Here is a 202,007-nt window from a genome sequence, read left to right on the forward strand (position 1 = left end):
GTATTGAGCTGCATCTCACCGCGTCGTGCTTCATCCAGCAGGTTTTCCATTAAATGGGTGGTTTCCTGCAAAATGGTAAATCCAAACGTTCCGGCTCCGCCTTTAATGGAATGCGCCGCACGGAAGATGGCATTGAGCTGTTCTGAGTCCGGTGCCTCGGGCACCAGATCCAGCAAATGTTGCTCCATATCGGCCAACAATTCGTCGGCTTCATCAAAAAATGTCTGGTAAAAATCGGTAATATCCATGCTCACGCTATCACCTCGGATTGGCTGGTGGCGATGTTGGAACGGCAGCCGAAGGGACGGCCCCAGGCTGTTTTAAATCGTCCAGTGACTCATTCTGACTTTCGGCGTTTTCATGCAGGATGGCCTGCTCCGCCTGCTGGTTCAGCACTAAAAGACTGATACGACGGTTGATGGCGTCATCCGGTCCGCGGTCGGTAAGGCGCATGGTTGCAGCCATGCCGACCACGCGCAGGACCTTGCCATCATCAAGCCCACCCGCCACCAGCTCGCGACGCGAGGCGTTGGCGCGATCGGCAGAAAGCTCCCAGTTGCTGTATCCCTTCTCTCCCGTGGCGTACGGGAAATCATCCGTGTGTCCGGACAGGCTAATGCGGTTAGGAATACCGTTCAGCACCGGTGCAATCGCACGCAGAATATCGCGCATGTAAGGCTCCACGTCGGCGCTGCCGGTTTTGAACATCGGCCGGTTCTGGCTGTCGATGATCTGAATACGCAGCCCTTCCTGTACCAGGTCAATTTTCAGGTGCGGACGCAGCGCGCGCAGCTTAGGGTCCGCTTCAATCAGCTGATCCAGGTCACCGCGCAGTTTTTTCAGGCGCGCCTGCTCCATCCTTTTTTTCAGCTCGTCGATGTTAGGCTGTTTTTTCACTTCGCCCTGCTGCTGGGTATAATCGTCACCGCCGCCGGGGATCGGGCTGTCGCTGTTAGAAATGCGCGGCCCGCCGGTAACCGCCGTCGCCAGCGGCGTTCTGAAATATTCCGCAATCTGAATAAGCTCCTTCGGGCTGGAGATGGAGATTAGCCACATCACCAGAAAGAAGGCCATCATGGCGGTCATAAAGTCGGCGTACGCGATCTTCCAGGAGCCGTGAGAACCGTGCCCGTGCCCCTTATGCTTGCGCTTTTTTACGATGACGATCGGATGGGACTGGTTTTTCATGCGTCCTCAGTTGTCGTCTGTTGGTTAGGGTTTTTCACCGCGCGCACGTGCTCTTCCAGTTCGATAAACGACGGACGTTCGCTGGAGTAAAGCGTCTTACGACCAAATTCGACGGCAATCGGTGGGGCATAACCGTTGAGGTTAGAGAGCAGCGTAATTTTCACGCACTGCATCATTTTGGTTGTTTCGGCGCTCTTCTGGCGCAGCACGCTCGCCAGCGGGGAGATAAAGCCGTAGGCCAGTAAAATACCGAGGAACGTCCCCACCATCGCGTGGGCAATCAGCGCCCCCAGTTCAGCCGCCGGGCGATCCGCCGAGGCCAGGGCATGAACAACGCCCATGACCGCCGCCACGATGCCGAACGCCGGAAGCGAGTCGCCCACCAGCGCCAGGCTGTTGGCCGGTACTTCGGACTCGCTCTCGTGGGTTTCGATCTCTTCGTCCATCAGGGCTTCAATTTCGAAGGTGTTCATGTTGCCGCTGATGATCAGTCGCAGGTAATCGACGATAAAATCGAGCATCATCGCGTCGGCCAGAATACGCGGGTAGCTGGCGAAAATTTCGCTCTCTTTCGGGTTTTCGATGTCCCGCTCCAGCGAGAACATCCCCTGCTGACGTGACTTCGCCATCAGGCGATAGAGCAGCGCCAGCAGATCCATATACATGCTTTTGGTGTATTTCGAGCGACGAAACAGCAGCGGAATCGCCTTCAGCGTGCCCTTGATCGATTTGCCGTTGTTACCAACGATAAAAGCCCCTACCCCTGCACCGCCGATGATGACAAGTTCAGCCGGTTGATAGAGTGCTCCAAGGTGCCCGCCGGTCATCATGTAACCGCCGAAAACTGTACCGAGAACTACCAGGTAACCTAATAAGATAAGCACGACATCATCCTTCCGCTAGTGACTATGGCAGGACGTTCATTTCGAGCGCATGACCTGAACGCAGGGTAAAAAAAAGCAGCGGTAATCGCTTACCGCTGCTGGAATCTTGCCCACAGGTTCGGGTTAAACAGCGTGTTCGATCTGTTCATCCAGCAGTTGTGGAATAATATCGGCAGCATCCCGGGAAAGTTTACGTCTTTTTACGGCTCGGGATGGAGGCTGGCACAAACTACAGGCGAAGCTGCCCGCAGGCTGGTGCGCGTGGGTAATGAAATTGCCGTCACAGCAGTTGCAGCGGGACAATTCAAGCATTCCGCTTTCAACAAAACGCACCAGCGTCCAGGCGCGGGTCAGCGCCAGCAGGGGTCCCTCTTCCTGCTGCGGGCATTGCTCAAGGTAAAGTTTGTAGGCTTTGATCACGGCATCAACGCCGCTGCATAAGCCCGTTTTAAGCAGGTACTGCCAGGCGTTACAGAACATGGAAGCATGAATGTTCTGCTCCCAGGTCATGAACCAGTCAGTCGAAAACGGCAGCATGCCTTTTGGCGGCGGGCTACCACGCAATTCTTTGTACAGCTTGATCAGACGACCACGGCTCAGCTGCGTCTCGCTTTCCAGCATTTGTAAACGCGCACCGAGCGTGATGAGTTCCATCGCCAGCTGGATATCACGGGCTTCCTGAACAATGCTTTTTTCGCTCATTGTTAAGCCCTTTTCTTCCGGGCTACGTCATCAGGCTGGCTGATTTCGTTGAGCAGGCGGGTGGAGAGAAGAATACCAGTGTGGATCTGTTGCAGATCGTCCACGCGGGATTCCTGAGTCAGACGCGTAATGGTCTGCGGGTTATCAAAACGGAACTGGCAGACAAGTTGATTGGTTTCAGCCAGCTTGACCATTTGCGGGAGGGTTAATCCACCCAGCATGGTTGCCATCTCTTCGTTAACACCCAGACGAAACATCGCTGACGGTTTGTCCTGACTAATCAAACGCTGCGCGAGCAATAAATACGACAAATTGATGTCATAAATATGTTTTAGCAACTCGGATGTATGCATTTTTCCCATCCCGAATAACCAACTATTATTTTTATGCGGAAAGACCGCACCCCGTGATGTCGCCGGGAAATCACCCGGTATAAAAAGAAAAGGCCAAATGCATAGTTGAATTTAGGTTTGTACGTCGTAAAGCGCGTGACCGGTTAACATGGCCAAAATGTCGGTTACACATTTTATCTTTTCTTACAAATAACTAAGATTTTTCCTAATTCGACGCAAACTCTACTCGTCAGTTTTGACACATACAATGCAGCCCCCCCTGGAATTTAAAAAAAATGTGATCTACGTCACATAATTTACGCGAATGTAACCCATAAATCCATCAGCGCGACTTGTAATTTGACTATTTATTGAGCAAGTGAAGCTTGTTTATATTCTTATGGAACGAATACTCATGCAGAGGGATGAGGGGATCGGGTATGAAAATTGCTACGTCGAAGAAGCACTGCCCTTTCGCGTCACAACGGGCGCGAACGCCAGAGAAGAGGCGGAGTTAATTAAGTAAAAACAGCAGCTTAAGTTTTCTTTTCGAGAAACAAGTTTCCATGGGTAACCATCACGCTTGCGTTGACGATCGGTTAACGCGATTTAACAGCACGGAAGGCTAAATGTGTGATTTACGTTAAGTTGTTAATTACTTTCATTTAGCGTCCCCATTTCGTTATTCTTCTTATAAGAATAATTAATGAATAATTATGATAAGCTTCACACTATTGTCGCATGTGCCTCTTGCAGAAGCGGCAGATTCGAGGTAAAGCTTGAGAAACGTGTCATTCTGACATAAAAGGAGTGTGTGATGAGTTACTCCCATCTTCTTGTTTCTGTTGCGGTTTCCCCCGAAAGTCATCAACTCGTCGCCCGTGCCGTTTCCATTGCCCGCCCGAATAATGCCCGCATAAGTCTGATTACCCTGGCTGCTGAACCCGAAATGTATAATCAACTGGCAGCGCCAATGCTGGAAGATATTCGTGAGGTTCTTCAGGAGGAAACGCAGCAATTTCTGCGCGAGCTGGTTGAGCGGGCAAAATATCCTGTCCACCAGACGGTGATTGCCACCGGCGAGTTAAGTGGACATATTCTCGACATTTGTCAGAAACAGAATGTTGACCTGGTCATTTGCGGAAATCATAACCAGAGCTTTTTTTCCCGGGCGGCATGCTCGGCAAAATCCATCGTTTCGTCAAGCCAGGTGGATGTCCTGCTGGTGCCTCTCGGGGGCAATTAATGCCCCCGGAGAAAATCAGGCGAGTTTAGGGAAGGTCGCGATCTTTTTTTGCAGATCACCTTCCTGAGTTTGCGGCTGGATCGCGCGCAAATCGTCAATAAAACGCGCCTGCCAGCGGTTGATATCATTCTTAACGATGGTCTCCATCATTTCTGAATGACGTGAAATACGTTCCGCAAGCGGCATGGTTAACGCGCGGTTCAGGGCATTTGCCACATCATCGCGATCGTAAGGGTTCACAATCAGCGCCGAGGTTAACTCGTTTGCCGCACCGGCAAATTGGGACAGCACCAGCACGCCCGGGTCAGCAGGATCTTGTGCTGCTACATACTCTTTTGCCACCAGATTCATCCCGTCGCGCAGCGGGGTGACCAGCCCGACGTCCGCATAGCGGAACACTTTCATCAGGATTTTGCGCTCAAAGTGCTGATTCAGATAGAAAAGTGGAGTCCAGCCAAGCTGACCATAGCGCCCGTTGATGCGCCCTGCTTCGGTCTCCAGCTGGTGACGAATATCCTGGTAAGCCTGAACCTCACCGCGCGAGGTCGGCGCTATCTGGGTATAGCGGATCTTGCCGTGATGCTGCGGGAATTTATCCAGCAGGGTTTCATAAGCGAGGAATCGCTCCGGCAACCCTTTGGAATAATCCAGTCGTTCAACCGAAAAGATATTCTTAACGTGCTTGAGTTCGTCCTTGAGCTGGGCAAGCTTCGGCGGCAGCGGACCAGAGGCCTGCTCGGCGATTTCGTCTGGCTCAATACCAATCGGGTAGACTTCGGTATGGAAATTTCGTCCCCACGCGGTGTGAGATTTGCCGCCGTGAGTGACCAGCCGGGTTTTACCCGACACGCTGTCGAGGAACGCCAGCCTGTCATTTTCCGTCTGGAAACCGAGCAGGTCGTAATCAGACAATGCTTCAAGAATTTCATCATGCTGCGGCAGCGCCGTAAAGATCTCTGGGGTCGGGAACGGAATATGCAGGAAGAAGCCGATCCGGTTCTTCACACCCCGTTTACGCAGCTCCCTGGCGAAGGGCAGCAGATGGTAATCGTGGATCCATAAAATATCGTCATCTTCGATCAGCGGCAGCAGTTTATCTGCCAGCAGCGCGTTTACGCGCATGTAGCCTTCATAGGATTCACGCTGGAATTTCACCAGATCCAGACGATAGTGAAACGCTGGCCACAGCACGGCGTTTGAGAACTCGGAATAATATTCATCGTAGTCCTTCTCACTAAGGGCGAAGGAGGCCCACGTGATATTGCCCCGTGACACCTTTTTTAGCGGTTTCTCTTCATTACTGATTTCCCCGCTCCAGCCAAACCAGAGACCACCCGCGGCTTTGAGGGCACCTAATACCCCGACCGCCAGGCCACCGGCACTGGCTTTTTTATCATCCGGCGGTGCGATGCGATTAGAGACGACGACTAAGCGACCCATAATGATTTCTCCCGTTGTTTTGCGCTATTTGTTGTTGTTGCTGGTTAGCGACGTCAGATATCCACTGCCAGACGCTGGCGACATTTTCCAGCCGCCATCCGGCAATGGTTTCACCAGATCCAACCTTGATAGACATGCCCTGGGCCTGGTTTACCACCCTGAACCCGGCCTCGTCGGTCAGGTCATCCCCAAAAAAGACTGGCGTACGCCCTTTGAACGGCGCTTCCGCCATAAACGCTGCAATGGCAGCGCCTTTGTTAATTCCAGCCGGTTTAATCTCGACCACACATTTACCCGGCTGTAACGCCAGCTCCGGATGGGCTTCCGCCACGCTTCTTGCCACCGCAAAGATCGCCGCCTCATGATGGGGCGCCTGACGGTAGTGCAGCGCAAAGGCCATGCCTTTGGCTTCCAGTTCCGTACCGGGAAGCATTTCCAGAGCCGAAGAGAGTTGCGCATGTAGCGCCTGAATCAGCGTGTCGGGGAGTGAAACTATATGCAGTTGATCATGGATATCGCGGCGCTCCGCTCCGTGCACACCGGCCAGCGGAAAGTGATAAGGACTGGCGAGCACGTCCAGCTCGGCCATTGAGCGCCCTGAAATCAATGCCAGTGCCCCCTCGTTCTGTCGGGAGAGCTGCTGCAAATTCTCTAACACCGTGTCCGGTACAACGACGTCATCCGGATGCGGTTCAATCCCGGCGAGCGTCCCGTCGAGGTCAAAAAAGAAAGCAAATTTTCCGGGCAGTACAGGCGGTGCGGTTAACAAGTCAGCCACCCTAATCCTCCTTACAGTGAACAAAACAGCCATGTAAGTATAGACAGTGTGACGGTGCTCGCCATTTGGCAACCGGCCCGTCAGCAAAACTGGCGGGCCGGTCAGGGGGTCAACTATGGTTAATAGTTGAGCATATTGATGGCTAAAAATAAATCAGACGGTACGCTTCGCTTTTTGCTTGTAACGGTCGAAGATCACCGCCGCCAGCAGGATCAGGCCGCGTACGACGTACTGAGAGAACGGAGAAATATTAAGCAGGTTCATGGCGTTCTCCACGGTCCCCAGAATCAGGATCCCCGCCACCACATATGAGATTTTTCCGATGCCGCCCTTGAGGGAAACGCCCCCTAAAACGCAGGCTGAGATGACGATTAGCTCATAACCAATGGAGGTCATTGGCTGGCCGCTGGTCATACGCGACGCCAGAATAATCCCCGCCGCCGCCGATACCAGCCCGGAAAGCACGAAGATAATGATCTTGGTCCGTACGACCGGGACACCCGCCAGACGCGCCGCCTCTTCATTGCCGCCAATCGCCAGCGTGTTACGGCCAAACGTGGTGCGGTTAAGCAGGAAACCGAACAGGATCAAACAGCCTACCGTCAGCCAGATTGGCGCAGGCAGACCCAGCCAGTTGGCATAGCCCAGCGTGAAGAAACGCTCGTCTTCAATCCCCACGGCTTTCCCGTCGGAGATGATATAGGCCAGACCGCGCACGATTTGCATGGTCGCCAGCGTCGTGATCAGGGCGTTAATCTTCAGGCGCGCAATGACAAACCCGTTCACCAGGCCGCTCAGCACGCCGAGCAGCAGCCCGGCCAGCACGCCGATCCACAGGCTTTCGGTCATGTTGATCACCACGGCAGTGGTGACGCCTGCACAGGCAATCACCGAGGCAACCGACAGGTCAAAATCACCGGAGGCCAGGCAGAACAGCATTCCGCAGGCCACCATGCCGGACATGGAGATAGCCAGCCCCAGCCCCTTCATATTGATGAACGTGGCGAAATTCGGCACAAAAATCGCGCAGGCGACGAACAGGGCAGCAAAGACCACCAGCATGCCGTACTGGTCCCAGATGCGGCCAAAACTGAAAGCCGACTTCGGCGCTCCGGATGTAGTAACAGAGGACATCATTGACTCCTTACTCAGGCGACAGCCTGGCTAACTTTAGGCATGGCGAGACTCAACGCCTGTTGTTCATTCGCCTGTTCATGCAGCAATTCACCGGCAATTTCACCTTCACGCATCACAACAATGCGGTCGGCGACGCCCAGCACCTCAGGCAGATCGCTGGAGGCGAACAGGACCGCCACACCGCGTTTTGCCAGTTCATAGATGACGTTATAGATTTCGTGTTTCGCCCCCACGTCGATACCGCGCGTTGGCTCATCCAGCAAAATGACCTTCATATCTTCCGACAGCCAGCGCCCCAGAATGGCTTTTTGCTGATTGCCGCCGGACAGGTTCATGATCAGCTGTTCAGCGCCGGGGGTTTTGATGTTCAGCGAACGGATATGGTGATCCGCGTTGCTCGCCTCCCAGCCGTCGTTAATCAGACATCCCGCGCGGATGAACTTGCGCCGGGCAGAGATGTTGATGTTGTCGCGCACCGAGTGCACCGGAATGATGCCCTCGGCCTTTCGATCCTCCGGGCAGAGCATAATCCCCGCGTTAATCGCCTGCGCAGGCTTCTGAATATCGACCTTTTTCCCGTCGACGAAAACCTGGCCCTGGGTTATTCGGGTGCCGCCAAACAGCCCTTTCATCAGCTCGCTGCGCCCTGCCCCCACAAGGCCAAACAGCCCGACGATTTCGCCGCTGCGCACCGAGAGTGAAATGGGCGTGCGCACGCCCGGGGCTTTGACGTTATCCAGACGCAGACGCTCAAGGCCATACTCGCGCGGTTTCCAGTGGTAAATATCCCCCAGATCGCGTCCGACCATCGCCTGCACCAGTTGGTCATGGTTGACCTGCTGCATATCGGTGAAGGTGCGCACGTAGCGGCCATCTTTAAACACGGTGATGGCATCGCTTAAGGCAAAAATCTCTTCCATTCGGTGAGAAACGTACAGAATGATGCGGCCCTCTTTGCGCAGCTCGCGGATCACGCGAAAGAGATTTTCTATTTCACGCGCCGAGAGCGAGCTGGTTGGCTCGTCAAAAGCGATAATTTTGGCGTTACGTGCCAGCGCTTTGGCAATTTCCACCATCTGCCACTGGCCGATGGAGAGATACTTAAGGGGCGTTTGCGGATCGACATCCAGCCCAAGGTGCTTGAGCTGCAAGCCCGCTTCGTAGTTGAGCAGCGAGCGGTTGACCACGCCGCTTTTATGCGGAAGCTGGCCCAGATAGATGTTCTCCGCCACGGTCATTTCAGGAATGAGATGCAGCTCCTGATAGATGATAGCGACGCCCGCATTTAACGCTGCCGTGGTGTCGGCAAAGGCCACCTCTTCGCCGCGAATAGCCAGCGTGCCGGTGGTGGGCGTGTAGTTGCCGCTGAGAATTTTTAGCAGCGTGGATTTTCCCGCGCCATTCTCCCCCATCAGGGCGTGAACCTGGCCGGCATAGCAGTCGAAGCTGATATCGGTCAGCGCGTTTACACCGGGGAACGTTTTACCGATGCCGCGGAAAGAGAGATACGGATCAGACTGTTGCATAACGACTCCGTGATTCCTGTAGTGTGTACGTCTGGCCCCTCACGGTGAGTGAGGGGCGCAATCACAGCGTATTACTTACCGCCCAGTCCTTTTTTCGCCAGCTCCTCTTTGAAGTTATCGCGGGTGATCAGCACCACATCGGTCACTTCGGTGAATTTCGGCGGCTCAACCCCTTTGGTCACCCAGTTGTAGAGCATTTCGCTGGATTTATAGCCGTGGACATCCGGACTTGGCAGCAGAGAGCCGTAGAAACCGGTCGCCTGCGCTTTAGACAGTTCGCTCACGGCGTCAACGCCGTTGATGCCGATCCCGATCACGTCCGGTGCTTTAAAGCCCTGGCCTTCCGTTGCACGCACGCCGCCCAGCACGGTGTTGTCGTTCATCCCCACCACCAGCCAGTGCTTCACTTCCGGATGCTGGACGAGCATGGAGTTCGCCGCATCAAAGGCACCCGGAATATCGTTGGATTTGGTCGGAACTTTGTAGATCTGTTTTTCCGGGAAGCCAGCCGCTTTCAGGGCGTCCATGGACCCGGTGGTACGACGACGGGCGGTGTCCAGCTCGTCAGCGGTAATGGCCATCACGGCGGTCTCTTTGACATCCCAGCCGCGTTTTTGCATCTCTTTGTAGAGCTCCTGGCCCTGACGCTCACCGATTTTAGTGGCCGCCATCATTACCAGCGGAACGGTATCCATCGGTTTACCTTTGGCGTTCACGAACTGATCGTCCACCGCAATCACTTTCATGTCGTAACCGCGCGCTTTCGCGGCAATCGCTGACCCCAGTTTTGGATCCGGCGTACAGATAACGAAACCTTTCGCGCCGCTGGCCGCCAGGCTATCAATGGCGTTCAGCGTTTTCTCACCGTCAGGTACAGCGATTTTAATTACCTCAAATCCCAAATCTTTTCCGGCTTTATCAGCAAATTTCCATTCGGTCTGGAACCACGGCTCTTCCGGCTGTTTAACCAGAAAACCGAGCTTTAAATTTTCAGCGATAGCGGATTGTGACATAACGGCAGCCAGGCCGATGGCCGCCAGCGCTTTAGTAAATTTGTGCATGGTAAACTCCAGCTTTAGCATTCTTATCTGTAGGAAATAATGGCGAACAACTTATTTAATCGGACTTAAAACAAGGCATTAGCGCTTACCTCGTCATAAGCGTTATTGCTGGAGATAGTTTTAGCGGGAAATTAATCATCCATAAGAGAGCGACATCACACCGCAGAATTACAGTAATTGCGTACATAAATTCAGCGAAAAATGACATAAAAAAGGACGTAATTGTCCTACAAATGGAAAGGAGTTAAGCAGGATTATCCATAAGGTCAGCTAAGAAATCCCTGTAACCCGGACGCCTTAGCGCCCGGCAGAAAAATTACCAGCGGTAATAGATGTGTTCAGCATGATCGCGCACGGGGGCGTCGTCACCCAACAGACGAGCAGAGAGCGTCAGCGCAAAGTCAAAAGCGTGCCCCAGCCCCTTGCCGCTGATGAGGTTATTATCCACCACGACCGGCGCATCTACATATACTCCATCATCAACGCTCTGCCAGAGATCGCCGGAACAGACGTAGCGACGCCCCTTCAGTAGCCCGTTACCGCCCAGCACCCGCGCGGCCGCAGAGCAGATCGGGCAGATGAGTTTGCCCTGCTCGTCATGCGCGGAAACAAAGCGGAGCACCTGCTTGCTAGCCGCAAGATTGACGCTCCCCTGCGGCCCACCGGGCAACACGACTGCGTCATACAGCGTATTAATGCGCCCCGTTAACGTACTGTCAGCCACCATGGGGATATTGTGGTAACTCACTACCGCACGGGACTCCGCACAGGCCAGCGTCTCCACCTCAATCTGTAAACGCCGCAGAATATCAATCGTGATAATCGCTTCTGCTTCTTCAAAACCGGGTGCCAGCAGCACCGCAACGTTAGCCATCATAAACCTCAACGAATGAAACGATGTAAAACAGTGTTTCATTTTCACTCTTTATCAGATCACAATCTTGCGACGCGATCACAGAACCGTATATTGAGTGAAAATTGATTTAGCTCAAATTTGATACGACAGGATATATTTGCAGATATTATTTCTGATTTAACACTTTTACAGAATTTCCCGCCAAAGAACGTTTCCTGAAACGATAAAAATGAGCAATATTAATTTCACACCCATTAAAATCAACAAGTTATATTAAATCCAATCTCTTACCCCTCTTTCTGTTCTGGGCTATATTTAAATTTGTAATGTATGGTAAACACAGCCCAATTAAGAGTTTTCTTAAGTCAAAGAGAAGCGTATGCTTATTTTAATCGAACACAGGAAGTGAATTTTCGAGTTTTTTACCTTGCAGAAATCTATTTCTGCCATTCAATCGTCAATACCTGCCGGGTCAGGTTAAGTAGCGGACATCGAGTCCCACAGTCAATAAGGATATGAGAATGACTACCCAAACGATGATGCAAAAACTGAATGCCCAGATGAACCTGGAGTTTTATGCTTCAAATCTGCATCTGCATTTGAGCGCGTGGTGTTCCAGAAAAAGCCTCAACGGCACTGCCACCTTCTTTCGTACTCAGGCGCAAAGTAACGTCACGCACATGATGCGCGTCTTTAACTTTTTGAAAGCTGTCGGGGCAAACCCTACCGTCAAAGAGCTTGAAACGATTGAAGATAATTACACTTCTCTGGAAGATCTGTTCCAGAAAACTCTCGAAGAGTATGAGCAACGCTGTGCGAAGCTGAGCAAACTGGCTGATGAAGCCAAGGCGCAACGGGACATCATTACCCTCAAGTTTTTACGTGATATGGACAGAGAGCAGCAGCAGGATGGCATGCTGCTGAAGACGCTCGCAGATGAAATCCGCAACGCGAAACGCGCGGGGATTTGTCTGGAGCAGACGGACCGCCATCTTCTCGACATTGCTACCGTGCAACACCACTAAGTCCTTCACCCGCTCCCGTCAGGGCTGAGAGTTCCCCACAAAATAATGCCTGCACAGACGGCCCCCTCTCCCTTGAGGGAGAGGGCTGGGGTGAGGGGGAACATACGGCTCTGGTGGTCATTCCGTTCACTTTATGTTCCTTGCTACTCTGTCACGGCATAACCGGTGAACGTGCCAGGGTGGCTCAGTCGCCACCACCCTGGCGACCCGGGCTTCCGGCGGAAAATCGCCGCTTCGCGGTACCTTCGGCTTATTCCTTCCGGCTTATCGGGGACGGGCGGAGGTAACATCCCTGTAAAGCCCGCCCTCTCGGCGCATCCCTGCGCCTCGCCCCGGCCTACAGGAAACGCCTCAGCGATTTACAGCCGGACCGAGGCATCGCTGAAAGCCCTCAGTTATTCTGAAGGCAACGTTATCGCTTTTGCTTTCAAATTACTGGGGATCCCTCAGCCCGTCAGGGAGTGGGTACCAACTCCCTGCTTTTGCTGACATTTAACAAATCAGATCTTGCTCCCAATGAATAACCATACATCGTGTAATGATTTGTTTAATTACATTCATTAACGAGGGAGCATCATGATCACCATTGAGTTTATTGTCATTATCCTCTGCCTGCTGATAGGCACCCGCTTCGGCGGGATGGGCCTGGGGCTGATAAGCGGCATCGGCCTGTTTGTTTTGAGTTTTGTCTTTGGTCTGCAACCCGGTAAACCGCCGGTTGACGTGATGCTCACGATCCTCGCCGTCATCGGCTGTGCGGCCACGCTACAGACCGCCGGTGGCCTGAATGTAATGATGCAGTTTGCAGAGCGCCTGCTGCGTAAACATCCCCAGCACATCACCCTTCTCGCACCGTTTACCACCTGGATGTTGACCTTCCTGTGCGGGACCGGGCACGTCGTCTACACCATGTTTCCCATTATCGCGGATATCGCCCTGAAAAAAGGCATACGCCCGGAACGGCCGATGGCGGTGGCCTCGGTGGCATCTCAGATGGCGATCACCGCCTCCCCCGTTTCCGTGGCCGTCGTTTCGCTGGTCTCGATTCTGGGTGCGCAGCACGGTATCGGCCACGCGTGGGGGATCCTTGAAATTCTTGCGGTCTCCGTACCGGCCTCACTGTCTGGCGTCGCCATTGCGGCACTGTGGAGCTTGCGTCGCGGGAAAAACCTCGCAGACGATCCTGAATTTCAGGAAAAGCTGAAAGATCCGAAACAGCGGGAGTTTATCTATGGAGGAACGGAGACGTTGATGGATCAACGTTTCCCGAAACAGGCCTACTGGTCCACGTGGATCTTCTTCGCCGGGATTGCCGTAGTGGTCCTGCTGGGTGCGCTGCCCGAGCTGCGTCCGGCGTTTGAGATCAAAGGCAAAATGACGGCCCTGTCGATGAACCTTGTCATTCAAATGATGATGCTGATCGCCGGGGCCATCATGCTGATGACCTGCAAGGTGAATGCGTCGGCCATTTCAAACGGGGCGGTATTTAAGGCGGGGATGGTCGCGATTTTCTCGGTGTTTGGCGTGGCGTGGATGAGCGATACCTTTTTTCAGGCGCATCTCGACGAGCTGAAAATGGCGCTGGAGGGGGTGGTGAAAAGTCATCCCTGGACGTTTGCCATCGTGCTGTTCCTGGTATCAAAACTGGTCAACAGCCAGGCTGCGGCCTTGACCGCGGTCGCCCCGATGGGGTTGATGCTGGGCATCGATCCGAAAATGCTGGTGGCCTTCTTCCCGGCATCCTACGGCTACTTTGTGCTGCCCACCTATCCGAGCGATCTGGCCTGTATCGGGTTCGATCGCTCCGGCACCACCCGCATCGGTAAATTCATCATCAACCACAGCTTTATTCTGCCGGGGCTGATTGGCGTCAGCTGTGCCTGCGTGGTGAGCTATCTGCTGGTGCAGACGTTCTTCTGATCCTTCTGCGGGCGACAGGCTCTGTCGCCCTTCGACGTAAAAGCAGAAAAGAGTTTCTAATTTTAAAACATCGGTTTATTTTAGTGTGACTCACCCTGCGGTGTGAAGCGGAGTTCAATCAGCGCAATCGCTTTCTGGATCGCGCGGAGCGTAACCGGGTCCGCCGCAGCAGGATGGTTGGTGAAATCGATGTTTTTCAGTTGGGTCGACATCTTTTCGCGTACCTCAACCGGCGCGATAACGTCAATCACATCAAGGATTTGTTTGATAACCAGCTGGCAGGCGACGACGTCAGATACCAGTTCCTGATCGGCGCTCAGGTTTTGTGACATGGGGTTCTCCTTATTCAAAGGCCGCCATAGTAGCAAAACAGACGCCCTTCCATCTCCCTCTCGTCGTCCGCAGACATAAAAAAACCTGCCGAAGCAGGTTTTTTTATCAGAACATCGCACCCGGTGGGACGTCTTTAAACGTTGTGCAGTAGTTTGCCCACATGCTTTTCAGGATTTTGCGCAGTTTCATTATGTTGCTCCAGTAACGTGTTATGCAGGTGTTATTGTCAATACGCTTATAATATGACCACCATCACAAAAATCAACCATTTTGTGACCTGCATCACGGTTATTAAACCCTCAGTGCTGCTGGTTTGTTAAAAAAAGCCATGATAAATCCGCACGTTACAGGCTTATAAATTCCAGTAAATGTTTATAAAATTTTTTGAGCGGGCAGGAAGAGAATGAGTGAAAACGTATCCGGCAAAGAGAGCCGTGGATTATCGCCTGCGGCGCTGCTGGTGGCCGGTGCTTTCTTTATGGAGTTTCTGGACGGGACGGTGATCGCCACCGCGTTGCCGGATATGGCAAAAAGCTTCGGCGACCAGGCGGTGGATCTGAATATCGGCATCAGCGCCTATCTGATCACCCTGGCCGTGCTGATCCCCGCCAGCGGCTGGATCGCCGACCGCTTCGGCGCGCGAAAAGTGTTTGCCCTCGCGCTGGCGATCTTCACGCTGGCCTCGGTATTTTGCGGCCTGTCCACCACGCTCGATCAGTTCGTTGCAATGCGCGTCCTCCAGGGCATGGGTGGCGCGCTGATGGTGCCCGTAGGTCGCCTGGCCGTGCTACGCACCACGCCAAAACATCAGCTCATCACGGCAATCGCCACCCTGACGTGGCCTGCGCTGGTCGCGCCGATCATCGGCCCGCCGCTGGGTGGGTTCATTACCAGCTATGCCGACTGGCGCTGGATCTTCTTTATTAACGTGCCGCTGGGGATAATCGCCATTTTGCTGGCACTGCGCATCATTCCAGACCTGCATGAAGATACGCGCCGACCGTTTGATTTACCGGGTTTTGTTGTCACCACCCTTGCCATGGTGAGCCTGGTTTATGCGATGGAGTTGATGGGCGCAGAGCCTCTGCGAACAGGATTAACCGCCACGCTGTTTATCGTCGGTGTCGTCGCCTTAAGCCTGGCGCTGCGTCACTTTAAGCGGGCAACCTGGCCGATGATCAGGCTCGATGCGATGCAGGTGTCGACGTTTCGCGTCACCCTGTACGGCGGATCGCTGTTTCGCGCCTCCATCAGCGCGGTTCCGTTCCTGTTACCGCTGATGTTCCAGGTCGGCTTTGGCATGGACGCGTTCCATTCTGGCCTGCTGGTGCTGGCGGTTTTCGTTGGCAATCTCACCATTAAGCCGGCGACGACGCCGCTTATCCGCAGCCTGGGGTTTAAGCGGCTGTTGCTGATTAACGGTGCGTTGAATGTCCTGGCGTTGCTGGCCTGCGCGTTTCTTACGCCGCAGACGCCCGCGTGGCTCATCATGCTGATCCTTTATCTGGGCGGCGTTTTCCGTTCGATTCAGTTTACAGCCATCAGTACGCTGGCTTTTGCGGATGTGCCATCGGCGCAGATGAGCTATGCCAATACTCTGTTTTCAACCGCAACGCAGCTTGCCGTGGGGCTTGGGATCACGCTCGGGGCGATTGGTATTCGTATCGGGGAAAAAGTCAGTGAGGCGATGGGGATTGCCGGTATGCCGGGAATGAGCTTCCGGCTGGCATTTGTGGCAATCGCGCTGATCTGCCTGGTGGGAATGGTTGACACGCTGCGGCTGACTAAAGATGCGGGCAGCGCGGTCTCATCGAAAAAGTAACGCTATCTGCCGGGCAGGCAACGCACCGCCCGGCAAAGTAAATCAGCCAACAATACCGCGCACGAAGGCTTCAATCTCTTTGTCCTGGCAGTTCTCGAAGAAGCACTGCTGGAAGCGCTGGCCTGATACGGCGGTTTTAACCAGCTCAGGATCGATTGCTCGCAGGGTATCCAGATAGTTTTCTTTCACCACCGCCGCTTTCACCTGGTTCAGGATCCCGGCGTTACGCACCTGCGGCTCTTTACGCTCTGGTGGATAGCCTTCGCCATTGCGTCCGGTAAACGCTTTCTCAAAGATAAAGCGTACGTTCAGTTCTGCCCCCCAGCCGAAGCCCTTCGCAAACGGCAGAGAAAGCGCGTTACCGTTGTTGATTTGCGCAAACAGGAAAGCATCCGCAGGATCGATGCAGTAACCGCAAATCACACCCGGATGGATGTTCAGGGACATCAGCGCGCCCTGCCCGGTACCGCAGCCGGTAACAACAAAATCAACGGCTTTAGCGTTAAGCAGAATGCTCGCCATGATGCCCAGGTGAATATAGGTGAGATGATGATCGTTCTCATCACTCATACCGACGTTATAGACCGGAAAACCTTTCTCATCAGCAACGGCTTTCAGCTCATTAAGGATGATGGGATTTTTAGCGGCCTGGCTGTTTTCCATCATCAGTGCAATTTTCATCTTGTCTCTCCTGAATGCATGGCGGGCGATCCCGCTGTGGATACCTTTTCAACTTAACCTTACTATCAAACAAACGCACTTTCAAATTAAGTGAAAACTTGTTTTAAAAAATAAAGATGCGCTCACAATTTCGCGCGCTGGCCCGGCTCGTTGCACAGTGAGAGGGCAGATCCTCCGGCTATTCCAGCCATTGCGTACCATCGCGTTGGTTACAATGGCGTATTTCCCGTCACGCAGAGTGAACCATGAAACGTGTAATCATAGCCGGAACGATCCTGTTGCTCGCCGGGTGCAGTATCAACCGTCAGGCAGAAGTCAGCAGTACGGATGCCCCAAACGGAATTGTGCGCCTCGACTATGGCCAGGCCATGCTGCAAAACGCCTGGTCTGATGAGTATGTTAATAACGGTACGGCAACCAAAGCCTGTCAACATATGGGCTACGCCACTGCGTCAGCCTACGGGCAGCCAATTAAAACCTGCACCCTGATCAGCGGTTCACTCTGTCTGAACGAAAGTGTGACCATTCAGTATAAATGTCAGGGATATGCTGTTACCTCTTCCAGCCAGAATCCGTGGTATTAACCGCTACTGCCAGTCACGCTGGCAGTTTATTTAATAAGAACTAAAACAATTCTCATTAATAAATATAAATGGCGGCAATGCGTTTTATTCCCATTCGTATTTTTAATAAAGAAATATTTATTTTACTTTTTGCAAATAATTAAATAACAAATTATAGTGTCGCTCATCGTGAACCAGAATTAATAAACCGGAGCTGCACCATGTTAAAAACTGAAATGATCGACAAGCTCAATGCGCAAATGAATCTTGAGCTTTTTTCTTCCCTGCTTTATCAGCAGATGAGCGCCTGGTGCAGCTATCACAGCTTTGAAGGGGCGGCCGCCTTCCTGCGTCGTCATGCCCAGGAAGAGATGACGCACATGCAGCGTCTGTTTGATTACCTGACGGACACCGGCAGCCTGCCGCGCATTGATAACGTGGCATCACCTTTTGCCGAATACGGCTCTCTTGATGAACTGTTCCGCGCCACCTATGAGCATGAACAGCTGATCACCCAGAAAATTAATGAACTGGCTCATGCCGCCATGACCAGCCAGGATTATCCAACCTTTAATTTCCTTCAGTGGTATGTGGCTGAACAGCACGAAGAAGAGAAGCTGTTTAAATCCGTGCTGGATAAATTATCTCTGGCAGGTAAATCCGGGGAAGGTCTGTACTTCATTGATAAAGAGCTGTCGACGCTCGATACCCAGAATTAACAGAAAAGCGGTGCTGAGTTTTCAGCACCGCATTATTTAATGGCGGCAAATTTTACTTTCGTGAGTGGAAAATCCGTCTGCTGCCGGAATGAATTTTCCGCGCGCCGCCAGAAACGCCACCAGCTCCGCGGCCGTCATCTCCGAAGCTGAACAGGTATGGAAACGCGCCGCTTCGCCAAAGCGGGCATGTATCGCCTCAACCAGACTCTCCTCCGTATAGCGCTCACCTGACTCAATCATCATATTCAGCACGTCGTGTCCGTGAATTGACATGGTTACCTCTCGCAAATAAAAAGCAGACTAAACGTTCCCTCCACGGCACGCTTTGCGCTGGCTCAGGTTACCCTTTTCTTTTTGTAAATTAATTATTACACCCTATGTAACGGTGATTTGACGAGATGGTGCTTTTCCCTTACTCTGCGCCGCAGAATGAGTCGCGGTATGGAAGCGTTGTAGAGGAAAGCGTGAAGAACAGAACTCTGGGAAGTATTTTTATCGTCGCCGGAACGACAATTGGCGCAGGAATGTTGGCCATGCCGTTGGCTGCCGCCGGCGTCGGGTTTGGGGTTACCGTAGTGCTGCTGGGCGGTCTGTGGGCCCTGATGTGTTACACCGCGCTATTATTGCTGGAGGTTTATCAGCATGTCCCTGCCGATACTGGCTTAGGCTCCCTGGCTGCACGCTATCTTGGACGCTACGGGCAGTGGATCACCGGTTTCAGCATGATGTTCCTGATGTACGCCCTGACTGCCGCTTACATCAGCGGCGCCGGGGAGCTGATTGCGTCAAGTATCAATGACGGCTTCGGTGCGTCACTTTCACCGGAAACAGGCGCCATTGTCTTTACGCTGATCGGTGGCGGCGTGGTTTGTGCGGGCACATCGCTGGTCGATCTGTTTAACCGTTTTTTGTTCAGCGCCAAAATTCTCTTCCTGATTGTGATGCTGGTGCTGCTGGCACCGCATGTTCACAAGATTAACCTGCTCTCCCTCCCGCTGGAGAAAAGTCTGGCGCTTTCGGCCATCCCGGTTATTTTCACCTCCTTCGGTTTTCACGGCAGCGTGCCGAGCATCGTGAGCTATATGAACGGTGATATTCGCAAGCTGCGCCGCGTCTTTGTTATCGGCAGCGCCATTCCGTTGATTGCTTACCTGTTCTGGCAGCTGGTGACGCTGGGCAGTATTGATTCCAATACCTTTATCGGCCTGATGGCAGAGCATTCTGGTCTGAATGGATTCCTGGTTGCCCTGCGTAACGTGGTGGCCTCTTCACACGTGGAGCTGGCGGTACATCTGTTTGCAGACCTGGCGCTGGCAACCTCCTTCCTCGGCGTGGCGCTTGGCCTGTTTGACTATATGGCGGATCTGTTCCAGCGTCGCAATACCGTTGCCGGACGCTTACAGACGGGGGCGATGACCTTCCTGCCGCCGCTGGCCTTCGCGCTCTTTTACCCGCGCGGGTTTGTGATGGCGCTGGGGTATGCTGGCGTGGCGTTATCGGTACTGGCCCTGCTGCTGCCTTCCCTGCTGGCGTGGAAGAGCCGCCAGCAACATCCGCAGCAGGGGTATCACGTAGCGGGCGGTACGCCAATGCTGTGCATGGTGTTTGGTTGTGGGGTGGTGATTATTCTGGTGCAGGTGCTGATTGCAGCGGGAATGCTGCCGGAAGTGGGATAACTTATTTATACAGGTCCTGAGGTACTGTTCCGTTCACCTTAAGATCAACAGAATATAATTTTTTCACAGCATGTGAACGGGATAAGGGGGCCGCCGCGGCCCCCTTATCAATCCCCGCGGCCCCGCGGAAAATCGGTGCTTCGCACTGCGCTCACCTCCCGACCATCTGCCTGCGGTCGGCTCAACTCGACATCCTGTCTCGATTCGCCTCTGGCCGCCATCCATGGCGTCCAGCCCTTGTCATCTGGTCTCCGGTTCGCCGATTTTAGCGGGGACTCAACACCCGTGCCCCATTCAGGCCACAGTAATTAATGATTTAATGCAGGCAGCAGCTTTTAAACTTCTTCCCACTCCCGCACGGGCACGGATCGTTACGCCCCACCTTCGACCCGTTCACGATCGGCTTTTTCGCTTCCGGCTGCTGCGGGTTAGCCACCCAGTAGTTATACAAACGCAGCGCCGCAGGCTGAATGCTTTCGATGCTGGCCATGTACTCCTCTTCGGTCAGCGCATCCAGCTTCTCGCTGTTCTCTTCCGTCCCGTGCAGGGCAATCACCGCCAGGTCCGCTTCCAGCGCTTCCGGCAGGGATGACCAGTCCGTCAGCGCCACGCCGCGCATGTAGCCATAGCACCACTCTTCCACCACGGTATAGCTCTGACCGTCAACGTCGTTATAGCCAAACAGCGGTTCAAACTGATCCGGGTATTCGCTCAAACGCTCGGCAATATCGTTCATGTGCTTAAAGCAGAGATCGATAAAACGGTTCATCTCACGATCGTTTTTCCAGCGCGGAATATATTTCTCACCACCCCAGACCGCCACCAGCCAGGTGTCGGGCTCCACCACAACGGGACCGGAAAGTACTGCGGTAAGCATGCCGTCCAGTTCGGACACGTCAATCACGGATGCATCGTCGTGACCGTAAGAGATTAATGTCTCTTCCAGCCACGCCATCTCGCTTTCATTTAATGGGCCTTCAGCCATTGCTGATACTCCTGATAAAAAAAACGATCCTGACATATATCGCCGCGCGTGCCTATCTGAAGTTTAGGTCTTTATTGCTGCAAAAACGTGCAAATCGTGACCGTTGCACAACTTATGGGCTTTGTTGTTAAGGAGATGTGATCTCCGCTGTAAATTCATCTCATCCCGCAAAGGCGCATAAAACGGCGCTCTATACTCAACGTGTTGTGACCCGGTCAAGGGATTAACCATTCTGGCAACCTTTTTGCTTAATGTTCTGCGCGCTTCGCGGTGCGTGGGATCCTCGCCGTATTAAGCATGAGATTGCTTCTAAAGTGCATTTTGTTCTCGCTCTTGTTTTTGGATTTACGATGCCATCAGGCGTTCGGGTTTATACCTGGTGCAAAAACCTCTTTGCTAAGGAACATAATAATGTCGCTGAAATTTACCAAAACTCCCCTCTCCCTGGTGCTGGCCGGTTGTCTGGTGACGGCCTTTTCCGCGCAGGCCGATATCGTCATCGGCGTGGCCGGGCCGTTCACAGGCCCGAACGCAACCTACGGCGATCAATACTGGCATGGCGCTACGCAGGCGGCGGAAGACATTAACGCCGCCGGCGGGATCAACGGTGAGAAAATCAAACTGGTTCAGGGCGACGACGCCTGCGAGCCCAAACAGGCCGTCGCCGTTGCCAACCGCTTAGTTGATCAGGATAAGGTGAAAGCGGTCGTCGGCCACTTCTGCTCCTCGTCGACCATGCCCGCCTCCGAGGTCTACAGCGATGCCGGGATCCTCTCCATCACCCCCGGCTCAACGAACCCGCTTATTACCGAACGTGGCATGAGCGATATATTTCGCATGTGCGGACGTGACGACCAGCAGGGCCAGGTCGCCAGCGATTTCATTCTTGATAAGCTGAAAGCCAAACGGGTGGTCATCATCCACGATAAAGACACCTACGGCCAGGGGCTGGCGGACGCCACTAAGGCGGCGCTGGCGAAACGCGGCGTGAAGGAGGTGATGTACGAAGGGTTATCCCGCGGGGAGAAAGACTTTAACGCGCTGGTGACCAAAATTGGCGCACAAAAACCGGACGTGGTGTTCTTCGGAGGCTGTCACCCGGAAGCGGGCCCGCTGGTTCGCCAGATGCGTGAACAGGGCGTGCAGGCGAAGTTCTTCTCGGGAGACTGTATCGTCAATGAAGAGATGGTCACCGCCGCCGGTGGGGCGCAATACACCAACGGTATTTACATGACCTTCGGTAAAGATCCGCGCCTGATCCCGGACGGAAAAGCCGTCATCGAGAAATTCCGCACCGGTAAATTTGAACCTGAAGGATACACCCTCTACGCCTACGCGTCTGTGCAGGCTATCGCGGCGGCATTCAAGGCCACGAAAGGGACGGATTCCGCAAAAGCCAGCGAGTGGCTGAAGGCCAACCCTGTCGACACGGTGATGGGTAAAAAAGCCTGGGACAGCAAAGGTGACCTCAAAGTCTCTGACTACGTGGTCTATAAGTGGGATGACAAAGGCAAATATAAAGAAGTGCCATAACGGGACGGAATCTGCTCAGCGCCGGCAGGTCTGACTGTCGGCGTAACCCTTTATTCAGGTGCGCGACCATGAGTACATTCTTCCTGCAACAATTAATTAATGGCTTAACGCTGGGTTCGGTCTACGGTCTTATCGCCATCGGCTACACCATGGTGTACGGCATCATCGGTATGATCAATTTCGCCCACGGCGAAGTGTATATGATCTCCGCCTATCTCTCGGCCATTGGCCTGGCCCTGCTGGCGTTTTTTGGACTCCACTCCTTTCCGCTGCTGATCCTGGGGACGCTGGTTTTCACCATCGTGGTCACCGGCGTTTATGGCTGGACGATTGAGCGCATCGCCTATAAGCCGCTACGCAACTCGACGCGTCTGGCACCGCTGATTTCGGCCATCGGGATGTCGTTGATACTGCAAAACTACGTCCAGCTCAGCCAGGGCCCGCGCCAGCAGGGCGTGCCGACCATGCTGGATGGCGTGCTGCGTTTTCACCTCGGCGAAGGGTTTGTCCAGATAACCTATACCAAAGTCTTTATTCTCATCGCCTCGTTCGCGGGCATGCTGGTGCTGACCTGGATTATCAACCGTACCCGCTTAGGACGCATGTGCCGTGCGGTACAGCAGGATCGTAAGATGGCCTCCATCCTGGGTATCAACACCGACAGAATTATTTCGCTGGTGTTTGTTATCGGCGCAGCGATGGCCGGGCTGGCGGGCGTGCTGATCACCATGAATTACGGCACCTTTGATTTTTACGTCGGGTTCGTTATCGGCATTAAGGCCTTTACGGCGGCGGTGCTGGGCGGCATCGGCTCCCTGCCCGGTGCGATGCTTGGCGGGCTGATTCTGGGCGTCGCAGAAGCGCAATTCTCCGGGATGGTGAACTCGGATTATAAAGACGTGTTCTCGTTTGGATTGCTGGTCTTAATTCTGATCTTCCGTCCTCAGGGGCTGCTGGGCCGCCCTGTCGTGGCTAAAGTGTAAGGAACAACGCGATGACCTCTGACGGTTTTTCCCTGAAGCGCTGCATTCTGGACTCGATTTTTTCCGGAATGATCGCCCTGATCATTTTCGGCCCGATTGCGGGCGTGATACTGGATGGTTACAGCTTTACCTTTGACGGCCAGCGGTTGGCGTGGATTGTAGGCACGGTGATGGTGGGACGTTTTTTGCTGAGCGCCTTTTCAGCTACGGCGGCCGGAAGACGTTTACAGGCGCGGTTTGAATCCGACAATGCGGGGGTGTATGTCCGGCCGCCGGCGTATAAAAGCCGCATGCGCTGGATCATTCCGCTGATTGTCACGCTGGCGATCTGCTTCCCGTTTGTGGCCACTAAATACGTTCTGACGGTTGCCATTCTCGGACTGATCTACGTCCTGCTCGGTCTTGGGCTGAACATTGTTGTTGGCCTGGCAGGGCTGCTGGATCTGGGTTATGTCGCCTTCTATGCCATCGGCGCTTACGGGCTGGCGCTCGGGTATCAGTATCTGGGGCTTGGGTTCTGGAGCATGCTGCCGCTGGCGGCGCTAATGGCCGCGGGCGCGGGCGCCCTGCTCGGCTTTCCGGTGCTGCGCATGCACGGGGATTATCTCGCCATCGTCACGCTCGGGTTTGGCGAGATCATCCGCCTGGTGCTGAACAACTGGCTCACCTTCACCGGCGGGCCTAACGGCGTTTCAGCCCCTGCCCCGACCTTTTTTGGCCTGGAGTTTGGCCGACGCGCCAAAGAAGGCGGCGTCCCCTTCCACGAGTTCTTCGGCCTGACCTATAACCCCAACTTGAAGTTTATCTTCATCTATGCGGTGCTGTTCCTGGTAGTCATGCTGGTGCTGTACATTAAACACCGGCTGACCCGAATGCCCATTGGACGGGCGTGGGAAGCGCTCCGTGAGGATGAGATTGCCTGCCGTTCCATGGGGCTGAATCACGTTCTGGTCAAACTCTCGGCCTTCACCCTGGGCGCATCGACGGCAGGTATCGCCGGGGTGTTTTTTGCCACCTACCAGGGGTTTGTTAACCCGACCTCTTTCACCTTTTTTGAATCGGCCCTGATCCTCGCCATTGTGGTCCTGGGCGGGATGGGCTCCACCGTCGGCGTCGTACTGGCCGCCTTTGTGCTGACCGTCACGCCGGAACTGCTGCGCAGCTTTGCGGAATATCGCGTGCTGCTGTTTGGCATGCTGATGGTGGTGATGATGATCTGGCGTCCTCGCGGTCTGATCCGCATCAACCGCAGCGGATTTGCCGTGCGTAAAGGAGTGGCGCCATGAACGCAACGATTTTACGTGTAGAACATCTGATGATGCACTTCGGCGGGATCAAGGCCTTAAACGACGTCAATCTTGAGGTGCAGCGCGGCTCCATTACCGCACTCATTGGGCCTAACGGCGCGGGAAAAACGACCGTCTTTAACTGCCTGACCGGTTTCTACCGGGCCTCCGGCGGCAACATTCTGTTCAATGCACGAAATAAAACCACCAATGTCATTCAGGTGCTCGGCCAGAAATTCCAGCCGGGCGACTGGCTCAACCCGGCGCAACTTGGTCAACGCCTGTTCTATAAGATGTTTGGCGGCACGCATCTGGTGAACCGCGCGGGTCTTGCGCGCACTTTTCAGAACATCCGCCTGTTCCGCGAGATGTCCGTTGTGGAAAACCTGCTGGTGGCACAGCACATGCGCGTCAACCGCAATCTGCTGGCGGGGGTGCTGAACACCCCTGCGTATCGTCGCTCAGAGAACGATGCGCTGGACCGGGCGTTTTACTGGCTGGAGGTGGTGGATCTGGTGGATTGCGCGAACCGTCTGGCCGGGGAAATGTCCTATGGCCAGCAACGACGCCTCGAAATCGCCCGCGCCATGTGTACCGGCCCGGAGATGATTTGTCTCGATGAACCTGCTGCCGGCCTGAACCCGGTGGAAACGCACAAGCTGAGTGAGATCATCCGGTTCCTGCGCGACCACCATGACATTACGGTTTTGCTGATCGAGCATGATATGGGGATGGTGATGGGCATTTCGGATGACATCATTGTGCTCGATCATGGCGATGTGATTGCCAGAGGTAAACCGGCTGAAATCCAGCACAATGAAAAAGTGATTGCCGCGTATCTGGGCACCGACGAAAGCGAGGTAAATCTGTGAGCGAACCGATGCTTCAGTTTCAGGATGTGGATGTTTTCTACGGGGTGATCCAGGCGTTGAAGCAGGTTTCGCTTGAGGTTAACAAAGGGGAAACCGTGGCCCTGATTGGCGCTAACGGCGCGGGGAAGTCAACATTACTGATGTCTGTCTTTGGTCAGCCCCGGATCCGCAACGGGCAGATCCTCTTCTGCGGCGAGGATATCAGCCACAAATCCACCTACTATGTTGCCACCGGTGGCATCGCGCAGGCACCTGAGGGACGACGCATTTTCCCGGATATGTCTGTAGAAGAGAACCTGCTGATGGGGACAATCCCCGTCGGCAATCAGCATGCAGCGGAAGATATGCAAAGCATGTTCGACCTCTTCCCCCGCCTCAAGGAGCGACGTAACCAGCGGGCGATGACGCTCTCCGGCGGTGAACAGCAGATGCTGGCTATCGCCCGCGCGCTGATGAGCCGTCCTAAACTTCTGCTGCTGGATGAACCCAGCCTCGGCCTCGCGCCAATCGTGGTTAAACAGATTTTCCAGACGCTGCGCGAACTGGCCCGTAACGGAATGACGATTTTTCTGGTCGAGCAGAATGCGCACCACGCGCTGAAGTTGTCCGACCGCGGCTATGTGATGGTTAACGGGCAGATTCGGTTAAGCGGCAGCGGCGAGGCGTTGCTGAAGGATCCGGAGGTGAGGAAGGCGTATCTGGGTGGAGTGTGAAATGAAAAGGCTATAGTGAGAAAAACTCACAGTGATTGCCATTATTAATCGTTTTTCAAAAACGCACGCCTTCCAATATTATCCTCTCGACCTACCCTGACGGTGGGCCAATTAAAACATTCAGGCGCAAACTGAATAGTCATAATGAGAGGAACCGGGGCAAACATGACACTTGATGCTTTATTTCAGTTAATGAAAATTATATCGCCATCTGAAACTCCATCAGATGGCGATTTAGCGAATTTTATGACCATGCTTATCTCCACCAAAAATCATTCCGACGCCCTGTTACCGTTTTCGCAGCGCGCGTATATGCTTTCAGTTGCCTATCGCGATCCCCAAAAAGCAGCTGCGTTGCTTTCATCCTGCCAGCCCGAAGCAGGCAACCCTCTCCCGCTGCTCAACTTCTCTGGCTGGCCGGACGTGCGTTACGCCACCTCTGGTGAATTACAGACGCCGGAGTCTGAGGACTATTTTCACAAGATTTCGTCTGCCGCCACGCTATTACGTGCGGCAATCATTGACGCTGAACAGCAGAAAAACACGCCAGCATTTTATATTCTGGATAAGGTGCTCAACCTGAACAGCGCTTTGCCAGAACGTTATAAAAAGATGGCAAACATATCTTATTCATAACGGTATTAATAAACCCGACTGTCATCGTATGCCAGATAATCGATATCCAGCGCCGGAACGACCGGGGTATGGTTTTGCAGCCAGGCCAGAAGATGCTGAATGCTCTCTCTTTTGAGTGAATTTTTTGGCCAGACGAGGTAGTAGCCATCCCCCGTCGCGATAGCTTCCCTGAAAGGCAGGCCCAGCAGGCCACTTTTCAGGGCATCAAGCGTGAGATGCAGGTCGGCGATTGCGATGCCGTGCCCGTTCATCGCGGCAATACTTCCCTGTTCAAGGGTATCGAACACCATACCGCTGCTCATATCGAGCCCCGGGAACAATCCTGTTCTTCGCAGCCAGCGCCGCCAGTCACGTCTGTCCGGTGAAGGATGGATCAGATCGCATTGCGGAAGCCGCTGCCGGGCCGGTTCGATAAGCGATGGAGTACAAACCGGGATAAGCCATTCATGAAATAGCAGTTGGCTTTCCGTTGTGTCACCAAAACGCCCATTGCCGAGAAGAATGGCGCAATCGTAGGGCTCAAGATTGAAATCAACGGTGTCAATGTCCATCCAGACACTGGCAATCTCAACCTGTGGTTTTGCATGGTTGTTGCGAAAAGATCGCAGCACGTCGAGAAGCCATCTCATGGTCAGGGTGCTGGGCGCTTTTAACCGCAGCAGGTGGTTTTCACTGCGAAATACCCGGCAGGCCCATTCAATGCTCGTGAAGCTTTCGTTCAGCTGCCCGGCAAGCACTCGCCCGGCTTCAGTGACCTCCACGCGAGGACCTTGCCTTTTGAAAAGCTCGCAGTCGAACCACAGTTCAAGGGTACGAACATGTCTGCTGACCGCGCCCGGCGTAATATTGAGCGTTTCAGCGGCTTTACTGAAGGAGTTCAACCGCGCAGCAACTTCAAACGCACGCAGTGCATACAATGGCGGTAAAGACATAGCGTCCCTTAAATGAAAATTTCATTATGCTAAAACTTGTTCCGGGGCAACGCCAGCAAGTAAATTATGGAGAAACACAATGATCCCCAATATACCGAGTCATATCGATAGGGGTCAAAATCGATATGCAAAAAGCTGCGGACAAACTCGTAGCCATTAGCAAAGATGTTTATCTGAACGGCTGCAACAGCGATTACAAACACCATATATGCGATAAATAGCGGGTATTTACGCAGCCTGTTAACTTTTAGTTTACCGAGATAAAGCAGGAAAAAAATTGCCACAGATACAACAAAATACACGATAGCAGGCCAAACAGGTGGATGAAGCGAAAATTCTAATTCTTGTGACATAATCAATTCTCTTTAGCTATCTGGTACATCTGCCAACCCGTAATACTTCCACTGGTCAAATCCAGCGCCATTGCGGTTTTAGACGCTTCTTGCCAACCTCTGATATAATCGGATTGGATATTGTGGAATAAACTCCAGGACTTTTCTCTGGGGCCCAAAACTTTTCTGCCCGCACCATATGCTGATAAAGAGAGATCAACGACGCCATAGACTAAGTCTGCCTGGTTATTACCATAACCTAACTTCGTAGCAGCAAATCTATATGCATCTCTCAGGGTTCCTGATTGTTCTTCACGGAAAAGGAGATAATAGCCATTTTCGTACATATTATTTAAACCATGAGCGATCATAGGGGCGCCGTACGCAGCACATGCCAGACCCAGCGAACCAACACATAAACTAGCGCCCCCATAAACTTGTGCGCCACCGGCGACGAAGCCAATCTGTTTGAGCGCGATGGTTGTCGTTGTCGTCCGATTTTTTTCGACAACTATGTATATCTTCGCTCGGTTAAAAGTAAGCAGCTCATCCTGTTCATGGAGGTGCCGTATCTGTTCATCAAGGATATGTGTCCCCCCAGAATAGGTAAGACAATGGGATTCAATCTCTCTTTTCAAATTCCCCACAAGCTGTTGGATTTCAAAAAACAGATTTGAAGTGCCATAAAGTATATGCTTTGCGGCGATTTGCTCTGTGAGCAGCTCAATTTCACGGATTTTATGCTCAAAATGACTTTTATCACGATTATGATTATACATTCCACCTCCATGTTACAAATGATGATCATCAATACTACATGCGTTTAGACGACATTCAATAGTCGTTTACATATATGCGTTTGCAGCAGCTAAGAGGTGAAATTTCTTATACAAAGTGCACACGGCCACATAGTGCATTATCGCCACATGCTTTTATACCCGGCGCTTACAGTCAGATGATTGGGCAGTAAGTGACAATGCTGTACGGCGGCACTGCCTCAGTTCGTCCACCTGTTGTACCAGTTTCCGTTCGCTTTGCCCGAGGCATTCCCGTTTTCATACCCTCTGCGTACCTCCCTACACAGCTTTCTGAGAAGCTTTTATGCGCTGGTCGGTTCACTACCGTTCCGCTTATTTTTCACTTAAAAACCAGTTCACATCCTGGACGTTTGAGAGCTTGTCGCCGGAGAGCCATGTTAAAGTTGTCCCTGTGCCGGGCTGGAAAATAAGATTTGTTGTCAGGAAGGGGGGATTGCAGGCACAAAAAAACCACCTTTCGGTGGTTTCACGACACTGCTTATTGCTTTGATTATTCTGCTTTTTCCCATGGTAGCCGGAGTGGGACTTGAACCCACACAGCGCGAACGCCGAGGGATTTTAAATCCCTTGTGTCTACCGATTCCACCATCCGGCCAGGGAAGAAAGTGGAGGCGCGTTCCGGAGTCGAACCGGACTAGACGGATTTGCAATCCGCTACATAACCGCTTTGCTAACGCGCCTTAAATCTGTTGTCTTTCGACCTGCACCCGCAAGCTGCCGATGCATTAATCTGGAGCGGGAAACGAGACTCGAACTCGCGACCCCGACCTTGGCAAGGTCGTGCTCTACCAACTGAGCTATTCCCGCATGTCATCAAGTAACTATTTAACTACTTCCTAACCACTTGATTTCATTGTCGTCCGGCTAACTGTGCCGCCGTTCGATGCGTTGCATTCTACTGATATGACGTTTTGAGTCAACGTTATTTTTTGCATCTCAGGATCGTTTGCTGAAAATTAAGCCGAAACGATCACTGTTCAAGCAAATCACCGCGCGCAGCGTTCAAATATTGCAGCATTGACCACAGCGTCAGCACCGCCGCAACCCACAGCAGACCAATGCCGGCCCACTCTACCCAGGCATTCGGACGCCACAGCATCCATACCAGCGCCGCCATCTGTGCGGTGGTTTTAACTTTACCGATCCAGGACACCGCCACGCTGCTGCGTTTACCCAGCTCCGCCATCCACTCGCGCAGGGCAGAGATAATAATCTCACGGCCAATCATGGTCGCGGCAGGCAGCGTCACCCACCAGGTATGATAATGTTCCGCCACCAGCACCATCGCGATTGCTACCATCACCTTATCCGCAACCGGATCGAGGAACGCGCCAAAGCGGGTGCTCTGGTTCCAGCGACGCGCCAGATAACCGTCAAACCAGTCCGTCACGGCAGCAATCAGGAAAATAAGCGCACAGGCAAAAGGCGCCCAGACGACCGGCAGGTAAAATGCCAGGACGAAGAACGGAATGAGCACAACGCGAAAAAGAGTGAGCAACGTAGGGATATTAAATCGCATGATGACGGTAACTGTCTGTTGTCAGTAAAATTTAGCTCTATGTTGCTACAGAGCCCTCAATGTTTCAACGAGTAGTAGATCTTTTCTGCCAGCCCTTGCGAAATACCCGGCACTTTTGCAATTTCTTCCATACTGGCGTTGAGTAATCCTTGCAATCCGCCCATATACTTCAACAGCATCTGGCGACGTTTTGGCCCGACGCCTTCAATCGTCTCAAGGGTACTGGTATTTTTCACTTTCGCCCGTTTTTTACGGTGCCCACTGATGGCGTGATCGTGCGACTCATCGCGGATATGCTGGATCACGTGCAGCGCAGGGGAATCCGGCGGCAGGCTAAAGCCCTCGCCTTCCGGCTCAAAGAACAGCGTTTCCAGGCCAGCCTTACGATCTGCCCCTTTCGCTACCCCTAGCAGCAGCGGATGGTTCTTATCCCACTCCACGTCGAGCGATTCAAATACCGCCTTCGCCTGCCCCAACTGCCCTTTCCCGCCGTCGATAAGGATAACGTCCGGGATTTTGCTCTCTTCAATCGCTTTACCATAGCGACGGCGCAGCACCTGGTTCATGGCGGCATAATCGTCACCGGGCGTAATGCCAGTGATGTTATAGCGACGATACTCTGCCCGCAGCGGACCGTTGGCATCAAAGACCACACACGACGCCACGGTCTGCTCACCCATCGTATGGCTGATGTCGAAGCATTCCATGCGTTTCACTTCCGGCAGCTTAAGTAGCGTAGCAAGCGCGGTTAAACGCTGGCTGACGGTCGACTGCTGGGACAGTTTGGTGGTCAGCGCCGTGGCGGCATTGGTTCGCGCCAGCTTCAGATAACGCGCGCGATCGCCGCGCGGTTTCGTCTGAACATTCACCCGGCGGCCTGCCAGCTCTGAAAGCGACTCCGCCAGCAGGGTTTTATCATCGAGCGTGAAGTCGAGCAGGATCTCCGAGGGCAGCGTACGCATCTGGCTGCCCTGCAAATAAAACTGGCCGACGAAGGTCTCCACCACTTCACCCAGCTCAGTGCCGCCCGGCACTTTCGGGAAGTAGCTGCGGCTGCCGAGCACTTTGCCCTGACGAATAAAAAGCACATGAACGCAGGCCAGACCGGCGTCAAAGGCTACGCCGATAACATCGAGGTCGTCGCCCGTATTGGAAACAAACTGCTTCTCGGTCACCCTGCGCACCGCCTGAATCTGGTCGCGGATGCGTGCGGCCTCCTCAAATTCCAGCGCCGCGCTGGCTTTTTCCATACGGGCAATCAGTTGCGTCAGCACCTGATCGTCTTTCCCGGCTAAAAACAGGCGGACATATTCCACCTGCTGCGCGTACTCTTCTTCGCTCACCAGCCCTTCAACGCACGGCCCCAGGCAGCGGCCAATCTGATATTGCAGGCATGGCCGGGAGCGGTTGCGATAAACGCTATTTTCGCACTGGCGAACAGGAAAGATTTTTTGCAAAAGCGCCAGCGTTTCCCGCACGGCATAACCGTTCGGGAATGGGCCGAAATATTCACCTTTCGCATGCTTAGCGCCACGATGCATCGCCAGCCGCGGGTGCGTGTCGCCGCTCAGGAAGATAAACGGATAGGATTTGTCATCGCGCAGCAGAACGTTGTAGCGCGGCTGATACAACTTAATGTAGTTGTGCTCAAGGAGCAGTGCTTCCGTTTCCGTATGCGTTACGGTGACATCAATGTTGTGTATAAGTGCGACCAGCGCTTCGGTTTTACGGGAGGCAAGGTTGCTGCGGAAATAGCTGGAAAGGCGTTTCTTCAGATCTTTCGCCTTACCGACATAGATAACCGTACCGCCAGCATCGTACATACGGTAGACGCCTGGCTGGCTGGTGACGGTTTTCAGAAATGCTTTTGAATCGAACGCTTCACTCACTGACTTATTAACGACTCCGCATTGCACAAACCATGGCGAATGGCCAGGTGAGTCAGTTCGACATCACCGTGAATGTTCAGTTTACTGAACATTCGATAGCGATAGCTGTTGACCGTTTTCGGGCTGAGATTCAGCTGCTCTGAGATCTCATTCACCTTCTGACCTTTAGTGATCATCAGCATAATCTGCAATTCGCGCTCAGACAAACTGGCAAACGGAGATTCCGTTTTTTCCGGTTCAATCTGACTCAGAGCCATCTGTTGAGCAATATCAGAAGCGATGTAGCGCTGCCCGGCGTGTACGGTGCGGATCGCATTGACGACTTCCTGCGGCGCGGCGCCTTTACTGAGATACCCGGCAGCACCCGCCTGCATAACCCTGGCGGGCAGCGGATTTTCGGTATGGACGGTCAGCATGATAACTTTGGTATCAACGAACATGCGCGCGATTTTGCGCGTGGCTTCAAGCCCGCCAATACCGGGCATGTTCATATCCATCAGCACCACGTCTGCGGAGTTAGCGCGACACCATTTGACGGCATCTTCGCCACAACACGCCTCGCCGGCAACTTTAATACCCTTTATATCTTCAAGAATGCGTCGTATCCCTGCGCGCACCAGTTCGTGGTCATCAACAAGAAGGACGTTGATCAAAGGAAATGTCTCCAGAATAGGGATAACGCTACTGACTGCTAATTGGGTTTATATTAACGGTTTTCCATGCAAGATTAAAACGCTAAAAAATCGGCTATTCGATTCTGGTCTCGTTTTTGGAAATTAAGCTGTACAGTAAGTGGAAAGAAAACCCTTGCCCGCCGGGCTTTTACCGCTATTTTTTAGCATCGACATTCGAAAAGTTACTAAAACAGTTGTTAACTCAAACGAAAAAGAGCGCGCGATTTTTTGTAACAACAATTAACGAATGGCGAACCGGGGATAAACATTTAATTGTCGCTAACATATTGGACAGAGTACCTTCATAATCCGCGCCGCCCAATAATCACTGCGCGATAAGTATAAAAAACAACCACTGCATTTTTTGCCGTAGCTTGTGGTATACTCCGCCGCCTTAACTTTCATCGTCGCGCTCATGCGCTGTTTTATAATGAGGAAAATAAATGAGCACACCTGAATTTGCCACTGCCGAGAATAACCAGGAACTGGCACAGGAAGTAAACTGCCTGAAGTCGCTGCTGACGCTTATGCTACAAGCGATGGGCCAGGCTGATGCTGGTCGTGTGATCATTAAAATGGAAAAACAGATCGCGCAGATGGAAGACCAGGCGGAATCCGCTGTTTTTGCCAATACGGTTAAGCAAATTAAACAAGCCTACCGCCAGTAACAAAAACGGCTGGATGCAAAGCATTCAGCCGTTTTCTCGTCTGACACGCAGAACGTGATATCAGTCAGATAAGCCCCGTCGCCGCGGCATAACACGCTATCTGGATCTTATTCGGTGCGTTGAATTTCTTCTGCATATTCTTTTGATGGAAATTGACGGTATTTTCCGAGATGGAGAGAATGATGGCGATTTCTGCCGACGTCTTCCCTTCTGCGGTCCACTTCAGAATTTCCCGCTCACGCTTGCTGAATTTCATTTCAGGCGGCATCACCGTCTCATGTTCAAAGCGTAACAGTGTGGTGAGCGCCATCTGGACGAGCATTTGTAAACGCAGCTCAACTTCTTCACTGGATATCGAGTGTGCCTGTAAGCTGGTACATGACACGGAGAGGAAACCGAGCGCATGATTTGGCATCATCAGACACTGCGTTATTCCCTTGCGTAATCCGTGGTCCCGCGCGCCGTCCCATAATTGCTGGGCATCCGTGAATAATTCATCCGTCCAGGGCAAATGTCCCTGAATGAAATTCTCCGGCTTCAGCACCGGGTCAATGGCGAAATAATTCTCGGACTGATATTGCGCCATCCATTGTTGCGGATAACTGGAATGGACGGAGGTTCGCGGGCGGGTAAATGGCACAGGGTGTCGAACACAAAGCGCATAATAATCGAATTCAAGCGCCTGCGTTTGTCGCTGAAGTTCCTGATATACCTCTTCGGCACAGGTCATTTCCTGAAACCGGAGGAAGCATTCCCGTCGCCAGGTGAAAAAGTCTATATCCCTCATACTTACTGAATGAAGCCTCTGATAAAGATAATCATTATTATGGTGAATATAACCTAACACATAAAGCATGATTATTTATATAAAATATCGGCCACAGGCAGATTATCTTTAATTTGGCGATGGCTTATCCACATCAGTCGGAATAAAAAAGCAACAGAACGGAGTTTAAGGGAGGATAATTTGCTCCAGAAGCGGCATCTGGAGCAAATTGAACGCTAAAATGCTACTGCATTAAGAATTTTTCAAGGAACTGACGGGTTCGGGGCTGCTGCGGATTGGCAAACAGCGCTTTAGCCGGCCCCTGCTCAACTATTCTCCCCTGATCCATGAAAATAGCCCGATCGGCAACGTCGCGAGCGAAGCTCATTTCATGCGTCACAATCACCATCGTGCGTTTCTCCTGCGCCAGCTGTCGGATCGTGTTCAGTACTTCCCCGACCAGCTCAGGATCGAGCGCGGACGTGGGTTCGTCAAACAGGATCACATCCGGGCGCATCGCCAGCGCGCGCGCAATGGCGACACGCTGCTGCTGCCCGCCAGATAAGCGACGCGGATAGCTCGTCTCCTTCCCTGCCAGCCCAACCTTCGCCAGCAGCTCGCGGGCGCGGACCGTCGCGTCTTCCTTAGGTTCCCCCTTGACGATGACCGGCCCTTCAATAATGTTTTCCAGCACCGTGCGGTGCGGAAAGAGATTAAAGCTCTGGAACACGAAGCCGACATGCTGGCGCAGGCGGCGAATCAGCCCTTTTTGCTGGCTGATGGGTTTCCCGGTATCAATGGTGATATCACCCACGCGGATCGTCCCGCCTTCGGGCTGCTCCAGTAAATTGATGCTGCGCAGCAGCGTGGTTTTGCCTGACCCGCTCGGGCCGATAATTGCTACCACTTCGCCCTGCTCAACCTCAAGATCAATGCCATGCAGCACCGTTTGTCCATGGAATTTTTTCACCAGGTTTTTGACGTCAATTGCACTCATTTTGGATCACGCTCCTGGCGGTTAAGCTGGTTTTCAAAATAGTTTTGCAGAGCGGACAGTACCGTCGCCATCACCCAGTAAATCAGCGAGGCCGCCAGATACATGGTAAACACTTCCAGCGTGCGCGAGGTGATCAGCTGCGCCTGACGGAACAGCTCCGGCACCTGAATGGTCGCCGCAAGCGAGGTGTCTTTCACCAGGCTGATAAAGCTGTTGCTCAGCGGCGGCAGCGCCACGCGCGCCGCCTGGGGCAGGATCGCCCGGCGCAGCGTCTGCCACGGGGTCATCCCGATACTGGCCGCCGCTTCCCACTGTCCTTTATCGATGGAGGAGATCGCCGCACGCAGCGTTTCAGAGGTGTACGCCGCCGTATTCAGCGACAGGCCAATCATCGCCGCCGGGATCGGATCCAGCTCAATACCAAACTGTGGCAGCCCGTAGTAAATCATAAACAGCTGGGCGATAAGCGGCGTTCCGCGGAACACGGAGATGTAAAACCGCGCCAGCCACCGCACCGGCCAGATGTTCGACATGCGCATCAGTGCCAGCACAAACCCGAGCACCAGCCCGAAGAACATCCCGCCGATACTGAGCTGTAAAGTAAACACCGCGCCCTTAAGCAAGAACGGCAGCGAATCAATAACCAGTTGAATACTTTCTTGCATTATTATTTTTCTACCTGATTTTTAGACATGAGGATGATAGGCAAACAGCGCAGGCGCCCCGCCAGTATGAACAAACAAAATGGGTCCTTCATCCTTAAAGCGCTTGCGGGCGATGCCGTCGATCAGGCCCGCCATTGCCTTGCCGGTATAGACCGGGTCAAGCAGAATACCTTCGAGACGGGCCAGCAGCTTAACCGCCTCCATCCCTTCATCATTGGGGGTGCCATAGCCCGGCGCGAAATAGTCATCCCACAGCAGTATTTCCGCCTTCGCCTGAAGCGCAAGCTGTTCAGCCACCGCCTGTTGCAGGGTGACGACTTTCGGCTTCTGTTCCGCAACGCTTCTGGAAACCGTCACGCCAATCAGCTCGACCTCCGGCATCAGTTGCTCAAGCCCGACCGCTAAACCAGCATGGGTCCCCGCACTGCCGGACGCCACCACCACCGAGGATAAACTCACCGCGCCTTCGCACTGCTGAGCGATTTCCAGCGCGCTCTCAACATAGCCGAGGGCACCCAGCGCATTCGAGCCGCCAACCGGGATCACGTACGGACGAAAACCCTGCGCTTCCAGACGCGTCGCCAGCTCGTCGAGCTGTGCAGCCGGGTCGGTCAACGCGTCGACCATTTCAACCTGCACGTTGAACAGATCCAGCAGCAAACGGTTACCGTTAGTCAGGTAATTCTCTGCCTGCGTCCCGATCGGGTTCTCCAGCAGGGCTACGCAGTGGAGTCCCAGCTTCGCCGCCACTGCCGCCGTCTGGCGAACGTGGTTAGACTGAATTGCCCCGGCGGTGATCAGCGTGTCCGCCCCCTCACGCAGAGCATCGGCGGCGAGAAACTCCAGCTTGCGCAGCTTATTTCCGCCCATCGCCATGGGCGTCACATCGTCACGCTTAATGAATATATCGCGCCCCAGGTAGTCAGAAAATCGCGGCAGATACTCCAGCGGCGTGGGTGCGCCGATAAATTCCAGACGGGGAAAGCGCGTTAAATTCTGTAGTGACATGGTTCCTCCGGTCACGCAAACAATTGTTATTTCATTATGCACGCAGACGCGCGAGAAATAAAAAAGGCGCTTTTAAAAGCGCCTTTTTTTGTCAGTCAGAGACTTATTTCGTCACGTCTGCGCCGAACCACTTCTCAGAAAGCGCCTTCAGGCTGCCGTCTTTCTGCATCTCAGCAATGGCGCCGTCGATGGCTTTCAGCAGATCCTCGTTACCTTTACGCACCGCCACGCCGGACTCCTGACGGGAGAACGCATCACCCGCGACAGCCAGGGTATTGTTGGTTTTCTTCACCAGATCCAGCGCTGCCAGGCGGTCAACCAGAATGGCGTCAATACGGCCTACGCGTAGATCCTGGTATTTCGTCGGGTCATCATCGTAGGTACGGATGTCCACGCCCTGCACGTTCTGGCGCAGCCACTCTTCGTAGTTGGTGCCCAGACCGACGCCGACTTTCTTACCTTTCAGGTCCGCTGCGGACTTGATGCTGCCTTCGTTACCTTTCTTCACCAGCGCCTGAATACCGGACACGGTGTACGGCGTGGAGAAGTCATACTTCTTCTTACGCTCGTCAGAAATGGTTACCTGGTTAATCACCACGTCAATACGTTTGGAATCCAGTGACGCCAGCATCCCGTCCCATTTGGTGGGTTTCAGGGAGGCTTTAACGCCGAGGTGTTTCGCCAGCTCCTGCGCAAACTCCACTTCAAAACCGGTCAGTTTACCGTCGTCGCCCTGGAAGCTGAACGGAGGATAGGTTCCTTCCAGCCCAACCAGCAGCGTGCCGCGCTCTTTAACTTTGTTGAGCAGATTCTCTGCCGCGAACGTTTTCACGCTCATCCCCGCGACCAGCGCAACGGCCATCATCCCCATCAGCGCCTGACGACCCAGAAGTGCTAATTTCATAAGTACCCCGATACAGTGGAATTTTTGAGTAGTGTAGAGAAATCGCCTGCAACGTCAAAGGCGGCTGCGCTACATCTTATTCTTTTTTAATATATATCAGAAGTTGTTCCGGCGCGGACTTTCTGCTTTATGACGCCCGGCATCTGGACTTTATATTGCGCGTACTTTCGCAGCGCGATGCGGTAATTATTGGTACTGGTGGCGGGCAACCAGGGTTCCAGATTTTCATCCAGGTATCCGGTCGTCAGCAGATCGCGGGAGATATTTTGCATGGTCAAATGCTGACCCAGGCGGCGCAGGCGAACCACGTATTCACGCACGGTGCCGTGACTCATCTCCGTTTGTTCAAACAGAAATTGCTTGAAGCCGATAATATCGAAGAAGTCGCTTTGCTCTTTGCAATGGAGATCGCCACAGAAACGGCAAAGCGCTACCCACTCTTTTTGCTCTTCAAGCCAGGCGGCTTCATCCATCAGCGTGTCGAGGCGGGAAATCGCAATCTTATTCACGATTTCACCGCGACGAACCAGCGTGATGCGGTCGAGTAATTTTTTACAGTGGGCGCAATGCGTCTGGCTGTGTTTAAAGTCTTTCAGGTAGCGGCTTAAAGGCCGTCTTTTAGATTGCTGCACCGTCATGATAACTCCTGGTTGTCAATACGTTGTGCGGCATTTCCAAGGCGAATAACTCACCTATAACTTACCCAGTTTTGTGCGCAGGCGTTTAATGGCCTGGCTGTGCAGCTGGCTCACCCGTGACTCGCCCACCTCCAGCACGGCGCCAATCTCTTTGAGATTGAGCTCTTCCTGGTAATAGAGGGTTAACACCAGTTGCTCACGTTCCGGTAAAGCTTCAATCGCTTCCATCACGCGCTGGCGTAAATTCCCTTCCAGTAAATGGTGTAACGGGTTTTCTTGCTGGTGTTCATCGGTCACCAGCTCGATGCTATCGCCATGCTCTTCGCGCCACTCATCATAAGAGAAGAGTTGGCTGTTATTGGTATCGAGCAACATCTGGCGATACTCTTCAACAGGAATGCCCAGACGCTCCGCTACTTCGGTTTCCGTCGCGTTGCGCCCCAGCTCCTGTTCCAGCTGCCCCATCGCATGCGCCACTTCGCGCGCGTTGCGGCGAACGCTGCGCGGCACCCAGTCGCGGCTGCGCAGCTCGTCCAGCATCGCACCACGAATACGCTGCACTGCGTAAGTCGTAAATGCCGTTCCTTGCAGAGCGTCGTACCGGTCAACTGCATTCAATAACCCGATACCGCCCGCCTGTAGCAGATCGTCCAGTTCCACGCTCGCCGGCAAACGCACCTGGAGGCGCAATGCTTCGTGACGCACCAGCGGAACATAACGCTGCCACAGCGAGTGTTTATCCATTACACCTTCAGCGGTATAGAGTGAATTCACGATAAACAGCCCTGCGTTAGTTGAGTTATCGGCATGATTATCCGATTCTGGAGGGGTTTTAATCGGGTGAATAGTGGGTGAAATGAGGGGTTATTTGGGGGGTTACGCGTAAATGCGGACAGAAAAAACCCCGCCGAAGCGGGGTTTAAGCGTAATCAGGCGATTAGCCTTGCAGCAGAGACAGAACCTGCTGAGGAACCTGGTTAGCTTTGGCCAACACGGAGTTACCGGCCTGCTGAACGATTTGCGCTTTAGACATGTTGGACACTTCGGTCGCATAGTCGGCGTCCTGAATACGGGACTGCGCTTCAGACAGGTTGGTGGTGGTGTTGTTCAGGTTGGTTACAGCAGAATCCAGACGGTTCTGGATAGCACCCAGTGAAGAACGGAATTTGTCTACGCTTGAAATCGCATCATCAAGCGCTGCCAGAGGATTGCTGGTAGACGTTTTGATTGCAGACAGAGTTTGAGTCTGGAGATTAGCACCGCCAAGGTCAGAGGATTTGTAAGTTTTGGCATTTTCGCCTGAACCTACGGTTACCACTTCGGTCAGGCCGTTAGTCCCGCCCAATGTTACATTAGCGCCTGTTACAGCGGCACCGTCTGCATCGGTATAGTTGATAGTTTTTGCTGTTACAACGCCGTTGGTGACATCAGCTGCATAGAGTTTGTTGTCAGTGCCTTTTAATGCATAAGCTTTATCGCCCGCAGCATTGGTCACTTGATACAGTTTTGCACCTGGGATGGCAGCGACAGAGGCATCGGTCATGTCGATAGCTTTGTCTACAGTAACTTTGGTCAGCGCAACATCATCTGATTTAACAGAAGTTTGGTCTGCGACTTTGGAACCCAGAGTCACTGCACCAGAGGCGTTGTCGATGCTAACTGAGTAATAACCATTTTTGGTTGCATCAGTAGTTGCACCTGTTACTTTTGCAAAATAACTACCGTCTTCACCTTTTACGATAGTAGCAGTAGTGTTACCCGTTTCTAAACCATCGACAGCAGTATTAAACGCAGTGGTGTTTAATGTCACATCGGTAGGAACGGTAGTCAGCTCTTTACCAGTTGAAACATTTGCAGTCTGAATGTTAAGACCCTTAAGACCCAGGGTAGAAGAGTCGATTTTTTTCAGGTCGATTTCGATAGTTTGGCCATCGTTAGCGCCAACCTGAATTTTCATTGAACCGTCTTTAGCCAGCACGTTCACGCCGTTGAACTGAGTCTGTTCAGATACACGGTCAATTTCATCCAGACGAGATGTAATTTCGTCCTGAATAGATGCCAGGTCAGAATCGGAGTTGGTGCCTGTGGAAGCCTGCACAGACAGCTCACGGATACGCTGCAAGTTATTGTTGATTTCAGACAGAGCACCTTCAGTGGTCTGCGCAACAGAGATACCATCATTAGCGTTACGTGCAGCCTGAGTCAGGCCTTTGATGTTAGAGGTGAAGCGGTTAGCAATCGCCTGGCCCGCAGCGTCATCTTTTGCGCTGTTGATACGCAGACCGGATGACAGACGCTCAATGGCGGTAGACATTGAAGACTGGTTCTTGTTGATGTTGTTCTGAGTGATCAGCGAGAGGCTGTTGGTATTAATGACTTGTGCCATGATTACGTTTCCTGTTGTTCATCAAATCTGTGGGTTAGATTTGGGTTTCCACCCTTCGGCTTCATCGCCGTCAATGGTGTTATTGTCTGGTCCAAAACAACCTTTAGATTTTTTTTCAGGATCGCGTCATTTTTTTTAGCCACAGAAATACTCTTCTCTATTAGCGTTATTCTCGCCATTAAAAAAAAGAACATAACCGTAAACTTTCTTGAGTTGAGGCCGATAACCCCACTATTCGTTCTACGTGTCGTTACATTAAGGAATAAATATGGCAAGTATTTCTACGTTGGGAGTCGGTTCAGGTTTGCAGTTAGGTGACATTCTGGACAGTCTGACCGCTGCACAAAAAGCACAGCTGACGCCGATCTCTAAGCAGCAAACTTCCTATACAGCAAAACTTAGTGCCTACGGCACGCTGAAAAGTGCACTGGAATCCTTCCAGACGGCAAATACTGCACTTAGCAAAGCCGATCTGTTTACAGCGACTACCACCGCCAGCAGCAGCACAGCCTTCAGTGCCACAACCACCGGCAGCGCGATTGCGGGTAAATACACCATTAACGTATCGCAGCTGGCGCAGGCGCAAACCCTGACAACAGCAAAAACGCAAAGCGATAATAAAACGGCGATTGCGGCAGCAGACAGCACCATCACCATTCAGCAAGGTGGTGACAAGAAACCTGTCACCATTAATATCAGTGCAGAAAACAGTTCTCTAACGGGTATCCGAGATGCAATCAACAAAGCGGATGCCGGCGTAAGTGCCAGCATTATTAACGTCGGAAATGGTGAGTATCGTCTGTCCATTACGTCGAAAGATACCGGTAAAGACAATGCCATGACCATTAGTGTCAGCGGTGATACGGCACTTGAGTCCTTCATGGGCTACAACGGTAATAGCGCAGACACCGCTAACGGTATGCTGGAAAGCGTTACGGCTCAAAATGCGCTGTTGAAAGTTAATAACGTTGATATTGAAAACAGCAGCAATACCATTAGTGATGCGCTGGAAGATATCACCCTCAACCTGAACGACGTGACTACCGGTAATCAGACCTTAACGATCACTACCGATAACACTAAAGCGACCAAAGCGATAAACGATTGGGTTACGGCGTATAACTCCCTGCAAGATACTTTCAGCAGCCTCACAAAATATACTGCTGTGGATGCGGGTTCAGACGCACAGAATACCAGCAACGGCGCGTTGTTAGGCGACAGTACACTACGCACTATTCAGACTCAGTTGAAAAGCGTGCTGAATAACCCTCACACCAGTTCCAATATTAAGACCCTGGCACAAGCTGGCATTACGACAGACCCAAGCACCGGCAAACTAAAAGTGGATGATGACAAACTTAGCGCAGCAATGAAGACAAATTCCGCTGGTATGAAGGATCTGCTGGTAGGCGACGGTAAGACATCGGGGATCACTACCACTGTTGGGACGAATCTGACTGGTTGGCTCTCCAGCACCGGCATCATTCAGGCTGCAAAAGATGGCGTCAGTAAAACCCTGAACAATTTAACTAAGCAATACAACGCGGCCAGCGAGCGTATCGACACCATGGTAGCGCGTTATAAAGAACAGTTTACGCAATTGGACGTCATGATGAACTCGCTGAACTCTACGAGCAGCTACCTTACACAGCAGTTCGAAAATACGTCTTCCAACAAGTAGTAACAGATAATCAGACCCGAGGGGGATAACATGTACGGCGCAAAAGGCACGCAAGCCTACGCAAAGATAGAAGTTGAAAGCGCGGTGATGAGCGCCAGCCAGCAGCAACTGGTTATCATGCTATTTGATGGTGCCCTCAGCGCGCTGGTACGCGCGCGTCTGTTCCTAGCAGACGGTAATATCCCGGCAAAAGGGTTGGCACTCTCCAAAGCGATTAATATCATCGAAAATGGCCTGAAGGTCGGATTGGATGAAGAGAGTAAAGACGAGTTAACACAAAACCTGATCGCTCTCTATGCCTATATGGTTCGTCGCCTGCTTCAGGCCAACCTTCGCAATGATGCCAGTGCCATCGAAGAGGTGGAAAATTTACTGCGCAATATTGCGGATGGCTGGAAGGAGGCAGCAGGTATACCAACTCTTGTCCAGGACGCCGTCTAATGAGTAACGCACCGCAACTTTATGCCCTTTATCAGCAACTCCTTGAGCAGAGCCAGTTGATGTTGCGACTGGCCCGGCAGGGACTATGGGATGATCTGATCATCTGTGAAACCGACTATGTTAATGCGGTGCACTCACTGGCTCGTCTCACTCAGGAAAGTGAACCTTCGATGCAGATTCAGGAGCAGCTTCGCCCGACGCTGCGGGTGATCCTGGACAACGAAGGCCAGGTAAAAACGTTGCTGCAAGCCAGAATGGATGAACTGGCGAAGCTGGTTGGGCAATCCTCCATCCAGAAAACCGTTCTCTCCACCTACGGTAACCAGGGCGGTCATGTCCTGGTTCCGCAAAGTAATAGCGATATTAATTAGCCATTTAACTGGCGGGCAAACGTTAACCGTTTCGTTCGCCAGGCATTTCTGCCAAACCTGCTCCATACTTGAGTTTCGCGACCTCATGGAGATGGTGCATGCGCAACCCAACACTTTTACAATGTTTTCACTGGTACTACCCCACCGGCGGTGAACTGTGGCGAGAAGTCACGGCATTAGCCCCCAACCTGAACGAAATCGGCATCAATATGGTCTGGTTACCGCCGGCATACAAAGGGGCATCCGGCGGCTATTCCGTCGGGTATGACTCTTATGACCTTTTCGACCTCGGTGAGTTTGACCAGAAAGGCAGCGTCGCCACCAAATACGGCGATAAAGCCCAGCTGCTGGAGGCCATCAACGCCTTAAAAAGCAACCAGATTGCGGTGCTTCTGGACGTGGTGGTCAACCATAAAATGGGGGCCGATGAAAAGGAACCCGTCCGCGTGCAGCGCGTGGATGCTCAGGATCGCACCCAAATCAGCGATGAGATCATCGAATGCGAAGCCTGGACGCGTTACACCTTCCCCGTTCGGGCCGGGCAATATTCGCAATTCATCTGGGATTACAAATGCTTCAGCGGTATCGACCACATTGAAAACCCCAATGAGGACGGTATCTTCAAAATCGTGAACGACTACACCGGCGGAGGCTGGAACGATCAGGTCGACGACGAGATGGGCAATTTCGATTACCTGATGGGTGAAAATATTGATTTTCGCAACCATGCGGTGACGGAGGAGATCAAATACTGGGCGCGCTGGGTGATGGAGCAAACCCACTGCGACGGCTTCCGCCTGGACGCGGTAAAACACATCCCGGCCTGGTTCTATAAAGAGTGGATTGAGCACGTCCAGGAGGTGGCCCCGCAGCCGCTGTTTATCGTGGCGGAATACTGGTCTCACGAAGTGGATAAATTGCAGCACTACATCAATCAGGTGGACGGTAAAACCATGCTGTTTGATGCGCCACTGCAAATGAAATTTCACGAAGCCTCACGCCAGGGACGCGACTACGATATGAGCCAGATTTTCACCGGTACGCTGGTGGAAGCCGATCCGTTCCATGCCGTGACCCTGGTAGCCAACCACGATACCCAACCCTTGCAGGCGCTGGAAGCCCCGGTTGAAGCCTGGTTCAAACCGCTGGCCTACGCGCTCATCCTGCTGCGTGAAAACGGCGTGCCGAGCGTATTCTACCCGGATCTTTTTGGCGCCAGCTATGACGACACCGGCGGGGATGGCGAGACGTATCACATCGATATGCCGGTGATTGAACAGCTCCACGAGCTGATCCTCGCCCGGCAGCGTTTTGCCCACGGCGTGCAGACGCTGTTTTTCGATCATCCAAACTGCATTGCGTTCAGCCGCAGCGGGACTGAGGAACACCCGGGCTGTGTTGTGGTGCTGTCGAATGGCGATGACGGCGAGAAGACCATCTGCCTCGGGGAGAATTACGGCAATAAGACCTGGCGTGATTTTTTAGGCAACCGCGAGGAAACCGTGACCACGGCGGCAGATGGCGAAGGGACGTTCTTCTGTAACGGGGGAAGCGTCAGCGTCTGGGTGATTGAGGACGCGCTGTAGTGCTGGGAAAGTGCGGCCTGATGCCCTCACCCCGACCCTCTCCCACCGGGAGAGGGAGCAAACCCTAAAAACGGCAATATGATTGCCGTTTTGCTTTTACCGCTACGGAAGCTTACTCTCCAGCGGATTCTTGCTCAGGTAATCTGCGCATTCCACCGTTGGACGGTCAACCTTGTACAGTTCCATACCGTCATACTCCAGCGCCGCCCCATCACGCTCCAGCGGATAGACATCCAGCTTACGGGTCACGTTGTAATAATCATCTGAACGCAGCATGATCTTACCCGGCACCGCGATAACGCGCTGCCACTGACGGCAATCCAGCGTATCCCCCTCTGGCGTCACCACCAGCGTGGCGATCGCTTCCGGGCTCACCATCGCGCTCTGCGGCCCTTTCGACTGCCAGTAACCTGCCAGTTGCGAAGGTACCGGGTGCTTAATCACTTCCTGATAGTTATCTACCTGAACACATCCCGCTAACGTCAGCATCGCAGCCACAATTGCTACTTTTTTCATCATCTTTCCTGCATGCGAAGAAAAAAATATTGTGGCATTAAAGCCATCAGGCTGCCAGCGTAAGATAGGTATTGATTAAACCTGCATCCCCATCACTTCCTGGTATGCCGACACCAGCTTGTTACGCACCTGCAACCCCATCTGCAATGACACCGACGCTTTTTGCAGATCGGCCATCACATCGTTGAGCGCCACGCCGGGTTCGCCAAGGGTAAATCTCTCAGCCTGGGTACGGGCCGCGTTTTGCTTGTCGCTGATCCGGTCCAGCGCCGCATGCAGTTGACCGGCGAAGCTAACGCCCGGCGGCTGGTCAGCCACGCTCTGATTACGGGCGGTCATCGCCGTTGCCTGTAACTGACTGAGTACCCCTTCAATGCCCTGTATAGCCATGACTCTCCCCTGGATGGTTTTTTACGAGGTCAAGACTAACAGCTTGTCAATAAGATAATGGCGGTAAATAGCGTTAAAAAACCAGGTTATTTGACGCATAGAAAATCCCGAATCATCAAATAATGGCAGGGCCATCAGTATGGAACTTTTGTCGTGTTTGCCGACCCGGGAGTCAGTTTTGTTTCTCTACACGAATAACGTAAACCACCAGGATTTAAGAGGTGCGCAATGAGTGCGACAGCAGCATCGACAGCGCCACAGAATAAATCACTCGAGTGGATGAACCGCCTTCGCGCCAACCCTAAGATCCCGTTGATTGTGGCAGGCGCTGCCGCCATTGCGATCGTTGTCGCGATGGTCTTATGGGCAAAAAGCCCGGATTACCGCACGCTCTACAGCAACCTTTCCGACCAGGATGGCGGTGCCATCGTCACCCAGTTAACCCAGATGAACATCCCGTATCGCTTTGCCGATAACGGTGGTGCGCTTGAAGTACCGGCAGATAAAGTGCACGAGCTTCGCCTGCGTCTCGCCCAGCAGGGGCTGCCAAAAGGCGGCGCGGTTGGGTTTGAACTGCTGGATCAGGAAAAATTCGGCATCAGTCAGTTCAGCGAGCAGGTTAACTATCAGCGCGCACTGGAAGGTGAGCTGGCCCGTACGATTGAAACCTTAGGCCCGGTGAAAAGTGCCCGCGTGCACCTGGCGATGCCTAAGCCGTCCCTGTTTGTCCGTGAACAAAAGTCCCCTTCGGCCTCTGTGACCGTTAACCTCGAACCTGGCCGTGCGCTGGATGAAGGGCAGATCAGCGCCGTCACGCACCTGGTCTCCAGTGCGGTGGCCGGCCTGCCGCCGGGTAACGTTACGCTGGTGGATCAGAGTGGTCATCTGCTGACGCAGTCCAACACCGCAGGGCGCGATCTCAACGACGCTCAGCTGAAATACGCCGCGGATGTGGAAGGCCGTCTCCAGCGTCGCATCGAAGCGATTCTGGGCCCGGTGGTCGGCAGCAGCAACGTACACGCGCAGGTCACAGCGCAGATTGATTTCTCGAATAAAGAACAGACCGAAGAGCAGTACGCCCCGAACGGGGATGCCTCCCGCGCCGTGTTACGCTCGCGTCAGATCAATGAGACGGAACAGGTCGGCGGACAGTATCCTGGCGGTGTGCCGGGCGCGCTCTCTAACCAGCCTGCGCCTGCCAACGCCGCGCCAATCTCCACCCCGCCGGCAAACCCGCAGAACGGTCAGCAAACGAATCAGCAGACGACCTCGACCGCGAACAGTACCGGCCCGCGTAACAGCAGCCGTAACGAAACGACCAACTACGAAGTCGACCGGACTATCCGCCATACCAAACTGAACACGGGCGATATTCAGCGTCTCTCTGTTGCCGTGGTGGTGAACTACAAAACGCTGCCCGACGGTAAACCGCTGCCGCTCACAGCGGAGCAGATGAAGCAGATCGAAGATTTAACCCGCGAAGCGATGGGCTTCTCTGAAAACCGTGGCGATACCCTCAACGTTGTGAACTCACCGTTTAACCCGGTGGATGAGACCGGTGGCGAACTGCCGTTCTGGCAACAGCAGGCGTTCTTCGATCAGCTGATGTCCGCAGGCCGCTGGCTGCTGGTGCTGATTGTCGCGTGGCTGCTGTGGCGTAAGGGCGTTCGTCCTCAGCTACAGCGCCGTGCTGAAGCCGAGAAAGCCGCGCTGGAACAGAAGAACGCGCGTCCGGACGAGGAAGAAGCGGTTGAAGTTCGTCTCAGCAAAGATGAACAGATGCAGCAGCGCCGTGCTAACCAGCGTATGGGCGCAGAGGTGATGAGCCAGCGCATTCGCGAAATGTCAGATAACGATCCGCGCGTCGTCGCGCTGGTCATCCGCGGTTGGATGGGTAACGAACATGAGTAATACGCTTACAGGCACCGATAAGAGCGTCATCCTGCTGATGACCATTGGCGAAGATCGCGCGGCGGAAGTGTTTAAACACCTCTCCCAGCGAGAAGTGCAGATCCTCAGCGCGGCGATGGCCAACGTGCGCCAGATCTCCAACAAGCAGCTTACAGAAGTGCTGGCGGAGTTTGAGCAGGAAGCAGAGCAGTTTGCCGCGCTCAACGTCAACGCCAACGAATACCTGCGCTCCGTGCTGGTTAAGGCGCTGGGCGAAGAGCGCGCCGCCAGCCTGCTGGAAGATATTCTCGAAACGCGCGACACCGCCAGCGGGATCGAAACGCTCAACTTTATGGAGCCGCAAAGCGCCGCCGATCTTATTCGCGACGAGCACCCGCAGATTATCGCCACCATTCTGGTCCACCTCAAACGGGGTCAGGCAGCCGATATTCTGGCGCTGTTCGACGAGCGCCTGCGCCACGACGTGATGCTGCGTATCGCCACCTTCGGCGGCGTCCAGCCAGCCGCGCTGGCGGAGCTGACCGAAGTGCTGAACAACCTGCTCGACGGCCAGAACCTCAAGCGCAGCAAAATGGGCGGCGTGAGAACGGCAGCGGAAATCATCAACCTGATGAAAACGCAGCAGGAAGAGGCGGTTATTACGGCGGTACGCGAGTTCGACGGCGAGCTGGCGCAGAAAATTATCGACGAGATGTTCCTGTTCGAAAACCTGGTCGAAGTGGACGACCGCAGTATCCAGCGCCTGCTTCAGGAGGTGGACTCCGAATCGCTGCTTATCGCCCTCAAAGGCGCCGAGCAGCCGCTGCGCGAGAAATTCCTGCGCAACATGTCCCAGCGTGCGGCCGATATCCTGCGCGACGACCTGGCCAACCGTGGCCCGGTGCGTTTGTCTCAGGTGGAAAACGAACAGAAAGCGATCCTGCTTATTGTTCGTCGTCTGGCAGAAACCGGCGAGATGGTGATTGGCAGCGGAGACGACACCTATGTCTGATGAACTGTCGTGGAAGCGCTGGACGCCTGACGACCTCTCCCCTCCCACCGCAGAGTTCACCCCTGCCGTTGTGTCGTCCGACGAGGGCGACGCCGGGGCGGGCATCCCCGAGCTGAGTGAAGAGGAACAGCGCGCCCAGATGCTGGCCCAGATGCAAATGCAGGCGCACGAGCAGGGCTTCAACGCCGGGATGAACGAAGGCCGTCAGACCGGGCACGCACAGGGTTATCAGGAAGGGCTGGCGAAAGGTTTAGAGCAGGGCATCGAGCAGGCGCGCCAGCAGCAGGCGCCGCTGCATGCCCGCATGCAGCAGCTGGTGAGCGAGTTTCAGCACACGCTGGATGCGCTCGACAGCGTGATTGCCTCGCGCCTGATGCAGATGGCGCTGGAGGCGGCCCGTCAGGTAATCGGCCAGACGCCGGTAGTGGATAACGCCGCGCTGATTAAGCAGATCCAGGCCCTGCTCCAGCAGGAGCCGCTGTTCAGCGGCAAACCGCAGCTGCGCGTTCATCCTGATGATTTGCAGCGCGTGGAAGAGAGCCTCGGCGCGACGCTGAGCCTGCACGGCTGGCGGCTGCGCGGCGATCCGTCGCTCCATCACGGAGGCTGTAAGGTCTCGGCGGATGAGGGCGATCTGGATGCCAGCGTCGCGACCCGCTGGCAGGAACTGTGCCGCCTGGCGGCACCGGGAGTCATCTGATGACCGCTCGCCTTACGCGCTGGCTTAACACGCTCGATAATTTTGAAACGAAGATGGCGCAGCTGCCATCCGTTCGTCGTTATGGACGCCTGACGCGCGCCACCGGTCTGGTCCTGGAAGCCACTGGGCTGCAACTTCCGCTCGGCGCCACCTGCGTGATTGAGCGTCAGGACGGGGGGGAGACGCGTGAAGTGGAAAGCGAAGTGGTCGGGTTCAACGGTCAGCGCCTGTTTCTGATGCCCCTTGAAGAAGTGGAAGGGATTTTGCCCGGCGCCCGCGTCTACGCGAAAAACATCAGCGGTGACGGCCTGCAAAGCGGCAAACAGCTCCCGCTCGGTCCGGCGCTGCTGGGCCGCGTGCTGGACGGAAGCGGCAAACCGCTCGATGGCCTGCCCTCCCCTGATACCACCGAAACCGGCGCGCTGATCACCCAACCCTTCAACCCGCTGCAACGCACGCCAATCGAGCACGTACTGGATACCGGCGTGCGGCCGATTAACGCCCTGCTCACCGTGGGACGCGGCCAGCGTATGGGGCTGTTTGCCGGCTCCGGCGTGGGTAAATCGGTCCTGCTCGGCATGATGGCGCGTTATACCCAGGCGGACGTTATCGTGGTTGGCCTGATTGGTGAGCGTGGTCGCGAAGTCAAAGATTTCATCGAAAACATTCTGGGTGCGGAGGGCCGCGCCCGCTCGGTGGTGATCGCCGCGCCTGCGGACGTGTCGCCGCTGCTGCGTATGCAGGGTGCCGCCTACGCCACGCGTATTGCGGAAGATTTCCGCGACCGGGGCCAGCACGTGCTGCTGATTATGGACTCCCTGACCCGCTACGCGATGGCGCAGCGTGAGATTGCGCTGGCCATCGGCGAGCCGCCCGCGACCAAAGGCTACCCGCCGTCGGTCTTCGCCAAGCTCCCGGCGTTGGTTGAGCGCGCGGGGAACGGCATCAGCGGCGGCGGCTCCATCACCGCGTTCTATACGGTACTGACCGAAGGCGATGACCAGCAGGACCCGATTGCCGACTCCGCGCGAGCGATCCTCGACGGCCATATCGTGCTGTCGCGCCGTCTGGCCGAAGCCGGGCACTATCCGGCAATTGATATTGAAGCCTCGATCAGCCGTGCGATGACGGCCTTGATCACCGAGCAACACTACGCCCGCGTGCGTAACTTCAAACAACTGCTCTCCAGCTTCCAGCGCAACCGCGATCTGGTAAGCGTCGGGGCGTACGCCAAAGGCAGCGACCCGATGCTCGATAAAGCGATTGCCCTGTGGCCGCAGCTGGAGGCATTTCTGCAACAGGGTATTTTTGAACGCGCCGACTGGGAAGATTCCCTCCAGGCACTGGAGCTGATTTTCCCGCAGGTGTAACACAGGTGGAGGGCGAAGGTCATGGCGCAGAACAGCGCGTTATCAACGCTGAAAGATCTGGCTGAAAAAGAAGTTGATGATGCCGCATTGCAGCTTGGCGCAATGCGACGCGGGTGCCAGCAGGCTGAAGAACAGTTGAAGATGTTAATCGACTATCAGCATGAATATCGCACCAACCTTAACACCGACATGACGCAGGGCATTGGTAGCCAGCGCTGGATTAACTATCAGCAGTTTATCCAGACGCTGGAAAAGGCGATTGAGCAGCATCGCCAGCAGCTTAACCAGTGGACGCAAAAAGTCGATACCGCGCTGAATTTCTGGCGCGAGAAAAAACAGCGGTTGCAGGCCTGGCAAACCTTACAGGACCGGCAGATTGCAGCCTCGACCCTGGCGGAAAACCGTCTGGATCAGAAAAAAATGGATGAGTTTGCCCAGCGCGCATCAATGAGGAAACCAGAATGATCACACTGCAACAACTGCTGATGACCGACAGCGACCCGTCCGGCGGCACGCTGACCGGAAAAGGCGCTGAGGGCGCGCAAGATTTTCTCTCTCTGCTGGCGGGCGCGCTGACCGAGACCACCGGCAAAGGCAAAGATGCCCCGCTGACGCTGGCGGACCTGAAAGCGGCGGGCAGCAAGCTGTCGACAGCGGTAAAGGAAAAAAACGGTGATACCACGCTCCAGGCCAAAATTGCCGAGCTGCTCTCCCGTCAGGAGACCCTGACTGGTGAAGATACCGCCGTCTCCCTGCAAAGCCTCGTCTCCGGCCTGAAACCCGCCGCGAATACGGATGCGCTGAAGGCGCTGACCCAGCCGGAGGCGAAAACAAACAGCGAGACCACGACTGAGGAAGAGGAGCTGGCCGGGTTAAGCGCGCTGATGGCGATGTTACCGCACCAGCAGACCACCATCCCGGTAGCGACGCAGCCTGCGAGCACCGGGGAGATCGCCCCCCGTGCCGCCCTCCCCTCTGCGCTAGCCCAGACGGACAACGGCCAGCATCAGCCGCTTAGCCATGCGTTAACGGGTCAGGAAAAAATGCCGGTTCAGGACAGCGACACATCGTTGCCCGCCACGGCAGCCGTTACGCCAGCCGTCGCCGCCGTCGCAGAGAAGCAGGACGTAGCGAGCGCGGCGTCGTCTGCCGCCAGCCCAACCGCGACGCTGGCGCCGATCGTCAGTCACCTGGCGCCTTCACAGCCTGCCGCTACCGTTGCGACAGCGCCGGTGTTAAGCCAGCCGCTGGGCACGCACGAATGGCAGCAGAATCTGAGCCAGCACATCACCCTGTTCACAAAGCAGGGACAGCAGACCGCAGAGCTGCGTCTGCACCCGGAGGATCTGGGTCAGGTGCAAATTTCGCTTAAGCTGGATGACAACCAGGCGCAGTTGCAGATGGTTTCGCCCCACAGCCACGTCCGCGCGGCGCTGGAAGCGGCCCTGCCGATCCTGCGCACGCAGCTTGCGGAAAACGGCATTCAGCTTTCCCAAAGCAGCGTCAGCAGCGAGGGCTTTGCCGGGCAACAGCAGTCCTCATCCGGGCAGCAACAGCACGCTTCGCGTTCCGGCCAGCATGGCGGGTTTAACGATGAGAGTGAAGAGTTATTGCCTGCCCCTGCCGCCCTGCAATCCGCCGCGCGCGGCAGCCGTGCCGTAGACATCTTTGCCTAAACGCCAGAGGTAACGTGATTATCCCCGTCTTTTCCACGCTTTGACCTAAGCCGGACACGGGATAATCACCGTATTAAGCTGTACCGAAACAGGAAGCTCGTATCAGATGACAGACTCCGCTATCACCAAAAAAAGCAAGCGTTCCATCTGGATCCCGCTGCTGGTGTTGATTACCCTCGCGGCCTGCGCCACCGCAGGCTACAGTTACTGGCGTATGCAGCAGGAACCCTCCAGCGCGGCCGCCAAAGCTGAAGCGCCGCCTCCACCGGCGCCGGTCTTCTACCCGCTGGATACGTTCACCGTGAACCTGGGCGATGCGGATCGCGTGCTTTACGTGGGTATTACGCTGCGTCTGAAAGATGAAGCGACCCGTGCACGCCTGAACGACTACCTGCCAGAAGTGCGTAGCCGTTTGCTGCTGCTGTTTTCTCGTCAGGATGCCTCCGCGCTCGCCACCGATGTGGGCAAGCAAAAGCTGGTCGATGCCATAAAACAGACGCTGGCGACCCCACTGGTAAACGGCCAACCTAAGCAGGAAGTCACTGACGTTCTGTATACAGCCTTCATTCTGCGGTAACGACATGGGCGACAGTATTCTTTCTCAGGCAGAAATCGATGCGCTGCTCAACGGCGACAGCGATAAAAGTGACGAACCGAAACCGGGTCTGACCGGCGACGATAATATTCGTCCCTACGATCCCAATACCCAGCGTCGCGTGGTGCGCGAGCGTTTACAGGCGCTGGAGATCATCAACGAACGTTTCGCACGTCAATTCCGTATGGGGTTGTTTAACCTGCTGCGTCGTAGCCCGGATATCACCGTCGGTGCGATCCGCATTCAGCCGTATCATGAGTTTGCCCGCAACCTGCCGGTGCCAACCAACCTTAACCTGATCCATCTGAAACCGCTGCGCGGTACCGGCCTGGTTGTGTTCTCGCCAAGCCTGGTGTTCATCGCGGTGGATAACCTGTTCGGTGGCGATGGCCGTTTCCCGACCAAAGTGGAAGGCCGCGAGTTTACCCATACCGAACAGCGTGTGATTAACCGCATGCTGAAGCTGGCGCTGGAATCCTACAGCGACGCGTGGAAAGCGATTAACCCGCTGGAAGTCGAGTACGTGCGTTCCGAGATGCAGGTGAAGTTTACCAACATCACCACCTCCCCGAATGACATCGTCGTGAACACCCCGTTCCACGTCGAGATCGGCAACCTGACGGGCGAGTTCAACATCTGCCTGCCGTTCAGCATGATTGAACCGCTGCGCGAACTGCTGGTGAACCCGCCGCTGGAGAACTCACGTCACGAAGATCAGAACTGGCGTGAAAACCTGGTGCGTCAGGTGCAGCATTCGCAGCTGGAGCTGGTGGCCAACTTCGCCGACATCTCCATGCGGTTATCGCAGATCCTTAAATTACAACCCGGCGACGTTTTGCCGATAGATAAACCTGACCGCATTATTGCCCATGTGGATGGCGTACCCGTGCTGACAAGCCAGTACGGCACGATTAACGGCCAGTATGCGTTACGCGTTGAGCACTTGATCAACCCGATTTTGAATTCGCTGAATGAGGAACAGCCCAAATGAGTGACATGAACAATCCGTCCGATGAAAACAGCGGAGCACTGGACGATCTGTGGGCTGACGCGTTAAACGAGCAGAAAACGACGCCGACGAAAAGCGCGGCAGACGCGGTCTTTCAGCAGTTAGGCGGCGGCGACGTCAGCGGCACGTTGCAGGACATCGACCTGATTATGGACATTCCGGTCAAGCTGACCGTTGAGCTAGGTCGCACCCGCATGACCATTAAAGAGCTGCTGCGCCTGACGCAGGGTTCCGTGGTGGCGCTTGACGGTTTAGCGGGTGAGCCGCTGGATATTCTGATCAACGGCTACCTGATTGCACAGGGCGAAGTAGTGGTGGTGGCCGATAAATACGGCGTACGTATCACCGACATCATTACCCCTTCCGAACGCATGCGTCGTCTGAGTCGTTAAGTATGAAAACCCAGGCAACACTGTCCGCGCCCTCCGCCGTACCCGGCTCACCGCTGCTCCAGGTGAGCGGCGCGCTGTTCGGTATTATTGCCTTTATCCTTATCGCCGCCTGGCTGGCAAAGCGTTTCGGTTTGGCGGGGAAAACGGCCGGTACCCGCGGGTTGAAGGTCAGCGCCAGCACCCCGCTAGGACCGCGCGAGCGCGTGGTCATTGTGGAGGTGGAAGATGCACGACTGGTGCTGGGCGTGACCGCCTACAGCATTAACGTCCTTCACACGCTCCCCCCTGCACCTGTCACGGTGGAGGCTAACGCCCAGGCCACTGCGGATTTCCAGTCCGTAATGAAGAGTTTGCTCAAGCGTCCCGGGAGATCCTGATGCGCCGTTTGTTATTCCTTACGCTGACAGGCCTGGGCCTGTTCGCGCCCTCTGTGTATGCGCAACTGCCGGGGCTGGTTTCCACGCCGCTGGCGAACGGGGGACAAAGCTGGTCCCTGTCCGTGCAGACGCTGGTGTTCATTACCTCGCTGACCTTTATCCCGGCGATCCTGCTGATGATGACCAGCTTCACCCGCATCATCATTGTGTTTGGCCTGCTGCGCAACGCGCTCGGCACGCCGTCCGCGCCGCCTAATCAGGTGCTGCTGGGTTTAGCGCTGTTCCTGACCTTTTTCATTATGTCGCCGGTTATCGACAAGATTTACACCGAGGCCTACCAGCCGTTCAGCGAAGATAAAATTTCCATGCAGGTTGCCCTGGAAAAGGGGGCACAGCCATTACGTGAATTTATGCTTCGCCAGACGCGCGAAGCGGATCTGGCCCTGTTTGCCCGTCTCGCTAACACCGGTGAGTTACAGGGGCCGGAAGCGGTGCCGATGCGCATTCTGCTCCCGGCGTATGTGACCAGTGAGCTGAAAACGGCGTTCCAGATTGGCTTCACCATTTTCATTCCGTTCCTGATTATTGACCTGGTGATCGCCAGCGTCCTGATGGCGCTCGGGATGATGATGGTCCCGCCCGCAACCATTGCCCTGCCCTTTAAGATCATGCTGTTCGTGCTGGTTGACGGCTGGCAGCTGCTGGTCAGCTCGCTGGCGCAGAGTTTCTACAGTTGAGGAGCGCGCAATGACGCCTGAGTCGGTCATGATGATGGGCACGGAGGCGATGAAAGTCGCGATTGCCGTCGCCGCGCCCCTGCTGCTGGTTGCGCTGGTCACCGGTCTGATTATCAGTATTCTCCAGGCCGCCACGCAGATTAACGAAATGACCCTGTCGTTCATCCCGAAGATCATTGCCGTCTTCGTGGCGATTATCGTTGCCGGGCCATGGATGCTCAATTTGCTGCTGGACTATATGCGCAACCTGTTCACCAATCTGCCTTACATCATCGGCTGACGGACGATGCTGCATTTCACCAGCGATCAGTTTGTTCAGTGGCTCGGGATCTATTTCTGGCCGATGCTGCGCATCATGGCGCTGATCTCCACCGCCCCCATACTCAGTGAAAAGTCGGTGCCTAAACGCGTCAAAATTGGGCTGGGCATCGTTATCACGATTATCGTTGCCCCTACCCTGCCGACGGTGGATATCCCGATCTTTTCCCCGAATGCGATCTGGATTGCCCTGCAACAGGTGATGATTGGCGTGGCGGTCGGGTTTACGATGCAGCTCGCCTTCGCCGCGGTACGAACGGCGGGTGAACTTATCGGTTTGCAGATGGGCCTGTCTTTCGCGACGTTCGTTGACCCGGGCAGCCACCTGAATATGCCCGTGCTGGCGCGTATTATCGACCTGCTGGCGATGCTGTTGTTTCTCTCGTTCAACGGCCACCTGTGGCTCATCTCGATGCTGGTGGACACCTTCCACACGCTGCCGATTGGCGACAACCCGGTAAACAGCAACGCGTTTCTGGCGCTGGTGCGGGCTGCCGGGCTGATCTTCCTCAACGGGCTGATGCTGGCGCTGCCGATCATTACCCTGCTGCTCACCGTTAACCTCGCATTAGGTTTACTCAACCGAATGGCTCCGCAGCTGTCGGTATTCGTCATCGGCTTTCCGGTGACTTTGACGGTTGGCCTTTTATTAATGTCATTATTGATGCCACTTATCGCCCCCTTCTGCGAGCATTTATTCAGCGAGATATTCAATCTGTTAGCGGATATTGTCAGCGAACTTCCACGCAAATAATAACCCGCAGTGTTTGCAATGTCTTTCTGAGGATATTCCTAAAAATAATCTCGAAAAACATCTACCAGGATATATCTGACGCGGTTTAAATGTTTCTAACCAACTCACAATACTTAATATTTACTTTACTTTAAGATGATTCCTGGCAAATTATACGTAACTTTACGGGATAGTGAGTTCGCCTGAAAGTCTTTGTCATGCTCACAGGTTTTATTAGATTTTTTCCATCCCGTATGGCTGTTTATGAGCTCTCAGGCAGGTGGTGAATTATCGTTACGCATTGAGTGAGGGTATGCCATGTCAACGATCATTATGGATTTATGCAGCTACACCCGGCTAGGGTTAACCGGGTACTTAGCAAGCAGAGGGGTAAGAAAGAGAGACATCAACGATGCACACACCGTTGAAGAACTCGCAGCCGCTTGTGACGCCCACAAGCCCGGCGTGGTGTTTATTAATGAGGACTGTTTCATTCACGACCCCGCTAACAGTCAGCACATTAAGCAGATCATTAATCAGCATCCTAAGACCCTGTTTATTGTTTTTATGGCGATCGCCAATATTCATTTCGATGAGTATTTGTTGGTGCGTAAAAACTTATTAATCAGTTCGAAATCGATTAAACCAGAGTCGCTTGATGATATCCTGGGCGATTATTTGAATAAAGAAGTTAAGAATGTAGGGGCGGTTAACTTACCCACCCTATCATTAAGCAGAACTGAATCAAGTATGCTAAGAATGTGGATGGCTGGACAAGGGACAATTCAGATCTCAGACCAGATGAATATCAAGGCAAAAACAGTATCGTCACACAAAGGAAATATTAAAAGGAAAATTAAAACGCATAATAAGCAAGTCATATACCATGTCGTACGCCTGACAGATAATGTGACGAATGGGATTTTCGTTAATATGCGCTAATTTGCACGGCCATGTTGTACCCTACCTTGATCTCTGGCCTGGCCAGAGATTTTGCTTTTCAGTAGCCGGAGCCGGGGAGAAGACGCCCCCGACGCCGCCCTATTCCGCCGTTTCCACAAAGATCCCATCCGGGTGCCCCAGTTCGTTGAAGAACCAGATGCCGAGCGGGTAATCTTCCAGCGACACCAGATACATTGTGCCTTCATTAAACTCTTCTATAGCCAGCACCACGCCCGGGCGGCGCGGCCCACCGTCCGTTTTGACGGTTACCCGATCGTTGACCTTCATACATTCCTCCTGTGGTTTTGAGCCAGTGTAGAACAAATTGCATTGCCTGGCATCGCCACCTGGCGCGAATGGCGTTTTTGTGTGCGGTCTATACTTAACTGTTGAGACGATTAAATGAGGAACCCGCCATGAAGACCGACAAAGAGTACAGCGACACCATTAAGCGTGAGGTTGAAGTGGATGTCGATGCCCTGCTTGCCGCCATCAATGAAATCAGTGAGTCCGAAGTTCATCGCGCGGAGGATAATTCCGACCGTGTCGTGGTCAATGGTAGGGATTACCATACCTACCGTGAACTGGCTGAAGCATTCGAGCTGGATATCCATGACTTTAGCGTCTCGGAGACGAACCGCTAAGGCGAAAAAAATCCCGGTCATGGGGATGACCGGGATCAAACTTGCTTATGCAAGAAGCACTTGTAAATTCGTTACACCAGGAAATCTGATGCAGGTAAGACATTATCCCCAACGGAATAGTCTTACAAGCATATATTCTCTTAGCGAATATTATATTTTATACATGTGAATTTTGGTTATGAGTATAAACATGCGCCGCGTGTGGGTTTGTCGGGATCGTTTCCACTTCAACGGCGCGTCAATGCCTGTTTTTTTAAGATTTATCTTAGGTGAAATCATCACCCGGGAGACGTTATGCCTTCGTTTGAGGAGACTCTGCTTGTTTTTACCGACCTCGACGGTACGCTGTTGGATTTTCACACACTCGACTGGCAGCCTGCGTCCCCCTGGCTGGAAAAGTTAATGGATGAACAGGTACCGGTCATTCTGTGCAGCAGCAAAACCGCGTCCGAGATGGATGACATCCAGCAGGAGCTGGGGCTTGGCGGGTTGCCCTATATTGCGGAAAACGGCGCGGTGATCCAGCCTGACGTACGGTGGGAAAACGCCGCACGGTTCATCTCAGAAAAGAAGCATGACGATATCCGGCAGTGTATTGCCCGGGTACGCCAGGAGATGCATCTTAAATTCACCACCTTCGATGACGTGGACGAGCGCGTGGTCGCCGAATGGACTGGGCTGAGTCGTCCCCGCTCAGTGCTTGCGCGTAAACACGAGGCTTCCGTGACGCTGATCTGGCGTGACAGTGATGAACAAATGGAACGCTTTGCCGCCGAACTCGCCCGGCAGGGGCTGAAGATTGTCCAGGGAGCACGCTTCTGGCATATCCTGGACACCTGCTGCGGCAAAGACGCGGCGGTTCACTGGCTTGTGGACCAGTATCGCCTGCACGAGGGTTCCGAACCGACGACGCTGGGCCTGGGCGACGGCCCGAATGATGCCCCGCTGCTGGACAGCGTAGGCTTTGCCGTCGTGGTGAAAGGCTTCAACCGGGAGGGCGTCAGCCTTAAGAACAACGATCCCGCCCGGGTTTATCACACTCAGCACACCGGGCCGACCGGCTGGTGCGAGGGGCTTGATTACTTTTTGACGTGATCCTGCCAGATGACCCGGTTACGCCCGCGCTGTTTCGCCTCATACAGACGCGCATCGGCGGTGGATTGCAGATTTTCGAAGTGATAATTGCTCTTCTCCTGCGCGCCAGAGACGCCAAACGACGCACTTACGCGCAGGGTGGTACTTTTCTTAATCAGGATCTCTTTGCTGTCGATACGCTCGCGGATCTGCTCTGCGACTTCCGCCGCCTCTTCAAGCGTCATGCCCGGCAGCACCACACAGAACTCTTCGCCCCCGACGCGTCCGGCAATATCTTTAGTCCGGAGGGTGCTGGCAATCAGACCCGCGGCATGGGACAACACCTTATCACCCGCCTGATGCCCGAACCGATCATTGATGCTCTTGAAGCAATCAAGATCGATCTGAATGACCGAGAAAGGCAGCGACTGCTGTTCACACTGCTTCGCCAGCATTTTCGCCTGCTCGAACAGCGACCCACGATTATTCAGCCGGGTCAGAGGGTCGTGCCAGGCCTGCCATTGCAGCGAGTTCTGCATCGAATACATATTACTGACCATGCGCCGGATCACCAGCCATGAGATGAGCAGCATCGCGGTGAACAGCGCCCAAAGCAATGCCAGCACAATGCTGATGCTGCCGAAATCACCGCGCACCCCTTCATCCAGGGTGTGCACGCGCAGGACGATGCCATCAAAATGGTCGAGACGCTCCCAGCTGACAAAACGACTCCCCAGGCGAATGCCGCCTTCGGAATCCGATTCTATCGCGTGCGCTATCTGCGCTAATTCGCGCGCGTCAAAATGATTAACGTCCGCAGCCGGTGATTCAGACGTTGCAAGCTGAGTAAGCCGACTGTCATACAGTTGGTATTCCCCTTCCGGGTTATCGCCCACGGCTTCCACCAGCAGGCGACGCAGGGTGGCAAAGGTGAAATCCATCGCCACCACGCCATACCAGACGTGATTGTAATAAACCGGCACGCTGGCGGTGATCAGCGGCTTTTTGCCGACAAAGGTGGAAGGCGGCGAGATAAACCAGCGCACGGCACGCGCACGGTTTTCACGCTCGGACTGTTGGGTAAACCAGGGCTGAGTGACCAGATGGTAATAGCGCTGCACGATATCGCTGGAATTTCCCGGCGTATCCGTTTCCAGAAAGAATCCGGCGCGAGAGACATAAATCACGCGCTCTTCGTTGCGGGAAGGGCTGGATGCCAGACGCAGCAAATACCCCACTTCAAGCGCGGCGGACAGTTCATTATTAAGGTACTCATCATCACGGTTCAGAAGGGTCGTCTTTTCAACGAAGGCATCCGAAACACCGTTGATCGGTAACGTGCGCTGTTTATCAACCGCAATTTGCCAGCTGGGGGACGTGCGCAAATGCGCAAAACGCTTTACCGCATCATGCAGCACGCCAAACGCCAGCGGCGTTTCCAGCGCATCACGCATGCTGTGGCGAAAAAACAATATCTTATCGACGCTGAACTGAAGCTGTCTGTCCAGCGCACTGGCAACCGTTTCCAGATGGTTACGCTGGCTGGAGATATAAGCATCTTCCAGTACCACAACTTCGCGCCAGGTCAGGAGGGTGGAAAAGATCAGGACAACGATAAAACAGAAGTTAACAATCAAACGGGGATTGCTACGCTTATGCAGCCACTGCAAAAAAGATTGTTTTACAACAAAGGTATCGTGCTGCACACACACTCCCTGATTGTCGCTCACCATCCGATATGATAAGTCTTCTGCCAGTAAAAACGCCCGGCAAGGCCGGGCGTTGTGTGATTAAGCCTTGTCGCGTTTTTGCCTTTTATTAGCAGGCTGAAGCTCGTCTTCGCGAAAAGCCTCCCGCTTAATGCCGTATCCATCATGCCACCGACACTCCACCATTCCGCTGGAATACCCGGTGACGATCATGCCTGGACCACCATTTTTAGGCTTAACTTCATCACTGATCAAAAAGACCATACCTGCCTCCTGTATCAGGGTGAAACGTTTTCAATTTAGACGAGGAATAGTCTTTTTGCATCCGGGGTCAGCAATAATTAATGCGATTTCCCGCGTACTTTTTCAACCAGCTTAACAACGGCTACCACAATCAGACCGACGATAAAGCCCAGTACGAGGTTAAGCAGTGTGGGCAGAATTGCAGCAACTACCGCTCCCTGGCCTGACGCAAAATGTTCAATCATGTGATGCAGCGAAGCAACACCGTGCACGATAATTCCGCCGCCGACCAGGAACATCGCCAGGGTTCCCACCACCGACAAGGTTTTCATCAGCCACGGCGCCAGCACCAGCAGGCTTTTCCCAATGCCGCGCGCAATTGCGCTGGATTTTTTTTCCAGCCAGAAGCCGATATCGTCCAGCTTGACGATCAGCCCGACCAGGCCATAAACCCCTATCGTCACGAGGATCGCAATGCCGGACAGGATCAGCACCTGGTTCATCAGAGGGGCATCTGAGACGATCCCCAGCGTAATCGCCACAATCTCGGCTGAGAGGATGAAGTCCGTGCGGATCGCGCCTTTGACCTTATCGCGTTCAAACGTTTTTGGATCCTGCGCGGCCAGCGCTTCCAGACGCTGCTGGCGCATTTCCGGGGTGTCTTTCTCTTTGCGTGCAGCGAACATATGCAACACTTTTTCGGCACCCTCGAAGCACAGGAACGCCCCGCCAATCATCAGCAGGGGCGTAATGGCCCAGGGTATAAAGGCGCTAATCAGCAGCGCCAGCGGAACGAGGATCACCTTGTTAATAAAGGACCCTTTCGCAACGCCCCACACCACCGGCAACTCACGGTTCGCCCGCACGCCGCTGACCTGCTGCGCGTTAAGCGACAAATCATCTCCCAGTACCCCGGCGGTCTTTTTCGCCGCCAGTTTTCCCATAACCGAAATGTCATCCAGCAAGGTGGCGATGTCGTCCAGTAATGTTAATAAGCTACTTCCTGCCAAAATCTCTTTCCTTCTTTTTTTGCTAATTAAGTGAATAGTATGGAACAAAACTCACCGCCCGGAAACTGGCACCTCGCGTCAACAAAAATTTCACATCAACAACACAATTAAAGCACTCGCCAGGCTGATAGTTTTGGCGTTAACTATGAGCGAACTTTTTATTTCGTCGTGAGGGACTATGCGTTTCCGGCATTTATTACCGCTCATTGGAGCACTCTTTTCCCTGTATATCATCTGGGGGTCCACCTATTTTGTCATTCGTGTAGGCGTGGAAAGCTGGCCCCCGCTGATGATGGCCGGTATTCGTTTCCTTACGGCCGGCGTGCTGCTGATGGCGTTTTTATTGCTGCGCGGCCACAGACTACCGCCGCGGCGTCCCCTGCTTAACGCCGCCCTGATTGGCCTGCTGCTGCTGGCGGTGGGCAATGGCGCGGTAACCGTCGCCGAACACCAGAACGTGCCGTCGGGCATCGCCGCAGTGGTCGTCGCAACCGTGCCGCTGTTTACGCTCTGCTTTAGTCGCCTCTTCGGGATCCGCACCCGTAAGCTCGAATGGCTGGGCATCGCGATTGGGCTTGTGGGTATCATCCTGCTGAACAGCGGCGGTAACCTGAGCGGGAACCCCTGGGCTGCCGTTCTGATCATGATCGGCTCCATGAGCTGGGCCTTCGGCTCGGTCTACGGTTCACGCATCGAGCTGCCCTCCGGGATGATGGCAGGTGCGATTGAGATGCTCGCGGCAGGCATTGTGCTGCTGATTGCCTCCGCGTTGACGGGTGAAAAACTGACGGCGATGCCAGACCTTTCAGGTTTCCTGGCCGTCGGGTATCTGGCGCTGTTTGGCTCCATTATCGCCATCAACGCCTATATGTACCTGATTCGCAACGTCTCACCGGCGGTTGCCACCAGCTACGCCTACGTTAACCCGGTGGTTGCCGTGCTGCTGGGTACCGGTTTTGCGGGCGAAGTGCTGTCGACGATTGAATGGCTGGCGCTGGGTGTGATTGTCTTTGCCGTGGTACTGGTCACGCTGGGTAAATATTTGCTGCCCGCGAAACCGATTGTCACGAGGTGTGAGGTGGAGAAACCGTGATCGGGTGAATGCCCTGGGTATCGATCTGCGCGGCCTGACCGCCGCCGCAGATCCACTCTTCCAGCCGCTCCGTCAGTTCCACGTCATTCAGCTTCATTCTTCCACGCAGCGCGCACTCCCAGACAATCAGCACCCGCCAGCCCTGAGCGTAAAGCTGCGAAACATCGCGTTTATCACGCTCGACGTTCCTGCCAATCTTCTCCAGCCAGAAGTCGGTGCGTGTCGCCGGGACTTTAAACAGATAGCAGTCGTGATGATGCCAGAAACAGCCGTGGGTAAAGATGATGCACTGGTACGCGTCGATGACGAAATCAGGACGCCCGGCAAGCGTGGCATCCTGAACCCTGAATTCAAACCCGGCGGCGGTCAGAAGACCCGCGATCCGTTTTTCAATCGCGGTATCACGCGTGCCGATGGCACGCATGTTTTTACTGCGCGTGGCCTTATTGTGAACGTCCGCCATCGACGGCCTCGCTCTGACGAAGCTGAACGGCCTTGCTGATGCGTGAGGCCAGCAGTTTAGCTACCGCGGCAAAGGCTGGCACCACCACCGAGTTGCCAAACTGACGATAGGCCTGGGTATCTGATACCGGGATGCGAAAACTGTAGCCCTGCGGCGTCTCAAAGCCCATTAAACGGGCGCACTCGCGCGGCGTTAAGCGCCGCGGTCGGTGCTGTTGGTTCTGGGGATCGTCAAAATCTTTTTCGCCCAGCGCCTTATCCCAGCCGCGATCGATAAGAATTTCCGCGCCATCTTTGTAATAGCGCGCCGACAGCGTACGCGTCACGCTGTCAGGATTAAGCGGATTGACCATGCCAAACCCAAAGCCATTGCCTTTGGCCTGATGCTTTTTGGCATAGCGATAGAGGTATTTCCACAGCACCGGGGTCAGAATGAATTTCGCATCGACGGCGGGCTCCAGCAGATCGGCCACCGTCGGGCGGCGCGCCGGATACAGCGAGGGCAAATCACGCAGCGTAAAATCGCCTTTCAGATTGAGATCGCGGCGGAAGCCCACCAGCACGATGCGTTCTCGGTGCTGCGGCAGAAAGTGTTTGCCGTCGATAATTTTCGGATCGTCCGGCCCCATGTCCTCTGCATCCGCCACGTCATAACCCAGTTCATCCAGCGTTTGCATGATAATGCGGAAGGTTTTGCCGCCGTCATGACTCTTTAAATTCTTGACGTTCTCCAGCACAAAAATTGCCGGGCGGCGGGCATCAATGATCCGGGCAACATCAAAGAACAGTGTGCCCTGCGTATCGCAGGCAAAGCCGTGTGCGCGTCCCAGCGCGTTCTTCTTCGACACGCCAGCCAGCGAGAACGGCTGACACGGAAAGCCCGCCAGCAGCACATCGTGCGCCGGAATGGTATTGCGAATGTGTTCGGCGGCCTCTTCATCGCTGACGCCGGTTTTGTGGCTCAGCGTGACATCCCGAATATCCGCGTTGAACTGGTGCGCGTCGGGATCGCAATACCAGTTGGCTTTATAGGTACGGACGGCATGTTTGTTCCATTCACTGGTGAATACACACTGCCCGCCAATAGCTTCAAAGCCATGGCGAATGCCGCCGATACCGGCAAAGAGATCGATAAAGCGAAAGGCATAATTTGGATGCGCAGCAGGAGGACGCGGCAGCAAATTTTGCAGATAGCGGAACTCACCGTCGCTCAGGCGGTGCCCTGCCCTGTCGCTTATCAGCAGCCGCTTGAGTATCGCCGGGCTCCAGTGGCTCTCGCCATGGGCCACCAGCTGGTTTGCCAGCGTTTTAGCATCATACATTTCCAGCAGCTGACGCAGGAGTGCCTGCACGGCTGCCGTTGATTTCTCAACCCGCTCAGGCGCGGGCACAGTCACTGATCGATTTTCCTGCATTCTCTTAACCGGACAATAAAGACAGAAAACAGAGTACCACAGTTCAGGATCGCACACTGCGACGGAAATGGGTCAATATCTGGCTGTCGGTTCCGAGGTAATCGCCCTGTAATTCGGCACTCAGCTTCGCCATAAACTGGATCAGAAAATCGGCATTGTGACGCGCAAGTTCGCGCCCCCGCGCGGTTTGCATGGTGTCAGGCAGGCGCAGGAGTTTGGTCTGAAAGTGGTCGAGCGCGAAGGCTTTATCATCCAGCGCTCGTGTTCCGGCGAACGGGTCGTCGGCATCAAACAGCGCGGCGCCCAGCGCACCGGAGACGGCAAAGACGCGCGCCAGGCCGATAGCGCCTAACGCCTCCAGCCGGTCGGCATCCTGCACAATTTTGGCCTCCAGGCTTTGCGGCGCGATACCGGCACTGAAGCTGTGCGCTTCAATAGCATGCTCAACGGCTGCATAACGATCCGGCGGAAAATCAGGAAAATCGCGACTCAGGATCTCGCGCGTTTTTCCCGCTGCCAGCCGCGAGGAGTGGCTACGTTCCGGGTGATTTTTCGGCAGGCTGACAATGTCATGGAAGTAGCATGCGGTCAGCACAACCAGCGGATCGCTATCCTCGTCAGCCATAATACCCTGCGCCGTCATCCAGACGCGGCGAAAATGGGCGATATCGTGCGCCGTATCATCAGTAAAATGATTTTCGTCGAGCCAGCGCTCAAAACGGTGTTGCCACTGCGCAAGTTCCATCATCCTGTCCTGTTGCTCAAAAGTAAGTGAATTATAATACACCCGAATTAAAACCCTTTATAAATAGAATTACGAAATACTTAATAATAATTACCCGCTATATTTTCAATGAATTAATTCACGTGAAAAATAAAGAGATAAAAAGAAATATTTTGTAATATTTTTACCACTTTAATTACATTTATTTTTGAACCTAAATAATAATCCATAGAATAGTATCAGCCATGTAGTTACGGAGGGTAATTACATATATTCAGACAATTTATATTTAAAGGGAATATATAATGAAAAGAAAAGTTCTGGCAATTCTCGTACCCGCCTTATTAATGGCTGGCGCAGTAAATGCGGCGGAAATGTATAACAAGAATGGCAACAAAGTTGACCTGTACGGTAAGGTTGATGCGCGTCATACCTTCTCCGACAACCCAGGCGACGACGGCGATGAAACCTATGTACAGGTGGGTTTCAAAGGCGAAACGCAGATCACGAACGACCTGACAGGCTATGGCCAGTGGGAATATAAAACCTACGCTAACGACACCGAAGGCGCAGGGGATAAATCTTTCAACCGTCTGGCATTCGCTGGCCTGAAATATGGCGACTACGGATCATTTGATTACGGCCGTAATTACGGCGTCGTGTATGACGTTGAAGCCTGGACCGATATGCTGCCGGTATTTGGTGGAGATTCTTACACCTGGACCGATAACTTCATGAACGGTCGTGCTAACGGTCTGGCGACCTATCGTAATAACGATTTCTTCGGTCTGGTCGACGGCCTGAACTTTGCGCTGCAATACCAGGGTAATAATGAAGGTGGCAACGCAAACGAAAATCAGGAAGGCACCAAAAACGGCCATGATGATGTTCGTTTCCAGAACGGCGACGGCTTCGGTATGTCTACCACCTATGACTTCGATTTCGGCCTAACGCTGGGTGCGGCTTATTCTTCCTCTGACCGTACTAACGACCAGGTCGCTTACGGCGCTGGCACCTATAACCGCTTCAGCAAATATGCTGGCGGTGAACGTGCGGAAGCGTGGACAATCGGTGCTAAATACGATGCTAATGATGTCTACCTGGCCATGATGTATGCGGAAACCCGTAACATGACTCCGTACGGCAACGATGGCATCGCCAACAAAACACAGAACTTTGAAGCCGTAGCGCAGTACCAGTTTGACTTCGGTCTGCGTCCATCCCTGGCGTGGGTCTATTCTAAAGGCATCGATTTGGGCGGTAACGATTATCACCCAGGCAATGGCTATGACTATGTAGACCAGGATCTGGTTAACTACATCGACGTGGGCATGACCTACAGCTTCAACAAAAACTTCTCCACCTACGTTGATTATAAAATCAACCTGCTGGACGAAGATGATGCCTTCTACAATGACAACGGTATTTCTACCGATGACATCGTTGGCGTAGGCATGACCTACCAGTTCTAATTCCCATCAATATTAAAGCCCGCGATGCGGGCTTTTTTTATTTGACGCTGAAATGTTATGGCGCTTCCTGCAAGGCCAGGCGAACAAACCCGTTATTCTGCGCCAGCAATTCGTGCGCTTTCCAGGCATCCAGCCCTGTCAGCACCATCAGTACCGCCGTTTTGCACTGGTGGTTACAGCTTTCCAGCGCGGCCTTCGCCTGCGCCCGGCTACATCCCCCCGCTTCCATCACAATGGCAATTTGTCGTTCGGCCCATCTGGTGTTGCTTGCCTCCAGATCAACGCGCAGGTTGCTGTACACCCGTCCGGAACGTACCGCCAGACCGGTGGTGATCATATGCAGGATCATGCTTTGCGCAATGCCTGCTTTAGCGTTGGTATACCCGGCCACCACATCCGCGCCCAGTTCGGGGGCAATGACCATGCTCGCCAGCTGCGCCGCTTCACTTTGCGCATCCTCCGTAATGATCGCAACCGTTGAGCCCAGAGACCACGCATGACGCATCGCGCCCCATACCCATGGGGTTTTGCCGCTGACGGACAGCGCCAGCATCATGTCATGCTCGCCAAATTCTATCGTCTGAAGGTCGGCAACGCCGCGCGCGTAGCTGCCGGCGTGATCGCCTGCTGTCATCGCAATGACGGGATGTTTTCCCGGCGCAAACGCTTCTGCCGCCTGTTCAGCCACGCGTCCGGACGCGCCCGCGCCGGTCAGTACCAGACGTCCGCCGTGGCTAAGCGTCGCCGCCGCGTTATCCACCACGCGGGCCAGCATACTTAAGTGAGGGGTAAGTGCAGAAGAGATTTGCGCGTCATCCTGATGTATGACGTTAAGCATATCCAGCGTCGATAATCTGTCGATGTTCGTGGTGCTGGCGTGCCGTCTTTCCCTGGCCGTACCGGTAAGCATAATGCTCATAAACTGCCTCCTTATTATGAGTACCCTCACACTATAAAGTGTTTTATATAGGTCACCTGAGAGGAGGCTCACGAAACGCCTCTCTTTACATGGCTTTATGAAACGCCCGTCATCAGCGATAATTAGCCCTTTCTTATTCATCGCGGAGTGTTAATGAGCGATTTGCAGCCCTTCCCCCCGACGCGCAAGCGCCCTATGAAGCTGAATACGCTGGTTACGCTGATGGTGTGCGCGATTATCGGCTCGGTGCTGCTGGTGGTCTTCGCGCTGTACTCTGTGCAGATCACCCGCGCCACGCGCGATGACGTGAAAGATACCGCGCTGGGTATCGCCCGGACGCTGGCCGACAGCCCGGAGATCAAGCGTGGCCTGATGGAATCGCCGCAGGCTGGCATCATCCAGCCGATTGCCGAGGCGGTGACGAAGCGCAACGACCTGCTGTTTACCGTGGTCACCGACCTGCGTGGGATCCGCTATTCCCATCCAAACGAAGCGCTGTTAGGTTTGCATTTTATTGGCGACGATCTGACGCCCGCCCTGGAAGGGAAAGAGAATGTCTCCGTTAACCGCGGCGCGCTCGCGGAAGCGCTGCGCGTCTTTACGCCCGTGTATGACGACCAGCACGACCAGATCGGCGTGGTGGTGGTGGGTATTTCGCTGAATAAAGTTGAAGATCAGATTGCCCGCGGGCGGCTCAACGCCGTGTGGACCATCTTATTCAGCGTTCTGATGAGCTCAGTGGCGATATGGGGTCTGGTCCGGGTTCTGAAACGTATCCTCTTTGGGCTGGAGCCTTACGAAATCTCAGCCCTCTTTGAGCAGCGCCAGGCCATGTTGCAGTCCCTGCGCGAAGGCGTGATGGCCGTGGATATGCACGGGCGCGTGACGATGATTAACCACACCGCCAGAGAAATATTACTCCTGACCTCGGGCCAGCACTCCGAAAGCAGCAGTGAACCGCTGCTGGCCAGCCTGCGCGAAGTATCCAGGACCGGCATTGCCCGCCAGGATCAGGAGATCGGCTGTAACGGGCGGCTGCTGCTGTGCAACATGGTCCCCGTGAAAAGCCAGAATCAGGTGATCGGGGCGATCAGCACGTTCCGCGATAAGACCGAAATCAGCCAGTTAATGCAGCGTATTGATGGCATGGTCAGCTACGTTGATGCCCTGCGCTCCCATACGCATGAGTTTATGAACAAGCTGCACGTGATCCTCGGCCTGCTGCACATGAAGCGCTACGATAAGCTGGAGGAGTACATCATCCAGACCGCGCAGAATTATCAGACGGATATCGGCGCAATACAGCGCAAAGTTAAATCGCCGGTCATTGCGGGCTTCCTGCTGGGTAAAATTAACCGCGCTAAAGAGGCCGGAGTGACCCTGACGCTGGCGGAGGAGAGTCAGCTTCCTGACACCGCCAATGAAGAGCAGGTTGCGGTGCTGATCACCGTGCTGGGCAATTTAATCGAAAATGCCCTGGATGCGATGGAAGGCCAGCCGGAAGGCGAGATCGGCCTGCTGCTGCACTATCAGAACGGCTGGCTGAGCGGTGAGGTCAGCGATGACGGTCCCGGCATTGATCCCGAGCGGCTGGAGGCTATTTTTACAAAGGGCTACTCAACAAAAGGTGAAAACCGCGGCGTTGGGCTGTTCCTTGCGCGTCAGCAGATCCAGAATCTGGGCGGAGATATTACCGTCGAGTCGGAGCCTGGCGTATTTACCCAATTTTTTGTTCAGATCCCCTGGGATAGCGAGAGGAATATCGCGTGATAAATGTGTTAATTGTCGATGATGACGCCATGGTAGCCGACCTCAACCGTCTGTATGTTAACCGCGTTGAGGGTTTTAGCTGCTGCGGCGTCGCTTCCACGCTCAACCAGGCCGAGGCGTTGATCGCCAACCCAGGCCAGCCGATCGATCTGGTGCTGCTGGATGTCTATATGCAGCAGGATAACGGGCTGGATCTGCTGCCCATCATCCGCGCGTCGGGCCGCCCGATTGACGTCATCATGATCTCGTCGGCCTCCGACGCCGCAACGATCCAGACCTCAATGCACTATGGCGTGGTGGATTACCTGATTAAACCGTTCCAGTTCCCGCGTTTTGAAGAGGCGCTGAACGGCTGGAAGGCAAAGCGCAGCCTGATGGGATCGCATCAGTATTATGAACAGGCCGACGTCGACAGGCTGATCCACGGCGGCGCGCCGGAGCTGGCCGACAGCAAAAAATTACCGAAAGGCCTGACGCCGCAGACGCTGCGCACCATTTGCCAGTGGATCGACAGCCATCCGGAGATAGAGTTTTCCACCGACGATCTGGCGAATGCGGTCAACATTTCCCGCGTCTCCTGCCGCAAATACCTGATCTGGCTGGCGCAAATTAATATCCTGTTCACCAGCATTCACTACGGCGCTACCGGCCGGCCGGTATATCGCTACCGTTTGCAGCCGGAACAGGTCGGCCTACTCAAACAGTACTGCCAGTAATTCGGTAGCTGTCGTCCAGAAGGGTAAAACGGAAGTGGTGCATCGAGGAGATCACCACTTCTTTTGTTTTTGTGACAAAGATGGCTTCAATATCGGGGCGCGAACGCAGCGCGGCGCAGCCCTTTTCCACGCCCATGCCGTAGATCAGCGTGGTCCAGATATCGCCGTCGAGGGAGTCTGGCGAAATAATCGTCACGCTGTCCAGTTCGTTATCCAGCGGGTAGCCGGTGCGTGGGTCAAGTATGTGGTGATAACGTTTGCCGTTCAGCTCGAAGTAGCGCTCATAGGTGCCTGACGTCACCACCGACCGGTTTTCGACCGTCATGGCGCCAATCAGCGCGTCACCGGCGAACGGTTTTTTCAGGCCGACGCGCCAGCCGCCCTCCGGCGAGCCTAACGTCTGGACGTTGCCGCCAAGGTTGATCAGCCCAAGTTCAACGCCCTCTTTAAGGAGGTGATCCCGCACCCTGTCGGCGATATAGCCTTTAGCAATGGCCCCCAGATCGATCTCCATTCCCTGGCGAGTAAGGAACACGCTGCTGTTGGCTTCATCCAGCACCACGTCCGCAGGATGCGTGATGCCCAGCAAGGCGGCGATCTCGTCCGCGGGCGGTACAGCGTCCCCCTTAAAGCCAATTTTCCAGCATTTCACCAGCGGGCCGATCGCCAGGTTAAAGGCGCTGTCTTTAAGCAGGCTGGCCGCTTTCGCGCAGCGGATCAGCTCGAACACCGGGCGACTGACGGCAACCGGATGCTGACCGGCCGCATGGTTGATGTCCATTACCTGGGAGTGCGCTCGGTTAACGGTAAGCAGATCTTCGTACTGTTTGATCAGGCGAAACACGCGAGAGGCAAGCGCTTCGTCATGGGAAAAGAGTTTCAGGAGGATGGGCGATCCCATCAGAACGGCGGAGTAGCTGTAAACGCGATGGCTATCAGGCATTTCATGAGTCCTCAGATGTAGCCCCGGCAGGCACCGCGCCGCCGGGGAAACAGGAGCCTTACCGTGTTTTCGAACGCATAGCCGCCTGATGTCCTGCAAGCGTACCAAAAATAATGATATCTGCCACCGCGTTACCGCCGATGCGGTTACCGCCATGGATGCCCCCGACAACCTCACCCGCAGCAAACGCTCCCGGCAATACGTTGTGGTTGCTGTCCAGCACGCAGGTTTCTGTGTTAATGGTCACGCCGCCCATGGTGTGGTGAACGCCCGGTGCAATCTGAATGGCGTAGAACGGCCCTTCGTTGATTGGCGCACGCAGCGCGGTGGTGCGACCGAAATCATCGTCGTGCTGTTTCTCCACAAAGCCGTTGTAGCGTTCCAGCGTTGCCAGGAACTGGTGGTGATCCATCCCCAGCGCTTCCGCCAGGGCTTTTGGCGAGCTGGCGCTGGTAACAAACCCTTTTGCGATGTACTCATCCGCGGCTTTGTTTTTGGCGCGAACATGCTCGTCAAAGACGATGTAAGCGTATTTCTCCGGCAGCGCGATGATCTGCGCCGAGACTTTGTCGCGGGTCGACATTTCGTTATAGAAGCGGTTGCCCTGCTGGTTTACCAGAATCGCCCCGCCGCCGCGGATGGATTCGGAAATCAGATACGACGTTTTCTGCTCAACGGTTGGGTGGATCTGAATTTCGCCCATATCCACGGTGCCCGCACCGATACGCTCCAGCAGCGCGATACCGCCTCCGGTCGCCCCTTTGTGGTTGGTGGTAACGAACCCTGCCAGATCCGGACGGTATTTCACCACCATCTGGCTGTTGGCGCTGAAGCCGCCCGTTGCCACAATCACGCTTTTAGTTGCCACGGTGAGGGTTTCGTTCTCTTCGGTGGTCAGACGCACGCCGGTCACTTCGCCATTTTCGAAAATGATGTCGCTCACGGAGGTATCCAGCATCACCTCGATGTTGCGCTTGTTGACGTTACGCACCAGGCCGCTGATCAGATACCCGCCCACTGCGGAACCGTCTTTCGGACGGTGCGTACGGTCGATGCTCATCCCGCCGGTGGTGGTAATGTCGTTCAGCATAATGCCGCGCGTGGCCAGCCATTCGATAGCCTGCGGCGCGTTCTCGACAAAGCGACGCAGCAGTTCAGGGTCGTTCTTGTTGCCACCGCCTTTCAGACTTTCCTGGTAGAACAGCTCTTTGCTGTCCTGAATACCTTTCACGCGCTGGAAGCGGGTCTCCGCCGCGTTCATCCCGGCCGAGGCTTTAATGGTGTTCCCGCCGATGGTGGGCATTTTCTCGACGATCAGCACGCTCGCGCCTTCGTCATGCGCCTGAATCGCCGCTGCCAGACCGGCGCCGCCGCTGCCGACCACCACCACATCCACGCTTTTAGTCTCATTCGGGTCTGCGCCCTCTTCCGCCGCCAGCGCTTTGCTGGATTTCAGCATCGCCTTCGAGACCGCTTTTTTCACCGCCTCGCTCTGGCTGGTCGCGCCCGTAATCGCGTCCACGTGCGGGGTGTTGGCATCCAGAATACGGGTACGGATCTCTTCGAAGCTGGTGACAAACTCGACGTCTTCACTCGGGCCAGAGGCCAGTTCGATATCGGCGATGCGGTCGGTTTCGAGGCTGACGTTAATCACCAGCTCGTTAGCATCGTCCTGCACTTTTTCAATAAAGGTGCCCGGTTTGAATTTAGATTCGCCCATGCTCATGTCGCGGATCATCGCTTCCACCAGCGAGAAGCGCCACAGCGGTTCCGGGATGCTCAGTTCTTCGCGTCGGGTACTGTCCATAAACAGCTCCAGGCTTTCGCCCGCCGCGATGCGATCGGTCCAGTCCGGATAGGCGATGGTGGCGCGGCCAACGGCAATCAGGTCGTAACCGTGATCCAGCGCTTCATTCACATCCGTGGCATTCACCACGCCGCCAACGCCCATTACCGGTACCTGCGCCAGCGTGTCAGAGCGCATGGCGCAGTATTTTTCGATAAGTGGCGTCGGGTCCTGAGTATCGACGATAGAAGGACGCAGGGCGGCGCCAAGGGAGAAGTGGAGATAATCTACCCCGCGCGCGGCCAGTTTTTCCAGCAGATACAGGGTGTCTTCGAAGCGAATGCCCGGGACTTCAAGCTCTTCCGGAGAGAAACGGTAGCCAATGATAAACGCGTCGTCCGCGTACTGGCGCACCATCTTGTGGGTAATGTCCAGCACCGCCAGCGGGAATTTCGCGCGGTTTTCGCGGCTGCCGCCCCACTCGTCGTCGCGCTGGTTAGAGTTCGGGGAGAAGAACTGCTGGATCAGATAGGTATTCGCCCCGTGGATTTCGACGCCGTCGAACCCGGCCTGAATTGCGCGGCGCACGGCTTCGCCGAACTTGCCGATCATGCCTTCCACCTCTTCCGCGGTCAGGGCAACCGGCGTGGCGGCACCGTCACGCGGCGCGGCAACGGCGCTTGGGCCAACCGGCGTGCGACCCCCAATCAGTTTTGGGTCGACCATACGGCCGCCGTGGTAGATTTGCAGCAGGGCTTTGGAGCCTTTGGACTTGATAGCGTCAGCGATTTTTGCCAGCCCGGCGATTTTCTCGTCGTTATCAATACCAATTGCGCCCGGGAACGCCAGGCCGAGATCGTCAACAAAACAGCACTCAACGATGATGGTGCCGATGCTGCCCGCACGGGCGCGGTAGTACTCCACCAGCTCGCTGGTCACGGTGCCATCGTAATAACCGGTACAGGTTGTCATCGGGGCCATTAACAAACGGTTTTTCAGTTCAGTACCATTCGGTAATGTGAAGGGGCTTAAAATACGTTCGTTAGTGCTCATAATAGAAACTCCAAACTTTAAAAATTAAGAATTCGTTATCGGGATGATTTTTTATTTCGTGTTTTTTGCCGATGTCATGATAGTAATATAAAGCTTTTTTTAGTTTCCAAAGTCATTACGTTAGTTAATAAACTATTTAATCCCTTCGATAACATTAATAACACATTGGTGTTAGCGGGAATGTTTCACTCGTTCACAAGAATTTAAAAAAAGTTAAATTATAAAAGGTCAAACCAATACACCAAATCTATAAAAAAACCTTACAAAACAACGATAAACAAAAGCACCAGAATTCAAATGTTATAGTTTTGATACATAAGATGCGTAAAATTAGCGAATAACCACACTACTCAGAGTGGTTATTATAAAAAATATAAAAATAGCCATTCAGTTCCGTTTTTTTGATCGCGATCAATAGTTATGGCATTCAAAAGAGCAATATAAAAACATCATCATTTTTTATTTAGCGCAAACAAAAATGCGTTAAATCGCTATTAGTGAAAACACAAACCCGCACCTTAAATAACTAAAAAAAGCAAAAAGGATATTTCAATCGAATTTGTGTTTTCGCCGGGCGACGAATTTTTGACAACTTAAGACGTGAAACTATGAATACAAAAACTGCTGTAACGCCTCCTGCGGCGAATCTGGCATCAAATGGAACAGCAAAACGACTGCTGATGATGGCTTTGCCCGTCATTGTTGCCGTCCTGCTGTTGTTTGTCCCCGTTCCGGAAGGGCTGCCGCCTTATGCGTGGCACTACTTCGCCATCTTTGTCGGCGTCATCGTCGGCTTAATTTTCGAACCGCTGCCGGGCGCCGTGATCGGTCTTACCGGCGTCGTGGCGATTGCGCTGTGCAGCCAGTGGGTACTCTTTAGCCCGGAACAGCTGGCTGACCCAAAATTCAAGCTGGCGGGCGCCTCCTTTAAATGGGCGGTCAGCGGGTTTGGTAACTCCACCGTCTGGCTGATTTTCGGTGCCTTTATGTTCGCCGCAGGCTACGACAAAACCCGCTTCGGCCGCCGTCTGGCGCTGATTCTGGTGAAGTACCTGGGCCGTCGCAGCCTCACGCTCGGTTACGCCATTACGTTTGCGGATCTGCTGCTGGCCCCGTTCACCCCGTCCAACACCGCGCGCAGCGGCGGAACCATCTACCCGATCATCGCCAACCTGCCGCCGCTGTACGGTTCAAAACCCAATGACCCAAGCGCGCGCAAAATCGGTTCGTATCTGATGTGGGTAGCCATCACCGCGGCCTGTATCACCAGCTCGATGTTCCTTTCCGCTCTGGCACCTAACCTGCTGGCGCTGGCGCTGGTAAAAAGCACGGTTGGAATTGATATCTCCTGGGGGACCTGGTTCCTCGCCTTCCTGCCGCTGGGCATCCTGCTGATCCTGACCATGCCGCTACTGGCTTACTGGTTCTACCCGCCGGAAGTGAAGGTAAACAACGAAGTACCGCTGTGGGCGACCCGTGAACTGGAAAAACTGGGCAAACTGTCGCGCAATGAGATCCTGCTGCTGGTGTTCGTGTGCTGTGCGCTGCTGATGTGGATCTTCGCCGCGGCGTGGATTGAACCGGCCATGGCTGCCCTGCTGATCGTTGGCCTGATGCTGTGGACCGGCGTGCTGGAGTGGAACGATATCACCGGTAACAAAGCCGCGTGGAATACCTTCGTCTGGTTCGCCACCCTGGTGGCGCTGGCGGATGGCCTCTCCTCCACCGGTTTTATCAGCTGGCTGGGTAAAGAAGGCGGCCTGCTGATGAGCGGTATTTCTCCGGGTGTCGCCACCATCGTGCTGCTGCTGGCGTTCTACCTGCTGCACTACCTGTTCGCCAGCACCACCGCGCACACCACGGCGCTGCTGCCTGCGATGCTGACCATCGCCTCCACCATTCCGGGCATGAATATGGAAGTGTTCGTTCTGCTGATGGTGACCTCGCTGGGCGTGATGGGGATCATTACCCCCTACGGTACGGGTCCAAGCCCGATTTACTACGGTAGCGGCTACCTGCCAACCAAAGACTACTGGCGCCTCGGTACCATCTTCGGTGCCATCTTCCTGGCAGCTCTGCTGCTGATTGGTTACCCGTGGATGTCCATGATGTTCTGATTCCTGACCGCCGGACATTTCCTCCGGCGGTTAAATTTTTGTGGAGCAAGCTATGTCAAACAAACCCTTTATCTACCAGAACCCCTTCCCCCTCGCGCATGACGACACCGAATATTATCTGCTGACCAAAGAGCACGTTTCCGTTGCCGAGTTCGACGGTCAGGAAGTGCTGAAAGTCGAGCCAGAGGCGTTGACCCTGCTGGCACAGCAGGCCTTCCACGACGCGGCATTTATGCTGCGCACCTCTCACCAGAAGCAGGTTGCGGCTATTCTGAGCGACCCGGAAGCCAGCGAGAACGATAAGTACGTTGCCCTGCAATTCCTGCGCAACTCCGAAATTGCGGCGAAAGGCGTGCTGCCCACCTGTCAGGATACCGGTACGGCAATCATTATGGGTAAGAAAGGCCAGCGCGTCTGGACCGGCGGCGGTGACGAAGCGGCGCTGAGTCAGGGCGTGTATAACACCTATATTGAAGACAACCTGCGCTACTCGCAGAATGCGGCGCTGGATATGTATAAAGAGGTGAACACCGGCACCAACCTGCCCGCGCAGATCGACCTCTACAGCGTTGATGGTGACGAGTATAAATTCCTGTGCATGGCGAAAGGCGGCGGTTCCGCCAATAAAACTTATCTGTATCAGGAAACCAAAGCGCTGATCACCCCGGCGAAGCTGAAAAATTATCTGGTTGAGAAGATGCGAACTCTGGGTACCGCGGCCTGCCCGCCTTACCATATCGCCTTCGTTATCGGCGGCACCTCAGCGGAAGCCACGCTGAAAACCGTCAAGCTCGCCTCTGCGCGCTACTACGATGGCCTGCCAACCGAAGGCAATGCGCACGGCCAGGCGTTCCGCGACGTCCAGCTTGAGCAGGAACTGCTTCAGGAAGCGCAAAACCTCGGCCTTGGCGCGCAGTTCGGCGGGAAATACTTCGCGCACGATATTCGCGTGATCCGTCTGCCGCGCCACGGCGCCTCCTGCCCGATCGGCATGGGGGTCTCCTGCTCCGCTGACCGCAACATCAAGGCGAAGATTAACCGCGAGGGGATCTGGATTGAGAAGCTGGAGCACAATCCGGGCCAGTACATTCCTGAATCCCTGCGCCAGCAGGGAGAAGGCGACGTGGTAAGCATTGATCTGAACAAGCCGATGCCCGACATTCTGGCGCAGCTTTCCTCGCACCCGGTATCCACCCGCCTGTCGCTGAGCGGCACCATCATCGTGGCGCGCGATATCGCCCACGCGAAGCTGAAAGAGCTGCTCGACAACGGGGAAGAACTGCCGCAGTACGTTAAAGATCACCCGATTTACTACGCAGGCCCGGCGAAAACGCCAGAAGGTTACGCGTCTGGCTCCTTAGGCCCAACCACCGCCGGGCGTATGGACTCCTACGTAGACTTACTGCAATCCCACGGTGCGAGCATGATCATGCTGGCCAAAGGTAACCGCAGCCAGCAGGTCACCGACGCCTGCCATAAGCACGGCGGCTTCTACCTCGGCAGCATCGGCGGCCCGGCGGCGGTGCTGGCGCAAAACAGCATCAAGAGTCTGGAGTGCGTGGCGTATCCTGAACTGGGAATGGAAGCCATCTGGAAAATTGAAGTGGAGAACTTCCCGGCGTTTATCCTGGTAGATGACAAAGGCAACGACTTCTTCCAGCAGATCCAGAATAAACAGTGCAAAGGGTGCTCACAGCGCTGAACGTTTCCATAACGCCGGAAGCAGCGACAGCGTATCGTTGATCAACCCGCGCTTGTCGCTGCCCGGCTTCCAGATAGTGACCATCGTCTGGCTTATCCCCTGGCTGCCCACTTCGGTGGGCAGCCTTTTTACATTTTTCCACTGCGTTGCCTGAAGATGGGTCGGTAAAAACCCCCAGCCGCAGCCCTGTTCCAGCAGGCCGCGCAGCATTTCCAGTTCGTTAGTGAAAAGCGTGTGCCCTGAAATTTGCAGGCGACGGGCAACCGGCTCGTCTGACGCGGGATGCATAATCACCTGTGGCACCAGAGAGAGATCGAGCAGCGACACCGGCGACGCAACCTCCGCAAAAAGCGCCGTTGCGGCGTAAAAATCCATTTCGATCGCCCCCAGCGCCCGCCACTCCATCTCATTGCCCACGCTGCGGTTGCGCGCCTGGCAGATCCCCAGATCGGCCTGACCGTTTGCCAGCATCGCTTCCGCCTCATCGCGCGATGCGCTGGTCAGGCTCAGGCGGATCTTTTTCGTCGCCAGTGTGGCAATCAGCGCCTGTAAAAAAGCTCTGGGGGTGAACGGATCGTAAGCGAGGGCAATGTCCTGCGTCGCGCTGTCCGGTACCGATCTGGCAAACGCCTCAAACGCTTTGACCTGGCGCATCAGCAGGTGCGCCTGCCGCTGAAGCTGCTCCCCCTCCGGCGTCAGGCGCAGGCTGCGCCCCTCCCGCAGGAACAGAGCATAGCCCAGCCCATCCTCAAGGAAATCGATCAGATCCCGCAGGGTAGTACGATCTTTGCCGAGTTTACTGGCCGCCTTCATCAGGCTGCCGTGTTCAGCGACGGCAGTGAACGCCTCAAGCTGGGCAAAGGAATAGATCAGTGATGCCACGCCATTCTCCACGCAATTTTTACGGGGGATTTTCCCCCATAACGCGTTTTTTATTATAGGCCGCAGGTTCTTAAACTGAAGTCCTTCCTGAGCCAAACGAGATAAATATGAAAATCAAAACAAACCGCACGCTGCTCGCGGCGCTGGTTGTCAGCAGCCTGCTCTCGCCCGCCGTTATGGCGGCCTGCAACGGTACCGACCTCACCACCTGTCCGGCGCCTTTCGATGCCAGACTCCCGGACGCGCATACCATGCTCACCTGGAGCCAGGCCGATCGCGTGGTGGGCTTTCGCAATGACTACCGCAACTACGCAGGGGATGTGTTCCGCCACGGCAACGCTACGCCGCTGCTGCCCGCAGAAAAACCGCTCACCGATGCCCGCTATCAGGTGAAGGGTAAGAGTTACACTCTTCAGGATTACCTGAAACGCCAGAACGTCAGCGGCATGCTGGTGCTGAAAAACGGCAAAGTGGCCTATAAATACCTGGGTGAAGGCAATACCGACTCAACGCTCTGGACGTCGCGTTCCGTGGGCAAATCGGTGGTCTCCGCGCTGGTGGGTGCTGCAATTAAAGAAGGGAAAATCCACTCCCTGGACGACCTTGTCACCCAATACGAACCTGACTTAAAAGGCACCGCCTGGGAGGGCGTAACGCTAAAACAGCTCATCACCCACACCTCTGGCGTGGCGTGGAACGAAGATTACACCAACCCGCAATCTGACTTCGCCCGGCTTACCGAATGCGAAGCGAAGCCGGGCACCTACAACTGCGTGCGCACCCTGGTGAAGGGGTTACACCGTGAACACCCGGCGGGCGAAAACTGGTCCTATTCCTCGGGTGGCGCCTGGCTGTTAGGCGATGTGCTTGAGCGCGCCACCGGCATGACGCTCGCGGCGTATCTGGAGAAGACCATCTGGCAGCCGTACGGCATGGCGAGCGACGGCGTGTGGCATGCCTACAGCAAAGGCCAGCACGACGTGGGTGCGCATGGGTTCAACGCCACGCTGGAAGACTGGGGGCGTTTCGGGGAGTTTATCCTGCATAACGGTACGCTGCCGGACGGGAAGCAGATCCTCCCCGAGGGCTGGGTGAAACAGTCCTCAGCCTGGACACAGGCCAAAGGATCGGTGTCCGACGCGCATCCGAAGGGGTTATACGGCTACCAGTGGTGGAACAACGAAGTACCAGCCACCGCCACAAACGTGGAGCCGAAAGTCGAAAATTCGCTGAAGGATTCCCTGTGGGCGCTGGGTATATTTGGTCAGATGATCATGGTTAATCAGAAAGAAAATCTGGTTATCGTCCAGTGGTCCACCTGGCCGCAGGCAGAGCCGTCATTCAGCGCCCAGCCGCTGGAAGCGTCGCTGATGTTTAGCGCGATTGCGAACGCGCTGCGCTGATAATCCCAAGCCAGGCCCCGCCTGGCTTCTCACCTGCGCGATGTCACAAAACCGATATATCAGCAACTTAGCGAAATCGAGTAAATAAAAGATCACCGAAATGTTAAGTTATTGTTGAATATGTAAATACTGGTCAACGCTTTGTCATTAATGCACCACACGCATCAGTCCATGCGCTATTTGCGCTTATTAATTTCCACTTCCTGATCCAGTTTTCAGAAACAGACGAGCATAACGTCACTATAAAACTGGAGATAATCATGGTTTCCTCAACCTCACCTGCAACGCTTCGTGCCAAAGCGGGCGCGATTTTCCGCGTCACGTCGGGCAACTTTCTTGAGCAATTCGACTTCTTTCTGTTCGGCTTTTATGCCACCTACATAGCCCATACTTTTTTCCCGGCAAGCAGTGAATTTGCGTCGCTGATGATGACCTTCGCCGTCTTTGGCGCGGGCTTTCTGATGCGTCCGATCGGGGCCATTGTGCTGGGGGCTTACATTGATAAAGTGGGTCGCCGTAAAGGGCTGATCGTCACCCTGTCAATTATGGCCGCCGGAACCTTCCTGATCGTGCTGATCCCTTCTTACCAGATCATTGGCCTGTGGGCGCCGCTGCTGGTGCTGACCGGCCGCCTGTTGCAGGGTTTTTCGGCAGGCGCCGAGCTGGGCGGGGTTTCGGTTTATCTGGCGGAGATCGCCACGCCGGGCCGCAAGGGTTTCTACACCAGCTGGCAGTCGGGTAGCCAGCAGGTCGCCATTATGATCGCGGCGGCGATGGGCTTCGCCCTGAATGTGGTGCTGGAAGAGAGTGCCATTCGCGAATGGGGGTGGCGTATTCCGTTCCTGTTTGGCTGTCTGATTGTGCCGTTTATCTTTTTCCTGCGCCGCAAGCTCGAAGAGACCGAGGAATTCAGCGCCCGTCGCCACCATCTGGCAATGCGTCAGGTCTTCACAACGCTGCTCGCCAACTGGCCGGTAGTCGTCGCGGGCATGCTGATGGTGGCGATGACCACCACCGCGTTTTACCTGATCACCGTTTACGCGCCGACCTTCGGTAAAAAAGTCCTGATGCTTAGCGCGTCGGACAGTCTTCTGGTCACGCTGCTGGTGGCGGTGTCCAACTTCATCTGGCTTCCGGTGGGCGGCGCGCTGTCGGATCGCTTCGGGCGTAAACCGGTGCTGATCGCCATGACGCTGCTGGCGCTGGCGACCAGCTATCCGGCACTGACGATGCTGGCCGCAGCCCCGAGCTTCTCAATGATGCTGACTGTGCTGCTGTGGCTCTCTTTCCTCTACGGCCTGTATAACGGCGCGATGATCCCGGCCCTGACGGAGATCATGCCAGCAGAGGTGCGCGTGGCGGGCTTCTCACTGGCTTACAGCCTGGCAACGGCGGTCTTTGGCGGTTTCACGCCGGTGATTTCGACTGCCTTAATTGAGTACACCGGCGACAAAGCCTCTCCGGGCTACTGGATGAGCTTTGCCGCCGTTTGCGCCCTGCTGGCAACGCTTTATCTCTATCGTCGTCGCACGTTAATCCTGCAAACTGCCGTTAAGGAGTGATTCCTCATGCTTACATTCAGAACGGTGATTGCCGCCCTGACCTTCGCCACCCTCAGCGCGGGCGCGCTTGCGCAGGATGTGACGGTGATGATTTCTGGCGGCTTCAAAGCGGCGCTGGAGAAGCTGACGCCGCAGTACGAAGCGCAAAGCGGTGACAGGCTCATTGTTATCTCCGGCCCGTCGATGGGCAAAACGCCGCAGGCCATTCCGGCCCGGCTCGCCCGGGGCGAAAAAGCGGACGTGGTGATTATGGTGGGCGATGCGCTGGCGAAACTGGAACAGGATCGCAGGACGGCGGCGGGCTCTCGCGTGGAGCTGGCGGATTCGCCCGTCGGGATGGTCGTCAAAGCGGGCGCGCCGGTGCCGGATATCAGTACGGTGCCTGCCCTGCGGCAAACGCTGCTGAAGGCGCATTCCATGGCTTATTCCGACAGCGCCAGCGGCCGGTATGTAGAGAGCCAGCTGTTCCGTAAGCTGGGCATCGACGGCCAGGTCCACGATAAAGCGCACCGGGTTGAGCGCATCCCGGTGGCGTCTGAAGTGGCAAAAGGGAAATACGATCTCGGCTTTCAGCAGGTGAGCGAGCTTCTGCCGGTCCCGGGGGTGATGTTTGTGGGTAAGTTGCCTGACGACATGCAGTACATTACCCGTTTCGCCGGAGCCGTAACGCAGAAGGCTGACCATCCCGAACAGGGAAAAGCGCTGCTGGCCTTTCTCTCTTCGCCACAGGCTGCCAGCGTCATTACGGCAACGGGCTTAACGCCCGTCAGTGCACCTCGCGATACTGCTCGGTAATCAGCGTTTCGAGTTCGGCAGCAATATAGGACTGGATCCGCCCGCGGCGGCGGATCAGCCCCACGGTTCGCCTGACCTCAGGCTCGGTTAAAGGTACCGACGTCAGCAGCGAATGCTCTGCGCGGGGCATTGACATGGCGGGAACGGCCGCAATGCCGATCCCGGCTTCAACCATCCCCAGCATGGTCGTCACGTGCCGCGTTTCGCAGATGCTGGGGCGCTCAGGCCGAATATGCCCGACCCGCTGGTCGAGAAGATTGCGGTTGCCGGAGGTCTTATCCAGACCGATATAATCCTGCTGATAAAAAGCCTGCCACGTCAGGCTTTTTCTTTTTGCAAGCGGGCTGTCGCGCCGGCAGGCAGCCACGTAGACATCCTCCACCAGCGGGACAAACTCGATGTCGGGCTGCAAACTCCGGGCAAAGCAGATACCAAAATCCGCCTGTCCGCGGGTGACGGCCTCGATAACATTTCCGGCGCTGCTGTCGATCAGTTTTATGCGCACGCGGGGGTAACGGGACTGAAAGCGGCGGATAACATCCGGCATAAAGTAACAGGCGGCGGACGGCACCGTCGCCACGGTGATTAGCCCCGTACGCTCCTCGCTGGCCTTATCGATATCCGAAAGCATGGACTCCACATCAGCAAGCAGCTGTCCGCATCGGTCGGCAAAGGTCTGTCCATACAGGGTCAGCGTGACGCGCCGGGTGGTTCTGTCGAACAGTTTTGTCCCCAGTGCCGCCTCCAGCTTTTCAATTCTGCGACTCAACGCCGACTGGGAAAGGCAGATAGACTCCGCCGCAAGACGGAAATTGCCATATTCCAGTAAAGCGCGGAAGGCATAGAGATCGTTGAGGTCAAAATTGACGGGCATACTGACGGGATCCTTAAGCACGGTAGGGTAAGAAGAGATTTATCATAGTCACGCACGACATACTTCACAAAATGAAGGGGATACCCCTAAAGCGCTATCAACCTGACGGCACATAGTGATAGTTTATGCGGGCTGGATTCCTCTTAAACAGGCTGCCAGTCTGCATGCAGCCGAAGAGGAGTGTCATACTGCTTAACAGAGTATGTTGGCATGCTAACAGCCCCTGACCTTTCCATTTTGTTCACGTGCGAGTAACGAGCAAAGCGATGATTAAGTGGCCCTGGAAAACGAACGACGCTGGTCGAAATATGGCGCTGCCCTGGGATGAGGCTCTGGCGATCCCCGTGCTGGCGAATCTCTTGCCTGAAGAGCAATCAAAGCTGATTCAGCTGGCCGAGCGTTTTTTACAGCAAAAACGGCTGGTACCGCTACAGGGCTTCGAACTGGATCCGCTTAAAAATTCCCGCATCGCCCTGCTCTTCTGCTTGCCGGTGCTGGAGCTGGGTATCGAATGGCTGGATGGCTTCCACGAAGTGCTGATCTACCCGGCGCCGTTTATCGTCGATGATGAGTGGGAGGATGACATCGGGCTGGTGCACAACCAGCGTATGGTGCAGTCCGGGCAAAGCTGGCAGCAAGGGCCAATCATCCTCAACTGGCTGGATATTCAGGACTCGTTCGATGCCTCGGGCTTCAACCTGATCATTCACGAAGTGGCGCATAAGCTGGATACCCGCAACGGCGATCGCGCCAGCGGCGTGCCGCTGATCCCGCTGCGTGAAGTCGCGGGATGGGAGCACGACCTGCACGCGGCGATGGAAAACATTCAGGATGAGATAGACCTGGTGGGTGAAAGCGCGGCCAGCATTGATGCCTATGCCGCGACCGATCCCGCCGAGTGTTTTGCGGTACTGTCCGAGTATTTCTTTAGCGCACCTGAGCTTTTCGCTCCGCGCTTCCCGGCGCTATGGCAGCGTTTTTGCCAGTTTTATCAGCAGGATCCGCTTCAGCGTCTGCGGCATAGTGAGGACGCAGCCAGCACATCCTCTCATCCGTTCCACTAATGTTCAGCAGAGGTACGATCGGTCGATCGTACCCACACGCTCACCGCGAGAAACAGCAGCGCCATTCCCCATGCGGCAGTAATCAAAAACTGCTCACCGTAAAAGCGCGTCACCACGGGTACCAGCAGCGCGCTGGCACCGTACCCCAGCGTATGGCTGGTGGCGATCACCCCTGCGCCTTTGCCCGTCGTCAGCCGATCGTTGAGCAAAAGCTGGTATCCCGGCGTTGCCATGGCGGCCCCCAGCGAAGTGATGACAATTCCCACGTAGAACAGGGCTAAACTGGCGAGACACATCAGCCCAAGACCCGCCACCATCAAGACCGCGGCAATTAAGAGTAAAAATCTCGGGGTAAAATGCTGCGGGCGTACCACCAGAAACTGCGCCGCCAGGGTCGCCAGCGCGGCCAGGCTCAGCAGCAGCGCGACATGATGGCTGATTTGCACGGCATCGCCATTAAATAACGGGTGAAGATGCGGCGATAAACCAAGCTGCATCAGGCTGACCAGCGCCGCCAGCAGCAGTGCCAGCACCAGGAAAGGCAGCATGGAGGCCTGTAACCGCGTCGACTGGTGCGCCACCGGCGGCAGCGGGGGATCGGCGGCTTCGCGCAGCACCAGCAGCAGCGCGATAAACGGTGCCAGTGCCATCAGCCAGAGCGGTGCGACCGGGCTGACGCTGAGCATCAGCGCGGCCAGAGGCGGTCCCAGCAGACGCCCGCAGCTAAGGCCAGAGCTTATCGTCGCCAGCGCCGCCATCCTTTTATCCAGCCCCGCGCGTTGAATGGCCCACGTCTGGGCCGCAGGCACCAGCCCTGATACCGTCAGGCCGTACAGCATGCGCGACAGCACCAGGCCTGCCATTCCCCAGAGAGCATTCAGCACGCCGTTCGCCATCGCCCAGACCACCAGCGCCATCACGACAAAGCTCGCCAGATAGCCGCCCAGCGAGGCCAGCATAACGATCTTACAGCCGTGCCGCTCGCTCTGGCGTCCCCACCAGGGCGATGCGGGTAAAAAGAGCATCGAGCCGAACATCAGCAGCCCGGCCCAGACGGAGAGCGACAGTCCGGTCAGGGAGACCAGCTGCGGCAGCATAACCAGCAAACCGTTTTGCCCAATACCTAATAAACCGGCGCCCAGTGCCAGGGGCCAGTTAGCTTTAGGGGTCACAACGTCAGTGAGATTCTCAGTACGGGTGCGCATAAAATTGTGAAGATAATGTCAATAAATGTGTGGAAATTATGAAGTTTATGAAAACAAATATTGCAAAAATAGTTGCCACTGTAAACAGAATGAATATCATAACGAGAATTATTATCAGTCATGGAATGAGGTACAACTATGCGTACTCTGCCCCGCTCCGCCGGTACAGATGTTGCGGCCCAGTGTTTTTTGAACGCGCTGCTGCGCGAAACGAAGGACTGGCACTATCTTCCCGCAACCCGTGCGGATGAGTTATCACAAATTCATATCCCGCTCTCCCCAACCCAGGCCATTCGGGTTCCGGTACGCTATTTCTCCCCCACGCAGCATCACCAGTATCGTTTTCCGGCAACGCTGATTCAGGCCGACAGCGACGGCGGTGACACGGTCGCATTCCATCAACTGATTGATTTTATTCTTGAAAAAGAGACGCTAAAAGGCGAACTGGATGCCGATACGCTGGCTCGCTTTAAGCAGCGCGTCCTGGAAAGCCATACGCACACCTGGCAGGCCATTGATTTACGCCACAACTGGGCAAACCTGCGCGATAAGCCGCTGACGTTTGCCGAAGCGGAACAGGCGCTGCTGGTCGGCCATGCTTTTCATCCTGCCCCAAAGTCGCACGAGCCGTTTAACGAGGCCGAGGCGCGTCGCTATCTGCCGGATTTCGCCTCCCGCTTCCCGCTGCGCTGGTTTGCGGTTGAGCATGAGCTGATTACCGGCGACAGCCTGAATGTCTCCCTGCGGGAACGTCTGCTGCGCTTTGCAGCGCAGAGCGCGCCGGCCCTTCTCGGTCACTTCACCGACACCTGCTGGATGCTGCCGATGCACCCGTGGCAGGCCGACTATCTGCTGGAGCAGGACTGGTGCCAGCGTCTGGTAGAAAAAGGCGCCCTGCGCGATCTGGGCGAAGCCGGTGCGCAATGGCTGCCCACCAGCTCTTCCCGCTCGCTGTACAGTGAAACCAACAGCGACATGATTAAGTTTTCCCTGAGCGTGCGGCTGACCAACTCCGTGCGCACGCTGTCGGTGAAAGAGGTTAAGCGCGGCATGCGCCTGGCACGCCTGGCGAAAACGGCACGCTGGCAGGAACTTCAGGCGCGCTACCCGACCATGCGCGTGATGCAGGAGGACGGCTGGGCGGGGCTGTGCGATGAGCACGGCGTCGTCCAGGAAGAGAGCCTGATGGCCCTGCGCGTCAACCTGCTGTTCGATACCCCTGAAACGCAAACCAACGTGCTGGTGAGCCTGACCCAGGCCGCGCCGGACGGCGGCGACAGCCTGCTCGCCGCGGCGGTGCGTCGTCTGAGCCAGCGTCTGGATCTCCCTCTCGCCCAGGCCGCGCGCTGCTGGCTGGACGCTTACTGCGACCGGGTATTGCTTCCGCTGTTCAGCGCCGAGGCGGACTACGGTCTGGTCCTGCTGGCGCACCAACAAAATATCCTCGTTGAGATGCAGCAGGATTTCCCCGTTGGGCTGATCTACCGCGACTGCCAGGGCAGCGCCTGGACCGAAGGGGCCGACGCGTGGCTGAAAGAGGCAGGTGAAACCGAAGTGGAAAACCGCTTCGGTGAGAGCCAGCTGCTGCGCTACTTCCCTTATTACCTGCTGCTGAACTCTACCCTTGCCGTCACCGCCGCGCTCGCCGCCGCCGGCTTCGACAGCGAAGAGAACCTGATGTCCCGCGTGCGTGACGCGCTGGCCGAACTGCGCACCACGGCGAAGCAGACCCGCTGCCTCGATTACGTGCTCGACAGCCCGACCTGGAACTGCAAAGGCAACTTCTTCTGCTACCTGCACGATCGCAACGAAAACACCATCGTCGATCCGGCGGTGATCTATTTCGACTTTAGCAACCCGTTTTATAAGGAGAAGGCGTGATGGCAAACGCGAATATCGTCCATTCCGGCTACGGCTTTCGCTGCACGGTCACGGAACAAAACCTGCCGCTGACGCTGGGTCTCGACGGCAGCGCGGTGCTGGAGCGGCTGACCGGGCTCCCGGACGGCTGGCTGGTGGACGCCCTCGACCAGCTGTTTGTTGCCGCGCCCGCCCTGACCGGCATTACCCTGCCGTGGGCAGCCTGGCAGGATGAACCTCAGGCGCAGGCGCTGTTTAGCCTCGTTCACGGAGATTATCTGGCGCGTGAAATTTTCTGGCAGCTGCCGCTGTGGCTGAAAGGCGAACGTCCGCAGGCGAGCGGCGAAATGCAGTTTGATGAAAGCCGTCAGCTGTACTTCCCGCTGCGCCCTCACCGCCCGCAGGGCGAGGTGTACCGCCGTTACGATCCGCAGATTAAGCGCACCCTGAGCTTCCGCGTGGCGGACGTGGCGCTGGACGGCGAGCGTTTTACCCGCTGGATGAACAACCCGCGCGTCAATGCCTTCTGGGAGATGGCCGGTCCGCAGGCCGAGCAGGAGAACTACCTGCGTCGCCAGCTCGACTCGACCTATTGCTATCCGGTGATCGGCTGCTTTGACGATCAGCCGTTCGGCTATTTTGAACTCTACTGGGCGGCAGAAGACCGCATTGGCCGCCACTATCGCTGGCAGCCGTTTGACCGTGGGCTGCACATGCTGGTGGGCGAAGAGAACTGGCGCGGGGCGCAGTATATCCGCAGCTGGCTGCGCGGCCTTAGCCACTATCTGTATCTCGATGAACCGCGCACGGCGCGCATTGTGGCGGAACCGCGCTTCGACAACCAGCGTCTGTTCCGCCATCTGGCGTCCGCCGGTTTCGACACGGTGAAAGAGTTCGACTTCCCGCACAAACGCTCCCGTCTGATCATGAGCGAGCGTCATCACTTCTTCCACGAGGTGGAACTGTGAACGCACTCTGGCAGAAAGTGAACCGCGAGATGGTGGCGAAGATCCTCGCCGAACTGGAATATGAACGCACCCTGCGCGCCGAGCCGGTTTCGGCGGACAACTGGCGCATCAGTATGGGCAACGCGTGCTGGCAGTTTCGCGCCACGCGTGGGATATGGGGCTGGCTGCATATTGACCCTGATACCCTGACCACCACCAGCGGCGCGGCGGTCGAAGCGGAAAACGCGCTGCTGCAACTGGCCACCGTGCTGGAGATGAGCGACGCGCAAACGGCGGAGCACATGGAAGATCTCTACGCCACGCTGCGGGGTGACATGCAGCTGTTGCAGGCGCGTGAAACGCTGGATGCCGATGCGCTGATCCACCTCGACCCGGACGAACTACAGTGCCTGATGCGCGGTCACCCGAAGTTTATTTTCAACAAGGGACGCCGCGGCTGGGGGCTGGATGCCCTGCGCCGGTACGCGCCGGAATATCGCGGGCGTTTTCGCCTGCACTGGGTCGCCGTGCAGCGCGAGCGTCTGGTCTGGAGCAGCGACGCCGATTGCGATATTAACGCCCTGCTCGCCAGCGCCATGGACGATGCCGAGCGCGAACGGTTCAACGCCCGCTGGCAGGAGCTGGATCTGGACGACAGCTGGCTGCCGGTGCCGCTGCACCCGTGGCAGTGGCAGCAAAAAATTGCCATTCATTTCCTGGCGCAGCTCGCGCGCGGTGAGATGGTAGAGCTGGGTGAGTTCGGCGATGAGTATCTGGCGCAGCAGTCCCTGCGCACGCTGACCAACGCCAGCCGTCGCGCGCCGTATGACATCAAGCTGCCGCTGACCATCTACAACACCTCCTGCTATCGCGGTATTCCGGGCAAGTATATCGCCGCCGGTCCGCTGGCCTCGCGCTGGCTACAGCAGCAGTTCGCCAGTGATGCCACGCTGATTCGCTCCGGGGCGCAGGTGCTTGGCGAACCCGCAGCCGGATATCTGTCGCATTCGGGTTATGCCGCATTGCCTGAGGCGCCGTACCGCTATCAGGAGATGCTGGGGGTGATCTGGCGCGAGAACCCATCCTGCTATTTACAGGATGGCGAACAGGCGGTGCTGATGGCGGCGCTGATGGAAACCGATAACCAGGGGCGCCCGCTGATTCACGCGTGGATCAAACGCTCGGGGTTAACCGCTGACGCATGGCTGGAAAAGCTGTTTGAGGCGACGGTGATCCCCTTCTACCACCTGCTCTGTCGCTACGGGGTGGCGCTCATCGCCCACGGCCAGAACGTCACGCTGGTGATGAAAGATTACGTTCCGCAGCGCATTTTGCTGAAGGATTTCCAGGGCGACATGCGCCTGGTGGATGAAGATTTCCCGCAGATGCAGAGCCTGCCGGAGCAGGTAAAAGCGGTGACGGCGCGCCTCAGCGCGGATTACATCATCCACGACCTGCAAACCGGCAACTTTGTCACGGTGCTGCGCTTTATATCCCGCCTCACCCTGCAATGCGGCGTGAGCGAACCCCGCTTCTATCAGATCCTGGCGCTGGTGTTACGTCGCTATATGGCCGCCCATCCGGATCTTGCAGCGCGCTTCGCCAAATTCGACCTGTTTAAGCCGCAGATTATTCGCGTGATCCTCAACCCGGTCAAACTGACCTTCTCTGAACACGACGGCGGCAGCCGCATGCTGCCGAACTACGTCTGCGATCTTGATAACCCTCTTTTTCTGGTCTCCCGGGAGTCAGCGCAATGAAAACCTATGATTTCATCGGCATTGGTATCGGTCCGTTCAACCTCAGTATTGCCGCGCTGGCAGAGGGGCTGGACGGTTTTAGCTCGCTGTTTCTTGAACGCAAGCCGCACTTCTCCTGGCACCCGGGGATGATGGTGCCGGACTGCCATATGCAGACCAGCTTTCTGAAGGATCTGGTCAGCGCCGTGGAGCCAACCAACCGCCACAGCTTCCTGAACTACCTGGTACAGCGCAAAAAGTTCTACCGCTTCCTGACCACCGAGCAGCGCACGGTTTCCCGCGAAGAGTTTGCGGACTACCTGTGCTGGGCGGCGGACAACCTCACCAACCTCGCCTTCAGCCAGCAGGTGCAGCAGGTAAGCTTTGATGAAAAAAGCGGCCTGTTTGAGGTGGTGACCCAGCGCGATCGCTTCCTAGCGCGCCATGTCTGCGTGGGGATTGGGAAGCAGATCAATCTCCCAGACTGCGTCACCGTGCAGGACGATACCTGCTTCCACGCCAGCGAAATGATGCTGCGCACGCCGGATTTAGCGGGCAAGCGCGTCACCGTCGTTGGCGGCGGCCAGAGCGGTGCGGATCTGTTTTTAAATATCTTCCGTGGGGAATGGGGCCAGCCGCTGAGCCTCAACTGGGTGTCGCGCCGCAACAACTACAACGCGCTGGATGAAGCCGCGTTTGCTAATGAGTATTTCACGCCGGAGTATGTGGACAGCTTCTCGACCCTTGGTGACGACGCCCGACGTCAGATGTTGCAGGAGCAGAAGATGACCTCCGACGGGATCACCACGGAGTCGCTGCTGGCCATCTATCGCGCCATGTATCACCGCTTCGAAGTGCTGCGCGAAAAACCCTGGGCGCACCTGATGCCGTCCCGCTCGGTGACGTCGCTGACGCGCCAGGAAACCGGACATCGCCTCAGCATCCAGCATCACCTGGACGGCGGGCGCGAACAGCTGGAGAGCGACGTGGTGATTTTCGCCACCGGCTACCGCGCCGTGCAGCCCGCGTTTCTCGCCCCGCTCTCTTCCCGACTGCGTCTGGATGAGAATGAAGCCTTCTGCATCAACAACGATTTCACCCTTGAATGGGACGGCCCGCAGAGCAACCGCCTGTTTGCCGTCAATGCCGGGATGCACCGTCTCGGTATTGCCGAACCCCAGCTCAGCCTGATGGCCTGGCGCGCGGCGCGAATTTTGAATCGCGCTCACGATGACGAGCCGTTTGAGCTGGCAACCACCCCCGGCGTGATCCACTGGCGGAGCACCACCAGCCCGGAGAGCAGCCAGGTTTTTAAATCATTAATGAAGACCACCGAGTACTGACACACACATTCAGGATCAACATAACAATGAAACGTTCTCATCTTTGGGTTTTAAATCCGTGCTTGCTTGCCATGCTTTCTACTTCTGCGTGGGCGGAAGAACAAAAGGAAGAAGATATTGTGGTCTCCGCCAGCCGGGCACATCGCAGCGTGGCAGAGATGGCGCAAACCACCTGGGTTATTGAGCGGGCGGAAATTGAGCAGCAGGTTCAGGGCGGGAAAGAGATTAAAGACGTGCTGGCCCAGCTGATCCCCGGCATGGACGTCAGCAGCCAGGGACGTACCAACTACGGCATGAACCTGCGCGGTCGCTCCATGATGGTGATGGTGGACGGCGTACGTCTGAACTCTTCCCGCAGCGACAGCCGCCAGCTCGACTCTATCGATCCGTTCAACATTGACCGTATCGAAGTCATTTCCGGCGCCACCTCGCTGTACGGCGGCGGCAGTACCGGCGGGCTGGTGAACATCGTCACCAAAAAAGGCCAGCCGGAGACCGAAGTGGAGTTCCAGACCGGGGCAAAAAGCGGGTTTAACAGCCATAACGACCATGATGAGAACGTCTCCGCAGCCGTGAGCGGCGGCAATGACAACGCCTCTGGCCGTCTGTCGGTCTCCTATCAGCGCTACGGCGGCTGGTATGACGGCAACGGCGACGAGGTGATTATCGATAACACCCAGACCGGCTTGCAGTATTCCGACCGTATCGACGTGATGGGGACAGGCACCATCAACATCGACGATCATCAGCAGCTCCAGTTAACCACGCAGTACTACAAGAGCGAATCCGACGGCAAGCACGGCCTGTTCCTTGGGGATAATTTCGCTGCGGTCACGGGCGATGCCAAAGCCTATAATAAAGATAACCTGAACTCTGACCGTATCCCGGGCACAGAGCGTCACCTGATCAACCTGCAATACTCGAACACCGATTTCTGGGGTCAGGATCTGGTTGCGCAGATTTACTACCGTGACGAGAGCTTGACCTACTACCCGTTCCCGACGCTGAGCAAAGGCGCGGTGACCAGCATTGGCGCGTCCCAGCAGAAAACCGATTTTTACGGCGGCAAGCTGACGCTGAACAGCAAGCCGATGGACGACCTGACCCTCACCTGGGGTGTGGACGCCGATCATGAAACGTTCGATGCCAACCAGCAGTTCTTTGACTTGAGCAAAGCGGCGGCGAGCGGTGGCATGGAGCTGGACAATGCCTACAACGTGGGCCGTTATCCGGGTTACAGCATTACCAACCTCGCGCCGTTCCTGCAAGCTAGCTATGACATTGACGCCATCACCCTGAGCGGCGGCGTGCGTTACCAGTACACCGAAAACAAGGTGGACGATTTTGTCGGCTACGCCCAGCAGCAGGCAATCGCCACGGGCAAAGCGACCTCCGCTGACGCGGTGCCGGGCGGGAAAACCGACTACAACAACTTCCTGTTTAACGCCGGGATCCTTGGACGTCTGACCGAACAGCAGCAGCTGTGGTTTAACTTCTCCCAGGGCTTCGAGATCCCGGACCTGGCGAAGTACTACGGCTCCGGCACCTATCAGCTGGTCGATGGTCACTATCGCCTGCAAAACAGCGTCAACGTGAACGACTCAACGCTGGACGGTATTAAGGTCAATGCTTACGAGCTGGGCTGGCGCTTCACCGGCGATAACCTGCGTACCCAGGTGGCGGCCTACTACTCGCTCTCGGATAAAACCATCACCATCAACAAGAGCGACATGACCATCAACCTGGAGGACGACAAACGTCGTATCTACGGGGTTGAAGGCCAGGTGGACTATTTCTTCACCGACAGCGACTGGAGCACCGGGGCGAACTTTAACGCCATCAAGTCCGAAACGCGTGAAAACGGGAAATGGGAGAAGCTGACGGTCGACAGCGCCAGCCCGTCTAAAGCCAGCGCATGGGTTAACTGGGCGCCGGGCGACTGGGCCCTGCGCGTGCAGAGCACACAAACCTTCGACGTGTCTGACGCCGACGGTAAGAAGATTGATGGCTATAACACCGTTGATTTCCTGGGCAGCTACGCCCTGCCGGTGGGTAAAGTCAGCTTCAGCGTGGAAAACCTGCTGGACAAAGACTACACCACCGCCTGGGGCCAGCGCGCACCGGGGCTGTATAGCCCAACCTACGGCGCACCGGGTCTTTATACTTATAAAGGCCGTGGACGTACCTTTGGCCTGAACTACTCCGTACTGTTCTGATCCTGCGCGCCGCCTGCCTGCGGGCGGCGCGATTTGCTGTGCAATTTGAAAGCAAATTTGCTATTAAATCATCGGTTTGCTGAAATTGTCGGCAAACGAACAAAAACGGTGTTTTCCCCTTTGACAAGGCGCACGCAGGTCGATAATATTCGCCTCGTTCACACGATTCCTCTGTAGTTCAGTCGGTAGAACGGCGGACTGTTAATCCGTATGTCACTGGTTCGAGTCCAGTCAGAGGAGCCATATTTGAAAAGCCTGCTTTTAGAGCAGGCTTTTTGCTTTTGTGGGTTACAACACAAACTCGTAATGAGAACCATCGGGTAGTTCTACATCCAGCCGTAGCTTCCCTCCGGCGGCCTCAACGTAGCGTTTCAAAGAAGAAAGCTTAATATCGCGTCCTGCCTTTTCCATGACGGCGACAGTAGGTTGTTTAATACCCAACGCCCTGGCCATATCTACCTGCGTTTTTTGCACTTTTTCACGTAACTCGGCCAGATGGATATTGAGCAAAATATCCGTTGCCATTGCCTGTGCGCTGGCAACAACCTCAGGTTTTTCATCTGCAATAAGCTGCTCCAGGGTTCTGCCCATCGCGTTAATTCCTCTCTTTTAATGTGTTCAGCCAGCGAGTGTATTCCCGATCCGCAACGAGGAGCATCTCATCGTAAAATCGCCTTTCATTACCGACCTTATTGCCCGCACACAGTACAATACCCGTACGGTTCGGATCGAAAGCGAAAAATGCCCTCAGCGGATCACCCTTACTCTGGATACGCAACTCTTTCATGTTGCTGTGGCGGGAGCCTTTCAGCGTATCGGCATACGGTCTGGACAGACCCGGTCCCCTCTCCCGCAAAACAAGTAGCGCGGCCAGTACGCTGGCTCTCTCGCTATCGTTTAATGAGGTGAACCAGTCGTCAAACCTGTCCGTAGTTTTAATCGCCCACACGGGACCTCCTTGTACAACATAGATCAAAAACTATATAGATGCAAAACTATAGTGCCGATTATGCAGACAGATTGGCTGGTATGCAGGTTAAGGATGCAAAATATGGAAGCCGTCTTCAGAAATAAAGGAGAAACAGGGTGAAGGGGGAATACAAGCCCGGAAAGCGCAGCGCACCCGGGCAAACGCGTAGTTAAATCTGATAATCAATCGCCACCTCTTCCGGCTCCATCACCTGGCGTTTGATCTCATCTACAGAGAGCCCCGCATTGCACAGCTCGATAAAACGCCACACATAGTTACGCTGAAGCTGCCCGCGCTTCAGCCCGAGCCAGACGGTGTTCGCATCGAACAGATGACGTGTATCCAGACGCACCAGATTACCAGCCTCATATTCTCCGCCAGACTGCTCGGCCACCAGGCCAATCCCCAGCCCTAACTCGACGTAGGTTTTGATCACGTCGGAATCCTGCGCGCTCAGCACCACGTCCGGCGTGAGCCCTTTACGCTTGAACGCTTCATCTATGCGCGAACGCCCGGTAATGCCCTGCCGGTAGGTGATAAGCGGCCATTTGACGATCTCTTCCAGCGTCAACGGTGAAACCTGGTTCAGCGGGTGTTCGGCGGGTAATAGCAGGCTGTGGTGCCAGCGGAACCACGGGAACGCCACCAGCAGCGGGTCATTGCTCAGCCGTTCACTGGCGATACCGATATCGGCCCCACCGTTATGCAGCAGCACTTCAATTTCCTGCGGCGTGCCCTGGATCAATTCGAGACGTACGTCCGGGAAGATCTCACGAAATGCTTTGATAACCGTCGGAAGGCTGTAACGCGCCTGTGTATGGGTGGTGGCGATAGTCAGCACACCGGAAGCGTCGTTGGTAAAGAGATCCGCCAGCCGACGAACGTTGCTGGCCTCGTTGAGAATGCGCTCAGCGATGGTCAGCAATGCCTTGCCTGGCTCGGTCATACCCAGCAGGCGCTTGCCGCGACGGATAAAAATCTCAATGCCTAACTCCTCCTCCAGCTCGCGGATATGTCGGCTGACGCCCGACTGAGAGGTGTAAAGCATATTGGCGACTTCGGTCAGGTTGTAATCCCGCCTGGCCGCCTCACGAATAATTTTAAGTTGCTGGAAATTCACAATTCACTCCGGCGCATCTGACATAAGGCTATTGTTAGAGTCAGGCGGGCTGGAGAACAAATAATAAAAACCAGCATCTTATGCTTATTTGGAATATCAGCTGACGAGTTGCAGCTCGCGATTTTCCAGCGACGGCTTACTGACCAGAGACATCAGGATCTCTTTCACCGCCTGCGCCTGCGGCGACAGGGAGCCGCGCGCGGACATATTCAACGACAGCGGTAAGCTCATGGATGGCGTGGTGATGCGGGCCATCCAGCCGTTCGCCGCGCTGCACAGTGAACGTGCGGCAGACTCGGGCAGAACCGTTACACCCATGCCGCTGGCAATGGCGGCAGTTAGCGTGGAGATGGAATCAATCTCGCCGATGATCTTCGCCGTCAGACGGCGCAGCGAGAACGCTTCGTCAACGCGCACGCGCACGGCACTGTAGTCGCGCGGCAGGAACAGGTTCATCTCTGCCACAGCGGTTAAATCAATGCTCTGACCGGGACAATCACGGGTACCGACCAGGTAAAGATCTTCCTTCAGCAGCGGCTGGCTGGTGATCCCGGCAACCGGGGAGCGATCGTACAGCACCGCCATATCCAGCTGACCGTTGAGCAGTTTGTCATTGAGCACGGAACCACTGTTCTCATGCAGATAAACCAGCACTTCCGGTAGCTCCGCGCGCACCGCCTGAAGCAGTGGCATGGTGACAGACGATGCGGCCGTTCCCGGCGCCAGGCCAATGGAGACATGGCCGCTCAGGGTCTGACCCACATTGTGCACGGCAAGCTGCGCCTGTTCACACTGACGCAGGATCGTGCGGGCATGGGTATATAAAATTTTTCCCGCTTCGGTAGGCGTTACGCCGCGCTTGGTGCGGATCAACAGTTGCTGGTCCATTTCGCCTTCCAGAGTCGCGACCTGCTGGCTCAGCGCAGGCTGCGCGATATGCAGCACTTCAGCCGCCTGGGTCAGGCTGCCGATATCGACGATTTTTACGAAGTATTTCAGTCGTCTTAAGTTCATGTTGCCCCCTGTTCGAAAATAGCGTGCCGGTAACGGCTGTGTTGTTAAACAGGTTTTGCAATATGGATGCCAGTTTTTTGCAGCGGGTGTATGTCGCTGCTAAGCGGCTGAAAATAAGGAAAGCCAATCACTGGTGCCTGTTTTGAGTCGAGGACAACGGTTTCCGATCTGCCCCATTCGGGGTATATCTGCACAATAATGGTGCATTCCGTTGGCAAAAACGTCACTTTGCTGGTTTTGTCAGCAAACAGTTCAAAGTCGGCGATCCATCCTTTGACAAGGCGTACGCAGGTCGATAATATGCGCCCCGTTCACACGATTCCTCTGTAGTTCAGTCGGTAGAACGGCGGACTGTTAATCCGTATGTCACTGGTTCGAGTCCAGTCAGAGGAGCCAAATTTGAAAAGCCTGCTTTTAAAGCAGGCTTTTTGCTTTTCTGCGTTCGGTCAGTTTGTCGGGTGGCGCTGCGCTTACCCGACCTACATTCTGCGTTCGGTAAAATTGTCGGGTGGCGGCTTCGCCTTACCCGACCTACGGTCCTGTAGGCCCGGTAAGCGCAGCGCCACCGGGCATAGCAAGCTTCACCGGCATCCCCGACCGCCGTTCCAGCTCAGCGCCCGCCCCTTCACTAATTAGCTGCGTCCTTTGTGCGGCTGAAATGGGCAGCGGCACCTTATTTGTCGATTCAAATTCCGCGCGATTGCGTGACAGCGGCTCGTGAACCTCTACCCAACGGCTACCGTCCGGCTCGGTGGTCACCTTTAAGGGCTGATCGATAAGCTGTACCCGCGTCCCCACCGAAACGTTATCGAACAGGTATTTGATATCGTTATTACGCAGGCGAATGCAGCCCTGGCTGACGCGCAGACCAATGCCGAAATTTGAGTTGGTACCGTGGATCGCGTACAGCCTGCCGATATAGAGGGCATACAGCCCCATCGGGTTATCCGGCCCGGCGGGAACGAACGCGGGCAACGTTTTCCCCTCTTTCGCGTAAGCGCGTCGCGTATTTGCCGTGGGTGACCAGGTTGGGCCTTCCTGTTTGCGCTCAACGGCGGTTACCCAGTTACGCGGCGTTTCGCGCCCGGCCTGACCGATGCCAATAGGCAGCACCTCAACCGTGTTGCTGCCGGGTGGATAATAGTAAAGTCGCATTTCCGCGACGTTCACCACAATTCCCTCGCGCACCGTTGGCGGCAGAATAAGCTGCTGCGGCACCACCAGCTGTGTTCCGGCTCGCGGTAAAAACGGATCCACGCCAGGATTGGCTTCCAGCATATTGCTCAACCCCTGTCCGTGCTGCGCTGCAAACGCTTCGAGCGGCAGGGTATTGCCCTCAGGCACGGTGATGGTGATCGGCGCCCCCACCAGACGGCTGCCCTCGGGAGGGAGGGGATAGGTTACAGCAGATGCAGCGGGAACCAGAATACCAAGCGTAAAAACGAACGAGGCAAATCGAATCATAGTGTTCTGTACTCAGTCAAAGAGAAAGCCTGCCAGTGGGCAGGCTTAGCCTACTCATTCAGTCATCTTTTCGTCGTGCGCCATCTCCGGGTAAGGACTTTTTCTGCTTCAACAATCATGAACATCGCAAACCCAATCAGGAAGGTAATGATCCAGTAGCGGAACGGTAGCGCTTCGGTACCGAACAGCATTTGCATGAACGGCGCATAGATGATCAGAAGCTGAAGGGCCAGAAGTACGCCGCTCACGATCCATATCCCCTTGTTAGCCAGCAGACCTTTACTCAGGGAGAAGCCGTCGGTGACGCGGCAGTTGAGCATGTAAAACCACTGGGCGGTGACCAGCGTTTGCAGCAACACGGTGCGGATAAACTCCGGTGAGTAGCCGCGTGGTTGCAGCCAGGCCTCCAGCACAAAGGCGCTGATGGCAATCATCAGGCCGACAAACACTACTCGCCAGATGGCATAACCGTCCATCACATGCAGGTTAGACTTACGCGGCGGCCGGTTCATGATGTCCTTCCCACCCGCTTCAAACGCCAGGCCAAACGACAGCGTTGCCGAGGTTGCCATGTTCATCCACAGGATCAGTACCGGCGTTAGTGGGATCAGGTTCCCCGCCAGCAGGGCAATAATGATCAGCAAGGCCTGGGCGATGTTGCTCGGGATAACGAACAAAATGGTCTTTTTCAGGTTGTCGTAGACCCGACGCCCTTCATGGACCGCCCGGGCAATGGTGGCAAAGTTATCATCCGTTAACACCATATCGGCGGCTTCTTTGGTGACTTCAGTACCTTTGATCCCCATCGCGATGCCGACATCCGCCCGCTTCAGCGCCGGCGCATCGTTCACCCCGTCCCCGGTCATTCCGACCACTTCCTGCTTACTTTGCAGCGCCTGCACCAGGCGGAATTTATCTTCCGGGCTGGTGCGGGCAAAGATATCGTATTTTTGCGCCGCCTCGCTCAGCTGGTGGTCGTCCATCGCCTCCAGCTCGCGCCCGGTAATGGCGCTCGCCGCGTTGCCAATACCCAGCATCTGTCCAATGCTCATCGCCGTTTGTGGATGATCCCCGGTAATCATTTTCACGCGAATGCCCGCCTGCAAGCAGTCGGCAATGGCCGAAATGGCTTCCGGGCGCGGGGGATCCATCATGCCCGCAATGCCGAGCAGTATGACCCCTTCTTGCAGATCCGCATGCGTCAGCTCGCGCTGCCCGCTGGCAGCCGGTTTCCAGGCCGCAGCCACCATGCGCAATCCTTCGCGCGCATACTCTTCAATCTTCTCTTCCCAATAGTGCAGGTTGAACGGCTCCAGCCCGTTTTGGGTCTGCTGGTGCTGGCAAAGACGGAAAAGGACGTCCGGCGCACCGGTGATTAACATCACCTCTTCGTCGCCCAGGCGATAGAGGGTGGACATGTATTTATATTGCGAATCAAATGGGATTTTACTGCGCAACTCGGCGTCAATTGCCGGAAGCGGGATTTTGGCCGCCAGCACCTTCAGCGCGCCTTCGGTTGGACCGCCGGTGATTTTCCACAGCCCCTGCTCATCTTTGATCAGCTGGCTGTCATTACAGAGATCGACTGTGCGCAGATAGCGCTCAAGCACAGATCCCGGGGTCACGGTGACCGGTGTCGGATCGTCAACAGGGTGAATCGCGCCCACCGGCTCGTAGCTGTCTCCGTCCACGCGGTAGGTGGTGTCCGCGGTAATCACCGCTTTTACCGTCATCTCATTCATAGTCAGCGTGCCGGTTTTATCCGAGCAGATAACCGTCATCGCCCCCAGCGTTTCCACGGTAGGCAGCTTGCGAATAATCGCCTTGCGACGCGCCATCGCCTGCACGCCCAGCGAGAGGATGATCGAGATAATGGCCGGTAATCCTTCCGGCACCGCCGCCACCGCAAGGCTAATCAGCGACAGCACCAACTCTGATACGGGCATATCACGGAAGATAAGACTGAAAACGAACAGCGCCAGCATCATCACCAGAATGGTGATAAAAATGGTCTTGCCGAGCTTGTCCATTTGCACCATTAACGGGGTACGGTGTTTTTCAATGTCTGACATCATCTGGTTGATATGGCCGAGTTCAGTCTCCCCACCGGTCGCCACCACCAGCCCTTTTCCGCCGCCGGAGCTGACGGTGGTGCCAGAATAAAGCAGGTTGTAACGGTCGCCTAACGGCAACTCCCCGTGGAGCGCATCGCTGCTTTTCTCCACTACCGTGGATTCGCCGGTGAGAATAGCTTCTTCCACCCGCAGATTGTGCGCCTCTGTCACGCGAAGATCGGCAGGAATGCGATCCCCGGCGCGTATCACGACGATATCTCCGGGCACCAGTGCTGTCGTCGGGATAGTTTCATGGTTGCCCTGCCGGATGACCACAGCCTCGCTGGAGAGCATATTGCGAATACTTTGCAGCGATTTCTCCGCATTGCTCTCCTGAATATGGCCAATCAGGGCGTTAATGATGGCTACCCCAAGAATGACAAACATATCCACCCAGTGTCCCATTATCAGCTTCAGCAGCGCCGCCGCCAGAAGGACGTAAATAAGGACATCGTTGAAATGGGCCAGAAAGCGCAGCCAGCCAGGTTTACCCGGTTTTTGCGGTAAGGCATTTTCACCGTATTTTTCCAGCCTGGCGGTGGCTTCTGTACTGCTAAGTCCGTCGAGGCTGGATTGGATATTTGTCAGGGTTTCATCAACGGTCTGTTGATAATACGGACGGTGAGGCTTTTCTGTTATCATCGTTCCTTCCTCGGGTTCTTTTCAGAAATCACCTTGCTTTCATGACATTAACGAATAACGAAAACAGGAACATGCGCGTAACGAACGATACTCGCCGCCTCTGACCCTAATAAATGAGTTTGAATATTTGGATTACGTGATCCCACAATAATCGCACCGACGTTAAGCTCATCCGCCAGTTTGATTACCTCATCACGTATATTCCCGCTGCGAACATGTAGATGGACATTTGCTTCCGGCAGGTTGATTTTTTTTACCAGCGCAGCCAGTTTTTCTTTAGCATTATTAATCATATATTCATCCATCTTTCTCGCGTCTGCAATAAAACCGCGGGTCAGTTCCGCCGAGAACTTTGGCATAACGTACAGCAGATGGACATTACCCGATGCGCTTTGCGCCAGGAATTGGGCATGCTGTAGCGCTTTATCAGACAATGCTGTTTCGTATACATCCACCGGCACCAGAATCGTTTTATACATATCAAGCATCCTTTTATAACCAACACAACAGTGAGTGAATCAGGAGAGATCGCATCAAACCCATGGGTACAGGCGTGAATGCCTTTTACGGAAAAAAGGAATGGATGCTATTAAACGTAGCACAGGAATATCAGGATGTTATTCAAAGGGTTACACCATCGTAACGCTTGTTTCGCCTGAGTATGTCACGCCACTAATAATGGTTATTTAACATTTATTTATTCACCGACTATGCTCATAGTCAGGCATGCAACACGTTTATTCTCTTTATCCCGCGCCACCTTCAACCTCATGGAGGAATGCATGTACGGTTTAAGCCTGATTCGCCTTGGTTTGTTTATTGCGCTCGCCATTATCGCCAGCACAGCAATCGGTTTATTTACCTATGTGGTCGTCTCGGCCCTGGCAGAATAGCGCCACCCCAGCATTGATGACGAAATAAATAAAACAATTATTATCAGGGGAATACTGTGAAGCGCTACCTCTCTCTTCTGCCTGCTGTTTTATTGCTGCTGACGGCGTGCGATCCGAAACCCGACCGCGCCGCGCCCCTGCCGAAAATGGTAAAAGTCGCAGAGGTGGTCAAGGCCGGCAACGCGCAGCAGCGCGTGTTTCCCGCCCGTATTGAATCCGGCGACGCCACGGATCTCGCGTTCAAACGAGCCGGGCAGATTGAGACCCTGGACATTCGCCAGGGTGCCGTTGTCAAACAGGGGCAACGACTCGCCAGCCTCAACGCCCGTGAAGCCCGGCAGCGCCTGAACGACAGGCAAACGGCGGCGACCCTGGCTCAGCGGCAATTCGACCGCTTCCAGACCCTGGCGGGACGCCAGGCCGTGTCGAAAGCCGAGATGGATGTCCAGCGCGCCAACCGCGATTCAGCAAACGCCGCGCTACAGATTGCGCGCGAAGAATTAAGCCAGATGACGCTCGTCGCCCCCTTTGGCGGGACAGCGGCCAGCGTCCATGTGCGAAATCATCAGGTCGTCTCCGCCGGCCAGCCCGTCGTCACTTTGACCCGTACCGATCTGCTGGACGTGGTGTTCAGCCTTCCAGAGAACCTGTTTAACACCTTCGATATTCGCAATGCGCAGTACAAACCGGTAGTGAGGATCAACGCCCTGCCCGGTCGCGAGTTTACCGCTGTGTACAAAGAGCACTCAGGCAGTAGCGACAGCAACACATTGACCTGGCAGGTGATTTTAACCATGCCCCGCCCGGATGATTTTCCCGTCGTGGGCGGCGTCAGCGGAACGGTCACCATCAATTTAACCAACCTTCCGGCTGGTGTGGGCAGTGAGGCGCTGGTAGTGCCGGTTGAAGCGGTCTTTAACCCGGATAACCGCCCGCGCAATGAGCCACATGTCTGGGTGGTGACGGGCGAAGGCGATACGTTGCACCTTGAAGATCGTAAGGTCAGCGTGGGGCAAGTCAGCGCTGAGGGGGTCGTCATCGTCGGTGGGCTTAAGGCCGGTGAACGCGTGGTGGCCGCAGGCGTTGGGGAGCTACATCCCAACCAGCCGGTACGTATCTGGACGCGTGAACGGGGACTGTAATGGATATCTCTCGTCAGTTTATCAGCAACCCGGTTCGCGTCTGGCTGACGATTTTGCTGCTGGGCGTAGGCGGCATTATTGCCCTGTTGAACATTGGCAGACTGGAAGATCCGGCGTTTACCATCAAAACGGCGGTGGTGATCACCCATTATCCGGGCGCGTCGGCGCAGCAGGTTGAGGAAGAGGTCACCCTGCCGCTGGAAAATGCGCTTCAGCAGTTACCTTATCTGGATAACGTCAGCTCCATCTCCTCCAGCGGCCTGTCGCAGATCACGGTCAATATAGCCTCGCGCTACCACTCAAATGCACTGCCGCAAATCTGGGATGAACTGCGTCGCCGGGTGGGAGATGCCGCCAGACAGTTTCCACCCGGCGTAGTGACCCCGTTTGTGAATGACGATTTTGGCGATGTGTTCGGCTTTTTCTTTGCCATTTCCGGAGATGAATTCAGCAATCCGGAACTGGTCCGGTATGCCGAGCTGCTGCGCCGGGAGTTGGTCCTCGTGCCAGGCGTGGGCAAAGTGGCCATCGGCGGAGCCCTCACTCAGCAGATTAACGTGGACATTTCTCTGAGCAAAATGGCCGCGCGCGGGATAACGCTGAACCAGCTTTCTGCCCAGCTCAGCAGGCTGAACGTGGTCTCCAGCGCGGGAGAGATCCCCTCCGGTACCGAGTCAATTCGTCTGCATCCTACCGGTGAATTCGAAAGTATTGACGAGCTGGCCGATCTCATCGTGACCCCGCCCGGCGTTGGGGCGGCTACCCGCTTACGGGATATTGCCACCCTGTCACGCGGGCTGGATGCGTCCCCTGCCAGCATCTACCATGCCAACGGCAGAAAAGCCGTCACCATGGGCGTCTCCTTTATCCCCGGCGTTAACGTGATCGACGTGGGACATGCCCTGGAGGCGAAGCTAGAGCAGATGTCAGCCGAGAAACCGGCAGGTATCCATATCGACCTGTTTTACGATCAGGCGGCGGAGGTCGGGCATTCCGTTAACGGATTTATCATTAACTTCCTGATGGCGCTGGCAATTGTCATCGGCGTGTTGTTGATCTTTATGGGCTTACGCAGCGGGATCATTATTGCCTTTTCCCTCGCCCTCAACGTGCTGGGCACGCTGCTGATCATGTATCTCTGGGGTATTGAACTACAGCGCATTTCACTGGGTGCGCTGATCATCGCCCTCAGCATGCTGGTCGACAATGCCATTGTTATTGTCGAAGGGGTACTGATAGCCCGGCAGCAGGGCTCGTCCCTGATGAACGCCATTAGCGACATTATTCGCCGTTCTGCGCTGCCGCTGCTGGGAGCGACGGTCATTGCCATCCTGGCCTTTGCGCCCGTCGGGCTGTCGCAGGATTCCACTGGCGAATACTGTAAGTCGCTGTTTCAGGTTCTGCTGATTTCGCTCATGTTGAGCTGGTTCTCAGCCCTCACCATTACGCCAGTGCTGATTAAGTGGTGGCTGTTTAAACGAGATGCTGCACCGCCAAAGGCCGACGAAACGGATCCCTATGACAAACGCATCTATCGGATCTATCAGGGGGTACTCAACGCGCTGTTACGGCGTAAAGCGCCAACGCTGGTAGTGATGGCCGCACTGCTGGCCGCCGCCATCTGGGGCTTTGGCTCGGTGCGGCAGAACTTCTTCCCCTCCTCCAGTACGCCAATTTTCTTTGTCGACCTCTGGCTCCCTTACGGTACCGACATTAACTGGACCGAGAAGATGACCGGTGATATCGAGAAAACCATTAACGGCCAGCCAGGCGTGGAAACTACGGTCTCGACGATTGGTCAGGGAAGTATGCGATTTATTTTGACCTACAGCGGACAGCGGCAGTACAGCAACTATGCGCAAATTATGGTGAGAATGGACGACCAGCGTAACATCCCCGCCCTGACCCGCCACATGGATGAATACATCGCACGGAACTATCCGCAGGTTAACGCCAGCACGAAGCGGGTGATGTTTGGCCCCTCCGGCGACAGCGCCATTGAAATACGTATTAAAGGCCCCGATCCGGACAGGCTGCGTCTGATCGCCAGCCAGGTAGACAACATCCTTACGCGCGATCCGGCGACGGACAGCGTCAGGAACGACTGGCAAAACCGCAGCAAAGTGATCCGCCCGCAGTACGTCACCGCGCTGGGACGTGAGCTTGGCGTGGATAAGCAGGACGTCGATAACGCACTGGAGATGAATTTCTCCGGCAGTCGGGCAGGACTGTACAGAGAAGGCAGCGACCTGTTGCCCGTGGTGGTGCGCCCGCCGGAAAGCGAGCGGCTGGACGCCAATCACCTGAATAACGTTCTGGTCTGGAGCCAGACCCGGCAGCAGTATATTCCGCTGAGCAACGTCATCAGCGGCTTCGCGCTGGAGTGGGAAGATCCGCTGATCCTTCGCCGTGACCGCTCCCGCGTGCTGACCGTGCAGACCGACCCTGACCCGCTAAGCCAGCAAACCTCCGGCGATATTCTCGCCCGCGTGAAGCCACAAATTGATGCCCTGCCCCTGCCCCACGGCTACAGCATTGAGTGGGGCGGTGACGCGGAGAACTCCAGCGAAGCGCAGCAGGGGCTATTTACCACGCTGCCGCTCGGCTATCTGGTGATGTTTGTGATCACGGTGCTGATGTTCAGTTCGGTGAAAAACGCCGTCGCCATCTGGCTGACCGTGCCGCTGGCGCTGATCGGCGTGACGCCGGGGTTTTTAATTACCGGCATCCCTTTTGGCTTTATGGCGTTGATTGGCCTGCTGAGCCTGAGCGGGATGCTGATCCGCAACGGCATTGTGCTGGTGGAAGAGATAGAACAGCAGAAAGTGCAGCAGGATCAGCACAGTGCGATCGTTTACGCCGCCACGTCGCGCCTGCGTCCCATCCTCCTCACCGCCTTTACGACCGTACTCGGCCTCGCCCCTCTGCTGCTGGATGTGTTCTTCCAGAGCATGGCCGTTGTGATTATGTTTGGGCTTGGGTTTGCTACAATCCTGACGCTGCTGGTACTCCCCGTAATTTACGCGTGTTTCCATCGTAAGGACAAAGCTGAACAACAATGAATGCGACAGGGCTGAATATCATCAAGACGCTGGGGTGTATGACGGCGGTTACCTTTTTCACCATCTACAACACCTGGGATCATTACGATTATGACTATCACTGGATCCTCGGTTTTTTAACCTTCATTTCGACCATCGCCACGCCGTTATTTTTTGTGGTTGCAGGGTATCTGGACGGGCAATCCCGACACGGCACGCGCTGGCAGCTGGATAAGATCAAAAGCCTGGTGATCGTCTTTCTGTTCTGGGTAACGATTTACTACCTGTGGGAGCCCTATCAGCGTGGATATCTGATCCAGCCCTGGTTCGTGTTCGCGTTTATCGTGATTTACACGTTTCACCCGGTGGTGGAGTGGCTCAGCCAGCGACGAACGCTCTTTTGCGGGGTGATTGCCGCCCTGCTGCTTTTCTCATACGGGTACGATTTGCTGTCAGCCCTCTATCCTGATGCCCACGTCCTTTCATTGTCGCCGCAGTATCGCCTGTGGACGTGGCTGCTGTTTTATCTGACGGGGCAGCTCTTTTGCGATCCGCAGATCGCGGCGTGGATCGGCCGCAAAAATGTGGTCAGGGCAGCGGTCATCGCCATACCGTTTATTTATCTCTTCACGTGGTTTTACGAACGGCACTTCTTTTTTGCGCTATTTAAAGCAGACAGAAACGCCTTTATTCTCACCGGATCGCAAATCTACATTCTGATTATTGCCCTGGTGATTGCGGCCAACGGCGTGCGTTTTCGCCGCAATGCGGAGTTTAAAGAGTCCGTGCTGGCCGCCATTAGCAAAACCATGACCGGGGTCTATATTATGCACTACTCGGTGTTTCACCTGCTGACCGCGCTCATTCCGGTGACGTCCCTGAGCACCAAACTTGCTCTGATTGTGCTTACGTTTGTTACGTCGGTCCTGTTTTCGCTGCTGATCCTGTCCAACGCAGTGGCCAAAAAAGTGATCACCCTCTAAAAGCCCAGGCGCAGCCAGGCAAACAGCACGTTGCCGTTGTTGTAGGTCCCGGGAATATAGGTGAACTGGACGGTGACGCGCTTATATCCGGCAGAGAAAAGCGGGAAGATAAACGGCAGCGGGACATAGTTGGCAAAGTCGTCGCGTGCCGTGATCCCCGCAGCGGCCCCCAGCCCCAGACGGAAATCTTTTGCGTTATCCAGATACCAGCCTTTCTCCCAGCCGTAGCCCATCGCAGGCTGCCATTCGTTATGTGAATCTTTGAACATCATGGCAAAGAGCGCGCTCCAGTTGCCCTCGTCGTTGTAGCGGGACACGCCCAGCCCCCCGCCCCACGGCATTTCGTTGTAGTTGTCGGTTTTCTCTTTGTCATACATGAATCGAGCATGCCAGCTCAGAAACGGAAGGTAGAGATCGTAACGATCCGGCTGTTCCCAGGTTTGCGCAATATCGTCCGTTACTGCATCCCACCAGCGGTGAATACGCTGTTCGCCATAGACTTTCGGCTCCGCATGCAGCGGAGATACGACTAAAAACAGGACTACCCACAGTGCAGGAAAGAGGCGTTGCATCGTTATACCCTCAGCTTACGTCACGCAGCGATCGTTATTACTGTAAACCATTCAGCCCTAACCGGAGCCAAACAGGCTGATTTATGTTGTCGCCCGATAAGATGAAATTTATTTATTCTGCGCTTTCAGGAAAGATAAAAACGTTTTCTCAGGCCGCCTGTCGCGGTAGTCTCATACATTCCGTCAATATGACGGCCGTGATGTGAGTGACCTTTTCTTATACCAATAATTAAAAATCAGTACAGACAGGACAACTATGGACTCCACCCTTATCTCCGCTCGCCGCAACGAGGAGACACCTTCGCTTAACCGCGCCCGCCGCGCCGCTTTAGGTAGCTTCGCAGGCGCCGTCGTCGACTGGTATGACTTTCTGCTCTACGGTATTACCGCTGCGCTGGTCTTTAACCGTGAATTCTTTCCCCAGATCAGCCCCGCCATGGGCACGCTTGCTGCGTTTGCCACCTTCGGCGTCGGTTTTCTGTTTCGTCCTCTGGGCGGGATAATTTTCGGCCACTTCGGTGACCGCCTTGGCCGGAAACGTATGCTGATGCTCACCGTCTGGATGATGGGCATTGCCACCGCGCTGATCGGTATTTTGCCCTCCTTTGCCTCAATTGGCTGGTGGGCTCCGGTGTTGCTGGTGACGCTGCGCGCCATTCAGGGCTTTGCCGTCGGCGGCGAATGGGGCGGCGCGGCATTGCTGTCCGTGGAAAGCGCGCCGAAGAATAAGAAAGCGTTTTACAGCAGCGGCGTGCAGGTGGGTTATGGCGTGGGTCTGCTGCTCTCCACGGGCCTGGTGTCGCTAATAAGCCAGCTCACGACAGACGAGCAGTTCCTGAGCTGGGGCTGGCGTATTCCGTTTATCTTCAGCATTGTGCTGGTCGTGGTGGCCCTGTGGATCCGTAACGGCATGGAAGAGTCGGCTGAGTTTGAACGGCAGCAGCGCGAAAAACCGGTCGCGAAGAAACGGCTGCCGGTGATGGAAGCGCTGGTGCAGCACCCTGGCGCTTTTCTGAAAATCATTGCCCTGCGCCTGTGCGAACTGCTAACGATGTATATCGTCACCGCCTTTGCCCTGAACTACTCCACGCAAAACCTCGGCCTGCCGCGGGAATTGTTCCTGAATATTGGCCTGGTGGTGGGCGGGATCAGCTGCCTGACCATCCCCTGCTTCGCCTGGCTGGCGGATCGCTTTGGCCGTCGACGGGTGTATATCACCGGGGCGCTCATCGGCACACTCAGCGCCTGGCCGTTCTTTATGGCGCTGGAGGCACAGTCGGTCTTCTGGATTGTCTTCTTCGCGATCATGCTTGCGAACATCGCTCACGATATGGTGGTCTGCGTGCAGCAGCCAATGTTTACCGAGCTGTTTGGCGCAAGCTACCGTTACAGCGGCGCGGGCGTGGGATATCAGGTGGCGAGCGTGGTCGGCGGTGGGTTTACGCCGTTTATCGCCGCCGCGCTGGTGACGTTCTCGGGCGGTAACTGGCATAGCGTGGCGATTTATCTGCTGGCGGGTTGCCTGCTTTCTGCCGCCACCGCCCTGTTGATGAAGGAAACCGCGCACAGCTGATCTCCTCACTTTTGTTTCACAGGCGTGTGACATACTATCGGGTAAAGCCGCACACCTGTGGAACAAGGAGACAGACATGAATAATAAGGGCTCCAGCCTGACCCCGGCTCAGGCGCTGGAAAAACTCGACGCGCTGTATGAACAGTCCGTCAATGCACTGCGCAGCGCCATCAGTGACTATATCGAAACAGGGAAACTTCCCGATGAAAAGGCCAGAACCCAGGGCCTTTTTGTTTATCCATCGCTCTCTGTCACCTGGGACGGCAGCGCCAGCAGCAATCCGAAAACCCGCGCCTATGCGCGTTTCACCCACTCCGGCTGTTACAGCACGACCATCACGCGACCTGCGCTGTTCCGCCCCTACCTGGAAGAGCAGCTTACCCTGCTGTATCAGGATTACGGCGCGCATATCAGCGTTGAACCGTCCCTGCACGAGATCCCTTACCCGTACGTGATAGACGGTTCAGCGCTGACGCTGGATCGCTCCATGAGCGCGGGGCTGACCCGCCACTTCCCGACCACTGAGCTGTCGCAGATTGGCGATGAGACGGCGGACGGGATCTATCACCCGGCAGAGTTTTCACCGCTGTCGCACTTTGATGCCCGCCGTGTCGATTTCTCGCTGGCACGCCTGCGCCACTACACCGGCACCCCAGCCGAACATTTCCAGCCGTTCGTGTTGTTTACCAATTACACCCGCTATGTGGACGAATTTGTCCGCTGGGGCTGTAGCCAGATCCTCGATCCGGACAGCCCTTACATCGCCCTCTCCTGCGCGGGCGGGATCTGGATCACCGCCGAAACCGAAGCACCGGAAGAGGCCATCTCCGACCTGGCGTGGAAAAAGCACCAGATGCCAGCCTGGCACCTGATCACCGCCGACGGTCAGGGCATTACGCTGATTAACATCGGCGTTGGCCCGTCGAATGCGAAAACCATCTGCGACCATCTGGCGGTACTGCGCCCGGACGTCTGGCTGATGATCGGCCACTGCGGCGGCCTGCGTGAAAGTCAGCTGATTGGCGATTACGTCCTCGCCCACGCTTATTTGCGTGACGACCATGTCCTTGACGCGGTTCTGCCGCCGGATATTCCTATCCCGAGTATCGCTGAAGTGCAGCGCGCCCTGTACGACGCCACCAAAGAGGTGAGCGGCATGCCGGGTGAAGAGGTGAAGCAGCGCCTGCGTACCGGTACGGTCGTCACCACCGACGATCGTAACTGGGAGCTGCGCTATTCCGCCTCCGCCCTGCGTTTCAATCTCAGCCGTGCGGTCGCAATCGATATGGAAAGCGCCACCATTGCCGCGCAGGGCTATCGCTTCCGCGTCCCTTACGGCACGCTGCTGTGCGTGTCCGATAAACCGCTGCACGGCGAGATCAAACTGCCGGGCCAGGCGAACCGTTTTTACGAAGGGGCGATCTCAGAGCATCTTCAGATTGGTATTCGCGCCATCGATTTACTGCGTGCAGAGGGCGACAAACTGCATTCCCGCAAGCTGCGCACCTTCAATGAGCCACCGTTCCGCTGATAACAAGGACCCACTCACCCGGCCTGGGATTCCGTAGGTCGGGTAAGCGGAGCGCCACCCGACAATTTCACGAACGCAGAAAAGCAAAAAGCCTGCTTTAAAAGCAGGCTTTTTAAATTTGGCTCCTCTGACTGGACTCGAACCAGTGACATACGGATTAACAGTCCGCCGTTCTACCGACTGAACTACAGAGGAATCGTGTGAACGGGGCGCATATTATCGATGCGCCCTGAGGATGTCAAAGGGTGAATGCAGATTTTCAATCGTTTGCCGATTTATTCTCCACTTCGCACATTTGTCAGGCACTTGCCGTTTCCGAAACCTCCTGCTCCGGTTTTTTTCCCGGATATTTCCACAGCCAGCGCCCGCTCACCATGCGCCAGTAGAACAGCGCCCCGCGCACGGCCCAGTCAAGGAACATCCCCAGCCAGACGCCGACAACGCCCATACCCAACATTACCCCCAGCGTGTAGCCCGCCACAACGCGACAGCCCCACATGCCGAGCATGGAGACCCACATCGCAAACCGGGCATCGCGCGCCCCTTTCAGCCCGGCAGGAAGTACCCAGGACGCGGCCCAAATTGGCATAAACGCCGCGTTGAGCCAAATGAGCACCTTCACGACCTCTTTCACGTCATTTTCATGCGTATAGAACGAGGCCATCAGCCCGGCAAAAGGCGCAGTTCCCCACGCAATCGCCGTCAGTCCAATAGTTGAAAGCCAGAAGACGTGCCGAAGTTGCCGTTCCGCCTGCCCTATCTGCCCCTTTCCGAGACGTCTGCCGGTGATGATCGTCGACGCCGACCCCAGCGCGTTTCCCGGCAGGTTAATGAGTGAGGCGATGGAGAAGGCAATAAAGTTGCCGGCGATGACGTCTGTTCCCATCCCGGCAACAAACATCTGCGTCAGCAGTTTCCCACCGTTAAACAACACGGATTCGATGCTGGCCGGAATCCCGATCCCCATCACTTCCCAGATAATGGCGAAGTTAAGCGGACGGAAATAGCTTTTCAGCGTCAGGCGCAGCGATGGCGTAATTCCCGCCATCAGTACGCCAATTATCGCCGCCGCACCAATATAGCGGGAAATGGTCAGGCCTAAACCCGCGCCGACAAAGCCCAGCCCCTCCCAGGAAAAGACGCCGTAAATCAAAACGCTGCTGATAATGATGTTCAGGATGTTCATGCCGCCGTTGATCAGCAGCGGAATTTTGGTATTTCCTGCTCCACGAAGCGCACCGCTACCAATCAGCGCGATGGCAGCCGCCGGATAACTCAGCACCGTCATTTCCAGGTAGGTGAGAGCCAGATCCTTCACCTCGCTGGTCGCTTCTCCCGCGACAATGTCGATAATTTCTTTGCCGTAATAATGGATAACCGCCGCAAGGATGATCGAAAAGAGGGTCATGATCATCAGCGACTGTCTGGCCGCTTCGCGGGCACGCTTCGGATCAAGCTTGCCCAGGCTAAACGCCACCACCACCGTCGTACCGAGATCGATAGCGGCAAAGAAGGACATCACAACCATGTTGAAACTGTCCGCCAGCCCTACCCCGGCCATGGCTTCTTTACCGAGCCAGCTCACCAGAAAGGTGCTCAGCACCCCCATTAGCAGGACGCAGGTATTCTCCAGGAAAATAGGCACGGCAAGGGGGGTGATTTCACGCCAGAACAGAACTCGATAGCTCTTACGTTTTGCATACCAGGGCGTGCGCATAATCGCCTGGCGTAGGGGTGCGGTGACGTTCAAAATGGACCTTAGAGAGAAAGTTGAAACTCCATTTCAAATGATGGGGCAGAAATGCGTATCCTGCAAAGTATTTTCCATAAAATTATGTTTGGATTTACAACAAAATGACGACAGAATCATCAAACAAACGCTTTTGCCTGAGATCAGGTTTGACAAAAGTTTTTTCGCCGCTAAGATAAGCCTCCACAACGATTCCTCTGTAGTTCAGTCGGTAGAACGGCGGACTGTTAATCCGTATGTCACTGGTTCGAGTCCAGTCAGAGGAGCCAAATTTAAAAAGCCTGCTTTTAGAGCAGGCTTTTTGCTTTTTTGCGTTCGTGAAATTATCGGGTGGCGGCTTCACCTTACCCGACCTACGTGATAACAGCCCTGTAGGCCCGGTAAGCGCAGCGCCACCGGGCAACAGAGTGTGCGATTACTCGCCTTTAGCGTCGACGTTTTTGATTTCGCCCATCACTTTCAGCTTCTTGGAGATGTCGCGACGCTCTTTGGACAGCTCAGCGTTTTTGATGATGTAGTCATCAACGCGATCTTCATAATCGCTCTTCATGCTGGCGATGATGCCCTGAATAGCTTCAACGCTCATGCCAGGCTTGATGTAGTCGCTCAGGTTGTCCAGCAGCAGGACACGTTTCTGGTTGTCACGGATCTTCTTCTCTACGTCCTGGATTTCGCGCTGTAGCTTGTTTTTGCGGCGGAACAGGCGGACGAACTCCAGAACATCCTGGAACGAAGGCTTGGTAGTTTCCATTTTTACACCCCTGATAATGTGAGATTCGGATTCGTTAAAGCAACCGTTTTAACAGACAGCGGCTGCGAATGACAATGAGTATATCGTTTAAAACCATCATAACCCTAATTGTTGCTGAATCGAAGCAGCAGGCATCACATACGCTTTTTATTTGCGCAGCGCCCGGCAAATCAGCTGCGATAACAACTCCAGCTGTCGCGCCAGCTCCATACTCAGCCAGACATAGCCATGGATGGGCGTTTCCGCCACATTGTCGCCCTGGCGCTCATTCATCAGCTGTTTAAGCTCGGCGACGATTTCGTTCAGCCGCTCGCTGTTCGCCCGTATCGGCTGTGGGTTACCTTCGTAGAGCGCATGGGCGATGGTCAGCAGGGTTTGTTGCGTCATCTGCTGCGTCTCTTTCAGCGTATGCGCGTTGAGCATCAGAAGATGGCTGGGGCGTGAGGCCCAGTGGGCATTGATTTGCAGTTCAAGCATACAGACCAGATTACGGCTGACCGTCTGAATAGCTTCAAAAATGGCTTTCTGGATATGGGTTTCTTTGCTTGCCGGGGTAATCAACCCGCGCATTTTGACCACATCATTGAGGATTTTTTGCAGGTGCTTTTCCAGCCGCGGGCGCTCAATCAGATTCGGCGAAAACCCGGCCTGGTAGACCCGGTTAAATGCCGTGACGTAGTTTGCCATCTGAATGCGCCAGTGCAGGAAGGCGCGCTGCGGCCAGATGCCGGTAAACAGCATGGCGAGCAACGAGCCGAGGATCACGTCCCCGCTTCGCCACAATGCGGTGGTCATATCGCCCGCCGGTGCGCCGACCACAACCGCGAGCGTAATGCCAATCAGCAGCGCCTGATACGGTTTCTTGCCGAGGGCCAGCCATCCACAAAGAAACATCGCCACCGCGCACCACAGCAACATGACCGGAAACGAGATCAGCTCCAGCTTCAGGGCGATAAGCCCAAGCGCTGAGCCTAAAACGGTGCCGCCTATGCGTTCGAAAGCGCGCGGGACCACGTTCCCCCAGAATGAGATCGGTCCCATCAACACCACCAGCGTGATCAGCGGCCACGTCCCTTCCGGGATATCCAGCAGACGAACCAGTACGAAGGTCAACACAAACGCCAGCGCAATGCGGCAACCGTGCACCACGCGATAATGTTTGTATAACCGAATTTCAAAAGGGGTTAATGACTTGTCGGGGCGCACACCCGTCTCCAGCTCTACGGCAAACCACAATTGTACTGTGTTTTCAGCCGGGTGGATCGCGCCCGGCTGAAAAACCCTGCATTCCGCAGGATTATCCCACTTTATGCTCTACCGGTACAAACATCTCAATATCCCAGTAGCCGTCAGCATTGCCATCGTTCAGATAGCGTTCGAAGCAGGGTTTTGCCGCGATCTGGAATTTGTTGTCTTCCAGCAGGGAGTTGAAGAACTGATACCATGGAGTGGCGAAATCATGATTTTCGACGCGCGCGGCGGCAATAGCATACTCTCCGGCAGCAATTTCGGTCATCATTATCCCTTCGCTGTTTTCAGGAATAGTGAAATCGTCCGCTACCGTTACGGCGGTAACGCAGCGGAGCTTTTCTGCCGGCACGTCATCCGGATTGTCATAATAAACGGCCACCCACTCCTGCGGCTGAATATGACGCCCGTCTACCCACATGACCAGCTGTTCGAATCCCTGCTTGACCGTCTTTTCCCACTGCCCCACGAGATGAAAGCCAGCGATCGTACGTTTCTGTTGCTGCCTGATGCTGTAGTCCATGCTGCCTCCGTTTATTACTGTATATATATACACTGTAAAGCAGAATCGAGATTATCGGCAAACCAGGAGTGTTTATTATGTGAGCAGACTCGCAACACTGCCAGTCTGCCCAAAAAGGTCAGAGTTTATGATGCAGATAATCGCCAATACGGGAGAAAAGGCCGCCCTTTTCAACGCTTTCCAGCGTAACCAATGGCCAGTGCGCTACCACCTTGTCACGATCGTACAGCTGGATCTCCCCTACCCGCTGATGCGCGGCGATCGGCGCTTCCAGCTCTTTTTTATCCATCACGTATTTCGCCTTGATGTTTGGCACTTCCGATTTGGGTAATGCCAGCCAGAAGTCCTGATCCGTGCCCAGCGCGATCTGCTCTTTATCGCCGTACCAGATGCGCTCGGTTCCCACTTTTTTACCGTTATGCAGGATCTGCACCGTATCAAAATTTTGCTGTCCCCAGTGCAGCAGCTTGCGCGCCTGATCTTCACGTCCTTTCGGGCTGTCTGCCCCCATCACCACCGCAATCAGTCGACGCTGACCGTCCACCGCGGAGGCAATCAGGTTAAAGCCCGCGCCCGAGGTGTGACCCGTTTTCAGACCATCCACGTTCATGGTCTTATCCCACAGCAGGCCGTTGCGGTTCTGCTGGGTGATGCCGTTCCAGGTCAGGCTCTTTTCGCTGTACATGTGATAGAACTCAGGCTCGCCGTGAATGATGGCCCGGGAAAGCACGGCGAGATCGTAAGCGGAGCTGTGCTGACCCGGTGCATCCAGCCCGTGTACGGTTTCGAAGTGGGTATCGCGCAGGTTCAGCTTTTCAACGTAGTCATTCATCATCCTGACGAACTGCGGCTGACCGCCCGCCACGTGATCCGCCAGCGCCACGCAGGCGTCATTGCCGGAATCAACAATCAGGCCGCGGCTGAGATCGCGCACGGAAACCCGATCGCCCTCCTTCAGAAACATCAGCGACGAACCGTCAAAGACCGGATTGCCTTTTGCCCAGGCGTCACGTCCGACCGTCACAATGTCATCGGGGGTGATGCGGTGGCTATCAATGGCACGATCGACAACGTACCCCGTCATCAGTTTGGTCAGGCTCGCCGGATTACGCTGCTGATGTTCGTTGCCCGCCGTTAAGATTTGACCCGTGGTGTAATCCATCAATACCCAGGAGCCAGCCTGGATGGCAGGCGGCTGAGGTGAAAAATCCAGCGGCTCGGCAGCCAGCGCGGATGAAATACTCGAAGCGAGTAAAGAAACAGCAATAAACAGACGGCGTTTCAACGGTATATCCTCAGGTCAGTAAAAATCGATGACCTTTTTACGGGAGTTCTGATGTCGTTACCTGCCTTAATTGCAAAAAAATGTGACAGCACGCAGATTTTTTCGGAACAAATCTCGCAAATTTCTTGCCTGACGGTGCTTTTTATTCGGACTGCTCACCCCAATCGTTTACCATAGAGACGTCAATTTTTAACAGGATGAGATTACTGGTGTCTGACTCTGCCGCGCGCCCGACTTTTTTGTTCCACGATTACGAAACCTTTGGCACCCATCCGGCGCTGGACCGACCGGCGCAGTTTGCGGCTATCCGTACTGATGACGAATTTAACGTCATCGGCGAACCCGAGGTGTTTTACTGTAAGCCCGCCGATGACTATCTGCCGCAGCCGGGCGCGGTAATGGTGACGGGCATCACGCCTCAGGAAGCGCGGGATAAAGGCGTTAGCGAAGCAGAATTTGCCCGTCGCATCCACGACCTGTTCACGGTGCCCAATACCTGCGTGGTGGGTTACAACAACATCCGTTTTGACGATGAAGTGACGCGCAATATCTTCTACCGCAACTTCTACGATCCGTATGCCTGGAGCTGGCAAAACCGTAATTCACGCTGGGATTTGCTGGATATCATGCGCGCCTGCTATGCGCTGCGCCCGGAGGGGATTAACTGGCCGGAGAACGACGACGGCTTGCCGAGCTTCAGGCTCGAGCACCTGACGCGGGCCAACGGCATTGAGCACAGCAACGCCCACGACGCGATGGCAGACGTTTACGCGACCATCGCTATGGCGAAACTTGTAAAAACCGCGCAGCCGCGCCTGTTTGAGTATCTGTTGAGCCATCGCAGCAAGCAAAAGCTGATGACGCTAATTGACGTGCCGCAGATGAAACCGCTGGTGCATATTTCAGGGATGTTCGGTGCGTGGCGCGGGAATACAAGCTGGGTGGCGCCGCTTGCCTGGCATCCGGACAACCGTAACGCCGTCATCATGGTGGATCTCGCCGGAGATATCTCCCCGCTGCTTGAGCTCGACAGCGACACCTTACGTGAACGGCTCTATACCCCGAAAGAGGCGCTGGGTGACCTGCCAGCCGTACCGGTAAAACTGGTGCACATTAATAAGTGCCCGGTGCTGGCGCAGGCCAACACGCTGCGCCCGGAAGACGCCGACCGGCTGGGGATTAACCGTCAGCACTGCCTCGACAACCTGAAAGTGCTGCGCGACAACCCGCAGGTGCGCGAGAAAGTTGTCGCCATTTTTGCCGAAGCAGAGCCGTTCGTGCCGTCTGAGAATGTGGATGCGCAGCTTTATAACGGCTTCTTCAGCGATGCCGATCGCGCGGCGATGAACATCGTGCTGCAAACCGACCCGCGTAACCTGCCCGCGCTGGATATCACCTTCGCAGATAAGCGCATTGAGAAGTTGATGTTTAATTATCGCGCGCGCAACTATCCCGGCACGCTGGATGAAGCAGAGCAGGAACGCTGGTTACAGCATCGGCGCAACGTGTTTACGCCGGAGTTTCTTAATAGCTACGCCCAGGAGCTGGAGATGCTTTACGGTCAGTATGAAGGGAATGCTGAAAAACAGGCGCTGCTGAAAGCGCTGTTCCAGTATGCGCAAGAAATTGTCTGAGTAGCGGGTACAAAAAAGCCGGAGGCGATGTCTCCGGCTTTTTTTTGCCGGGTGGCGCTAACGCTTACCCGGCCTACGAAACTGTAGGTCGGGTTGAGCATAGCCGTCACCCGACACAGTCTTACGCGACGTCTTCGTACTGAGGAACCGGGTTGCGGAAGCTTCTGGTCACGCAAGCCAGGTAAATCAGACCGATTGCACCCCAGATCAGACCCAGAACCATTGAGCTCTCTTCCAGGTTGATCCACAGGGCGCCCACCGTCAGGGCACCACACACTGGCAGCACCAGATAGTTGATGTGGTCCTTCAGCGTCTTGTTGCGCTTCTCACGGATCCAGAACTGCGAAATCACGGAGAGGTTAACGAAGGTAAACGCCACCAGCGCACCAAAGTTAATCAGCGCAGTGGCCGTTACCAGGTCGAATTTAATCGCCAGCAGGGCAATAGCGCCCACCAGCAGCACGTTCCACGCCGGGGTACGCCATTTAGGATGCACGTAACCGAAGAAGCGGGTTGGGAACACACCGTCACGGCCCATCACGTACATCAGACGAGAAACGCCCGCGTGCGCAGCCATACCGGAAGCCAGTACGGTGACGCTGGAGAAGATCAGCACGCCCCACTGGAAGGTTTTACCCGCCACGTACAGCATAATTTCAGGCTGTGATGCATCCGGATCTTTAAAGCGAGAGATATCCGGGAAGTACAGCTGTAAGAAGTAAGACGCACCGATGAAGATCAGGCCGCCAATCAGCGCGGTCAGGAAAATCGCTTTCGGGATCACGCGCTCAGCGTCTTTGGTCTCTTCAGACAGAGAAGAGATACCGTCGAAGCCCAGGAACGAGAAGCACAGGATAGTTGCACCGGTGATCATCGGCACTACGTGAGCGCCTTCAGACCAGAACGGACGGGTGCTGGTCAGCGTACCTGCGCCTTCCCCGTGGGAAACGCCGTAGATGATCAGCCCAACGATAACCGCAACAATCCCCATCTGAAGGATCACAATCAGGGTGTTGAAGTTAGCCACGGTCTTGATGCTGCGCAGGTTAGAGATGGTCATAAAGGCCACCAGCGCCACAACGAAGATCCACGACGGCACGGAAGGCACCAGCGCTTCGAAGTAAATTTTTGCCAGCAGAATGTTGATCATCGGCATGAACAGGTAGTCCAGCAGTGATGACCAGCCCACCATAAAGCCAACCGCCGGGCTAATGGATTTCTGAGCATAGGTGTACGCAGAGCCTGCGGACGGGAAACGGCGAACCAGTTTACCGTAGCTCAGCGCTGTAAAGAGGATGGCGACCAGCGCAAAGGCGTACGCCGTTGCAACGTGACCGTCAGTAAGGCCTGATACGATACCGAATGTATCGAACAGCGTCATCGGTTGCATATAGGCAAGGCCCATCATAACAACCGGAATCAACGTAAGCGTTTTACGTAATTCCACGCGAGAGGTGTTTGGAGTTGCGTTATGCGACATAGTTATTCTCCTTTACGGTGATAACCGCCACGTAAGCGAAAAATTGCCCCATTTCTTTCTTCCTCAGCGACAACAACTGTCGGATTTTAGTAAATATCTATCCGGTACGAAGCCCGGCCTCTTGGTTTTTAGTTTCGTTTCGTACATGCAAAAAAAAATAACCGACGCCTTTTATATCGTCGATTATTCATTTGTTTGCAGCGGCGGCATTTTGCCCTATTCCAGATACAAAAGGCAATACATTGAGAAACCTGCCCATAAATTAATTTTACTAACTGATTGATTTCCCATCATCTGCCTGAGCGTAAACTGTGGCGATAGCACTATTTGCTAAAATTTCGTCTCGCCACCAGGCGCTGGCAAGCCCGGCGGTCTGTTCATTCCAGCCCACCCATACCGATTCGTTACTGCTCTGCGCTAAAACTTGTTTTTCCACCAGCGCTCCGCTGTCAATAAACCGCTGCGCTAAATAACGGGGAAGGTAACCGCACCCCAGGCCGCTTATTTGCAGCTCCAGCTTGGTTTTAAAATCAAAAACGGTGATGGCCTCCTGCTCATCCAGCAGCTGCGATGAAATGCCGCATTCGGGGCGAGAACTGTCTCCAACCACAATGGCACGATAGTTTTTAATGACGCGTCGGGTAACAGGCTCCGGTTCATTGGCCAGCGGGTGATGAGGCGCAACGGCAAAAACCTGCTCCAGAACGCCGAGCCGCGCAAAACCAAATTCGCTCAACTGGGGAGGCTCATGCAGCGCGCCAACGATGATATCCGCCCTGCCCTGCGTCAGGGCCTCCCAGGAACCGCCCAGCACGCCATTGATAAAAACCAGCCGGGTGACGCTGTGGCGCTGATAGAACGCCTCAATAAGCGGGGTAAGCAGGGAGAAAGGGAATGTATCATCAACCCCAATCACCAGCTCATTTTCCCAGCCCTGATGAAGTTTGACGGCCTGTTTTTCCAGTTCGCGAACCGTATGCAGCACGTCACGCCCTTTTTCCAGCAGCATCTGCCCTGTACGGGTGAAACGCGCGCGATGCCCGGTGCGGTCAAGGATTTGGATATTAAGATCGCTCTCGAGCTTTTGCACGGTGTAGCTCAGAGCCGAAGGGGTTTTATAAAGCTTCGCCGAGGCGGCGGCAAAGCTCCCCTCTTTTTCCAGCGCATCCAGAATAACAAGAACATCCAGCAGCGGTTTCATCTTCGCCCCCTTGCGGTGTGCGATTGTCTCCGCCGGCGCAATTATTCCATGGGCATAACCAGCGGATCGGGATACTGATATTCAAATCCCAGTTCATGGCAAATACGATTGCCATCAATAATTTTGCCTTTGCGTTCCCCCTGCGCCTCGCTGAATACCGGCGGCGCCAGACCCAGCTGGCGCGCCATCAGCGGATAAAAGGTACTCCGCGGCGGATGCGAAGGCGCACATATATTATAGATGTGCCCCCCTTTCGGAGCCTGCAAAAGCAGTTCTATTGCGCCGATAACATCCTCAAGATGCACAAGATTAACCCCGTGCTGGCCATCCGGCGCAGATTTACCGGCAAAGAAGCGCCCCGGATGACGCCCCGGCCCCACCAGCCCGGCCAGACGTAAGATATCCACCTGCGTGCCAGGCAGATTGTGCAGCCAGTCTTCCAGCTCTTTCAGTACCCGGCCGCTGGCGGTCACCGGACGGCGCTCGGTGTTTTCTTTCGCCGTACCGTCGATATCGCCATAGACGGAGGTGGAGCTGGTGAAAATGATACGCGGGATATGGTGCGCCAGGGCGCTGTCGACGATCTCCTGCACCGCCTGCAAGTAAAAAGACTCACCCGGGCCGCTGCGCCGCGCCGGTAAGGTAATGACCAGCGCGTCCACATTCATCAGTTCATCCAGCTCGTCGGTATCGCAGATAAGCTCGGGTTCGAGACGCAGCTCAACACCATCAATGCCGCACATGCGTGCCGCTTCAACCCCATCTCGGGTGGTCTTACTCCCTGTCACCTGCCAGCCTTTCGCGGCTAATGACATCGCCAGTGGCATTCCTAACCATCCTAACCCGACAATCGCGACCTTTTTCATTACATTCTCCGCTTAACGATGCCTGTTATAAGGCTACGCCAGCCTGGTGGAACGCACAATTCATACCATCAATATGAAATGAATTAATGATCAAAAAAAGCCCTTGCTTTATGGCGTACAACTGGTTTAGGTTAAAAGACATCAAATGCATAAGCATTCAACGAGAATTTATATGACACGCGTTCCTTTCAAAAACCACCATCATCACCATCATCCTGACTAGTCTTTCAGGCGATGTGTGCTGGAAGACGTTTGGATCTTCCAGTGGTGCATGAACGCATGAAAAAGCCCCCGGAAGATCTTCTTCCGGGGGCTTTTTTTTGGACCGCATTCAGACAGGTTAAAACAGGTTAACGAGGAACACAGAATGTTAGATAACTCACGTTTACGCATAGCTATTCAAAAATCAGGCCGTTTAAGCGACGATTCACGCGAACTGCTGGCCCGCTGCGGGATTAAAATCAACCTGCACACCCAGCGCCTGATCGCCCTGGCTGAAAATATGCCGATCGACATTCTGCGCGTACGTGATGACGATATCCCGGGCCTGGTGATGGATGGCGTCGTTGATCTCGGCATCATCGGCGAAAACGTACTGGAAGAAGAGTTATTAACCCGCCGCGCGCAGGGCGAAGATCCGCGCTACTTTACCCTGCGTCGTCTGGACTTTGGCGGCTGCCGCCTGTCGCTGGCTACGCCGGTCGATGAAGCCTGGGACGGCCCGGCCGCGCTGAACGGCAAACGTATCGCCACCTCTTACCCTCACCTGCTGAAGCGTTACCTCGATCAAAAAGGCGTGCTGTTTAAATCCTGTCTGCTGAACGGCTCCGTTGAAGTGGCGCCGCGTGCGGGCCTGGCCGATGCCATCTGTGACCTCGTCTCCACCGGCGCCACGCTCGAAGCGAACGGCCTGCGCGAAGTGGAGGTGATCTACCGCTCCAAAGCCTGCCTGATTCAGCGCGACGGCGAGATGGCCGACGCCAAACAGCAGCTCATCGACAAGCTGCTGACCCGCATTCAGGGCGTGATTCAGGCGCGTGAATCCAAATACATCATGATGCATGCGCCGACCGAGCGCCTGGACGAAGTGATTGCCCTGCTGCCGGGCGCTGAGCGCCCAACCATTCTGCCGCTGGCGGGCGACCAGCAGCGCGTGGCGATGCACATGGTCAGCAGCGAAACCCTGTTCTGGGAAACCATGGAAAAACTGAAGGCGCTGGGCGCAAGCTCCATTCTGGTGCTGCCAATTGAGAAGATGATGGAGTAACGACCATGAGCTTTAACACAATCATCGACTGGAATACCTGTAGCGACGCGCAACAGCGCGAGCTGCTGATGCGCCCGGCAATTTCCGCCTCGGAGAGCATCACCCGCACCGTGGCGGAGATCCTCGATAACGTCAAAGACCGCGGGGACGATGCGCTGCGCGAGTACAGCGCGAAGTTTGATAAAACTGAGGTCGACGCGTTACAGGTTACCGAGCAGGAAATCATTGATGCCAGCAATCGTCTGGGTGATGACATCAAACAGGCGATGGCCGTCGCGGTGAAAAATATTGATACCTTCCACACCGCGCAGAAATTGCAGGCGGTGGATGTGGAAACCCTGCCCGGCGTACGCTGCCAGCAGGTGACACGCCCGGTGGCGTCCGTCGGCCTCTATATTCCCGGCGGCTCTGCCCCGCTGTTTTCGACCGTCCTGATGCTGGCCACCCCGGCACGTATTGCCGGTTGTCAGAAGGTGGTGCTCTGCTCTCCGCCACCGATCGCCGACGAGATCCTGTATGCGGCGAAGCTGTGCGGCGTGCAGGCGATCTATAAAGTGGGCGGTGCGCAGGCGATTTCCGCCCTGGCGTTCGGGACGGGATCCATTCCGAAGGTCGACAAAATCTTTGGCCCGGGAAATGCCTACGTGACCGAAGCGAAGCGCCAGGTCAGCCAGCGTCTGGACGGCGCGGCGATTGATATGCCTGCCGGGCCGTCTGAAGTGCTGGTGATTGCCGACAGCGGCGCTACACCGGATTTCGTGGCCTCTGACCTGCTCTCGCAGGCCGAACACGGCCCTGACTCGCAGGTGATTTTACTGACGCCAGATGCCGACATGGCAAAACGCGTGGGCGACGCCGTTGAGCGTCAGCTGGCTGACCTGCCGCGTGCGGAAACGGCGCGTCAGGCGCTATCCGCCAGCCGCCTGATTGTGGCCCGCGATCTTGACCAGTGCATCGCCATCTCCAACCAGTACGGTCCTGAGCACCTGATTATTCAGACCCGCAACGCGCGCGATCTGGTCGACAGCATAACCAGCGCAGGCTCAGTGTTCCTCGGGGACTGGTCACCGGAATCCGCCGGGGATTACGCCTCCGGCACCAACCACGTGCTGCCGACGTATGGCTATACCTCAACCTGCTCCAGCCTGGGGCTGGCGGATTTCCAGAAGCGCATGACCGTGCAGGAACTCTCCCGTGAGGGATTTGCCTCGCTGGCGTCGACCATTGAAACCCTGGCCGCCGCCGAGCGCCTGACTGCCCACAAAAATGCCGTGACGCTGCGCGTTGCCGCCCTGAAGGAGCAAGCATGAACATCGAAGAATTAGCCCGCGAAAATGTCCGTCGCCTGACGCCCTATCAGTCTGCGCGTCGTCTGGGCGGGAACGGCGACGTCTGGCTGAATGCCAACGAATATCCCACGGCGGTGGCCTTTGAGCTTTCGCAGCAGACGCTGAACCGCTACCCGGAGTGTCAGCCGAAAGCGGTGATCGAGAACTATGCGCAGTATGCAGGCGTGAAGCCTGAGCAGGTGCTGGTCAGCCGTGGGGCGGATGAAGGGATTGAGCTGCTGATCCGCGCCTTCTGTGAGCCGGGTAAAGACGCGGTGATGTACTGCCAGCCCACCTACGGGATGTACAGCGTGAGCGCCGAAACCTTTGGCGTGGCCTGCCGCAACGTGCAGGCGCTCGACAACTGGCAGCTGGATTTGCAGGGCATCGCTGATAACCTTGACGGCGTGAAGGTAGTATTTGTCTGTAGCCCGAATAACCCCACCGGGCAGATTATTCATCCGCATGATATCCGCACCTTGCTGGAGATGACGCGCGGCAAGGCGCTGGTCGTCGCTGATGAAGCCTACATTGAGTTCTGCCCGCAGGCGACGCTGACAGGCTGGCTTGAGGAGTATCCGCATCTCGTTGTGCTGCGTACCCTTTCCAAAGCCTTCGCCCTCGCCGGCCTTCGCTGTGGATTTACGCTGGCGAATAAAGCGGTTATCGACCTGCTGCTGAAAGTGATTGCCCCATATCCGCTCTCAACGCCGGTTGCCGATATTGCGGCACAGGCGCTGGCCCCGCAGGGCATCAGCGCGATGCGCGAGCGTGTGGCGCAGATCCTGGAAGAGCGTCAGTATCTTGTTGATACCCTTAAAACGATTCCGTGCGTGGAGCAGGTGTTCGACTCGGAAACCAACTACATCCTGGTGCGCTTCACCGCCTCAAGCGCGATATTTAAATCGTTGTGGGATCAGGGCATTATCTTACGAGACCAGAATAAACAACCTACCCTGAGCGGCTGCCTGCGTATTACCGTCGGCACCCGTGCAGAGAGCCAGCGCGTGATTGACGCCCTGAAAGCGGAGAAAGTATGAGTCAGAAGTATCTCTTTATCGATCGTGACGGCACCATCATCTCGGAGCCACCCAGCGATTTTCAGGTCGATCGTTTCGACAAGCTGGCCTTTGAACCCGACGTGATCCCGGTGCTGCTGAAGCTTCAGAAAGCAGGCTATAAGCTGGTGATGATCACCAACCAGGACGGTCTGGGCACCGACAGCTTCCCGCAGGTAGACTTTGACGGCCCGCACAACCTGATGATGCAGGTGCTGACCTCGCAGGGCATCGCCTTCGACGAAGTGCTGATCTGCCCGCATATGCCTGCCGACGAGTGCGACTGCCGCAAGCCAAAAGTGAAGCTTGTTGAACGTTATCTGGCGGAAGAGGCGCTGGATAAAAGCAACAGCTATGTGATCGGCGATCGCGTCACGGATATCACGCTGGCGGAAAACATGGGCATTGCGGGTCTGCGCTATAACCGCGACACGCTAAACTGGGCGATGATTGGCGAGCAGCTCACCCGACGCGACCGCTATTCCCACGTTGAACGCAACACCAAAGAGACGCAGATCGACGTGAAGGTCTGGCTGGACCGCGAAGGCGGCAGCAAGATCCACACCGGCGTCGGTTTCTTTGACCACATGCTGGATCAAATCGCCACGCACGGCGGCTTCCGCATGGAAATCGCGGTGAAGGGCGACCTGTATATCGACGATCACCACACCGTGGAAGATACCGGCCTGGCGCTGGGCGAAGCCCTGAAGCTGGCGCTCGGCGACAAGCGCGGTATCAACCGCTTCGGCTTTGTTCTGCCGATGGACGAGTGCCTGGCGCGCTGCGCGATGGATATCTCCGGGCGTCCGCACCTTGAATACAAAGCCGACTTTACCTACCAGCGCGTGGGCGATCTCAGCACCGAGATGGTGGAACACTTCTTCCGCTCGCTTTCTTACACCATGGGCCTGACGCTGCACCTGAAAACCAAAGGCAAAAACGATCACCACCGCGTCGAGAGCCTGTTCAAAGCCTTTGGCCGTACCCTGCGCCAGGCGATCCGCGTGGAAGGTGACGCCCTGCCCTCGTCGAAAGGAGTGCTGTAATGAACGTGGTGATTCTGGATACCGGATGCGCCAACCTGAACTCCGTACAGTCGGCGATTATGCGCCACGGCTACGAGCCGGTGGTGAGCCGCGACCCTGACGTGGTGCTGCGTGCGGATAAACTCTTTCTGCCGGGCGTTGGCACCGCCCAGGCGGCGATGGATCAGATCCATGAGCGCGAGCTGGTAGATCTCATCAAAGCCTGTACTCAGCCGGTGCTGGGCATTTGCCTCGGCATGCAGCTGCTTGGCCGCCGCAGCGAAGAGAGCAACGGCGTTGATCTGCTGGGCATTATTGAAGAAGACGTGCCGAAAATGACCGACCACGGCCTGCCGCTGCCGCACATGGGCTGGAACCGCGTTTATCCGAAGGCGGGCAACAGGCTGTTCCAGGGTATTGAAGACGGCGCGTACTTCTATTTTGTTCACAGCTACGCCATGCCCGTGAATGCCTACACCATCGCCCAGTGCAATTACGGCGAGGCGTTCACCGCCGCCGTGCAGAAAGATAACTTTTACGGCGTGCAGTTTCACCCGGAACGTTCCGGCGCCGCCGGTGCGCAACTGCTGAAAAATTTCCTGGAGATGTGATGATAATTCCCGCTTTAGATTTAATTGACGGCACGGTTGTTCGTCTCCACCAGGGCGATTACGGGCAGCAGCGCGACTACGGCAACGACCCGCTGCCGCGGTTACAGGCTTACGCCGCCGAGGGCGCTGAGGTGTTGCACCTGGTCGATCTGACCGGCGCGAAAGATCCGGCCAAACGCCAGATCCCGCTGCTTAAAACACTGGTGGCTGGCGTGGACGTCCCGGTGCAGGTGGGCGGCGGCGTGCGTACTGAAGCCGATGTTGCCGCCTTACTGGACGCGGGCGTGGCGCGCGTGGTAGTCGGTTCGACCGCAGTGAAAGATCCTGAGAGTGTCAAGGGCTGGTTCCGCCGCTTCGGTGCGGATGCGCTGGTGCTGGCGCTGGATGTGCGCATTGACGCGCAGGGTAACAAGCAGGTCGCGGTCAGCGGCTGGCAGGAAAACTCCGGCGTAACGCTGGAAGAGCTGGTCGGGATGTATCTCCCCGTAGGGCTGAAGCACGTCCTGTGCACGGATATTTCACGCGATGGTACGCTCGCAGGCTCTAACGTCTCGCTGTATGAAGAGGTTTGCGCGCGTTATCCGCAGGTGGCGTTTCAGTCCTCTGGCGGTATCGGCGACCTGGCGGATATCGCCGCTCTGCGCGGAACCGGTGTACGTGGCGTGATCGTGGGTCGCGCGCTGCTGGAAGGCAAATTTACGGTGAAGGAGGCGATTCAATGCTGGCAAAACGGATAATTCCCTGCCTGGACGTGCGTGATGGTCAGGTTGTAAAAGGCGTGCAGTTCCGCAACCACGAGATCATTGGCGACATCGTTCCCCTGGCAAAACGTTATGCCGAAGAAGGCGCAGACGAACTGGTATTTTACGATATCACCGCCTCCAGCGATGGCCGCGTGGTGGACAAAAGCTGGGTGGCGCGCGTGGCAGAGGTGATTGATATTCCCTTCTGCGTGGCGGGCGGGATTAAATCTGCTGACGATGCGGCGAAAATTCTCTCTTTCGGTGCGGACAAAATTTCGATTAACTCCCCTGCGCTTGCAGATCCGGAGCTGATTACGCGTCTGGCGGACCGCTTTGGCGTGCAGTGCATTGTCGTGGGGATCGACACCTGGTTTGATACCGCGACGGGCAAATATCACGTTAACCAGTACACCGGCGATGAAAGCCGCACGCGCGTCACCCAATGGGAGACGCTGGACTGGGTGCAGGAAGTACAAAAACGCGGTGCGGGTGAAATCGTGCTGAACATGATGAACCAGGACGGCGTACGCAACGGTTACGACCTCGAGCAGCTGAAAAAAGTGCGCGCGGTGTGCCAGGTTCCGCTGATTGCCTCCGGCGGCGCAGGCACCATGGAACACTTCCTTGAAGCCTTCCGCGATGCGAACGTAGACGGCGCGCTGGCCGCTTCCGTGTTCCACAAACAGATTATCAATATTGGTGAGTTAAAAACGTACCTGGCCGACCAGGGCGTGGAGATCAGGGTATGTTAACAGAGCAACAACAGGCGCAGCTGGACTGGGAAAAAACTGACGGATTACTGCCGGTGGTTGTACAGCATGCCGTTTCAGGCGAAGTGCTGATGCTGGGATACATGAACCAGCAGGCACTGACAAAAACGATCGACAGCGGCAAGGTGACGTTTTTCTCGCGCACCAAACAGCGCCTGTGGACGAAAGGGGAAACCTCAGGTCACTTCCTGAATGTGGTCAGCATTACGCCAGATTGCGACAACGACACCCTGCTGGTGCTGGTCAACCCGATTGGGCCGACCTGCCACAAAGGCACCAGCAGCTGCTTCGGCGAGGCGAGCCACCAGTGGCTGTTCCTCTATCAGCTGGAACAGCTGCTGGCAGAGCGTAAATCAGCGGATCCCGAGAGCTCGTACACGGCGAAGCTGTACGCCAGCGGCACCAAACGTATTGCGCAGAAAGTGGGTGAGGAAGGCGTTGAAACGGCGCTGGCGGCCACTGTGCATGACCGTGAGGAGCTGACGAACGAAGCGTCGGATTTAATGTATCACCTGCTGGTGCTGCTTCAGGATCAGGAGCTGGATTTAACGACGGTGATTGAGAATTTGCGGAAACGACATAAATAAAAAAAGACCGGGGAGACCCGGTCTTTTTTTGTGTGTAAATCAGGCTCTTGGCTTGTAGTTTCTCAGCGCGTTACGGCCGAGGACGACAGCAGAACCGATGATCCCGCCGAGGAGAACGGCAAGGATGAGGGTGATGGCCTTTTTAGGGCTGTCACGCTTGATTGGCAGATCTGGTTTCATTACGTAACGATAGACATGTAACGTGTCTGGGTTAACGTTGAGGTTTTCAATGTCCAGTAAGTTCTTTTTGGTCTGATAGTAAGAGCCAGGGAAGACCAGCGGACGGGACGCCTCGTTATCAACCATTGATTTGAGCGCTACGGTGCCCAGCAGGAACATGGTTTCCTGAGTAACATCCTGCGTTTGCTGGAGCTGCGGTGTGCTAATTTTCGCCGCCTCCGCGTTCTTAAGCGCCTCAGAAATTTGCTTGATACGCAGATCTTTTTGCTCCTGTGCCACTTTCTCCTGGTTCAGAAGAGAGTCGTTCAGGGTTGTGATCTGTTGCTTGAGGTTGTCTCTGAGGTCAAGCGTCAGTTCTTTGGCCGTTTGTTCGTCAACCTGCTGGATGTATTGGGCCAACTGCTTTTGCGCAGCTTCAGCCGAATCGCTCTGATAACTGACAGTTAAAGGTACACTCTGTCCCTTTACAGTAGGCTCAATGGACAATTTCTCTGGAAATTCCTGGTTGTCCAGCGCTTGCGCTAATGCTGAAAAAGAAGAATTAAAACGACCAATAGCACGATTTTGGATATCTAAGGTTGAAGGTGCTGCCCCGCCATAGAGGATATTCAACGCATTGGAATAGGTGGCGATTTGTGCCGCATCTGGCTGGGCTATGATGGCGGATGACGTCCATTTCTCTTTAGCAACAGTGATGTAGACAACGGCGAGAACGATAAAAGCAGCAACAAATGCCCCTATTACCCACTTACCACGCCACAGCTGTAGCATTAAATCCAGTAAATCAATTTGCTCCGGGTCATTGTTGCGTGTGACCAGGTTATTGTTGTTTTGCGTCATACAATCCCTAACAGATGAAAAAGGGCAAAAATAATCTTGTTTCCTTAGTGTATCTGTTGCTGGCGATTTTTCTATAAGAATCCGATGAGTTATATCGGAAAGATGGGTTATGTAAGTGAAGTGCGACGCGCTATCATAGACGGATTCTGATGTCCTGGGACATCAACAAGAAGACTGTGAATGAGGGAAGCTATGAAATTTCTGGTAACTGGCGCGGCGGGCTTTATCGGTTCTCATGTCAGCAAGCGCCTGCTTGATGCAGGGCATAAGGTTGTTGGGCTTGATAACCTGAATGATTACTATGACCCTAACCTCAAGCTCGCTCGCCTCGAACTGCTCAAATCCGGGAGTTTCACCTTCCACAAGCTGGACTTAGCGGACCGCGAGAGCATGGCTGCGCTCTTCGCCAATGAAAAATTTGACCGCGTGATCCATCTTGCCGCCCAGGCGGGCGTGCGTTACTCGCTGGAAAACCCGCATGCCTACGCGGATGCGAACCTGGTAGGTCACCTGAACGTGCTGGAAGGCTGTCGCCACAATAAGGTTCAGCATCTTCTGTATGCGTCATCCAGTTCTGTTTACGGCCTCAACCGTAAGATGCCGTTTTCTACTGACGACTCCGTAGACCATCCGGTTTCCCTGTATGCGGCAACCAAAAAAGCCAATGAGCTGATGTCTCATACCTATTCGCATCTGTATAACCTGCCGACCACTGGCCTGCGCTTCTTTACCGTGTATGGCCCATGGGGCCGACCGGACATGGCGCTGTTCAAATTCACCAAAGCCATGATTGAAGGCAACAGCATCGACGTATACAACTACGGCAAGATGAAGCGCGACTTCACCTATATCGATGATATTGCGGAGGCGATTATTCGCCTACAGGACGTCATTCCTCAGGCCGATGCCGACTGGACGGTCGAAACCGGTTCGCCAGCAACCAGTTCTGCCCCGTATCGCGTGTATAACATCGGTAACAGTTCGCCTGTCGAACTGATGGATTACATCACCGCGCTTGAAGAGGCGCTGGGGAAAGAAGCGGTGAAAAATATGATGCCGATCCAGCCGGGGGACGTGCTGGAGACCAGTGCGGACACCAAAGCGCTGTATGACGTTATTGGGTTTAAACCACAAACCTCAGTCAAAGAAGGCGTGAAAAACTTCGTCGACTGGTACCGCAACTTCTATAACGTTTAAAAACAAAAAACCCGGCACAGTGCCGGGTTTTTTTTATCACGATTTTGATCAGTCGCTGCCGAACAAATCGCGGGTATAGACTTTATCTTTCACATCCGCCAGCTCTTCCGCCATACGGTTGGAGATAATTACATCCGCTTCTTTCTTAAACGCATCCAGATCGCGGATCACACGCGAATGGAAGAACTCATCTTCCTGCATCGCCGGTTCATAAATAATGACCTGCACGCCCTTCGCCTTAATACGCTTCATGATCCCCTGAATGGAAGAAGCGCGGAAGTTATCGGAACCGCTCTTCATGATCAGACGATAAACACCCACCACTTTCGGCTGACGCGCCAGAATGGAATCCGAGATAAAGTCTTTACGCGTGCGGTTGGCATCCACAATGGCGGAAATCAGGTTGTTTGGTACCGCCTGATAGTTTGCCAGCAGCTGCTTGGTATCTTTTGGCAGGCAGTAACCACCGTAACCGAAGGACGGGTTGTTGTAATGGTTACCGATACGCGGGTCAAGACACACGCCCTCGATGATCTGACGGGTGTTCAGACCTAAGCTCTCGGCATAGCTGTCCAGCTCGTTGAAGTAAGCCACACGCATCGCCAGATAGGTATTGGCGAAAAGCTTAATGGCCTCTGCCTCGGTGGAATCGGTGAACAGGACAGGAATATCTTTTTTGATTGCGCCTTCCTGAAGCAACGCAGCAAAACGCTCTGCACGCTCGGAACGCTCGCCAATCACGATACGGGATGGGTGCAGGTTATCGTATAACGCCCTGCCCTCGCGGAGAAATTCCGGCGAGAAGAAGACATTATCAATACCCAACTCTTCTTTAATCGATTTGGTGAAACCCACTGGAATTGTCGACTTGATGATCATCACTGCGTTCGGGTTGATTGCCGTAACGTCTTTAATCACCGCTTCAACGGTAGAGGTATTGAAGTAATTGGTTTTAGGATCATAGTCGGTTGGCGTGGCGATGATGACGAAATCCGCATCGCGGTAAGCGTCTTCTTTGTCCGTGGTAGCGCGGAAGTTCAGCGGTTTGGTCGCGAGGTACTCTTCAATCTCTTTATCGACGATCGGGGACTTCTTCTGGTTAAGCATGTCCACTTTTGCCTGCACGATATCCAGCGCAACCACTTCATGGTTTTGTGCAATCAGAATACCGTTTGAGAGACCAACATAGCCTGTTCCGGAGATGGTTATTTTCATTTGTTTGACTTCTACACGTTTGAGTTTTTGATGACCATAACACAGTCACCACAATGATTAACTAAGCGTTTTTTATCGCTAACCTTCATTCGCTGTCAAGGTTTCAGTTTTTTTGAAAAATGTTTTTGCTCAGCAAAAAGACCTGTCGTTATACTAAGCAAAGTACCTGTTTTACAGCGACAATAAGACGTTAAAGGGCAGTCGAGAGTAAGCAGAGGAAAACTGCTTACTTCGTCAAATCAGACTAATCCCTTGGTCAGATTCAGCAGATACTGACCATACCCGGTCTTTTTCAATGGTTCAGCGAGTACCCGAAGTTGTTCGGCATCAATAAAACCTCGTCGGAACGCAATCTCTTCAGGACATGAAACTTTTAGCCCCTGTCGCTCTTCAATTGTGGCGATAAAATTGCTTGCCTCGATCATACTCTGATGCGTTCCGGTATCCAGCCAGGCATAGCCGCGTCTCATCATCGCGACAGACAATCGTCCCTGCTGCATATAGATGCGGTTGATGTCGGTAATTTCGAGTTCACCTCGCTCGGACGGCGTTAAGCTTTTGGCCATCTCAATCACATCGTTGTCGTAAAAATAAAGACCGGTTATTGCGTAATTACTCTTGGGTTGCTGAGGCTTCTCCTCAAGGCCAATTGCAGTACCGTCTTTATCAAACTCAACGACGCCATAGCGTTCCGGGTCGCTGACATGATAGGCGAATACGGTCGCACCCTCTTGCTGGCTTGCTGCGCCTTCAAGCAGTCTGGGGAGATCGTGTCCGTAGAAAATATTATCGCCTAATACCAGCGCACAATTATCCTCACCGATAAACTCTTCACCCAGAATAAAAGCTTGTGCCAGTCCATCAGGACTTGGTTGCACTTTGTACTGGATATGCAATCCCCACTGGCTACCGTTCCCGAGCAGTTGTTCAAAACGCGGAGTGTCCTGAGGCGTGCTGATAATCAGAATATCCCGTATACCTGCCAGCATAAGCGTAGAGAGCGGATAATAGATCATTGGCTTATCGTAAATTGGCAACAATTGCTTGCTTACGGCCATAGTCACGGGATAAAGACGTGTACCCGATCCGCCAGCTAATATAATCCCTTTACGTTTCGTCATTTACTTACGCTCCCCATAATTTTGCTCAATCCAGCTCTTATAGGCGCCGCTTTTTACATTCGATACCCACTCCTGGTTATTCAAATACCATTCAACCGTTTTACGGATGCCACTTTCAAAGGTTTCCACAGGAGTCCATCCAAGCTCGTCGCTAATTTTATGAGCATCAATTGCATAACGTCTGTCGTGACCTGGTCGGTCCGCGACATAAGTAATTTGTGCGCGATAGGATGTTTCTTTCGGTACCATTTCATCGAGCAGATCACAAATGGTCTGAACAACTTCAATATTTTTCTTCTCGTTATGACCGCCAATATTATAGGTTTCTCCCGGCTTACCCGTGGTCAGAACCGTATACAGTGCACGAGCATGGTCTTCAACGTATAACCAGTCACGGATTTGATCGCCCTTACCGTAAATCGGCAATGGTTTATTATCCAGCGCATTAAGGATAACAAGAGGAATCAGCTTTTCAGGAAAGTGGTATGGGCCATAATTATTCGAACAATTTGTCACAATCCCGGGTAAACCATAGGTGCGTATCCAGGCTCGAACTAAATGGTCGCTGGACGCTTTTGACGCTGAGTAAGGGCTGCTTGGCTGGTACGCTGTTTTCTCGGTAAACAGCGGTAACAGGGTGGAGTCAGAATGTTCATCGGGATGAGGCAGATCGCCGTAAACCTCATCAGTTGAAATGTGATGGAAACGGAAGGCGGATTTTGCTGCCTCGTCCAGTGAAGACCAGTAAGCACGGCTTGTTTCTAACAGGATATAGGTGCCAACAATATTGGTTTCAATAAACGCAGCGGGACCGGTAATAGAACGGTCGACATGGCTCTCGGCAGCCAGGTGCATTATCGCATCAGGCTGATGGGTAGCAAAAATACGCGCCATTGCCTCTTTATCACATATATCGGCATGCTCAAAAACATAGCGTTCGCTATCGCTTACTTCACGCAAGGATTCCAGATTACCGGCATAGGTCAATTTATCAACGTTAACAACGCTATCCCGAGTATTGCTAATAATATGTCGGATAACCGCGGAACCGATAAAACCGGCACCGCCAGTAACTAGAATTTTCACGCAATCTATTCCATTAAACAGTAGGTGGATCGGGCAAGATAAAAAAGCCCGGTATCTCTACCGGGCTTGATGGCATGGCTAACCGTATATTAATCCAGCCATTCGGTGTGGAACACGCCTTCTTTATCCGTACGCTTATAGGTATGCGCACCGAAGTAGTCACGCTGTGCCTGAATCAGGTTCGCGGGCAGAACGGCAGCACGATAGCTGTCGTAATATGCCACCGCAGCGGAGAAGGTCGGAACCGGGATACCATTCTGCACGGCGTACGCAACAACATCACGCAGCGCCTGCTGATATTCGTCAGCAATTTGTTTGAAGTAAGGCGCCAGCAGAAGGTTTGCGATACCCGCGTTTTCAGCATAGGCATCGGTGATTTTTTGCAGGAACTGAGCGCGAATGATACAGCCGGCACGGAAGATCTTCGCAATCTCACCGTAGTTCAGATCCCAGTTATTCTCGTCAGATGCCGCGCGCAGCTGAGAGAAGCCCTGCGCGTAAGAGACGATTTTACCCAGATACAGCGCGCGACGGACTTTCTCAACGAACTCCGCTTTATCACCAGCGGGTTTAGCCTGCGGACCAGACAGCACTTTAGATGCTGCAACGCGCTGTTCTTTCAGAGAAGAGATATAACGTGCAAATACGGATTCGGTGATTAAGGACAATGGCTCACCCAGATCCAGAGAGCTCTGGCTGGTCCATTTACCGGTACCTTTGTTCGCGGCTTCATCCAGAATCACATCAACCAGGTATTTACCCTCTTCATCTTTCTTGGTGAAGATATCTTTGGTGATGTCGATCAGATAGCTGTTCAGCTCGCCTTTGTTCCACTCGGTGAAGGTCTCTGCGAGCTCCTCGTTGGAGAGGTTCAGGCCGCCTTTCAGCAGAGAGTAGGCTTCAGCAATCAGCTGCATGTCGCCATATTCAATGCCGTTGTGAACCATTTTCACGTAATGACCAGCGCCATCAGGACCGATATAGGTCACGCACGGCTCGCCGTCTTCAGCAACGGCTGCGATTTTAGTCAGGATTGGCGCAACCAGTTCGTACGCTTCTTTCTGACCGCCAGGCATGATTGATGGGCCTTTCAGAGCGCCCTCTTCACCGCCGGATACGCCGGTACCAATGAAATTGAAGCCTTCAGCAGACAGTTCACGGTTACGACGAATGGTGTCCTGGAAGAAGGTGTTGCCGCCATCGATAATGATGTCGCCTTTATCCAGATACGGTTTCAGTGAATCGATAGCTGCATCGGTACCTGCGCCCGCTTTCACCATTAACAGGATACGACGAGGTGTTTCCAGAGACTCAACGAACTCTTTAACCGTATAGAAAGGAACCAGTTTTTTGCCTGGATTCTCAGCGATGACTTCTTCGGTCTTATCACGGGAGCGGTTGAAAACGGAGACGGTATAACCACGGCTTTCGATGTTGAGCGCCAGGTTGCGCCCCATCACTGCCATACCGACAACGCCGATCTGTTGCTTGGACATTACATACTCCTGTCAGGTGTGGTCGCCGCGAGTGTTGCGGCTTACAAAGTATTAACAATGGTAACTCAGCTACGAAAACGTTGGTAGTAAAAAAAGAATTACTATTAAAGAATAATTACCAATATTTATTAATAGTCACGCATGTTTAATTAAAGCTCTATGGATATAGTTAAAAAAATAATATAAAGCCAAGGGAAAACTCAATTTTAAATGATCACGGTAAAATGACCATTGGGATTTAAGAACTTTGACTTTGTTAGACGAAAGACTTGAGTGACCCTCTCGATAAAAAGCTAAATTTTCATTCAAGCAATAAGCAAAATCAATTTTTTTGAGTATATTTAGCCAAAGCGCCATATCCTGTCTTTTTCGGATCAATGGCATATAAACCTTCCCCAACATTTTCACATCATACATAGCTGTAAGACAGCCAATTACATTTGATTTTAATAGCTCATTATAATCAACTTGTGCTGGCGGTTTAATTTTCTTTTTAACTTGTCCGTCTACATTAATTTTGCTATATGCAGTATAAGTCAAACCATAATGGCCAGTTAACATAAAATCAACTTGCTTCATTAATTTATCTTCATGCCACATATCATCACTGTCTAAAAATGCAATATAACGCCCATTTGCTTTTTCAATAGAATTGTTTCTAGCCGCCCCAGCGCCACAATTATTATCAAAAGAGAACACCTTTATTCTTTCATCTTTTTTAGAAAAACTTAAAATTATTTCTAAAGTATCATCTGATGAACAGTCATCAGTAATAAGCAACTCCCAGTTTTCATATTTTTGAGCTAAGACAGATTGAATGCTTAATATGATAGTCTTAGAGGAGTTATAGCTAGGCATTATAATGGATACTAACTCTTTCATTATTATTTAAACCTTATTTATAACCATTAGGATTATTAACCTGCCAACGCCAGGAATCTTCGAGCATATCTTCTAAAGAATACTTAGCAGACCAACCTAATTCTTTCAAAGCCAAGCGTGAATCAGACCAACACTCTGCAACATCACCCTTTCTTCTAGGGGCAAATATTTTTTTAACTCGTTTATTAGTTACCCTTTCGAATGTTTCTACCAGCTCAAGAACAGAATACCCTTTTCCAGTACCTAAGTTGTAAGCAGTATAAGTATCCATTTTAGGAAGCGTATTAACGGCCGCGAGATGACCTTCAGCTAAATCCATAACATGGATAAAATCTCGAATTCCTGTTCCATCATGTGTGGGATAATCAGTACCGAATATATGCAACGCATCTAACTTTCCAATTGCCACATTTGTAAGATAAGGGACAAGATTATTTGGTATTGCATTGGGGTCTTCTCCAATCAAACCTGAGGAATGTGCTCCGACAGGATTAAAGTAACGTAGAGAAATAACTTCTAGTCCATATTTACTTCTACAGAGATCGCTCAATATCATCTCGGCCATAAGTTTCGAAGTGCCATATGGATTTGTAGTATTACCAATAGCACAACTTTCGCTAAGTGGAATAACTTTTGGCTCACCATACACAGTTGCTGAAGAACTAAATATCAATTTTTTTGCGCTTGTATTCTTCATAGCGCGTACCAGACTTAATGTACCTTCAACATTATTAGAATAATATAACAATGGATCACGAATAGATTCGGAAACAGATTTAAGCCCGGCAAAATGGATAACTACCTCTGCTTCACTATTAATTATAATTTTTCTAACTGCATCGGTATCACGTATGTCGATGTTGTGAAATGAGATTTTACTGTCCGTGATCTTTTCAACACGACGTAACGCTTCAAAACTAGAATTGGAAAGATTATCGATAATAGTTACATTGTGTTTTTGTTCGACAAGTCTTATAACAGTATGTGATCCTATATATCCAGCACCCCCTGTAACTAAAACATTCACTTTATTTTCTCCTCATAAACGTTAATAATTTTCTTTTTAAACGTTGTGGGAAAGAGAGGCTCCATGACTTTCCCCAGTGATGTATAGCAAAACAATCTTCAGTAACATAACGATATAATAATTGTTCCCTACCAGAACTACCGTAGGGATTGTATGGATAAAAGAATTTTTCAGAATATATGGTTATATCTTGTATAGTAGTGAGGTCATCTAAACCATTCCTTGATATTTCCTTTTCATCGAGGATTCCCTTTAAAAGTTCAGGGATGGTAAATAATCCATTTGCATGTTTAACTGCTCGCATAAGTTCACCGAAAAGCCAGAATTGAGGCTTACATCCTAGTATACCGCAACTTGGTTTATGAGTGTCTTCTTCTCCAAGAAAAGCAACGTGGGAACATAATTTATCAATGTTTCGTACTAGTTCCATATCAGTATCAAGATAAATACCACCAAATTCGTATAAAACTTGACATCTTATATAATCAGCCGCAAAAGCATACTTTCTTGACTTTAACATTTCTTCAACAAAAGAATCGATACCAAAGTATGCTCTATAGGAATCTTCATTCCATAATTTAATTTCAAAATCACTAGCGTAATCATGCCATGATTCTATACAGTCGGAATAGGTTTTCGGTAGTACATTACCACCTAGCCAAATATAATGTATAACTTTTGGTATCACTTTATAATTCCTTTTACTTTGCTTTTGATGTAGGTATACGTAAGACAGAGCATAAATATAAAAAACACTCTACTATTAACTTTCTTAAATAAAATTTTGATATTTAAACTGTCACAAATTGGTAAAAAATGGAATGCACTTTGTTTATAAATATTTAAACCAATCTCATTTAAATTTAAATTGCTTAATACAAATGAAAGAGTCCCAACTGGGTTTTTTTTAAGAAGATTTTTATAATTACTAGTTAGCCCTCCTTCAAGATATTCGGCATAATAGATCACCTCATTCCAGCACTGAAAGTAACCCTTTTCAAGAATCCTGTTCCACAAATACGCTTCAGTTAAGAAGTTCTCACCAACACATGTTGGAAACTTATTTTCTATAAAGGAGTCTCGTCTGAAAATGATTGCTTTGTCCCCTTTCACACCAGCAAACTGATTGCTATTCACTTTATTTAAAGAATTAATATCACCTATAACTGCCTTAGTTGATTCATATGCTTTAAGAAAGACAAGTCCCTTACAGGTAAGTTCTTTGATATTTTTTATTTTTTCATTTACAACTGCAATGGCATTAGTCGGCAGAGTGTCATCACTATCGACAATAAATACCCACTCATACTCCGCAAGTGGTATACCTTCATTTAACGCGGTATGTTTACCACCATTGCTTTTATATGTGTAATTAATTTTAAAAGATGCTTGTCTTTTAAAATCTGATACTATTTCTTTCAAATTATCTGTAGAACCGTCATCTACAATAATCCACTCAAAGGCTTGTGACGTTTGATCTTTTAGTGAGAAAAATAATTTATCAATTAAATTCGCTCTATTATACACAGGAGTTATTACTGAAACTGACATTTTACCCTTCCATAATCTTTAATTAAAAGCCAGGGCAAGAAAACATATTTAAAACTTTCAGCCTGAACATAAAATATCCCTCTGGTCTTTTTTGTACATGCAAAAAACAAAAGATTAGCGACGAAATAGGAGAACAAAGAGACGGTTGCTGCTCCTATAGCACCGTATTTTGGAATAACAATTAAATTCAGGGTGATATTAAGCAATGCCGCTAACAAAGTTTTTTGCACCTCAAAATTTATATATTCCTTACTAAATAACCATTTTGAAGAAAATGATCCCAGAAAGATAAAAATTCCGCTCCACATATGGATGCTGAAAATTTGCGCTGATAATTCCATGCCATTACCATACAGTAATTTCATAATGAATCCCGAGAGAACAGTAGAAATTAATGCTGCATATATTGACATTGCGCATACTATGCCGCTAATCCATTTAATGAAAATAAATGAAGCTGTTTGGCTAATTTTTTCAAGTTCAACTATCTTAGGAAAGAAAGCATTTGCTATCAGCCCTCCTAACATAAACCAGATGGCTGATAAACGTAATGCTGCACTGAATGCACCGGTTTCCTCTGCACCTGAAAAATATTCAAGTAATATTACATCACACTGAGTAAATAATGAAACACTAACGGTTGATATAATTAATTTCAATCCTACCCGAAAGTAATTTTTAGAGATGCTGATGTCGACCAACCATTTTGTTGCTGCGGGGAAATAATTAATATAAATATATATACTTATCAAAGCCTGAACAAAATAGAAAAAGACATAAGAGTAAAAAATATAAAATTCATTATAAATACAGAACCATAGGAATCCATATGAAATAGCGACACTCGTTAAGATAGTTATAGCACGATACTTTGATTCAACTAAAGCAGAATAATGAAAGAAAATAAACTTTGCAAACAAGCTTAAAAAATTTGCTGTAATTAATATTAGTGCATAATTCAAGGATGAAGGGATTGTCTTATAGAAAGTCAGAGTAATAAATAAGAAAATTAATGTGTAAACCAACAATCCTAAAAATTGCAAGAAGATAGCGGACCCAATTTCCCTACCTGCATGCGAAGGCTTATCAATAATTTTTTTTACTACTACTATATCGATACCAAATAGGAATACTGATAACAACAATTGAGATATGTTATTTAATGTGGCCCACCCCCCCAAGACTTCAAGCCCATATAACCGTTTGATAGAAGCAAATAACGATAGTTGAAAAACCATCATGAATACTCTATCACTTAATAACCAGAAAAGATTACTAAGATACCTTGACATGATTAATTCCCTTCATTTATATACTGAACCCCTTTATCGAAGGTTTCAGCAAAGTAATTTATTATATTATATAGATTCGCAGTCAATGGTTTTCCTTCAAAGAAAGTAAACATATTATTTCCCATCGACACGTTATACATCAAATAAAGGAAGGGCAATAAGTTAATAACAAAAATAGCCCCAAAGAAAATATATTCTCGGGTGTTAAGGTTTATAGAGCGACGCTTGAAGTTAGCCAATAAAAAATAGGGATAAAAACCAAAAATAATCATCCCTAATCTATTTGAAAGAGCAGGTAGCGATAACAATATTAAAAAAAGAAAACATTCTTTAAAGAATAATAACTTTTCAAAGTTGGTATAAACACTACCCTTCCTTGTTGCGACTAATATGATAACAATGTTTGCCAGCGTCATTATTATATAATTTAATGGCAGAGTACTAAATTTATCATTTTCAGAGACGGAAAGAAATTTAGTCACGACGATGTCATAAAGCGGGGTAACATACAGAAGCCCAAAAAAGATGAGAGCAGCTGCTGAGAAAGCAAGTAAGATTACAACGAAAGAAATTTTTTTATCTTTCAATAAAAGCGCCAGTAAATATATCACAATGTTTATCACTGCCGAAACATGAAATGTAACCGCAATGATAAATAATAGCCATTTTTTAAATCTACTTTTATTTATAGCATTTAAAAAGACAAGTATTGATAGAACCTGTCTTAAAAAATAAGATGAAACCTCAACAAAACCTAGATTAAAAAAGAACAAGCCAAGAATTAGTAATTGATATCTAGAGTCAATATCTTTTATTAGGTTACTTAAACAAATGATAATAAGTGTATAAGTAGCAACAAGGAAGAATTGTTCATTACCATTACTTATACTACCGATAAATTTCATAAAGAGCAAAAACATAAACTCAAGTCCGTTTCCGAATCTCGAGTATCCGAAAACTTCCAGCATATTTGCATTTAAATCTTTATAAACATTTAAATACTCCGCTAAGTCACCGAAAGGTTTTAATGAAGCGAAGAAAGCCACAATAAAGATCATTAATGCAAAATAATAGAACCTCCTGGTCACACCCGTTAATAAAGGTGAGATAAGACTTATAACTACAAGAAACATCAATGGGTAACAGAAAAGAGCAAATATAGATAAAGGCAGGCAAAATATTACTAACTTACGAATTATATCTGGATTGAGATTTTCATTATGAATATTCATACTGAAAAATATCCTTTAAGTAAAATAAGCAAAGCAGAAAAAGGTTTTATCTTATTTTCTATTAATACTTTTGAAAAGAGAAACTTCCGCATCCAGAAAGCAAATAAATAGATTAATCCAAGCGTATAACCACCACACCTGATAAATATAGCCCCTCTATCAGCCAGTGATTCTGAGCTTGTGAATATTTTATTGCCAGAACTTTCTATAGGATGAACTGTTACGGTTATAGGGACAAAGAAGATTCTTTCTTTCGATTTTAACAGATCATTAATAAAAATAGGTTCTTCACCCGCCTGATAAGTTGCCCCCAACCCAAATCGCTCATCAAAACGTGCTCCGTTCCTTATGATATTTTTTATATTCAAGCACATTTCTATCGAGGAAATTTTAAAGCTATCAAGACGATTTATTTTTTTTAACGAGTGCGGATATTTTTTCCTTAGTATCCCATCTTCAGTGCAGCTTTGGAATTGATAATGTGAGTTATCGTTTTGCTTATTTAAGAAATTTTCAAGCTGTAATAACCCTTCATTTAAATAGAAAACATCATCATCACTTATCAAAAGGTAATCAATGTTTAATATTATTGCTTCCTCAAGAAGGACATTTCTACTTTTGCTCAATCCTTTGATAAAGGACTTTTTTATTATTGCATTTGGATAGGTGATTATATTTTCTGGATAATTTTTCTCGTCGGATATCTGATGTGAAATTATAACAATAATATTTTCAGGTAATGATCTTATCTTTTCTTGTACTTGATAAATACCATCATTTAACGTTGAAATTCCTATTGCAATTTTCATAAAAGTGTTCTTTATAATTAAAAATAAGCGACGCTACCGCCCCTAGCTTAACAGCAGCCAGTGCGCTGGTAAAAAATGTATGCTGCCAAAAATGTCTGATTATTGCCCGAACGATTTCAGTACACTTTTTGAACAGTTCTTATTGATTATCGTATATGATATCAGATAGAAACATAAAGGGTACAAACAGTACAATCAGTACAGGCTAACGCAATGTTATTGTTAGTAAGTATTCTTAAAAGCGGCGCTTTCATACTATCGATATTATGTTTTAACATAACTATAGTTAAGCTGCCGCTTGCATTAGCATTGAAAGGTATCAGTTTTGAGAAGCAGAGAGCAACTTCTCAATCCGGCTTCTGAACTTCGCCCCTTCCTTCAGGTTACGCAGGCCATAGTTCACAAACGCCTGCATATACCCCATTTTCTTACCGCAGTCATAGCTGTCGCCGGTCATCAGCATGGCATCAACCGACTGCTTCTTCGCCAGCTCAGCAATCGCATCGGTCAGCTGGATACGATCCCAGGCGCCCGGCTCAGTTTTTTCCAGCTCAGCCCAGATATCCGCATTCAGCACATAACGGCCGACTGCCATCAGGTCAGAGTCCAGGGTCTGCGGCTGATCGGGTTTTTCGATAAACTCAACAATCCGGCTAACCTGCCCTTCCGACTCCAGTGGCTCTTTAGTCTGAATAACAGAATACTCAGAGAGATCGCCCTTCATACGTTTCGCCAGCACCTGGCTGCGGCCCGTCTCGTTGAAGCGTGCGACCATTGCCGCCAGGTTATAACGCAGCGGATCGGCGGAAGCGTTATCAATAATGATATCCGGCAGAACCACGATGAACGGGTTATCCCCCACCACCGGGCGCGCGCACAGGATGGAGTGGCCCAGACCCAACGGCTGCGCCTGACGCACGTTCATGATGGTCACGCCAGGAGGACAGATAGACTGAACTTCTGCCAGAAGCTGACGCTTAACGCGCTGCTCAAGCAGAGCCTCGAGTTCATAAGAGGTGTCGAAGTGGTTCTCGACGGCGTTCTTAGAAGAGTGCGTCACCAGAACGATCTCTTTAATCCCAGCAGCAACAATCTCGTCGACAATGTATTGAATCATCGGCTTGTCAACGATCGGCAGCATCTCTTTAGGAATGGCCTTTGTGGCGGGCAACATGTGCATGCCCAGACCTGCTACCGGTATAACTGCTTTCAAATTGGTCATTTTATCTTCCACCTTAAAATGGTTGACGAAGTATAGACCTAATCAGGAAAATTGCCCGATTAAGAAGTCTACTACGCCTTATGCAAATCACGTTTCGCGTTAAAACTCACATTACCAAACATGAGTATGCATTAAGTGTGACCCAGAATTATCGGAAACCCTGTCGCGAAAATCGCACAGCCCTCTGTTTCCGACAAATCGCAACCTTTGAGGCATTATTCAGATACAAACGTGATGTCATCTTTCTTCTCATGAACGAACTCATACTTCAGCGTACGGTCCAGACCTTGAGATAAGGTATAAGGCGCTTTAAATCCAGAGCTGTGTACCTTGGTCGCGTCAAACTGTGTAGTTGCACAGAATTTCTTTACGCGCACAGAACTAATTGCATATTTCTTCCCGGTAACTTTGCTAAGAATATCAAAGCAATACCCACCTAACATTCCAAGCGGGTAAGGGAGGTGAACTGAAGGGATTTTTTTATTGAGACTCTTCTCAACTTCTGAAACTAGTTGATTCATGTTCAGGTCTGGTTTGTCTACATAGTTGTAGACATCATAACCCGGCTTAACATTGGTCAGCTTAAATTTGATAAATTCAACAATGTTACCGACATAAGCCATTGACTTATAGTTGGTTCCAGCGCCTACCATGGCGAATTTACCACCTGCAATTTGCTTAAGCAGGTTATACACGTTTCCACGGTTACGCTCACCAAAGATGACCGTAGGCCGGACAATTGTCAGGGATCTTTCATCTGGAGCTTTATTAAACCACTCGCGCAGAACTTCTTCCGCTTGCCATTTGCTTTTGCCGTAATGGTTGAAAGGATCGTGCGGATGGGATTCGTCAGGGTTGACTTTGTTAAGGCCATACACAGCCACAGAACTGGTAAAAATAATGTTCTGAACGTTATTTTTTTCCATAGCAGACAATACGTTACGAGTACCCTGTACGTTTACATCATAGTATAGTGATGTTGGGCTAACGTCATCACGGTGCTCAGCGGCGAGCAGCACGACCGTTTCAAAACCAGCAAGCGCCTGATCGAGTTGATCCTGATTACGAACATCACCGGAGACAGTAATATCCGGATAAAAATGACTCTGCTGTTTGTCGAAGTTAGTAACATCAAAATCAGTCTTGGAAATCTCGATTAAACGAGTGCCGACAAAACCAGACGCGCCAATAAACAAAACCTTATCGTTCATAATCCACTCAATGCGTTATGTGTGTTTGGCGAACCTCTGGCAATCGCTTCTTTCCCTGAGGTAGCGCTGTTGATTAAACAAAACTTGCAAAGTAATTTCAGGGATTATAAACCTTAAAACCGCTGAATTCAGTAACAAATTTTTAGGGGTTACATCAGATTGAATGGCATACGCCTAAGGCCTCCACCGTCACCTGTGCGGCAGCGCAAAATTCAACCGTTCCGTATTCACCACGTGTTGATCGACCCGATCAATATCCACCGAACTCTGCCCCTTTTCATTAACCGCTTTTATGTTCGCGAGCGACAACAGCGTCTCGTTTTTGGCCATAAACTTCCCACGCACGTCTTTGCGCAAGTCGAAGTTCATCTTAAGCGCTGGTCCCGTCGCTGACTCCTGCATCACGTTGATATTACGCAAGAAAAGATGCTGTGGCTTGTTGTGCAGCTCAAGCGTTGCTCGCTGCATGTTGACGTTGGTGATGGCAACAAACGAGGTGGCATTGCCGGAAGAAATCTGTATCCCGCGCAGCTTATAGGCAAGCTGTCGGTTATCCAGGCGAATATCGTTAAGTTTGAAGTTTTGCGGTATCGACAGATAATCGCCCTTGATCACGCCATACCCGATTAACATTCCGGCGCTGTTCACCATATCGATATTATCAATAACGAAATTATCACAGCCATAAATAGCTACCGTCGCGTTATCAATTCCGGCCTTTTTACTGAAGTCGGGAGTAATATTGCTGGCCTTGATATTACGGATCACAAAGTGTTTACCGTTTTCAACATGGACCAACTGCCGACAGTTGCTGCCGGTGATATTTGCCACCACGAAGTTTTTAACGGTCTGCTGTTCCGGATAGTCATTGTCGTACGTGCTGCCAGCCAGCCCAATGCCTATCCCCCAGTTGATCTTGCCGTTTGTGCAGTTGATGTTATCGATCACGTGGTCAGAGATCAGGATATTGCGGTCGTTAATCGCCACGTTCCACTCAATCGCGTCACCCTGCAAATGGCTGAATTTACTGTTGGTTATGCGCGCACCGTCCACCTGATTATGAAAACCCTGGCGCAGAATGGCGTAGTTGGCCTGGCTCACGGCAATGCGATCGATAAGCAGGTTACGCATCACTCTCGGCTTTTTACCGCCGATGTAGATCTGGGTGACGGGGCCGAAGCCGCTCATCGCCAGCCCTTTAATGACACAGTCGGAGCCACGCACGTCCAGCGTAATGTTATGCGTGCGCCCCTCTCCTTCCCCAATGACCTTACAGCCTTCCTGGAGCACAAACCGCCCGCGGCCGTTGCCCTTCAGCGCACCGCGGATCAGCAGGGTTTTGCCATCAGGAATGAAAATGCCGGTATTGATGTTTTCACAGGTTAACCCGGCGGGAACAACAACGGTATCGCCCTCGGTAAATGCCTGCTTAAAGGCGGCGATCCAGTCGTTATTGTTGTAGCGATCGACAGAAACCGTCTTCCCGGTTGCCGCCCGCGCAGCGCGGGACGACAACAGCGGCATGGCAGCCAGGACGGATAAAGAAGAGACAAATCGGCGTCGGGTAATCTTTTTCAGCATACAACCTCAGCGTTACAGCGTTTGCAGCAGGCTCGCTAACTGGCGATTAATCACCTGCTGATTGAATTCTGCTTCAACTTTTTGCCGCGCATTTTGCAGCACAGGGATCAGCGTCTGCTGATCGATATAACTGAACGCAGCCAGACGATCCGCCAGCGCCAGCGCATTGTTTTCAGGGACCAGCCAGCCGGAATGCTCAGAGGTGATCAGCTCCGGGATACCGCTGTGCAGGGTCGAGACCACCGGAATGCCGACCGCCATCGCCTCCATCAGCGCCACGGGAATACCTTCCATATCGCCGTCGGCGCCGGTTACGGAAGGCAGCAGGAACACATCCGCGTCATCAAGCATGGCTTTCACTTCGTGGCTCGGCTTGAAGCCCGGCATCTCGACCACGTCTTCCAGCTGATACTGTTCAATCAGCGTGCGCAGGCGACGCTCCCACGGCCCGATACCCAGGATGCGGTAGTGGAAGTCCACGCCGCGCGCCTTCAGCTGGCGACAGGCTTCGATGGCTACGTGCAGCCCTTTCTTTTCGGTCAGGCGGGCAACAGAGATAATTTGCAGCGGCTTGCCCGGCACCTTAACCGGTCGCTGAGTGAAACGTTCCATATCCACGCCCATGCGTGAAACGGTGATTTTCTCGCTCGGGCACCCCATGGTTTTCAGGCGTCCGGCCCACAGGTTGCTTATCGGCAGCATCATGTCGCCGCGGCGAAACAGCTGCTGATATTCCGGCGTGTAGTGGTTCAGTACTTCCCGGCTGGAGATGTCGATACCGTGGAAAATGGTTGCGATTTTGCCGTCAATCACCCCCAGCTCACGCAGTTTTGCCGCAGTTACACCCGCCGGGCCAAAGTGGGCGATAAAGACATCGGCCCGGTACGGCTGGGCCGTTTGCCCGCAAATGGCGGAAAGGATCAGGTTGCGGGCCTCCGCCCCATAGCGCGACATATTCAGCGCCCGCCACGTCGAGGCGCGATGCAGGCCGCGCAGCGTCTGGCTGGCGCGATGGCGCAGTTTGTTCATTCGTCCGGTGGGTTCGTCCTGCAACCAGCGGGTTTTCGCCTCCAGCCCATACCGGGTATACGCCGCATGGGTGTTTTGCGTATCGCCCTTTTGCAGGGCGATAATCTCCACGTCATATCCCATATCGATAAACGCGGTGATTTGGTTCAGCACAAAGGTTTCAGACGACAGCGGGAATTTCAGTAAGAAGAAACCAACCTTCATTTCCCCTCCCGGACGCGGTCGAGTACGGATTTCACCATGCCAATACCTTTTTCGCGTTCGGCTTTTACCGCTATCGCCAGACGTTCGTTGATCGCAGGCAGCTGGCCGAGCGTGTCGCCCACCATCGCACCCAGCGACCCGTCCAGCAGATGACGAATATCGACGGCCATTTCCGGCATGCCGAGCTGCTGCATAATGCCCGCAGACTTGTGCTCGTAGTTAATGGCGATGGCTGGCGTGCCGAAGTTCATCGAGATAATGGCCGAGTGCAGACGCGTGCCCACGGTCAGGTCGCAGGCGGAGAGCAGCTTGCCCATCTCCAGATCGTTCAGCTCGTCCATCACCACGTGATAGCGGGACGGGTCGTTCACCAGGTTGCGCAGGTTGAGCGCCACCATACGGTCATCTTTGTTGTAGCTGTCGATACCGGTACAGGTGGAAAGCGCCAGCACCTGGTAACCGCTGTCCAGCACGCGGTTCACCACGTCGGCAAAGGCTTTCTCGTACGCCGCCTGGGTCGTGCCGAGGCGTTTATCGAACGGAGCAAGTTCACGCAGGGTAATGGCGACGGTTTTCTGCTTTGCCACCACGTCGAGCCAGTGCTGTACCGCGTAGCTGGCCTGGAAACTGTCATCCTGATGATCCACCAGCCAGGCGGTGTCCACACCGTGCTCCACTTTGGTGGTGTCGATTTCACTGCGTTTCATCATGTCGAGGCTGACCGATTCACGCAGGATCAGCGCGTCGCAGTGGCCGAAGACATAGTTCGCCAGCTGGTTAAACTGCGGATCCTGGAATGGCCCGACGCTGTGGCCGATCATAAACAGCGGCTTTTTCGCCATGAACGTACAAAGTGCATGCTCAAACTGTGGCACGCCGTAGAGATCGACGAAGAACGAACCGCCCACCTGGATAATGGCGTCATAGCCGGATAGCAGACGAACAAAATCGGTAAAACCCTGCGCGATGGCGATGTTGCGCAGCTTGCCGGTGTCGGTCACGCGAGAAAGCAGCACCTGATGCTGGTAGCGGCGACGCAGCACTTTCTTCACGCGCCCCATCACGCCCGCGGCGTTGTTGTGCTGTTTCATCTGGCTGTAGAGCGGGTCGCCCATCACCGGGCGGTTCAGTAACCAGGATGAGCTGACCGGATAACGGCTCATCACATCCACTTCTGTCTCAGGCTTAAGGGTGTTAATTGCATCCAGTAAACCGCGCAGGATGGCGCTGTCGCCACGGTTGCCGCAGGTATGGTTGCCAAGAATAAGTAATTTCATAATGGCCTCGTAAAATTAGCCTGCGCGAAGCAGCGTTTTCATTTTTTCGTTACGGCAAAACTGGCGCTTCATCTCGACCACCAGCGCATTGCGTGACAGCACAATCATCACGCCGAACGCCAGCGCGCCTGCCGCGACCTGCACCGCAAGCAACGCCGCCAGCGGCAGATGCCCGTTGAGCACCACGCCCAGGCCGTAGCTCACCGCAAGCGTCGGTAAGGAGAGATAGAACGGCAGCCACAGGCTGAGGATGTACTGACGGTAGCTGGAGCCCAGCACCGGTTTGATCATCACGAAGTAGCTCAGCACGGTATTGACGATTTGCACCAGCAGGAAGCCGAGCGTCACGCCAATGGCGCCCGCCATGTGGCCGCCCACAATAATTGCCGGAATAAACAGGAAGGTTTTAAACACGTTGAACTTGAAGCTGATATCCACGCGCGCCTTCGCCATTAGCAGAGAACCAATCGGGTTCCCCACCGAGCGCAGCAGCCCCACGACGCACAGCAGTTGCAGGATCGGGATGATGCTGTTCCACTTCTCGCCAAACACCAGCGGTACGAAATTGCTGGCAACCACCATCAGCCCCAGCAGCACCGGGAAGTTGATGATCCCCACGACGGAGAGCAGCTTGTAAAAGTTCACGCGCAGCTTTTCGGTATCGTCCTGAATTTTGGCGAACGCCGGGAACAGCACGCGGGTAATGATAGGGTTGAGCTTCATCGGCGGGACAACCGCGACGTTATACGCCAGGTTGTAGCCACCCGCGACGCTCGCGCCCAGAATGCGCGCCAGCACCAGCGTGGAGAGGTTAGTATTCACGTAGTTGATAATGCTGTCTGCCGTCAGCCACGCGCCGAAGCGCAGGTTGGATGAAACAGACGCCAGTGAAAAATGCAGCCCCGGGCGATAAATCTTACGGCCAAAGAAGCCAAACAGCAGCGTGCGCACGGCAGAGTTAACCAGGTAGCCGAGGATGGCGGTCATCGCCAGCGGCCAGAAATGGGCGCTGACCACGGTGAAGGTAAAGCCCGCCAGCACGGCGCTGGTTTCAATCATGCCGATTTTGTTGAACTCCAGCTCCTTCTGCATCAGCGCGCGGAACTGCTGCCCGTGCGGGATCACCACGAAAGCGAACGACAGGGTGCGCATCAGCGGCGCCAGGTCCGGGTTATGCAGCACACCGGCAATCACATCGCTCAGCAGGAACACCAGCACAAAAACGAAGATACCCAGCCCGACGTTCAGCCAGTAAAGCGTGGTCAGCTCCAGATGGCTGATCTCCTTACGCTGGATAATGGAGTTGGCGATACCAAAGTCCGACAGCGTATCGGCCAGAGCGATAATCACCAGCGAGACGGTCAGCAGACCAAACTGGTGGTTATCGATAATGCGCGCCAGCACCGTCATCTGCACCAGGCCGAGGCCAATAATGACGATGGTGGCCATGGCTGACCATTTCGCGCCGCTGATGGTTTTTTCTCGTAAGCTCATCTTAGTACGCCGCTTTGTTCACGAAGCCTTTGAAAATGGTCAGAAAAACAATCTTGATATCGAACCAGAGGCTCCACTCGCGGATGTACTCCAGATCGAACTCGATACGTTTTTCCATTTTTTCCAGCGTGTCGGTCTCGCCGCGCCAGCCGTTGATCTGCGCCCAGCCGGTGATGCCTGGCTTCACCTTATGGCGCAGCATGTAGCCTTCAATCAGGGTGCGGTACTGCTCGTTATGGGCCACGGCGTGAGGACGAGGCCCGACGATGGACATCCCGCCGGTGAACACGTTGATGAACTGCGGCAGCTCATCGAGCGAGGTACGGCGCAGGAAGTTGCCCACGCGGGTGACGCGCGGATCGTTCTGCGTCGCCTGGGTCACCACCTTGTCGTTCTCCATCACCTTCATGGAGCGGAATTTCCACACCATGATCGGCTTACCGTCCATGCCGTAGCGGGTCTGACGGAAGATGATCGGCCCCGGCGAGCTGAGCTTCACCGCCAGCGCAATGCAGCACAGCACCGGGGAGATGAGCAGCAGGATCAGGGACGAAAGGACGATATCTTCCACGCGCTTCAGCACGCGGTTAATCCCCGACAGCGGCGTGTCGTACAGTGGAACAACCGGTACCCCGTTCACCTCTTCAATACGGGAGTGGAGAATATTGAAGGTGAAGACATCCGGGATGAGGATCACCGAGCAGGTGGTATCCGCCAGCTCGCGCATCAGTTTCTTGATGCGGGATTCATCTTTCATCTGCATGGCGATGTAGACGTTATGAATTTTGCCGGCTTTCGCATCGTCAATAAGCTGTTCGTAGTTACCTGCCCAGTCGGACGGCACGCCGCCGGGCTTCGCGTCGTGATAAATCCCGACCACTTCAAAACCTAACCACGGCTCTTTGCGGAAGCTGTCGAGCAACACCTGTCCCACCGGCAGGTCGCCCGCCACGGCAACGAAGCGACGGTTATACCCGCGGTTGCGCAGCCAGCCCGCGCCAAAGCGGATCAGCGAGCGGCAGACCACCATGCCAATGCTGGTTAACAGATACCAGCAGAGATAGGTCACAAGACGGTTATCAAAATCATGGCTGAACGCCACCAGCCCTGCGCTGAAAACCAGGCTTAAGGTCCAGTTCTGGAGCAGCAGCATCAGTTCGGTGGTCATTTTGACGCCGCGCCATGAACGATAGAAATCGGTCATGCCGCCGATCATCTGAAACACCACCAGCGCAATCAACGCCATCAGCAAGTGCATGTATAAGAACGACTGCCCGCTGACCCAACACACCGCCCACAGTCCGCCGACCATGATGGTGATATCAGAAAAACGCTGCACCATAGAGATTAACGATGCATTCGTTCTCGCTCGTTCGCGCTTTTTTAGATTTGTCATCGTTGTTCCTTTAGTTCTAAACCTTACCCCTCACCCTAACCCTCTCCCCTTTGGGGAGAGGGTTAGGGTGAGGGGTAAGGTTTTCTTTTTACTGATTCAACAGCGCCAGAATGTCCTTCGTTCGGGCTTCCATCAGCGCGGTATCGGCGCGGGACTCCACGTTCAGGCGCACTACCGGCTCGGTGTTGGAGGAGCGCAGGTTGAAGCGCCACTGCGGGAACGCCATGCTGATACCGTCGGTACGGTCAATCTCCAGCGCATGAATGGCAAAGTGGTGCTCTACGCGGGCAATGGCCTCAGCGGGCTGTGCCAGTTTGCTGTTGATCTCGCCGCTCGCCGGGAACGCCGCCATGCGGTCACGCACCAGTTCACCCAGGCTCTGCCCTTTCAGGCACAGCAGCTCAGTCACCAGCAGCCACGGGATCATCCCGCTGTCGCAGTAGGCAAAATCACGGAAATAGTGGTGGGCGCTCATCTCGCCGCCGTAGATGGCGTCTTCCTCACGCATACGCTCTTTGATAAACGCGTGGCCGGTTTTGGACATCACCGGCTCGCCGCCCGCGGCCTTCACCACGTCGACGGTGTTCCAGGAAAGACGCGGATCGTGAATGATTTTCGCCCCCGGGTTTTTCTCGAGGAACGCTTCCGCCAGCAGGCCAACGATGTAGTAGCCTTCGATAAACTGCCCTTTCTCGTCGAACAGGAAGCAGCGGTCGAAATCGCCGTCAAAGGCGATACCCATATCGGCGCCGTGCTCAATCACCGCGTTGCGGGTGTCGTCGCGGCACTCCGGCAGCAGCGGGTTAGGAATACCGTTCGGGAAGTTGCCGTCAGGCGTGTTGTGCACTTTGACGAAGGTCACCGGCACGTTCAGCGCCTTAAAGCGGGCTTCAAGTGCATCGACAACCGGGCCTGCCGCGCCGTTGCCGGAGTTAATCACCAGCTTCAGCGGTTTGAGGTTCGCCACGTTGATGTAGCCCAGCAGGTGGTCGATGTACTCTTTTTGCAGGTTAATCTGCTTATAGCTGCCGCGTGTGGCTTCATTCACCGGCGGGAAGTCGTTGGCCTCGGCCAGACGCTGCACGTCACGCAGGCCGGTGTCGCCGCTGATAGGACGCGCGCCCTTGCGCACCAGCTTCATGCCGTTGTAGTCCATCGGGTTATGGCTGGCCGTCACTTCGATACCGCCGTCCACGCCCAGGTGGAAGGTGGCAAAATAGATCTCTTCGGTGCCGGAAAGGCCAATGTCCAGCACATCGACGCCCGCGTCCTGTAGCCCTTTCGCCAGCGCCAGCTTCAGGGATTTGCTGGTCAGACGCACGTCGCCGCCCAGCACGATAGTTTGTGGTTTCAGGTATTCGCCGTACGCGCGGCCGATGCGCCACGCAATGTCTTCGTTCAGCTCTTCGCCCAGCTTGCCGCGAATATCGTAGGCTTTAAAACAGGTTAATTTTTCCATGATGACCCCTTTTTCAGGCAACAGTTGGCCCTGACCATGTAATGGCCAAATTAATTTTTGTCATTCGTAGGCCCGGAAAGCGCAGCGCCACCGGGCAAGATGCGGAGTGCTACACGCGCCCGTAGCGATCCTGGAAGCGGATGATGTCGTCCTCTTCCAGATAGGAGCCGGAACGCACCTCAATTAAGTCGAGCGGAATTTTCCCCGGGTTCTCCAGACAGTGCGTCGCCCCCAGCGGAATATAAATGGACTCGTTTTCACCGAGCAGCTTCACTTCACCGTCGATGGTCACTTTGGCGGTCCCCGCCACCACCACCCAGTGTTCGGCGCGGTGATGGTGCATCTGCACCGACAGCCCTTCTCCCGGCTTCACGGTGATGCGTTTCACCTGGTAACGCTCGCCGGCGTCGATGGAGTCATATTTGCCCCACGGGCGGTAGACTTCGCGGTGAATATGGTGTTCGTGGCGGCCATCGGCCTTGATCTGCTCCACCACTTTTTTAACGTCCTGCACGGCATTACGGTCGGCAATCAGCACCGCGTCTTTGGTCTGCACGACCACCAGATCCTTCACCCCTACCGTGGTGACGAGGCCAGATTCGGCGTAGACGTAGCTGTTTTCCGTTTTGTGGCTGATCACATCCCCGTGATGGACGTTACCCTCCGGGGTATGCGCGCTGATCTCCCACAGTGACGACCAGGAGCCGACGTCGCTCCAGCCCGCATCCATAGGTACCACTACCGCATCTGCCGTACGTTCCATTACCGCATAGTCAATGGACTCTTCCGGACAGGCGAGGAAGGCTTCTTCGTCCACACGGATAAAATCGAGATCCGGATCCACCACCGCCATCGCTTTTTCGCAGGCGCGCAAGATATCCGGGCGATATTTTTCCAGCTCTTCCAGGTAGCGACCGGCGCGGAACAGGAACATACCGCTGTTCCAGTAGTATTCCCCGCTGGCCACGTACGCCTGCGCGGTTTCCAGATTCGGTTTTTCGACAAACTGCGCCACGTCAAAGGCCACGCTGTCACCTTCACCAGGCGTAACGCTGCCGCGGCGAATGTAGCCATAGCCGGTTTCCGGGAGATCCGGCACGATGCCGAAGGTCACCAGCTTGCCGTTCTCAGCGTAAGGAATCGCGGCGCGTACCGCATCGCGGAAGGCCTCTTCCTGCTGGATGACGTGGTCAGCCGCCAGCACCAGCATCAGCGGGTCGCAGTCAGGGCTGCTGCGTTTTGCCGCCAGCGCCGCAAGGGCAATGGCAGGCGCCGTGTTGCGTCCGGCAGGCTCCAGAATGATATTTTCGGTCAGTTTGTTCAGCTGGCGCAGCTGCTCGGCAACGATAAAGCGGTGCTGTTCGTTACAGATCACCACCGGGCTTTCACACTCCACGCCGTGCAGACGGTTAACCGTCGTTTGCAGCATGGTGAGGTCGCCTTTCAGGCACAGAAATTGTTTTGGATAAAGCACGCGGGACAGTGGCCACAACCGGCTCCCGGATCCACCCGCCATTACGACCGGATACAAAGTGGTTTGACTCATGATTTATCCCCGTATATCTGCAATAAATTGGCTCAGCACGTTCTCTTTCTCGAGCGTGCGTTCGGCATATTCACGTGCCACCGTGTTCTCTTTTGGCATGGCAAGTGCCTGCTCAATTCCGGTCACCAGCGCAGGAACCGATTCCGGCTCCACGCAAACGGCAATGCCCGGGTAGCTGTTGCACAGCTGGCCTAATTCTGTTGCGGCTTCTGCCGTAATCACCGCGTTTCCGCCCACTGCCAGAATGTTGGTCAGCTTGGACGGCAGCACCGCATCCGCCGCGCCGCGTTTTTGCACCACCAGATGGCAATCCGCCATTTTCAGCAGCGCGGGCAGCGCGTCATAAGACTGAAGCGGGAAGAAGCGGATGTTGGTCAGTCCGCGCTCGCTGGCCATTTTTTCCAGCCGCGCTTTACCGCCGCCCTGCCCGACTATCACGAACATCCACGGGTGTTCGCTCAGCTGAAGCGCGGCGTCAATCACGCTCTCCAGCCCCTGTTTTTCGCCGATGTTGCCTGAGTAAAGAATGATTTTTTGCTCAGCAGGCAACCCGAGCTGCGCGCGTAACGCCTGCGCATCCTGGTCTGTCACATCGCGGAAGCGCGCCACTTCGGACCAGTTCGGAAAGAAGATCACTTTTTCCGCCGGGACGCCCTTCTCCTGCGCCTTGTTCATCATTGAGCGCGAGATGGTCGAGACGTAATCCACGTTGTGCAGGCCGCTGCGCTCAAAGGCGCTGGCGAGCTTCGCCACCTTGCCGCCCTTGCCTTTCCCCGCCATCCCCAGCCCGAGCATGGCGTCCACTTCATAATCCTGAATGTGCAGCAGGGTGCGCGCGCCGGAGAGTTTTCCCAGCAGGCGCATGCCTGGCGTGCAGAACAGCGTCGGCACCACGCCGATGATGCGATCCGGCTTCCAGCGACGCTGCGCCATCAGCGGGAAGAAACTGCTCAGGGCAAAACTGCCCAGATGAATTAAACGTTTCAGCGTCGAGGGCTGTTTCGGCACGTAGAGCGGGCAGCGCCAGACGGTCGCGGCGCCCTCTTCGCGGCGGTAGCGCCAGCTGGAATAGCGTTCGCCTACCTTCCACTCCGGGTAATACGGCGGGGCAGTAATCACCCGCACGTCATGTCCCTGGCTCGCCATCCACTCGACCATCTCGCCGGTGTATTTCCCGATACCGGTAAGCTCCGGCGAGTAGTTAATTCCGTAGACGAGGATTTTCATAGGCCTGGCACCTCGGCCTGACGTTCCGCAAGGAAGTACGCCCGACTGTTGTCATGGACGTTGTCGCTTGCCAGCAGCGCCTCTGGCGTTAACCAGCGGTAATCGTCATGCTGAGAATCAGGCAGACGCAGGTCTGCCTCACTCACCTTCAGGCGGAACCCCAGCACGATGTAGTGCGTGGTGAACCCGGTGCCTGAAAAGTTATCGTCATAGAAGTGCTGCCAGACCCCGTAAAACTGGCCCGCTGCCATTGGCAGTTGCAGGCCCAGTTCCGCCAGAGTGAGACGCTCAAACGCATCGGTAAGCGTCTCATCCTTCTGCACGCGCCCGCCGGGCACGAACCAGAAGCCCTGTGCAGGACGATTGGTTCGTTTCCCCAGCAAGAACTCGCCGCGTTCGTTCTCCACGATCAAATCAATTGAGATCAGCGGAGTGGAACGCACTACCTTGGCAAAATCTTCCTGACTTAAAAACATCATTACCCCCGGAAGCGGTGCTGGTTTTCCAGGAACCACTGGTAGGTGCTGGCCAGCCCCTGCTCCAGTGAGACCTCGTGATACCAGCCCAGCTGATGCAGACGGGTCACGTCCAGCAGCTTGCGCGGCGTGCCGTCCGGTTTGGTGGCGTCAAACACCACGCGTCCTTTGTAGCCCACCACCTGCGCGATGGTCTGCGCCAGCTCGCGAATGGTGCAGTCCACGCCGGTCCCGACGTTAATGTGCGACAGCATCGGCTCGGTGTTTTCCTGCCACACCTCGCGATCCAGCTCCATGACGTGAATGCTGGCCGCCGCCATGTCGTCCACGTGCAGGAACTCACGCATTGGCGTACCGCTGCCCCACACCACCACGTCCGGGGCGTTTTCGGCAGTCGCCTCGTGGAAACGACGCAGCAGCGCCGGGATCACGTGCGAATTGCTCGGGTGGAAGTTGTCGTGCGGTCCGTACAGGTTGGTCGGCATCACCGAGCGATAGTCGCGGTTATACTGACGGTTGTAGGATTCACACAGCTTGATCCCGGCAATTTTGGCAATCGCATACGGCTCGTTAGTGGCTTCAAGCGTGCCCTGCAACAGTTCGCTCTCGGCGATCGGCTGCTTCGCCATTTTCGGGTAGATACAGGATGAGCCGAGGAACAGCAGCTTATTCACGTTGTACAGATGCGCCGCGTGAATGATGTTGCTCTCAATCATCATGTTCTCGTAGATGAAATCCGCCGGGTAGGTGTTGTTAGCGACAATGCCGCCCACCTTCGCCGCCGCCAGATACACCTGGTCGATACGTTCGCTGGCGAAGAAGTCCTGCACCGCTTTGCTGTCAAGCAGGTTCAGCTCGTCGCGGGTGCGAACAATCACCTCAACGTCGCCGCGCTGTTCAAGCTGGCGGACAATGGCGGAACCCACCATTCCGCGATGACCGGCGACAAAAATACGTTGTTTTGTCATTCTCAGGACTCCAGCGCGATGGCAACCTCGTAGCCATGAGACTTGAGCAGGGAGTGTTTTTTCGCTGCTTCAAGATCTTTGGCCACCATCTCGGATACCATTTCTTGCAGGGTGGTTTCGGGTTTCCAGCCCAGTTTCTCGTGCGCTTTGGTTGGGTCGCCCAGCAGGGTTTCCACTTCAGCAGGACGGAAGTAACGCGGATCAACCTGGACAATCACGTCGCCTGGCTTCACGCCCGGTGCGTCGTGGCCGGTCACGGAAACAACGATACCCTTCTCTTCCACGCCGGTGCCTTCGAAGCGCAGCTTGATGCCCAGCTGTGCCGCAGCCATCTCAACGAACTGACGTACGGAGTACTGCACGCCGGTCGCGATCACGAAGTCTTCTGGCTGTTCCTGCTGCAACATCATCCACTGCATTTTCACGTAGTCTTTCGCATGGCCCCAGTCACGCAGGGAATCCATGTTGCCGAGGTGCAGGCAAGACTCCAGGCCCTGAGCGATGTTGGCGATCGCGCGGGTGATTTTGCGGGTCACGAAGGTTTCGCCGCGACGTGGGGATTCGTGGTTGAACAGAATGCCGTTACAGGCGTACATGCCGTAGGATTCACGGTAGTTCACGGTGATCCAGTAAGCGTACAGTTTCGCCACAGCGTACGGAGAACGCGGGTAGAACGGCGTGGTCTCTTTCTGCGGAATTTCCTGCACCAGACCGTACAGCTCAGAGGTAGATGCCTGGTAGAAACGGGTTTTCTTCTCAAGACCAAGGAAGCGAATCGCTTCCAGCAGACGCAGCGTACCCATCGCATCCACGTCAGCGGTGTACTCAGGAGACTCGAAAGAAACCGCAACGTGGCTCATCGCCCCCAGGTTGTACACTTCATCCGGCTGTACTTCTTGCAGGATGCGGGTCAGGTTGGAGGTGTCGGTCAGGTCGCCGTAATGCAGATGGAATTTCGGGTTTGCCGCATGCGGATCCTGGTAAATATGATCGACACGCTCGGTGTTGAATGAAGAGGCACGACGCTTAATACCGTGAACTTCATACCCTTTTTCCAGCAGCAATTCTGCCAGGTAAGAACCATCTTGTCCGGTAACGCCGGTGATGAGAGCGACTTTAGACATGTTTATATTCCTCTGTACTTATCAAAGTTTTTCAGTTTCAACGCGTTCGCGTATCACCACTGCGGGGTTGCCACGGCAAATTTTATTTGCCGGAAGCGATTTAAAAACGCTGCTGCGGGCACCGACTACCGTGCCATCGCCAACAGAAACACCGGGTGCAACAAAGACGTCTGTTGCCAGCCAGCATTTTTCACCTATCACAACAGGCGAAGCGGTAATATCAAAATGCGGGCTCATAAAATCGTGGCTGCCGGTGCACAAATAACACTTCTGTGACACCACCGAATTTGCGCCGATCGTAATCTCGCCAAGGGTATATAACACCGCGTCATCCCCAACCCAGGCGTAATCCCCAAGCGTTAATTTCCAGGGATAAGTAATTTTCACCGAAGGTCGAATGACTACGTTTTTTCCTATTTTTGCGCCAAACAGACGCAGTAAAAATGCGCGCCAGCGGTACAGTATTTGCGGCGACCAGGCAAATAACGTTGCCTGTACAGCCCACCACAGTTGAACTTTAATACCGCTCCCGCCCCGAAAACCTTTCGGCACGGAGAATCCCTTTAATTCCTGCATTACGTTTCCTTATATCTCAGGCTTTGTTATATAAGGCTTTCGCTTTACCCGTCGTTTTCAGACGTAAGAAATAAGATAATTCCGCCCAGAACCCTGGCACGCGTAATATTTTACGCTGCACGTTTTTGGCATCCTGGCACAGTTCCAGATTATTCGAGGTTGACACGCCACCCATTGAAAATTCAGATACCAGTCCTTTAATTCGACGGAACGGGTAGCCAGATTTGTACAGGCTGGCGGCCAGGGCATAATCTGATGAAACTTTATAGCGCAAATCGTAAGGCTGTTTTTTCAGGCCGCTCATTGGGAAGAAAATAGCCTGATGGCTGGCCGGCAGGCTGTGGTAGATATACCAGCCTGGTTTCGCGCCGCGCAGCACTTTTTTCCCCTCGCCGAAATCAAGCAGCGCATCACCAATAAACATGGCATCTTCTTTCTGGCGCGCCAGCTGACGGGCAAACAGCGCCACATCTTCATGGAACACATCGCCGGAATTGAGGAAGATCGCGTAACGCCCCTGCGCCATGTTGATGCCTTTATTCATGGCATCGTAAATGCCTTTATCTTTCTCGCTGATGTAACGTAAGTTGAACTCACCGTTGAGTTTTTCCAGGAACTCCGCCGTGCCGTCGTTCGAGCCGCCATCGACCACGATCCACTCAAAAGTGAGGCTCGGATCGCGCGCCAGGTTGCGCAGCGAGCGCCAGGTTTTTACCACCCCTTCGTAGTTACGAAAGGCGACAGTAATGACGCTAAGAAACATAAATCACCTCATTTCGTCATACGCTCGTAATATTCAGCGCTTTGCGCAAAATAAACGGACATACAATTAAGAATGCATATTCCGGGCTAAATATTGACCCGGTAAAAAACAACGACACCGGTGTGAACAGATAAAGTTGCACGCGAAAGTTCTGGTTATCACCAAACGCGTTAATCATCATTTTGAAAACTTTAAACAGATACCACAGTGTCAACAGTACGGCGAACCAGGAAAAATAGATAATTAACAGATACAGACCATTGTCTATGGTTTTACCGACATCCGCACCGTTAAAGATTCCGAATGATGCAACATATTCATAAAGTGAGCCGAATCTTACTACGCCATCAATATGGGTTAAGGAATAACCCACCATCACCAGTGGACCAATGATGCGATAATAGGACGACGAACCTTCCGTTCCTAAATCACCCAGACGTTCAGAAATGTACGGAAACGCAAATATTACGCCCACTAAAAATACCGTCAGAGAGATTATCGCCAGCGGCAGTTTTTTCTTAATCGCCTCTTTGTTCAGGTACTGGAACGCCCACTCCAGCAGGTAAAACAGAATAAACGTCATTACCCCGGAGAACGACCCTGACAGAACGATTCCTGCAAGAATCATAGCATCGGTCTTGGGGGTTTTGATACCGAACTGTTTGATGCTGAGCCAAATTGAGATTAATGCCAGAGCAAAAAACGCCGGTTCAAAATAGAGCGCGGTTGTACGCTTGCCACCAAACTTAATGAAGTTCAGTACATAGCTGTTACTGTATATAAGATATTTCGAAATTATTTCCATCAGGCTACTGCCGCCTGTGAGAATAATTTGCGCCATCTCCATTGCCGCAAGCACAACAATCAGCCCGACGACAATATAAAAGAACCTGAGGATTTTCCTATAATTGTGCGGAGAAATAGTTTTAAAGCGAATACTCCACACCATGCCAATAATGATAACGATATAAACAAACAGCATGGTGGAGGTGACATATTTGCTGGCGTCCAGCGACTGACCAAAGATGTAGTTAAACGCCGTCAGACCAAACCCGATGCCCAGTGAAATCATCAGCTTTTTGAGGTTAAGCTTGTCAACGTAAAGCAACAGCAGAACCGGCAGGAAGGTGACGATAGTGATCGGGAAGCTTTCACCGAGCTGGGCAATCTTAACGTTGACCAGCAGGTAGATCAGCGGCAGCAGCAGATAACTACAGATTCTGATAGAACGAGACATACTCCTCCAGCATCTGTTGTCCACTGTACGCTTTGCGGCTACGGTTGCGGAACGATTCCAGGTCCGTGCCAAAAACAGCCTGCGCGATATCGGCCTTCGACAACTGCACCAGCGGCAGCACCTCATTTTCACTGAAGGTTTTACCGCCGGATTTCTCCAGCACTTCCCGCGCGGCGTCGCTGTGGGTGGCAATCACCGGTACGCCGATGGAGAGCGCTTCGCACAGGATCAGCGGGTAGTTGTCCACGCGGGAGCTGAACACCAGCGCGTCCATACCGTTCAGCGCGCTCATCAGTTTGCGCTTGTCGGTTTCAAACCCGTGGTTCACCACGTTAGCGCCATCAAACGGCGAGAATTTGCCAAAGGTATGCAGCTCAATTTTGTCGCCGAGCGCCATCATGTCGCGCACCAGCTGCTGGTTGGTTTTGCCGTCGTAGCGCAGGTCATGGGCGACGACCGCAATTTTCGGCCTACCGGGGGTAACGGCTACGGGCGTCAGTTCGGCCAGGATCGCTTCCGTTGCCACATCAATACCGTTGTTGATGATCTGGCAGCGCCCTGCTCCGTACAGGCTATTAAAAGCGTCCGCCACGTGCTGGCTTGGGGAGATAAAGGTGCAGCCGAGCGAGAGCATATCGCGGAACAGCTGACGCTTACCCTCAACCAGCTGATGCGCGCGATCGACCTTCACAGGCGGGTAGTTGCTGAGCGTAGGGCATTTCTGGCAGTTATCTTTCCAGCCTTCGCAGCCGTCGGTAAAGGCGCAACGTCCGGTCACGCTCCAGTGGTCGTGCAGCGTCCAGACAAATCGGGTATCCGGCTTGTGCGCCTTCACCTTGCCACAAAACGCCACCACCTCTTCCAGATTCAGCCAGTAGCTGTGCAGCACGTGGAAGTGCAGCACAACCGGGCCGCGAGTGCGGGTGACGGTGCGGTAGAGATTATTCAGGTTGCCGAACAGGTCGCGGTTAAACAGGCGGAACAGCGCAATATTGGCGATGGAGGTCAGACGTGGCGTCTGCTTCAGCACCTGCGGATAGTTATCATGGCTGACGCTTTTCTTGCCGCCTTTACCGTAACCGTAAACAAAGCGCGACTGGAGTCCTTTTTGCAGCGCGCGCTGGTGCAGATCCAGCGCTACGCCTGCCGCCCCGCCCTCTGCGAGGCGTACGTTAAATTGCAGAATGTTCATTTAATCACCTTCACGCGGGCTTTCTCGCCCACCACCAGCGCGTTGTCCGGAATGCTGTCCAGCACCACGCTGCCTGCGCCAATCGTCACGTTATTACCCACGGTAATGTCCCCGATCATCACCACGTTGGCGCCCAACTCGACGTTATTGCCAATCACCGGGCAGGCCAGGCTGTCTGGCCCGCGGTTGCCGATTGTCACCCCGTGGCGAATGGTGAAATCATCACCCGCGACGACGAACTTGTTGATGACCACCGCATAGCCGTGATGAATGGTAAAGCGGCGGCCAATGGTGGCAGCGGCCTGAATTTCATAGCCAAAAAAGCATTCGGTGATGATGCGGTACAGCACCAGCACCGGCGCGGCCCAGATATTGTTCAGCACATTTTTTTTGCGCCACACCGAGCAAAAGTGCGCAATACGGTAGGCCAGAACCATGCAGCACGGGCGCAGGCTCCAGCTGTTAGCGCGGCAATCTTCCAGAAACATTATTTCCCCCGAAGCCCGTCAGCCAGACGCTTGCCGTTACGTACCGACAGCAGCGTCAGCAGCGTGCGCCAGTTCATGCGCTTATTACGGATCTGATACAGGGTGAAGAGCTGATACTTCCGGCTGGCACGGTCAAACTTGTCCTTGTGCTTGCGGTAAAAATGGAAGTAGCCCGAGAATTTCTTCGGCGACGAGGTGATTTGCATCTCCCCGTGATTGATGTGCAGGATCTGCGTGGCCTCTTCCACCTTCCACGGCTCGCCGTACTCCACCACCATCCGCAGGAAGATGTCGTAATCCTGCGCGGCCTTCAGCTCGGTATCGAACAGGCACTCCTTAAAGCGCCATGCCCAGGTAAACACCTGATTGCCGATAATGTTGCGCTTGTAGAACAGGCGGCGGGAATACGGTGATTTCGGATACAGCGGCAGGCTGGCCGGCTGCGAATAGACCTCGCCCTGGCAAACATAGTCATTGGCATACAGAAACGCGTGGGTCACCAGCTGCGTTTTGTGCGACAGGAAGATTGACAGACGGTTTGGCGTCCATTCGTCATCGTCGTCGATACCGGTCAGATACTGCCCTTTCGCCTGCATAATCGCCTGGTTGCGCACCGCACACGCCCCGGAGTTGATGGCGTTGTGCGTGTACACCACGCGCGGGTCGTTCAGGTCTTCAACAAACTTTTGCAGTTGTTCGTAAGAGGAGGAACAGTCATCCACGATAATCAGTTCCCAGTTATCGTAATCCTGACGCAGGACCGATTTAATCGCGCGGATCGCCAGCTGCTGACGATTCCATGTCGGCATATAGATAGAAATCAAAGGGCGTTGTGTGGTCATGGTCTTCCCCTTATCCCTCACCCCGACCCTCTCCCGGAGGGAGAGGGAGAAAAGCTGCACCATGCAGTCCTCTCTCCCCCCTGGGGAGAGGGTTAGGATGAGGGGGATTATTATTTACTGTCAGACTTGTATTCGTACTCGTAGTAGCCGTAATCCTGATACCCGGTCGCGCGGCGGAAGATGGAGTTCAGAATGACCCCCTTCACCTCAATACCGTTCTGCTCAAAGCGGCTCAGGCTGGTTTCCACTTCCTTCAGGGTGTTCACCGCATAGCGTGCGACCATCAGCGTGGTGCCCGCATGACGCCCTACCACGGCAGCGTCGGTGACCGCCAGAATTGGTGGGGTATCGATCAGCACCAGGTCATAGTTTTTGCTCGCCCACTCAATCAGCTGCGTGAAGCGCTCGCTCATCAGCAGTTCAGACGGGTTCGGCGGCACCTGGCCACGCGGGATCAGGTCAAATTTCGGAATCGACGTCGGCTTGGCGCTCTCGCTGATTTCCCCTTTACCGAGCAGGATTTCCGACAGACCGTTAACGTTGTTGGTGCCCAGCAGCTCGTGGGTGTAGCCCTTACGCATATCGCAGTCGATCAACAGCACGCGCTTGTTGGTCTGGCTCACCACCGCCGCCAGGTTGGCGCAGACGAAGGTTTTACCGATTGACGGGCTGACACCGGTCATCATCAGAACGTTGTTTTTGGCCTGCATCATGGCGAAGTGGAGGCTGGTACGCAGGCTGCGCACCGCTTCAATCGCCAGGTCAGTCGGGTTACCCACGGCCAGCAGCTGGCTCTGTTTGTAACGCTTGACGCCCTTAACGGTTTTGACGCTGTCACGGGACTTCTGCCACTCTGAAAGCGGGATGCTGGCGTACACGCTGATCCCGTTCTCTTCCAGCACCTGCGGGCTTTCGATACCGCGGTTGAACAGCGAGCGCAGCAGCACGCCGACAATGGAAAGCATCAGGCCGAGAATAATGCTGCCGAGGATAATCAGCGCTTTCTTCGGCTTCAGCACGCCCGGCTGGGTAATCGCCGGGTCAACGATACGCACGTCGCCGACGGTGCTGGCTTCGGTGATTTTCAGCTCCTGCTGTTTGTTCAGCAGCTGCATGTAAACCTGCTGGCCGGATTCCACATCACGCGTCAGGCGTACAATTTCCTGCTGCGTCTTCGGCATCGCGGTCACGCGGTCATTCAGCTTCGCCTTCTCTTCTTCCAGGGTACGACGTTTCTCCAGCAGCGTGCGGTACGCCGGGTGACGTTTGGTATAGAGCTTGGAAATCTCCGCCTCTTTGAAGGTCAGCTCGTTCAGCTGCGCATCAATATTCACCATGGAGTCGAGAACCGATTTCGCCTCCAGCGGCAGATCGACGGAATCCTTGTCCTGACGGTACGCGTTCAGCTTGTTCTCAGCGTCATCCAGACGGGCGCGCACCTCCGGCAGCTGTTTACTGAGAAACGCCAGACTTTTTGCGGCTTCCGCTGACTTACGCTCAACGTTCTGCTCCAGATAGTTGCGGGTGATGCTATTGAGGATGTCGCGAATTTGATCCTTGTCTTCACCGGTGAAGGTCATGCTCAGAACGCCGGTATCCTTGCCGTTTTCGGTGACGGTCAGGTTGTTTTGCAGGTTGTTGATCATCCCGAGCGTCGAGAATTTGGTGACCGTAAACTCCCCGCCCTCATGTGCCTGAATTGCGCTGACCTTGATGCTGACGCCCTCTTTAGTCAGCATCTGCCCCACCTCACCGCGTGCGCTGAAGCCCGCGTCGCTGGTCAGTTGATACTGTTTTGGTCCCAGCACGGTCAGGGTAAAGGTTTGGTCCCCTGCCCCTTTTGGGATCACGAAGTCGGTCACTTTTACCGTATCGTTACTGCGCCCCATCAGGCGATCCCAGCCTGCGCCAAATACCGGGAAGGTGTTTTTGGTGACCGCGATATCCAGCCCCAGATCGTGAACCGTTTTGCCCAGTACCAGGCGCGACTGGATCAGCTGAATTTCGGCTTCCGATGCCGGCGGCTTGTTGGCCAGCGCCGAGCCGATATCCTGAACCAGCGAGTTTCCGGTATTTTGTTCGATCTGCACCAGCGCGTCGGCGCTGTAAATAGGCGTCGCGAACAGCGTATAAACGATCGCCGCCACGGCAAAGATGGCGGTAATACCCAGCACCCACCATTTCGCTTCAATAACGGTCCCGACCAGGCGACCGATATCGATTTCATCACTGCCCGACGTCGGGGCGGCAGAAGGTCTTGTTTTTTCTGTCATTGTTATCCCTGCTGAGCTTTCAGTGCCTGCGCCCACTGACGGGCAGACTGGTCTAGTAAGGTGTATACCGCCTCAAAGGCCTCGCGGCTCTTGCGATACGGATCGGGAATTTCGCGCTCACCATCCCAGTGACCAAACAGCATCACCTTGCCGCGCATCTCCGGTGCGATATCGCACAGCGCGTGAATGTGGCGTTTTTCCATCGCGAGGATCAGGTCATATTCCCGGCACATCCGGCCAGAGACCTGACGGGCAACGTGCCCGTCGAGTGAGAGGTTATGCTCAAGGGCAACGCTTGCGGCACGTTCGTCGGCACCTTTTCCGACCAGCGCGCCCAGCCCTGCGGAGTCGACCGTTAACGCAGGCTGGTAATTTTTCAACAGCCTTTCAGCCGTGGGGGAACGGCAAATGTTCCCCACGCACACCACCAGAATTTTGTTAAACATCGCGGCTTACCAGTTATGAACGTCGCTCGCCGTATCCGTCATGTAGCGAACGCCACTGATGGTAGGCAGCAACTGGTTGATCAGACGGTTCCAGCGGGCAACCGGCGCGGTGGTGACATAGACCACATCGTACGGCTGGAGACGGAACGACGTTGCCATGACCAGCGACGTCGCGTCGGACATATCCAGCTGGTAGATGTTGGCAATCTTGCCCTTCGCGTTCTCGCCTTTGATAGGACGGATCACGAAGATACCGCTGGCGTTGGAGGCGGTCAGATCGATGCCTTCCGCATTGCCCAGCGCTTCGGTCAGGGTCATACCGCTGAAGTCCATCTTGAGGGTGCTCTGTTTCTTCACTTCACCCATCACGAACACTTTCAGATCGTCGTTGCGCGGCACGTACAGAATGTCGCCCGGATAAAGGAGGCGGTTCTGGGTCAGGTCACCGTTTTGCATCAGCGCCTGAAGCGAAATGCGCTGCTCTTTGCCGTTGTGGGTCAGCACCACGTTGCGCCAGTCAGCGCCGTCGGTTAAGCCGCCTGCGGCATTGATCGCATCGAGAACGGTGAGCGGGACGTTGGTGATCGCCTGCTGGCCGGATTTATTGACCTGGCCAGAGATATAGGCTTTCTGGGATCGGAACGCGGCGATATTAACGTCCACCTGCGGGTCAGCAATGTACTGCGCCAGGCGGCCGGTAATATCACTACGGATCTCAGCAAGCGTTTTGCCCGCGACGTGCACTTTGCCAATGTAGGGATAGAACATGGTGCCATCGGACTGTACCCAGTTACCGGTGTCACTTGAGCTGCGGTACTGGCCCGCAGGCGTGGTCAGTTCAGGGTGATCCCAGACGGTCACGTTAATGACGTCACCCGGACCCACGCGATACTGGTAAGAGGCAATTTCCTGGTCCAGAGACATATTTGGCTGAGCAACATTTGGACGTGGGCGTAATTGTTCCACCAGACGTGGGGTTAATGGATACACATTCACCATTTTGTCGAGATCAAAATCAGCATCCTGCTGTTTAATCACATCCTTGCCCATTGTCGACATATTGCTGCCGGGAAAGACCGTGCAACCACTCATCAAGGTCACAGACACCAATAATGGCATCAATTTCATTTTGGATTTCATCATTGATTATTTATCACTTTGGCAGAGTAATTATCCTGTGCAATTAAAATAAGCGCGGGTCGTGGTGACAATCAGAATGCAGTTAATCATTTAGCAATATAACTGGCATCAGTCCTAAAAAAAGCTTATTCATCCATTGGCTATTGACAGAATAATTGAGACTGATTCACACGCTTTCAGGCACGCTACCGCCCTTGGCTTTCAGTTACCAATCCACTGACTAAACAATGCGTTATGGTTAGACACCCTCTTGGATAAGGCCTTTTGCGAAATATATCAAAAGCCTCACAGGGGCGATTGATAATGTATAACCTTCACCAAGGATCGAAACAAAAATAGCAACAAGGAGATTTAACATTTGATGCTGGAAGAATTGTTGCAGCTAACCTAATAGCAGGCAAGGAGACAACCGTCCTAATATTCGTTTTTAAGATTAATATTAAGAGCAAAGTTTTAAGGTTTTCGGATTTTCTTTATATTGACAAAATAGATCGCCGGACCATTTATTGCGATATATCCTAAATATCGTCTTATGTAATTAAATCTTCGCAATTAACTTATTTACACCGCCCGGCAAATGGGGTTTACCTGAGTGTAGCATTAAGAGAAATCTCACCCCGGCATTGCAATTTCCGTCGGCTTTATCCATGATCGAAGTGTGACATTAGTCATATAACAGAAGGTATTGCATTTACTATGGAATGGATTGCCGATCCATCAATCTGGGCCGGGCTGGTGACGCTGGTCGTCATCGAATTAGTGCTCGGCATTGATAACCTGGTGTTTATCGCTATCCTTGCCGATAAATTACCCCCTTCACAACGCGACCGCGCCCGCGTGACGGGTCTTCTGCTCGCCATGGTGATGCGTCTGCTGTTACTGGCCTCAATCTCCTGGCTGGTGACGCTGACCAAACCCTTATTCAGCGTGCAGGGTCTGAGCTTTAGCGCCCGCGACCTGATCATGCTTTTCGGCGGATTGTTCCTGCTGTTCAAAGCCACGGTTGAGCTTAATGAGCGGCTGGAAGGAAAAGACAGTGAAAACCCCACCCAGCGACGCGGTGCAAAATTCTGGCCAGTGGTCGCGCAGATAGTGGTGCTGGATGCCGTCTTTTCTCTCGACTCCGTGATCACGGCCGTCGGGATGGTTGACCATCTGGCGGTGATGATGGCCGCGGTGATCATCGCCATCACCCTGATGGTGCTCGCCAGTAAAGCCCTGACGCGCTTCGTGAACAGTCACCCGACTATCGTCATCCTCTGTCTGAGCTTCCTGCTGATGATTGGCTTTAGCCTGGTGGCGGATGGTTTTGGCTTCCATATCCCGAAAGGGTATTTGTACGCCGCCATTGGTTTCTCGGTGCTGATTGAGTTTCTCAACCAGCTGGCCATTTTCAACCGTCGCCGTTTTCTCTCCGCGAACCAGACATTACGACAGCGCACCGCAGATACGGTGATGCGCCTGCTGAGCGGCAAAAAAGAGGATGCCGAGCTGGATGCTGAATCCGCGGCGATGCTTGCCGACCACAGCGACGGGCAGATCTTCAACCCGCAGGAACGCCGGATGATAGAGCGCGTGCTTAACCTCAACCAGCGCTCGGTGAGCAGTATTATGACCTCCCGCCATGACATTGAGCATATTGACCTGACGGCGCCGGAAGAGCAGATCCGCGCCCTGCTGGATAAAAACCAGCACACCCGCGTGGTCGTGACCGGCGGTGAAGAGGAAGAAGAGCTGCTGGGCGTGGTACACGTGATTGACCTCCTGCAACAGCAGCTCCACGGCGAGCCGCTCAACCTGCGGGCGCTGGTGCGCCAGCCGCTGGTCTTCCCGGAAGCGCTGCCGCTGCTCTCCGCGCTGGAGCAGTTCCGCAACGCGCGTACCCACTTCGCGTTTGTCGTTGATGAGTTTGGTTCTGTGGAAGGGCTGGTAACGCTCAGCGACGTGATGGAAACCATCGCTGGTAATCTGCCTAATGAGGTGGATGAGATCGATGCGCGTCACGATATTCAGAAAAACGCCGACGGCAGCTGGACCGCCAACGGCCATATGCCGCTCGAAGATCTGGTGCAGTTCGTTCCGCTTCCGCTGGATGAGAAGCGCGAATACCACACCATCGCCGGTTTGCTGATGGAATATCTGCAACGTATTCCGCAGCCGGGCGAAGAGGTCCAGGTGGGGGATTACATGATCAAAACCTTGCAGGTAGAGAGCCATCGCGTGCAGAAGGTGCAGCTGATACCGCTGCGCGGTGAAGATGAGATGGATTTTGAGGTGTAAAAAAGCCGGGTGGCGCTTCGCTTACCCGGCCTACGGTGTCTGGCTTTTGTAGGCCGGGTAAGGCAAAGCCGCCACCCGGCACAACAGGCATCACAGCTTATCGAGCAGCTTTTTCACGTCCTTACCTGACTGAGACTCTTTATTGCGGTCCGCCCAGTCATTCAGCCGACGTTTCGCTTCATCCTGAAGGTGCTTACGCAGGATCTGATCGACCTGCAAACTGTAATTCAACTCCTGCCATTTTCCGTACACGCGCAGCGGTATCGGCGTCTCTTTCAGGAACTCCACAAGCTGGCCTTCGCCTTCCCAGCCAGCCTTCACGCGGACGTTGAAGCGGGTGTCTGCCGTCTCTTTCACCAGATCCAGCGCGCCGGTTCCGGTCAGGGCCAGCAGTGACGAAGTCCCCTGCATGTCGTCCAGCGAGAGCTGACCGTTATCGAGGGCAAGCTCGCTGGTAAAGCTGTCCAGACGGGTTGCGCTGTCGTAGTTTTCATTCGCTTTCACGCTGCTGCTGCGTTCTACCGCCTGCTGCACCAGCTGCTGGAAGTTCAGCCCTTCCATGCGCGAATCTTTCAGCTCAACGTGCGCCTTCCCCTGCCAGCTACGACGGAAGGCGTCCGCATCAATCTTCGTACCAGAGAAATCCCCTGCCAGCGACAGCTGCCCCGTGAGGGCAATCGGGTAATTAAAGGCTTTCAGGATGGTGCCAATCTCAACGTTTTCCAGACGCGGCTGGAACGCGGCGCTGGCAACGTCTTTGCGCACATCCAGCGAGCCCGGCAGGGAGAGGTTCCCTGCTCCCATTTTTCCGCTGAGCTCGGAGATGACCAGCAGGCCGTTGTGGTTGAACATCTGGCTGCTGACGTCAGTAAAATCAATCCCACGCCAGCGCACGCTGTTCGCTTTCAGCAGAATGTCGGCGGTAAATCCGCGCAGGCCGTTGTAGTCAGGCTGATCGAGATTTGAGGAGATCACCGGACGCGACTGCGTGACCTGGCTTTGCCCCACCTGCGTGGCTCCCTCATCGGTCGCGTTCACCGGTTGGGGCGGAAGCAGGTTCTCGAGGTTCAGCTTGTCGAATTGCAGATCCAGCACCCACTTAGGTTTCTCATCAAGCGTGACGCTCGCCTGCCCCTTCAGGGCACTGTCGTTGGCCTGGAGGTTGAGCGCGTTCAGTTCGAGCTGTTTGCGCTCTTCATGCCACACCGCCTGCATCGTGCCCTGGCCGGCAATCCCCTTCGCGGGTAAATCCGCGCCGGTCAGCTGCCAGTTAAGCTGCTGAACGTCCGCCGTCAGCTGGTGCGGATAATCAGAGGCGTTCACGTTCGCGTTCATCGACAGGTTGAGATCGCGCTGATTGCGGTTGATCCGCCCGGAGAACTCCATGGTGGCTTGATGGTTGGCATCCTGCTCCATCCTGAGGTTGATATTGCGTACGGTGATCTGTTCGTCATCTTCATGCTGGAAAACCAGCACGCTGTCAGCAACTTTCAGATTACCAATATCGAACGACCAGCCGGTGTCAGACGGGACGTCAGGCAAGGTGTTTTCACGCGGTGCGACCGGAGCATCCGCCTGACGAACGGCTTCGGTTTGCGGCGTAAGCTGAATCACCGCCCCTTTCAGCATCACCTGTTCAACCTGGAGCTGATGGGATAAGAGCGGGATGAGCGCGACATCAAGACGCATGTTATCCGCCGTGACCAGCGGCTGCGCGGCACCCGGCGCGGTGAGGGACATACGTCCGGAGAGAATGCTGAGCTGAGGCCAGACGTGCCAGCGCAGCGGCCCGTCCAGCTTGAGTTCATACCCGCTGCGCGCTTCCACCTGCCGCACCATGTAGGCCCGGAAGTCATTCGGGTTAACCAGCAGCACCAACGCTGAAAGGCCAGCCACCAGCACCACCAGCAAAATCATCAGCGTTGTCAGAACTCTTCTCATGGCTTCCTCAGTGAACTCACAGATCAGTCTTTATCGATACGACTGGCAACCGCACCCTGCTGGTCGCGATATTTTGCGTCCTGACGGCGGTTATAAGGACGGTCTGCCGGGCCGGTCAGCGGTTCAAAGCTCAACGCACCAATCATCATTCCCGGACGAAGCGCCAGCGGCAATTTACCGGCGTTAAAGAACTCCAGCACGATACGGCCAGACCAGCCCGGATCGATACGGTGCGCGGTGACGTGCACCATCAGGCCCAGACGCGCCAGGGAAGAGCGTCCGTCAAGCCAGCCGACCAGGTCCGCAGGCAGCGTGACCGATTCAAAGGTCACCGCCAGCGCCAGTTCGCCAGGATGGAGATAAAACGCCTCTCCTTCTTCGATGACGATTTCGTCGCTCATGACGCGATCCAGCGCCGCACTGACTTCGTCTTTCGGCCCGCTGAGGTCGATAAACGGTGCCGTGTGGCCGCTGAAGGTGCGGAATTTATTCCCCAGACGCACATCGACGGTCACGCCGTTAATACGCTCAACCGGCGGACGCGGGGTGATAGACAGGCGGCCTTCATCCAGCCAGGCTTCTATATCGCGGTCACAAAGACGCATGGCACTTTCTCCTTTCGTGCATCGCGCCCTGAAGCCTTACGGCGTCAGGGCAAAACCAGGTTATCTCTGAACGGTACACAATTCACACGGCTTATTCAAAAAACTGACTGATTTTCGCTTTTAAGATATCAATGGCAATACGGTTTTTACCGCCGCGAGGCACGATAATATCGGCGTATTGTTTCGAAGGCTCAATAAATTGCAGGAACATCGGGCGAACGGTTTTCTGATATTGCGCCATCACGGAGTCCATGGAGCGGCCGCGTTCGTTAACGTCGCGTTTAATACGCCGCATCAGGCAGATATCCAGCGGAGTGTCGACGAAAATCGAGAAGTTCATAGATTCGCGCAGACGGGCATCGGTGAGCAGCAAAATCCCTTCAAGGATAATCACCTTCTTGGGCTCGATACGGATCGTTTCCTGGGTGCGGGTATGTTCCACGTAGCTGTAGACGGGCAGCTCAATCGCCTCGCCGCGCTTCAGCGCTTCCAGATGCTGGAACAGCAGGCTGTGGTCCATCGCACTGGGGTGGTCGTAGTTGGTTTTTACGCGCTCTTCCATCGAAAGATGGGATTGATCTTTGTAATAGCTATCTTCGGGAATAACACCGATATGCTCATCACCCACTTGTTCACGCAGTTCGCGATAAAGCGTACTGGCAATAAGACTTTTACCTGAAGCCGATGCGCCGGCGATGCCTATGATGACGCACTGATGAGACTTATCAGTCATAAATTTAGCGACCTGATTAACCTGGATGTAAGGAAGGACGACGCCGGAGCGTCAAACGCGGCAATTATAGGGATTTCGGGGGCGTGATACCAGTCGAATGCGCAGGTTATGCGAGGCGGGCTGAAAAGCGCTGTTTCACGCCTTTAGCAAAATTTTTACGCGCGGTTTTTCGCCATTTCATCACCCTTCTTCGCAGAGTAACTATTTTATAAGTCTATGAAGTCAAAATCTGACCACTCAGCATATGAATTGTAAAATGTTTGTACTAGCATAAACCAAATTATTAATTTCACGCGTCCGGACCTGGCTCCTGACAACATGGCGTCCCTGGATAGAGCGGTAATGAATAAACAATACCAGCGGGTTTTGGTTACTACCCCACATCCTTTACTGCGGCTTGTCTGTCTGGGTCTGGTCACGTTCATCTTCACCTTATTTTCCCTCGAGCTGACTCGCTTCGGTACGCTGCTGGCGCCACTATGGTTCCCGACTTCAATTATGATGGTGGCGTTTTACCGCCATGCGGGAAAAATGTGGCCCGGCATTGCGCTCGCCTGCTCCTTTGGCAATATTTTTGCCTCGTGGATGCTCTTCTCATGGGCATCGATCAACATCACCTACACGGCGATCAATATCATTGAGGCCACGGTTGGCGCGCTGTTACTGCGTAAGCTGCTCCCCTGGTATAATCCGCTGCAAAACCTCAACGACTGGGTCCGGCTTGCCCTCGGCAGTGCCCTGGTGCCGCCGCTGGTGGGGGGCGTTCTGGTTCATTTTCTGGTGCCGAGCGCGGAGCCGCTGCGTAATTTCCTTGTCTGGGTACTTTCAGAAGCCATTGGCGCACTGGCGCTGGTGCCGTTAGGTCTGCTGTTTAAGCCGCATTACCTGCTGCGCCACCGCAACCCGAAACTGCTGCTGGAAACGCTGGTGACCCTGGTCGTCACGCTGGTTCTTAGCTGGACGGCAATCACCTGGCTGCCGTGGCCATTCACCTGCATTATCGTTCTGCTGATGTGGAGCGCGGTGCGTCTGCCGCGTATGGAAGCATTCCTGATATTTTTATTCACCATCATGATGGTGTCCCTGATGATGGCGCGAAATCCGCTCTCCATGACGCCCTCCACCATGATCGTCACCTTCAACGCGCCGTGGCTCCCCTTCCTGATGATGCTGCTCCCCGCCAACATTATGACGATGGTGATGTATGCCTTCCGGGCTGAGCGTAAACATATTACGGAAAGCGAAGAACGTTTTCGCAATGCGATGGAATATTCCGCGATTGGTATGGCGCTGGTGGGCATTGAGGGCCAATGGCTTCAGGCCAACAAGGCGCTGTGTAATTTCCTCGGTTACAGCCAGTCAGAGCTTCAGTCGCTTACGTTCCAGCAGTTAACCTGGCCGGAAGATTTAAATACCGACCTGGAGCAGTTGCAACAGCTGATTCACGGCGAGATCAACACCTACAGCCTCGAAAAACGCTACTACACCCGCAGCGGCGAGGTGGTGTGGGCGCTGCTGGCCGTCTCCGTTGTGCGCCATGCCGACGGCACCCCGCTCTACTTTATTGCCCAGATTGAAGACATCAACGATCTGAAACAGACCGAGTGGGTGAATAAGCGTCTGATGGAGCGTATCACTCTCGCTAACGAAGCCGGCGGAATCGGGATTTGGGAGTGGGATCTCGAGCCGGACGTAATCAGCTGGGATAAACGGATGTTTGAGCTGTACGAGATCCCCTCGCACATTAAACCCACCTGGCAGCTCTGGCATGCGGCCATGGTGCCTGAAGATCGTACGCACGCCGAACAGGTCCTGCGTGAGTCACTCCAGGCCAGGGTACCTTTCAAGCTGGAATTTCGCATTCGCGTCAAGGATGGCATTCGCCACATTCGTTCGCTGGCGAACCGGGTGCTGAACAAACAGGGCGAAGTGGAGCGGCTGTTAGGGATCAACATGGATATGACCGAGGTGAAGCAGCTGAACGAGGCGCTGTTCCAGGAAAAAGAGCGCCTGCATATCACCCTCGACTCTATCGGCGAAGCGGTGCTGTGTACCGACATCGACATGAACATCACCTTTATGAACCCGGTCGCCGAGAAGATGAGCGGCTGGTCGCAAAGCGAAGCGATGGGTCAGCCCATTCTGAAGGTGCTACACATTACCTTCGGCGAGAACGGTCCGTTAATGGAAAACATCCACAGCGGCGATATGTCCCGTACCGATATCGAACAGGATGTGGTGCTTAACTGCCGCAATGGCGGCAGTTTCGACATTCATTACAGCATAACCCCCCTCAGCACTCTGGAAGGACACACCATCGGCTCGGTGCTGGTGATTCAGGACGTCACCGAGTCGCGCAAAATGCTGCGCCAGCTGAGCTACAGCGCTTCCCATGACGCCCTTACCCACCTGGCGAACCGCGTCAGCTTTGAAAACCATCTTAAGCGCCTGTTGCAGACGGTACAGGAGACCCATCAGCGTCACGCGCTGGTCTTTATCGATCTTGACCGTTTTAAGGCGGTGAACGATACGGCAGGCCACGCGGCGGGCGACGCTCTCCTGCGCGAACTCTCTTCGCTGATGCTGACCATGCTGCGCTCCAGCGACGTGCTGGCGCGTCTGGGCGGCGACGAGTTTGGCCTGCTGCTGCCGGACTGCAACGTCGAAAGCGCACGCTATATTGCGGGCCGGTTGATCGACGCCATCAACAACTATCATTTTTCCTGGGAAGGACGCCTGCACCGCATTGGCGCCAGCGCGGGGATTACGCTGATTGACGACACCAATTACCAGGCTGCGGAAGTGATGTCTCAGGCCGATATCGCCTGCTACGCCTCGAAAAACAGCGGGCGCGGCGTGGTCACCGTCTACGAACCCCAGCAGGAGCGGATCCACAGCGCGCGCAGCATGATGTCGCTGGATGAGCAGTGGCACATGATTAAAGATAACCATCTGCTGATGATCGCCCGCAGCGTCGCCTCGCCACGCATTCCCGAGAGCAGTAGCTTCTGGCTGATTTCCTTGCGGCTGTGGACCAGCCAGGGGGAAGTGCTGGAAGAGCATGCCTTCCGCGCCGGGCTGGCGGAGCCGGAGCTGCTGCACGCCCTGGACCGACGGATATTCAGCGAATTTTTCCGTACCTATGCCGCACAGGTGGCGGCCAAAGGAATGGGCGTCGCGCTGCCGCTCTCAGAAGCGGGTTTAGCCAGCGTCACGCTGGTGGATGAGCTGCTCGACCTGATCACCAGAGGTCCGCTGCCGGCGCGGCTGCTGCATCTGGCGATCGCCGCAGATGTGCTGAGCAATACGGATGAAAACGTGCAGCAGGGCCTACAAAAGCTTCGTCAGGCCGGCTGTCGCGTGGTGCTGACCCGGGTCGGACGCGATATGAACGTCTTCAGCCAGCTCAGCGCCAATACCGCTGATTATCTGCTGCTGGATACAGACATGGTGACCAACGTCCACGGCAATCTGATGGATGAGATGATGGTGACAATCATTCAGGGCCACGCCCAGCGTCTGGGCATAAAAACCATTGCCGGGCCATGCCATCAGTCAATCATGATGGATACGCTGTCGGGCATCGGCGTTGATTTTATTTACGGCGACACCATCGGGGAAGCGCAGCCGCTTGATCTACTGCTGAATACCAGCTATTTCGCCATCAACTGACGGCGACCAGCCGTCGGTGTACCAGATATGTAACAGCGCATACGAGCGCCACGGCTGCCAGCGCTCGGCATAGCGACGGATCTGCGCGGGCGTCATACCGGCAAAGCGCTGTTTAATCAGATAGTCATCCGGCAGGAAAACATCCTTCGCCTGCCAGCCGCGCAGGGCCAGATAATTCGCGGTCCAGCGCCCGATGCCGGGGCGCTGCTGTAGCGCCTTCATCCCGGCCTCAACGTTCGCAGGCGGGAATAGCGGGAATTCACCGTCCACCACCGACTGCGCCAGATGAATCAACGACTCCGCACGCCTGAGCGGCATCCCGAGGGCTTTCAATGCCAGCGGTTCTGCCGCGGCCAGCACCTCTGGAGGAGGAAAGCAGAGATAGCCCGGCGCATCCTCAATGGGTTCACCGCACAGCGCCACCACCCGTGACGCCAGTTTTGCCGCCATCGCCACGCTCACCAGTTGCCCGAGAATGGCGCGCACGCCCTGCTCGTATGCATCCATCGCGCCGGGCAAACGTAAGCCCGGCCGCGCCGCGCCGAGCTCGCCGAGAGTCTGCGCAATGTGCAGCGGGTCGCAATCGAGGTCAAACAGGCGGGAGATGCGGTCGAGGCAGATATCCGCCACCGGGATCAGGCCAGGGCTGAGCGACACCGCCAGCGTAGGGGTTGCGCTGTCTGGCGTAACCCGGAAAACGCCCTGGTGCCCGGCATAGCCAAAACTGCGCTCGTAGTAATCCTCCGTAACGGTCTCAACCCCCGTGACCGCACGCGCGGCAAGAAAGCCAAACATCCACGACCAGTCGTAGGGCGGTTGCCAGTTCAGGGTGTACATCGTCTCTCCTTTTGTATTTACCTCAGCATAAACCGAAAGATCGCCTTGCGCCTTGCTTTCATATTCCTGTTGTCGCCTGGCAGACATTTCGCTAAAGTCTCGCCCCTTCTCACCGGCATGGGGATTTATTGTGTTTATTGGATTCGACTACGGCACCGCAAACTGCTCGGTTGCGATAATGCAAAACGGACAACCGCAGCTCCTGAAAATGGAAAACGGCAGTACGCTGTTGCCGTCAATGCTTTGTGCGCCCACGCGTGAAGCGGTGAGCGAGTGGCTGTTCCGCCACCATCAGGTTCCGGCCACGGCGGCGGAGACCCAGGCGCTGCTGCGCCGTGCGGTCAGCTTTAACCGCGAGGAAGATATCGACGTTACCCCGTCCAGCGTGCAGTTCGGCCTCTCTTCCCTCGGGCAGTACATTGAAGACCCGGAAGAGGTCTACTTCGTTAAATCGCCGAAATCCTTCCTCGGCGCCAGCGGCCTGAAGCCGCAGCAGGTGGCGATGTTTGAAGATCTGGTCTGCGCGATGATGCTGCACATCCGCAATCAGGCGCAGTCCCAGGTGCCGGATGCCATCACCCAGGCGGTGATTGGCCGTCCGATTAACTTTCAGGGGCTGGGCGGCGACGAAGCCAACCAGCAGGCGCAGGGGATCCTTGAGCGTGCAGCGCATCGGGCAGGCTTCCGTGACGTGGTGTTCCAGTATGAGCCGGTTGCGGCGGGGCTGGATTTTGAAGCCACGCTGACGGAAGAGAAACGGGTGCTGGTGGTGGACATCGGCGGCGGTACGACGGACTGTTCATTACTGCTGATGGGTCCCCAGTGGCATCACCGTCGCGATCGTGAAAATAGTCTGCTGGGGCACAGCGGCTGCCGCGTGGGCGGTAACGATCTGGATATTGCCCTGGCCTTCAAGAGCCTGATGCCGCTGCTCGGCATGGGCGGTCAAACCGAGAAAGGCATCGCCCTGCCGATCCTGCCGTGGTGGAACGCGATTGCCATCAACGACGTCCCTGCCCAGAGTGATTTTTACAGCACCGCGAATGGCCGTTTCCTCAACGATCTGGTGCGTGATGCGCAGAATGCAGAGAAGGTCGCACTTCTGTATAAGGTGTGGCGTCAGCGCCTGAGCTACCGCGTGGTGCGCACCGCCGAAGAGAGCAAAATTGCCCTATCCGATCGTCCAGAGCATGCGGTTTCGCTGCCGTTTATCAGTGACGATCTGGCTACGGCTATCACTCAGGAAGGGCTGGAAATGGCGCTGACTCAGCCGCTTCAGCGTATTCTGGAGCAGGTGCAGCTGGCGCTTGAGAACGGCAACGTGAAGCCGGACGTAATTTACCTGACTGGCGGTAGCGCCCGTTCGCCGCTGATCAAGAAAGCGCTGGCGGAACAGCTGCCGGGGATCCCGATTGCCGGCGGCGATGACTTTGGCTCCGTTACGGCAGGGCTGGCGCGCTGGGCGCAGGTGGTGTTTAGCTAATGGGGTTGAGCCGGGTGGCGGCTTCGCCTTACCCGGCCTACAAGATCCTCCAACCGTAGGCCGGGTAAGCGCAGCTCCACCCGGCGAAGGCGAAACAGCGCGCCACACTCAGACAATTCCCGACAGTCTTCCATATTTCCTCCATTTTTCCGCTGTGTTAGCTGACTAAACTAGTATCATTCCCCGAAAGAGTTTCAGGATGAGAACGTATAACGATGAAAGGCAGTAACAAATCCCGCTGGGCAATCGCCGTTGGTCTGATTGTGGTGGTCCTGGCCGCCGCCTGGTACTGGCACAGCCAGTCCGCGAACTCCACGGCACCTGCTGGCGCTAATAGCCCCTCACAACGCTCAACGGGCGGTGGGCGCCACGCTATGCGCGGCGGTGCGCTGGCACCGGTGCAGGCGGCAACGGCGGTGAATAAAGCGGTGCCTCGTTATCTCTCCGGGCTGGGAACCATCACCGCCGCCAACACCGTGACGGTACGTAGCCGCGTGGACGGTCAGTTGATGGCCATCCATTTCCAGGAAGGTCAGCAGGTAAAAGCCGGCGATCTGCTGGCGGAAATCGATCCAAGCCAGTTTAAGGTTGCCCTGGCGCAGGCGCAGGGGCAGCTCGCGAAAGACAAAGCCACCCTCGCCAATGCCCGCCGCGATTTAGCCCGCTATCAGCAGCTGGTAAAAACCAACCTCGTGTCGCGCCAGGAGCTGGACACCCAGCAGTCTCTGGTCAGTGAATCTCAGGGCACCATCAAGGCCGACGAAGCCGCGGTCGCCAGCGCCCAGCTCCAGCTCGACTGGAGCCGGATCACCGCGCCGATTGACGGCCGCGTAGGCCTGAAACAGGTTGATATCGGCAACCAAATCTCCAGCGGCGATACCACGGGCATCGTGGTGATCACCCAGACGCACCCTATCGATCTCGTTTTTACCCTGCCGGAAAGCGACATTGCGACGGTGATACAGGCGCAGAAGGCCGGAAAAGCGCTGGTGGTTGAAGCCTGGGATCGCACCAACAAGCAGAAGCTGAGCGAAGGTTCGCTGTTGAGCCTGGATAACCAGATCGACACCACCACCGGCACCATTAAGCTAAAAGCACGCTTCAACAATCAGGACGATGCCCTGTTCCCGAATCAGTTCGTCAACGCGCGAATGCTGGTCGCGACCGAAGAAAACGCGGTGGTGATCCCGACGGCGGCCCTGCAAATGGGCAGTGAAGGCAATTTTGTCTGGGTGCTGAACAGCGAAAACAAGGTCAGCAAACACCTGGTGAAAACCGGCATCCAGGACAGCCAGACGGTGGTGATCAGCGCCGGGCTGTCCGCTGGCGACCGCGTCGTGACCGACGGTATTGACCGTCTGACCGAAGGGGCGCAGGTCGAGGTGGTGGAAGCGCAGAATACAGGAGCAAAAGCCTGATGCAGGTGATGCCGCCGAGCTCTACAGGTGGGCCATCACGCCTGTTTATCTTACGTCCGGTTGCGACGACCCTGCTGATGGTGGCGATCCTGCTGGCCGGGATCATTGGCTACCGTTTTCTGCCCGTGTCGGCGCTGCCGGAAGTGGACTACCCGACCATTCAGGTTGTCACCCTCTATCCGGGCGCCAGTCCGGATGTGGTGACGTCCGCCATCACCGCCCCGCTGGAGCGTCAGTTTGGCCAGATGTCTGGTCTGAAGCAAATGTCCTCCCAGAGCTCCGGTGGCGCTTCGGTCGTCACGCTTCAGTTCCAGCTCACGCTGTCGCTGGACGTCGCTGAGCAGGAGGTGCAGGCCGCGATTAACGCCGCCACAAACCTGCTGCCGTCTGACCTGCCGAATCCACCTGTTTACAGCAAGGTCAACCCGGCGGATCCGCCGATCATGACCCTTGCCGTCACCTCCTCCGCCATGCCGATGACCCAGGTGGAAGACATGGTTGAAACCCGCGTGGCGCAGAAGATTTCGCAGGTGACCGGCGTAGGGCTGGTGACGCTGGCGGGCGGTCAACGCCCCGCCGTGCGCGTCAAACTGAATGCCCAGGCCATTGCCGCGCTGGGGTTAACCAGCGAAACCATTCGCACCGCCATCAGCAGCGCCAACGTCAACTCAGCGAAGGGTTCGCTGGACGGCCCGACCCGCGCGGTCACGCTCTCCGCCAACGACCAGATGCAGTCCGCCGATGAGTACCGTCAGCTGATCATTGCCTACCAGAACGGCGCGCCGATCCGTTTGGGCGACGTGGCAACCGTTGAACAAGGCGCGGAAAACAGCTGGCTCGGGGCGTGGGCCAATAAGCAGCAGGCGATTGTCATGAACGTTCAGCGCCAGCCGGGCGCGAACATTATTGATACCGCCGACAGCATTCGCACCATGCTGCCGCAGCTGGTGGAAAGCCTGCCAAAATCGGTCAGCGTGAAAGTGCTCTCTGACCGCACCACGAATATTCGCGCGTCAGTGACCGACACCCAGTTCGAGCTGATGCTGGCGATTGCGCTGGTGGTGATGATCATCTACCTGTTCCTGCGCAACGTCCCGGCAACCATCATTCCCGCCGTCGCCGTGCCGCTCTCGCTGGTCGGAACGTTCGCGGTGATGGTGTTCCTCGACTTCTCGATTAACAACCTGACGCTGATGGCGCTCACCATCGCTACCGGGTTTGTGGTGGACGACGCCATCGTGGTAATCGAGAACATCTCGCGCTATATCGAAAAAGGTGAAAAGCCGTTAGCCGCCGCGCTGAAGGGCGCGGGGGAGATCGGCTTTACCATTATCTCGCTCACCTTCTCGCTGATTGCGGTGCTGATCCCGCTGCTGTTTATGGGCGATATCGTCGGGCGGCTGTTCCGCGAGTTTGCCGTGACGCTGGCGGTCGCCATTCTGATCTCTGCCGTGGTGTCGCTGACGCTGACGCCGATGATGTGCGCCCGCATGCTGAGCCACGAGTCCTTGCGCAAGCAAAACCGCTTCTCGCGCGCCTCCGAGCGGATGTTCGAGCGCATTATCGCCGCCTACGGCCGCGTGCTGGCGAAAGTGCTGAACCATCCGTGGGCAACGCTCGGCGTGGCGCTCGGCACCCTGGCGCTCAGCGTCATGCTGTGGATTTTCATTCCGAAAGGCTTCTTCCCGATTCAGGACAACGGCATTATTCAGGGCACGCTTCAGGCGCCGCAGACGGTCTCATTCGCCAACATGGCGCAGCGCCAGCAGCAGGTGTCTGAGATCATCATGAAAGATCCGGCGGTGGAAAGCCTGACTGCCTACGTGGGCGTGGACGGCACCAACCCGTCGCTCAACAGCGCGCGCCTGCAAATTAACCTTAAACCGCTCGATGACCGCGACGATCGCGTTAACGCGGTGATTGAACGCCTGCAAAGCGCGGTGGCGCGCGTGCCGGGCATTGAGCTGTATCTGCAACCGATCCAGGATTTAACCATTGATACGCAGGTGAGCCGCACGCAGTACCAGTTTACGCTCCAGGCCACCTCGCTTGAGGCACTGAGCACCTGGGTGCCGCAGCTGGTGGACAAGCTGAAAGCACTGCCGCAGGTTTCTGACGTCAGCAGCGACTGGCAGGATAAAGGGCTGGCGGCGTACGTGAACGTCAACCGCGACACCGCCAGCCGTCTGGGCATTACCATGTCCGACGTGGATAACGCCCTGTATAACGCCTTTGGCCAGCGCCTGATCTCCACCATCTATACCCAGGCCAACCAGTATCGCGTGGTGCTGGAACATAACACCGAAAACACGCCCGGGCTGGCCGCGCTGGACACGGTGCGCCTGACCAGCAAAGACGGCGGGATTGTGCCGCTCAGCGCCATTGCCAGCGTGGAAGAGCTCCACACCCCACTGTCGATTAACCATCTCGATCAGTTCCCGTCCACCACCATTTCCTTCAACGTGCCGGACGGGTATTCCCTGGGCGAAGCGGTGGAGGCCATTCTGGGCGCGGAGAAAGAACTCAGCTTCCCGTCCGATATTCAGACCCAGTTCCAGGGCAGTACGCTGGCGTTCCAGGCCGCGCTGGGCAGCACCGTCTGGCTGATTGTCGCGGCGGTGGTGGCGATGTATATCGTGCTTGGCGTGCTGTATGAAAGCTTTATCCATCCGATCACCATCCTCTCCACCCTGCCGACGGCGGGCGTGGGGGCGCTGCTGGCGCTGATGCTGGCGGGGAGCGAGCTGGACGTCATTGCGATCATCGGCATCATCCTGCTTATCGGCATTGTGAAGAAAAACGCCATCATGATGATCGACTTTGCGCTGGCCGCCGAGCGCGAGCAGGGTATGGCGCCGCGCGAGGCCATTTACCAGGCCTGTCTGCTGCGTTTTCGTCCGATCCTGATGACCACCCTCGCCGCCCTGCTGGGCGCGCTGCCGCTGATGCTGAGCACCGGCGTGGGGGCCGAACTGCGCCGTCCGCTGGGCATCGGGATGGTGGGCGGCCTGCTGGTGAGCCAGGTGCTGACGCTGTTTACCACGCCGGTTATCTACCTGCTGTTTGACCGTCTGGCCCTGTGGACGAAAAGCCGCTTCCCGAAACGTGAAGAGGAGGCGTAAGTGAAGTTTTTCGCCCTCTTCATTTACCGTCCGGTGGCGACGATTTTACTCTCCGTCGCTATTACCCTGTGCGGCGTGCTGGGCTTCCGGCTGCTGCCGGTGGCCCCGCTGCCGCAGGTCGATTTCCCGGTGATCATGGTCAGCGCCTCGCTGCCGGGTGCCTCGCCGGAGACCATGGCGTCATCAGTGGCGACGCCGCTTGAGGGCTCGCTTGGGCGAATTGCCGGGGTTAACGAGATGACCTCCAGCAGTTCGCTGGGCAGCACGCGCATCATTCTGGAATTTAACTTCGACCGGGACATCAACGGCGCGGCGCGTGACGTGCAGGCCGCGATAAACGCCGCCCAAAGCCTGCTGCCAAGCGGCATGCCGAGCCGTCCAACCTACCGCAAGGCTAACCCGTCCGACGCGCCGATCATGATCCTGACGCTCACGTCAGAGACCTACTCCCAGGGCGAGCTGTACGATTTTGCCTCCACCCAGCTGGCGCAAACCATCGCCCAGATTGACGGCGTGGGCGACGTGGACGTCGGCGGCAGCTCCCTGCCCGCCGTGCGCGTGGGGCTGAATCCGCAGGCGCTGTTTAACCAGGGCGTATCGCTGGACGACGTGCGTTCCGCCATCAGCAACGCCAACGTGCGTAAGCCGCAGGGCGCGATTGAGGACAACAGCCACCGCTGGCAGATCCAGACCAACGACGAGCTGAAAACCGCCGCCGAGTATCAGCCGTTGATTATTCACTACAACAACGGTGCGGCGGTGCGCCTGAGCGACGTCGCCAGCGTCACCGATTCGGTGCAGGACGTGCGTAACGCCGGGATGACTAACGCCAAACCGGCGATTTTGCTGATGATCCGCAAACTGCCGGAAGCCAACATCATCCAGACGGTGAACAGCATCCGCGCGCGCCTGCCGGAACTCCAGGAAACGATTCCGGCGGCCATCGACCTCCAGATTGCGCAGGACCGCTCCCCTACCATCCGCGCCTCGCTTGAGGAGGTAGAGCAAACGCTGATCATCTCCGTCGCGCTGGTGATCCTGGTGGTGTTCCTGTTCCTGCGCTCGGGGCGCGCCACGCTGATCCCGGCGGTGGCGGTTCCGGTATCGCTGATAGGCACCTTTGCCGCCATGTACCTGTGTGGGTTTAGTCTTAACAACCTGTCGCTGATGGCGCTGACGATTGCCACCGGGTTTGTAGTGGATGACGCCATCGTGGTGCTGGAGAATATCTCGCGCCATCTGGAAGCGGGCATGAAGCCGCTCCAGGCGGCGCTTCAGGGGACGCGCGAAGTGGGCTTCACGGTCCTGTCCATGAGCCTGTCGCTGGTGGCGGTGTTCCTGCCGCTGCTGCTGATGGGCGGCCTGCCGGGGCGACTGCTGCGCGAATTTGCCGTCACGCTTTCCGTCGCCATCGGTATCTCCCTGGTGATTTCGCTGACGCTGACGCCGATGATGTGCGGCTGGATGCTAAAGCGCAGCCAACCGCACTCGCAGCCGCGCAGGAAAGGCTTTGGCCGCGTCCTGATGGCAATGCAGTCCGGCTATGGCAAATCGCTGAAATGGGTGCTGAACCACACGCGTCTTGTCGGGCTGGTGCTGATCGGCACCATTGTGCTCAACGTCTGGATGTATATCACCATCCCGAAAACCTTCTTCCCGGAGCAGGATACCGGCGTGCTGATGGGCGGTATTCAGGCGGACCAGAGTATTTCGTTCCAGGCGATGCGGGGCAAACTGCAAGACTTTATGAAAATCATCCGGGAAGATCCGGCCGTGGATAACGTCACCGGCTTTACCGGCGGCTCACGCGTTAACAGCGGGATGATGTTTATTACCCTTAAGCCGCGCGGTGAACGTCACGAAACGGCGCAGCAGATCATTGACCGCCTGCGGCTGAAGCTTGCCAAAGAGCCGGGGGCAAATCTGTTTTTGATGGCCGTTCAGGATATCCGCGTCGGCGGACGACAGGCTAACGCCAGCTATCAGTACACCCTTCTCTCAGATGACTTAGCCGCCCTGCGCGAGTGGGAGCCTAAGATCCGTAAAGCGCTGGCCGCGCTGCCGCAGCTGGCGGACGTGAACTCCGACAGCCAGAATAACGGCGCGGAGATGGCGCTCACCTACGATCGCGAAACCATGTCCCGCCTGGGCATTAACGTTGAAGCGGCCAACAGCCTGCTTAACAACGCCTTCGGGCAGCGTGAAGTCTCCACCATCTATCAGCCGATGAACCAGTACAAGGTGGTGATGGAAGTTGATCCGCGCTACACCCAGGACATCAGCGCGCTGGACAAGATGTTTGTGATCAATAATGACGGCAAGGCGATCCCGCTGTCGTACTTCGCCAGCTGGCAGCCGTCGAACGCGCCGCTGTCGGTGAACCACCAGGGGCTTTCCGCCGCCTCGACCGTGTCGTTTAACCTGCCAACCGGCTCGTCGCTGTCTGAGGCCAGCGACGCCATCAACCGCGCCATGACCCAGCTCGGGGTGCCCTCCTCCGTGCGCGGCAGCTTTGCCGGTACGGCGCAGGTGTTCCAGGACACCATGAACTCGCAGGTCATTTTGATCCTGGCGGCTATTGCCACGGTTTATATCGTGCTGGGCGTGCTGTACGAAAGCTATGTGCACCCGTTGACCATTCTCTCCACGCTTCCCTCTGCGGGCGTGGGGGCGCTGCTGGCGCTGGAGCTGTTCGGTGCCCCGTTCAGCCTAATCGCGCTCATCGGGATCATGCTATTAATAGGTATTGTGAAGAAAAACGCGATTATGATGGTCGACTTTGCCCTGGACGCCCAGCGTAACGGCAACCTGACGCCGGACGAGGCGATATTCCAGGCCTGTCTGCTGCGTTTTCGCCCGATCATGATGACCACGCTGGCCGCGCTGTTCGGTGCGCTACCACTGGTTATATCCGGCGGTGACGGCTCTGAACTGCGCCAGCCGCTGGGGATCACGATTGTCGGCGGCCTGGTGATGAGCCAGCTGCTGACGCTCTACACCACGCCGGTAGTCTATCTGTTCTTTGACCGACTGCGGCTGCGTTTTTCGCGTAAAAAGAGAACCACGGTGACCGAGTAAATGACCGACCTACCCAGTAACGTTCGCTGGCAATTGTGGATCGTCGCGTTCGGCTTCTTTATGCAGTCGCTGGACACGACCATCGTGAACACCGCCCTCCCCTCGATGGCGAAAAGCCTGGGGGAGAGCCCGCTGCACATGCATATGGTGATTGTCGCCTACGTGCTGACGGTCGCCGTGATGCTGCCCGCCAGCGGCTGGCTGGCGGATAAAGTCGGTGTGAGAAACATCTTCTTCACCGCCATTGTGCTGTTTACCACCGGGTCGCTGTTTTGCGCCCAGGCCAATACCCTCGACCAGCTGGTGATGGCGCGCGTGCTACAGGGCGTCGGCGGCGCGATGATGGTGCCCGTCGGGCGGTTAACGGTGATGAAAATTGTTCCGCGCGCGCAGTATATGGCGGCGATGACCTTCGTCACCTTGCCCGGTCAGGTCGGCCCGCTGCTTGGCCCGGCGATGGGCGGTATTCTGGTGGAGTATGCCTCCTGGCACTGGATCTTCCTGATCAACCTGCCGGTCGGTATTATCGGCGCGATTGCCACTCTGACGCTGATGCCGAACTATAAAATGCAGACCCGGCGCTTTGATTTCGTTGGCTTTATCCTGCTGGCGGCTGGCATGGCGACGCTCACCCTGGCCCTCGACGGGCAAAAAGGGCTGGGGATCTCCTCCCTGTCGCTCGCCCTGCTGGTGGCGCTGGGGATCACCGCGATTCTCTGGTATCTGTGGCATGCCAGAGGCAACGCTAACGCGCTGTTCAGCCTGAATCTGTTCAGGAATCCCACCTACCGTCTTGGTCTCTTCGGCAGCTTTGCCGGACGCATCGGCAGCGGCATGTTGCCGTTTATGACGCCGGTATTTTTACAGATTGGGATGGGCTTCTCGCCGTTCCACGCCGGGCTGATGATGATCCCGATGGTGCTCGGCAGCATGGGGATGAAGCGTATTGTGGTGCAGGTGGTGAACCGCTTTGGCTATCGCCGGGTGCTGGTGGCCGCCACGATCGGGCTGGCGCTGGTCTGCCTGCTGTTTATGGCCGTGGCGCTGCTGGGCTGGTACTACATCCTGCCGCTGGTGCTGTTCTGCCAGGGGATCATCAACTCCATGCGCTTCTCGTCGATGAACACCCTGACGCTGAAAGATCTGCCGGACGAGCTGGCGAGCAGCGGTAACAGCCTGCTGTCGATGATCATGCAGCTCTCCATGAGCGTGGGGGTCACGGTCGCCGGATTGCTGCTCGGCATGTACGGGCAGCACCATCTCAGCGCCGACACCCCCGTCGCGCATCAGGTATTTTTATACACTTACCTCAGCATGGCGGTAATTATCGCCCTGCCCGCTTTTATCTTTGCCAGAGTACCGAATGACACGACCAAAAACGTCGTGATCCGACGCGGCAAAAGGAGTGCACCATGAAATTCTGGCGTCCGGGGATCACCGGTAAGCTTTTTGTGGCGATTTTCGCCACCTGTATCGTTCTGCTGATTACCATGCACTGGGCGGTGCGGGTCAGCTTTGAGCGCGGCTTTATTGACTACATTAAGCACGGTAACGAACAGCGACTACAGGGCTTAAGCGACGCGCTGGGCGAACAGTATAGCCTGCACGGTAACTGGCGTTTTCTGCGCAATAACGATCGCTTTGTGTTTCAAATCCTGCGATCGCTGGAGCACGATAATGACGACGACCGCCCGGGGCCGGGCATGCCGCCGCACGGCTGGCGCACCCAGTTCTGGGTGATTGATCAGGAGATGCGCGTGCTCGTTGGCCCACGCTCTCCGGTACCGCCGGACGGCACAAAGCGCGCCATTACCTCGAACGGCGCGACGGTGGGCTGGGTTATCGCCTCGCCGGTCGAGCGGCTGACGCGCAACACCGACATCAACTTTGACCGCCAGCAGCGTCAGACCAGCTGGCTGATTGTCGCGCTTTCTACCCTGCTTGCGGCGCTCGCCACCTTCCCGCTGGCGCGCGGCCTGCTGGCGCCGGTTAAGCGCCTGGTGGAAGGCACGCACAAGCTGGCGGCGGGTGATTTCTCGACCCGCGTGGACACCCGCAGCCAGGATGAACTGGGCAAGCTGGCGCAGGACTTCAACCAGCTCGCCAGCACGCTGGAAAAAAACCAGCAGATGCGCCGCGATTTTATGGCCGACATTTCGCACGAGCTGCGCACCCCGCTGGCGGTGCTGCGCGGCGAGCTGGAGGCGATTCAGGACGGCGTGCGACAGTTCACCCCCGAGTCCGTGGCCTCGCTTCAGGCGGAAGTCGGCACGCTGACCAAGCTGGTGGACGATCTGCATCAGCTTTCCATGTCCGACGAAGGCGCCCTGGCCTACCAGAAAGCCCCAGTCGACGTGATCAATATCCTTGAAGTCGTGACCGGCGCATTCCGCGAACGCTTCGCCAGCCGTGACCTGAAAATCAACCTCTCGCTGCCGGACAGCGCGGTGGTATTTGGCGACAGAGATCGCCTGATGCAGCTGTTCAATAATCTGCTGGAGAACAGCCTCCGCTACACCGACGGCGGCGGCGCGCTGCATATCTCCGGCAGGCAGGAAAACGGGCGCTTTGCCCTGACCTTTGCGGACTCCGCCCCTGGCGTGAAAGATGCGCAGCTGGAAAAACTGTTCGAGCGCTTCTATCGCACCGAAGGTTCACGCAACCGCGCCAGCGGCGGTTCCGGCCTTGGGCTGGCGATTTGCGTTAACATTGTGGAGGCCCACGGCGGCACCATCCGCGCCGCCCATTCGCCTTTTGGCGGGGTTAGCATTACAGTAGAGTTACCTCTGGAACGGGATTTATCGAGGGAAGCATGACCGAGTTACCGATTGACGACAACACACCGCGTATTTTGATCGTGGAAGACGAGCCTAAACTTGGACAACTGCTGATCGACTATTTGCGTGCCGCAAGTTACGCGCCAACGCTTATCAGCCACGGCGACCAGGTGCTGCCCTACGTGCGCCAGACGCCGCCGGATCTGATCCTGCTGGATCTGATGCTGCCGGGTACCGACGGCCTGACCCTGTGCCGGGAAATTCGTCGTTTCTCCGATGTGCCCATCGTGATGGTGACGGCCAAAATCGAAGAGATCGACCGTCTGCTGGGGCTCGAAATCGGCGCCGACGATTACATCTGCAAGCCTTACAGCCCGCGGGAGGTGGTCGCTCGGGTGAAAACCATCCTCCGCCGCTGTAAGCCGCAGCGTGAATTGCAGGTGCTGGATGCGCAAAGCCCGCTGATCGTCGACGAAAGCCGCTTCCAGGCGAGCTGGCGCAGCAAACTATTGGATCTTACCCCAGCGGAGTTCCGCCTGCTGAAAACGCTCTCCCACGAGCCGGGAAAAGTGTTTTCCCGCGAGCAGTTGCTCAACCATCTGTATGACGATTACCGCGTGGTGACCGACCGCACCATCGACAGCCACATCAAAAACCTGCGCCGCAAGCTGGAGGCACTGGACGCCGACCAGTCGTTTATTCGCGCGGTGTACGGCGTGGGTTATCGCTGGGAAGCGGATGCGTGCAGGATTGCCTGAATACCCCCCCCTCACCCCAGCCCTCTCCCTCAAGGGAGAGGGGGCCGTCTGTGCAGGCATTATTTTGTGGGGAACCCTCAGCCCCAAAGGGGAGAGGGTTAGGGTGAGGGGCAAAGCTTTACCTCTCTTCCCCGCAGCGCTACAATGCCCGCCCTTAAAGTGGGGGATCTCCCCTTACCGCTGCACCAGGTGCACGCGGATCTGACCTGTCATCAGAACGAGAACAAACATGTTTAAACCGGAACTCCTTTCCCCGGCGGGAACGCTGCAAAATATGCGTTACGCTTTCGCCTATGGTGCCGACGCCGTCTACGCGGGCCAGCCGCGCTACTCGCTGCGCGTGCGTAACAACGAATTCAACCACGAGAATCTTCAGCTCGGCATCAATGAAGCGCATGCCCTGGGCAAAAAATTCTACGTGGTGGTGAACATCGCGCCGCACAACGCCAAGCTGAAAACGTTCATTCGCGACCTGAAGCCGGTCGTGGAGATGAGGCCGGACGCGCTGATCATGTCGGACCCGGGTTTAATCATGCTGGTTCGGGAGAACTTCCCGGAGATGGACATTCACCTCTCGGTGCAGGCTAACGCCGTCAACTGGGCAACGGTGAAATTCTGGAAACAGATGGGGCTGACCCGCGTCATTCTGTCCCGCGAGCTGTCCCTCGAAGAGATCGAAGAGATCCGCACCCAGGTGCCGGATATGGAGATCGAAATCTTCGTTCACGGCGCGCTGTGCATGGCCTACTCCGGCCGCTGCCTGCTCTCTGGCTACATCAACAAGCGTGACCCGAACCAGGGCACCTGCACCAACGCCTGCCGCTGGGAATATAACGTTCAGGAAGGCAAAGAAGATGACATCGGCAATATCGTGCACAAACACGAGCCGATCCCGGTCACCAACGTTGAGCCAACGCTGGGTATCGGCGCGCCTACCGACAGCGTGTTTATGATCGAAGAAGCCAAACGTCCGGGCGAATACATGACCGCCTTCGAAGACGAGCATGGCACCTACATCATGAACTCCAAAGATCTGCGCGCCATCGCACACGTCGAGCGTTTAACCCAGATGGGCGTACACTCCCTGAAAATCGAAGGCCGCACCAAGTCTTACTACTACTGCGCCCGTACCGCACAGGTGTATCGCAAAGCCATCGACGATGCCGCCGCCGGCAAACCGTTCGACACCAGCCTGCTGGAAACGCTGGAAGGTCTGGCGCATCGCGGCTATACCGAAGGTTTCCTGCGCCGTCACACCCACGACGACTACCAGAACTACGAGCATGGCTACTCGATTTCCGAACGCCAGCAGTTTGTAGGCGACTTCACCGGCGAACGTAAAGGTCCGCTGGCCGCCGTCGCCGTAAAAAACAAATTCACTAAAGGCGACAGCCTGGAGCTGATGACGCCTCAGGGCAACATGAACTTCCGCCTGGAGCACCTGGAAAACAAAAAAGGTGAGGCGATAGAGGTCGCTCCTGGCGACGGCCATGTGGTCTGGCTGCCGGTTCCTGAAGAGGTAGAGCTGGAGTTTGCGCTGCTGATGCGTAATTTTGAAGGTGAAAATACCCGAAATCCACACGGCAAATAGTCAATCAACGGGATTTTTTCACGCTGGGATAATTCTTAGAATCGGATCACATACCGCTTCGTTCAATACGGGTATTATCCCCCCGCTGAAAAACATAACCCATAAATGCTAGCTGTACCAGGAACCACCTCCTTAGCCTGCGTAATCTCCCTTACGCGGGCTTATTTTTTGCCTTTCATCCTGTTCTTACCCGCTTTTTCCTTCTCTGGGATACACTCTTTCTATAGTTAAAAAAGGGAGCAACCCGGATGGCATCCTATCCAGACAGTTTATTAATTCTCAATGGCAAAAGTGCAGGCAACGATCTGTTGCGCCAGGCGATCACCGAATTGCGTGAAGATGGCGCGCGCATTCACGTGCGGGTGACCTTTGAAAAAGGCGATGCGGCACGCTATATCGACGAAGGCATCAGGTTAGGCGCTGAGACCATCATTTCAGGCGGCGGCGACGGAACAATCAACGAGATCGCTGGCGCGCTTATTGACCTCAACACAGCACATCGCCCGGTGATGGGCATTTTACCGCTCGGTACCGCCAATGATTTTGCCACCAGCGCCGGCATACCTGAGGATTTAGGCAAAGCGCTGCAACTGGCTATCCTCGGGAAAGCGACCGCCGTCGACATTGCGCAGGTGAATGAAAGAACCTGCTTTATCAACATGGCAACGGGCGGTTTCGGCACGCGGATCACCAGCGAAACGCCGGAGAAGCTGAAAGCCGCGCTGGGCGGCGTCTCGTACCTCATTCACGGCCTGATGCGCATGGACACCCTCAAGCCCGACAGCTGTGAAATCCACGGTGAGAACTTCCACTGGCAGGGCGACGCGCTGGTGATTGGTATCGGCAACGGACGTCAGGCAGGCGGCGGTCAGCAGCTTTGCCCGGAAGCCCTGATTAATGATGGTCAGCTACAGCTGCGCATTTTTACTGGCGACGGGCTGCTGCCCGCGCTGTTTACGACGCTGACGCAGCCAGAGGAGAGCCCCAATATCATCGCCGGGAAATCCGCGTGGTTTGAAGTGATCGCCCCACACGGCATGACCTTTAACCTTGATGGCGAACCGCTGAGCGGAGAGAAATTCCGCATCGAAGTTGTTCCGGGCGCGTTGCAGTGCCGATTACCGCCGGATTGTCAGCTCTTGCGCTGATGGTTTGCCGGGTGGCGGCTACGCCTTACCCGGCCTACAGGACCGATCGCGTAGTCGCCACCCGGCTACCTAATACACCGCCACCTCCCGCGCCATCTCGCGGGAATACTGCTGTGAGGCATTGACCAGCATCCGCGTATAGTCGGTTTTGGCCTGCCCGGCCACCAGTTCGTCCACCGTCAGGCTTTCAAGGATTTTGCCATACTGCATTACCGCCACCTTCTGACACAGATGGGCAATCACGCCCAGATCGTGGGTGACCATCAGGTAGGTCAGGTTCGACTCACGCTGAAGTTCCGCCAGCAGGTTGAGGATTTCCGCCTGAACCGAGACGTCCAGCGCCGAGGTAGGTTCATCCAGCAGCAGCACCTGCGGCTCCAGAATCAGCGCCCTGGCAATCGCCACGCGCTGGCGCTGCCCGCCGGAAAGCTGGTGCGGATAGCGATCGCGAAACGCCCGGCTAAGCCCAACTTTATCCAGCAGGGCGTGAACGCGCCGCTCCCGATTTTTTATGCGGTGAATGTGCAGCGGCTCTTCCAGAATATCGCCGATGGTGTGACGCGGATGCAAAGAGCCGTACGGATCCTGAAATACCATCTGCACCCGGCGGCAGCGTTCCTGGCTGATACGTTTTTCCAGCCGCTTGCCGTTAATCGCCAGCTCGCCCTCCCAGTGGGTAAACAGCCCGGCAAGGCATTTCAGCACCGTGGTTTTGCCCGAACCGGACTCCCCCACCAGGCCGTAAATCTCGCCGTCCCTCACGCTGATATTCACATCGTCCAGCACCTGATTACGCTTCTCGCCCTCGCCAAACGTCAGGTTAAGGTGTTGTATCTCGATCATCTCTGCTCCTTACTCGGTGAGCCAGCTGGCCTGACGCTGTAATACCGGCAGCGTCGGTCGGCGATGATTTATTTCCGGTAGCGCGCTGATGAGCCCCTGGGTGTAGGGATGCCTGGCGTTGTGCAGATCCTTCGCGGCAATCGACTCCACCACCCGTCCGGCGTACATCACCAGCACCCGGTCGCAGAAGCTGCGCACCAGGTTGATGTCGTGGCTGATAAAGATCAGCCCCAGACCGCGGGACTGCACCAGGTCGTCGAGCAGGCCCAGCACCTGCAAACGCACCGACACGTCCAGCGCCGAAGTCGGCTCGTCGGCAATGACCAGTTCCGGATCGGCGATCAGCATCATGGCGATCATGATGCGTTGCCCCTGCCCGCCGGAAATCTCGTGCGGACAGAGGTGATACACCCGCTCCGGCTGGCGAATGCGCACCACGTCGAGCATCTCCAGCACTCTGGCTTTGGCTTCCGCCTTGCGCCCCGGATGATGGGTCAGCCAGGCTTCGGCAATTTGGTCGCCCACGCACACCACCGGGTTAAGGGAGTATTTCGGGTCCTGCATGATCATCGAGATGCGCTTGCCGCGAATGCCGCGCATCTGCGCCTCGTTGACGGCCTGTAAATCGACATCGCCAAACTGCATCCGCGCGGCGCGGATCTGCGCTTTGGCCGGATGCAGGCGTAGCAGCGCCCGCCCGACGGTGGATTTACCGGAACCGGATTCACCGACAATCGCCAGCTTTTCGCGTCCGAGCTGGAAAGAGACGCCGCGCACCGCGTGGGTGACCGCGTCGCCGTTGATAAAATCGACGTGGAGATCGCGCACGTCGAGCATCGGGTTATTCGCTACGAGGATCGAGGATGTCACGCAGGCCATCTCCTAAGAAGTTGAACGCCAGACTGTTGATCAGGATCGCCAGCCCCGGAATAGTCACCACCCACCAGCACTCCATCATGTAGGTACGACCGCTGGAGATCATCGCTCCCCACTCCGGCTCCGGCGGCTGTGCGCCAAGGCCAAGAAAGCCCAGCCCGGCGGCGGTGAGAATGATCCCCGCCATGTTCATGGTGATGCGGATAATCACTGACGGCAGGCACAGCGGGACAATGTGACGCCACAGTACGCGCACCGGGGAAGCACCCTGAAGCCGCACGGCGGAGATAAAATCGGCCTGGCGCAGAGAGAGGGTTTCGGCGCGCGCCAGACGGGCAATCGGCGGCCAGGCGGTGAGCGTAATCGCAATCACCACGTGCTCCAGCCCCGGCCCGAGCGCCGCGACAAACGCCAGCGCCAGCACCAGGCTCGGGAAGGAGATAAAGATATCGGTGACGCGCATCAGCACCGCGTCCACCCTGCCGCCGAAGTAGCCTGCGGTGACGCCCAGCAGCAGCCCCAGCGGGCCAACGGTCACGGAGACCAGCAGCACGATGTAGAGCGTGATGCGCGCGCCGTACACCAGCCGGCTGAAGATGTCCCGGCCAAACTCGTCGGTGCCGAACCAGTGCAGTGCGTTCGGGGCGACCAGCGCGTTATTGAGGTCCTGCACCAGCGGGTTGTACGGCGCGATCAGCGGGGCAAACGCCGCCACAATCAGCAGCAGCAGGATAATCCCGCCGCCGATGGCGGTGAGCGGATTGCGCGCCATCTTGCCGACGAAGCCCGCGGCGCGGCCCAGCGTGCGTCTGATACGCTGGCGGCGTTCGGATGGCCCGGTCCCCAGCGGCGAATCCAGAGAAACGGTCATGATTTCGTCCTCGGGTCAAAGAGTTGATACAGCATGTCGGAGAGCAGGTTCAGCATCACGAAGATGACCCCCACCAGCAGCACGCAGCCCATGACCGCGTTCATATCCCCGAGCAGCAGGCTGCCGGTGAGATACGAACCGAAGCCCGGCCAGGAGAAGACGGTTTCAATCAGCACCGCCCCCTCCAGCAGCGAGCCGTAGGCCAGCGCCACTACCGTCAGGAGCTGTACGAGAATGTTGCGAAACGCGTGATTCCAGATCACCTGACGTTCAGTTAAGCCCTTCACCCGGGCAGTGATAATGAACTCCTGCGACAGCTGCGCCAGCATGAAGCTGCGGGTCATGCGGCTGATATAGGCCAGCGAGTGGAAGCCAAGCAGCGACGCGGGCAAAACCAGATGGTTAATGGCGTTCCAGAACACCGCGCCGTTCCCGGCCAGCAGCGCATCCACCGTCATCAGTCCGGTGCGGCGTGGGACTACCCCCTCCAGTCCGAGATCCAGACGTCCCGCGCCTCCCACCCAGCCAAGCCAGGCGTAGAACAGCAGCAGCCCCATCATCCCGACCCAGAAAATCGGCGTGGAATAACCCGCCAGACTGATGATGCGCACCACGTAGTCGGAAACGCTGTTGCGCCGCGCCGCCGCCAGTACGCCCAGCGGAATGCCCAGACCCGCACCTACGATAATCGCCATCGTCGCCAGCTCGAGCGTCGCCGGGAAGACGCGCAGAATATCGGCAGTCACCGGTTTACCCGTCAGCAGCGCGTTGCCCAGATCGCCGTGCAGCAGGTTATTGAGGTAAATACCGAACTGAGCCAGCAGCGACCGGTCGAATCCCAGCTGGTGATAGACCTGCTGATAGGTGCTGTGGTCGGCATCCGGTCCGACAATCGCCAGCACCGGATCGACGGGCATTACGCGGCCGATGAAAAAGGTCAGCAGCAGAAGGCCGAACAGCGTCACCACCACCTGCGTTAACCGCTTTGAGAAGCGCCGGGTCCGTGAGCCGGGCGCGAGAATTGCCACACTCATTTGTCACCTCCGGTTTTGTAGACCTCACGCAGGAAGGTGGTGGCCGACGGGTGCGACTGGAAGTTCTTCACCTCGTTACGCACCACCACCGAATCGACCATCTGTGACAGGGGGATCATCGCCGGGATCAGCGCGTCGTAGCGGACCTGGATCTGCTGGTAGTCGGCGATCTGTTTTTCCGGATCGCGCTCCAGCAGGGCCTTGTCGATCATTTCATTGAGCGGCTTGTCGTAGAAGCTGGTACGCCAGCCCTGGAAGTTGGTCAGACGGGCTTCATCGCTGTTGTCCGGGTTATAGACCAACGCCCGCAGGCTGGAGTGCGGATGGGGTTCGACGCCGCTACCGCCGCGCCCCACCATCATGTCGAACTTGCGCTCGCGCATTGCGCCGTAAATCTGGTTCCCGGTGCCGGTGATGATTTTGGCGTTGATGCCCGCCTGCATCAGCGTCGACTGCACGGCGATGGCGATATTGAGGAACGGCTGATCCGCCAGCACCCGCAGGGTGGTGTCAAACCCGTCCGGGTAGCCCGCCTCCGCCAGCAGCTTTCTGGCGCGCGGGATATCGAGCCTATAGCCCGGGTCCGGCAGCGTGGACGGCATACCCGCCTTGATCGGGCGCTGGTGCAGCACGCCGTAGCCCGGCATCAGCGCTTTATTGATGCCCTGATAGTCAATCAAGTAGCGCACCGCTTCGCGCACCTTCGGGTTAGCGAAATGGGCCTCTTTCATGCTCATCGCCACGTAGTAGACCGTGCCTTTCTGCACGGCTTCGACGGTGAGCTGCGGGTCTTTGCGCAGGGCGTTAATGTCCGCCACCGCCATGTTGTTGGCAACGTCGAGGTCGCCTTTCTCAATCATCAGGCGCAGGGTTTGTGACTCCTGGAAATGACGCAGCACCACCCGGCTCATTTTGGGTTCTTCCCGCCAGTATTGCGGGTTGCGCTGCATGCGCAGCACGTCCTTCGCCTGCCAGGTTTCCAGCATAAACGGGCCGGAACCCGCTTCGTTGGTGGTAAGCCAGCGGTTGCCCCAGTCGTTATTCACCGCGTGCTGCCGCACCGTTTTGCTGTCGAGCACGCCGAGGTTGCCGAGCGCGCCGAGGGAGTAGATCACCAGCTGCGGATCGTTAGGCTTAGGCAGAACAATTTGCACCGTGTAGGCATCGGGGGCGCTGATTTGGCTGTCGATGTTTTGCTTAGAAAATCCATACGACTTCCACACCGACGCCTGGGCAAGGTTGAGGTGCAGCAGACGGCGCATCGACCAGACCACATCCTCCGCCGTCAGCGGGTTGCCAGAGTGGAATTTAACGTCGTCACGCAGGTGAAAGGTCAGGGTTTTACGGTCCGGCGAAATATCCCAGGACGTCGCCAGCGCGGGCCTGACGTTGGTGAGCGCGTTCGGGTCCAGCTCCACCAGCGAGTCGTAGAGATTGACCACAATGCCGACCACTTCGTTACCGGTCATTGCCGCCGGATCGAGGGTCAGCAGGTTATTCATGTTCATGCCGATGATGAGCTGGTCGGGCGGCGTTTTCGCGTACGCCGCACCGCTCCCCATCATCAGCGAGAGCGCGAGCAAGCACGCCCCGGCTAAGGGAGATCGTTTCATGTATATATCGCCTGTAGGGTACGTTTTTATCTGTCAGTCGTGGCTGACGGTATTGGCTTCGATATATGCAAAATTAATGTCTTCGCCCAGTCCCGGGCGGGTCGGCAGACTGACCATGCCGTTTTCGTCCATCGGGTCCACCAGGCTGTTGAGGTACGCCGCCGGTTGGTCGTAGTCGAGGAACGGGTGCAGCAGGCCGCGCTCGTACCAGCGGCAGTTTTTGATGGCGCCAATCACCGCCAGGCTGGCCGCGCCGTTGCCGTGTATTTCGCAGTCCATGCCAAAAGATTCCGCCAGGTTCGCCACCTTCAGCGTTGGGGAAATGCCGCCCACGCCGTTCGACCCCGCGCGCAGGATGTCGCACGCCCCGGCTTTGATCCAGTCAGCACGGCTGTGGTGCTTTCCGCCCAGGCTTTCCGGCCCGATAACCGGAATCGAGAGGTTCTCCGCCAGCCACGCGTAGGAGGCCATGCTCTCCTCCTCCATCGGCTCTTCAAACCAGGCGAAGTCAAGCTTTTCCAGCGCTTTGCCGATGTACAGCGCCTCGGTACGGCTGTACCAGTGGTAGCCGTCAATCATCAGGTCAATGTCCGGGCCAACCGCTTCACGCACGGCGGCACAGGCTTTGACGTCCATCTTTGGATTGGGGGCGAAAGAGACCGGCGGCATCCAGGTGTGCAGCTTGATGGCCTTGTAACCGCGCGCCACCAGCTTTTCGGCAAAGCTGGCATACTCCTCCGGCGTGGATAATCCGCCCGGCAGATCGTCGCCGCACATGGTGCTGCCGTAGGCCGGCACCTTATCGCGATAGCCGCCAAGCAGTTTCCAGACCGGCAGGTTGAGCTTACGGCCAATCAGATCCCACAGCGCCTGTTCAACGAAGCCCAGCGCACGCTCGGTCAGCTGATGCGCGCTTCCCCGCTGCCAGTGCGCCAGATCCTGCCAGATGCGTTCCCGGTTGAATGCGTCCTGCCCCACCAGCACTTTGCGAAAGAAGGTATTGACCACAAAGGGGCGCACCACTTCCGGCGGCGCGAACGAATATCCGCGGGAGCCCTCTTCTGCCGTGAGGGTCAGCATCGCCATTTTGGCCATGCTCTCCGGCCCAGGATGCGAATGCCCCGCGGCGTCAGAGACCCGACGCGTCGGGTACTGAAAAACGGTGACGTTTACAGATTCAATTTTCATTATCGGTCCTTAAGTCCGGCGATAAGCCCAGAAGCAGAAAATGACAAAGGGGTTTTATGATTTTAAAAATGCGTTTCAGTATGTAATTTAAGCATAAAAAATCAGCACGTCCTCGGACAAAACGCGTTAAGGAGAGGCTATTTTTTGGGCATATGCACGGTCGGACGTGACAATTTTCACAAAAGCGCGGGGAAATGTGAGGTTGATCGGGAGACGTTATTTGAAGGTAAGCGCAGAAGCAGGAATATGCTGACCGGCAACAACCCGCGGAAACTTCTGCGCTTAAAAATCAGTCAACTAACCCGCTTCCGGGGCTGGAACGGCAAGCGTTTCCAGCAGCGCATGCATAGACGCATACCGGCCACTGGCATTGTTAAAGCTGGCATGATGGCACGCTGGCGAGACGATGATGGTTTTGAGCCCCGCACTAAGGGCGGCACGGTAGCCGCTCTGGCTGTCCTCAATCACTATGCACTGCGAGGCCGTCAGGCCTAATTTTCGCAGCGCCGAGAGATAGACGGCAGGGTGCGGTTTTCCGTAGCGTTCATCGTCGGCGCTGCAAATGACCTCAAAATAGTGACCCATCCTGAGTTTCTTAAGCACCGCATGCACGATTTCATGCGACGAAGAGGTGGCAAGTGCAATCCGGTAACCTGCCTCACGAAAATACGCCATCACGTCGTAGATGCCCTCTATCGCTTTGCCTTCCCGGCCAATCAGTTCGATGATACGCAGACGAATGGCCGCTTCAATCATTTCAGGATCGGCCTCAAGTTTACAGTATTCACACCAGGTCCGGGCAATCTCATCCAGCCGCTTGCCTTTCGTCAGTGACTCACACTCTTCGTCGCTGACCTCAGCACGCCAGCCTGCCAGAGCTGCTTTCTGCGCCTGACGCCACAGGCCTTCGGAGTCAATGATGACGCCATCCATGTCAAAAATTACCGCCTTAACATCCATCATACGTCTCCGTGAATGGCCCGACGCTGCCGTCAGGCCTGAATAAATTACGAAATTCCGACCGTTTCACCCTTACAGGTTTCCTGACGAACAAACCCAGGCTGTTCAACCCGAATAAACGGACACAGGATGAAGGCCACGACATACAGCGCCGTGTAGGCAATGACCACGCCGAGCGTGCTGAACCAGGGCAGCAGCACCACGGCAATCGCCGGCGCAAGGAAGTTTGACAGACCGGCTGACAGGTTATACACCGAAATCGCCGCCCCCTTGTGCCGCGGCTCCAGCGCCGGGAACACCGCCGCCATCGGTACGAAGGCCGC

183 protein-coding genes, 7 tRNA genes, 2 pseudogenes and 1 other annotated feature (1 of these 193 only partly in view) are annotated in these 202,007 nt (G+C 54.9%); of the genes and pseudogenes, 80 read left to right on the forward strand and 112 right to left on the reverse strand.

Going from position 1 to position 202,007, the window contains the following annotated elements:
• The 5 genes from cheA to flhD all read right to left on the reverse strand — a co-directional run.
• Positions 1–254: the 5' end (the start) of a chemotaxis protein CheA gene (cheA, locus tag ACOTWU_RS08770; protein WP_017384416.1), read on the reverse strand. It extends 1,756 nt beyond the left edge of the window; 254 of the gene's 2,010 nt are visible here — the first part of the coding sequence; the start codon lies at positions 252–254; its stop codon lies off the left edge, out of view.
• Between the two features lie 4 nt (positions 255–258).
• A complete protein-coding gene (motB, locus tag ACOTWU_RS08775) occupies positions 259–1,188 on the reverse strand; it encodes a flagellar motor protein MotB (protein ID WP_003859697.1) in 930 nt (309 codons plus the stop codon).
• Positions 1,185–2,072 (reverse strand): flagellar motor stator protein MotA, encoded by an 888-nt coding sequence (gene motA, locus ACOTWU_RS08780; RefSeq protein WP_003859696.1) that lies wholly within the window; start codon positions 2,070–2,072, stop codon positions 1,185–1,187. The genes motB and motA overlap by 4 nt, the downstream gene beginning before the upstream one ends.
• Before the next feature lie 123 nt (positions 2,073–2,195).
• A complete protein-coding gene (flhC, locus tag ACOTWU_RS08785; protein WP_003859695.1) occupies positions 2,196–2,774 on the reverse strand; it encodes a flagellar transcriptional regulator FlhC in 579 nt (192 codons plus the stop codon).
• A gap of 2 nt (positions 2,775–2,776) precedes the next feature.
• The gene (gene flhD, locus ACOTWU_RS08790) at positions 2,777–3,127 is read right to left on the reverse strand and encodes a flagellar transcriptional regulator FlhD (protein ID WP_003859693.1); all 351 of its coding nucleotides are present in this window, start codon (positions 3,125–3,127) and stop codon (positions 2,777–2,779) included.
• 796 nt (positions 3,128–3,923) lie between these two features.
• Here flhD and uspC point away from each other — a divergent pair.
• Positions 3,924–4,352 carry a universal stress protein UspC gene (uspC, locus tag ACOTWU_RS08795; protein ID WP_017384418.1) on the forward strand — a complete coding sequence of 143 codons (429 nt, stop codon included), beginning with the start codon at positions 3,924–3,926 and terminating at the stop codon, positions 4,350–4,352.
• Between the two features lie 15 nt (positions 4,353–4,367).
• Here uspC and otsA read toward each other — a convergent pair whose 3' ends face one another.
• The 6 genes from otsA to ACOTWU_RS08825 all read right to left on the reverse strand — a co-directional run bounded on the left by otsA (position 4,368) and on the right by ACOTWU_RS08825 (position 11,168).
• Positions 4,368–5,792 carry an alpha,alpha-trehalose-phosphate synthase gene (gene otsA, locus ACOTWU_RS08800; RefSeq protein WP_045142350.1) on the reverse strand — a complete coding sequence of 475 codons (1,425 nt, stop codon included), beginning with the start codon at positions 5,790–5,792 and terminating at the stop codon, positions 4,368–4,370.
• Positions 5,767–6,570, reverse strand: coding sequence for a trehalose-phosphatase (gene otsB, locus ACOTWU_RS08805; protein WP_126498673.1), 804 nt, complete (start codon positions 6,568–6,570; stop codon positions 5,767–5,769). Before otsB ends, otsA begins: the two co-directional genes overlap by 26 nt.
• A gap of 153 nt (positions 6,571–6,723) precedes the next feature.
• Positions 6,724–7,704 carry an arabinose ABC transporter permease AraH gene (gene araH, locus ACOTWU_RS08810; RefSeq protein ID WP_003859689.1) on the reverse strand — a complete coding sequence of 327 codons (981 nt, stop codon included), beginning with the start codon at positions 7,702–7,704 and terminating at the stop codon, positions 6,724–6,726.
• Positions 7,705–7,718: 14 nt separating this feature from the next.
• The gene (gene araG / locus ACOTWU_RS08815) at positions 7,719–9,233 is read right to left on the reverse strand and encodes an L-arabinose ABC transporter ATP-binding protein AraG (RefSeq protein ID WP_045142349.1); all 1,515 of its coding nucleotides are present in this window, start codon (positions 9,231–9,233) and stop codon (positions 7,719–7,721) included.
• Between the two features lie 71 nt (positions 9,234–9,304).
• Complete coding sequence (araF, locus tag ACOTWU_RS08820) at positions 9,305–10,294, reverse strand: arabinose ABC transporter substrate-binding protein AraF (RefSeq protein ID WP_017384422.1); 990 nt, start codon at positions 10,292–10,294, stop codon at positions 9,305–9,307.
• Between the two features lie 316 nt (positions 10,295–10,610).
• Positions 10,611–11,168, reverse strand: coding sequence for a DJ-1/PfpI family protein (locus tag ACOTWU_RS08825; protein ID WP_126498679.1), 558 nt, complete (start codon positions 11,166–11,168; stop codon positions 10,611–10,613).
• Between the two features lie 503 nt (positions 11,169–11,671).
• Between ACOTWU_RS08825 and ACOTWU_RS08830 the strand changes: the two genes are divergently transcribed.
• Entirely contained in the window at positions 11,672–12,175 is a 504-nt protein-coding gene (locus tag ACOTWU_RS08830; RefSeq protein ID WP_126498674.1) for a non-heme ferritin-like protein, read from the forward strand.
• Between the two features lie 576 nt (positions 12,176–12,751).
• Complete coding sequence (locus ACOTWU_RS08835; protein WP_126499129.1) at positions 12,752–14,095, forward strand: anaerobic C4-dicarboxylate transporter; 1,344 nt, start codon at positions 12,752–12,754, stop codon at positions 14,093–14,095.
• A gap of 80 nt (positions 14,096–14,175) precedes the next feature.
• Here the strand turns inward: ACOTWU_RS08835 and ACOTWU_RS08840 are convergent, their stop codons facing one another.
• Positions 14,176–14,427 (reverse strand): DUF2766 family protein, encoded by a 252-nt coding sequence (locus ACOTWU_RS08840; protein ID WP_003859683.1) that lies wholly within the window; start codon positions 14,425–14,427, stop codon positions 14,176–14,178.
• A gap of 106 nt (positions 14,428–14,533) precedes the next feature.
• Entirely contained in the window at positions 14,534–14,617 is an 84-nt protein-coding gene (azuC, locus tag ACOTWU_RS08845; RefSeq protein WP_003859682.1) for a stress response protein AzuC, read from the reverse strand.
• Between the two features lie 214 nt (positions 14,618–14,831).
• Between azuC and ACOTWU_RS08850 the strand changes: the two genes are divergently transcribed.
• Positions 14,832–16,250 (forward strand): MFS transporter, encoded by a 1,419-nt coding sequence (locus ACOTWU_RS08850; protein ID WP_047716598.1) that lies wholly within the window; start codon positions 14,832–14,834, stop codon positions 16,248–16,250.
• 42 nt (positions 16,251–16,292) lie between these two features.
• Here ACOTWU_RS08850 and ACOTWU_RS08855 read toward each other — a convergent pair whose 3' ends face one another.
• Positions 16,293–16,931, reverse strand: coding sequence for an RpiB/LacA/LacB family sugar-phosphate isomerase (locus tag ACOTWU_RS08855; RefSeq protein WP_003859680.1), 639 nt, complete (start codon positions 16,929–16,931; stop codon positions 16,293–16,295).
• 245 nt (positions 16,932–17,176) lie between these two features.
• Between ACOTWU_RS08855 and yecR the strand changes: the two genes are divergently transcribed.
• Together yecR and ftnA are read left to right on the forward strand one after the other, a co-directional pair.
• Complete coding sequence (yecR, locus tag ACOTWU_RS08860) at positions 17,177–17,515, forward strand: YecR family lipoprotein (protein ID WP_015570249.1); 339 nt, start codon at positions 17,177–17,179, stop codon at positions 17,513–17,515.
• A gap of 200 nt (positions 17,516–17,715) precedes the next feature.
• Complete coding sequence (gene ftnA, locus ACOTWU_RS08865) at positions 17,716–18,213, forward strand: non-heme ferritin (protein ID WP_003859676.1); 498 nt, start codon at positions 17,716–17,718, stop codon at positions 18,211–18,213.
• Positions 18,214–18,249: 36 nt separating this feature from the next.
• Here the strand turns inward: ftnA and ACOTWU_RS08870 are convergent, their stop codons facing one another.
• A complete protein-coding gene (locus ACOTWU_RS08870) occupies positions 18,250–18,486 on the reverse strand; it encodes a YecH family metal-binding protein (RefSeq protein WP_003859673.1) in 237 nt (78 codons plus the stop codon).
• Positions 18,487–18,677: 191 nt separating this feature from the next.
• Here ACOTWU_RS08870 and tyrP point away from each other — a divergent pair, with 191 nt between their 5' ends.
• A complete protein-coding gene (gene tyrP / locus ACOTWU_RS08875; RefSeq protein ID WP_126499128.1) occupies positions 18,678–19,889 on the forward strand; it encodes a tyrosine transporter TyrP in 1,212 nt (403 codons plus the stop codon).
• A 316-nt stretch (positions 19,890–20,205) separates the two neighbouring features.
• Here the strand turns inward: tyrP and ACOTWU_RS08880 are convergent, their stop codons facing one another.
• Positions 20,206–20,874 (reverse strand): YecA family protein, encoded by a 669-nt coding sequence (locus ACOTWU_RS08880; RefSeq protein ID WP_003859671.1) that lies wholly within the window; start codon positions 20,872–20,874, stop codon positions 20,206–20,208.
• Between the two features lie 411 nt (positions 20,875–21,285).
• Between ACOTWU_RS08880 and ACOTWU_RS08885 the strand changes: the two genes are divergently transcribed.
• The 6 genes from ACOTWU_RS08885 (at position 21,286) to ACOTWU_RS08910 (ending at position 26,897) form a co-directional block, all read left to right on the forward strand.
• Positions 21,286–22,407, forward strand: coding sequence for a branched-chain amino acid ABC transporter substrate-binding protein (locus tag ACOTWU_RS08885; RefSeq protein ID WP_126499127.1), 1,122 nt, complete (start codon positions 21,286–21,288; stop codon positions 22,405–22,407).
• 68 nt (positions 22,408–22,475) lie between these two features.
• Positions 22,476–23,390: an ABC transporter permease subunit gene (locus ACOTWU_RS08890; RefSeq protein ID WP_003859667.1), complete on the forward strand. Its 915-nt coding sequence runs from the start codon at positions 22,476–22,478 to the stop codon at positions 23,388–23,390.
• Between the two features lie 11 nt (positions 23,391–23,401).
• The gene (livM, locus tag ACOTWU_RS08895; protein ID WP_015570245.1) at positions 23,402–24,676 is read left to right on the forward strand and encodes a high-affinity branched-chain amino acid ABC transporter permease LivM; all 1,275 of its coding nucleotides are present in this window, start codon (positions 23,402–23,404) and stop codon (positions 24,674–24,676) included.
• Entirely contained in the window at positions 24,673–25,548 is an 876-nt protein-coding gene (locus ACOTWU_RS08900) for an ABC transporter ATP-binding protein (RefSeq protein ID WP_015570244.1), read from the forward strand. The genes livM and ACOTWU_RS08900 overlap by 4 nt, the downstream gene beginning before the upstream one ends.
• A complete protein-coding gene (locus ACOTWU_RS08905) occupies positions 25,545–26,261 on the forward strand; it encodes an ABC transporter ATP-binding protein (RefSeq protein WP_126499126.1) in 717 nt (238 codons plus the stop codon). Before ACOTWU_RS08900 ends, ACOTWU_RS08905 begins: the two co-directional genes overlap by 4 nt.
• 165 nt (positions 26,262–26,426) lie before the next feature.
• Positions 26,427–26,897: a hypothetical protein gene (locus ACOTWU_RS08910; RefSeq protein WP_047747078.1), complete on the forward strand. Its 471-nt coding sequence runs from the start codon at positions 26,427–26,429 to the stop codon at positions 26,895–26,897.
• A gap of 5 nt (positions 26,898–26,902) precedes the next feature.
• Here ACOTWU_RS08910 and ACOTWU_RS08915 read toward each other — a convergent pair whose 3' ends face one another.
• From ACOTWU_RS08915 to uvrY, 9 genes are all read right to left on the reverse strand, one after another.
• Positions 26,903–27,829 (reverse strand): LysR substrate-binding domain-containing protein, encoded by a 927-nt coding sequence (locus ACOTWU_RS08915; protein ID WP_126499125.1) that lies wholly within the window; start codon positions 27,827–27,829, stop codon positions 26,903–26,905.
• A 29-nt stretch (positions 27,830–27,858) separates the two neighbouring features.
• Positions 27,859–28,182 (reverse strand): hypothetical protein, encoded by a 324-nt coding sequence (locus ACOTWU_RS08920; RefSeq protein WP_017384434.1) that lies wholly within the window; start codon positions 28,180–28,182, stop codon positions 27,859–27,861.
• A gap of 2 nt (positions 28,183–28,184) precedes the next feature.
• Positions 28,185–28,940 (reverse strand): DUF4225 domain-containing protein, encoded by a 756-nt coding sequence (locus ACOTWU_RS08925; protein WP_017384435.1) that lies wholly within the window; start codon positions 28,938–28,940, stop codon positions 28,185–28,187.
• Positions 28,941–29,487: 547 nt separating this feature from the next.
• Positions 29,488–29,574: transfer RNA gene (locus tag ACOTWU_RS08930), tRNA-Leu, on the reverse strand.
• A gap of 11 nt (positions 29,575–29,585) precedes the next feature.
• Positions 29,586–29,659, reverse strand: a tRNA-Cys gene (locus ACOTWU_RS08935).
• A gap of 51 nt (positions 29,660–29,710) precedes the next feature.
• Positions 29,711–29,786, reverse strand: a tRNA-Gly gene (locus ACOTWU_RS08940).
• A gap of 163 nt (positions 29,787–29,949) precedes the next feature.
• Positions 29,950–30,498 carry a CDP-diacylglycerol--glycerol-3-phosphate 3-phosphatidyltransferase gene (gene pgsA, locus ACOTWU_RS08945; RefSeq protein ID WP_003859652.1) on the reverse strand — a complete coding sequence of 183 codons (549 nt, stop codon included), beginning with the start codon at positions 30,496–30,498 and terminating at the stop codon, positions 29,950–29,952.
• Positions 30,499–30,554: 56 nt separating this feature from the next.
• A complete protein-coding gene (uvrC, locus tag ACOTWU_RS08950) occupies positions 30,555–32,387 on the reverse strand; it encodes an excinuclease ABC subunit UvrC (RefSeq protein ID WP_017384477.1) in 1,833 nt (610 codons plus the stop codon).
• Positions 32,384–33,040, reverse strand: coding sequence for a UvrY/SirA/GacA family response regulator transcription factor (uvrY, locus tag ACOTWU_RS08955; protein WP_017384478.1), 657 nt, complete (start codon positions 33,038–33,040; stop codon positions 32,384–32,386). The genes uvrC and uvrY overlap by 4 nt, the downstream gene beginning before the upstream one ends.
• A 397-nt stretch (positions 33,041–33,437) precedes the next feature.
• On the opposite strand from uvrY, the gene ACOTWU_RS08960 reads away from it, so the two are divergent.
• Both ACOTWU_RS08960 and ACOTWU_RS08965 read left to right on the forward strand, forming a co-directional pair.
• Complete coding sequence (locus tag ACOTWU_RS08960) at positions 33,438–33,518, forward strand: hypothetical protein (RefSeq protein WP_418235935.1); 81 nt, start codon at positions 33,438–33,440, stop codon at positions 33,516–33,518.
• On the forward strand, positions 33,505–33,729 hold the full coding sequence (locus tag ACOTWU_RS08965; protein WP_003859644.1) for a DUF2594 family protein: 225 nt from the start codon (positions 33,505–33,507) through the stop codon (positions 33,727–33,729). The genes ACOTWU_RS08960 and ACOTWU_RS08965 overlap by 14 nt, the downstream gene beginning before the upstream one ends.
• A 64-nt stretch (positions 33,730–33,793) precedes the next feature.
• Here ACOTWU_RS08965 and sdiA read toward each other — a convergent pair whose 3' ends face one another.
• The 8 genes from sdiA to ACOTWU_RS09005 all read right to left on the reverse strand — a co-directional run bounded on the left by sdiA (position 33,794) and on the right by ACOTWU_RS09005 (position 41,093).
• Positions 33,794–34,516, reverse strand: a complete 723-nt coding sequence (sdiA, locus tag ACOTWU_RS08970; RefSeq protein ID WP_017384479.1) for a transcriptional regulator SdiA — start codon at positions 34,514–34,516, stop codon at positions 33,794–33,796.
• 223 nt (positions 34,517–34,739) lie between these two features.
• Positions 34,740–35,492, reverse strand: a complete 753-nt coding sequence (gene tcyN / locus ACOTWU_RS08975; protein ID WP_003859634.1) for an L-cystine ABC transporter ATP-binding protein TcyN — start codon at positions 35,490–35,492, stop codon at positions 34,740–34,742.
• Positions 35,489–36,157 (reverse strand): cystine ABC transporter permease, encoded by a 669-nt coding sequence (tcyL, locus tag ACOTWU_RS08980; protein WP_003859632.1) that lies wholly within the window; start codon positions 36,155–36,157, stop codon positions 35,489–35,491. The genes tcyN and tcyL overlap by 4 nt, the downstream gene beginning before the upstream one ends.
• A 21-nt stretch (positions 36,158–36,178) precedes the next feature.
• Positions 36,179–37,165, reverse strand: coding sequence for a D-cysteine desulfhydrase (gene dcyD, locus ACOTWU_RS08985; protein WP_017384480.1), 987 nt, complete (start codon positions 37,163–37,165; stop codon positions 36,179–36,181).
• Positions 37,166–37,268: 103 nt separating this feature from the next.
• Positions 37,269–38,069, reverse strand: coding sequence for a cystine ABC transporter substrate-binding protein (gene tcyJ, locus ACOTWU_RS08990; protein ID WP_003859627.1), 801 nt, complete (start codon positions 38,067–38,069; stop codon positions 37,269–37,271).
• A gap of 86 nt (positions 38,070–38,155) precedes the next feature.
• Positions 38,156–38,707 carry a flagella biosynthesis regulatory protein FliZ gene (gene fliZ / locus ACOTWU_RS08995; RefSeq protein ID WP_015570235.1) on the reverse strand — a complete coding sequence of 184 codons (552 nt, stop codon included), beginning with the start codon at positions 38,705–38,707 and terminating at the stop codon, positions 38,156–38,158.
• Positions 38,708–38,761: 54 nt separating this feature from the next.
• On the reverse strand, positions 38,762–39,481 hold the full coding sequence (locus ACOTWU_RS09000; protein WP_003859623.1) for an RNA polymerase sigma factor FliA: 720 nt from the start codon (positions 39,479–39,481) through the stop codon (positions 38,762–38,764).
• A gap of 163 nt (positions 39,482–39,644) precedes the next feature.
• Complete coding sequence (locus ACOTWU_RS09005; RefSeq protein ID WP_045333307.1) at positions 39,645–41,093, reverse strand: flagellin; 1,449 nt, start codon at positions 41,091–41,093, stop codon at positions 39,645–39,647.
• Between the two features lie 268 nt (positions 41,094–41,361).
• On the opposite strand from ACOTWU_RS09005, the gene fliD reads away from it, so the two are divergent.
• The 4 genes from fliD (at position 41,362) to amyA (ending at position 45,172) form a co-directional block, all read left to right on the forward strand.
• On the forward strand, positions 41,362–42,774 hold the full coding sequence (gene fliD / locus ACOTWU_RS09010) for a flagellar filament capping protein FliD (RefSeq protein WP_045333309.1): 1,413 nt from the start codon (positions 41,362–41,364) through the stop codon (positions 42,772–42,774).
• Between the two features lie 30 nt (positions 42,775–42,804).
• On the forward strand, positions 42,805–43,215 hold the full coding sequence (fliS, locus tag ACOTWU_RS09015) for a flagellar export chaperone FliS (protein WP_045333310.1): 411 nt from the start codon (positions 42,805–42,807) through the stop codon (positions 43,213–43,215).
• The gene (gene fliT, locus ACOTWU_RS09020) at positions 43,215–43,586 is read left to right on the forward strand and encodes a flagella biosynthesis regulatory protein FliT (RefSeq protein ID WP_006811148.1); all 372 of its coding nucleotides are present in this window, start codon (positions 43,215–43,217) and stop codon (positions 43,584–43,586) included. Before fliS ends, fliT begins: the two co-directional genes overlap by 1 nt.
• A 98-nt stretch (positions 43,587–43,684) precedes the next feature.
• The gene (gene amyA, locus ACOTWU_RS09025; RefSeq protein ID WP_126499123.1) at positions 43,685–45,172 is read left to right on the forward strand and encodes an alpha-amylase; all 1,488 of its coding nucleotides are present in this window, start codon (positions 43,685–43,687) and stop codon (positions 45,170–45,172) included.
• Positions 45,173–45,274: 102 nt separating this feature from the next.
• On the opposite strand, the gene yedD is transcribed toward amyA, so the two are convergent.
• Entirely contained in the window at positions 45,275–45,688 is a 414-nt protein-coding gene (yedD, locus tag ACOTWU_RS09030; protein ID WP_003859613.1) for a lipoprotein YedD, read from the reverse strand.
• 75 nt (positions 45,689–45,763) lie between these two features.
• The gene (gene fliE / locus ACOTWU_RS09035; protein ID WP_003859612.1) at positions 45,764–46,078 is read right to left on the reverse strand and encodes a flagellar hook-basal body complex protein FliE; all 315 of its coding nucleotides are present in this window, start codon (positions 46,076–46,078) and stop codon (positions 45,764–45,766) included.
• A 228-nt stretch (positions 46,079–46,306) separates the two neighbouring features.
• Between fliE and fliF the strand changes: the two genes are divergently transcribed.
• The 14 genes and pseudogenes from fliF (at position 46,307) to rcsA (ending at position 57,829) form a co-directional block, all read left to right on the forward strand.
• Positions 46,307–47,989: a flagellar basal-body MS-ring/collar protein FliF gene (gene fliF, locus ACOTWU_RS09040; RefSeq protein WP_126499122.1), complete on the forward strand. Its 1,683-nt coding sequence runs from the start codon at positions 46,307–46,309 to the stop codon at positions 47,987–47,989.
• Entirely contained in the window at positions 47,982–48,980 is a 999-nt protein-coding gene (gene fliG / locus ACOTWU_RS09045) for a flagellar motor switch protein FliG (protein WP_003859608.1), read from the forward strand. Before fliF ends, fliG begins: the two co-directional genes overlap by 8 nt.
• Positions 48,973–49,680, forward strand: coding sequence for a flagellar assembly protein FliH (gene fliH / locus ACOTWU_RS09050; protein WP_032648798.1), 708 nt, complete (start codon positions 48,973–48,975; stop codon positions 49,678–49,680). The genes fliG and fliH overlap by 8 nt, the downstream gene beginning before the upstream one ends.
• Complete coding sequence (fliI, locus tag ACOTWU_RS09055; RefSeq protein ID WP_017693144.1) at positions 49,680–51,050, forward strand: flagellar protein export ATPase FliI; 1,371 nt, start codon at positions 49,680–49,682, stop codon at positions 51,048–51,050. Before fliH ends, fliI begins: the two co-directional genes overlap by 1 nt.
• Positions 51,051–51,071: 21 nt before the next feature.
• Complete coding sequence (gene fliJ, locus ACOTWU_RS09060) at positions 51,072–51,515, forward strand: flagellar export protein FliJ (protein ID WP_006811155.1); 444 nt, start codon at positions 51,072–51,074, stop codon at positions 51,513–51,515.
• Positions 51,512–52,726 carry a flagellar hook length control protein FliK gene (gene fliK / locus ACOTWU_RS09065; RefSeq protein WP_126499120.1) on the forward strand — a complete coding sequence of 405 codons (1,215 nt, stop codon included), beginning with the start codon at positions 51,512–51,514 and terminating at the stop codon, positions 52,724–52,726. Before fliJ ends, fliK begins: the two co-directional genes overlap by 4 nt.
• 106 nt (positions 52,727–52,832) lie before the next feature.
• The gene (gene fliL / locus ACOTWU_RS09070) at positions 52,833–53,303 is read left to right on the forward strand and encodes a flagellar basal body-associated protein FliL (protein WP_003859598.1); all 471 of its coding nucleotides are present in this window, start codon (positions 52,833–52,835) and stop codon (positions 53,301–53,303) included.
• A 4-nt stretch (positions 53,304–53,307) separates the two neighbouring features.
• Positions 53,308–54,312, forward strand: coding sequence for a flagellar motor switch protein FliM (gene fliM, locus ACOTWU_RS09075; protein WP_003859594.1), 1,005 nt, complete (start codon positions 53,308–53,310; stop codon positions 54,310–54,312).
• Positions 54,309–54,722: a flagellar motor switch protein FliN gene (gene fliN, locus ACOTWU_RS09080; protein ID WP_003859592.1), complete on the forward strand. Its 414-nt coding sequence runs from the start codon at positions 54,309–54,311 to the stop codon at positions 54,720–54,722. The genes fliM and fliN overlap by 4 nt, the downstream gene beginning before the upstream one ends.
• Positions 54,723–54,724: 2 nt before the next feature.
• Positions 54,725–55,099 carry a flagellar biosynthetic protein FliO gene (gene fliO / locus ACOTWU_RS09085; protein WP_252049268.1) on the forward strand — a complete coding sequence of 125 codons (375 nt, stop codon included), beginning with the start codon at positions 54,725–54,727 and terminating at the stop codon, positions 55,097–55,099.
• A complete protein-coding gene (gene fliP / locus ACOTWU_RS09090; protein ID WP_015572437.1) occupies positions 55,099–55,836 on the forward strand; it encodes a flagellar type III secretion system pore protein FliP in 738 nt (245 codons plus the stop codon). The genes fliO and fliP overlap by 1 nt, the downstream gene beginning before the upstream one ends.
• A 10-nt stretch (positions 55,837–55,846) precedes the next feature.
• Complete coding sequence (gene fliQ / locus ACOTWU_RS09095) at positions 55,847–56,116, forward strand: flagellar biosynthesis protein FliQ (protein WP_003859587.1); 270 nt, start codon at positions 55,847–55,849, stop codon at positions 56,114–56,116.
• A gap of 6 nt (positions 56,117–56,122) precedes the next feature.
• Positions 56,123–56,915 (forward strand): annotated as a pseudogene (fliR, locus tag ACOTWU_RS09100) (flagellar biosynthetic protein FliR); the annotation flags it as partial.
• A 290-nt stretch (positions 56,916–57,205) separates the two neighbouring features.
• A complete protein-coding gene (gene rcsA / locus ACOTWU_RS09105) occupies positions 57,206–57,829 on the forward strand; it encodes a transcriptional regulator RcsA (RefSeq protein WP_017383340.1) in 624 nt (207 codons plus the stop codon).
• Between the two features lie 99 nt (positions 57,830–57,928).
• Here rcsA and dsrB read toward each other — a convergent pair whose 3' ends face one another.
• The gene (gene dsrB, locus ACOTWU_RS09110) at positions 57,929–58,117 is read right to left on the reverse strand and encodes a protein DsrB (RefSeq protein WP_003859583.1); all 189 of its coding nucleotides are present in this window, start codon (positions 58,115–58,117) and stop codon (positions 57,929–57,931) included.
• A gap of 128 nt (positions 58,118–58,245) precedes the next feature.
• Between dsrB and yodD the strand changes: the two genes are divergently transcribed.
• The gene (gene yodD, locus ACOTWU_RS09115; RefSeq protein ID WP_017383339.1) at positions 58,246–58,473 is read left to right on the forward strand and encodes a YodD family peroxide/acid resistance protein; all 228 of its coding nucleotides are present in this window, start codon (positions 58,246–58,248) and stop codon (positions 58,471–58,473) included.
• Between the two features lie 294 nt (positions 58,474–58,767).
• Entirely contained in the window at positions 58,768–59,568 is an 801-nt protein-coding gene (locus ACOTWU_RS09120) for a mannosyl-3-phosphoglycerate phosphatase-related protein (protein ID WP_023294956.1), read from the forward strand.
• On the opposite strand, the gene dgcQ is transcribed toward ACOTWU_RS09120, so the two are convergent.
• The 3 genes from dgcQ to ACOTWU_RS09135 all read right to left on the reverse strand — a co-directional run bounded on the left by dgcQ (position 59,553) and on the right by ACOTWU_RS09135 (position 62,509).
• Entirely contained in the window at positions 59,553–61,253 is a 1,701-nt protein-coding gene (dgcQ, locus tag ACOTWU_RS09125) for a cellulose biosynthesis regulator diguanylate cyclase DgcQ (RefSeq protein WP_126499119.1), read from the reverse strand. The two genes, ACOTWU_RS09120 and dgcQ, sit on opposite strands and share 16 nt — an antisense overlap.
• An 84-nt stretch (positions 61,254–61,337) precedes the next feature.
• Complete coding sequence (locus ACOTWU_RS09130; protein WP_003859574.1) at positions 61,338–61,520, reverse strand: YodC family protein; 183 nt, start codon at positions 61,518–61,520, stop codon at positions 61,338–61,340.
• 77 nt (positions 61,521–61,597) lie between these two features.
• Positions 61,598–62,509, reverse strand: a complete 912-nt coding sequence (locus ACOTWU_RS09135) for a DUF808 domain-containing protein (protein WP_017383336.1) — start codon at positions 62,507–62,509, stop codon at positions 61,598–61,600.
• 178 nt (positions 62,510–62,687) lie between these two features.
• Between ACOTWU_RS09135 and yedA the strand changes: the two genes are divergently transcribed.
• Positions 62,688–63,602, forward strand: coding sequence for a drug/metabolite exporter YedA (gene yedA / locus ACOTWU_RS09140; RefSeq protein ID WP_063404603.1), 915 nt, complete (start codon positions 62,688–62,690; stop codon positions 63,600–63,602).
• Here yedA and ACOTWU_RS09145 read toward each other — a convergent pair.
• Genes ACOTWU_RS09145 through ACOTWU_RS09155 form a run of 3 tightly spaced genes read right to left on the reverse strand, consistent with a single transcriptional unit; the run spans position 63,574 to position 66,224 of the window.
• Positions 63,574–64,065 carry a very short patch repair endonuclease gene (locus tag ACOTWU_RS09145; protein ID WP_017383335.1) on the reverse strand — a complete coding sequence of 164 codons (492 nt, stop codon included), beginning with the start codon at positions 64,063–64,065 and terminating at the stop codon, positions 63,574–63,576. The two genes, yedA and ACOTWU_RS09145, sit on opposite strands and share 29 nt — an antisense overlap.
• Entirely contained in the window at positions 64,046–65,479 is a 1,434-nt protein-coding gene (locus ACOTWU_RS09150; protein ID WP_086524581.1) for a DNA cytosine methyltransferase, read from the reverse strand. Before ACOTWU_RS09150 ends, ACOTWU_RS09145 begins: the two co-directional genes overlap by 20 nt.
• A 43-nt stretch (positions 65,480–65,522) precedes the next feature.
• Positions 65,523–66,224 (reverse strand): phosphohydrolase, encoded by a 702-nt coding sequence (locus ACOTWU_RS09155; protein WP_047637062.1) that lies wholly within the window; start codon positions 66,222–66,224, stop codon positions 65,523–65,525.
• 284 nt (positions 66,225–66,508) lie between these two features.
• On the opposite strand from ACOTWU_RS09155, the gene ompC reads away from it, so the two are divergent.
• Positions 66,509–67,675 carry a porin OmpC gene (gene ompC / locus ACOTWU_RS09160; RefSeq protein ID WP_039270499.1) on the forward strand — a complete coding sequence of 389 codons (1,167 nt, stop codon included), beginning with the start codon at positions 66,509–66,511 and terminating at the stop codon, positions 67,673–67,675.
• Between the two features lie 55 nt (positions 67,676–67,730).
• Here the strand turns inward: ompC and ACOTWU_RS09165 are convergent, their stop codons facing one another.
• The gene (locus ACOTWU_RS09165; RefSeq protein ID WP_015572428.1) at positions 67,731–68,594 is read right to left on the reverse strand and encodes an N-acetylmuramic acid 6-phosphate etherase; all 864 of its coding nucleotides are present in this window, start codon (positions 68,592–68,594) and stop codon (positions 67,731–67,733) included.
• Between the two features lie 153 nt (positions 68,595–68,747).
• Between ACOTWU_RS09165 and ACOTWU_RS09170 the strand changes: the two genes are divergently transcribed.
• Both ACOTWU_RS09170 and dcuR read left to right on the forward strand, forming a co-directional pair.
• Positions 68,748–70,364, forward strand: coding sequence for a sensor histidine kinase (locus tag ACOTWU_RS09170; RefSeq protein ID WP_032619380.1), 1,617 nt, complete (start codon positions 68,748–68,750; stop codon positions 70,362–70,364).
• Complete coding sequence (dcuR, locus tag ACOTWU_RS09175; protein ID WP_003859556.1) at positions 70,361–71,080, forward strand: two-component system response regulator DcuR; 720 nt, start codon at positions 70,361–70,363, stop codon at positions 71,078–71,080. The genes ACOTWU_RS09170 and dcuR overlap by 4 nt, the downstream gene beginning before the upstream one ends.
• On the opposite strand, the gene ACOTWU_RS09180 is transcribed toward dcuR, so the two are convergent.
• The gene (locus tag ACOTWU_RS09180) at positions 71,061–72,023 is read right to left on the reverse strand and encodes an FAD:protein FMN transferase (RefSeq protein ID WP_017693134.1); all 963 of its coding nucleotides are present in this window, start codon (positions 72,021–72,023) and stop codon (positions 71,061–71,063) included. The two genes, dcuR and ACOTWU_RS09180, sit on opposite strands and share 20 nt — an antisense overlap.
• Positions 72,024–72,081: 58 nt before the next feature.
• Entirely contained in the window at positions 72,082–74,862 is a 2,781-nt protein-coding gene (locus ACOTWU_RS09185) for a flavocytochrome c (protein ID WP_017693133.1), read from the reverse strand.
• Positions 74,863–75,470: 608 nt separating this feature from the next.
• Here ACOTWU_RS09185 and ACOTWU_RS09190 point away from each other — a divergent pair.
• The gene (locus ACOTWU_RS09190; RefSeq protein WP_017383327.1) at positions 75,471–76,979 is read left to right on the forward strand and encodes an anion permease; all 1,509 of its coding nucleotides are present in this window, start codon (positions 75,471–75,473) and stop codon (positions 76,977–76,979) included.
• A 52-nt stretch (positions 76,980–77,031) separates the two neighbouring features.
• Positions 77,032–78,681 carry a class I fumarate hydratase FumA gene (gene fumA / locus ACOTWU_RS09195; RefSeq protein WP_045333373.1) on the forward strand — a complete coding sequence of 550 codons (1,650 nt, stop codon included), beginning with the start codon at positions 77,032–77,034 and terminating at the stop codon, positions 78,679–78,681.
• Here the strand turns inward: fumA and ACOTWU_RS09200 are convergent.
• Positions 78,670–79,575, reverse strand: a complete 906-nt coding sequence (locus tag ACOTWU_RS09200; protein ID WP_017383325.1) for a LysR family transcriptional regulator — start codon at positions 79,573–79,575, stop codon at positions 78,670–78,672. The two genes, fumA and ACOTWU_RS09200, sit on opposite strands and share 12 nt — an antisense overlap.
• A gap of 95 nt (positions 79,576–79,670) precedes the next feature.
• On the opposite strand from ACOTWU_RS09200, the gene ACOTWU_RS09205 reads away from it, so the two are divergent.
• From ACOTWU_RS09205 to ACOTWU_RS09215, 3 genes are all read left to right on the forward strand, one after another.
• The gene (locus ACOTWU_RS09205) at positions 79,671–80,966 is read left to right on the forward strand and encodes a serine hydrolase domain-containing protein (RefSeq protein WP_126499117.1); all 1,296 of its coding nucleotides are present in this window, start codon (positions 79,671–79,673) and stop codon (positions 80,964–80,966) included.
• A gap of 260 nt (positions 80,967–81,226) precedes the next feature.
• Complete coding sequence (locus tag ACOTWU_RS09210; RefSeq protein WP_126499116.1) at positions 81,227–82,528, forward strand: MFS transporter; 1,302 nt, start codon at positions 81,227–81,229, stop codon at positions 82,526–82,528.
• A 6-nt stretch (positions 82,529–82,534) separates the two neighbouring features.
• Positions 82,535–83,323, forward strand: a complete 789-nt coding sequence (locus ACOTWU_RS09215; protein WP_045328718.1) for a substrate-binding domain-containing protein — start codon at positions 82,535–82,537, stop codon at positions 83,321–83,323.
• Here the strand turns inward: ACOTWU_RS09215 and ACOTWU_RS09220 are convergent.
• Positions 83,295–84,197, reverse strand: coding sequence for a LysR family transcriptional regulator (locus tag ACOTWU_RS09220; RefSeq protein WP_003859540.1), 903 nt, complete (start codon positions 84,195–84,197; stop codon positions 83,295–83,297). The two genes, ACOTWU_RS09215 and ACOTWU_RS09220, sit on opposite strands and share 29 nt — an antisense overlap.
• A gap of 266 nt (positions 84,198–84,463) precedes the next feature.
• Between ACOTWU_RS09220 and mtfA the strand changes: the two genes are divergently transcribed.
• Positions 84,464–85,261, forward strand: coding sequence for a DgsA anti-repressor MtfA (gene mtfA, locus ACOTWU_RS09225; protein WP_126499115.1), 798 nt, complete (start codon positions 84,464–84,466; stop codon positions 85,259–85,261).
• Here mtfA and ACOTWU_RS09230 read toward each other — a convergent pair.
• Positions 85,258–86,466 (reverse strand): MFS transporter, encoded by a 1,209-nt coding sequence (locus ACOTWU_RS09230; RefSeq protein ID WP_126499114.1) that lies wholly within the window; start codon positions 86,464–86,466, stop codon positions 85,258–85,260. The two genes, mtfA and ACOTWU_RS09230, sit on opposite strands and share 4 nt — an antisense overlap.
• A gap of 138 nt (positions 86,467–86,604) precedes the next feature.
• Here ACOTWU_RS09230 and ACOTWU_RS09235 point away from each other — a divergent pair, with 138 nt between their 5' ends.
• From ACOTWU_RS09235 to ACOTWU_RS09260, 6 genes are all read left to right on the forward strand, one after another.
• Entirely contained in the window at positions 86,605–88,347 is a 1,743-nt protein-coding gene (locus tag ACOTWU_RS09235) for an IucA/IucC family protein (RefSeq protein ID WP_126499113.1), read from the forward strand.
• On the forward strand, positions 88,347–89,294 hold the full coding sequence (locus ACOTWU_RS09240; RefSeq protein WP_126499112.1) for a GNAT family N-acetyltransferase: 948 nt from the start codon (positions 88,347–88,349) through the stop codon (positions 89,292–89,294). Before ACOTWU_RS09235 ends, ACOTWU_RS09240 begins: the two co-directional genes overlap by 1 nt.
• Complete coding sequence (gene iucC, locus ACOTWU_RS09245; RefSeq protein WP_333010835.1) at positions 89,291–91,033, forward strand: aerobactin synthase IucC; 1,743 nt, start codon at positions 89,291–89,293, stop codon at positions 91,031–91,033. Before ACOTWU_RS09240 ends, iucC begins: the two co-directional genes overlap by 4 nt.
• Positions 91,030–92,355 (forward strand): lysine N(6)-hydroxylase/L-ornithine N(5)-oxygenase family protein, encoded by a 1,326-nt coding sequence (locus tag ACOTWU_RS09250; protein WP_126499110.1) that lies wholly within the window; start codon positions 91,030–91,032, stop codon positions 92,353–92,355. Before iucC ends, ACOTWU_RS09250 begins: the two co-directional genes overlap by 4 nt.
• A gap of 26 nt (positions 92,356–92,381) precedes the next feature.
• Complete coding sequence (locus tag ACOTWU_RS09255; RefSeq protein WP_126499109.1) at positions 92,382–94,571, forward strand: TonB-dependent siderophore receptor; 2,190 nt, start codon at positions 92,382–92,384, stop codon at positions 94,569–94,571.
• 167 nt (positions 94,572–94,738) lie between these two features.
• A tRNA-Asn gene (locus tag ACOTWU_RS09260) sits at positions 94,739–94,814 on the forward strand.
• A gap of 45 nt (positions 94,815–94,859) precedes the next feature.
• Here the strand turns inward: ACOTWU_RS09260 and ACOTWU_RS09265 are convergent.
• The 4 genes from ACOTWU_RS09265 to nac form a co-directional block, all read right to left on the reverse strand.
• Positions 94,860–95,162, reverse strand: coding sequence for a helix-turn-helix domain-containing protein (locus ACOTWU_RS09265; RefSeq protein ID WP_017383313.1), 303 nt, complete (start codon positions 95,160–95,162; stop codon positions 94,860–94,862).
• A 4-nt stretch (positions 95,163–95,166) separates the two neighbouring features.
• Positions 95,167–95,520, reverse strand: a complete 354-nt coding sequence (locus tag ACOTWU_RS09270; RefSeq protein ID WP_017383312.1) for a type II toxin-antitoxin system RelE/ParE family toxin — start codon at positions 95,518–95,520, stop codon at positions 95,167–95,169.
• 190 nt (positions 95,521–95,710) lie between these two features.
• On the reverse strand, positions 95,711–96,661 hold the full coding sequence (gene cbl / locus ACOTWU_RS09275) for an HTH-type transcriptional regulator Cbl (protein WP_017383311.1): 951 nt from the start codon (positions 96,659–96,661) through the stop codon (positions 95,711–95,713).
• A 96-nt stretch (positions 96,662–96,757) separates the two neighbouring features.
• Positions 96,758–97,675 (reverse strand): nitrogen assimilation transcriptional regulator NAC, encoded by a 918-nt coding sequence (gene nac / locus ACOTWU_RS09280; RefSeq protein ID WP_003859531.1) that lies wholly within the window; start codon positions 97,673–97,675, stop codon positions 96,758–96,760.
• Between the two features lie 320 nt (positions 97,676–97,995).
• On the opposite strand from nac, the gene ACOTWU_RS09285 reads away from it, so the two are divergent.
• Positions 97,996–98,071: transfer RNA gene (locus tag ACOTWU_RS09285), tRNA-Asn, on the forward strand.
• A gap of 135 nt (positions 98,072–98,206) precedes the next feature.
• Here the strand turns inward: ACOTWU_RS09285 and ldtA are convergent.
• The 3 genes from ldtA to ACOTWU_RS09300 all read right to left on the reverse strand — a co-directional run bounded on the left by ldtA (position 98,207) and on the right by ACOTWU_RS09300 (position 102,374).
• Positions 98,207–99,139, reverse strand: a complete 933-nt coding sequence (ldtA, locus tag ACOTWU_RS09290; protein ID WP_126499108.1) for a L,D-transpeptidase — start codon at positions 99,137–99,139, stop codon at positions 98,207–98,209.
• Positions 99,140–99,201: 62 nt separating this feature from the next.
• On the reverse strand, positions 99,202–101,895 hold the full coding sequence (locus ACOTWU_RS09295) for an HAD-IC family P-type ATPase (protein ID WP_252049266.1): 2,694 nt from the start codon (positions 101,893–101,895) through the stop codon (positions 99,202–99,204).
• A 47-nt stretch (positions 101,896–101,942) separates the two neighbouring features.
• Entirely contained in the window at positions 101,943–102,374 is a 432-nt protein-coding gene (locus ACOTWU_RS09300; protein WP_003859525.1) for a universal stress protein, read from the reverse strand.
• A 470-nt stretch (positions 102,375–102,844) separates the two neighbouring features.
• Here ACOTWU_RS09300 and ACOTWU_RS09305 point away from each other — a divergent pair, with 470 nt between their 5' ends.
• Genes ACOTWU_RS09305 through ACOTWU_RS09315 form a run of 3 tightly spaced genes read left to right on the forward strand, consistent with a single transcriptional unit; the run spans position 102,845 to position 107,954 of the window.
• The gene (locus ACOTWU_RS09305) at positions 102,845–103,930 is read left to right on the forward strand and encodes an efflux RND transporter periplasmic adaptor subunit (protein ID WP_164554790.1); all 1,086 of its coding nucleotides are present in this window, start codon (positions 102,845–102,847) and stop codon (positions 103,928–103,930) included.
• Positions 103,930–106,992 carry an efflux RND transporter permease subunit gene (locus ACOTWU_RS09310; protein ID WP_126499107.1) on the forward strand — a complete coding sequence of 1,021 codons (3,063 nt, stop codon included), beginning with the start codon at positions 103,930–103,932 and terminating at the stop codon, positions 106,990–106,992. The genes ACOTWU_RS09305 and ACOTWU_RS09310 overlap by 1 nt, the downstream gene beginning before the upstream one ends.
• A gap of 38 nt (positions 106,993–107,030) precedes the next feature.
• Entirely contained in the window at positions 107,031–107,954 is a 924-nt protein-coding gene (locus tag ACOTWU_RS09315; RefSeq protein WP_026080612.1) for an acyltransferase, read from the forward strand.
• Here ACOTWU_RS09315 and pagP read toward each other — a convergent pair.
• Positions 107,951–108,526, reverse strand: a complete 576-nt coding sequence (gene pagP, locus ACOTWU_RS09320; protein WP_003859516.1) for a lipid IV(A) palmitoyltransferase PagP — start codon at positions 108,524–108,526, stop codon at positions 107,951–107,953. The two genes, ACOTWU_RS09315 and pagP, sit on opposite strands and share 4 nt — an antisense overlap.
• A 256-nt stretch (positions 108,527–108,782) precedes the next feature.
• On the opposite strand from pagP, the gene shiA reads away from it, so the two are divergent.
• The gene (gene shiA, locus ACOTWU_RS09325; protein WP_017383305.1) at positions 108,783–110,099 is read left to right on the forward strand and encodes a shikimate transporter; all 1,317 of its coding nucleotides are present in this window, start codon (positions 108,783–108,785) and stop codon (positions 110,097–110,099) included.
• Between the two features lie 76 nt (positions 110,100–110,175).
• Entirely contained in the window at positions 110,176–111,630 is a 1,455-nt protein-coding gene (locus ACOTWU_RS09330; protein ID WP_015572404.1) for an AMP nucleosidase, read from the forward strand.
• Positions 111,631–111,749: 119 nt separating this feature from the next.
• Here ACOTWU_RS09330 and ACOTWU_RS09335 read toward each other — a convergent pair.
• Both ACOTWU_RS09335 and emmdR read right to left on the reverse strand, forming a co-directional pair.
• A tRNA-Asn gene (locus ACOTWU_RS09335) sits at positions 111,750–111,825 on the reverse strand.
• A gap of 103 nt (positions 111,826–111,928) precedes the next feature.
• Positions 111,929–113,347, reverse strand: a complete 1,419-nt coding sequence (gene emmdR / locus ACOTWU_RS09340; RefSeq protein ID WP_232964225.1) for a multidrug efflux MATE transporter EmmdR — start codon at positions 113,345–113,347, stop codon at positions 111,929–111,931.
• A gap of 226 nt (positions 113,348–113,573) precedes the next feature.
• Between emmdR and ACOTWU_RS09345 the strand changes: the two genes are divergently transcribed.
• A tRNA-Asn gene (locus tag ACOTWU_RS09345) sits at positions 113,574–113,649 on the forward strand.
• A 146-nt stretch (positions 113,650–113,795) separates the two neighbouring features.
• Here ACOTWU_RS09345 and ACOTWU_RS09350 read toward each other — a convergent pair.
• From ACOTWU_RS09350 to dacD, 4 genes are all read right to left on the reverse strand, one after another.
• The gene (locus tag ACOTWU_RS09350) at positions 113,796–114,131 is read right to left on the reverse strand and encodes a DUF496 family protein (RefSeq protein ID WP_000450410.1); all 336 of its coding nucleotides are present in this window, start codon (positions 114,129–114,131) and stop codon (positions 113,796–113,798) included.
• A 147-nt stretch (positions 114,132–114,278) separates the two neighbouring features.
• Positions 114,279–115,337 carry an FUSC family protein gene (locus ACOTWU_RS09355; RefSeq protein WP_126499105.1) on the reverse strand — a complete coding sequence of 353 codons (1,059 nt, stop codon included), beginning with the start codon at positions 115,335–115,337 and terminating at the stop codon, positions 114,279–114,281.
• A gap of 91 nt (positions 115,338–115,428) precedes the next feature.
• Positions 115,429–115,902 carry a DNA gyrase inhibitor SbmC gene (sbmC, locus tag ACOTWU_RS09360; protein WP_126499104.1) on the reverse strand — a complete coding sequence of 158 codons (474 nt, stop codon included), beginning with the start codon at positions 115,900–115,902 and terminating at the stop codon, positions 115,429–115,431.
• Positions 115,903–116,020: 118 nt separating this feature from the next.
• Positions 116,021–117,193: a serine-type D-Ala-D-Ala carboxypeptidase DacD gene (dacD, locus tag ACOTWU_RS09365; RefSeq protein ID WP_146132396.1), complete on the reverse strand. Its 1,173-nt coding sequence runs from the start codon at positions 117,191–117,193 to the stop codon at positions 116,021–116,023.
• Between the two features lie 191 nt (positions 117,194–117,384).
• Here dacD and sbcB point away from each other — a divergent pair, with 191 nt between their 5' ends.
• Positions 117,385–118,821 (forward strand): exodeoxyribonuclease I, encoded by a 1,437-nt coding sequence (gene sbcB, locus ACOTWU_RS09370; protein ID WP_015572402.1) that lies wholly within the window; start codon positions 117,385–117,387, stop codon positions 118,819–118,821.
• A 121-nt stretch (positions 118,822–118,942) separates the two neighbouring features.
• Here the strand turns inward: sbcB and ACOTWU_RS09375 are convergent, their stop codons facing one another.
• From ACOTWU_RS09375 to ACOTWU_RS09390, 4 genes are all read right to left on the reverse strand, one after another.
• Positions 118,943–120,301 carry an APC family permease gene (locus tag ACOTWU_RS09375; RefSeq protein ID WP_006811203.1) on the reverse strand — a complete coding sequence of 453 codons (1,359 nt, stop codon included), beginning with the start codon at positions 120,299–120,301 and terminating at the stop codon, positions 118,943–118,945.
• Positions 120,291–120,353, reverse strand: a complete 63-nt coding sequence (gene yoeI / locus ACOTWU_RS09380) for a membrane protein YoeI (RefSeq protein WP_099458931.1) — start codon at positions 120,351–120,353, stop codon at positions 120,291–120,293. The genes ACOTWU_RS09375 and yoeI overlap by 11 nt, the downstream gene beginning before the upstream one ends.
• 219 nt (positions 120,354–120,572) lie before the next feature.
• Complete coding sequence (locus tag ACOTWU_RS09385; protein ID WP_015572401.1) at positions 120,573–121,502, reverse strand: LysR substrate-binding domain-containing protein; 930 nt, start codon at positions 121,500–121,502, stop codon at positions 120,573–120,575.
• Between the two features lie 41 nt (positions 121,503–121,543).
• Complete coding sequence (locus tag ACOTWU_RS09390) at positions 121,544–122,368, reverse strand: SDR family oxidoreductase (protein ID WP_017383300.1); 825 nt, start codon at positions 122,366–122,368, stop codon at positions 121,544–121,546.
• A gap of 172 nt (positions 122,369–122,540) precedes the next feature.
• Here ACOTWU_RS09390 and hisL point away from each other — a divergent pair, with 172 nt between their 5' ends.
• The 9 genes from hisL (at position 122,541) to hisIE (ending at position 129,757) form a co-directional block, all read left to right on the forward strand.
• Entirely contained in the window at positions 122,541–122,591 is a 51-nt protein-coding gene (gene hisL, locus ACOTWU_RS09395) for a his operon leader peptide (RefSeq protein ID WP_099516347.1), read from the forward strand.
• Positions 122,567–122,690: a sequence feature (His leader region), on the forward strand. (Overlaps the previous gene by 25 nt.)
• A gap of 45 nt (positions 122,691–122,735) precedes the next feature.
• Positions 122,736–123,635, forward strand: coding sequence for an ATP phosphoribosyltransferase (hisG, locus tag ACOTWU_RS09400; protein ID WP_070533848.1), 900 nt, complete (start codon positions 122,736–122,738; stop codon positions 123,633–123,635).
• Between the two features lie 5 nt (positions 123,636–123,640).
• On the forward strand, positions 123,641–124,945 hold the full coding sequence (gene hisD, locus ACOTWU_RS09405; protein WP_126499103.1) for a histidinol dehydrogenase: 1,305 nt from the start codon (positions 123,641–123,643) through the stop codon (positions 124,943–124,945).
• Complete coding sequence (gene hisC, locus ACOTWU_RS09410; protein WP_126499102.1) at positions 124,942–126,003, forward strand: histidinol-phosphate transaminase; 1,062 nt, start codon at positions 124,942–124,944, stop codon at positions 126,001–126,003. The genes hisD and hisC overlap by 4 nt, the downstream gene beginning before the upstream one ends.
• The gene (gene hisB, locus ACOTWU_RS09415; protein WP_063863674.1) at positions 126,000–127,067 is read left to right on the forward strand and encodes a bifunctional histidinol-phosphatase/imidazoleglycerol-phosphate dehydratase HisB; all 1,068 of its coding nucleotides are present in this window, start codon (positions 126,000–126,002) and stop codon (positions 127,065–127,067) included. Before hisC ends, hisB begins: the two co-directional genes overlap by 4 nt.
• Positions 127,067–127,657 carry an imidazole glycerol phosphate synthase subunit HisH gene (hisH, locus tag ACOTWU_RS09420; RefSeq protein WP_015572396.1) on the forward strand — a complete coding sequence of 197 codons (591 nt, stop codon included), beginning with the start codon at positions 127,067–127,069 and terminating at the stop codon, positions 127,655–127,657. The genes hisB and hisH overlap by 1 nt, the downstream gene beginning before the upstream one ends.
• On the forward strand, positions 127,657–128,394 hold the full coding sequence (hisA, locus tag ACOTWU_RS09425) for a 1-(5-phosphoribosyl)-5-[(5-phosphoribosylamino)methylideneamino]imidazole-4-carboxamide isomerase (protein WP_015572395.1): 738 nt from the start codon (positions 127,657–127,659) through the stop codon (positions 128,392–128,394). Before hisH ends, hisA begins: the two co-directional genes overlap by 1 nt.
• Positions 128,376–129,152, forward strand: coding sequence for an imidazole glycerol phosphate synthase subunit HisF (gene hisF / locus ACOTWU_RS09430; RefSeq protein ID WP_003859481.1), 777 nt, complete (start codon positions 128,376–128,378; stop codon positions 129,150–129,152). Before hisA ends, hisF begins: the two co-directional genes overlap by 19 nt.
• A complete protein-coding gene (gene hisIE / locus ACOTWU_RS09435; RefSeq protein WP_063859132.1) occupies positions 129,146–129,757 on the forward strand; it encodes a bifunctional phosphoribosyl-AMP cyclohydrolase/phosphoribosyl-ATP diphosphatase HisIE in 612 nt (203 codons plus the stop codon). The genes hisF and hisIE overlap by 7 nt, the downstream gene beginning before the upstream one ends.
• Positions 129,758–129,796: 39 nt before the next feature.
• On the opposite strand, the gene wzzB is transcribed toward hisIE, so the two are convergent.
• Positions 129,797–130,777, reverse strand: a complete 981-nt coding sequence (gene wzzB, locus ACOTWU_RS09440; protein WP_047718266.1) for an LPS O-antigen chain length determinant protein WzzB — start codon at positions 130,775–130,777, stop codon at positions 129,797–129,799.
• A gap of 192 nt (positions 130,778–130,969) precedes the next feature.
• On the opposite strand from wzzB, the gene ACOTWU_RS09445 reads away from it, so the two are divergent.
• Complete coding sequence (locus ACOTWU_RS09445; RefSeq protein WP_063859131.1) at positions 130,970–131,974, forward strand: NAD-dependent epimerase; 1,005 nt, start codon at positions 130,970–130,972, stop codon at positions 131,972–131,974.
• 48 nt (positions 131,975–132,022) lie between these two features.
• Here the strand turns inward: ACOTWU_RS09445 and ugd are convergent, their stop codons facing one another.
• The 33 genes from ugd to ACOTWU_RS09610 all read right to left on the reverse strand — a co-directional run bounded on the left by ugd (position 132,023) and on the right by ACOTWU_RS09610 (position 168,859).
• Complete coding sequence (ugd, locus tag ACOTWU_RS09450; RefSeq protein ID WP_003859477.1) at positions 132,023–133,189, reverse strand: UDP-glucose 6-dehydrogenase; 1,167 nt, start codon at positions 133,187–133,189, stop codon at positions 132,023–132,025.
• Positions 133,190–133,428: 239 nt separating this feature from the next.
• Positions 133,429–134,310, reverse strand: coding sequence for a glucose-1-phosphate thymidylyltransferase RfbA (gene rfbA / locus ACOTWU_RS09455; protein ID WP_017693099.1), 882 nt, complete (start codon positions 134,308–134,310; stop codon positions 133,429–133,431).
• On the reverse strand, positions 134,311–135,396 hold the full coding sequence (rfbB, locus tag ACOTWU_RS09460; protein WP_126499101.1) for a dTDP-glucose 4,6-dehydratase: 1,086 nt from the start codon (positions 135,394–135,396) through the stop codon (positions 134,311–134,313).
• Positions 135,397–135,485: 89 nt separating this feature from the next.
• A complete protein-coding gene (gndA, locus tag ACOTWU_RS09465; RefSeq protein ID WP_023303973.1) occupies positions 135,486–136,892 on the reverse strand; it encodes an NADP-dependent phosphogluconate dehydrogenase in 1,407 nt (468 codons plus the stop codon).
• A gap of 135 nt (positions 136,893–137,027) precedes the next feature.
• Complete coding sequence (locus tag ACOTWU_RS09470) at positions 137,028–137,774, reverse strand: glycosyltransferase family 2 protein (protein WP_126499100.1); 747 nt, start codon at positions 137,772–137,774, stop codon at positions 137,028–137,030.
• A 13-nt stretch (positions 137,775–137,787) separates the two neighbouring features.
• Positions 137,788–138,801, reverse strand: a complete 1,014-nt coding sequence (gene galE, locus ACOTWU_RS09475; RefSeq protein WP_074169506.1) for a UDP-glucose 4-epimerase GalE — start codon at positions 138,799–138,801, stop codon at positions 137,788–137,790.
• Position 138,802: 1 nt separating this feature from the next.
• Complete coding sequence (locus ACOTWU_RS09480; protein ID WP_060580472.1) at positions 138,803–139,489, reverse strand: glycosyltransferase family 32 protein; 687 nt, start codon at positions 139,487–139,489, stop codon at positions 138,803–138,805.
• Entirely contained in the window at positions 139,486–140,352 is an 867-nt protein-coding gene (locus ACOTWU_RS09485; protein ID WP_063859128.1) for a glycosyltransferase family 2 protein, read from the reverse strand. Before ACOTWU_RS09485 ends, ACOTWU_RS09480 begins: the two co-directional genes overlap by 4 nt.
• A complete protein-coding gene (locus ACOTWU_RS09490; protein WP_060580118.1) occupies positions 140,337–141,644 on the reverse strand; it encodes a polysaccharide biosynthesis C-terminal domain-containing protein in 1,308 nt (435 codons plus the stop codon). Before ACOTWU_RS09490 ends, ACOTWU_RS09485 begins: the two co-directional genes overlap by 16 nt.
• Positions 141,645–141,646: 2 nt before the next feature.
• A complete protein-coding gene (locus ACOTWU_RS09495; RefSeq protein ID WP_126499098.1) occupies positions 141,647–142,876 on the reverse strand; it encodes an EpsG family protein in 1,230 nt (409 codons plus the stop codon).
• Positions 142,873–143,685: a hypothetical protein gene (locus ACOTWU_RS09500; RefSeq protein WP_063859126.1), complete on the reverse strand. Its 813-nt coding sequence runs from the start codon at positions 143,683–143,685 to the stop codon at positions 142,873–142,875. Before ACOTWU_RS09500 ends, ACOTWU_RS09495 begins: the two co-directional genes overlap by 4 nt.
• A gap of 319 nt (positions 143,686–144,004) precedes the next feature.
• Entirely contained in the window at positions 144,005–144,907 is a 903-nt protein-coding gene (gene galF, locus ACOTWU_RS09505; protein WP_062938700.1) for a GalU regulator GalF, read from the reverse strand.
• A 215-nt stretch (positions 144,908–145,122) separates the two neighbouring features.
• A complete protein-coding gene (locus ACOTWU_RS09510) occupies positions 145,123–146,118 on the reverse strand; it encodes an NAD-dependent epimerase/dehydratase family protein (RefSeq protein WP_062938699.1) in 996 nt (331 codons plus the stop codon).
• A 189-nt stretch (positions 146,119–146,307) separates the two neighbouring features.
• A complete protein-coding gene (gene wcaM / locus ACOTWU_RS09515; protein ID WP_017693090.1) occupies positions 146,308–147,699 on the reverse strand; it encodes a colanic acid biosynthesis protein WcaM in 1,392 nt (463 codons plus the stop codon).
• Positions 147,700–147,711: 12 nt separating this feature from the next.
• The gene (gene wcaL / locus ACOTWU_RS09520) at positions 147,712–148,932 is read right to left on the reverse strand and encodes a colanic acid biosynthesis glycosyltransferase WcaL (RefSeq protein WP_126499097.1); all 1,221 of its coding nucleotides are present in this window, start codon (positions 148,930–148,932) and stop codon (positions 147,712–147,714) included.
• Positions 148,929–150,209, reverse strand: a complete 1,281-nt coding sequence (gene wcaK, locus ACOTWU_RS09525; RefSeq protein ID WP_126499096.1) for a colanic acid biosynthesis pyruvyl transferase WcaK — start codon at positions 150,207–150,209, stop codon at positions 148,929–148,931. The genes wcaL and wcaK overlap by 4 nt, the downstream gene beginning before the upstream one ends.
• Positions 150,210–150,224: 15 nt before the next feature.
• Entirely contained in the window at positions 150,225–151,703 is a 1,479-nt protein-coding gene (gene wzxC, locus ACOTWU_RS09530) for a colanic acid undecaprenyl disphosphate flippase WzxC (RefSeq protein ID WP_003863527.1), read from the reverse strand.
• A 1-nt stretch (position 151,704) separates the two neighbouring features.
• Complete coding sequence (gene wcaJ, locus ACOTWU_RS09535; RefSeq protein WP_006811236.1) at positions 151,705–153,099, reverse strand: undecaprenyl-phosphate glucose phosphotransferase; 1,395 nt, start codon at positions 153,097–153,099, stop codon at positions 151,705–151,707.
• Between the two features lie 88 nt (positions 153,100–153,187).
• On the reverse strand, positions 153,188–154,558 hold the full coding sequence (gene cpsG, locus ACOTWU_RS09540; protein ID WP_045338360.1) for a colanic acid biosynthesis phosphomannomutase CpsG: 1,371 nt from the start codon (positions 154,556–154,558) through the stop codon (positions 153,188–153,190).
• Between the two features lie 109 nt (positions 154,559–154,667).
• Positions 154,668–156,104, reverse strand: coding sequence for a mannose-1-phosphate guanyltransferase (gene cpsB / locus ACOTWU_RS09545; RefSeq protein ID WP_017693088.1), 1,437 nt, complete (start codon positions 156,102–156,104; stop codon positions 154,668–154,670).
• 3 nt (positions 156,105–156,107) lie between these two features.
• Entirely contained in the window at positions 156,108–157,331 is a 1,224-nt protein-coding gene (gene wcaI / locus ACOTWU_RS09550; RefSeq protein ID WP_022651482.1) for a colanic acid biosynthesis fucosyltransferase WcaI, read from the reverse strand.
• Positions 157,328–157,807 (reverse strand): GDP-mannose mannosyl hydrolase, encoded by a 480-nt coding sequence (locus ACOTWU_RS09555; protein ID WP_126499130.1) that lies wholly within the window; start codon positions 157,805–157,807, stop codon positions 157,328–157,330. The genes wcaI and ACOTWU_RS09555 overlap by 4 nt, the downstream gene beginning before the upstream one ends.
• A 2-nt stretch (positions 157,808–157,809) precedes the next feature.
• Positions 157,810–158,775, reverse strand: coding sequence for a GDP-L-fucose synthase (fcl, locus tag ACOTWU_RS09560; RefSeq protein WP_023303988.1), 966 nt, complete (start codon positions 158,773–158,775; stop codon positions 157,810–157,812).
• A 2-nt stretch (positions 158,776–158,777) separates the two neighbouring features.
• A complete protein-coding gene (gmd, locus tag ACOTWU_RS09565; RefSeq protein WP_003863514.1) occupies positions 158,778–159,899 on the reverse strand; it encodes a GDP-mannose 4,6-dehydratase in 1,122 nt (373 codons plus the stop codon).
• Positions 159,900–159,920: 21 nt separating this feature from the next.
• Positions 159,921–160,475: a colanic acid biosynthesis acetyltransferase WcaF gene (wcaF, locus tag ACOTWU_RS09570; protein WP_063134485.1), complete on the reverse strand. Its 555-nt coding sequence runs from the start codon at positions 160,473–160,475 to the stop codon at positions 159,921–159,923.
• A gap of 16 nt (positions 160,476–160,491) precedes the next feature.
• Complete coding sequence (wcaE, locus tag ACOTWU_RS09575; protein WP_003863510.1) at positions 160,492–161,238, reverse strand: colanic acid biosynthesis glycosyltransferase WcaE; 747 nt, start codon at positions 161,236–161,238, stop codon at positions 160,492–160,494.
• Positions 161,239–161,254: 16 nt separating this feature from the next.
• Positions 161,255–162,475 (reverse strand): colanic acid polymerase WcaD, encoded by a 1,221-nt coding sequence (gene wcaD, locus ACOTWU_RS09580; RefSeq protein WP_015572375.1) that lies wholly within the window; start codon positions 162,473–162,475, stop codon positions 161,255–161,257.
• Positions 162,450–163,667 carry a colanic acid biosynthesis glycosyltransferase WcaC gene (gene wcaC / locus ACOTWU_RS09585; RefSeq protein ID WP_017383273.1) on the reverse strand — a complete coding sequence of 406 codons (1,218 nt, stop codon included), beginning with the start codon at positions 163,665–163,667 and terminating at the stop codon, positions 162,450–162,452. Before wcaC ends, wcaD begins: the two co-directional genes overlap by 26 nt.
• Positions 163,664–164,155 carry a colanic acid biosynthesis acetyltransferase WcaB gene (gene wcaB / locus ACOTWU_RS09590; protein WP_003863505.1) on the reverse strand — a complete coding sequence of 164 codons (492 nt, stop codon included), beginning with the start codon at positions 164,153–164,155 and terminating at the stop codon, positions 163,664–163,666. The genes wcaC and wcaB overlap by 4 nt, the downstream gene beginning before the upstream one ends.
• Entirely contained in the window at positions 164,155–164,997 is an 843-nt protein-coding gene (wcaA, locus tag ACOTWU_RS09595) for a colanic acid biosynthesis glycosyltransferase WcaA (RefSeq protein ID WP_126499095.1), read from the reverse strand. The genes wcaB and wcaA overlap by 1 nt, the downstream gene beginning before the upstream one ends.
• A gap of 110 nt (positions 164,998–165,107) precedes the next feature.
• Positions 165,108–167,270 carry a tyrosine-protein kinase Wzc gene (gene wzc, locus ACOTWU_RS09600; protein ID WP_015572374.1) on the reverse strand — a complete coding sequence of 721 codons (2,163 nt, stop codon included), beginning with the start codon at positions 167,268–167,270 and terminating at the stop codon, positions 165,108–165,110.
• Positions 167,271–167,272: 2 nt separating this feature from the next.
• Positions 167,273–167,716 carry a low molecular weight protein-tyrosine-phosphatase Wzb gene (gene wzb, locus ACOTWU_RS09605; protein WP_003862078.1) on the reverse strand — a complete coding sequence of 148 codons (444 nt, stop codon included), beginning with the start codon at positions 167,714–167,716 and terminating at the stop codon, positions 167,273–167,275.
• Positions 167,717–167,722: 6 nt separating this feature from the next.
• The gene (locus ACOTWU_RS09610; RefSeq protein WP_003862079.1) at positions 167,723–168,859 is read right to left on the reverse strand and encodes a polysaccharide export protein; all 1,137 of its coding nucleotides are present in this window, start codon (positions 168,857–168,859) and stop codon (positions 167,723–167,725) included.
• Between the two features lie 693 nt (positions 168,860–169,552).
• Between ACOTWU_RS09610 and ACOTWU_RS09615 the strand changes: the two genes are divergently transcribed.
• Positions 169,553–171,136, forward strand: coding sequence for a TerC family protein (locus tag ACOTWU_RS09615; protein ID WP_015572372.1), 1,584 nt, complete (start codon positions 169,553–169,555; stop codon positions 171,134–171,136).
• Positions 171,137–171,226: 90 nt separating this feature from the next.
• Here ACOTWU_RS09615 and asmA read toward each other — a convergent pair whose 3' ends face one another.
• The 3 genes from asmA to udk form a co-directional block, all read right to left on the reverse strand.
• Positions 171,227–173,077: an outer membrane assembly protein AsmA gene (gene asmA / locus ACOTWU_RS09620; RefSeq protein ID WP_047740818.1), complete on the reverse strand. Its 1,851-nt coding sequence runs from the start codon at positions 173,075–173,077 to the stop codon at positions 171,227–171,229.
• Positions 173,078–173,100: 23 nt separating this feature from the next.
• Entirely contained in the window at positions 173,101–173,682 is a 582-nt protein-coding gene (gene dcd / locus ACOTWU_RS09625) for a dCTP deaminase (RefSeq protein WP_006811250.1), read from the reverse strand.
• Between the two features lie 91 nt (positions 173,683–173,773).
• The gene (gene udk, locus ACOTWU_RS09630; RefSeq protein ID WP_000130320.1) at positions 173,774–174,415 is read right to left on the reverse strand and encodes a uridine kinase; all 642 of its coding nucleotides are present in this window, start codon (positions 174,413–174,415) and stop codon (positions 173,774–173,776) included.
• Between the two features lie 342 nt (positions 174,416–174,757).
• Here udk and ACOTWU_RS09635 point away from each other — a divergent pair, with 342 nt between their 5' ends.
• Positions 174,758–178,087, forward strand: a complete 3,330-nt coding sequence (locus ACOTWU_RS09635) for a diguanylate cyclase (RefSeq protein ID WP_126499094.1) — start codon at positions 174,758–174,760, stop codon at positions 178,085–178,087.
• On the opposite strand, the gene alkA is transcribed toward ACOTWU_RS09635, so the two are convergent.
• Positions 178,052–178,924, reverse strand: a complete 873-nt coding sequence (alkA, locus tag ACOTWU_RS09640) for a DNA-3-methyladenine glycosylase 2 (protein WP_045142421.1) — start codon at positions 178,922–178,924, stop codon at positions 178,052–178,054. The genes ACOTWU_RS09635 and alkA overlap by 36 nt on opposite strands.
• A gap of 130 nt (positions 178,925–179,054) precedes the next feature.
• Between alkA and yegD the strand changes: the two genes are divergently transcribed.
• The 9 genes from yegD (at position 179,055) to yegS (ending at position 194,299) form a co-directional block, all read left to right on the forward strand.
• Positions 179,055–180,407, forward strand: coding sequence for a molecular chaperone (gene yegD, locus ACOTWU_RS09645; protein ID WP_047740814.1), 1,353 nt, complete (start codon positions 179,055–179,057; stop codon positions 180,405–180,407).
• A 215-nt stretch (positions 180,408–180,622) separates the two neighbouring features.
• A complete protein-coding gene (locus ACOTWU_RS09650) occupies positions 180,623–181,825 on the forward strand; it encodes an MdtA/MuxA family multidrug efflux RND transporter periplasmic adaptor subunit (protein WP_032103515.1) in 1,203 nt (400 codons plus the stop codon).
• Positions 181,825–184,947, forward strand: coding sequence for an MdtB/MuxB family multidrug efflux RND transporter permease subunit (locus tag ACOTWU_RS09655; protein WP_220719756.1), 3,123 nt, complete (start codon positions 181,825–181,827; stop codon positions 184,945–184,947). Before ACOTWU_RS09650 ends, ACOTWU_RS09655 begins: the two co-directional genes overlap by 1 nt.
• Entirely contained in the window at positions 184,948–188,025 is a 3,078-nt protein-coding gene (mdtC, locus tag ACOTWU_RS09660; RefSeq protein ID WP_126499091.1) for a multidrug efflux RND transporter permease subunit MdtC, read from the forward strand.
• Positions 188,026–189,441, forward strand: coding sequence for an MFS transporter (locus tag ACOTWU_RS09665; RefSeq protein ID WP_126499090.1), 1,416 nt, complete (start codon positions 188,026–188,028; stop codon positions 189,439–189,441).
• Positions 189,438–190,841 carry a two-component system sensor histidine kinase BaeS gene (gene baeS / locus ACOTWU_RS09670; RefSeq protein WP_015572365.1) on the forward strand — a complete coding sequence of 468 codons (1,404 nt, stop codon included), beginning with the start codon at positions 189,438–189,440 and terminating at the stop codon, positions 190,839–190,841. Before ACOTWU_RS09665 ends, baeS begins: the two co-directional genes overlap by 4 nt.
• The gene (baeR, locus tag ACOTWU_RS09675; protein ID WP_015572364.1) at positions 190,838–191,560 is read left to right on the forward strand and encodes a two-component system response regulator BaeR; all 723 of its coding nucleotides are present in this window, start codon (positions 190,838–190,840) and stop codon (positions 191,558–191,560) included. The genes baeS and baeR overlap by 4 nt, the downstream gene beginning before the upstream one ends.
• A 229-nt stretch (positions 191,561–191,789) precedes the next feature.
• Positions 191,790–193,151 carry a tRNA 5-hydroxyuridine modification protein YegQ gene (gene yegQ / locus ACOTWU_RS09680; protein ID WP_126495772.1) on the forward strand — a complete coding sequence of 454 codons (1,362 nt, stop codon included), beginning with the start codon at positions 191,790–191,792 and terminating at the stop codon, positions 193,149–193,151.
• Positions 193,152–193,399: 248 nt separating this feature from the next.
• Positions 193,400–194,299: a lipid kinase YegS gene (yegS, locus tag ACOTWU_RS09685; protein WP_015572360.1), complete on the forward strand. Its 900-nt coding sequence runs from the start codon at positions 193,400–193,402 to the stop codon at positions 194,297–194,299.
• A 69-nt stretch (positions 194,300–194,368) separates the two neighbouring features.
• Here the strand turns inward: yegS and ACOTWU_RS09690 are convergent, their stop codons facing one another.
• The 8 genes and pseudogenes from ACOTWU_RS09690 to ACOTWU_RS09725 form a co-directional block, all read right to left on the reverse strand.
• Positions 194,369–195,142 (reverse strand): ABC transporter ATP-binding protein, encoded by a 774-nt coding sequence (locus tag ACOTWU_RS09690; RefSeq protein ID WP_032669504.1) that lies wholly within the window; start codon positions 195,140–195,142, stop codon positions 194,369–194,371.
• Positions 195,143–195,151: 9 nt separating this feature from the next.
• The gene (locus ACOTWU_RS09695) at positions 195,152–196,012 is read right to left on the reverse strand and encodes an ATP-binding cassette domain-containing protein (protein ID WP_252049262.1); all 861 of its coding nucleotides are present in this window, start codon (positions 196,010–196,012) and stop codon (positions 195,152–195,154) included.
• Positions 195,984–196,889: an ABC transporter permease gene (locus ACOTWU_RS09700; RefSeq protein ID WP_015572358.1), complete on the reverse strand. Its 906-nt coding sequence runs from the start codon at positions 196,887–196,889 to the stop codon at positions 195,984–195,986. The genes ACOTWU_RS09695 and ACOTWU_RS09700 overlap by 29 nt, the downstream gene beginning before the upstream one ends.
• Positions 196,886–197,923, reverse strand: a complete 1,038-nt coding sequence (locus ACOTWU_RS09705) for an ABC transporter permease (RefSeq protein ID WP_017693076.1) — start codon at positions 197,921–197,923, stop codon at positions 196,886–196,888. The genes ACOTWU_RS09700 and ACOTWU_RS09705 overlap by 4 nt, the downstream gene beginning before the upstream one ends.
• A complete protein-coding gene (locus ACOTWU_RS09710; RefSeq protein WP_220719757.1) occupies positions 197,920–199,536 on the reverse strand; it encodes an ABC transporter substrate-binding protein in 1,617 nt (538 codons plus the stop codon). Before ACOTWU_RS09710 ends, ACOTWU_RS09705 begins: the two co-directional genes overlap by 4 nt.
• Positions 199,537–199,569: 33 nt before the next feature.
• On the reverse strand, positions 199,570–200,724 hold the full coding sequence (locus tag ACOTWU_RS09715; protein ID WP_058700788.1) for a mandelate racemase family protein: 1,155 nt from the start codon (positions 200,722–200,724) through the stop codon (positions 199,570–199,572).
• Positions 200,725–201,021: 297 nt separating this feature from the next.
• Positions 201,022–201,687, reverse strand: a complete 666-nt coding sequence (locus ACOTWU_RS09720; protein ID WP_126499088.1) for an HAD family hydrolase — start codon at positions 201,685–201,687, stop codon at positions 201,022–201,024.
• Positions 201,688–201,731: 44 nt separating this feature from the next.
• A pseudogene (locus tag ACOTWU_RS09725) lies at positions 201,732–202,007 on the reverse strand (cytochrome C biogenesis protein CcdA); the annotation flags it as partial.

The sequence above is a fragment of the Enterobacter cloacae complex sp. GYL001 genome, from assembly GCF_049237125.1.
Taxonomy (GTDB): Bacteria; Pseudomonadota; Gammaproteobacteria; order Enterobacterales; family Enterobacteriaceae; genus Enterobacter; species Enterobacter hormaechei_C.

Bases quoted from the DNA above. Each gene is read 5' to 3' on its own strand.
- motB (WP_003859697.1), bottom strand. From the start codon at position 1,188: ATGAAAAACCAGTCCCATCCGATCGTCATCGTAAAAAAGCGCAAGCAT.
- flhC (WP_003859695.1), bottom strand. From the start codon at position 2,774: ATGAGCGAAAAAAGCATTGTTCAGGAAGCCCGTGATATCCAGCTGGCG.
- flhD (WP_003859693.1), bottom strand. From the start codon at position 3,127: ATGCATACATCCGAGTTGCTAAAACATATTTATGACATCAATTTGTCG.
- uspC (WP_017384418.1), top strand. From the start codon at position 3,924: ATGAGTTACTCCCATCTTCTTGTTTCTGTTGCGGTTTCCCCCGAAAGT.
- otsA (WP_045142350.1), bottom strand. From the start codon at position 5,792: ATGGGTCGCTTAGTCGTCGTCTCTAATCGCATCGCACCGCCGGATGAT.
- araH (WP_003859689.1), bottom strand. From the start codon at position 7,704: ATGTCCTCTGTTACTACATCCGGAGCGCCGAAGTCGGCTTTCAGTTTT.
- araG (WP_045142349.1), bottom strand. From the start codon at position 9,233: ATGCAACAGTCTGATCCGTATCTCTCTTTCCGCGGCATCGGTAAAACG.
- araF (WP_017384422.1), bottom strand. From the start codon at position 10,294: ATGCACAAATTTACTAAAGCGCTGGCGGCCATCGGCCTGGCTGCCGTT.
- ACOTWU_RS08825 (WP_126498679.1), bottom strand. From the start codon at position 11,168: ATGGCTAACGTTGCGGTGCTGCTGGCACCCGGTTTTGAAGAAGCAGAA.
- ACOTWU_RS08830 (WP_126498674.1), top strand. From the start codon at position 11,672: ATGACTACCCAAACGATGATGCAAAAACTGAATGCCCAGATGAACCTG.
- ACOTWU_RS08835 (WP_126499129.1), top strand. From the start codon at position 12,752: ATGATCACCATTGAGTTTATTGTCATTATCCTCTGCCTGCTGATAGGC.
- ACOTWU_RS08840 (WP_003859683.1), bottom strand. From the start codon at position 14,427: ATGTCACAAAACCTGAGCGCCGATCAGGAACTGGTATCTGACGTCGTC.
- azuC (WP_003859682.1), bottom strand. From the start codon at position 14,617: ATGAAACTGCGCAAAATCCTGAAAAGCATGTGGGCAAACTACTGCACA.
- ACOTWU_RS08850 (WP_047716598.1), top strand. From the start codon at position 14,832: ATGAGTGAAAACGTATCCGGCAAAGAGAGCCGTGGATTATCGCCTGCG.
- ACOTWU_RS08855 (WP_003859680.1), bottom strand. From the start codon at position 16,931: ATGAAAATTGCACTGATGATGGAAAACAGCCAGGCCGCTAAAAATCCC.
- yecR (WP_015570249.1), top strand. From the start codon at position 17,177: ATGAAACGTGTAATCATAGCCGGAACGATCCTGTTGCTCGCCGGGTGC.
- ftnA (WP_003859676.1), top strand. From the start codon at position 17,716: ATGTTAAAAACTGAAATGATCGACAAGCTCAATGCGCAAATGAATCTT.
- ACOTWU_RS08870 (WP_003859673.1), bottom strand. From the start codon at position 18,486: ATGTCAATTCACGGACACGACGTGCTGAATATGATGATTGAGTCAGGT.
- ACOTWU_RS08880 (WP_003859671.1), bottom strand. From the start codon at position 20,874: ATGGCTGAAGGCCCATTAAATGAAAGCGAGATGGCGTGGCTGGAAGAG.
- ACOTWU_RS08885 (WP_126499127.1), top strand. From the start codon at position 21,286: ATGTCGCTGAAATTTACCAAAACTCCCCTCTCCCTGGTGCTGGCCGGT.
- ACOTWU_RS08890 (WP_003859667.1), top strand. From the start codon at position 22,476: ATGAGTACATTCTTCCTGCAACAATTAATTAATGGCTTAACGCTGGGT.
- livM (WP_015570245.1), top strand. From the start codon at position 23,402: ATGACCTCTGACGGTTTTTCCCTGAAGCGCTGCATTCTGGACTCGATT.
- ACOTWU_RS08900 (WP_015570244.1), top strand. From the start codon at position 24,673: ATGAACGCAACGATTTTACGTGTAGAACATCTGATGATGCACTTCGGC.
- ACOTWU_RS08910 (WP_047747078.1), top strand. From the start codon at position 26,427: ATGACACTTGATGCTTTATTTCAGTTAATGAAAATTATATCGCCATCT.
- ACOTWU_RS08915 (WP_126499125.1), bottom strand. From the start codon at position 27,829: ATGTCTTTACCGCCATTGTATGCACTGCGTGCGTTTGAAGTTGCTGCG.
- ACOTWU_RS08920 (WP_017384434.1), bottom strand. From the start codon at position 28,182: ATGTCACAAGAATTAGAATTTTCGCTTCATCCACCTGTTTGGCCTGCT.
- ACOTWU_RS08925 (WP_017384435.1), bottom strand. From the start codon at position 28,940: ATGTATAATCATAATCGTGATAAAAGTCATTTTGAGCATAAAATCCGT.
- pgsA (WP_003859652.1), bottom strand. From the start codon at position 30,498: ATGCGATTTAATATCCCTACGTTGCTCACTCTTTTTCGCGTTGTGCTC.
- ACOTWU_RS08965 (WP_003859644.1), top strand. From the start codon at position 33,505: ATGAGCACACCTGAATTTGCCACTGCCGAGAATAACCAGGAACTGGCA.
- sdiA (WP_017384479.1), bottom strand. From the start codon at position 34,516: ATGAGGGATATAGACTTTTTCACCTGGCGACGGGAATGCTTCCTCCGG.
- tcyN (WP_003859634.1), bottom strand. From the start codon at position 35,492: ATGAGTGCAATTGACGTCAAAAACCTGGTGAAAAAATTCCATGGACAA.
- tcyL (WP_003859632.1), bottom strand. From the start codon at position 36,157: ATGCAAGAAAGTATTCAACTGGTTATTGATTCGCTGCCGTTCTTGCTT.
- dcyD (WP_017384480.1), bottom strand. From the start codon at position 37,165: ATGTCACTACAGAATTTAACGCGCTTTCCCCGTCTGGAATTTATCGGC.
- tcyJ (WP_003859627.1), bottom strand. From the start codon at position 38,069: ATGAAATTAGCACTTCTGGGTCGTCAGGCGCTGATGGGGATGATGGCC.
- fliZ (WP_015570235.1), bottom strand. From the start codon at position 38,707: ATGACGGTGCAGCAATCTAAAAGACGGCCTTTAAGCCGCTACCTGAAA.
- ACOTWU_RS09005 (WP_045333307.1), bottom strand. From the start codon at position 41,093: ATGGCACAAGTCATTAATACCAACAGCCTCTCGCTGATCACTCAGAAC.
- fliD (WP_045333309.1), top strand. From the start codon at position 41,362: ATGGCAAGTATTTCTACGTTGGGAGTCGGTTCAGGTTTGCAGTTAGGT.
- fliS (WP_045333310.1), top strand. From the start codon at position 42,805: ATGTACGGCGCAAAAGGCACGCAAGCCTACGCAAAGATAGAAGTTGAA.
- fliT (WP_006811148.1), top strand. From the start codon at position 43,215: ATGAGTAACGCACCGCAACTTTATGCCCTTTATCAGCAACTCCTTGAG.
- amyA (WP_126499123.1), top strand. From the start codon at position 43,685: ATGCGCAACCCAACACTTTTACAATGTTTTCACTGGTACTACCCCACC.
- yedD (WP_003859613.1), bottom strand. From the start codon at position 45,688: ATGAAAAAAGTAGCAATTGTGGCTGCGATGCTGACGTTAGCGGGATGT.
- fliE (WP_003859612.1), bottom strand. From the start codon at position 46,078: ATGGCTATACAGGGCATTGAAGGGGTACTCAGTCAGTTACAGGCAACG.
- fliF (WP_126499122.1), top strand. From the start codon at position 46,307: ATGAGTGCGACAGCAGCATCGACAGCGCCACAGAATAAATCACTCGAG.
- fliG (WP_003859608.1), top strand. From the start codon at position 47,982: ATGAGTAATACGCTTACAGGCACCGATAAGAGCGTCATCCTGCTGATG.
- fliH (WP_032648798.1), top strand. From the start codon at position 48,973: ATGTCTGATGAACTGTCGTGGAAGCGCTGGACGCCTGACGACCTCTCC.
- fliI (WP_017693144.1), top strand. From the start codon at position 49,680: ATGACCGCTCGCCTTACGCGCTGGCTTAACACGCTCGATAATTTTGAA.
- fliJ (WP_006811155.1), top strand. From the start codon at position 51,072: ATGGCGCAGAACAGCGCGTTATCAACGCTGAAAGATCTGGCTGAAAAA.
- fliK (WP_126499120.1), top strand. From the start codon at position 51,512: ATGATCACACTGCAACAACTGCTGATGACCGACAGCGACCCGTCCGGC.
- fliL (WP_003859598.1), top strand. From the start codon at position 52,833: ATGACAGACTCCGCTATCACCAAAAAAAGCAAGCGTTCCATCTGGATC.
- fliM (WP_003859594.1), top strand. From the start codon at position 53,308: ATGGGCGACAGTATTCTTTCTCAGGCAGAAATCGATGCGCTGCTCAAC.
- fliN (WP_003859592.1), top strand. From the start codon at position 54,309: ATGAGTGACATGAACAATCCGTCCGATGAAAACAGCGGAGCACTGGAC.
- fliO (WP_252049268.1), top strand. From the start codon at position 54,725: ATGAAAACCCAGGCAACACTGTCCGCGCCCTCCGCCGTACCCGGCTCA.
- fliP (WP_015572437.1), top strand. From the start codon at position 55,099: ATGCGCCGTTTGTTATTCCTTACGCTGACAGGCCTGGGCCTGTTCGCG.
- fliQ (WP_003859587.1), top strand. From the start codon at position 55,847: ATGACGCCTGAGTCGGTCATGATGATGGGCACGGAGGCGATGAAAGTC.
- rcsA (WP_017383340.1), top strand. From the start codon at position 57,206: ATGTCAACGATCATTATGGATTTATGCAGCTACACCCGGCTAGGGTTA.
- dsrB (WP_003859583.1), bottom strand. From the start codon at position 58,117: ATGAAGGTCAACGATCGGGTAACCGTCAAAACGGACGGTGGGCCGCGC.
- yodD (WP_017383339.1), top strand. From the start codon at position 58,246: ATGAAGACCGACAAAGAGTACAGCGACACCATTAAGCGTGAGGTTGAA.
- ACOTWU_RS09120 (WP_023294956.1), top strand. From the start codon at position 58,768: ATGCCTTCGTTTGAGGAGACTCTGCTTGTTTTTACCGACCTCGACGGT.
- ACOTWU_RS09130 (WP_003859574.1), bottom strand. From the start codon at position 61,520: ATGGTCTTTTTGATCAGTGATGAAGTTAAGCCTAAAAATGGTGGTCCA.
- yedA (WP_063404603.1), top strand. From the start codon at position 62,688: ATGCGTTTCCGGCATTTATTACCGCTCATTGGAGCACTCTTTTCCCTG.
- ACOTWU_RS09145 (WP_017383335.1), bottom strand. From the start codon at position 64,065: ATGGCGGACGTTCACAATAAGGCCACGCGCAGTAAAAACATGCGTGCC.
- ACOTWU_RS09150 (WP_086524581.1), bottom strand. From the start codon at position 65,479: ATGCAGGAAAATCGATCAGTGACTGTGCCCGCGCCTGAGCGGGTTGAG.
- ACOTWU_RS09155 (WP_047637062.1), bottom strand. From the start codon at position 66,224: ATGGAACTTGCGCAGTGGCAACACCGTTTTGAGCGCTGGCTCGACGAA.
- ompC (WP_039270499.1), top strand. From the start codon at position 66,509: ATGAAAAGAAAAGTTCTGGCAATTCTCGTACCCGCCTTATTAATGGCT.
- ACOTWU_RS09165 (WP_015572428.1), bottom strand. From the start codon at position 68,594: ATGAGCATTATGCTTACCGGTACGGCCAGGGAAAGACGGCACGCCAGC.
- ACOTWU_RS09170 (WP_032619380.1), top strand. From the start codon at position 68,748: ATGAGCGATTTGCAGCCCTTCCCCCCGACGCGCAAGCGCCCTATGAAG.
- ACOTWU_RS09180 (WP_017693134.1), bottom strand. From the start codon at position 72,023: ATGCCTGATAGCCATCGCGTTTACAGCTACTCCGCCGTTCTGATGGGA.
- ACOTWU_RS09185 (WP_017693133.1), bottom strand. From the start codon at position 74,862: ATGAGCACTAACGAACGTATTTTAAGCCCCTTCACATTACCGAATGGT.
- ACOTWU_RS09190 (WP_017383327.1), top strand. From the start codon at position 75,471: ATGAATACAAAAACTGCTGTAACGCCTCCTGCGGCGAATCTGGCATCA.
- fumA (WP_045333373.1), top strand. From the start codon at position 77,032: ATGTCAAACAAACCCTTTATCTACCAGAACCCCTTCCCCCTCGCGCAT.
- ACOTWU_RS09205 (WP_126499117.1), top strand. From the start codon at position 79,671: ATGAAAATCAAAACAAACCGCACGCTGCTCGCGGCGCTGGTTGTCAGC.
- ACOTWU_RS09210 (WP_126499116.1), top strand. From the start codon at position 81,227: ATGGTTTCCTCAACCTCACCTGCAACGCTTCGTGCCAAAGCGGGCGCG.
- ACOTWU_RS09215 (WP_045328718.1), top strand. From the start codon at position 82,535: ATGCTTACATTCAGAACGGTGATTGCCGCCCTGACCTTCGCCACCCTC.
- ACOTWU_RS09220 (WP_003859540.1), bottom strand. From the start codon at position 84,197: ATGCCCGTCAATTTTGACCTCAACGATCTCTATGCCTTCCGCGCTTTA.
- mtfA (WP_126499115.1), top strand. From the start codon at position 84,464: ATGATTAAGTGGCCCTGGAAAACGAACGACGCTGGTCGAAATATGGCG.
- ACOTWU_RS09230 (WP_126499114.1), bottom strand. From the start codon at position 86,466: ATGCGCACCCGTACTGAGAATCTCACTGACGTTGTGACCCCTAAAGCT.
- ACOTWU_RS09235 (WP_126499113.1), top strand. From the start codon at position 86,605: ATGCGTACTCTGCCCCGCTCCGCCGGTACAGATGTTGCGGCCCAGTGT.
- ACOTWU_RS09240 (WP_126499112.1), top strand. From the start codon at position 88,347: ATGGCAAACGCGAATATCGTCCATTCCGGCTACGGCTTTCGCTGCACG.
- ACOTWU_RS09250 (WP_126499110.1), top strand. From the start codon at position 91,030: ATGAAAACCTATGATTTCATCGGCATTGGTATCGGTCCGTTCAACCTC.
- ACOTWU_RS09255 (WP_126499109.1), top strand. From the start codon at position 92,382: ATGAAACGTTCTCATCTTTGGGTTTTAAATCCGTGCTTGCTTGCCATG.
- ACOTWU_RS09265 (WP_017383313.1), bottom strand. From the start codon at position 95,162: ATGGGCAGAACCCTGGAGCAGCTTATTGCAGATGAAAAACCTGAGGTT.
- nac (WP_003859531.1), bottom strand. From the start codon at position 97,675: ATGAACTTAAGACGACTGAAATACTTCGTAAAAATCGTCGATATCGGC.
- ldtA (WP_126499108.1), bottom strand. From the start codon at position 99,139: ATGATTCGATTTGCCTCGTTCGTTTTTACGCTTGGTATTCTGGTTCCC.
- ACOTWU_RS09295 (WP_252049266.1), bottom strand. From the start codon at position 101,895: ATGATAACAGAAAAGCCTCACCGTCCGTATTATCAACAGACCGTTGAT.
- ACOTWU_RS09300 (WP_003859525.1), bottom strand. From the start codon at position 102,374: ATGTATAAAACGATTCTGGTGCCGGTGGATGTATACGAAACAGCATTG.
- ACOTWU_RS09310 (WP_126499107.1), top strand. From the start codon at position 103,930: ATGGATATCTCTCGTCAGTTTATCAGCAACCCGGTTCGCGTCTGGCTG.
- ACOTWU_RS09315 (WP_026080612.1), top strand. From the start codon at position 107,031: ATGACGGCGGTTACCTTTTTCACCATCTACAACACCTGGGATCATTAC.
- pagP (WP_003859516.1), bottom strand. From the start codon at position 108,526: ATGCAACGCCTCTTTCCTGCACTGTGGGTAGTCCTGTTTTTAGTCGTA.
- shiA (WP_017383305.1), top strand. From the start codon at position 108,783: ATGGACTCCACCCTTATCTCCGCTCGCCGCAACGAGGAGACACCTTCG.
- ACOTWU_RS09330 (WP_015572404.1), top strand. From the start codon at position 110,176: ATGAATAATAAGGGCTCCAGCCTGACCCCGGCTCAGGCGCTGGAAAAA.
- emmdR (WP_232964225.1), bottom strand. From the start codon at position 113,347: ATGCGCACGCCCTGGTATGCAAAACGTAAGAGCTATCGAGTTCTGTTC.
- ACOTWU_RS09350 (WP_000450410.1), bottom strand. From the start codon at position 114,131: ATGGAAACTACCAAGCCTTCGTTCCAGGATGTTCTGGAGTTCGTCCGC.
- sbmC (WP_126499104.1), bottom strand. From the start codon at position 115,902: ATGGACTACAGCATCAGGCAGCAACAGAAACGTACGATCGCTGGCTTT.
- sbcB (WP_015572402.1), top strand. From the start codon at position 117,385: ATGAGATTACTGGTGTCTGACTCTGCCGCGCGCCCGACTTTTTTGTTC.
- ACOTWU_RS09375 (WP_006811203.1), bottom strand. From the start codon at position 120,301: ATGTCGCATAACGCAACTCCAAACACCTCTCGCGTGGAATTACGTAAA.
- ACOTWU_RS09385 (WP_015572401.1), bottom strand. From the start codon at position 121,502: ATGAAACCGCTGCTGGATGTTCTTGTTATTCTGGATGCGCTGGAAAAA.
- ACOTWU_RS09390 (WP_017383300.1), bottom strand. From the start codon at position 122,368: ATGAAAAAGGTCGCGATTGTCGGGTTAGGATGGTTAGGAATGCCACTG.
- hisG (WP_070533848.1), top strand. From the start codon at position 122,736: ATGTTAGATAACTCACGTTTACGCATAGCTATTCAAAAATCAGGCCGT.
- hisD (WP_126499103.1), top strand. From the start codon at position 123,641: ATGAGCTTTAACACAATCATCGACTGGAATACCTGTAGCGACGCGCAA.
- hisC (WP_126499102.1), top strand. From the start codon at position 124,942: ATGAACATCGAAGAATTAGCCCGCGAAAATGTCCGTCGCCTGACGCCC.
- hisB (WP_063863674.1), top strand. From the start codon at position 126,000: ATGAGTCAGAAGTATCTCTTTATCGATCGTGACGGCACCATCATCTCG.
- hisH (WP_015572396.1), top strand. From the start codon at position 127,067: ATGAACGTGGTGATTCTGGATACCGGATGCGCCAACCTGAACTCCGTA.
- hisA (WP_015572395.1), top strand. From the start codon at position 127,657: ATGATAATTCCCGCTTTAGATTTAATTGACGGCACGGTTGTTCGTCTC.
- hisF (WP_003859481.1), top strand. From the start codon at position 128,376: ATGCTGGCAAAACGGATAATTCCCTGCCTGGACGTGCGTGATGGTCAG.
- hisIE (WP_063859132.1), top strand. From the start codon at position 129,146: ATGTTAACAGAGCAACAACAGGCGCAGCTGGACTGGGAAAAAACTGAC.
- wzzB (WP_047718266.1), bottom strand. From the start codon at position 130,777: ATGACGCAAAACAACAATAACCTGGTCACACGCAACAATGACCCGGAG.
- ACOTWU_RS09445 (WP_063859131.1), top strand. From the start codon at position 130,970: ATGAAATTTCTGGTAACTGGCGCGGCGGGCTTTATCGGTTCTCATGTC.
- ugd (WP_003859477.1), bottom strand. From the start codon at position 133,189: ATGAAAATAACCATCTCCGGAACAGGCTATGTTGGTCTCTCAAACGGT.
- rfbA (WP_017693099.1), bottom strand. From the start codon at position 134,310: ATGACGAAACGTAAAGGGATTATATTAGCTGGCGGATCGGGTACACGT.
- gndA (WP_023303973.1), bottom strand. From the start codon at position 136,892: ATGTCCAAGCAACAGATCGGCGTTGTCGGTATGGCAGTGATGGGGCGC.
- ACOTWU_RS09470 (WP_126499100.1), bottom strand. From the start codon at position 137,774: ATGAAAGAGTTAGTATCCATTATAATGCCTAGCTATAACTCCTCTAAG.
- ACOTWU_RS09485 (WP_063859128.1), bottom strand. From the start codon at position 140,352: ATGTCAGTTTCAGTAATAACTCCTGTGTATAATAGAGCGAATTTAATT.
- ACOTWU_RS09490 (WP_060580118.1), bottom strand. From the start codon at position 141,644: ATGTCAAGGTATCTTAGTAATCTTTTCTGGTTATTAAGTGATAGAGTA.
- ACOTWU_RS09495 (WP_126499098.1), bottom strand. From the start codon at position 142,876: ATGAATATTCATAATGAAAATCTCAATCCAGATATAATTCGTAAGTTA.
- ACOTWU_RS09500 (WP_063859126.1), bottom strand. From the start codon at position 143,685: ATGAAAATTGCAATAGGAATTTCAACGTTAAATGATGGTATTTATCAA.
- galF (WP_062938700.1), bottom strand. From the start codon at position 144,907: ATGACCAATTTGAAAGCAGTTATACCGGTAGCAGGTCTGGGCATGCAC.
- ACOTWU_RS09510 (WP_062938699.1), bottom strand. From the start codon at position 146,118: ATGAACGATAAGGTTTTGTTTATTGGCGCGTCTGGTTTTGTCGGCACT.
- wcaM (WP_017693090.1), bottom strand. From the start codon at position 147,699: ATGCTGAAAAAGATTACCCGACGCCGATTTGTCTCTTCTTTATCCGTC.
- wcaL (WP_126499097.1), bottom strand. From the start codon at position 148,932: ATGAAGGTTGGTTTCTTCTTACTGAAATTCCCGCTGTCGTCTGAAACC.
- wcaK (WP_126499096.1), bottom strand. From the start codon at position 150,209: ATGAAATTACTTATTCTTGGCAACCATACCTGCGGCAACCGTGGCGAC.
- wzxC (WP_003863527.1), bottom strand. From the start codon at position 151,703: ATGAGCTTACGAGAAAAAACCATCAGCGGCGCGAAATGGTCAGCCATG.
- wcaJ (WP_006811236.1), bottom strand. From the start codon at position 153,099: ATGACAAATCTAAAAAAGCGCGAACGAGCGAGAACGAATGCATCGTTA.
- cpsG (WP_045338360.1), bottom strand. From the start codon at position 154,558: ATGGAAAAATTAACCTGTTTTAAAGCCTACGATATTCGCGGCAAGCTG.
- cpsB (WP_017693088.1), bottom strand. From the start codon at position 156,104: ATGAGTCAAACCACTTTGTATCCGGTCGTAATGGCGGGTGGATCCGGG.
- wcaI (WP_022651482.1), bottom strand. From the start codon at position 157,331: ATGAAAATCCTCGTCTACGGAATTAACTACTCGCCGGAGCTTACCGGT.
- ACOTWU_RS09555 (WP_126499130.1), bottom strand. From the start codon at position 157,807: ATGTTTTTAAGTCAGGAAGATTTTGCCAAGGTAGTGCGTTCCACTCCG.
- fcl (WP_023303988.1), bottom strand. From the start codon at position 158,775: ATGACAAAACAACGTATTTTTGTCGCCGGTCATCGCGGAATGGTGGGT.
- gmd (WP_003863514.1), bottom strand. From the start codon at position 159,899: ATGTCTAAAGTCGCTCTCATCACCGGCGTTACCGGACAAGATGGTTCT.
- wcaF (WP_063134485.1), bottom strand. From the start codon at position 160,475: ATGCAGGAATTAAAGGGATTCTCCGTGCCGAAAGGTTTTCGGGGCGGG.
- wcaE (WP_003863510.1), bottom strand. From the start codon at position 161,238: ATGTTTCTTAGCGTCATTACTGTCGCCTTTCGTAACTACGAAGGGGTG.
- wcaD (WP_015572375.1), bottom strand. From the start codon at position 162,475: ATGTCTCGTTCTATCAGAATCTGTAGTTATCTGCTGCTGCCGCTGATC.
- wcaC (WP_017383273.1), bottom strand. From the start codon at position 163,667: ATGAACATTCTGCAATTTAACGTACGCCTCGCAGAGGGCGGGGCGGCA.
- wcaB (WP_003863505.1), bottom strand. From the start codon at position 164,155: ATGTTTCTGGAAGATTGCCGCGCTAACAGCTGGAGCCTGCGCCCGTGC.
- wcaA (WP_126499095.1), bottom strand. From the start codon at position 164,997: ATGACCACACAACGCCCTTTGATTTCTATCTATATGCCGACATGGAAT.
- wzc (WP_015572374.1), bottom strand. From the start codon at position 167,270: ATGACAGAAAAAACAAGACCTTCTGCCGCCCCGACGTCGGGCAGTGAT.
- wzb (WP_003862078.1), bottom strand. From the start codon at position 167,716: ATGTTTAACAAAATTCTGGTGGTGTGCGTGGGGAACATTTGCCGTTCC.
- ACOTWU_RS09610 (WP_003862079.1), bottom strand. From the start codon at position 168,859: ATGATGAAATCCAAAATGAAATTGATGCCATTATTGGTGTCTGTGACC.
- ACOTWU_RS09615 (WP_015572372.1), top strand. From the start codon at position 169,553: ATGGAATGGATTGCCGATCCATCAATCTGGGCCGGGCTGGTGACGCTG.
- asmA (WP_047740818.1), bottom strand. From the start codon at position 173,077: ATGAGAAGAGTTCTGACAACGCTGATGATTTTGCTGGTGGTGCTGGTG.
- dcd (WP_006811250.1), bottom strand. From the start codon at position 173,682: ATGCGTCTTTGTGACCGCGATATAGAAGCCTGGCTGGATGAAGGCCGC.
- udk (WP_000130320.1), bottom strand. From the start codon at position 174,415: ATGACTGATAAGTCTCATCAGTGCGTCATCATAGGCATCGCCGGCGCA.
- ACOTWU_RS09635 (WP_126499094.1), top strand. From the start codon at position 174,758: ATGAATAAACAATACCAGCGGGTTTTGGTTACTACCCCACATCCTTTA.
- alkA (WP_045142421.1), bottom strand. From the start codon at position 178,924: ATGTACACCCTGAACTGGCAACCGCCCTACGACTGGTCGTGGATGTTT.
- ACOTWU_RS09650 (WP_032103515.1), top strand. From the start codon at position 180,623: ATGAAAGGCAGTAACAAATCCCGCTGGGCAATCGCCGTTGGTCTGATT.
- ACOTWU_RS09655 (WP_220719756.1), top strand. From the start codon at position 181,825: ATGCAGGTGATGCCGCCGAGCTCTACAGGTGGGCCATCACGCCTGTTT.
- ACOTWU_RS09665 (WP_126499090.1), top strand. From the start codon at position 188,026: ATGACCGACCTACCCAGTAACGTTCGCTGGCAATTGTGGATCGTCGCG.
- baeS (WP_015572365.1), top strand. From the start codon at position 189,438: ATGAAATTCTGGCGTCCGGGGATCACCGGTAAGCTTTTTGTGGCGATT.
- baeR (WP_015572364.1), top strand. From the start codon at position 190,838: ATGACCGAGTTACCGATTGACGACAACACACCGCGTATTTTGATCGTG.
- yegQ (WP_126495772.1), top strand. From the start codon at position 191,790: ATGTTTAAACCGGAACTCCTTTCCCCGGCGGGAACGCTGCAAAATATG.
- yegS (WP_015572360.1), top strand. From the start codon at position 193,400: ATGGCATCCTATCCAGACAGTTTATTAATTCTCAATGGCAAAAGTGCA.
- ACOTWU_RS09690 (WP_032669504.1), bottom strand. From the start codon at position 195,142: ATGATCGAGATACAACACCTTAACCTGACGTTTGGCGAGGGCGAGAAG.
- ACOTWU_RS09700 (WP_015572358.1), bottom strand. From the start codon at position 196,889: ATGACCGTTTCTCTGGATTCGCCGCTGGGGACCGGGCCATCCGAACGC.
- ACOTWU_RS09705 (WP_017693076.1), bottom strand. From the start codon at position 197,923: ATGAGTGTGGCAATTCTCGCGCCCGGCTCACGGACCCGGCGCTTCTCA.
- ACOTWU_RS09710 (WP_220719757.1), bottom strand. From the start codon at position 199,536: ATGAAACGATCTCCCTTAGCCGGGGCGTGCTTGCTCGCGCTCTCGCTG.
- ACOTWU_RS09715 (WP_058700788.1), bottom strand. From the start codon at position 200,724: ATGAAAATTGAATCTGTAAACGTCACCGTTTTTCAGTACCCGACGCGT.
- ACOTWU_RS09720 (WP_126499088.1), bottom strand. From the start codon at position 201,687: ATGATGGATGTTAAGGCGGTAATTTTTGACATGGATGGCGTCATCATT.